A 178,728-nucleotide genomic window follows, 5' to 3' on the forward strand; every position below is an offset into this window, starting at 1 on the left:
ACACGGCCAAGCTGCAAACGGCGCGCTTCTACTTCCAGCGCATCCTGCCGCGCACCCGCACTCACGTTGCCGCCATGCTCTCGGGCGCGGCCAACCTGATGGACATGGACGAAGCGCACTTCGGCCTGTCCTACTGACAGGTACGCCAACCAGCCGGGCGGCGCGCGTCTTGCCGAGCGCGCCGCCCGGCTTTCGAACCTCAGCCCTCGAATTTCTGCGAGTCAGCCATGGCGGATTACAAAGCTCCCCTGCGCGATATGCGCTTTGTCCTGAACGAAGTATTCGACGTTGCCAGCCACTGGGCGCAGCTGCCGGGCCTGGCCGACAGCGTCGATGTCGACACCATGGAGGCCATTCTCGAGGAGGCCGGCAAGGTCACCGCCCAGGCCATCGCGCCCTTGAGCCGTGCGGCCGATGAAGAGGGCTGCCACTGGCGCGATACCGCGGTGACGACTCCGGCCGGGTTCATTCAGGCCTACCGGACCTACGCCGAGGGTGGCTGGGTCGGCGTGGGCGGCGAGCCTGCCCACGGTGGCATGGGCATGCCCAAGGTGATTTCGGCGCAGGTCGAGGAGATGGTCAACTCGGCCAGCCTGGCGTTCGGCCTGTACCCGATGCTGACTGCAGGTGCCTGCCTGTCCATCAACGCCCATGCCAGTGAAGAGCTGAAACGCACCTACCTGCCCAAGATGTATGCCGGAACCTGGGCCGGCTCCATGTGCCTGACCGAAGCCCATGCGGGTACCGATCTGGGCCTGATCCGCACACGTGCCGAACCGCAGGCAGACGGCAGCTACAAGGTCAGCGGGACGAAGATCTTCATCACCGGCGGCGAACACGACCTGACCGAGAACATCATCCATCTGGTGTTGGCCAAGCTTCCCGACGCACCGCCCGGCCCCAAGGGCATCTCGCTGCTGCTGGTACCCAAGTTCATGGTCGATGCCGACGGTAACCTGGGCGCGCGCAACGCCGTGTCCTGCGGTTCCATCGAACACAAGATGGGCATCCAGGCGTCGGCCACCTGCGTGATGAACTTCGATGGCGCCACCGGTTACCTGGTCGGCGAGGCCAACAAGGGCCTGGCGGCCATGTTCACCATGATGAACTACGAGCGTCTGGGCGTAGGCATTCAGGGCCTGGCGTCGGCCGAGCGCTCCTATCAGAACGCTGTGGAGTACGCCCGTGACCGGCTGCAGAGCCGTTCGCCCACCGGGGCCATGCAGGCCGACAAGATGGCCGACCCGATCATCGTCCACCCGGACGTGCGGCGCATGCTGCTGACCATGAAAGCCTGCAATGAAGGCGGGCGGGCGTTCTCCACCTACGTGGCGCTGCAGTTGGACACCGCCAAGTACAGCGAAGAGCCGGCCACGCGCAAGCGCGCCGAAGACATGGTGGCTTTGCTGACTCCGGTGGCCAAGGCCTTCCTGACCGACCTGGGCCTGGAAACCACGGTGCATGGCCAGCAGGTATTCGGTGGCCACGGCTATATCCGCGAATGGGGCCAGGAGCAGTTGGTCCGCGATGTGCGCATTACCCAGATCTACGAGGGCACCAACGGCATCCAGGCACTGGACCTGATGGGCCGCAAGGTGGTGGGCAACGGTGGTGCGTTCTATCAGCTGTTTTCCGACGAAGTGCGTGCCTACGCCGCCCAGGCCGATGCCGCGTTGCAGGAGTTCGCCCAGCCGCTGATTGACGCGCTGGACCGCCTCGACGCCTTGACGGCAGGGGTTCTGGACCGCGCCGCGAACGATCCGCGCGAGATCGGCGCCGCATCGGTCGAGTACCTGCAGGCCTTTGGTTACACCGCCTACGCCTACATGTGGACGAGAATGGCGGCGGCCGCGCTGGGCAGGCAGGACGAGGCGTTCTATGCCAGCAAACTGGGCACGGCGCGCTTTTATTTCGCCCGGTTGTTGCCGCGGATCCACTCCCTGGCGGCTGCTGTCGATGCCGGCAGCGCGTCCCTATTTCTGTTGGATGAGGAGCAATTCTGACGATGTAAGCTTTGGCTTACATCACGTGGTGTCTTTGAGCTATATCCACGGATTGGATCCACAGTTAATCTTCACTCCAAGGACGTTGCGCAGGATGCGCCTAGATATAACAGGGACACGTAGGATTTCTGCCAGGACGGCGGACGGAAATGGATGTCATGGGAAACAGTCTGCAAAACCCCGCTTCGGCGGGGTTTTCTTTTTTCCGCTCCCGAATAATTTCCCCTGTAGCAGCGGCGCAAGCCGCGTCACTGGCGACGCGATACACCTGACACCCCGCTTCGACGCCGGACGCGGCTCGCGCCGCTGCTACAGGAACGCGTGGGGCTCATTACGGGCTGCGCGCGCCCTGTAGCAGCGGCGCAAGCCGCGTCACTGGCGACGCGATACACCTGACACCCCGCATCGACGCCGGACGCGGCTCGCGCCGCTGCTACAGGAACGCGTGGGGCTCATTACGGGCTGCGCGACCCGTGTGGCAGCGGCGCGTCAGGTCATGGTTTCGCTGGCGGCTTGAGCAGCGCTTCTGCCGCCTTGGCCAGGTCCGGCGGGAGGAAATCCCGGTCCGGATTGTAGTCGGCCTTGAGGAAGCGCGTCAGGTCCTGCAGGTCGCCTGGGCTGAGAATGCCCGCGGCCTGCTTGAGGCGCAGGTTGTCGAGGATGTAGTCGTAGCGGGTGTTGTTGTAGTCGCGCACCGAGCTGTACAGCTGGCGCTGCGCATCGAGCACGTCGACGATGTTGCGCGTTCCCACCTGATAGCCGATTTCCGTGGCCAGCACCGAGCTCTGGTTGGAGATGATCGACTGCTTGCGCGCCTGCACCTGCTCGACATCGGTGTTCACCGCACGGTGCAGGTTGCGGGTGTTCTCCACCACCTGTCGGCGCAGGCTTTCACGCTGCTGCTCACTTTGCGTGAGCCGCGCATAGGCCTCACGGACCTGCGAACTGGTCAAACCGCCGCTGTAGATTGGAATGTTCAACTGCACCCCAATGCTGCGCTGCGACACGTCGCTGCCATAGCTCACGCCCGGCAGATTGGAAGGATTGCTGAAACCCAGATTGTCGTTGTCACCCTTCTGGTATTGCGCCACCGCATCCACCGTGGGCGCATGCCCGGCCTTGCGCTGGCGCAAAGTCTGCTCGGCAGCTTCCACGGCGTAGTTGCTGGCCAGCAGATCGAGGTTCTGCCGGGAAGCGGTGTCGACCCACGCACTCGCGTCGTTGGGCATCGGCGCCAGCACCGGCAAGGTGTGAACGATGCCCTGGATCGAATTGTATTCGCGGTTGGTCAGCGTGATCAGGGCCTGGAAGGCGTCGTCGACCTGACGTTGGGCGATGATTCGATTGGCCCGTGCGGTGTCGTAGCTGGCCTGGGATTGCAGGGTGTCGGTCTTGTCGGACAGACCGACGTTGAAACGCTCCTGCGACTGATCGAGCTGGCGCCGGAAAGCATTCTCTTCGGCACGCGCGGTGGCCAGATTGTCCTGCGCGCGCAGCACCGAGAAATAGGCCTGGGCACTCTGCAGAATCAGGTTCTGCTCGGTGGCCGACAGCTGCACGGCCGCCTGCTCGTCGACCGCCTTGGCGGCCTTGAGCTGGAACCAGCGGTCGGCGCGGAACAGCGGCTGGCTCAACTGCGCCCGGTAGGAATTGCCGCTGCGGTTGTACACCGCCGACGGCTGGTCCAGCGCCGTGCGGGTATCGTTGATGTCATAGCCCGCCGACAGGTTGGGCAGCAAACCGGCCCGTGCCTGCGGCACGATTTCGCTTTGCGCGGCGTAGTCGGCCCGCGAAGCGGCCAGGTCGGCGTTGTTCAGCACCGCTTCTTGATAGACGCTGACCAGGTCGGTCATGCTCGCCAGCGGTGCCTGCTGCGCCAGGGCCATGCCTGGAATGGCACCGGACACGGCCAGGGCGAGGGCCGTTGCCGAGGGAAATCTACTGCGCAGCATGGGGCAATCCTTGGTCTGAAAGCTGGGTCTGGGCATCAGCTGTGAAAATAGGCGTGGGGCAGGGCGAGTGTAGAGCGCGACGCGCCGCACAACAATCCGGCGCAACGGCCAATATCAAGACCTGCAGGCGGAGTTGGCGTTCTGTGTGCGGGCCGTCTATGCTGTGCACGTTCTTGTCGGGGTGCCTTGCTATGAGGCTGAGATCGGATAATCCGGATCCCGTTGAACCTGATCAGGTTAACGCCTGCGTAGGGAACAAGATTTCTCGTCCTTTCGGCGAGTCCTCTTGTGCTTCGTCCGGGGTCTCGCGCATTTTCTGCACAGCACCTCGCGTACAAGCACAGCATCCGTTCACAGGGTGCATCCGTGCCTTTCAGGTTCGCTCCGACATTCCCGTGATGGATGCCGTCTGGAGAGCCTGTGATGAATACAAAAGCAAAAAACACCGTGCATTTGAGCGAATCGGCCCAGGTCGATTCGGGCTCCGTGCAGCCCTTCACCCGTTCGCGCAAGATCTACGTCCAGGGCTCGCGTGCGGACATCCGCGTGCCGATGCGCGAGATCAGCCTGGATGTCACGCCCACCGACTTCTCGACCGGCAGCGGCGCAGGTGAAATCAACCCGCCGGTGACCGTCTACGACACGTCTGGCCCGTACACCGACCCCAGCGTCGTCATCGACGTGCGCAAGGGCCTGGCCGACGTGCGCTCGGCGTGGATCGACGACCGCGGCGACACCGAGCGCCTGGCCGGCCTGAGCTCGAGCTTCGGCCAGCAACGCCTGAGCGACGACGAACTGACCAAACTGCGCTTCGCCCATGTGCGCAACCCGCGCCGGGCCAAGGCCGGCGCCAACGTCAGCCAGATGCACTATGCCCGCCAGGGCATCATTACCGCCGAAATGGAATACGTCGCCATCCGCGAGAACATGAAGCTGGCCGAGGCGCGCGCTGCCGGCCTGCTCAAGGACCAGCACAAGGGCCACAGCTTCGGCGCCAGCATTCCAAAGGAGATCACCGCCGAATTCGTCCGCGACGAGATCGCCCGCGGCCGCGCAATCATCCCGGCCAACATCAACCACACCGAACTCGAGCCGATGATCATCGGCCGCAACTTCCTGGTGAAGATCAACGGCAACATCGGCAACAGCGCGCTGGGTTCCTCCATCGAGGAAGAAGTGGCCAAGCTCACCTGGGGCATTCGCTGGGGCTCGGACACGGTGATGGACCTGTCCACCGGCAAGCACATCCACGAAACCCGCGAGTGGATCATCCGCAACTCGCCCGTGCCGATCGGCACCGTACCCATCTATCAGGCCCTGGAAAAGGTCGGCGGCGCGGCTGAGGACCTGACCTGGGAGCTGTTCCGCGACACCCTGATCGAACAGGCCGAGCAGGGCGTCGACTACTTCACCATCCATGCCGGTGTGCTGTTGCGCTATGTGCCGCTGACCGCCAAGCGGGTCACCGGCATCGTCAGTCGCGGCGGGTCGATCATGGCCAAGTGGTGCCTGGCGCATCACAAGGAAAACTTCCTGTACACGCACTTCGATGACATCTGCGAAATCATGAAAGCCTACGATGTCAGCTTTTCCCTGGGCGACGGCCTGCGTCCGGGGTCGATCGCCGACGCCAACGACGAAGCCCAGTTCGGCGAACTGGAAACCCTTGGCGAGCTGACCAAGATCGCCTGGAAGCACGACGTGCAGTGCATGATCGAAGGTCCGGGGCATGTGCCGATGCAGCTGATCAAGGAGAACATGGACAAGCAGCTGGAATGCTGCGACGAAGCGCCGTTCTACACCCTGGGCCCACTGACCACCGACATTGCGCCGGGTTACGACCACATTACCTCGGGCATCGGTGCCGCGATGATCGGCTGGTTCGGCTGCGCCATGCTCTGCTACGTGACGCCTAAAGAGCACCTCGGGTTGCCGAACAAGGATGACGTGAAGACCGGCATCATCACCTACAAGATAGCCGCCCACGCTGCCGACCTGGCCAAGGGACATCCGGGCGCGCAGATCCGCGACAACGCCTTGAGCAAGGCGCGCTTCGAGTTTCGCTGGGAAGACCAGTTCAACCTGGGGCTGGACCCGGACACCGCGCGCGCCTACCACGACGAAACCCTGCCCAAGGATTCGGCCAAGGTCGCGCATTTCTGCTCGATGTGCGGGCCGAAGTTCTGCTCGATGAAAATCACCCAGGAAGTGCGCGAGTACGCGGCCAACCAGAAGATCGAAGCCATCGACCTGAGCGTGGAAGAGGGCATGCGCGAGCAGGCGCAGCGCTTCAAGCAGGAAGGCAGCCAGCTGTACCAAAAGGTCTAGTCAGTATCTTCGGTGGTGCGGTTTTCGCGGCCGCTGACCGCTCCTGCGATTCCTCCGTAGGAGCGGTCAGCGGCCGCGAACAGGCACCGCCAATGCCCCAACAACCTTCGACCCATTTCCACTCGAGCCCAGCCATTGAAAACCTCCTATTCTCCCGATACTGCGGTGTCCGCCGCCCAGCGCGTGCTGGGCGGGCGCGACCTGTTCTCCCTGTGGTTTTCCCTGGGCGTGGGCCTCATGGTGCTGCAGACCGGCGCCCTGCTGGCGCCTGGCCTGGGCCTGGCCGGCGCACTGGCGGCGATCTTCCTGGGCACCCTGGTGGGTGTTTTGCTGCTCGCCTCGGTCGGCGTCATCGGCAGCGACACCGGCCTGTCCGCCATGGCCGCCCTGCGCCTGACCCTGGGCCGCGGCGCCGGCAGCGTTCCGGCCTTGCTCAACCTGTTGCAACTGATTGGCTGGGGATCGTTCGAGATCATCGTCATGCGCGATGCTGCCAGCCTGCTGGGCACGCGCGCGTTCGGTGAGGGCAGCCTGGGCAGCAACCCCTGGCTGTGGACCGTGTTTTTCGGCGGCCTGGCGACATTGCTGGCGGTCACCGGGCCGCTGACCTTCGTGCGCAAGGTGCTGCGCAAATGGGGCATCTGGCTGCTGTTGGCAGCGTGCCTGTGGCTGACCTGGAACCTGTTCGCCAAGGCCGACCTGACGACCCTGTGGAACACCGCTGGCGACGGTTCCATGGACCTGGCCACGGGCTTCGACATCGCCATCGCCATGCCCTTGTCGTGGCTGCCGCTGATTGCCGACTATTCGCGATTCGGCAAGCGCGCCAAAAGCGTGTTCGGCGGCACGGCCGTCGGGTTTTTCATAGGCAACTTCTGGTTGATGAGCCTGGGCGTCGCCTACACTCTGGCGTTCGCGCCCAGTGGCGAAGTCAATGCGCTGCTGCTGGCGTTGGCCGGGGCCGGCCTGGGCATACCGCTGTTGTTGATCCTGCTGGACGAGACGGAGAACGCCTTCGCCGATATCCATTCGGCGGCGGTATCGACCAGCTTGCTGTCAGGGCTCAAGGTCGAACACCTGGCCTTGGCCATCGGCATCGTCTGCACGCTGATCGCCTGCCTGGCACCGCTGGCGCAGTACCAGAACTTCCTGCTGCTGATCGGCTCGGTATTCGCGCCGCTGTTCGGCGTGGTGCTGATGGACCACTTCGTGCTGCGCAGGCGTTCGGCGCAGGTCGAACCGCGCGCCGTGCACTGGAGTGCGCTGCTGGCCTGGTTTGGCGGCGTATGCCTGTACCACGTGCTGGCCAATCTGTACCCGCAGATCGGCGCAACCCTGCCAGCGCTGCTGGTGGCCGGGTTGCTGTACTACCTGATCGAGCGAGTACTCAACCGCGACCCGGGAACAGCTCGGGCTTGATCACCCCATTGAGGCGCGGGTAGGCGATCTTCACTTCCGGGTGGCCCATGGCGTAGGGGGCGATGCTGTACACATTGTACTTGAGCACCACGCCCCCATAGGTCAGGGCAATGTTCGGCGTTTGCTGGAAGGGCCACTGGCGAATGAACTCGGCGTCCTTGTCCAGTTTGCTGGCGACCAGCCAGCCGCGATGGGCTTCTTCGGCGGCCTGCCAGAACGCACGCTCCTGGCCTGGGACCAGCATGTCCTGCAGGGTCAGCTCGCGGTGTTCGCGGCGCGACCAGTTGATGAAGCCGCGCCCGGGCATGCCATGGGCGCCGCCGGTCATGGCGTAGCTGGACAGCTCGACCACAACAATGCCGTCATGCTGTTCGCGTACCTTGGCTTGCAGGTAGCTGCTGTAACGTGGCTGGGCCTCGCGCATGAACTGCTCTTCGTAAGCCTTCAGGGTCGCGGGCACGCGGGCGTCCGGGGTATTGACGGTCATCTCGCGCAAGCGTTTGTCGATGGCTGCATCCAGGCCCGGCTCGTCGGGAAAGTGCACCACGTCGATGTTCACCAGCGGGCAATCCTGATTGTCGCAGCCAGGCTTGAGGTGCTCGAAAGCCTCGCGCTTGGTGTCCAGCGGCGCCCGGTAGTTGGGCTGGAAGAGGCTGGAGCAGGCACCCAGGGTCAGGGCGACGCAGGCCACGGAGGCGAACTTGAGAAACGACATGAGGGTCCTTGGCGGGTAATGGAATTATCGTGGTTGGACTGTCGGTCGAACCGTCGGTTCGCCAGTTGCGCAATCTTAATGCCTGCTCGCCCAACCGCCTATCCCGAGGCGCGCGGCTTCACCTCAAAGGGGCTGCAATACGGGCCCATCGCGGTTAGGATGGCCCCATGCTGCATGCACGAGTAAGAGGTTTTTCCATGCCAGATTCATCACGATCAATGCCTTCGGCGGTCGAAATCGACAAGCGCGAGCTCTGCTTCCAGGGCTTCTACAAACTGGACAAGCTGTTCCTGCGCCACGAGCTGTTCAACGGTGGCATGAGCAAGCAGATCAGCCGCGAATTGTTCGTGCGCCACGATGCCGTGTGTGTGTTGCCCTACGACGCCGCTCGCGACGAACTGGTGCTCATCGAGCAGTTCCGGGTCGGCGCGGTGGGCAAGGTCGACAACCCCTGGCTGATCGAAATGGTCGCCGGGCTGATCGACAAGGACGAGCGGCCCGAGGAAGTCGCGCACCGCGAGGCCGACGAGGAAGCGGGCCTGCAGATCGAAGCGTTGTGGCCGATCAGCAAGTACTTCCCGTCACCCGGCGGCAGCGACGAGTACGTGCACCTCTACCTGGGCCGCTGCAGCAGCGAGGGCGCTGGTGGCCTGCATGGCCTGGAAGAAGAGGGCGAGGACATTCGCGTCAAGGTCTGGGCATTCGACGATGCCCTGCAGGCCGTGCGCGATGGTCGAATCATCAACGCGGCAGCGATCATCGCCATCCAATGGCTGGCCCTGAACCGCGACGAAGTCAGGGGGCTGTGGTCGTGAGCCCGTTGCGCGAGCGCTACCGCGTCGATCTGGTCGGCCTGCAGGCCGCCTGCGAAGCCAATTACGCGCGGCTCATGCGCCTGCTGCCGGACATGCGCAGCCAGCAGTTGTCACGCCGCATCGCCATGACCCAGGCCGACCAGATGCTCGGTGTGCTGACGCTGGAGGTGCTGCTTGCCTGTCCGTACACCACCACCCTGCGCGTACGCCAGGAGCACAGCCTGCCATGGCTGCCGGTGCCGCAGATGGAGGTGCAGGTGTACCACGACGCGCGCATGGCCGAAGTCGTCAGCGCCGAGCACGCCCGGCGTTTCCGCAGCGTCTATCCCTACCCCAACGCGGCCATGCACCAGCCTGACGAAAAGGCCCAGCTCAACCTGTTCCTGGGTGAGTGGCTGAGTCATTGCCTGGCCTGTGGCCACGAGTACGAAGCGGTACGCTGAGCATCGCCCTGCACGAACGCCGCAGGTCGCATTGCCCTTGTCATCCAGGCTGCGCATAATTTGCCGGTTCGCCCTTTTGCCTGGAGACGGTCTTGTCGAGCCTATCTGATCCTGCTGTCGATGCACCGGTAGTGCTCGTGCAGCTTTCCGACAGCCACCTGGTGGCCGCAGCCGACGGTGCCATGTTCGGCTTGAACACGCGACGGAGCCTGGCGCAGGTGGTTGCGCAGGTGCTCGAGGAGCAGCCGCGCATCGACCTGCTGGTCGCCACCGGTGACCTGTCCCAGGACGGCACGCTGGCGTCTTACCAGGCGTTCGCGCAGGCCACCCAGGTCATTTGCGCACCCACGCGCTGGCTGCCCGGCAACCACGACGAGCCGGCGCTCATGCGGCAAGCCGCAGAAGGCACCCAGTGGCTGGAGCCTGTGGCGGATGTGGGTGCCTGGCGGGTGACGCTGCTCGATTCGGCCATCGCTGGTTCTGCAGCCGGCCATCTGGCCGACGATCAGTTGCAGTTGCTCGAGCGTGCGCTCGCTGAAGCACCGCACAAGCATCATCTGGTGTGCCTGCATCACCATCCGGTTGCGATCGGCAGCCAATGGATAGAGCCCATCGGGCTGCGCAACGCCGGGGCCCTGTTCGAACTGCTCGGGCGTTTCCCGCAGGCGCGTGGCGTGCTCTGGGGGCATGTGCATCAGGAGATCGACCGGCACGCCCATGGCTTGCGCCTGCTGGCGTCGCCGTCCACGGGCATTCAGTTTCTGCCCGGCAGTGAGGATTTCGCCCTGGACGACCGCGCGCCGGGCTACCGCTGGCTGCGCCTGATGCCGGACGGGCAGATCGAGACCGGCGTGTCGCGGCTGGCGAACTTCACCTTCACCCCGGACCTGGACGCGGCGGGTTATTGAATCAGAGGCGGTAGTGCGGCCTTCGCGGCCAGAGCCCGCTCCCGCAGGGTTTCGCGCCAGGATTGCGGCTTGCCCATATACCGACGCACCAACACCCCAACTGCACCCTCGACAAGGTAAACTGCGCGCCATCTCTATGCCCGGAGGCCCCCATGCCCGGTTCGATCCTCTACATTCACGGTCTGAACAGTTCGCCGGAGTCGCAGAAAGCCCGCCAGCTGTGCGCGCTGATGCAACGCATCGGTCTGGCCGACCAGCTTCGCGCGCCGGCGCTGCACCACCATCCGCGCCAGGCCATTGCCCAACTGGAAGCCGCGCTGGCGCAGCTCGACGCACCATTGCTGGTGGGAAGCTCCCTCGGCGGCTACTATGCGACGCACCTGGCAAAGCGCTTCGGCCTCAAGGCATTGTTGATCAACCCGGTGGTCAATCCGCACCACCTGTTCGATGGCTACCTGGGAATGCAGACCAACCACTACACGGGCGAACGCTGGCAGTTGACCCGCGACCACGTCACGGCCCTTGCCGAGCTGGAAGTGCCGGCGCCCACCGACCCCGAGCGGCTTCAGGTGTGGCTGCAGACCGGCGACGAAACCCTCGACTATCGCCAGGCTGCGGCCTTCTACCAGGCCTGCAGCGTACACATCGAAAACGGCGGCGACCACGGCTTCCAAGGCTTTGCGCAAAAGTTGCCAGCGCTGCTGGCATTCGCCGGCATCGACGCGGCGCGTTACCAGGCCGTCGATTTTGCCCAGCTTTGATCACTCTTTTCACGAACGACTGACGACGAGACCCCATGGCCAATCCCAGCGCTAGCTCCTATAACGCAGACGCCATCGAAGTCCTCTCGGGCCTCGACCCGGTGCGCAAGCGCCCGGGCATGTACACCGACACCAGTCGGCCCAACCACCTGGCCCAGGAAGTCATCGACAACAGTGTCGACGAAGCCCTGGCGGGCCATGCGCGTTCTATCCAGGTCATCCTGCACGCCGATCACTCTCTTGAAGTGTACGACGATGGCCGTGGCATGCCCGTGGACATCCACCCCGAGGAAGGCGTCAGCGGCGTCGAGCTGATCCTTACCAAGCTGCACGCGGGCGGCAAGTTTTCCAACAAGAACTACCAGTTTTCCGGCGGCCTGCACGGGGTGGGCATCTCGGTGGTCAACGCCCTGTCCAATCAGGTGCGGGTCAGGGTCAAGCGCGACGGCAACGAGTACCAGATGACCTTCGCCGATGGCTTCAAGGCCACCGATCTGGAAGTGATCGGCACTGTCGGCAAGCGCAACACCGGCACCAGCGTGTATTTCGCCCCGGACCCGAAATACTTCGATTCGCCGAAGTTTTCCGTCAGCCGCCTCAAGCATGTGCTCAAGGCCAAGGCGGTGTTGTGTCCCGGCCTGCTGGTCAGCTTCGAAGACAAGGGCAGCGGCGAGAAGGTCGAGTGGCATTATGAAGACGGGCTGCGTTCGTACCTGATCGATGCGGTCACCGAATTCGCTCGCCTGCCCGACGAGCCGTTCTGCGGCAGCCTGGCGGGCAACAAGGAAGCCGTGGACTGGGCGCTGCTGTGGTTGCCCGAAGGCGGCGACAGCGTTCAGGAAAGCTACGTCAACCTGATCCCGACGGCTCAGGGCGGTACCCACGTCAACGGGCTGCGCCAGGGTCTGCTGGATGCAATGCGCGAGTTCTGCGAGTTCCGCAACCTGCTGCCACGCGGCTTGAAACTGGCGCCCGAGGATATCTGGGAACGCATCGCCTTCGTGCTGTCGATGAAGATGCAGGATGCGCAGTTCTCGGGCCAGACCAAGGAGCGGCTGTCCTCGCGCGAGGCGGCCGCGTTCGTCTCCGGCGTGGTCAAGGACGCCTTCAGCCTGTGGCTCAACGCCCATCCCGAATTGGGCATGCAGTTGGCCGAACTGGCGATCAGCAACGCCGGGCGTCGCCTCAAGGCGAGCAAGAAGGTCGAGCGCAAGCGCATCACCCAAGGCCCCGCATTGCCCGGCAAGCTGGCTGACTGCGCCGGGCAGGACCCGGCCCGCTCCGAACTGTTCCTGGTCGAAGGGGACTCCGCCGGTGGCTCGGCCAAACAGGCGCGGGACAAGGAGTTCCAGGCGATCCTGCCGTTGCGCGGCAAGATCCTCAACACCTGGGAAGTGGACGGCAGCGAAGTACTCGCCAGCCAGGAAGTCCACAACATTGCCGTGGCCATCGGCGTCGATCCCGGTGCCGCCGATATCAGCCAACTGCGCTACGGCAAGGTGTGCATCCTGGCCGACGCCGACTCCGACGGCCTGCACATCGCAACCCTGCTGTGCGCGCTGTTCGTCCAGCACTTCCGGCCTTTGGTGGACGCCGGTCACGTCTACGTCGCCATGCCGCCGCTGTACCGCATCGACCTGGGCAAGGAGATCTTCTACGCCCTGGACGAGGCCGAGCGCGACGGCATTCTCGACCGCCTGGTTGCCGAAAAGAAACGCGGCAAGCCGCAGGTCACGCGCTTCAAGGGCCTGGGCGAAATGAACCCGCCGCAGCTGCGCGAAACCACCATGGACCCCAACACCCGCCGCCTGGTGCAACTGACCCTGGACGACTTTGCCGGCACCACCGAAATCATGGACATGCTGCTGGCCAAGAAACGTGCGGGCGACCGCAAGGCGTGGCTCGAGTCCAAGGGCAACCTGGCCGAGGTGCTGGCTTGATCGCAGCGCTGCTGACAGCCCTGTTCGCCCTGGCCCTGCCTACGCTGGCCGTGGCGTCGGGGCAACCACCCGTGCCCGAGCTGACCCTGGTCGGCGAGCACGCGGTGGACGGTATGCCCACCGGGAACCTGTCCGGCCTGGCGCTGTGCCGCAAGACCTTGTGGGCCGTTTCGGACCGGGAGGACGGTACGGTTTATCGACTCGACACCTCGACCCCCGACTGGCAGGCCACGGCCGTAACCTTCAAGGCGCCGCCGGTACCGCCCAGCGGGCTGCCCGTTCGTCTGCGCATGAGCAGTTGGGCGGCGGCCTTCGTGCGTGGCGGCGACCTGGATTTCGAAGGCATCAGCTGCGATGCCCGAGGCAACCAATACCTGGTCAGTGAATCCCACGTCGCGGTGCTGCAGATTCCCGTGTCAGGCGAGCCGAAATGGTTGCCCCTGGACCCGACCCTGGTTAGTCAGGCACGCGCCAGCCACCTGCTGTTGCATTTCAATGCCCTGTTCGAAGGGCTGACCGTCAATCTGGCCGGCGACCGCCTGTGGCTGGCTGCCGAACGTCAGCAGCGCGGCCTGCTGGCCGTTCGCAAGCGGCCATTGAGCTGGAGCTGTGAGGGGCGTTGCGTATTGCTTGCCGAAGGCGGTGCGGAAGCCCTTCCGGTGCAGATTCCCCGGGCCAGGCACATGCCGCGCGATTTTGCCGATCTGGCCTGGTTCGATGGCAAGCTGTTCACGCTGGAACGCAATGCCTATCGCATCTGTCGTCGCGACGCGGACACGGCTGCCGTGGAGCGGTGCTGGTCGTTCGCCGCCGAGGCGCTGTTGCCGGCTCGCCGCTATGATGCCCCCTACGGTCTGACCGAAGCGCTGAGCGTCGATGCCGAGGGGGCATGGGTGGGCACCGACAATAACCAGTGGGCCCGCGCCGATGGCGAGCGGCGTCCGGTGGTCTGGCGCTTCGCGGCCCCCGCCGGCGGCTGGAGCGCCGCGCCATGAGCCAGGCCGCACCGGGCAGGCGTGTTGGCAAGGTGTTGATGCTGCTGGCCTGGGCCGCAGCGTTGTACCTGGCCACGCAGTTCTTCGGTGACTGGGAACAGCGTCGAGAAAATCCCAATGCGGTGCCGGTTTCCCAGCACGGCGACGGCTACGTGGAAGTGCAACTGGCCGGCAATGGCCAGGGGCACTTCGTCAGCGGCGGCTTCATCAATGGGCAGCCGGTGCAATTCATGCTCGACACCGGCGCCACCGATGTGGCCATGCCCGAAGCGGTCGCGCGCAAGCTCGATCTGGCCCGCGGTGCGCCGGTGCTGCTGACCACTGCCAATGGCAAGACCCAAGGCTATCGCACCGAGATCGCCACTCTGCAGCTGGGCGATATACGCCTGAGCAATGTCCGCGCCCTGGTGGTGCCGGGCTTCGACGGCGACCAGGTGCTGCTGGGCATGAGCGCCCTGAAACAACTTGAATTCACTCAGCGCGGCGGCAACTTGCTGCTGCGCCAGACCACGAAACGATGAGGCTTGCATGAGCGATTCCCTCGATCTCAGTCTTGACGGCGTAGAACGCCGGTCCCTGGCTGACTTCACCGAACAGGCCTACCTCAACTACTCCATGTACGTGATCATGGACCGCGCCTTGCCGCATATCGGTGATGGCCTCAAGCCGGTCCAGCGACGCATCGTCTATGCCATGAGCGAGTTGGGCCTGGACGCCGACGCCAAGCACAAGAAGTCCGCACGTACCGTGGGCGATGTACTCGGCAAGTTCCACCCCCACGGCGACTCGGCCTGCTACGAGGCCATGGTCCTGATGGCGCAGCCGTTCAGCTATCGCTACACGCTGGTCGATGGCCAGGGCAACTGGGGCGCACCGGACGATCCCAAGTCGTTCGCCGCCATGCGCTACACCGAGGCGCGCCTGTCGCGCTATTCCGAGGTGCTGCTCACGGAGCTGGGCCAGGGCACGGCGGACTGGGTGCCGAACTTCGACGGTACCCTCGACGAGCCGTCGGTGCTGCCGGCGCGGCTGCCCAATATCCTGCTCAACGGCACCACCGGCATTGCCGTAGGCATGGCCACCGACGTTCCACCGCACAACCTGCGCGAAGTGGCCAGCGCCTGTGTGCGCCTGCTCGACGAGCCCAAGGCGACGATCGAGCAGCTCTGCGAACACATCCAGGGCCCCGACTACCCGACCGAAGCGGAAATCATCACCCCGCGCGCCGATCTGCTGAAAATCTACCAGACCGGCCGCGGCTCGGTGCGCATGCGCGCGGTGTATCGCCTGGAAGACGGCGACGTAGTCGTCACCGCCTTGCCGCACCAAGTGTCCGGCGCCAAAGTGCTGGAACAGATCGCGGCGCAGATGCAGGCCAAGAAGCTGCCGATGGTGGCCGATCTGCGTGACGAATCCGACCACGAGCACCCGTGTCGCATCGTCATCATCCCACGCTCCAATCGCGTCGAAGTCGACGACTTGATGCAGCATCTGTTCGCCACCACCGATCTGGAGTCGACCTACCGGGTCAACGTCAACATCATCGGTCTGGACGGTCGCCCGCAGTTGAAGAACCTGCGCACGTTGCTGGTCGAATGGCTGGAGTTCCGTGTCAACACCGTGCGCCGTCGCCTGCAGTTCCGCCTGGACAAGGTCGAACGTCGCCTGCACCTGTTGGACGGCTTGCTGATCGCCTTCCTTAACCTGGATGAAGTGATCCACATCATCCGCACCGAGGAGCATCCCAAGGCGCGCCTGATCGAACGCTTTGCCCTCACCGAGATCCAGGCCGACTACATTCTCGACACGCGCCTGCGTCAGCTCGCGCGCCTTGAGGAAATGAAGATCCGCGGCGAGCAGGAAGAACTGGCCAAGGAACGCGCCAAGCTGCAGGCGCTGCTGGGCAGCGAAAGCAAGCTGAAGAAGCTGGTGCGCGCCGAGCTGATCAAGGACGCCGAAACCTATGGCGACGAGCGTCGCTCGCCGATTGTTGCGCGCAGCGAAGCACGCGCGCTGTCGGAGAACGAGCTGATGCCGACCGAGCCGGTGACGGTGGTGCTGTCCGAAAAAGGCTGGGTGCGCTGTGGCAAAGGTCACGACATCGACGCCACGGGCCTCTCCTACAAGGCCGGTGACGGCTACAAGACCGCAGCCATCGGGCGTTCGAACCAGTTCGCGGTATTCATCGACTCGACCGGGCGCAGCTATTCGGTGGCCGCGCATACCCTGCCTTCGGCCCGTGGCCAGGGCGAACCCCTGACCGGCCGCCTGACGCCGCCACCCGGCGCCACCTTCGAGTGCGTGATGCTGCCCGACGACGACGCGCTGTACGTCATCGCGTCGGACGCCGGCTACGGCTTCGTGGTCAAGGGCGAAGACCTGCAGGCCAAGAACAAGGCTGGCAAGGCACTGCTCAGCCTGCCCAAAGGGGCCAAGGTGATCAACCCGCGTGCCGTACCCGATCGGGAACGGAACTGGCTGGCCGCGGTGACCACCGAGGGCCGCCTGCTGGTGTTCAAGATCAGCGACCTGCCGCAACTGGGCAAGGGCAAAGGCAACAAGATCATCGGCATTCCCGGTGATCGCGTGGCCAGTCGTGAAGAATTCGTCACTGACCTTGCGGTGGTCGCCGAAGGCTCGACGCTGGTGCTGCACGCGGGTAAACGCACGCTGTCGCTCAAGCCCGATGACCTGGAGCACTACCGCGGCGAGCGTGGGCGGCGCGGCAACAAGCTGCCCCGCGGTTTCCAGCGTGTCGACGCTCTGGTCGTGGAAAACCTCTGATCGACGACCGCGCCTGGACGGTGGCCGTGCTGCCGTTCGACGGACAAGCACTGGAGTCAGGGCGCGGATTCACGGATGATAGGCCCTTTCGCGGCGCTGCCAAGCGGCAGCGTCCAGACGACTCGGTCAAGTATTGCTGCGATTGCCGTGTGGCAGCCGCCTGGATGAAATGATGAAACTGTTGCGCCTTCCCGTGATTTTATTGCTCAGCGGCGTGCTGGGACTGGCCGGATGCAGCACGCATCAACCGGTGGCCCTGTACCAGCTCGACAGCGGCAACCCCGGGCTGCCCAAGGAAAGTCGAGGTATGGCCGTGCTGCTGGGGCCAGTATCCGTGGCCGACTACCTGCAGCGCGAAACGCTGCTGCAGCGCCAGTCCGACGGCAGCCTGAGAGCGTCCACCGACGGTCGCTGGGCCGGCAGCCTTTCTGCCGACATCGACCAGTTGCTGTTGCGCCAGATGGCCTGGCGCCTGGACAGCCAGCGCGTGGTGTTGGCGCCTACGCCCGCCAACTTCACGCCTGACGCCCAGGTGCTGTTGTCGATCACGCGACTCGATTCAGGCAGCGGCCAGCCTGCCGTCCTGGATGCCCAGTGGCGTGTTCTCGACCGCCGTGGGCAAGTGCGCGACAACCGCATCGTCCATCTCGAGGAAAAGCATGACGGCGGCACCGCGGATCAAGTCCAGGCCCAGGGCGTACTGCTGCAGCGCCTGGCCGCGCAGCTGACTGCAGCGCTCAAGCCGTTGGCCAACCAGCCGGCGCTGGTTGAGGAGCGCAAGTCCGCGCCGGCGCAGGTGCGCCGCGAGCAGGAAAAGTCGCGGATTCCGCTGGCTACGCCCATCCGCACCGATCTGGAAGTGTTCCGCTTCTAGAACGGCGCCCACAAAAAAGCCCGCATTGCGGGCTTTTTTTATGGGCAAACGCTCAACCAATCAGCTGATTCGTGCCAGTTGGCGTTCCAGCAGGGACGGGTAGGGCTCCAGCAGACGCTCGACGCAGCAGGCACCTTCGGGGCTGGCGATCGAGCGAATGCGCGCGCGTTGACGGATCAGCGGGTCTTCGCCGATCTCGCGCACCACCAGCAACAGGTTGCGGCTGTGCTGCGAAAGCGCCAGTGCATCCTGGGCCGATTCGGTCAGCAGCAGGTCGATGGAGTTCAAGCCGTGAACTTCGTCGCTGAGCACCAGACCCAACTGCAGTTGCAGGGTGATGCCGCTGTCGGCGACCTCGATCTGCAAGGCATGGCCCAGGGCACGCAACAGTTCGCCGCAGCAGATCGCGTTGGTCAGGTAGTCATCACCGCTGTGTTCACTGTGGAACAGCATCAGCGTGCTGCCGTCGTTGAGCATGTGCACTTCGCTCTCGTACAGCGAGGCGGCCTGTTGCAGGCAGTCGTGATAACGCTCCAGCAGCTCGGCCAGACGTGCCTTGGGCAGGCGACGCAGTTGTTCCTGCGCACCCAGTTGCACGGCCAGCACGGCGCTGTCGGTGTGCACCCGAGCCACGGCAGTGGTCGGCTGCCTGATCACGGCCACCGGGGTTTCGCGCAGGTCGGCGAACGGGTCGTCACCGAAGTCTTCTTCGTCTTCGTCAGCCTGAATCTGGCGCATGACCGGTTTTACCGGCTTGGCTGCCACGGGCGGGAAGGGGCCCGGCTTGGCGGTTGCCGTGCGCACGGGTGGCGCTGCGTGCGGCACCTCGTCTTCGTCGGTGTCGTCGGGTTCGACCTCGGGCTCGCGCGGCTCTGGCGCCAGCTGTGCGTGCAGCTGCCGGGCCAGGTCGCCGATCTCGTCGGTGCGCTGGGTGGCCGGGGTGAACTCGTCGGGGTTGCGCAACCAGACCCGCAGTTGCAGCAGCGGCGTGGAAATGTAGCGACCCAGCCGCAGGCTCAAAGCCAGTGCCAGCACCAACAGGATACCGGCCAGAACGCCCATGCTTTGCAGGCTGATGGTCAACGGCTGCTGGAACTGATTCATGTCCAGGCTGATGCGCAGTTGCCCGGCCAGCGCATCCTGGAAGTTGATCTTGGTTTCGTACAGCCCCTGGCTCTGCCCCAGCAGGCCGCTTTTGGGGCGCTGCCCGGCTTCGGCGAGAATGCGGTTGTCCGGGCTGAAGATCGCCGCGTGGGCGACCAGCGGGTTCTTCACCAGGTTGTTGAGCAGCACGTTGAGGCTGAGAATGTCGTTGGACACCAGCAACTCGGTGGCGGACGTGGCCGTTTGCGTGGTCAGGCTCTGCCCCACCGCGTCGGCCTGCTCGTGCATGGCCTGCTTGAACTGCAGACCCATGACACAGGCGTAGATCACCAGGGCAATGGCAACCAGCACGATGTTGGTGAACGCGATGCGCAAAGCCAGGGGCACTCGACGGTGCCGCACGGCTCGGAAGATCAGCAGGAAGAAGTTGTCGGTTTTGACTGGCGTAGGCCGGTTCACTGAGCGCGGCTCTTTGTCCGTGAAGTTGGCGCGCAGTATAACGAGCACCCTCCGAGCGGCAAAGCGCTGCCTGTGCCCGATGGTCACTGAAAGTGGTTAGAATGCGTTTTTTTTCATGAAACGGGGTGCCTCTTGCGCGAAATCGTCCTGATCAACATCACCGCTCAGGAGCAGTCGGGCATCGCCGATGCCTTGCGCGCCGCTGTGGCCGCCGATACCACGTTCAGCGCCGCCCAGTCCGCCACGCCGGCTGAACATGTGGTCAGCGTGATGGGGCGCCAGGTCGGTTCCCCTGCCTTGCAGCAGGTTATCAGCCTGCTGAGCGAGCATGGCTTGGCGTTGGCGAGCATCGAGCGCCTGTCTGCGGCGGCGGGCGGCAACGCCTGTTTCGAGCTGGGCCTGCTCGGCACGCTGGAGCAGCCGCTGCAATTGCGCGGGCAAGTGCTTGAGCTCAGCGCCGCGCTGGGTCTGGACATCGTCTACCAGCCCGAATCCCCTCAGCGCCGACAGCCACGCCTGGCGGTGTTCGACATGGATTCGACACTGATCGAGGCCGAGGTGATCGACGAACTGGCCAAGGCGGCCGGCATCGGCGAACGCGTCGCGGCCATCACCGAGCAGGCCATGCGCGGCGAAATCGACTTTCGCGCCAGCTTCAAGGCACGCCTGGCACTGCTCGACGGCCTCGACGTTGCGGTCCTCGATGACATCGGCGCCCAACTGCGCCTGAGTGAAGGGGCCGAGCGACTGTTCGCCGAACTCAACCGCATGGGCGTGAAAACGGCCATTCTGTCCGGTGGCTTCACGTATTTCGCCAGGCAGTTGCAGGAGCGCCTGGGCATCACCCATGTGTTCGCCAACGAACTGCAGGTGGTCGACGGCAAATGCACCGGCGTGGCAGTCGAGCCGATCGTCGACGCCCAGCGCAAGGCCGACCTGCTGCAGCAGCTGGCCCGTGAGCAGGGTGTGGAGTTGAGCGAGACCCTCGCCGTGGGCGATGGTGCCAACGACCTGGCCATGCTGGCGATTGCAGGTCTGGGCGTGGCGTTCCGTGCCAAGCCGCTGGTACGGCAGTCGGCGCGTCAGGCCATCAGCGTGCTGGGGCTGGACGCCGTGCTGTACCTGCTGGGCCGCCGCGACTGAACGCAGGCTGGCTCAGAGGTCTTTCCACAGCGAATCGAAGTCTTCTTCGGGCGCCGCATCGTCGGCACCGGCCGGCGCCGGTTTGGCCACTTCCAGCAGGTGGTATTCGAACTGGTTGAAGCTGCCGGTGCCGGTCATGCGCTGACCAAGCCCGGCCGGGCGCTCTTCACCTTGGGTGTTGATGATCACCTTGTTGCCTTCCAGGAACGGCATGCGTGGGGCCAGCAGGGAGGCGGGTATGTCGATGGCGCGGATTTCCGGCAGCAACAGGCCGCGCAGGAACTGGCTGTTCTGCTCGCTGACGCGCACCAGTTGCAGACCGCATGGCTGCGCGTGCGGTGCCACCAGCTCGATGCCCATCTGCGTGCCGCCACTGCGCACCTGACGGATCCAGCGCACTACCGCCACGCTCCAGCCCTGGGCCTGAGTGTCCTGAATACCGATCATTTCTCCGGCCTGCAGCTGCGGCGGAACTTCCCTTGGCCATGCTAGGCAATAGCCACCGGGGCTGTGGTTGACGATCTGCAGAGCGTAGGTAGGGAAGTGCTGGTCATTGTTGGACGCGCTGGCGGCGCCGCTGCCTTCGCCGCTCGGCAGGTCGTACTGGATTTCTTCGTAGTCGCCGTGCCGATCGGTTTCGCTCGGCCTGCTCCAGGACTGGGTGGCGGCGCCCGGCACGAACTGCGCGCTCTGGGAAAGGGCCGGGCGCTTGAGGATCTCGCTGAAGGAACGCTCGCCGCCAATGTAGTAATGCAGCGCGCTCATGCCGATGCACACCGTCAGGTTGCCCTGGCCGGGGGTGCGGGTAAAGGTGCGTTCCGCCACGTCGCCCCAGGCGGCCGCCACGTGTTGCAGCAGATCGATACTGAAGTTGCTGGGGATCAGGCGCGACTGAGCACGCTGCTCGACCGGCATTTCCAGGTGCGTCTTGATCGCCTCGACCAGATCGGCGGGGTCGAGTCCGACCAGCAGTGGCAACTGATCCTCTTCATACAGCGTCTTGTAGCGCGGTGGGCTGTCTTCGTCGGGCGCCATGGCGAACAGGCTCGAAGCCAGGGTGGCAGGCTGCACACGCACCAGCAGGCTCCAGGCCTCGAGCACTTCGGCCAGACGCAGGATCGCCTGCTGGCGCATCTGGTTGCAGCGTGAACTGCCCAGCAACAAGGCGGCGGTGTAGCTTTGCTGCACGCTCAGGGTCGTGCCATGCGCGGCCAGCGGGTCATTGATCGGGATGTTCTGCAACTGATGAGCCAGGGCCGCCTGGTACAGTTGGTGCAGTTCCAGCCAGACCCCGTCGGGCACCGGGCAGTACAGCAGGCTGGCGCGCATCACTGGCCCATTCAGGCAGTGCAGGGCGCGCTGCGCAGCGGTGGCCAGAAGGGCGGCGCGATCCTTGGAGGCACGGTCTTTCGCGTAGGTGGCGCTAATGCGCAGCACGATCTGCTTGTAGCCGACGGCCAGATGGTTCTGCAGGGCCTGGCACAGGTTGGCGACCTTGCGTGAGCGCTCGTCGAGAACGATAGACTGGTTGAGGAAGTGTCGTTCCAGATGCTTGCAGACGAAATACACCTCGGGCCGCAGCAGCTCGAGCAGTTGCAGGCGGTTTTCGCTGGGCGTGAGCAGCTGGTTGAGCTCGCCAAGGCCCTGGTACAGCAACCGGGCGGTTTCCCCCAGATTGGCCTTGGGCAGCTTGGCAATCCAGCGCTTGAGGTCGCGCGGGGTCGCTTCGCAGAAGGTCAGGCTCAACTGCGATGGCGTCGGTGCGCGCAACAACAGATGGGGGCGTGGCGACATCGGTCGTTTCCTGGTTCAACTCAGGTCGTCGCTCGAGGGCTTGAACGACGAGAAAAGACAGGCCATTCATTTGGCCGTATGCAAGGACTCTAACAGCATTGGATAACGGTCGCAGCCTCGATGTCGCCGAGGCTGCGCCGCGCAGGCCGCAGGCGGTTCAGATCACGGTGGAAGCCGGCGCCGGAGCCACGTCGTCCGCACTGGCCGCCAGCCCGATGCCCTGGCCCATGTTCACCGGTGACAAGTTGGCCAGATGATGGGCCCATTTGACTTGCTCCGGGCCAAACAGCATGACCACGGTCGAGCCCAGCTTGAAGCGGCCCATCTCGGCACCCTTCTGCAGATGGATCGGCGCGCGAGCGGCTTCGTCGTAGCGAAAGGTCTTGAGTTCGCGCTTGGGCGGCGTCACCAGGCCCGCCCAGACGGTTTCAATCGAAGCGACGATCATCGCGCCCACCAGCACCATGGCCATCGGCCCGCGTTCGGTGTCGAAGATGCACACTACCCGTTCGTTGCGCGCGAACAGTTCAGGCACGTTCTCGGCGGTAGTCTGGTTGACCGAGAAGATGCGCCCCGGCACATAGATCATTTCGCGCAGGGTACCCGCCAGTGGCATGTGCACCCGATGGTAGTCGCGCGGTGACAGGTAGATGGTAGCGAACTTGCCACCCATGAAAGGAGCGGCGTTTTCTGGATCGCCGCCCAGCAGTTCGAGCACGCTGAAGCTGTGACCCTTGGCCTGGAAAATGCGACCGTGTTCGATGGTGCCCAGCTGGCTGACGGCGCCGTCGGCCGGCGAGAGGATTGCACCGGGGGTCGGGTCCAGCGGACGCGCATCGGGCTTCAGGGCACGGGTGAAGAAGGCGTTGAAGTTCTCGTAGGCACTCAGGTCTTCGACCTGGGCCAGCGACATGTCGACGTTGTAGCGCTCGGCGAACCAGCGGGTGAAGGCGTTCTTGAACCAGCGCGAGCGGCATTCGGCAACGCACCCGGCCAGGCGCGAGAGCAGGTGATGGGGCAGCAGGTACTGGCTGATGATGAACAGGCGATCTTTCATTGAGTGTCCTTAAACTTCGGTGGGGGTGTCGGGGTGGTTGCCCCATTCGCCCCAGGAACCGGCATAGCCCTTGACGCGTGGATAGCCCAGCGCCTTGGCCACGAGATAAGTGAAGCCAGAGCGGTGATGGGTCTGGCAGTGAGTGATGATTTCCTTGTCGGCGGTGATGCCCAGGCCGTCGAGCATCTGCGCGACGTCGCTGCGGATGCGCAGCTGGCGCGCCGGATCCATGGCGGCGGTCCACTCCAGGTTGATCGCACCGGGAATGTGCCCCGCCTTGGCTGCCAGCACTTTTTCGCCCGAGTATTCCAGCGGGCCGCGGGCATCCCAGATGGCCAGGTCGCTGGCGCCCAGGCGGCTTTGCAGGTACTCGCGGGTTGCGGTGGGCTCGTCGTGCAGGGTCAGCGACACCGGGCCGCCAGCGCTGGCTGGCGTGTCCTGGCTCAGCGGCAGGCCTGCGGCCTCCCAGGCCAGGATGCCGCCATCGAGGTAGTGATAGCGAGAGTGGCCGATCACGTCGAGCAGCCAGATGAAGCGTCCGGCCCAGCCGCCGCCCTCGTCGTCGTAGACCACGTAGGTCGCCTGCGGGTGGTGACCCAGCTCGCCGAACAGCTGCTCCAGTGACGCCAGCCCGGGCAACAGCCCCGGTGCAGGCGGCTGACCCAATTGGGTACGCTTGGGATCGACGAAACGCGCCCCGCGGATGTGCCCGGATGCGTAGCGCGCGTCGCTGGTCAGGTCGACCACGATCAGGTTGGCGGCATCGAGCAGAGTACTCAGCGCCTCGGGCTCGATCACCAGGGGCAGGCCAGCGAAGTCAGGCATTCGGGTCTCCAGACGAAACGGAACGACGATTGTAGCGCAAGCCTTAGCGGCTGCGGTTGGTAAAGGTGTCCAGCGCGCGCTCGATGCACTGTGCGGTCTTGCCGAAGCCCTGCACACTGATCTCGGAAAACGGGCGTCCGCCCTGGTCGGCGACCAGCAGCGTGTGCACGCGGCTTTCGACGCCCAGCGAGCGCAGCAGCAGGTGTTCACCGCGGAACAGCGCGCGCAGGGTCGCCGGCAGCAGCGCCTGCAGCTGCGCGCTGTTGGCGCTGCCCATGCGCAACTGCGTCGGTTGGGCGAGCAGCCGCTGCAACAGGCTGCTGTGCTCGATGCCCAGGCTCAGCGCGGCCGCCTCCTTGGGCAGCCCCGCGCTCTGGTGCACGCGCAGGCTGCCATGGCTGCGGTCGACCATCAGCAGCATGACCCGCTGCATGCCGCATGCGAGCAGTGCATCGCGCGCGCAGGTGGTCAGGTGCAAGGCATTGTTGAACGGCGTCGGCGTGGCCAGCAGCTGCGTGCACAGGTGCCGCCAGCCCGCCAGTGCCGCTTCGCTGGGTGCCGGCGCCGGTTCGCTGTCCTGCGTCGCGGGCGCGTGCTGCGGCGGCCACGGCAGGCTGCGCGCCGGGTGCCACAGGTCGGTAGCCCAGTGCACACGGGCGCTGTGCACCGCATGTTGATGAACCTGTTGCTGCACCTGCTCCAGCGGCACTTGCAGGTACAGGCAGCTCAGGTACTGCCAGCGCTGCAGGTGGGGGGTGAACCAGCCGTGCTGCGCCGCCAGGGCCAGACCATTGGCCATCAGGATGGTATTGGCCGGCTGGTTCAGCCAGCGGCGCAGCGCCGGCTCGTCGTCCAGTTGCTGTTGCTGACGCAGGCGGTGCTGGTTGTCGCGGGCGATGTGCAGAGCCTGCACCAGCGCCCGGCGTTCCCCCAGCAGCAGGCGATAGCCGTGCAGCACCCAGGCCGGCAAGCGCCATTTCTGCGCCAGTGCCTCGCAGAGCACCAGCAGCGGTACGCCGAACAGCGCCTGCTCGACCGTGGCCGCCGTTTCGCCCTCGGCAATGACCCGGCGCTCCCATTCATCGAGCAGTTCGGGGTAGGTGGCAGCCAGTGGCCAGAGCGGCGACAGGAACAACAGGCTGCCCCAGTGGATCTCCTGCCACAGCCGCGCCAGCCGTGCCGCGAACAGGCCATTGGCCTGCTGGCTGGCATGCTGGCTGATCATCTGCAACTGACGCAGGGTTAGCGGCATCTGCTGCGGGTCGAGCGCGGGCAGGCGCATCAGCAACTCTTCGGCACGCGACAGGCCCAGCCGGTTCAGGGCCACTTCGAGGCTTTCCGCCGGTTCCGCCAGGCTGTTGCTGGCATGCCGGTTGGCTTCGCGCATCACGCTGAGCACCAGCGCCGGGCTGTGCTGCATCAGGTCAGCGATGTCGCGCAGCGAGCGGCGTCGGTCCTTGATCGCCGCGCGAACCTTGTCGTGGTAGAGCCTGGGGATCGGCAGGCGCACGCCATCGAGCAATGCGAGCCAGGTGTCGAGGGTTTGAGGCTTGGCGTTGGACACTATGCTTATCCTGATGCATGCCTGAATGCAGGCCGACTACACGAACGGACCAAACTGGCTTTTGAAAACCGCTGCCTATAGTCTGGCGCAGTTCTGCCGATAAGGAGAACAACAGATTCAACATCACCTTTTTCGTCCATGAACCCGACTTCTGAAGTGTTTTTTATCCATGGCTAAAATTATCGGCATCATTGTCGTGTTCGCGAGCGTGCTCGGCGGATACGTTCTTTCCCATGGTCAGTTGGCTGCCCTGGTGCAGCCCTTCGAGGTGCTGATCATCGGTGGCGCCGCACTGGGCGCGTTCCTGCAGGCCAACCCCGGCAGCACCACCATGATCGTACTGAAGAAGTCGCTGAAGATGTTCAAGTCGCGCTTCAGTCATGCCTTCTATCTGGAAGTGCTGAGCCTGCTGTTCGAGATCCTCAACAAGAGCCGTCGCGAGGGCATGATGTCCATCGAGGCCGACATCGAGGACGTCGCTGCCAGCCCGATCTTCGCCAAGTACCCAGCCCTCCTCAAGGACGAGCAGATGATGGCGTTCATCTGCGATTACCTGCGCATCATGTCTTCGGGCAACATGGCCCCACACGAACTCGAAGGCCTGTTCGACATGGAGCTGCTGAGCATGAAGGAAGAGCTCGAGCACCCGTCCCACGCCGTCACCGGCATCGCCGATGCGTTGCCCGGTTTCGGTATCGTTGCGGCGGTGCTGGGTATCGTCGTGACCATGGCCTCGCTGGGTGATGGCGACAAGGCAGCGATCGGCGGTCACGTCGGCGCCGCCCTGGTCGGTACGTTCCTGGGTATTCTGGCGGCCTATGGTTTCTTCGGGCCCTTGGCGACCTGCCTGGCCCATGATGCCAAGGAAGAACTGAACGTCTACGAGGCCATCAAGGCGTCGCTGGTGGCTTCGGCCTCGGGCATGCCGCCGTCGCTGGCCGTGGAGTTCGGGCGCAAGGTGCTGTACCCGGCGCACCGGCCCAGCTTCGCCGAACTCGAACAAGCCGTACGCGGTCGCTGAGTCATGGAAAACAACCAGCCCATCATCGTCAAGCGGGTCAAGCGCTTTGGCGGCGGCCATCATGGCGGCGCCTGGAAGATCGCGTTCGCCGACTTCGCGACGGCGATGATGGCGTTCTTCCTGGTATTGTGGCTGTTGTCCGAAGCCACGCCTGAACAGAAGATCGCCATCGCTGGCTACTTCAAGGACCCGATCGGCTTCTCCGAAAGCGGCACGCCCTATGTCATCGACCTGGGCGGCTCGCCTCAACTATCGCCCGAGAAGACGCTGAATCCGGACGTCGAGGTGTCGCCGCCCAAGCCCGAGACCTCGACCCAGGTCGCGGCCGAGCAGGCCGAGCAAGTGGCCCAGCAGGTTGAAAAGGAACGCCTCGAATTGTTGCTGCAGGAACTGCAGAACAAGGTCGACGAAAACCCCCAGCTGCAGAAATTCAAGGACCAGATCCTTTTCGAGATCACTCAGGACGGTTTGCGCATCCAGATAACCGACGCCGAGAATCGGCCGATGTTCGACTTGGGCAGTGCGCGGCTCAAACCCTATTTCGAGGACATCCTGCTGGCCATGGCGGACACCATCAAGGCGGTGCCGAACAAGATCAGCGTCAGCGGTCACACCGATGCCAAGCCCTACGCCGGCAGTGCGGCGGGCGGCTTCGGCAATTGGGAGCTGTCGTCCAACCGCGCCAATGCCGCGCGCCGCGCGCTGGTAGCCGGCAGCTACCCGGAAGAGCAGATCGCGCGCGTGGTTGGCTATGGCTCCTCCTCGCTGTTCGACCGCAAGGATCCGCTGAACTCCATCAATCGCCGTATCGATATCGTGGTGCTGACCAAGAAGGCCCAGCGCGATATCGAAGGCGAGCAACCGGCCCTGGAAACTCCGGCCCCCGGCGCGCCTCCAGCTGCCAGTCCTCCTGGCGCGTCGATCGGTGATCCCGATGCGCCGGTGCAGCCGCGCGAGCTGCGCCAGCGGCTGAACCTCTTCGAGGACGGCTCGACGAAGATGGTCGAGCCGGGCAAACCCGCGCCCTGATGGGACGCACCGCCTTCCCAGCCTTGCGGCCGAGCTAGAATCCACGCCCGATGCGTTCGCGCAGGCCCCTGTGGATATCGCGCGCACACAGCTGCAGCGGCGTCTCGCGCTGACTGGCCGGCATGCGCAGGGCCGCCTCGCGGTGGTAGGCCTCGATGACGAAGTCCAATTGCTGCGTGCGCGTCAGGGTCGGCCAATGGGCCAGGTATTCGGGCAGCGCCTGGTCACCCATTCGATACACGCAGATGCGTCGGTCCCACGAGGTCGCCTCGCCGATGGAGAAGGGTATCCACCAACGCCGCGCGCTGCTGTGGGACATCATCAGGATCACGTGGGTGCAGTCACGGATGTGCGCGGTGATCGTCTCGGTGACATGCAGGGTGGTCAGCGATTCGAAGTCCATCACGTCCATGCGCACCTCGATCCCGGCCCTGCGCAGTTGCTTGCGGACCCGCAGCGCGTGTGGATGATCGGCATGCTGGTAGCCGATGAACACGCTCATCGCCGACTCCCGCCAGCAGTCGGTCGAGCGAGGCGCAGGCAGGCAACGGGCAGGTCGAGCATGGAAAACCTTCATCGTGAGTGTTGAAGGTTGAAAGATTGTTCAATGCCGTTTAAGCGGCAAGGTATGTCATTCAAAAGAGACATTCCTTACCTAGGAAAGTAACTTCTCCTGCAGCCAATTCCTCTAGCCGGCACCTGTGCAAAACCCTTCCGTCGCGCGCACCAGGGCGTACAGGGCATCGGCAATACGCTCCACCTCAGCCGCGCTCAGGATCAAGGGCGGCAGCAGGCGCAGGGTGGTGCCACGGGTCACGTTGATCAGCAGGGCATGCTCTTGCGCCGCCCGCTGCATCAGTTCGCGACAGGGCCGGTCCAGCTCCACGCCGATCATCAGGCCCACGCCGCGCACAGCCTTGACTCCGGGCAAGACGCCCACTTCGCTGCGCAAGCGTTCGAGCAGCGCCTGCCCCTGGCGCGCGGCGTTGTCCAGCAGCCCCTCGCGCTCGATGATGTCAAGCACCGTGCAGCCAACCCGGCAAGCCAGCGGGTTGCCGCCGAACGTGCTGCCATGGCTGCCGGGCGTGAACAGGCGGCCTACTGCCGCGCTGGCCAGGCAGGCGCCGATCGGAATGCCATTGCCCAGGGCCTTGGCCAGCGTGAGCACATCTGGCTGGATGCCCGCATGCTGGTAGGCGAACCACTGGCCGGTGCGACCGATGCCACTCTGGATCTCATCGAGCATCAGCAACCAGCCATGGTGGTCGCAGTGCTCACGCAGGGCGCGCAGGTAGGCGGCAGAGGCGACATGCACACCGCTTTCGCCCTGAATCGGTTCGAGCAACACTGCCGCAATGCGCTGTCCGAACGCCTGGGTGACGCTGGCCAGCGCGTCGAGGTCGGCGAAGGGGATCTTCACGCAATCCCCCGGCAGTTGGCCCAGTCCGGCGCTCAAGTGCGCGCCGTCGCTGGCTGCCAGGGTGGCCAGGGTGCGCCCGTGAAAGGCGTTGTTCATGACCACCACCAAAGGCCGGGCGATGCCGCGGGCATGGCCATGCAGACGGGCCAGCTTCAATGCGGTCTCGTTGGCCTCGGCCCCCGAATTGTTGAAAAACGCCAGGGCCAGGCCGGATTTTTCAGCCAGCTTCGCGCCCAATCGTTGCTGCCAGTCGATGGCATACAGGTTGGACGTGTGCAGCAACAGCCCGGCTTGTTCGGCAATGGCGGCTACCACGTCGGGATGGCTATGGCCCACGTTGGTCACCGCCACGCCGGCCAGTGCATCCAGGTATTCGCGGCCGCTGTCGTCCCACAGGCGGGTGCCGAGGCCGCGGCTGAACGTCAGGGGCAGGGGTTGATAGGTCGGCATCAAGTGGCTGGCGCTCATCGCGAATCGCTCGGGGGGATATGAATCTGCAGTATTCCCTTCAAGCTCAGATGGATAAACGCCGCTAGACTGGATGCACTTTTCACTTGGAGTTGATAATGGATCTGTTCCAAGCCATGCAGGTGTACGTGAAAGTCGTGGAGCTAGGCACCATGACGGCAGCCGCCAACGCCTGCGACCTGTCCACGACCATGGTCAGCAACCATCTGCAGGCATTGGAGCAGCGTCTGGGCGTTACCCTGTTGCTGCGCACCACGCGCCGTCAGCAGGTGACCGACGCGGGCCAGGCCTACTACCAGCGCTGCCTGGAGGTGCTGGGGCTGGTCGCCGATTCCGAGCGCTGGGCCGAACACACTCAAGGCACCCCGCAGGGCCTGTTACGGATCACCGCGCCGCCCACCTTCGGCGCCGAGTGCCTGGCGCCGGCACTGGCGGGGTTTCTTCAGCGCTATCCGCAGATCAGCGTCAGCCTCAGCCTCGGCGATCAGGTACAGGACATGCTCGACGGCCGGTACGACGCCGCCCTGCGCCTGGGTAATCTGGAGCCCTCGACCTTGATCGCACGTCCCCTGGATGACTATCGGCTGAGCATCTGTGCGTCCCCGGACTACCTGCGTCGCCATGGCACGCCTGGCCACCCCGAAGAGCTGGCTGCGCACGAGTGCCTGCAGTTCATGTACAACCCGGGCGATGAGTGGCGCGGCACGCAAAAGCGGTGGTCCATGCAGGGGCCCAATGGCTCGATCGGCGTCGATGTTCGAGGGCGTCTGGTCACCAACAGCAGCGCCGGGCTGCGTCAGGCCGCCCTGGCGGGCATGGGCCTGGTGATGCTTCCCGACGTGCTGGTGCGTGGCGATCTCGAGGAAGGCAAGCTGGTCCAGGTACTGGCTCGATACGCGTTGCCCGGCAGACCCATGCACCTGCTTTATCCACAGGCGCGCTACCGTTCGCCGAAGCTGCGCGCATTCGTGGACTACATCGTCCAGACCCTGGGGCCGCAGCCGGCCTCAGGGTCAGCAGATACCCTGGATCAGTAGGTGTCCTGGGTCAGGCTGGCGATGATCGAGCGGTAGCTGTTCATGCGCTGCTGCTGCACACGGCCATCGTCCAGTGCTGCGAGCAAGGCGCAGCCGGGTTCGCGGTCATGCTTGCAGTCGCGGAAGCGACAGGTGCCGAGCAGGTCGGCGAACTCGATGAAGCCGGCTTCGACGTCGGCGCGGCTGACATGGCCCAGGCCGAACTCGCGGATACCGGGGGAGTCGATCAGCTCACCGCCGCCGGGGAAGTGGAACAACCGTGCGGTGGTGGTGGTGTGCGTGCCCTGGCCGGACCATTCCGACAGCGCACCCACGCGGGCCTGCACTTCAGGCAGCAGGCTGTTGACCAGCGATGACTTGCCTACGCCGGACTGGCCGACGAATACGCTGATGTGACCATCCAGGCGTGCCTGCAACTGCTGCATGCCATCGCCCTGATGGGCCGAGACCTCGAGCAGTGGGTAACCCAGCTGGCGATACACCGCCAGCAGCGCGTTGAGCGCCGGCGCGTTCTGCTCGTCGATCAGGTCGGCTTTGTTCAGCAGCAGCAGGGGATGGATGCCCGCGTGTTCGGCGGCTACCAGGTAGCGGTCGATCAGGTTGGCATGGGGTTCGGGCATGGGCGCGAACACGATGACGATCAGGTCGACGTTGGCCGCGACCGGCTTGAGCTGCCCGCGGCTGTCGGGGCGGCACAGCTCGGTGCTGCGCGGCAGTTGGGCAACGATGACACCAATGCCCTGATTGCCGGCGCGCCAGACCACCTTGTCGCCAGTGACCAGCGCCGGCAGGTTGGCGCGCAGGTAGCAGCGGCAAACCTGACCGGTCTGTTCGCCTTCCAGCGCCTCGACTTCCACCTGAACACCGAAGTGCGCGATTACCAGCCCTGTCTGCTCGGGGCCCAGGTCACCGCCTTCCAGCGTCTCCAGGGCCTGGGACTCACGCTTGGCGGCGCGGGCAGCGCGCTCGCCCTGGATTTTTTCGATACGCCAGTTCTGGCGGCGGTTCAGTTGGCGTTTGGCCATGTGTGTTCCGTGTAAATGAATGCAGGTGTTGACGAAGGCGGGATACTAGCACGGCCGGCTAGGCTAAACTGCGCAGCTACGCCGAGGAGACTTTCATGCAGAACCCACAGAACCTGATCTGGATCGACCTGGAAATGACCGGCCTGGACCCGGATCACGATGTCATCATCGAAATGGCCACCATCGTCACCGACAGCGACCTCAATACCCTGGCCGAAGGGCCGGTCATCGCCATCCACCAGAGCGACGAGATCCTCGCCGGCATGGACGACTGGAACACCCGTCAGCACGGCGGCTCCGGCCTGACCCAGCGGGTGCGCGAGAGCACCGTCAGCATGGCCGATGCACAGGCGCAGACCCTTGCGTTCCTCGAGAAATGGGTGCCCAAGGGCAAGTCGCCGATCTGCGGCAACAGCATCTGCCAGGATCGCCGCTTCCTCTACCGCCACATGCGCGAACTGGAAAACTACTTCCACTACCGCAACCTCGACGTTTCGACCCTCAAGGAGCTGGCCGCGCGCTGGGCCCCGGAGGTCAAGGACAGCTTCCAGAAGGGCAGCACCCACCTGGCCCTGGACGACATCCGCGAATCCATCGCCGAGCTGCAACACTACCGCAAGCATTTCATCAAGTTCTGAAGCCCGGAAACCTCTGCTGTGGGAGCGAAGCGGGCGGCGATCCCTCTGCCCGCGAAGAGGCCCTCAAGCCTACCTCTCTCAATACACACGACGCCGCGGTGCCTGCATGGCACTGGCGATATCGCCGGCCAACCGCGCAATATCGGTATGAGCCAGGTTGCCGACACTGACACGCACCGCCTGCCCGCTCTGCAACCGAAACGGGCTCCCTGCCTGGACCGCCCAACCCGCGGCGGCCAAGGCCTGCACCGTCGAGGTTTCATCCGCAACCGGCACCCACAGGTGCAGGCCTTCACCCGAACTGGACGGCCTCACACCGTTGAGTTCGAGCGCCTCGACCAGCGAGCGTCGTCGGCTTCGATAGGCTGCCCCGACTTCCGCCAAACGATTCCCGTGCAGCATCGCGCTCCACAGATGAGCGGTCAGCCGTTGCAGCAGCAGACTGACCCAGCGCGGGCCTACCCGCTGCTGGCGTTGCATCTCGGCGTGCAGGGACGCGCTGGCGCCGGCAATCGACACCCGCAGATCAGGGCCCAGAAACTTGCTGGTCGACAGCACGTAGACCCATTGCTGTGGCAGCGGCTGCAAATCAATGGTCGGGGCCTGGCTCAGCGGCCCCCAATGATCGTCGATCACCAACAGGGTCTGCACCGGGTCCTGCATGGCCTGCGACCACTGCCGCCACCGCTGGGCGTCGAACGAACAGCCGGTCGGGTTCTGCGCGCGAGGCGTCAATACCACGGCCGCCGCACCGCGCAGCACCTCGGGCGCCGGTGGCAGCGCGCCATGGTCGTCCATCGCCAGGGTCACCGGCTTGAGCTGCAGCCCGGCGAGTAGATCGCGCAACGGTGGCCAGCACGGGTCTTCGATCAGCACCGTGGCGCCGGGTCGGCAGCGCGCCCGCAGTGCTCGCTCCACAGCGTCCAGCGCCCCGCAATACACGCCCACGTGCTCGCTGGGCAATCGCTGGCTCACGAGCCAGTCGCGTGCCAGGCCGGATAGCTGTGGATCATCGCCGAACTGGTCGAAACCATTCTGCTTGAAGTTGCGCAGCAGCCAGTCGTGATCCGCGGCTGGCAACAGCGCGGCATCCAGATTGCCGCTGGCCATGTCGTCGAGGCCCTGAGGGATAACGAAGCCGTGTTCGGCGACCTGCGACCCAGGTGCATTGACGCGCGTGCCGCGGCGCCCGTCGGTGATCAACAGGCCGCTGTCGCGCAGCCTTCCATAGGCCGCCGCGACGGTATTGGGGCTGACCTCGAGCTGCATGGCCAGGTTGCGGACCGAAGGCAGCGAAGCGTTTTGAAGCAAATCACCCTGGCGGATCTGCCGCTCGATGGCGTCGGCGATCTCGACGGCAGTGGATGCATTCGTCAATAATGTATTCATACATTCATATTATTGTATTGGTACAAAAATGAAAAGAGCATTGGTTCTGCGTCACCTCGCGTTCGAAGACCTGGGTTGCCTGGCTGCGGTGCTGGAAGCCGAAGGCTATGAAATCGAAACGATAGAGGCGCCTCTGCACCCGCTGGCGTCGCTCGATGTGAGCTCGGCAGACCTGCTGATCATCCTTGGCGGGCCCATTGGCGCTTTCGATGAAGGGCTGTACCCATTCCTGTTGGACGAACTCCAGCTCATCCGCCAACGCCTGGACAACGGTAAACCCTTGTTGGGCATCTGCCTGGGCGCTCAGCTGATCGCTCGCGCCCTGGGCGCCGACGTTGCCGCCATGGGCCATAAGGAAATCGGCTTCGGCCCCGTCACGCTGACCGCAGCCGGAAGCGCCTCGGTACTGGAGTCCCTGGCGAACGGAATACCCGTATTGCACTGGCACGGCGATCAGTTCGACATTCCAGCGCAGGCCACGCTGCTAGCCAGCACCGAGGCCTGCCCCCATCAGGCATTCAGCGTGGGCGATCAGGTGCTCGCGCTGCAATTTCATCTCGAGGTGGCACCGCAGGCACTCGAAGCATGGCTGGTCGGCCACGCCAACGAACTGCATCAACAGCGAATCGACCCCCGCGAACTGCGCGCCCAGGCTCAGGCCTTGGGTTCTGCAGGCGTACAAGCAGCCAGTACGATCCTGATCGACTGGCTGGCGCGCCTGCGATGAGTGGGGCGCGGTCCGTCATCGAGTTGCGGCACGTGCTCGCGGGCAAGTCTCGCCGTTTTACGCGCCCAGGCAGTTTCACCGGTATCGACAAGGAGTCGGTGTGCGGACCGGTTGAAGTGGGAACGCTGGGAATAACAGGCGATGAGCAGGGGGACCGCCGCATCCATGGAGGCCCCGACAAAGCCCTTCACCACTACCCGTTCGAGCACTATCAGGAGTGGACACAGCTCATCGGCGAGCATCCACGCCTTGCACGGCCAGGCGCATTCGGTGAGAACCTGTCGACTGTCGGTCTCGACGAAACCACCGTTTGCCTGGGTGACATCTTTCGCTGCGGCGACGTGCTCCTCGAAGTCAGCCAGACCCGCCAGCCTTGCTGGAAGCTCAGCGACCGCTTCGAGGTGAGCGATATGGCCTTGCGCATGCAGGCCAGTGCAATGACCGGCTGGTATTACCGGATCCTCGAGGGCGGTGTCCTGCGAGCAGGCGACGCAATGGTGCTCGAGGACCGCCCCATCCCTCGATGGCCGTTGCGCAGAGTCATCGCGCTCTTGTACGAACGGCCGCTGGACCTCGATGAGTTGAGCCAACTTGCGCAACTGCCGCTCGTACCATCCTGGCGCTCACTCGTGGAGCGGCGCCTGACAACGGGCCAGATCGAGAACTGGGCCAGCCGAGTGCTGGGTCCCCTTTCAGGAGAGTAGAAACCATGCAGCACTTTCGCGTCATCGTTCAATTGCACCGGGCGTACTGGTGCCAGTTCGATATAGAGCATGCCGCTGCCGAGCATGCATTGGCGGATGTGGTCCGCCGCTTCCCCGAAGGCGAGGGCTACACCCTCGACATACAACGCAAAACGGGTGAGCGCCGGTTGTTGGAATCCACGCCTGACGGGATTCGGTTGCTGTATGCGCAGGGCATGTTTGCAAAGACTTGAATGCCATCAATGGCGCAATTGGTTGAACATTACAGGTAAAGAGGTACACAGCACGTGAATATGGAAGTTGGTCCGGAAAGCCATGATGGCGTCAGGAACATGCTGGAGAAGTTGTCTTCTTTGTGGAACGTACGGGCAGCAGTCAATAATGATGCGACCCCGTACAGCGAATTGCTCTTCGAACACGGCAGGTTGGACTTTAGCGAGTCGCTGGTTCCGTTTCGAAGTCATCCAGCCTGGCAGGCAGCTACGGCTGAAATGAAATCCAGATGTCTGTCCTATGGCTGGATTATCTATAACCTCAAAACCATTTATATCGAATGCGACATTGTGACACCTGCCTGCGAGGACATTATCAAAAGGCCACCTGTTGAGTCTCGCAACCGCGACATCCTGCAGCGAGTGATGTCTGAGGCGCTGCTTGACGAAGCGCTGCATACAAAGATGTCAGTCACGGCATGCAATTACATCTATCTGAACCGCAAGCTGCCCTACCTCGATTTCAGCGACTTCAATCTCATCCGCTGGCGGGACCAGATATTGTCCACATGTAAGGCTGAGTGGCAGCGGCGGCTCACTCGATTCGGTATTGCCTGTGCCAGTGAAACCTTGATCACTGACTACCTGAAAACCTTGTCCGAGGATGACTCCATCCAGCAGGTGTGCCATGAGGTGACTCGTACTCACGCGGTGGATGAGTGGAGCCATTCAAGTGTTTTCAGTTTTGTAGCGTGCGATATCGTCCACACGCTAAGTGTCGGCGAACGAACGTACTTGCAGGCTGTGATTGCCAAGACGGTAGAGATGTTTGCCGATAACGAACTGGGCGCGTGGGCTCGGGCGCTTTCTCTAGCGGGATTCCAAGGGTATGAGGCAATGCTTCTGGAGTGTTCTCAATCGAGCGAAGTAGAGGTCTACACCGAGTCGGTTTTCAGTCTCCTTGCGCGTATAGGTCTGGAATAGATGGTGCTTTCGGCCAAGAACAATTCATCTGCAGTAGAGCCAGTTGGGCCAGGTTTTCTACGGTGTGATGTGGCATGCGACGTTGCCGAGAACGCGAGGAGATTTGTCTTCACGGTGCTCGATGAACAGCGTGAAGAAGACTATGTCCCAGGCCGTTACCTGATACTTGAATACGCAGGTGCTACCGGTCAAGTTCGCACGGCCTGCTATTCGATAGTGGCCTGCCCCACGCGCTGGCAGGTTGAGATCATCGTCCAGCGCGTGCCTTCCAAAGGGTTGTCAGAGACGATGTTCAATCATCTGATGGTCGGCGCCTTGGTGCGCTGTGTGGGCGTTGCAGGAGATATCACGGCGCAACAACTTTCTGGTTTGGATAGCGTGGCGCTGTTGGCTGGTGGTATCGGGTTTACCTTGCCTTGGGCATTGATACGCGAATTCAGGCAATGGGCACGGCAAGGCCGCCGAGTGCCACGGATCACATTGCTGTTGTGCACGCCCTCTCTGGAAGCCGTGCCATGCTTCGCCGAGTTGATGACCCTGGAGCTTGCCGAACGCTGGTTCACTTTGCGCATCCATGTCACCCGGCAGTCGTTGTACCAAGACAACGGCTGCTTGTGGAGGGGGCGTCCAAACCAGGGGGTACTGGACGCCCTGGAGGCGTCGCAAGGCATCGTAATCTGCGGAAGCCAGGCATTCGCTGTAGAAATACACCGGGCCATGCAGGTTCGGCATGGTGGGGCCCAGTACTTTATCGAAGCATTCAGCTCGGCCGATTCGCCGTTGCCCGCCAAGCAGGCCGACACTGGAACGGTGCGTTTGAAGATCCCCGCGTCGGGGGTCGAGTTCGAAGCGGTTCATTCGCTGACCCTGCTTGCGCAGTTGGAATCCCAGGGCCTGAAAGTGCGCAGTCAGTGTCGTGCTGGAATTTGTGGTGCGTGCAAGATTAAAGTCCTGAAAGGGGAATGTCGCAGCGAGGCCGATTTTGCACTGAGCGTACAGGAGCGCGCGGCTGGGTACGCATTGGCGTGTTGCAGCTATCCTGTGGGCGATGAACTCACGCTGTGTCTCCGGACCTCGTGAAGCGGACAACGCCAGTGCGTGCCCGGTATCATGAGGGATCATCGCGGCGTCCATGTTGCAGTCGATACCGCGCCCATCACACTGCTCGTCTTTTGGCCCCAGGTCCCCATGCTGCTGACCCTCTACCTCATCGCCATCACCGCTGAAGCCATGACCGGTGCCTTGTCCGCAGGGCGGCGCGGTATGGACTGGTTCGGCGTGGTGCTAATTGCCTGTGTGACTGCATTGGGCGGTGGGTCGATGCGCGACGTGTTGCTCGGCAACTATCCGCTGACGTGGGTCAAGCACCCCGAATACCTGGTGCTGACCAGCGTGGCGGCGCTGGTGACGATTTTCATCGCGCCGCTCATGCGCCGCCTGCGCTCGCTGTTTCTGGTGCTCGACGCGTTGGGGCTGGTGGCGTTTACCCTGATCGGTACCATGACTGCACTGGAGCTGGGCCACGATTATCTGGTGGCGTCCATCAGCGGCATGATCACCGGGGTCTTCGGCGGCATCCTGCGCGATATCCTCTGCAACGACATTCCCCTGGTGTTCCGCCGTGAGCTATATGCCAGCGTCTCATTCGCTGCGGCGTGGTGCTTTCTGGGTTGCACCTACCTGGAGCTGGTGCCGATTCAGGCGCTGTCCATCACCCTGTGCGGCGGCTTTCTCCTGCGTCTGCTGGCTATTCGCTTCCATTGGGAAATGCCCAAGTTCGTCTACGACGATCGTTGAGCGTGGGCCGCCAGGGCCCATTCGACGTGTTCACGGACCAGTTCGCTGGGGTCCTCGCGGCGTGCCTTCAAGGCTTCGAGCACCGGGATGCTCGACGGTGCGTTGCCCAGCCCAACCGCCAGGTTGCGCAGAAAGCGCTCGTAACCGGCGCGGCGCAGGGGCGAGCCTTCGGTGCTGCTCAGAAACCGGTCTTCATCCCACAAAAACAGCTGCGCCAGTTCGGCATTGTCCAGTTGATGCCGCGGCTGGAAATCGCCTTCACCCGAAGGGCGGGCGAAGCGGTTCCACGGGCAAACGATCTGGCAGTCGTCGCAACCGAACACACGGTTGCCGATCAGCGGCCGCAGCTCGGTGGGAATGGGGCCCTTGAGCTCGATGGTCAGATAGGAAATGCAGCGACGAGCATCCAGCACGTAGGGCCCGACGAAGGCGGCGGTAGGGCAGATGTCCAGGCAGGCCGTGCAGCGCCCGCAGTGCTCGCTGGCGTGGGGTTCGTCGACCGGCAACGGCAGATCGACGAACAGTTCGGCGAGGAAGAAGTAGCTGCCGGCCTTGCGGTTGAGTACCAGGGTGTTCTTGCCGATCCAGCCCAGCCCCGCTTCCTGGGCAATGGCTTTTTCCAGCACCGGCGCGCTGTCGACGAAGGCGCGAAAGCCAAACGGGCCGATGTCCTGCTGGATGCGTTCGGCCAGGTGCTGCACGCGTTTGCGGATCAGCTTGTGGTAGTCGCGGCCCAAGGCATAGCGCGAGACGTAGGCTTTTTCAGGCTGCGCCAGGCGTTGCGCCATCTGGGTGTCGCCGGGCAGGTAGTCCATGCGCAGCGAAACGACCCGCAAGGTGCCCGGCACCAGTTGCTCGGGGTGTGAGCGCTTGCTGCCATGGGCGGCCATGTAGTCCATTTCGCCATGGTAGCCAGCCTCCAGCCAGCGCTGCAGGTGTCGTTCATGCTCGCCAAGGTCCAGGCCTGCGATGCCGACTTGCTGGAAACCCAGTTCGCGTCCCCATTGCTTGATGGAGAGCGCCAGGGCGGGAAGGTCGATGGTGGGAGCAGACATGCGAGCGAGGAAACCTGTGCGGAGGTGGGTATAATTCTGCCAGACATCGACAGTAAAGGTTCAAGCATGCCGCCAGACACGCAAATTCCCGACGCGGGGCAGCGCCAGCCTTCGGCCGCCGTGCAGCTCGACCCCACCACCTTGCCGGTTCTGGCCGCGCGGCCGATGGATGCGCACAAGGGCATGTACGGCCGTGTACTGGTGATCGGTGGCGACCATGGCACCGGCGGTGCAGCCTTGCTCAGCGCGCAAAGTGCCCTGCGCAGCGGGGCCGGCATGGTAACGCTGGCTACCCGCGGCGAGCACGTGGCGCCGGCGCTGGCGCGCATGCCGGAAGTGATGGTTGCCGATATCGCTTCGGCCAACCAGTTGCTGGCGCTGGCCGAAGCGGCCACGGTGCTGGTGGTCGGGCCCGGGCTGGGGCAGGCCAACTGGGGCCGCAGCCTGCTGTCGGTGGCGGCCAGCCAGGACAAACCACAGGTGTGGGACGCCGATGCACTGAATCAGTTGGCGCAGGGCGCCGTTGCACTGCCGGCCGATGCCGTGCTGACTCCGCACCCAGGGGAAGCGGCCAGGCTGCTGGGTATTTCCACCGCGCAGGTGCAGGCCGATCGCCCCGCGGCGGCCCTGCGCCTGGCGCGTCAGTATTCGGCAGTGTGCGTGCTCAAGGGGGCGGGCAGCCTGATCGCTGCGCCCGATGGGCGTCTGGCGATCTGCGATCAGGGTCATCCCGCCATGGCCACCGGAGGCTTGGGCGACGTGCTCGCCGGGCTGGTCGGCGCCCTGCGTGCCCAAGGCCTGGATGGCTTCGATGCGGCCTGCCTGGGTGTGTGGCTGCATGCCGGCGCCGGAGAACGGCTGGGCAAGCTCGGTCGTGGTTTGGCGGCCAGCGACCTGATACCTGCCATTCGTCAGTTGCTCGAGGAGCATTATCCGTGTCTGAAGTAGAAATCTACCTGGAAGGCGAAGCGGCCATGCTTGCATTCGGTGCGCGCATGGCAGAGGTGACCCAGGGCCACGGATTGATCTTCCTGGAGGGTGATCTGGGCGCCGGCAAGACCACCTTTTCCCGAGGCCTGATCCGCGGCCTGGGCCACGTCGGAGCGGTCAAGAGCCCGACCTTCACCCTGGTCGAACCCTACGAGATCGGAGTTATAAAAGCCTTTCACTTCGACCTCTATCGTCTTGTTGATCCAGAGGAATTGGAGTATTTGGGCATCCGCGACTACTTTGAAGAGGACGCCTTGTGCCTGATCGAGTGGCCCCAGCAGGGCGCAGGCTTTTTGCCAAAGCCGGACCTGACCATTACCATAAGCCCGCAAGCGGCCGGAAGGCTGTTGAAGTTATCGCCACAGGGCCCGCGCGGTGTGTCCTGGTGTGCCGCTGTGGCACAGAAATCCAAATAATTTGATGGGGTTAGGTATGCGCATTCGCGCGCTGGTCGCGGTCGTTGGTCTGATGTTGACGGGTTTTGTCGTCAATGCCGTGGCCGCTACACAAGTCAAGAGCGTGCGCTTGTGGCGAGCGCCGGATAACACCCGGCTGGTCTTCGACCTCACAGGTCCCGTCCAGCACAGCGTGTTCACGCTGTCGTCGCCCGATCGACTGGTCATCGACATCAACGGCGCCACTGCGGCCGGTCCGTTGAGCGTGGCGCCTGGCGACTCGCCCGTCACCAGCGTGCGCTCGGCACAGCGTACCCCCACCGATCTGCGCGTGGTGGTGGACCTGAAAAAGGCCATCACCCCGAAAAGCTTCACGCTTGCGCCCAACCAGCAATATGGCAACCGCCTGGTGGTCGACCTGTTCGACTCCGCGGCCGATGCCGAGCCCACGCCACCGCAGCCGGCCGTGGCCATCACACCGGCGGTGCCGGTGACGCCGACGCGTCCGGCCATCAAGCTGACCCCGGTGCCCAACGGCAAGCGCGATATTGTCATTGCCATCGATGCCGGCCACGGCGGCGAAGACCCAGGCGCCTCGGGGCCGCGCGGGCAGCACGAAAAAGACGTGGTGTTGCAGATCGCCAAGGAATTGCAACGCCAGATCAACGCCGAACAAGGCTTTCGCGCCGAGCTGACGCGCACCGGCGACTACTTCATTCCGCTGCGCGGGCGTACCGAAATCGCCCGCAAGAAGGGCGCAGACCTGTTCGTGTCCATTCACGCCGACGCCGCGCCCTCATCGGCGGCTTTCGGCGCCTCGGTATTTGCCCTGTCCGAGCGCGGCGCCACGTCGGAAACCGCACGCTGGCTGGCCGATACCGAGAACCGTTCGGACTTGATCGGTGGCGCTGGCAACGTCAGCCTGGATGACAAGGACCGCATGCTGGCCGGCGTGTTGCTGGATCTGTCGATGACCGCTTCGCTTACTTCCAGCCTCAATGTGGGCCAGAAAGTGTTGAGCAACATTGGCCAGGTGACACCGCTGCACAAGCGTCGGGTCGAGCAGGCCGGGTTCATGGTGTTGAAATCGCCGGACATCCCTTCGATCCTCGTGGAAACCGGGTTCATCTCCAACTCCAACGAAGCCAACAAGCTGCAAAGCTCGGGTCACCAGCAGGCGCTGGCGCGATCCATTCGTACCGGCGTGAAGCAGTTCTTCCAGCAGAACCCGCCGCCAGGTACCTACATGGCGTGGTTGCGCGACACCGGCAAGATTGCCCGCGGCCCCAGCACCCACGTGGTGCGTCCCGGCGAGACCCTGGCTATGCTCGCGGCGCGCTACGACTTGGGCATCGCCACCTTGCGCAGCGCCAATGACCTGAAAACCGATGAATTGAAGATTGGCCAGGAAGTTACGATTCCCAGCACTGCCCTGGCGTCCCAGTAATGGTTGAATCGGCGCGTATCGAGCTGCTCAGTCCGCGGCTCGCCAACCAGATCGCTGCTGGCGAGGTGGTCGAACGACCGGCTTCGGTGATCAAGGAGCTGCTGGAAAACAGCCTGGACTCCGGCGCCCGGCGCATCGACATCGAGGTCGAGCAGGGTGGCGTCAAGCTGCTGCGCGTGCGCGACGACGGCAGCGGCATCTCGGCCGACGACCTGCCGCTGGCCCTGGCGCGCCATGCCACCAGCAAGATCCGCGACCTGCAGGACCTCGAGCGCGTCATGAGCCTGGGGTTTCGCGGCGAAGCGCTGGCCTCGATCAGTTCGGTGGCGCGGCTCACCCTGACCTCGCGCACCGCGGCGGCCGATCAGGCCTGGCAGGTAGAAACCGAAGGCCGCGACATGGACGCCCGCGTGCAGCCTGCGGCGCACCCTGTGGGCACCTCGGTGGAGGTGCGCGACCTGTTCTTCAATACGCCGGCGCGGCGCAAGTTTCTCAAGACCGAAAAAACCGAGTTCGACCACCTGCAGGAAGTCATCAAGCGCCTGGCGCTGGCGCGCTTCGACGTAGGCTTCCACCTGCGGCACAACGGCAAGAGCATCCTCGGCTTGCATGAGGCCCATGACGAAACCGCCCGTGCACGGCGGGTCGCTGCGGTCTGCGGGCCGGCGTTCCTTGAACAGGCGATGCCTATAGAAGTCGAGCGCAACGGCCTGCGGCTGTGGGGCTGGGTAGGCTTGCCGACGTTTTCGCGCAGCCAGGCCGACCTTCAATACTTCTTCGTCAACGGCCGAGCGGTGCGCGACAAGCTGGTTGCCCACGCGGTACGCCAGGCTTATCGCGACGTGCTGTTCAACGGCCGTCATCCGACCTTCGTCCTGTTTCTGGAAGTGGACCCAGCGGTGGTCGACGTCAACGTGCACCCGACCAAGCATGAAGTGCGCTTTCGCGACGGGCGCATGGTGCACGACTTTCTCTACGGCACATTGCACCGGGCGCTGGCCGATGTTCGCCCGGAAGACCAGTTGGCGAGCGCGCCGGCGCAGGCCCAGCCGTTGCGGCCGAGCGGGGCCCAGGCAGGCGAGTTCGGCCCCCAGGGTGAAATGGGCCTGGCGGCCAACCTGCTGCACTCACCGATGGCCCAGCCACAGTCGAGTGGGGGTTCCAGCGGCGGGTATTCATACACGCCACGGCCGACCGCTGCCCTGCCGGTGGCCGAGGCGCAGAGCGCCTACCGGGAGTTCTTCGCACCGCTGCCTACCGCCGGCAGCAGCACCGCGCCGATTCCCAGCCTGCCACCAAGCCAGGGCGACATCCCCCCGCTGGGCTACGCGCTGGCACAGCTCAAGGGTATCTATATCCTGGCCGAAAACGCCCAGGGGCTGGTTCTGGTGGACATGCATGCGGCGCACGAGCGCATCATGTACGAGCGCCTGAAGATCGCCATGGCCAGCGAGGGTCTGAGCGGGCAGCCCTTGCTGGTGCCCGAATCGCTGGCCATGAGCCAACGCGAGGCGGACTGTGCCGAGGAGCACGCGGCGTGGTTCCAGCGCCTGGGCTTCGAGCTGCAGCGCCTGGGCCCGGAAACCCTGGCCATACGCCAGATTCCAGCCCTGCTCAAGCAGGCCGAGGCCAATCGCCTGGTCGGCGATGTCCTGGCCGACCTGATGGAGTACGGCACCAGTGACCGTATCCAGGCCCACTTGAACGAATTGCTGGGCACCATGGCCTGCCACGGTGCCATTCGTGCCAACCGGCGCCTGGCCATTCCGGAAATGAACGGCCTGCTGCGCGATATGGAAAACACCGAGCGCAGTGGCCAGTGCAACCATGGTCGACCGACCTGGACCCAGATGGGCCTGGACGACCTGGACAAACTCTTCCTGCGCGGGCGTTGAACATGAGTGGCCTACCTCCGGCGATCTTCCTCATGGGGCCCACGGCCGCGGGCAAGACCGACCTGGCCATCGAGCTGAGCAAGGTGCTGCCGTGCGAGCTGATCAGCGTCGACTCGGCCCTGGTCTACCGCGGCATGGACATCGGCACCGCCAAGCCGTCGCGGGCGGTGCTCGACGCCCATCCGCACGCGCTGATCGACATCCTCGATCCGGCGCAAAGCTACAGCGCCGCCGACTTTCGCCGCGATGCCTTGCAGGCCATGGCGCAGATCACCGCGCGGGGCAACATCCCGCTGCTGGTTGGCGGCACCATGCTGTATTTCAAGGCTTTGCTCGAGGGGTTGGCGGACATGCCGGGCGCCGATGCCCAGGTGCGCGCCGATCTCGAGGCGCAGGCCGCGCTGCACGGCTGGCAGGCACTGCATGACCAGCTTGCGGCGGTCGATCCGGTTTCTGCCGCGCGCATTCATCCCAACGATCCGCAACGGCTGATCCGAGCGTTGGAGGTCTACCGCGTGAGTGGTTCGAGCATGACCGAGCTGCGCGCGCGACAATCTGCGCAAAGTACCGAGGCAGGCGCATTGGCAAGCGGGCAATTGCCCTATACTGTGGCCCACTTGGCAATCGCACCCGCCGATCGCTCGGTGCTGCATGAGCGAATTGCCTTGCGTTTCGGACAAATGCTGGAACAAGGCTTCGTCGACGAGGTCACTGCCTTGCGTGCTCGAAGTGACTTGCATGCTGGGCTTGCGTCTATACGAGCGGTGGGCTATCGGCAAGTCTGGGATCATCTGGATGGCCAGCTGACCGAGGTGCAGATGCGCGAACGCGGCATCATCGCCACGCGCCAATTGGCCAAGCGACAGTTTACCTGGTTGCGCAGTTGGGCCGATCTGCACTGGCTCGACAGCCTGGCCATCGACAATCTGCCTCGCACCTTGAAATACCTGGGTTCGGCCTCCATATTGAGCTGAGTCCCGCAATTGCCGTCTATCCTTGGGTCTGACGGTCAGAGCCTTCATCTTTTCAAAGCTTTTCCACTATTGATCCTTAAAGGAGTGCGGCACATGTCAAAAGGGCATTCGCTACAAGACCCTTACTTGAACACCTTGCGTAAAGAGAAGGTCGGCGTCTCGATCTATCTGGTGAACGGTATCAAGTTGCAGGGCCAGATCGAATCGTTCGACCAGTTCGTCATTTTGCTGAAGAACACGGTCAGCCAGATGGTCTACAAACACGCTATTTCCACGGTTGTACCGGTGCGTCCGATTCGTCTGCCAAGTGCGACCGAATCCGAGCAGGGCGACACCGACCCAGGTAACGCTTGATAGGAGTCTGCCTTGTTCTTTGAGCGCCACGGTGGTGGTGAGCGAGCGATCCTCGTTCATCTGGATGGTCAGGACCCTGAGGCGCGCGAAGACCCGCAGGAGTTTCAGGAGCTGGCCATCTCGGCCGGCGCCGAAACTGTCGCATTCGTCAATGTCGCCCGTCATCGGCCCAGTGCCAAATTTCTGATCGGCAGCGGCAAGGTCGAGGAGCTGCGTGACCAGGTCAAGGCCGAGCACGCAGATCTGGTGATCTTCAATCACACCCTCACACCCAGCCAGGAGCGCAACCTCGAGAAAGTCTTCGAGTGCCGCGTGCTGGACCGTACCGGTCTGATCCTGGATATCTTCGCGCAACGCGCCCGTACCCATGAAGGCAAGCTGCAGGTCGAACTGGCCCAGCTCGAGCACATGAGCACGCGGCTGGTTCGCGGCTGGACTCACCTCGAGCGCCAGGGCGGTGGTATCGGCCTGCGCGGCCCTGGTGAAACCCAGCTGGAAACCGACCGGCGTCTGCTGCGGGTACGCCTGCGGCAGATCAAGCAGCGCCTGGAAAAGGTTCGCAGCCAGCGCGAGCAGGCACGTCGCGGCCGCCGGCGAGCCGACATTCCGTCGGTGTCCCTGGTGGGCTACACCAACGCCGGCAAGTCGACCTTGTTCAACGCCGTCACGCAGTCCGAGGTGTACGCGGCCGACCAACTGTTCGCCACGCTCGATCCGACCCTGCGCCGACTCGAGTTGAACGACCTGGGACCGGTGATCCTGGCCGACACGGTGGGTTTCATTCGTCACCTGCCGCACAAGCTGGTCGAAGCGTTTCGCGCCACCCTCGAGGAATCGAGCAACTCCGACCTGCTGCTGCACGTGATCGATGCCCATGAGCCCGAGCGCATGGCGCAGATCGAACAGGTCATGGCCGTGCTCACCGAGATCGGCGCGCAAGGCTTGCCGATACTCGAGGTGTATAACAAACTCGACCTGCTCGAGAACGTCGAGCCGCAGATACAGCGCGATGCCGACGGCAAACCGGTCAGGGTATGGGTGTCGGCGCGCGACGGGCGCGGTCTCGAGCTGGTCAAGCAGGCGGTTGCCGAGCTGCTCGGCGAAGACCTGTTCGTCGGCACGCTGCAGCTGGGCCAGACACTGGGCCGCCTGCGCGCCCAGCTGTTTTCGCTGGGCGCGGTGCAAAGCGAAGCGCATGATGAGCAAGGTGGCAGTCTGCTGGCAATACGCCTGCCGCGTGCGGAGCTCAATCGCCTGGTCAGTCGCGAAGGCATGGAGCCCGCTGAATTCATCGAGCAACACACTTTGCAATAAAAGCCTCGTGTGGCAGCTGTGCTGTCATGTCGGGCATTCTGTAGCATTGGTCGGCGCGCCGTGGGTGCGTCTTTGCTTTATCAGATGGAGAGCGCTATGGCTTGGAATGAGCCGGGTGGCAACTCGAACAATCAAGATCCTTGGGGTGGTAAACGCCGTGGAGGCGACCGCAAGGGGCCACCGGATCTCGACGAGGCCTTCCGCAAGCTGCAGGACAGCCTGAACGGGTTGTTCGGCGGTGGAAAGAAACGCACAGGTGGCGGTGGCGACGGTGGAGGCACGTCCAAGGGCGGTGGTCTCGGCCTGTTGGGCATCGGCCTTGCCGTGCTTGGCGCGATCTGGCTGTACAGCGCGGTGTATGTGGTCGACGAGCAGGAGCAGGCCGTGGTGCTGCGCTTCGGCAAGTATTACGAAACGGTAGGTCCGGGCCTGAACATCTATTTCCCGCCGATCGACCGCAAGTACCTGGAAAACGTCACGCGCGAGCGTTCGTATACCAAGCAGGGGCAGATGCTCACCGAAGACGAGAACATCGTCGAAGTGCCGCTGACCGTGCAGTACAAGATCACCAACCTGCAGGACTTCGTCCTGCGCGTCGACCAGCCCGAAATCAGCCTGCAGCATGCTACCGACAGTGCGCTTCGCCACGTGGTGGGTTCCACCGCCATGGACCAGGTGCTGACCGAAGGTCGCGAGCAGATGGCCGGCGAGATCAAGGAGCGCCTGCAGCGTTTCCTCGACACCTACCAGACCGGTATCACCGTGACCCAGGTCAACGTGCAGAGCGCGGCAGCCCCGCGTGAAGTGCAGGAAGCCTTCGACGACGTGATCCGCGCCCGGGAAGACGAGCAGCGCTCGCGCAACCAGGCCGAAGGCTATGCCAACGGCGTGATTCCCGAGGCTCGCGGGCAGGCCCAGCGCATCATCGAAGATGCCAACGGCTACCGCGACGAAGTCGTATCGCGCGCCAAGGGTGAGGCCGACCGCTTCACCAAGCTGGTCACCGAGTACCGCAAGGCACCCGACGTGACCCGTCAGCGCCTGTACCTGGAAACCATGCAGGACGTGTACAGCAACACCAGCAAGGTGCTGGTGGCCAGCAAGGAAGGTCAGAACAACCTGATCTACCTGCCGCTGGACAAGATGGTCGGTGGCGACCGCAACAACGGCAGCACGCCTGCCGCCAGCACGCCGGCCTCGGCCAGCGACGCCGCCGGCGCACGCGCTGCGGCCGACCTGCAGCAGCAACAGCGTGAAATGCGTTCAAGGGAGAGTCGCTGATGGGCAATAAATCTGTGATCGCCCTTGTCGTCACCGTCGTTCTGGCGGTGGCAGCATGGAACTGCTTCTACATCGTTGCGCAAACCGAACGTGCGGTCCTCCTGCAATTCGGTCGCGTGGTCCAGGCCGATGTCCAGCCCGGCCTGCATGTGAAGCTGCCGTACGTCAACCAGGTGCGCAAGTTCGATGCGCGGCTGATGACCCTCGACGCCCCGACCCAGCGGTTCCTGACCCTGGAGAAGAAAGCGGTGATGGTCGATGCCTATGCCAAGTGGCGTGTGAAGGATGCCGAGCGCTACTACACCGCTACTTCCGGCATGAAGCAGATCGCCGACGAGCGTCTGTCGCGACGTCTCGAATCGGGTCTGCGTGACCAGTTCGGCAAGCGCACCCTGCATGAAGTGGTGTCGGGCGAGCGTGACGCGTTGATGTCCGACATCACCACGTCGCTCAACCGCATGGCAGACAAGGAGCTGGGTATCGAGGTCATCGACGTGCGCGTCAAGGCCATCGACCTGCCCAAGGAAGTCAACCGCAGCGTGTTCGAGCGCATGAGCACCGAGCGTGAGCGCGAGGCGCGCGAGCACCGTGCCAAGGGTAACGAGTTGGCGGAAGGCATTCGTGCGGACGCCGATCGCCAGCGTCGTGTGCTGTTGGCCGAAGCCTATCGCGAGTCCGAGGAAGCGCGTGGTGACGGCGATGCGCAGGCAGCGTCCATCTACGCCCAGGCCTATGGTCAGGATCAGGAATTCTATTCCTTCTTCCGCAGCCTGCAGGCATACCGCCAGAGCTTCGCCAACAAGAGCGACGTGATGGTGCTGGACTCCAAGAGCGATTTCTTCCGCTTCATGGAGAAGTACAAGCCCTGATCGGCTTTCCCCGTCGAGCGGTTTAACCGTTCGGCGGGGTGAACGATCGGCGAAACGTGTGTATGATGCGGCAGCCGGGAAATTCCCGGCTTTTTTGCGTCTGCAAGTTAGATTGGCCGATTCATAGGCCCGGTTCATGAGGACATTGCCCCGCGACCTGCTTGCGGTGGGCGATTTCTGCTTCACTCAAGGCTAGCCCGACGGCAGGCCGCCCGGATCATAGGGGAAAGGCGTAATGGCAACGGTAGACCGCTGGCTGCTGCCAGATGGCATCGAAGAAGTACTGCCGCCCGAGGCTGCGCGAATCGAAGTCGCGCGGCGTCAGGTGTTGGACCTGTTCCAGAGCTGGGGTTACGAGTTCGTCGTAACGCCGCACATCGAATACCTCGAGTCGCTGCTGACCGGTGCCGGGCAGGACCTGGACCTGCGCACCTTCAAGGTGATCGACCCGCAATCGGGTCGGCAAATGGGCTTTCGTGCCGACATCACGCCGCAGGTGGCGCGCATCGATGCGCACACCTTGCGCCGTGAAGGGCCGAACCGCCTGTGCTATGCCGGCAGTGTGCTGCATGCACAGCCGCGGGCACTGTCCAGTTCGCGCAGCCCGATCCAGCTGGGCGCCGAGCTGTATGGCGATGCCAGTCCGAGCAGCGACGTGGAAGTCATCAGCCTGATGCTGACCATGCTGGAAATGGCCGATGTGCCAGACGTGCACATGGATCTGGGGCATGTCGGTATCTACCGCGGCCTGGCCCGCGCGGCCGGGCTGTCGGGCGATGTCGAGCAGCAGTTGTTCGATGCCCTGCAGCGCAAGGCCATCGACGAAGTGATCGTCCTCACCGAAGGGCTGCAAGCGGACATCGCCGAGATGCTGCGTGCCCTGGTTGGCCTGTGTGGCGGTCGCGAAGTGCTGGCTCAGGCCAAGGTACGCCTGGCCAACGCACCGGCGCCGGTGATGACCGCACTGGACGACCTGCTGGCGATTGCCGAGCGGCTGTCGTTGCGTTTTCCACAATTGCCGCTGTACTTCGACTTGGGCGAGTTGCGCGGTTATCACTATCACACCGGCGTTGTGTTCGCCGTGTTCGTTCCAGGCATGGGCCAGTCCATCGCCCAGGGCGGCCGCTACGATGACATTGGTGCGGACTTCGGCCGTGCCCGCCCGGCAACCGGTTTCTCCACGGACCTCAAGTCCCTGGTGACGCTGGGTCGGGCCCGGATCGAACTGCCCGTCGGTGGCGTCTGGATGCCTGACAGCACCGATGCGGCCTTGTGGCAGGCAGTCTGCCAGCTGCGCCGCGAGGGTCGCCGCGTGGTCCAGGCATTGCCGGGACAGACGATCGAGGCTGCCGGCGAGGCAGATTGCGACTGTCAATTGATTCAGCAGAACGGGCAATGGCAAGTGCTGCCACTGGCCTCTTGAGTTTTCCTGCCGGCCGCTGCCGGCACCAAGTTTGCGCGAATGAGGACAAGTGTTATGGGTAAGAATGTCGTAGTCCTGGGCACCCAATGGGGTGATGAGGGCAAAGGCAAGATCGTTGATCTGCTGACCGAACATGCTGCTGCGGTGGTGCGCTATCAAGGCGGCCACAACGCCGGTCACACGCTGGTCATCGACGGCGAGAAAACCGTCCTGCACCTGATCCCTTCGGGCGTGCTGCGCGAGGGCGTCCAGTGCCTGATCGGCAACGGTGTGGTAGTTGCACCCGACGCTCTGATGCGCGAGATCACCAAGCTCGAGGACAAAGGCGTACCGGTGCGCGAGCGCCTGCGTATCAGCCCGTCCTGCCCGCTGATCCTGTCTTTCCACGTGGCGCTGGATCAAGCCCGTGAAAAGGCCCGTGGCGAGCTCAAGATCGGCACCACCGGTCGCGGCATCGGCCCGGCGTATGAAGACAAGGTTGCTCGTCGCGGCCTGCGTGTGGGCGACCTGCTCAACATGCCGCGCTTCGAAGACAAGCTGCGTGAACTGGTGGATTACCACAACTTCATGCTGGTGGGTTACTACAAAGAGCCTGCCATCGAGTTTGAAAAGACTCTGGCCGAGTGCAAGGAATACGCCGAGCTGCTCAAGCCGCTGATGCTCGACGTGACTGCCGAACTGCACGACCTGCGTCGTGCAGGCAAAGACATCATGTTCGAAGGTGCCCAAGGTTCGTTGCTCGACATCGACCACGGTACCTACCCGTACGTGACCAGTTCCAACACCACCGCGGGTGGCGTTGCGACCGGCTCCGGCGTTGGTCCCATGTTCCTGGACTACATCCTGGGCATCACCAAGGCGTACACCACCCGTGTAGGTTCGGGTCCGTTCCCGACCGAGCTGTTCGATGAAGTCGGTGCGCACCTGGCCAAGCAAGGCCACGAGTTTGGCGCGACCACCGGCCGTGCTCGTCGTTGTGGCTGGTTCGACGCCGTCATCCTGCGTCGCGCTATCGATGTGAACAGCATCTCGGGCATCTGCCTGACCAAGCTGGACGTACTCGATGGTCTGGAAACCATCAATATCTGCATCGGCTATAAAGATGCGGAGGGCAAAGACGTTGCCCCCACTGACGCTGACAGCTACGTGGGCCTGCAGCCCGTGTACGAAGAAGTACCGGGTTGGAGCGAGTCGACCGTGGGTGCGAAAACCCTGGAAGAGCTGCCCGCCAACGCTCGTGCCTATATCAAGCGAGTCGAGGAGCTGATCGGCGCACCGATCGACATCATCTCGACCGGCCCGGACCGCAACGAAACCATCGTGCTGCGTCACCCGTTCGGCTGACAGCGGTTCGCGCAATACAGCAAAGGGCCCTTCGGGGCCCTTTGTCGTTCGAGCAACAGGCAAACCTTCTCGGCACGGCCTTTGCTGTGTGAGTCCTCAATCAGGCGCCATCGTCAGAATGGCGTCAATAAAAAGGGGATTCACATGTCCGCTGTCCTTTCTCTTATGCGCAGCCGTTTGCTGCGTCCGGTCTTCATCGCCCTGGGCATCGCTCTTTTGGTGCAGGTGCTGGCCGCCATTGCGCTGACCCGAAGCACGGTCACCGCGCTGGAAGCGGACCTGGACCGTCGCATGGCTCAGGACAGCCAGCGGCTGACGGGCGAGCTGCAAAGCGCGAGCGCGGAAGTGTCTTCCGGCCTCGAGGGCCTTTCGGGCAATACTCGCCAGCGCCTGAGTGCCGGTTTGTCGGCGCGTTTGAGCGGCGAGCAGGCGCAGATCCGCGCCACGCTGGACAAGGACCTGCAGGAATCGGCCACCGACATGGCCGAATTGCTGGCCTCGGTCGCGCCGCGGGCAATGTGGGACAACGATGTACCGACGCTTTCCGAGTTCGCCCGCCGTGCCCAGCGCAATCCCAACGTACTGTTCGTGATCTACAACGACGCCCAGGGCGAGCACTTGACCCGTTACTTGAACCGCGACAACCCCATCAACCAGGCGCTGTTGGCCAAGGGCGCCGGTGAGCGAGCCTTGGACAAGGTGCTCGATGCGGCCAAGACAGACCCGGCGGTGATCTATGTCGAGGCCTCGATCAACCCCAATGGCGCAGAGATCGGCCGGGTACTGATGGCTGTCTCGCGCACTGGTGTAGAGGCCGAGGTGGCCGAACTGGACAAGCGCTTCGCGGCATTGATTGCCAGTGCGGGGCAGTTGGTGGGCGAGAGCCTGCAAGGCGCCTCGGCCGAAAGTGCCAAGGCGCTGCAGGCGCGTCTGCAGTCGGCGGAATCGGCGGCGGCGACCATGCAGGCCAATACCCACAACACGGTGCAGGCCGCTGCGGCGCAGTTGCGCTGGCGCATCGGGCTGTGTCTGGCCCTGGTCGGCATGGTCATGCTGGTGGTGCTGACCGCGGTACTGGGGCGGCGCGTGGTGCATCGTCTGCGTCTGCTGGTCGGTGCGCTGGATGATCTGGCCGCAGGCGAGGGTGATCTGACCAAACGCGTCGCTATCCACAGCCGTGACGAGATCGGCGACATGGCGGCGGCGGTCAATCGTTTCGTCGACAAGCTGCAGCCTATCGTTCGCGAGGCGGGTGAGGTGGCGCACAAGACCGGTATCGAGATCGGCAGCATGGCCCAACGCAACGCTGGTGCCGATGATGCCGCTCGACTGCAGCGCGATGAAGTAGCGCAGAGCCTGCACGACTTGTCGCAGATGGCCGATGAGGCTCAGGCCGAGAGCCAGGCGATGCAGTCGGCCTTGCAGCAGGTGGCGCAGATTCGCAAGGCCACCGACGACAATACTCGTGCCTCGCAACAGGTCGGGGGGTTGATCGAGGCGTTGGCTGGCCAGGTGCAGAGCGGCTCAAAGGTGATCGAGCGCCTGGCCGAGCAGAGCCAGCAGATCGAGGTGGTGTTGACGGTGATCCACGGGATCGCCGAGCAGACCAATCTGCTGGCGCTCAATGCCGCCATCGAGGCGGCGCGGGCCGGTGAGACCGGGCGCGGTTTCGCCGTGGTCGCCGACGAGGTGCGTGCGCTGGCAAGCAAGACGCAGAGTTCGACCGGCGATATCCAGGCCCACATCGGCGCTTTGCAGGCCGGTGCGCGGGAAGCGGTGGCGGCTATCGGTCAGGCCGGACGACAGGCGGACGAAGGCCTGGCAGTGCTGCGCGACAGTGCGCGGCTGCAGCAGGCCGTTCAGACTTCGGTGGAACAGGTGCACTCGGCGATCGGCCTGGCAACCCAGGCGGCCGAACAGCAGGCGCGTGGCGCGCAGGCGGTGAAGGGCAGGGTGCAGGTGATCCACGCTCAGGCAGAGAAAGCAGCGTTCGCGGTACAGCAGACCACGGCCAGCAGCCGGGAACTGGACAAGCTCGCTGCCCAGCTCAAAGCCAGCCTGGGCCAATTCCGCGCCTGAAGCCGCGCTGCGGTCTGCCTGACGAACCGCGGTGCCTTTTCGCGGCCACGGACCGCTCCTACAGGATTGCGTGGCATCAGCGGTCATCGGCCGCGAAAGGCGCACCGCGGTCCTTGCTGACGAACCGCGGCGCCCGTTTCGCGTCCACGGACCGCTCCTACAGGATTGCGTGGCTTCACTCTGTGCGGTTCAGGTACATGCGGGTGGTGAGCAGGTACACCGGGACGCCGGAAATCAGGATCAGCAGTGCCGCGTAGGGCGCGGCGGCGGCGAATTCCATGTTCGAGGTGTGCGACCACACCTCGGTGGCCAGGGTTGTCATGCCGGTGGGGGCCAGCACCAGGGTAGCGGTCAGTTCCTTCATGCCATCGAGGAATACCAGCGCGAATGCCGCTGCCATCGCCGGGAAGATGATCGGCAGTGTCACCTGGCAGAACGCGGTGAACGGCGTGGCGCCCAGGGTCCGTGCCGCTTCTTCGAGCGCAGGCGCAGCCTTGTTCAGGGCAGTACGCACCGGCGCCTGCGCCAAAGGCAGAAACAGCAGCGCGTAGGCCAGCAACAGCAGCCCTGTGGTCTGGTACATCGCCGGAACGTAGTGCAGGGCGAAATATACCAGCGTCAAGGCGATCACCAGCCCCGGTAGCGCATGCAGCAGATAGGGCAGGCGTTCTGCCCAGATGGCCAGGCGGCCCCGATGGCGCACCACCAGCAGGCCCACGGGCAATGCCAGCGCCAGGCACAGCGCAGCGCCGCCCAGGGCCAATGCCAACGAGGTCAACAGTGCCTCGCCGATGGCCGCCACGGGAAAGGCCGCCGACGAGCCCTTCACCAGCCAATAGCCGAGCATGGCCAGTGGCACACCGCTGCCCACGATCACCAGCAGCAGGCAATACGACTGCGCCAACACCCGCCAGGCGCCGAGCCGCAAAGGGGTTGCACGCCGGGCAGCGCCCTGGCCGGTGCGAATGTGACGCGCGTTGCCACGCACCTTCAGCTCCAGCCACAGCAGCAATAGGCACAGAACCAGCAGCAGTGCCGACAGCATCGCCGCATTGGTGTTGCTGAATTCCAGTTCGAACTGTTGATAGATCGCTGTGGTGAAGGTCTGCAGCCCCAGGATCGACAGGGCGCCGAACTCCACCAGCATGTGCAGCGCGATCAGCAGCGCCCCACCCAGTACCGCCGGCCACAGCAGCGGCAGGGTGACCTTGAAGAACACTCCCGTGCGGTTCTGCCCCAGCGTGCGCGCCGATTCCTCCAGAGAGGTGTCCAGATTGCGCAGCGTCGCGGCGACCGGCAGAAACACCAGCGGGTATTTCGACAGGGTCATCACCAGAATCGCGCCGCCCAATCCTTCGAATCGCGAGCTGAGCGAAACCCAGGTGAAGCCGCTGACGAAAGCCGGTACCGCGAATGGCAGGCAGAGTATTACGCCCCAGAGACGTCGGCCGGCCAGGTCGCTGCGCTCCAGCAGCCAGGCCAGGCTCACACCGATGATCACGCAGGCTGCCGTCACCCCGGCCATCAACATCAGGGTGTTGCCCAGCAAGCGCAGCACGTAGGGACGCCACAACAGCCTGATGGCTTCGTGGAGGCCCGCTTGCCACGCCTTCAGGCCAACGTAGAGCAGGGGCAGCAGGCTCAGCCCGACCAGCAGCAGGACGGGTACGAGCACCCAGACCGAGGGGCGCTTGCGCCGCCCCGCAGGCATGACGAGAGAGGTGGTCAATTCAGGCCGACGTCCCGTTCCAGGTCCAGTGCGTCCTCGGCATTGCCGATGTCTGCCGGAGTGATGGCCGGTGCCTGCAGCTCGTCGAACGGCTTCAGGCCGCGGTCCGAGACCATGCCTTTGTGCAGTGGGTACTCGGCAGTGGTCTGGGTGATGACGCGCTGGCCTTCCTCGCTGGCCATGTAGGCGAGAAGCGCCTGGGCTTCACGCGGGTGCTTGCTGGACTTGAGAACGGCAGCGGAAGAAATGGTGATCAGGCCGCCGGCGTCGCCGTTGCTGAAGTAATGCAGTTTGGAGTCGAGTTGGCCTTTCTCGCGCTGGAGTGCGAACCAGTAGTAGTTGTTTACCAGAACAGTGGCGACTTCACCGTTTTCCACCGCCTTGAGGGCGACCATGTTGTTGGTGTAGGTCTTGCCGAAGGCGCGCAGACCGGTCAGCCATTCCTCGGCGGCCTCGCGACCGTGCAGCTTGATGATGGCCACGGCCTGCTCCTGGAAGGCTCCGCTGGTGGGCACGAAGCCGACCTTGCCCTGCCACTGCGGCTCGGCGAACTCCAGCACCGTTTCAGGCAGGTCTTTTTCGTCGATCAGCTTCGGGTTGTAGGCCACCACCCGTACGCGAGCGGTCACGCCCATCCACGAACCGTCCTTGGCGACGTATTTGGGCGGCAGCATGCTCAGGGTGCTGTCGTCGATTTTGGCCAGAAAGCCTTTCTCGCCCAGATTGTTCAGAGGAGGTGATTCTTCGGTGTAGATGAGATCCGCCGGAGAGCGCTGGCCTTCTTCCATTACCTGGCTGGCCAATTGATTGCTGCTGCCCTTGCGGACATTGACATGAATCCCGGTCTTGGCCTCGTAGGCCTGCGCGATGGCCTCGCCTATTTCCTTGTGCTGGCCATTGTAGAGGGTCAGTTCGACCTTGTCGGCGGCCAGGGCCAACTGGGCGGCCAGTGCCGTGCCCAGCAGGCAGGCGGCCAGGGTGCGAAAAAGGGACCGGAGGGTTCGTGTGGGCATGGGGCAACTTCCTTACGGCAGGGCAGCGGAATCTTGAAACAATTGTAAACGATATGGGTTCTCAGGTGGCCTTTCGGATCCAGACAAGGCTTATCCCTGGGATTGGTCATCGGCCGCGAAAGGCGCCCTGGGGTGTGTCAGGAAGACCGCGTCGCCTGTTTCGCGGCCACGGACCGCTCCTACGGGAGCGCGCGTATGCAGACCTACCGTAGGAGCGGTCATCGGCCGCGAAGGGCGCGGCGAGGTGTGTCTGCTACACCGATGCGCTCTTTCGCGGTCACGGACCGCTCCTACGGGAGAATGGTGGGGAGATTTTGGGGTGCCAGAAACGCAAAAACCCGCTTTCGCGGGTTCTTGTGAAGAATTGGTGCCCAGAAGAAGACTCGAACTTCCACGACCGTAAGGTCACCAGCACCTGAAGCTGGCGTGTCTACCAATTTCACCATCTGGGCAGCATCAGCAGCGTTGCACGCCGTTGATGGGGCGCACTATACGACCGCCCTTTTGATCTGTAAACCCCTGTTTTGATTTTGTTAATTCAAAACATCCAACTGCCTGAAAAAGCCTTGAAACGCAAAAACCCGCTTTCGCGGGCTTTTGTGAGTGGCACAAGATTGATGTAATCTCGTGTCCTGAATTGGTGCCCAGAAGAAGACTCGAACTTCCACGACCGTAAGGTCACCAGCACCTGAAGCTGGCGTGTCTACCAATTTCACCATCTGGGCAGCATCTGCAACGCTGTGCGTTGTCGATGGCGCGCACTATACGGAGCGCTCTTTACGCTGTAAACCCCTGTGGCGAGAAAAATCGACTAAAATTCCCCAGTGGCGTCCCGGACACTGTTTTCGACCTCGGGGCAGGGCTTTTAACTGGCAGGCAGCGCCTGAAATTTCCCGTTTCAATACGCGTATGCCAAACTAACGCCTATATAGACAAGGTGAATTCTCTCTAATGGCCGATTGGCAGACCCTCGATCCCGAGGCCGCTCGTGAAGCGGAAAAATACGAAAACCCCATTCCCAGCCGTGAGCTGATCCTCAAGCACCTCGACGAGCGCGGCTCTCCCGCCAGCCGCGAGCAGCTGGTGGACGAGTTCGGCCTCACCACCGAGGACCAGCTGGAAGCCCTGCGCCGCCGCTTGCGTGCCATGGAGCGCGATGCGCAACTGATCTACACCCGTCGCGGCACCTATGCCCCGGTCGACAAGCTCGACCTGATCGCCGGCCGCATCAGCGGTCACCGCGATGGCTTCGGCTTCCTGATCCCCGACGACGGCAGCGACGACCTGTTCATGAGCCCGGCGCAGATGCGTCTGGTGTTCGATGGCGACCGTGCCCTGGCACGGGTTTCCGGCCTCGACCGTCGCGGTCGTCGCGAAGGCGTGATCGTCGAAGTGGTGTCGCGTGCCCATGAAACCATCGTTGGCCGCTACTTCGAAGAAGGCGGCATTGGTTTCGTGACACCGGACAACCCCAAGGTGCAGCAGGAAGTGCTGATCACCCCCGGTCGCCACGGCGCCGCGAAGATCGGCCAGTTCGTCGGGGTGAAGATCACCCACTGGCCAACCGCGCGCTTCCAGCCTCAGGGTGACATCGTCGAGGTGCTGGGCAACTACATGGCGCCCGGCATGGAAATCGACGTCGCCCTGCGCACCTACGACATTCCTCATGTATGGCCCGAAGCCGTGCTCAAGGAGGCCGCCAAGCTCAAGCCGCAGGTGGAAGACAAGGACAAGGAGAAGCGCATCGACCTGCGCCATCTGCCGTTCGTGACCATCGACGGCGAAGACGCGCGCGACTTCGACGATGCCGTCTATTGCGAAGCCAAGAGCAAGCTGCGCCTGTTCAACGGCGGCTGGACCCTGTACGTCGCCATTGCCGACGTGTCCAGCTACGTGAAGCTTGGCTCGGCGCTCGATACCGAAGCCCAGGTACGTGGCAACTCGGTGTACTTCCCCGAGCGCGTGATTCCGATGCTGCCCGAGCAGCTGTCCAACGGCCTGTGTTCGCTGAACCCCCATGTCGACCGCTTGGCTATGGTCTGCGAGATGACCATCTCCAAGACCGGCGAGATGACCGACTACAGCTTCTACGAAGCCGTGATCCACTCCCATGCGCGCCTGACCTACAACAAGGTCAGTACCCTGCTCGAGCATTCGCGCAGCAGCGAAGCCAAGGCCCTGCGTGGCGAGTTCGGCGATGTGCTGCCGCATCTCAAGCAGCTGTATGCCCTGTACAAGGTGCTGCTGTCGGCGCGTCACGTGCGTGGTGCCATCGACTTCGAAACCCAGGAGACGCGCATCGTCTTCGGTTCCGAGCGCAAGATCGCCGAGATCAAGCCGACCATCCGCAACGATGCCCACAAGCTGATCGAGGAATGCATGCTGGCGGCCAACGTGGCCACTGCCGAATTCCTCAAGAAACACGAAATCCCGGCTCTGTATCGCGTCCACGACGGTCCGCCGCCGGAGCGTCTGGAAAAGCTGCGTGCCTTCCTCGGCGAGCTAGGCCTGTCGCTGAACAAGGGCAAGGACGGTCCGTCGCCCAAGGATTACCGTGCACTGCTGGAAACCATCCAGGGTCGCCCGGATTTCCACGTGATCCAGACCGTCATGCTGCGCTCGTTGAGCCAGGCGGTGTACAGCGCCGACAACCATGGTCACTTCGGCCTGAACTACGAGGCGTACACCCACTTCACCTCACCGATCCGCCGCTACCCCGACCTGCTCACGCACCGGGCAATCCGCAGCGTGATCCACTCCAAGCAGGACACTCCGCACGTCAAGCGCGCCGGTGCCCCGACCATTCCCAAGGCGCGCATCTATCCGTACGACGAAGCGGCGCTGGAACAGTTGGGCGAAGAGTGTTCGATGAGCGAGCGCCGTGCCGACGAAGCCACTCGTGACGTGGTCAATTGGCTCAAGTGCGAGTTCATGAAGGACCGCGTGGGCGAAACCTTCCCTGGCGTGATCACCGCCGTGACCGGTTTCGGCCTGTTCGTCGAGCTGACCGATATCTTCGTCGAAGGCCTGGTGCACGTCACCGCGCTGCCGGGCGACTACTACCATTTCGACCCGATACACCATCGCCTGGCCGGCGAGCGCACCGGGCGCAATTTCCGCCTTGGCGACACGGTCGAGGTGCAGGTCATGCGGGTCGACCTGGACGAGCGCAAGATCGATTTCGGTATCGGCGAAGCAACGCTGAACCAGCCGATCGGGCGCAAGAACCGCAAGGCCGACGCGCCGGCCGGCAAGCCCAAGAGCTACCCGACCACGCCGGCGGTCGAAAAGACCGCCGCCGAGAAGCCGGCCGCCGCTGCCGCCAAGCGCAGCGCTGCTCCGAGCAAGGCGCGCAAGGCCGACAGCGACGAGGTCTATCGGGCATCCGATGCCGCCGCGCAGAACGCCGAGGTGCGCAAGAGCCGTGAAATGAAGAAGGCCCTGCTTGCCGATGCAGCCAAGGGCGGCTCGGCCAAGGCTTCCGGCAGCCGCAACGGCGGTACTGGCAGCACGGGCGCCGGAGGCGATGCCAAGGCGACCAAGCACCGCAAGGGTCCATCGAAATCGGGCAGCCGCAAACCCAAGGCCAAGTCATGAGTCAGCTGGAAAAAATCTACGGTGTGCACGCGGTGGAGGCGCTGTTGCGCCATCATCCCAAGCGGGTCAAGCAGATCTGGCTGTCCGAGGGGCGCAGTGAGCCGCGGGTACAGACCCTGGTCGACCTCGCCACGCAGAATCGTGTGGCGGTTGGCCAGGCCGAGCGGCGTGAGCTGGATGCCTGGGTCGAAGGCGTGCACCAAGGGGTAGTGGCGGAGGTCAGCCCAAGCCAGGTGTGGGGCGAGGCGATGCTCGACGAGCTGCTGGATCGCACCGAGGGCCCGCCGTTGCTGCTGGTTCTGGATGGCGTGACCGATCCGCACAATCTGGGTGCTTGCCTGCGTACCGCCGATGCGGCCGGTGCGCTGGCGGTGATCGTGCCCAAGGACAAATCGGCCACCCTCACTCCTGCCGTGCGCAAGGTGGCGTGTGGCGCAGCGGAAGTGATTCCGCTGGTGGCCGTGACCAACCTGGCCCGTACCTTGGAAAAACTTCAGCAGCGTGGCCTGTGGGTCGTGGGTACCGCCGGCGAGGCGGACAACGAGATCTACCAGCAGGACATGACCGGGCCCACCATCCTGATCATGGGCGCCGAAGGCAAGGGCATGCGTCGCCTGACCCGCGAGCACTGCGACTATCTGGTCAAGCTGCCGATGGCGGGCAGCGTGAGCAGCCTGAACGTGTCGGTGGCGACCGGGATCTGTCTGTTCGAAGCGGTTCGTCAGCGTAACGCCAAGAAGAAATGATCCGCCTGGGCCGGCCCCTTCGCGGGCAGAGCCCGCTCCCACAGATGTGACCGATAGATGTGGGAGCGGGGCGGGCGGAGAGCCCTCTGCCCGCGACGGGGTTGGTCGCGACACCGCCATCGCTGTACAAATATTCACCAATCCCCTTGCTTCCCCCCAACCCCTTCTCTACAATTGCGCCCCTTGCCGTGATGGCTGGTGCACTCGTGCGCCTCTATCCAAAAGCCACAAGGCAAGACACACAGTGTCATTCACTCCTTGTCTGACCGCTCTGGCGGCAGGCTACAACCCGTAAGGAGCATTCATGCGTCATTACGAAATCATCTTTCTGGTCCACCCGGATCAGAGCGAGCAAGTCGGCGGCATGGTTGAGCGTTACACCAAGCTGATCGAAGAAGACGGCGGCAAGATCCACCGTCTGGAAGATTGGGGCCGTCGTCAACTGGCCTACGCCATCAACAACGTTCACAAGGCTCACTACGTGATGCTGAACGTTGAGTGCACCGGCAAGGCCCTGGCCGAGCTGGAAGACAACTTCCGCTACAACGATGCCGTGATCCGTAACCTTGTCATCCGTCGCGACGAAGCCGTCACCGACCAGTCCGAGATGCTCAAGGCAGAAGAAAACCGCAGCGAGCGCCGTGAGCGTCGTGACCGTCCTGAGCACTCTGACAGCGCCGATGGCGATGACAGCGACAACAGCGACGCCAGCGATAACGCTGACGAGTAATCCACGGACCTTTTGAGGAGCCCATTACATGGCACGTTTCTTCCGTCGTCGTAAATTTTGCCGCTTCACCGCTGAAGATGTGAAGGAGATCGATTACAAGGATCTCAACACTCTGAAAGCCTACGTATCCGAAACCGGCAAGATCGTTCCAAGCCGTATCACCGGTACCAAGGCTCGTTATCAGCGTCAGCTGGCCGTCGCTATCAAGCGCGCCCGCTTCCTGGCCCTGCTGGCCTACACCGACAGCCACGGCCGCTGAGACCGGGTTGTCGATACGCAGTAAAAGGATAGATACGCATGCGTGCCCTGGCTGATTTCATCATGCGCGGTCGCATGCAGGCCACTCTGGTAGTGGTCGGATGCGCGGCATTGCCGCTGTTGTTCTGGTTGAGTGCTGCCGCAGCGTGCCTGGTGTACCTGCGGCGCGGCATGAGTGACGCCATTGGTGTCCTCATCTGGGCTCTGCTGCCGGCTTTGGCCTGGTGGTACTTCGGTGAACCGCGCACCTTGATGGTGTTGCTGGGCGCACTGGGGCTCGCGGCGCTGTTGCGCGCGGGGTGGGCCTGGAATCGCGTGCTGCTGGCCAGCATAGCGCTGGGGCTGGTGTACGGAGTGTTGTTGGGCGTGGTGTTTCGCGAACCCATCGAAGCGTTGGCGCAGGCGTTGAACGAACGCCTGCCGCAGATGCTCGGTGGTCTCTACCAGCAGATGTCGGTAGAGGAGCGGGCCAGCCTTGGCAGCCTCATTGCGCCGGTACTCAATGGCCTGATAGCGGCCTTGTTGCAAGTCGTCAGCGTGGCAGCCCTGATGCTGGGGCGTTACTGGCAGGCGGCGTTGTACAACCCGGGTGGTTTTGGCAGCGAGTTTCGCGCCATTCGCATTCCACTCTGGCCGGCGGTATTGCTGCTGGCGTGCATGCTCATCGGTCCGAACTTCGGACCTCAGATGGCCATGTTGACGCCGCTGTGCAGCGTACCGCTGGTGTTCGCCGGGCTGGCCCTGATGCATGGGCTGGTCAAGGCGGGCAAGCTGGGCAGGTTCTGGCTCGTGGGGATGTACGTCACGCTCGTGCTGTTCATGCAGCTGATCTATCCGTTGCTCGTGGTCCTGGCCATTGTCGACAGCCTGATTGATTTTCGCGGTCGAATCGGGCCGAAAGGCACCGATAGCGATTCCGCGAACGGTGAAGGTTAAAAGTTAAGAGGTTTATACCAAATGGAACTGATCCTGCTGGAAAAAGTCGCCAACCTGGGCAACCTGGGCGATAAGGTAAATGTTAAGGCCGGCTACGGTCGTAACTTCCTGCTGCCATTCGGCAAGGCTACCGCTGCGACCGCTGCCAACCTGGCTGCGTTCGAAGAGCGTCGCGCCGAGCTGGAAAAAGCAGCTGCCGACAAGAAGGCTTCGGCCGAAACGCGTGCTGCCCAACTGGCCGAGCTGGAAGTGACCATCACTGCCACCGCTGGCGACGAAGGCAAGCTGTTCGGTTCGATCGGCACTCACGACATCGCTGACGCCCTGACCGCCTCCGGCGTCGAAGTGGCCAAGTCTGAAGTGCGTCTGCCGAACGGCACCATCCGTAACGTTGGCGAATACGACGTAGCCGTGCACCTGCACAGCGACGTTGAAGCTACCGTACGCGTTGTCGTAGTAGCTGCATAAGTCGGCTGGCACCTCTGGTGCCAGGCGGTTTAACATCGGGCACGACCTGTTCACAGGTCGTGCCCTTTGTTTTTGTGAAGAAGCCGTTTTCTGCAACCCGAATTTCAAGTGGCCATGAACGAGATATCCGCTCCCGAGCAATACGATCTGCAAACCGCTGCCCTCAAGGTGCCGCCGCATTCCGTCGAGGCCGAACAGGCCGTGCTCGGTGGGTTGATGCTGGACAACAACGCTTGGGAACGTGTGCTCGATCAGGTTTCGGACGGCGATTTCTATCGTCATGACCACCGGCTGATCTTCCGCGCCATCGCCAAGCTGGCCGATCAGAACACGCCTTTCGACGTGGTCACCCTGCACGAACAGCTCGACAAGGAAGGCCAGGGCACTCAGGTCGGTGGCCTGGGTTACCTGGGCGAGCTGGCGAAGAACACCCCGTCGGTGGCCAACATCAAGGCCTACGCGCAGATCGTCCGCGAGCGTGCCACCCTGCGCCAGTTGATCAGCATCAGCAGCGAGATCGCCGACAGTGCGTTCAATCCGCAGGGGCGCAATGCTGCCGAGATTCTCGACGAGGCCGAACGGCAGATTTTCCAGATCGCCGAGGCGCGGCCCAAGACCGGTGGCCCGGTCAGTGTCAACGACCTGCTGACCAAGGCCATCGATCGCATTGATACCCTGTTCAATACCGATGCGGCCATCACCGGCCTGTCCACCGGCTACACCGATCTGGACGAGAAGACCAGCGGCCTGCAGCCGGCCGACCTGATCATCGTCGCCGGCCGTCCGTCCATGGGCAAGACCACCTTTGCCATGAACCTGGTGGAAAACGCCGTGCTGCGCAGCGAGAAAGCCGTGCTGGTGTACTCGCTGGAGATGCCAGGCGATTCGCTGATCATGCGTATGCTTTCCTCGCTGGGACGTATCGATCAGACCAAGGTGCGCTCGGGCCGGCTGGACGACGACGATTGGCCGCGCCTGACCTCGGCGGTCAACCTGCTCAACGATCGCAAGCTGTTCATCGACGATACGGCCGGTATCAGTCCGTCGGAGATGCGCGCGCGTACGCGTCGCCTGGTGCGCGAGCACGGCGAGATCGGCCTGATCATGATCGACTACCTGCAGTTGATGCAGATCCCCGGTTCCAGCGGCGACAACCGTACCAACGAGATCTCCGAGATCTCTCGCTCGCTGAAGGCGCTGGCCAAGGAGTTCAATTGCCCGGTGGTGGCGCTGTCGCAGCTCAACCGCTCGCTCGAGCAACGCCCGAACAAGCGCCCGGTGAACTCCGACCTGCGAGAATCCGGCGCCATCGAGCAGGATGCCGACGTGATCATGTTCGTCTATCGCGACGAGGTGTATCACCCGGACACCGAGCACAAGGGCATTGCCGAGATCATCATCGGCAAGCAGCGTAACGGTCCGATCGGTTTCATCCGCCTGGCCTTCATCGGCAAGTACACCCGCTTCGAGAACCTCGCTCCGGGCAGCTACAACTTCGACGACGACGAGTAAACGCGCTGTTCGGATTTCCCGTAGGAGCGGTCCATGGCCGCGAATGAGCGGTGCGGTTGGGTCAGGTACACCGCGTTGGGGCTTTCGCGGCCGCTGACCGCTCCTACAGCAGGGATCCAGGTTCAATGAGCTCTGCCGGCGGAAAATTCACCAGCCATTTCCGACTAAAGCCATCGGAATTGGTTATTTTTTGTGCTATATTCCGCGCCCGCGATTTTTCATACGGTCATCGACATGCAAGCAGCCAAGCCGCTTTTTGACTATCCCAAATACTGGGCCGAATGCTTCGGCCCAGCGCCTTTCCTGCCCATGAGCAGGGAGGAGATGGATCAGCTTGGCTGGGATTCCTGCGACATCATCATCGTCACCGGTGATGCCTATGTCGACCATCCGTCGTTCGGCATGGCCATCATCGGCCGGCTGTTGGAAGCCCAGGGGTTTCGCGTGGGCATCATTGCCCAGCCGAACTGGCAGTCCAAGGACGACTTCATGAAGCTGGGCGAGCCTAACCTGTTCTTCGGTGTCGCGGCCGGCAACATGGATTCGATGATCAACCGCTATACCGCCGACAAGAAGGTGCGTTCCGACGACGCCTACACGCCCGGCGGCCAGGCCGGCTCGCGGCCAGACCGCGCCAGCCTGGTGTACAGCCAGCGATGCAAGGAAGCCTACAAGCATGTGCCGATCGTGCTGGGCGGCATCGAAGCATCGCTGCGCCGCATCGCGCACTACGACTACTGGCAGGACAAGGTTCGTCATTCGATCCTGATCGACGCCTGCGCCGATATCCTGCTGTACGGCAACGCCGAGCGCGCCATCGTCGAAGTGGCCCAGCGCCTGTCGTACGGTCAGAAGGTCGAAGAGATCACTGACATTCGCGGCACCGCGTTCATTCGCCGCGATACGCCCAAGGACTGGTACGAGGTCGACTCGACCCGTATCGATCGGCCAGGCAAGGTCGACAAGATCATCAACCCGTACGTCAATACCCAGGACACCCAGGCCTGCGCCATCGAGCAGGAGAAGGGCAACCTCGAAGACCCGAACGAAGCCAAGGTCGTGCAGATCCTGGCCAGCCCGCGGATGACGCGGGACAAGACGGTGATCCGCCTGCCTTCCTTCGAGAAGGTACGCGGTGACGCGGTGCTGTACGCCCACGCCAACCGCGTGCTGCACCTGGAAACCAACCCAGGCAATGCCCGTGCCTTGGTGCAGCGGCATGGCGAAGTGGACGTGTGGTTCAACCCGCCGCCCATTCCCATGACCACCGAGGAAATGGACTACGTGTTCGGCATGCCCTATGCCCGGGTTCCGCACCCGGCGTACGGCAACCAGAAAATCCCGGCCTACGACATGATTCGCTTCTCGGTGAACATCATGCGCGGCTGTTTCGGTGGCTGCACCTTCTGCTCGATCACCGAGCACGAGGGGCGGATCATCCAGAACCGTTCCGAAGAGTCGATCATTCGCGAGATCGAAGAGATCCGCGACAAGGTGCCGGGTTTTACCGGAGTGATTTCCGACCTTGGCGGGCCGACCGCCAACATGTACCGCATCGCCTGCAAGAGCCCGGAAATCGAATCCGCGTGCCGCAAGCCGTCGTGTGTGTTCCCGGGGATCTGCCCGAACCTCAACACCGACCACTCTTCGCTGATCCAGCTGTACCGCAGCGCGCGGGCACTGCCGGGCGTGAAGAAGATCCTCATTGCCTCGGGCCTGCGCTACGACCTGGCGGTGGAGTCCCCCGAGTACGTCAAGGAGCTGGTGACGCACCACGTCGGCGGCTACCTCAAGATCGCCCCGGAGCATACCGAGGAAGGTCCGCTGAATCAGATGATGAAGCCGGGTATCGGCTCGTACGACAAATTCAAGCGCATGTTCGAGAAGTTCTCGAAAGAAGCGGGCAAGGAGCAGTACCTGATCCCGTACTTCATCGCCGCCCACCCCGGCACCACCGATGAAGACATGATGAACCTGGCGCTGTGGCTCAAGGGCAACGGTTTCCGTGCCGACCAGGTGCAGGCGTTCTACCCCTCGCCGATGGCTTCGGCCACCGCGATGTACCACTCGGGCAAGAACCCGCTGCGCAAGGTCACCTACAAGAGCGACAACCTGACCATCGTCAAGAGCGAGGAACAGCGTCGCCTGCACAAGGCATTCCTGCGCTATCACGACCCCAAGGGCTGGCCGATGCTGCGCGAGGCACTGGAACGCATGGGCCGTGCCGACCTGATCGGTCCGGGGAAAAACCAGCTGATTCCGTTGCATCAGCCGGCTACCGACACCTATCAGAGTGCGCGACGCAAGAATTCCACCCCGGCCGGCAGCCACAAGGTGGCCAAGGAAACCCGCATCCTGACCCAGCACACCGGGTTGCCGCCGCGTGCCAGCGACGGTTCCAAGCCGTGGGACAAGCGCGAGCAGGCCAAGGCTGCCGCCGAGGCGCGCAGCAAGCAGGCTGCCAAGGATCGCCAGCAGGCTGCCAAGCCCGGCAAGGGCAAGGGCAAGCCGACCCGCCAGCCGGTCCTGCCGCGCTGATGCACGTTGCGCTGCCGTGAGCGCGATGGCTTACGGCTCGGTGTGACCGTCAGGCACGGTGTCGGTCGACTTTGGCTGCGCTCGTCGTGGTGGGCGTGCGGCGATGGCGTCGTGGGCTGGGTTGTCGGTCGTGTCCAGCACTCCGTCTCTGGTCGCACTGCGGATGGCGTCGATCAATGCCTGGGTGGGGCGCAACGACGTCTTGCGCTGTCTTGAAGGCTGCGCGGTGAGCAGGGCTTGCGCAGCGGTGTCTTGGTCGGTTGGCATGGGAATATCTCCTGATTGAATGAGCGCCCACATTAAGGTGAGCGCCTCCTGCCTGGGCAATACAGGTTTATCGCACCACGATGCGTCCAATGTATGCGACGCTGGCACACGCCGAACGAGGGCAACCGTTCGATCGGATGTCCCGCTTCGCAGTGCAGTGGCTGAACCCTCCACATGGCATAAGTCTTGCGCCGTGCACTTACCTTCCAGGCTCGCAGGAGGCACGCCGTGTCGATTCATGTCGCACTGAACCATGTCACCCATTATCGCTACGACCGCGCCGTCGATGTCGGCCCTCAAGTGGTGCGCCTGCGCCCCGCGCCGCACAGCCGCACGCGGGTGCTTTCCTATGCCTTGAAAGTGTCGCCAGCGCAGCACTTCATCAATTGGCAGCAGGACCCGCAGGGCAACTACCTGGCCCGCCTGGTGTTTCCGGAGAAGGCCACCGAGCTGCGCATCGAAGTGGACCTGGTTGCCGAGATCGCGGTGTTCAATCCCTTCGATTTCTTTCTCGAACCGCATGCGCAGCAGATGCCCTTCGCATACACCGACGAAGAGCAGCATGAGCTGGCTCCCTACCTGGAAACCCTGGCCCTGACGCCCAGGTTTCAAGCGTACCTGGACGGCATCGACCGTACGCCGATCCCCAGTATCGATTTCCTGGTCAGGCTGAACCAGCAACTCAGCCAGGACATTCGCTACCTGCTGCGCATGGAGCCGGGCGTGCAGACGCCCGAGCACACGCTGCTCACCGGTGCCGGTTCGTGCCGCGATTCCGCCTGGCTGCTGGTGCAGCTGATGCGCCGACTGGGGATTGCCGCGCGCTTCGTCTCCGGCTATCTGATCCAATTGGTCGCCGACGAGCAGGCCCTCGACGGTCCGTCCGGTACCGATGTCGATTTCACCGACCTGCATGCCTGGTGCGAGGTGTATTTGCCGGGCGCTGGCTGGATTGGTCTGGACGCCACGTCCGGGCTGTTTGCCGGGGAGGGCCACATTCCCCTGGCGTGCAGTCCCGAACCTTCTTCGGCGGCGCCGATCAGTGGCCGGGTGGAGCCCTGTGAGGTGACGTTTTCCCACCGGATGTCGGTGCAGCGTATCTGGCAGACGCCACGCGTCACCTGGCCTTTGAGCGAAGAGCAATGGGCGGACATGCAGGCCCTGGGGCAGCGGGTCGATGCCGATCTGCGCGCAGAGGACGTGCGCCTGGGCATCGGCAGCGAGCCGACCTTCGTGGCCATGGATGGCGCCGATGCCGCGAGGTGGGAAGCTCGAAGCGACGCACCTGCCAGTGGTTTCAAGGCTACGTCGATGCCAGGCGTGTTCAAGGTCGACGTGCCGCCATCGACAAGCTGGGCGCAGTCGGTCCAGGGTGTGGATGAGCTGTACGAGCAGGCCCGGCAGGGTCGCCTGGAGGCCCAGCGGTTCATGATCGACGGTCGGCAGACCGGCACCGGCGCGGGTAATCCGTTGCTGCTGGGTGGGACGACGGCGGCGGATTCGCCGTTTCTGCGCCGCCCCGACCTGCTGCGCAGTCTGATCGGCTATTGGCATGATCATCCGGCGCTGTCGTATCTGTTCAGTGGCACTGCCTGGCCGACCCCGCGGGTCGACGAAACGCGCGGCGATGCGTTGTACGAACTCGAGATCGCTCTGGCGCAATTGCCCGTTCCCGGCGTGCCGTGCCCAACAGGGCTGATCGACCGTGTGCTGCGCCATCTGTTGGTGGATATGACCGGTAACCCTGCCGGCGCGCAGTTCTGCATTGCCCGTCTGGACGGTGACGGACCAGGGGAGCGCGCGGGGCTGCTGCGCCTGCAGGGCCTGGAAATGCCACCTCATGGGCGCATGAACCTGGCTCTGCAACTGTTGCTGCGCAGCCTGGTGGCGCGCTTCTGGCGCAAGCCCTACGCACCGGCCAGGCTGACCCGCTGGGGGACACAGCTGCACGACCGCTTCATGCTGCCGTACTTCATCGAGCGCGATTTCGCCGAGGTGATCGACGATCTGAATGCACACGGCTATGCCGTGGATGCCGGATGGTTTGCCGCACAACGGGCGTTTCGCTTCCCCACCATGGGCGACTGCGTGGTAGAGGGGATTGCCGTGGAGCTGCGCCATGCCCTGGAGCCTGGCCCCGGACGAGGCAGTGCCAGTGGCGCGCCGCAGTCGCCGGACGCATCGCTGGAGCGCCTGCAGGTGCGCGTCAATGGGTTGCTGGCCGATCGTTACCGGCTGGCTGTCAACGGCCAGCCCCTGCCGCTGACCGCTACCGGTCGTGCCGGCGAGTTCGTTGCGGGAGTGCGCTACCGTGCCTGGCAGGCCGATCACGGCGATGACGTCGCCGGCCAGGCGCATGTGCCGCTGACCTTCGACATCGTCGACACCTGGACGCAGCGCTCGCTGGGTGGGTGCCAGTACCATGCGGTGCACCCCGGCGGGCGCAGCTACGACAGCCCACCGGTGAATGCCAACGAAGCCGAAAGCCGGCGTCTGGCGCGGTTCTTTCGGATCGGCCACAGTCCCGGCAGGTTGGTACTGCCAGCGCTCAAGGTGGACGATGACTTGCCGATGACCCTGGACATGCGCCGCGTTCCTCAAGGCGGGGTGTGAGCCATGGACGGTATCCGCGCACCGTGCAGGCTGCGATAATCGTTCTTCTCAACGCTGCCCCCGAGCTTCGCCATGTCTGACCTGCTCGATCGTTACTCGCTGTCCGGCGGGTCCTATCATGAAATGCTCGAACCCGATGGCGGCGTGCGCCCGCACTGGCGGCGCCTGTTCGAGCATCTGCAACGCAGTGCGCCAGGCCAGTTGTCGCAGCGCCAGGCGTCGCTGACACGGCAGATCCAGGAAAACGGCGTCACCTACAACGTCTATGCCGACCCCAAGGGGGCCGATCGGCCGTGGGAACTGGACCTGCTGCCGCACATCATTCCTGCCCACGAATGGCGCCAGGTCGCGGCGGGTATCGCCCAGCGGGCACGCTTGCTCAACGCCGTGCTGGCCGATATCTATGGCCCGCAAACGCTGATTGCCCAAGGGCTGCTGCCCGCCGAGCTGATCTTCGGGCACAACAACTACCTGTGGCCGTGCCAGGGCATGCAGCCGCCGCAGGGCACGTTCCTGCACCTGTATGCGGCGGACCTGGCGCGCACGCCCGATGGACGCTGGTGGGTCACCGCCGACCGGACCCAGGCGCCCTCCGGCGCAGGCTATGCGCTGGAAAACCGCATGGGCCTGTTGCGGACCTTTCCCGAGCTGTACCGCGACTTGAAAGTCGAGCACATGGCCGGCTTTTTTCGCACCGTGCAGGACACCATGAGCCGACTGGCCGCCAGCGCCAACGAGGCGCCGCTGGTGGTGCTGTTGACGCCTGGGCGGTTCAACGAAAGTTATTTCGAGCATCTGTACCTGGCACGCCAGCTCGGCTATCCGCTGGTCGAGGGCAGTGACCTGACCGTGCGCGAGGCGACCGTCTACCTGAAGACCTTGAGCGGTCTGCGCCGGGTGCACGCGATCATGCGTCGCCTGGACGACGATTTCTGCGACCCCCTGGAGTTGCGCACCGACTCTGCCCTGGGCGTGCCCGGCCTGCTCGACGCCGTGCGCCAGGGCAATGTGATGGTGGCCAATGCCTTGGGCAGCGGCGTGCTCGAATCGCCCGGGCTGCTGGGTTTTCTGCCGCGGATCTGTGAGCATCTGTTCGGCGAAACCTTGATCCTGCCGTCAATCGCCACCTGGTGGTGCGGCGAGCCGCCGGTGCTGGCCCAGGCCCTCGAGCGGCTGGACGAGCTGGTGATCAAGCCGGCCTTCCCGTCGCAGAACTTCGGCCCGGTGTTCGGTCGGGATCTGGACGCCGCCCAGCGTCAGGCACTGACCGAACGCATTCAGGCCCGGCCCTATGCCTACGTCGCTCAGGAAATGGCGCAGCTGTCCCTGGCGCCGGTGTGGCATGGCCACGGCAACCACCTGCAACCCAGGGCGATCGGCATGCGCGTGTTTGCGGTCGCCGCCGCCGACGGTTACCGAGTGTTGCCCGGCGGCTTGACCCGAGTGGCCACGGACGCCGATGCCGAAGTGGTGTCGATGCAGCACGGCGGCGCCAGCAAGGACACCTGGGTGTTGGGCGAGCACGCTCCGGTCGGCGAGCAGTGGCGGGCGCAGCGAACCATCGGGGTCCATGATCTGGTGCGCATGGACCCCTACCTGCCTTCGCGGGTGGTGGAGAACCTGTTCTGGTTCGGCCGTTACTGCGAGCGTTGCGACGGCAGCGCACGACTGCTGCGGATCATTCTCGGCCGCTATCTGGACGGCGACGATCCTCAGGCGCTGCAGGCCGCTGTCGATCTGGCCGAAAGCCTGCACCTGTTGCCCGAAGAGGGCGACCTGCGCGAGCGCCTGCTGATGGCCCTGCGCGGTGAGGATTGGGCGTTCAGCCTGCGTGCCAACCTGCAGCGTCTGCAGTGGGCGGCGTTTCAGGTACGCGGCAAGCTGTCGCGAGAGAACTGGCAGGCGTTGGGCGAACTGCAGCGCGAGTCACTGGTGCTTGAAGTCGACGTGCCGGACCTGGGCGAGCTGCTCGACTTCCTCAATCGACTGGTGATGAACCTGGCTGCACTGTCCGGTTTTGCGCTCGACGACATGACCCGCGATGAAGGCTGGCGTTTTCTGATGATCGGGCGACGCATCGAACGCCTGCAGTTTCTCAGCAATGGCTTGTCGGCGTTTCTGGCAAGCGATGCGCTGGACGAACAGGCTGGCCTGGACTGGCTGCTCGAGTTGGGCAACAGCAGCATCACCTATCGTTCACGCTACCTCGCCGTGCCGCAGTTGATTCCGGTGCTGGACCTGCTGTTGCTCGACGCCCAGAACCCCCATGCCGTGTTGTTCCAGCTCAAGCTGGTGGCGCGGGCCGTACGCCGCCTGAGCGATGAATTCGACCTGCCGGTGGATCGCGCCCTGGAGCCACTGATCGAGCGCGTGGCGCGCTTTGATCTGGGTACCCTGGAAAACGCGCTGTTCGGTGAAGCCAGCGTGCGCGCCGTGCTCGACGGCCTGCGCAGCCTGCTGGAGGATATCGCCAGTGTCAGCGTGCAGGTATCGGACCGCCTGGCGTTGCGCCATTTCGTCCATGTCGACGATGTCAGCCAGCAAACGGTGTCGGTGTGATGAGTGCGCATTACCAGATCGTTCACGACACCCGTTACTGCTACGACAGCCCAGTGTCGCTGGCCAAGCAGCTGGCGCACCTGTGGCCGAGGCCTTGCGCCTGGCAGGTGTGCCATGAGCACGCACTGCAGATCAGCCCCGAACCGACCCGGCGTACCGATGAGCTCGATGTGTTCGGCAATCCGCTGACGCGGCTGGCGTTCGAGCGCCCCCACGATGAACTCAAGGTTGGCGCGCGCCTGCATGTCGAGGTGCTGCCACGAGCGCCGGTCGTGCTTGCCCGGTCGCCGGCCTGGGAGTCGACCCGCGATGCCCTGTGCTATAGCGGCCGGCCAGTCGCCGCGCAGGTGCTGCAAGCCTGTCGCTACCGCTTCGAATCCCCCTACGTGCGCCTGAAGAAAAGCTTCGTGGCGTTTTCCGCCAGTTGCTTTCCGTCCGGCAGGCCGATGCTGCAGGGTGCCCAGGCCTTGATGCAGAAGATCTTCAGCGAGTTCACCTTCGATGCCATGGCTACCCAGGTGGCGACGCCGCTGGTCGAGGTGTTGGAGAACCGTCGGGGCGTCTGCCAGGACTTCGCCCACCTGATGCTGGCCTGCCTGCGCTCGCGCGGTTTGGCGGCACGCTACGTCAGCGGCTACCTGCTGACCCAGCCACCGCCAGGGCAGCCGCGAATGATCGGCGCGGATGCGTCGCATGCCTGGGTGTCGGTGTTCTGCCCGGTGCTGGGATGGGTCGATTTCGACCCCACCAACAACGTTCAACCGGGGCTGGAACACATCACCCTGGCATGGGGGCGTGATTTCAGCGACGTGTCGCCCTTGCGCGGGGTGATTCTGGGCGGTGGTGGGCACGATCCCGAAGTGCGCGTGACCGTTCTGCCGATGGTTTGAGCCGAATGTTTACAGCGAATGTCTGACTGCTGGCAGAGTGCTGCAGCCTGCGGCCAATCGTGAAATGATTGCCGCCGTAGCCATTTCCCCTGCCTGGAGACTCACATGTTTGCAAAAGCTGTAGCGGTATCGGTGCTTGCCCTGGCCAGCGGTCAGTTGCTGGCGGCCGAGTGCTCGACCACCGTCGATTCGACCGACCAGATGACCTTCGGCAGCAAGGCTATCGAGATCAGCAAGAGCTGCAAGACGTTCACGGTCAATCTGACCCACTCCGGCAGCCTGCCCAAGGAAGTCATGGGCCACAACTGGGTCCTGAGCAAGGAAGACGATGCCCGCGGCATCGCCATGGACGGCATGAGTGCCGGCATCGACAACAGCTACCTGAAGAAAGGCGACGAGCGCGTGATTGCGTACACCAAGGTCATCGGCGCCGGGGAGAAGGATTCGGTGTCGTTCGACGTGTCGAAACTGTCGGCAGACCAGAAATACCTGTTCTTCTGCTCGTTCCCGGGTCACCTGGCCATGATGAAGGGGGCGGTGACCCTGGTCGATTGAGTGTTCGCTTCGACCACGTAGGAGCGGTCATCGGCCGCGAAGCAGGCGACGCGGTATGCCTGATTCACCGCGTTGACCTTTTCGCGGCCACGGACCGCTCCTACAGGACGTCCGCCATTGCGTGTACTGGCTTCAAGCAGGCACCTTGAACACGTGGCGCAGGTAGGCGACGAAATTGGGGTCGCGGCATTGGGTCTTGGCGGCTTCGTCGGAAATCTTCGCCACCGGCTGGCCGTTGCAGTCGGTCATTTTCAGCACGATGTTCATGGGTTCCACGCCTGGAATGTCGCAGGTCAGGTTGGTGCCGATGCCGAAGCTCACATTGATGCGCCCGCGCAGTGCGCGAAATATCTGCAGGGACTTGGGCAGGTCCAGCCCATCGGAAAACACCAGGGTCTTGGTCATCGGATCGATGCCCAGCTTGCGGTAGTGGGCGATGGCCTTTTCCGCCCAGACCACCGGGTCACCCGAGTCGTGGCGCAAGCCATCGAAGAGCTTGGCGAAGTACAGGTCGAAATCCCCCAGAAACGCATCCATGGTGATGCAGTCGGTGAGCGCGATGCCAAGCAGGCCACGGTACTCGCGCACCCAGCAATCGAGTGCGGCGATCTGGCTGTCGATCAAGCGTGGCCCCAGTTGCTGGTGAGCCATGATCCACTCATGGGCCATGGTGCCCAGCGGCTTGAGATCCAGCTGACGGGCCAGGTGCATGTTGCTGGTGCCGACGAAGCGCCCCGGAAACTCGTGCTTGAGCACCGTGACCACTTCCTCCTGCACCTTGTAGGAAAAGCGTCGACGAGTGCCGAAGTCGGCCACCTGCAATTCGGCCAGCTCTTCGCTGCTGGCATTGGCCTGCAGCCATTCGAACTTGCGGTAGAGTTTTTCCCGCGGCTGGCTGAGCAGCACATCGGGATAGCGAATGCGATTGCGTACCTCGCTGACCGTGGCCAGCAGTGGCACTTCGAACAGGATCACATGCAGCCACGGCCCGCGAAGGCGAATGAACAGCTGGTCGTTCTCGATGCCGATGCTCAGGTAGCGCAGGTTGAAGCGAAACAGACCCAGGAAGCGCAGGAAGTCGGGCTTCATGAAATTGATGCCTTCCAGAAAGCTCAGCTGGTCCGGGCCCAGACTCAATTCGGAGAGCTGCTCGAGCTGTTCGCGAATGTCGTTCAGGTAGGGCCGCAGGTCTTCGCCGTTGCGACAACGAAACTCCCACTCGACATCGACGTTGGGGTAGTTGTGCAGTACAGCCTGCATCATGCTCAACTTGTAAAGATCGGTGTCGAGCAGGTTTTGCACGATGCGATCGGCGAATACGCTCTCGCTCATCAGGGTCTCCAGAACCGCGTGCCTCATTTGGAACGGCGGTGGCGCACAGTAGGGGCACATTCTGCCAGCTTTTTGGAGTGCGGGTGGATGTGACGTGCCTTCCCCTGCGCGACCCGTGCCAGTGCCCTGCGCGGGCCCGCGAAGAGAGACGCGAAGTGGCCTGCACCCGGCACTGCAGGAGGATCCTGTGGTGCGCGGTGTAGCGGTTATGCACCGACAGTGTGCACTTCGGTTACGTCGGCGGTTACAGCGTGGTTGCCCACGGGCGCTGCGTGGGGTTGCAATGATGGCGCATACGGGTTGTACCCGCACTCTTTGCGGGTTCCACCATTCCCGTGCCAGACGGTTGCACGACCTGTAGAAAATGGTTCCGGCGCAGTGAAGTGCTCCTGAAAATGAAAACTGCGCAAGCTGGGCAAATGCGCTGGCACGGCCCTTGCTCTGAGCAATGCGCTGAAGCTGTAGTGCCAACCAAAAAAATTCAGGAGCACCACTCATGTCGCAGACGTTCTACAGGAAAGGTTTTCTGGCTCTCGCAGTGGCAGCTGCGCTGGGCGCTTCGTCGATTGTTCAAGCCGACATCAAGATCGGCGTAGCAGGGCCGATGACCGGTGCCAACGCATCGTTCGGTCAGCAGTACATGAAGGGTGCACAGGCGGCAGCCGATGCCATCAACAAGGCCGGCGGCGTGAATGGGGAAAAGATCGTCCTGGTTGCCGGTGATGACGCCTGCGAGCCGAAGCAGGCCGTGGCCGTCGCCAACCGGCTGGCCGATCAGGACAAGGTCGCAGGGGTGGTGGGGCACTTCTGTTCCTCGTCCACCGTTCCGGCATCCGAGGTGTATGCAGACGCCGGCGTGCTGATGATCACCCCTGGCTCGACCAACCCGACCGTGACCGAACGTGGCCTGCCGGCGGTATTCCGCATGTGCGGTCGCGACGACCAGCAGGGCATCGTGGCCGGCGACTACATCGTCGACGTGCTCAAGGGCAAGAAAGTCGCAGTGATCAACGACAAGGACACCTACGGCAAGGGCCTGGCCGACGCCACCTCGGCACAGCTGACCAAGCGCGGTGTCAAGCCGGTGCTGGAAGAAGGCCTGACCCGCGGCGAGAAAGACTTCAGCGCCCTGGTCACCAAGATCCGCTCCACCGGCGCCGATGTGGTGTATTTCGGCGGCCTGCACCCCGAAGCCGGGCCACTGGTTCGGCAGATGCGCGAACAGGGCCTCAAGGACGTCAAGTTCATGTCCGACGACGGCATCGTCACCGACGAACTGGTCACCACCGCTGGCGGTGCGCAATACGTCGACGGCGTGTACATGACCTTCGGCGCCGATCCGCGCATGCTGCCCGACAGCAAGGCGGTGGTTGAGGAGTTCCGCAAGTCCGGCTACGAGCCAGAGGGCTACACTCTGTACGCCTACGCTTCGTTGCAGGCCCTGGCTGCAGGCTTCAACGGCGCCAAGTCGAACAAGGGCGAAGAGGCTGCCAAATGGCTGAAGGCCAACCCGGTCAAGACCGTCATGGGCGAGAAGGCCTGGGACTCCAAGGGTGACCTGAAAGTGTCCGACTACGTGGTCTACCAGTGGAACGCCGAGGGCAAGTACAAGCAGCTGGAACAGCAGAAGTAGGACGTTTGCACTGGCGCATGCCAGTCCGGGCCGCCCTTGGGATGGCCCACGTTTCCCTCAATACCGCCTGACAGGTGGCGGGCGGGCCGAGGCCTGTCCGCACCTTGCGCGGTGCGCGGTTCCAGACGTTCGTGAGAGTGCATGATGGACGGTATCTTCCTGCAACAAATGATCAACGGCCTGACCCTGGGGTCGGTGTACGGCTTGATCGCCATTGGCTACACCATGGTCTATGGCATCATCGGCATGATCAACTTTGCCCACGGCGACGTTTACATGATCAGCGCCTACCTGGCCGCCATAGGCCTGGCCGTGCTGTCGTTCTTCGGCCTCGAATCCTTTCCGTTCCTGATCCTCGGCACATTGGTGTTCACCATCGTGGTGACCGGTGTGTACGGCTTCGTGATCGAGCGCGTGGCCTACAAGCCGCTGCGCAACTCGACCCGGCTGGCGCCGCTGATCAGCGCCATCGGCATATCGCTGATCCTGCAGAACTACGCGCAGATCAGCCAGGGCGCTCGCCAGCAAGGCGTCCCGACCCTGCTCGAAGGGGCCTGGCGCCTTGAAGTGGGCACCGGTTTCGTGCAGATCACCTACACCAAGATCTTCATCCTCATTGCCGCCTTCGTGGGCATGGGCGTGCTGACCTACATCATCAAGTTCACCAAACTTGGGCGCATGTGCCGCGCCACCCAGCAGGATCGCAAGATGGCCTCGATCCTGGGCATCAACACCGACCGGGTCATTTCCTATGTGTTCATCATCGGCGCGGCCATGGCGGCGCTGGCCGGCGTGTTGATCACCATGAACTACGGCACGTTCGACTTCTATGCCGGGTTCATCATCGGCATCAAGGCGTTCACCGCAGCGGTACTGGGCGGCATCGGCTCATTGCCCGGCGCCATGCTCGGTGGCCTGATACTGGGGGTTGCCGAATCGCAGTTCTCCGGCTTGATCAACTCCGACTACAAGGATGTGTTCAGCTTCGGCCTGTTGGTGCTGATTCTGATCTTCCGTCCCCAAGGCCTGCTGGGTCGCCCACTCGTGGCGAAGGTATAAGTATGTCCGCACCTACTGCCAAACCTATCGATATCAAGAAAAGCCTGGTCGACATGGTCATTGCCGGCCTGCTGGCGCTGATCGTGTTCGGCCCCATCGTCGGCATCGTGCTCGACGGCTACAGCTTCAACCTGCAACCGGCCCGCGTCGCCTGGCTGGTGGCAGCGGTGATGGCCGGGCGCTTCCTGCTCAGCCTGTTCCTGCAGACGCCGCGTGGCCGCAGCATTTCCCAGAGCTTCGAAAGCTCGGGGTCGGGCGTGCACGTGCTGCCGCCGGACTACAAGTCGCGGCTGCGCTTCATCATTCCAGCGCTGATCGTGATCGCCATCGTGTTCCCCATCTTCGCCAACAAATACATCCTCACCGTGGTCATTCTCGGGTTGATCTATGTGTTGCTGGGCCTGGGCCTGAACATCGTGGTCGGGCTGGCCGGTCTGCTCGACCTGGGCTACGTGGCGTTCTATGCCATCGGCGCCTACGGCCTCGCATTGGGCTACCAGTACTTGGGCCTGGGCTTCTGGTCGGCGTTGCCGCTGGCCGCGATCGCGGCGGCGCTGGCGGGGTGCATACTGGGTTTCCCGGTGCTGCGAATGCACGGGGACTACCTGGCCATCGTGACCTTGGGCTTCGGCGAAATCATTCGCCTGGTGCTCAACAACTGGTTGTCGTTCACCGGCGGTCCCAATGGTGTGCCGGTACCTTCGCCCACCTTCTTCGGCCTGGAGTTCGGTCGTCGCGCCCGTGACGGCGGGGTGCCGATCCACGAGTACTTCGGCTTCGAATACAACCCCGACCTGAAATTCCTGTTCATCTACGCCGTGCTGTTCCTGGTGGTACTGGCCGTTCTCTACGTCAAGCATCGACTCACTCGCATGCCGGTAGGGCGTGCCTGGGAAGCCCTGCGCGAGGACGAGATCGCCTGCCGCTCGATGGGCCTGAACCACGTGCTGGTCAAGCTTTCGGCCTTCACCATCGGTGCCTCCACCGCAGGCCTGGCCGGGGTGTTCTTCGCCAGCTACCAGGGCTTCGTCAACCCGACCTCGTTCACCTTCTTCGAGTCGGCGCTGATCCTTGCCATCGTCGTGCTGGGCGGCATGGGCTCCACCGTGGGTGTGGTGATTGCTGCCTTCGTACTGACCGTGGCGCCGGAGCTGCTGCGCAGTTTCTCCGAGTACCGAGTATTGCTGTTTGGCGTATTGATGGTACTGATGATGATCTGGCGGCCACGTGGCCTGATCCGTATCAGCCGTACCGGCATCAAGCCAGTCAAGGGCGCATTGATCGACGCCAAGGGGACTACGCCATGAGTAACGAAGTCATTCTGTCGGTCGAGAAGTTGATGATGCATTTCGGTGGCATCAAGGCCTTGAGCGATGTCAGCCTGCAGGTCCGGCGCAACTCGATCTTCGCCTTGATCGGCCCCAACGGCGCCGGCAAGACCACCGTCTTCAACTGTCTCACCGGGTTCTACAAGGCCACCGGTGGACGTATCGAACTGAACGCTCGCGGCCAGAAGACCAATGTCATCAAGTTGCTGGGCGAGCCGTTCCAGGCCACCGATTTCGTCTCGCCACGCAGCTTCGCCAGCCGTGTCTGGTACAAGATGTTCGGCGGGACTCACCTGGTGAACCGCGCCGGGCTGGCCCGGACCTTCCAGAACATTCGGCTGTTCAAGGAAATGTCGGTGCTGGAAAACCTGCTGGTCGCCCAGCACATGTGGGTCAACCGCAACATGCTGGCAGGCATCCTCAACACCCGTGGTTATCGCAAGGCCGAAGAGGACGCTATCAAGACCGCGTTCTACTGGCTGGAAGTGGTGGACCTGGTGAACTGCGCCAACCGCTTGGCCGGTGAGCTTTCCTACGGCCAGCAACGGCGTCTGGAGATCGCCCGGGCCATGTGCACGCGGCCCCAGGTGATCTGCCTGGACGAACCGGCGGCGGGCCTCAACCCGCAGGAAACCGAGGCCCTGAGCGGCATGATCCGCCTGCTGCGTGACGAGCACGACATGACGGTGGTGCTGATCGAACACGACATGGGCATGGTGATGAGCATTTCCGACGACATCGTGGTACTGGACCATGGCAATGTGATCGCCAAGGGCGGGCCGGAGCAGATCCGCAACGACCCCAAGGTGATCGCCGCCTACCTGGGTGCCGAAGAGGAGGAGCTGGTATGAGTACGCCCATCCTCGAAATGAAGGAGATCGACGTTCACTACGGCCCGATCCAGGCGCTGAAGAAAGTCTCGCTGCACATCAACGAGGGCGAGACGGTCAGCCTGATCGGTTCCAATGGCGCGGGCAAGTCGACGCTGTTGATGTCGATTTTCGGCCAGCCGCGCGCCAGTGCGGGGCAGATCATCTACCGGGGTACCGACATCACCCAGAAGTCGTCCCACTACATCGCTTCCAACGGCATTGCCCAGTCGCCGGAAGGCCGTCGGGTGTTTCCCGACATGTCGGTGGAAGAAAACCTGATGATGGGTACCATCCCCATCGGCGACAAGCACTCGAGCGAAGACATGCAGCGCATGTTCGAGCTGTTTCCACGGCTCAAGGAACGGCGCAATCAGCGCGCCATGACCATGTCCGGCGGCGAGCAGCAGATGCTGGCCATCGCGCGCGCGCTGATGAGCCGGCCCAAGCTGTTGCTGCTCGACGAGCCGTCGCTGGGGCTGGCGCCGATCGTGGTCAAGCAGATCTTCTCGACCCTGCGCGAGCTGGCCCAGGGCGGCATGACCATCTTCCTGGTCGAGCAGAACGCCAACCACGCCCTGCGGCTTTCCGACCGTGCCTATGTGATGGTCAACGGCGAGATCCGTCTGACCGGCACGGGGCGTGAGTTGTTGAGCAACGACGAGGTGCGCAACGCGTATCTGGGCGGGCACTGAGCAGACGTGAAAGGCTTGCCGAACGCCCCGTCAGGGGCGTTTTTCGTGACCCTGCCCAATTGTGGAAAACAAATTCGCTGCAGCGTCAATGTGCGACATAAAACCACTGTTGGTCACCGAAATGCCACAATGCACGCTTGTCCCCAATTGCTGTGGAACCGGTTGTGGACAAGTTGGTGGTATACCTCTGCAGGCCACGGTATACGGGGCCTTCAGTCAGCTGATCAAAAATCGTACAGCAGGTTGGGCAGTCGTGCGAACGGGCTTTGTCAACTGTTTTATCCACCGTGCCAATCAGAGTGACAGCACCCGCACAGGCTGTGGATAAGTCTGTGAACAAGCCTTGGAAATACTTCTAAAAGTGGCGGTTTCACTGGCGTTGCGCCTTTGGTCGTATGACCACTGCAGACATAGTGCCGTACGTACATGCGCAATACACCCCACCGGTCAAGCCAAAAAATTCTAATGGCTCCCGGCCAGCCTGGCCTCCGGGGTTGCCGTGCAGAAGGGAGTTGCCCCCAATCTCTGTGGAACGGCTTGTGGATAAGTTGCGGGTAACCGCACTGGGACCCGCAACCACGAGGGTCTGCGGGCGCTGTTCGATTATTGATCAGTTGCATACGGCCCGTACGCCGGGCATTCTGCAAAACCCCATTCACGGTGGCGACGATTCGAACGGCCTGCGCATTGCGTGGGCACGCTCCGTGGCTATCCCCGCAGGAGACCCGCATGACTTCCACGGTATTCATCACTGGCGCCACGTCCGGATTTGGCGAAGCCTGCGCGCGACGTTTCGCCGAGGCAGGCTGGTCGCTGATTCTCACCGGCCGTCGCGAAGAGCGCCTGATGGCGCTGAGCGAAGAGCTGTCGGCAAAGACGCGGGTGCATCCGCTGGTGCTCGATGTGCGCGATAGAAAGGCCATGGAGGCAGCGATTGCCGGGTTGCCTGAGGAGTTCGCCAGCATCAGCGGGTTGGTCAACAACGCCGGCCTGGCCTTGGGTGCCGATCCTGCACCCAAGTGCGACCTGGACGACTGGGACACCATGGTCGATACCAACGTCAAGGGCCTGATCTACGCGACGCGGCTGTTGCTGCCGCGCCTGATTGCCCACGGCAAGGGGGCTACCATCGTCAACCTGGGTTCGGTGGCGGGCAATTACCCGTATCCCGGCAGCCATGTGTACGGCGCCACCAAGGCCTTCGTCGGGCAATTCTCGTTGAGTCTGCGCTGTGACCTGCAGGGCACCGGCGTGCGCGTCACCAACCTGGAACCCGGGATGTGCGAAAGCGAGTTCTCACTGGTGCGTTTCGGCGGCGACCAGGCACGCTACGACGCCACCTATGCCGGCGCCAATCCGATCCAGCCGCAGGACATCGCCGAAACCATCCACTGGATTCTGACCCAGCCGGCGCACATCAACATCAACAGTCTGGAAGTGATGCCGGTCACGCAATCGTGGGCCGGCTTCGCCGTGGAGCGTCCAGGCAAGGCTTGATCGGCCCTGGCGTCAGAGGAACGCCTGCAGGCCCTGGTAGCAGGTCAGCAGGTGGTAGGGGGTGGTCGATGGCATGTCCGTGCGGCTGACCACCCCGGTGCCATCGCGGCATTCGTGCCAGCCGCCGGGGTGCAGGAAGCGCTCGCGCAGCACCTGCAACTGCGCGGCCACCGCCGCACCGGGCTGCAAGGTCAGCGCCCGCAGGTATTCGGCCTGTGCCCAGATACGCTGGGTGGCGTCCAGCACCTGGCCGTCGAGCGTGAGCATGCTCATGACCACGCCGTCCCGAACGCCCGTGCGTTGCGCATGGGTGAAGGCGCGCTGCAGGGAGAGGTGCAGCGCACTGCCCTGCAACAGCGGTGAGGTCTGCACGAGGAACAGCCATTCGAACTGATGACCGGGCTCGAACCAGTTATCCACCGCTCCGCGCGGCTTCTCCAGCATGATCCCGTGTTCGGGCTCCACGAAACGCGCCTGCATCGCTTCGCAGAGGGCCTGCAGCGCCCTCTGCGTGGGTGGGTCGTCACGCACTGCCAGGGTTGCCAGGAAGCCCTCGGCCAGGTGCATCAAGGGGTTCTGCAGTGGGCCGGTGCCCAGGTTGGCCCAGCCTTCGCCGAGCACGGCTTCGTAGAGCCCATCATCTGTGGAAAAGCGCGTGGCGATGACCTCGAGGGCGGCATTGAGCACCGATTCCACCAGCGGTTCGCGCACCTTGGCCCAGTAGTGCGCACAGGCGAAGACAATGAATGCGTGGGTGTAGAGATCCTTGCGTCGATCCAGCGGGCGGCCCTGGGCGTCGATGCTGTAGAACCAGCCGCCGTGTTCGGCGTCGTGGAAATGCCGTTGCAGGGAACGGAACAGGGTGGCGGCGTGTTCGCGCGCACCGGGTTGCTCGATCAGGCTGGAAAAGACATACAGTTGGCGGGCGCAGGCCATGGCGCGGTAGCGCTGCACCGGCAACGGCTGGCCGGCAGCGCTCACCGCTTCGAACGGCAGGCCGAGTTCGCTATCGAAGCCAGCGCCTTGCCACAACGGCAATACGATTTCGCGAAAGTGCGCTTGGGTGGCCGCCAGGGCGGCGTGCAGCGTTGGGTCGGGCATTGGCGGGATCATCGGAGGCGTTTTGCGCGACATGGTAGCAGGTGTCGGCCACGGCGCCCAAGACAAGGCCCCTGGGCAGGGGGCCTGGCGCGATCAGCCGGTAAGCAGCCATGCGCCGGTCATGGCCGACAGAGCACCGGCCACGCGTACCAGTGGCGCGGCTGCCGTTGGCAGGAACCGAACGACGGCATAACCCGCCGCGTGCAGTGCTGCGGTCGCCATGACGAAACCGGCAGCATAGGCAACCGGGCTGGACATCTCCGGCAATTCCAGGCCGTGAGCGACGCCGTGGAACAATGCGAACAGCGCAGTGGCCACCACCGCCAAGGCTAACGGTGGCCGCACGGCCAGTGCCACGGCCAGGCCCAGGGCCAGTACCGAGGCGGCAATGCCGCTTTCCAGTGCAGGCAGTTGCAGGCCGGCAAAACCCAGCAGGCCACCGATCAGCATGGTGCCGACGAAGGTGCAGGGCAGAGCCCAGCGTGCCGCGCCTTGCTGCTGCGCCGCCCACAGGCCGACGGCGAGCATGGCCAGCAGGTGGTCGAGGCCACCCAGGGGGTGACCGATGCCGGCCAGCAGGCCATTGTCGCCGTGTCCCGGATGAGCGAAGGCCACCGCCGGTGTCAGCAGCAGGGCTGCGCAGGTGAGAAGCGTCTTGAAGGTCATGCGGGTCTGTTCCTTATCGTCGTGTTCACGGTAGTTGCGGGCAAGGGTGCGCTGGGTTCAGGCGGCGTCGAGCAGGCCTTGGCGTTCGATGAAGGCAATGATCTGTTCCAGGCCCTGACCGGTCTTCTGGTTGCTGAAGACGAACGGCTTGTCGCCGCGCATGCGTCGGGTGTCGCTGTCCATCATTTCCAACGAGGCCCCTACCAGCGGCGCCAGGTCGATCTTGTTGATCACCAGCAGGTCGGACTTGCAGATGCCAGGGCCGCCCTTGCGCGGCAGCTTGTCGCCGGCGGACACGTCGATCACGTAGATGGTCAGGTCCGACAGCTCCGGGCTGAAGGTGGCGGACAGGTTGTCCCCACCCGATTCCACGAGGATCAGGTCCAGGCCCGGAAAGCGCCGGTTGAGCTGGTCCACGGCTTCCAGATTGATGGAGGCGTCTTCGCGGATGGCGGTGTGCGGGCAGCCACCGGTTTCCACACCGATGATGCGCTCGGGCGCCAGGGCCTGGTTGCGTACCAGGAAGTCGGCGTCTTCGCGGGTGTAGATATCGTTGGTGACCACGGCCAGGTTGTAGCGCTCGCGCAGGGCCAGGCACAAGGCCAGGGTCAGCGCGGTCTTGCCAGAGCCTACCGGGCCTCCGATACCGACACGCAGGGGTTGGGTATTCATGGTGACTCTCCTAGGAACGGAACAGGCGGCTGTACTGGCGCTCGTGGGCCATGCTCGCCAATGACAGGCCGAAAGCGGCGCTGCCGTAGTGTCGGGGATCCAGTTCGGTGGCTGCGAACTGGGCCTGCTGCAGCGTCGGCAGCAGTTGTGTGGTAAGTCGCTGAGCAGCCTGCTGGCCCAGGGGCAGGGTCTTCATGAGCACCGCCAACTGGTTTTCCAGCCAACTCCACAGCCAGGCCGCAAGGGCGTCCTGCGCAGGGATGTTCCAGGCGCGCGCGGCCAGTGCCCAGCCCAGGGCCAGGTGGGGCTCTTCGATCTGAGCCAGATAGTGGCGGGCCGTAATGTCCAGTTCGGCAAGGCCGAGCAGCAGTTGCTTGAGCGAATAGCCCATTTGCCGGCTTTCGAGTTGCAGCTCGCGGGTTTCGCGGCTCGAGCGATGTTCGGCATCTAGCTCCAGCAGTTGTCCCCAGTCCTCTTCGGCGGCAGCCACGCAGTGGGCCAGCAGCAGGGGCGCCTCGAAACGGGCCAGGTTGAGCAGCAGTTGGTCGGCGATCCAGCGATGGGCGCTTTGCGCATCGGTCACCGTGCCGTTTTCCACGGCCATCTCCAGGCCCTGCGAGTAGCTGTAGCCACCGATCGGCAGTTGCGGGCTGGCCAGGCGCAGCAGGGCCCAGGCGTTGTTCACGTGCGCACGCCGAACTGGTGCAGTTTGGGCGCGTAGTTGAAGTCTTCCTCGCCATGGCGCGAGTGGTGATGACCACCGCCATAGGCGCCATGTTCGGGATGAAAAGGTGCCAGCAGGGGCTGGGTCTGGGCGCCGAGTTGTTCGAGCATGGCCTTGAGCACGTAGTCGTCGAGCAGGCGCAGCCAGCCGTCACCCACTTGCAGGGCCACGTGGCGGTTGCCCAGATGGTAGGCGGCGCGAGTCAGCTCGAAGGCGCTGCTGCAGGTGACATGAAGCAGCGCCTCGGGACGCGCGCAGACCCGCACCACGCGGCCGTCCTCGGCCTGCAGGCATTCACCGTCGTGCAACGGAGGTTGACCGCGTTCCAGAAACAGGCCGACGTCTTCACCTTCGGCACTGAAACAGCGCAGGCGACTCTTGCTGCGGGCTTCGAAGTTGAGGTGCAGTTCGGCTGCCCATTGGCTTGCGGGCGCGATTCTGCGATGGATAACCAGCATTGGACGTTTCCATTGAAGGGCAGTGGCCAATGCAGAGCAAGTGTCTTGCCAACCGGTAGTGAGCTAACGGGGCTGCGGGATCAGGATGAACGAGGCTCGGCGCAATGCACTGGTGCGGTGCGTAGCGGCGTGAGGTGCACCAATTCGAGGCGAGCGAGTTATTGGTTGAGGCCTTTCCAGTATTTGGCGCCGATGAAAATGAAGCGCAGTTGCTGGCTGATCTTCGCCTCGGGGGTCAGGTGGGCTGGCAGGTCGGCAGCGGGTGGGTCGATCAGTTCGGGAAGCGTGGCAAACACGGCCTTGACGACAAGGTCGGCCATCACCTGCAGTGACGCGCTGCTCAGGTGCTGCCATTTGGGCATGGACCCCAGATCGGTGGCCAGGTCGGCGCTGATGCCGGCGCGCAAAGTGGCAATGGCCTGGCGCACGGGCAGGGACCCTCCGTATTGCTCGCGGGCGAGGAACAGGAATTGCGGGCGATTGGCAGCCACTCCGTCGAGAAAGATGCGGACGGAAGCCGCCGTGAGGCCGCCGACCACTATTTCATGGTGACGAACCAGGCGCAGCGTGGCGCGGAACGTGGCGTCGACTTCGTTGACCAGGGCCAGGCCGAGCTGATCCATGTCGTCGAAATGGCGATAGAAACCGGTGGGTACGATGCCAGCAGCCTTGGCGACTTCGCGCAGGCTGATACTGCCGAAGCCTCGACCGGCCGCCATCAGTTGGCGTGCAGCTTCGAGGAGGGCGAGACGGGTCTGCTGTTTCTGTTCGGCGCGAGGCAACATCGACGGAGCTTCTGTGAAGGACAGCGCAGAACTCTAGCAAATTGACAGGCGGGGCGTCGAACCAAGCGGGTGCAGCGATGGATTACGCGGAGGTGGCAAGCCCGGCTTGGGGAGGCCGGGCTTCGTCGGATACCTCAAACCGCTGCCTCATGCGTTGGCTTGGTCTTGACGATCGAGCAGACGCTGCGAGCCGTTCTCGGCGAAGGTACCTTGTGGGGTGCGATCCGAACCGTCTTCAGCGAAAGTGGCCTGTGGCGTGCGGTCGGAGCCGTTCTCGGCGAAGGTGCCTTGTGGGGTGCGATCCGAACCGTCTTCAGCGAAAGTAGCCTGTGGCGTGCGGTCGGAGCCGTTCTCGGCGAAGGTGCCTTGTGGAGTGCGATCCGAACCGTCTTCGGCGAACGTGGCCTGTGGCGTGCGGTCGGAGCCGTTCTCGGCGAAGGTGCCTTGTGGGGTGCGGTCGGAACCGTCTTCGGCGAAAGTAGCCTGTGGCGTGCGATCGGAGCCGTTCTCGGCGACAGCGCCTTGTGGGGTGCGGTCGGAACCGTCTTCCGCCAGGTAGGGCTGGCTGAAGCTGGCAGCGCTGGAACGCAGTTCGGCGGAAACACTTTGATCGGCGGCTGGCATGGCGAAGGCGTTGGCAGCGAGGACCGAGAGAGTCAGGGAAAGCAGCAATTGGCGTTTCATGATGGTGGCGCTCCTTGGGAGGGCAGTAATTGGGTACAGAGCCAATGCTACTCTTTGAAATTCGATAGAAAAGTTCATAAAGGCAATGGTAACAATCAACGAAAATGATGTTTTGCCGCGAGGGCTCTAGATCGAGGGTTTCAGTGCACCAGCACAGTGAATTCTCGGGCCCTGAGCACCGTTGTCGAGCGTCACCATCGGTAACGTCGATGAAGGAGCGACGCTGAAATCCTGTAGCAGCGGCGCGAGCCGCGTCCTGGTTGACCGCGTTGTATCAGGCAGATCGCATGCACCGCTGACGCGGCTTGCGCCGCTGCTACAGGGAGTAGACCGCGATCCCTGTAGCAGCGGCGCAAGCCGCGTCCGGGTTCATCGCATTGCATCAGGCACAACGCATCCGCCGTTGAAGCGGCTCGCGTCCGGGCTCGAAAAAGCCAAAAACTAAACCCTCGAGGCGTTTATCAGTCCTACCCTTGTTAGGTAGCACCCCCTGTGCTCGCGGGAGCACGCAGTCTCAAGGAGCCCGCAATGACGCGCCCACGTAAAATCATCGCCTGGACCCTGGGCAGCCTGTTGGTCCTGCTGGTGATATTGGTGGTGGTGATCGCCACCTTCGATTGGAATCGAATCAAGCCCACGCTCAACGAAAAAGTGTCCGAGGCCCTGCATCGCCCTTTCGCCATCAATGGCGACCTGGCTGTGCATTGGCAGCGCGAAACGGATGAGGGCGGCTGGCGTGCCTGGGTGCCATGGCCGCGCTTCGTCGCCCAGGACATCACCCTGGGCAACCCCGACTGGTCGCAGAAGCCCCAGATGGCGAGCCTGCAGAAGGTCGAGTTTCGTCTCTCGCCCCTGCCTTTGCTGGCCCAGCGGGTGGTCATACCGCGTATCGACCTGACCGGGCCCGACGTAGCCCTGCAGCGCCTGGCGGATGGACGCGCCAACTGGACCTTTCAGTTCGACGAAAAAGACCCCGATGCCGAGCCCTCCAAGTGGGTCATGGACATCGGTGCCATCGGCTTCGACAAAGGCGTGGTGGCTTTCGACGACCAGACGCTCAAGACCTCGGTCAAGGTGTTGATCGATCCATTGGGCAAGCCCATCGCGTTCAGCGATATCGTCGGCAGCGGTGCGGCCAAGAAAGTCGCCGACCAGGGCGCCAGTGCCCAGGATTATGCCTTCGGCTTCAAGGTCGATGGCCGCTACAAGGACCTGCCGCTGTCGGGGTCGGGCAAGATCGGCGGGCTGCTGGCGCTGCAGGATGCAACGCGACCGTTTCCAGTGCAGGTCGACGTGCGCATTGCCGATACCCGCGCAGCGGTTGCCGGTACCCTGACCGACCCACGCAATCTCGGTGCCCTTGACCTGCGCCTGCGCCTGAGTGGCAGCAGCCTGGGCAACCTGTATCCACTGACCGGGGTGACCCTGCCGGATTCGCCTGCGTACGAAACCGACGGGCACTTGCTGGTCAAACTGCACGAGCCCGGCGGCGCGTCGTTCCGCTATGAAGGCTTCAACGGCAAGATCGGCAACAGCGACATCCATGGTGATCTGGGCTTCGTCGCCAGTCAGCCAAGGCCCAAGCTGAGCGGCGCGCTGGTCTCGAACCAGTTGCTGTTTGCCGACCTCAAGCCTTTGATCGGCGCTGACTCCAATACCGAGCAGAAGGCTCGTGGCGGCGCAAGCAAGCAACCCACCGGCAAGGTGTTGCCAGTCGAAGAGTTCAAGACCGACCGCTGGCGTGCCATGGACGCCGATGTCGAATTTACCGGACGCAAGATCGTCCACAGCGAAGAGTTGCCGTTCACCGATCTGTACACCCATGTGGTGTTGAACGACGGCAACCTGCGCCTGGAACCTCTGCGCTTTGGCGTGGCCGGCGGCAAGCTGGATGCACAGATCTCGCTGAACGGGCGCACTACGCCGTTGCAGGGCAGGGCCAAACTGACCGCCCGCGGGTTTCAGCTCAAGCAGCTGTTTCCCACGTTCGAACCCATGCGCACCAGCTTCGGCCAGCTCAACGGCGATGCCGACATCACCGGTACCGGTAATTCAGTCGCAGCGCTACTGGGTTCGGCAGATGGCAATTTGAAGATGCTGGTCAATGATGGCGCCGTGAGCCGCGACCTGATGGAAATTGCCGGGCTCAATGTCGGTAACTACCTGGTGGGCAAGATTTTCGGCGACAAGGAAGTGGAAATCAACTGTGCGGCGGCCTCGCTGGGCATCAAGAACGGGCTGGCCAGCACCGATCTGTTCGTTTTCGATACCGAGAACGCGATCATCTACGTCGACGGCACGGTGAATTTCAAGCAGGAACAACTGGACCTGAAAATATCGCCGGAATCGAAGGGCTTCCGCCTGCTGTCGCTGCGCTCGCCGTTGTATGTGCGCGGCCCGTTCGCCAAGCCCAATGCCGGGGTGCAAGCCGTGCCACTGCTGCTGCGCGGCGCGGGCATGATTGCGCTGGGCGCTACCATCGGGCCGGCGGCCGGGTTGCTGGCACTGGTCGCGCCTAGTGGCGGTGAGCCGAACCAGTGCACGCCATTGCTCGAACAGATGAAGTCGGGCAAGGCGCCCAAGACCGTGCCTGCTTCCTGAGGCTCGGTTGGAAGGCGGCTCCCCCGGAATGACCCGCACCTGTGTGGGAGCGGGCTCTGCCCGCGAAGCAGTCGCCGCGTTGTGTCAGTTGAGCCGAATCGTGTTTTCGCGGCCACGGACCGCTCCTACAAGCAGGCGCGGTACTCCTGTAGGAGCGGTCATCGGCCGCGAAACGGGCCTTGCGGTGTATCAGGTGAATTGAGGCGCGCCCTTCGCGGCCACGGACCGCTCCTACATGGGATTGCGGTACTCCTGTAGGAGCGGTCATCGGCCGCGAAACGGGCCTTGCGGTGTATCAGGTGAATTGAGGCGCGCCCTTCGCGGCCACGGACCGCTCCTACAAGCAGGCGCGGTATTCCTGTAGGAGCGGTCATCGGCCGCGAAACGGGCCCTGCGGTGTATCAGTTGAAACACATCTCCGCTGACGCGGCCGTCAGGCACAAAAAAGCCAGAACCTGAGTTCTGGCTTGGGACTTGCGGCAGGTTGTTACAGCGAGCCGTAGATGTCCGCCATGTCATCGGCGTGTTCTTCTTCCTGAGCCAGGATGTCTTCGAAGATACGGCGAGTGGTAGGGTCTTTGTCGCCAATGTACTGGATGATTTCGCGGTAGCTGTCGACGGCGATCCGCTCGGCCACCAGGTCTTCGTAGACCATTTCCTTCAGGCTGTTGCCAGCCACGTACTGGGCGTGGGAATTCTTGCTCAGCAGGTCCGGGTTGAACTCCGGCTCGCCGCCCAGCTGCACGATACGTTCAGCCAGCTTGTCGGCGTGCTCGGCTTCCTGTTTGGCGTGCTCGAGGAACTCGTCGGCCGCAATGCTGGCCTTCAAACCACTGGCCATGAAGTAATGGCGCTTGTAGCGCAGCACGCATACCAGCTCTGTCGCCAGCGAGCTGTTGAGCAGCTTGATGATCTCTTCGCGGTTGGCATCGTAGCCTTCGGTGACCGCGCCGTTCTCGACACCTTGGCGCGCACGGGCACGCAGTACATCGACGGGAGTCAATTTGGAAGTTTCTAGGTCGATCATGTTCGTCTCCAGCTATACGGTTTTGGCCGTCGCGCTCTGTTGCCCCGAATTCGGGGCCCGGCGGGATCGGTACAGAAGTCTCGCTACACAGATGTGAGTCGTGGCGGCGACGAAAAGTTTTATTACAAATGGCCCGGGGAGGGCCTTTCGTCAGCCGCCTGGGGCAGGGTTACGGTGCGGTTTCGTTGAGCTTGCGTTGCTCGCAAGTCATGAAGCCCTTGGTGGCGACGTGGCCAGAGCTGTCGAAACTCACGTAGTAAGGCTGCTGATGGCCTTCACGGGTCAGGATGTAGTTATTGCAGGTGCCGTACATGGAGTTCGCAGTGCCGGCAACGACGGTCGAAGGCGTGCCGCCGATGGCCAGCACCTGTTGCATGGTCATGCCTTTCTCGACCTGCTTGACCAGAGGCGCGTCACGGTAGGTCACGAAGTCCACCGGGTTCTGCACGGTGGTGTTCGATGAACAGCCAGCCAGCGCGGCTACGGCAAAGAGTGCTGCCAAGGATTGCTTGTACATGGGGAGTCGCTCCTTCGATGGGCCGTGAGTGGCCCCGTGATGCTTTGAGCGCATCGACCGCGCGATAGTTCTGAAATCTTTCAGGCAGCAAAGCGTCTGCGGAGCCGTTGAAGACGGGCTGTAGCGGAAAACAAATGACGCAATTTAGCCGGGGCTCGGCATGCGTCCGCCTACTGGCCCTTCGCTCACAACGCTGGCAGACTGCCTGTCCTTTCGAATCGCTCGCTTCTGAGGCTTTATGCCCATGTTTTCTTCGCGTCAAGTGCTGATCGCCAGCTGGATTCTGGTGTTCGGCGGCCTTCTGCTGGTCTTGCCGATGCGCTTGCTGCCGAGCTTGCTGGCTGGCCTGCTGGTATTCGAACTGGTCAACATGCTCACGCCGCAACTGGAGCGACTGATTGCCGGGCGGCGTGCACGGTGGGTGGCGGTGGCGTTGCTGGGCACCTTGGTGGTCAGCAGCCTGGCGTTGCTGTTCGCCGGCGTCATCAGTTTCATCCTGCACGAGGCAGAAAACCCTGGTGCTTCGCTGAACAAGTTCATGGGCGTGGTGGATCGCGCCCGCGGCCAGTTGCCGCCTTTCATCGATGCCTACCTGCCGGCCAGTGCCGCCGAGTTTCGGGTGGCTATCAGCGGCTGGCTGAGCAAGCACCTGAGCGATCTGCAACTGGTGGGCAAGGATGCGGCGCACATGTTCGTGACCTTGCTGATAGGCATGGTACTGGGCGCCATCATCGCCCTGCAGGCGATCCCCGATCCCGAAAACCGCAAGCCATTGGCCGCGGCGCTGTTCGACCGCCTGGCCCTGCTGGTGCGAGCCTTTCGCAACATCGTTTTCGCGCAGATCAAGATTTCACTGCTGAACACCTTCTTTACCGCCATTTTCCTGGCCGTGGTGTTGCCGCTGTGCGGGATCAAGCTGCCGCTGACCAAGACCCTCATCGTGCTGACCTTCCTGCTCGGGTTGTTGCCGGTGATCGGCAACCTGATCTCGAACACGCTGATCACCATTGTCGGGCTGTCGCTGTCGATCTGGGTGGCGGTTGCGGCGCTGGGCTATCTGATACTGATCCACAAGGTCGAGTACTTCCTCAACGCGCGGATCGTGGGCGGTCAGATCAGCGCCAAGTCATGGGAACTGCTGCTGGCCATGCTGATATTCGAGGCAGCGTTCGGGCTGCCCGGGGTGGTGGCGGGGCCGATCTATTACGCCTATCTGAAAAGCGAGTTGAGGCAGGCGCAGTTGGTCTAGGGTTCACTGGCCTCTGCCCGCGAAGAGGGCTCGCCGCCCGCCCCGCTCCCACAGGTATTGAGGGAATGGGCATTGTAGAAATGGGCATTGTAGGAATGGGCATTGTAGGAATGGGCATTGTGGGAGCGGGCTCTGCCCGCGAAGAGGCCAGACCTGCCTTACTCGGTGCCGTAGCGCTTGCGGGCCTCGATGGCCAGGCCGCTGCCGATGCTGCCGAAGATATTGCCTTCCACATGCCGCGCGTTGGGCAGCATGGCCGCCACGCCATGGCGCAGGGCCGGGATACCGCTGGAGCCGCCGGTAAAGAACACCGTGTCGACCTGCTCAACGCCCACGCCTGCCCGGTTCAGCAACTCGGACACACTGCCACGCACCCGTTCGAGCAGGCCGTCGATGGCGGCCTCGAACAAGGCCCGGCTCAGCTCCACGCTCAGCCCCGGCTCGATGCGGTCCAGTGGCAGGTGACGACCGGCAGCTTGCGTCAGCTGGATCTTGGTTTCCTCGACTTCCATCGCCAACCAGTGCCCGGCTTTCTGCTCGATCAGCTTGAACAGGCGGTCGATACCGTCCGTGTCCTGGATGTCGTAGCGCATGCTGGCCAGGGCCAGTTGCGCCTTCTGCAGGTACACCGAGTTGATCGTGTGCCAGGTCGCCAGGTTCATGTGGTGGCTGGTCGGCATGAAGGCGCCGCTCTTCATCCGGCTGCCATAGCCGAACAGCGGCATGACGCCCTGCAGGCTGAGCTGCTTGTCGAAGTCGGTGCCGCCGATGTGCACGCCTCCGGTGGCCAGGATGTCGTCCACGCGGTTGTCCAGCGCACGTCGCTCGGGCGCCAGGCGCACCAGGGAAAAGTCGGAGGTACCACCGCCAATGTCGACGATCAGCACCAGCTCCTCACGCTCGATGGTGGACTCGTAGTCGAACGCCGCTGCAATCGGCTCGAACTGGAAGGACACCTCCTTGAAGCCGATCTTTTTCGCCACCTCGGCCAAGATGTCTTCGGCTTCCTGGTCGGCGGCCGCGTCGTCGTCGACGAAGTGCACCGGTCGCCCCAGCACGACCTGGTCGAACTCACGCCCGGCGTTGGCTTCGGCGCGCTGTTTGAGCTCGCCGATGAACAGGCCCAGCAAGTCCTTGAACGGCATCGCCGTGCCCAGCACACTGGTGTCGTGCTTGATCAGCTTGGAACCTAGCAGGCTCTTGAGCGAGCGCATCAGGCGGCCTTCGTAGCCTTCCAGGTATTCGTGCAGCGCCAGACGCCCGTACACTGGGCGCCGCTCTTCGAAGTTGAAGAAGATCACCGAGGGCAGGGTGATCTTGCCGTCTTCCAGGACGATCAGCGTCTCGCTGCCCGGGCGGTGCCAGCCGACAGTGGAGTTGGAAGTACCGAAGTCGATGCCGCAGGCGCGGGCCGGGGATGCGTTTTTCATGGCAAGGCGGGTCTGTTCAAAAAACGGCCGCGCAGTGTATGCCAGTTGCGTACAGAATCAAGGCCTGCGACCGCCTTGAAAGCGCGCCGGCGGCCCCAACCTTCTAGCCATCGACCGCGCTGTACAACCCACTGTTCACATCCAGTGGCCTGCAGCCGATAAACTTCCCATGCGTTGCCGAGTCCGACCAGTAGGCGCGGGCGGCGCGCATTCGCTCATTGATGGTGATGCTTAGATGGATTTCAAAGACTATTACAAGATTCTGGGCGTCGAGCCGACAGCGGACGAAAAGGCGATCAAGACCGCCTACCGCAAGCTGGCGCGCAAATATCACCCCGACGTCAGCAAGGAAAAGGACGCCGAAGACAAGTTCAAGGAAGCCAGTGAGGCCTATGAGGCGCTGAGCAATGCCGACAAGCGCGCCGAATACGACGAGCTGCGCAAGTATGGCCAGCATGGCCGTCCGTTCCAGGGCCCGCCCGGTTGGCAGGGTCGCGGTGGCGGTGGTTTCCATGAAGAGAACGCAGGCGACTTCTCCGACTTCTTCAGCACCATCTTCGGTAACGGCGGTGGTCGTGGTGATCCCGGTGGCAATCCGTTCGGCCGTGGCGGTCAACAGCGCAGCGCAGCGCGCAAGGGTCAGGACGTGGAAATGGAGCTGACCGTGTCGCTCGAGGAAACCCTGGCCGAGGAATCGAAGAAGATCAGCTTCAAGGTGCCGCAATACAGCGCCGCTGGCCAACGCCTGACCGATGTGGTCAAGAACCTCAACGTGAAGATTCCCGCAGGCGTTGCCGACGGCGAGCGCATGCGCCTCAAGGGCCAGGGCGCGCCCGGCGTTGCGGGCGGTGCCAGCGGCGATCTGTTCCTGACCTTGCGTCTGGCGGCCCACCCTCTGTTCGAGGTGGACGCTCCCGACCTGGTCATCCAGGTACCGTTGGCGCCTTGGGAAGTGGCGTTGGGCACCAAGGTCGCGGTGCCTACGCTGACCGGGCGGATCAACCTGACGATTCGCCCGGACAGCCAGAACGGCCAGCGCCTGCGTGTCAAAGGCATGGGCCTGAAGAACAAGCTTGGCGGCCGCGGCGACCTGTTCGCCCAGCTGAAAGTGGTGATGCCCACGCAGGCCGACGAATCCACTCGCGCGGCCTGGGCCGAGCTGGCCAGGCACGCCGAGTTCGACCCGCGCGAGAACTGGGGACGCTGATACCGCTATGCCTCGATGCCGGACCCCTTGCCGGCCGCTGGCATTTTCAGGCTGATGTCGCCGCGAATCGGTATCAGCCCGGGGGTCAGCACTTCCCCGGTATCGAGGCCGAAGCGCAATGGCTGATCGCCGTCCACCAGCTTGACCCGCAGGCTTGGGGTTCCGATCAGATTGGCCAGGCCTGGGGTGCGGCTATAGTGGTTGGCCACGGTCTGATCGGTCAGCGCCAGCCATTTTTCATCGGGCTTGAGGCTCTGTAGCGCTTCGATGCGCTTGTACGCGTAGTAAACCCGCAGGCGTTGCTGCAGATGAGGCGCAGGGTTGCTCAGGCCGTCGGTGGACAGGCTGGCGGCGCAGTCCAGGGCTTTCACGCTTATGCCTTGGCGCCGCGCTTCCACCAGCACCTGGCGCAGGGTGTAGCGACCACTGTCCAGGGTGGTGCCACGGTTGTGCAGGTCACGCAGCTTCTTCTCCAGATCGCGGCCCAATATCCCGGTCGCGTGAAAGCGGTCGAGCAGGTCCTGGTGCAGATCCTTGAGCAGGCCTTGCACGTACAGCGTCTTGACCTGCTGGGCCTTGAGCGTGGACATGTATTTGATCAACAGCTGGCAACTGCCGACGGCATTCCTGGCCTCGTTGACCACCACCCCGGTGTTGTTGGCATACACCTGAGTGAAAAACTCTTTGGGCGTCATGGTGGTGCTCACCGCCGGCAGGCGTGGGCTGTGCTGTGGGGTAGAGGTCAGGAAGAAGGTTTCGGCTTCCTTGCCCAGGTTCGTGCGCAACTCGATCAGCTGTGAGCGGGCGGTGCGCAGCACGCTGTCGATGGGCCCGGTCATCAACTGATGTGCGCCGGGATTGACCAGCATGGCGGTGATGTCACGAAAGCCAGGTGAAGTGTCGAATGCGGCCAGCGCGTCGGTGCTGGCCGCCAGGTTCTCGGGGGCGGTCATGGTGAACAGCTCCCAATGGCCGGTCCAGCTTCTTTGCACGGGGTAGCTGCCGGTGATCTGCTCGGGGGCGATCGGATCGACGATCACCCAGCGCTCCAGCGAGTCGATGTGGGTGACCTGAAAGATCTTGCCCTCCAGGCGAATGTAGTGCTGGCCATCTGGGTTGGTGAACACGCCCTGGTAGATGCCTGTGCCTTCCGGCAATCCGGTCAGGTCTTCATCCGTGGCGATGAGGTCCAGGGGCGAACCACCGGGAGTCACGCGGTCGATCTGAGCCAGGTCAGTGCTGTCCAGGTCGAGCGCGGCGCCCAGCTCCTCGAAGTTTCCCAGCTCGGCGATGGCTTCGTCGCCCACGCCGCGCAACAGCGGCATATCCAGCAGGATGTTCAGTGCATCCAGGATCGCCGCCTTGAAGGCCGCTTGACGGGCCTTGGGTAAGGTCCCGTGCACGGCGTTAGCCAGGTGCGTACCAAAGGCTATCGAACCCGCCGCCACGGCCACCAGGGCCACTGCCGGGTCCGCCGGTGCCATGGGCGTGACGATGCGCATGAATGCCTCCAGGTCGACGAGGAACAGCTCCCTGCGCAGTTCGTGATTGCCGTTCAACAGTTGCCTGGCATCGAGCTTGAGGCGTTTGCCCACGGTATCGAACAGCAGGCTGAACACGTCCTTGTCGATCGTCGTCGCGTTGCCGTTGAGCAGGCGCTGCCCGGCTTGCCATGGCGTGGTACGGATGCGCTCCAGGGTCGCCAGCAGCAGGCCCCGCGGTGGCAGGATCGACTCTCCGGGGGTGTCGAAGTGAGCGATCAGGCGCTCACGGCCTTGCTCGTGGGCGGCCGTTTCGGCCACCCACTCGTACATCTGCTGTTCATTGTGAAAGACCCGGAACCAGGCGGCAGGGATGTACAGGATCTGCGGGCCCTTGCCAGTGGTGATGCGCAGTATGTCGAACGAGGTCAGGTCCCCCAGGGTAAAGCTCTTGACCGTTGCCTGGGTGCGAGTCGTGTGCAGCCGTTTCAGGTCCTCCAGGGTCGGCGGTCCTGCGATGGGGCCGGCCAGAGTGTCGAACACCAGCCTCAGCTCCCGGTTGCTGAGCGCTCCGCTGTTGTAGGCATTCCAGCTGAAGCTGAAAAACAGGATCTTGATCAGCACGCGGCCGTCATCGGCGTAATCACGCAGGAAGGCGTCCAGGCGCTTCTTGTAGTGGCTGGAGAAATCCGTGGCCCAGAACGCTTTCATGATCTGCGAGGGCGCCAGGGGGACCTGATTGGTTTCGTTGTAGATCCCGGCCTGCTGGACGTTATAGAACCCGGACATCTGATCGAGCAGGTCGAAGTTCACTTGATAGAACGTCTTGAACCGGCGCAGGACCAGCTCCGTGACGGTCAGCGTTTCCTTGGGCTTGCCCATGTGCTGCTGTCCGGTAAAGGCGCGTGGGTTGTTCTGGGCGTTGTCGAAGTCGTGCCAGTAGACGGTGTCCGGATCCAGATCCAGGTGGGTATGGAACTTGAGCAGCTTGATACCCCAGTCCCGCGCGCACTCGCGCAGGTCAGGGAAGTTCGCGTAGTAGCGGTCGGCAATGGCACTGACGTTTTCGGCCGATAGCGGGGTGGCGCCGGTCATGGTGGAGCTCCTGGATCGAATGGAGCTGCACCATAGAAAATCCGCCGGGGGGTTACGGCCTACATAGTTAGGCTGGCCCTGTCCGGGACAGCCTTGTCGGCACGGCGCATTGAGAACAGGCTTCTTAGAACAGGCCTCTTAGAACAGGAAATAGCGCTGCGCCATGGGCAGCACATCCGCCGGTTCGCACCACAGCAGCACGCCATCGGCCTTGACCTGGTAGGTCTGCGGGTCGACGTCGATGTCGGGCAGGTAACCGTTGTGGATCAGGTCGGTCTTTTGCACCGAGCGACAGCCCTTGACCACCGCGATCTGCTTCTTCAAGCCCAATTGCTCGGGCACGCCTGCGTCCAGCGCGGCCTGGCTGATGAAGGTCAGGCTGGTGGCGTGTCGCGAACCACCGAAACTGGCGAACATGGGCCGGTAGTGCACGGGCTGCGGCGTCGGGATGGAGGCGTTGGCGTCGCCCATGAGGCTGGCGGCGATGGCACCACCCTTGAGGATCAAGGTCGGCTTGACGCCGAAGAACGCCGGCCGCCAGAGCACCAGGTCCGCCCATTTGCCGACCTCGATCGAACCCACTTCATGGCTGATGCCGTGGGTGATGGCGGGGTTGATGGTGTACTTGGCAATGTAGCGCCTGGCGCGGAAGTTGTCGTTGCCCTCGGCGTCCTCGGGCAGCGCGCCGCGCTGTTTCTTCATCTTGTCGGCGGTCTGCCAGGTGCGTGTGATCACCTCGCCGACCCGGCCCATGGCCTGGCTGTCGGAGCTGATCATGGAAAACGCGCCGAGGTCGTGCAGGATGTCTTCGGCGGCAATGGTTTCGCGGCGAATGCGGCTTTCGGCGAAGGCCACGTCCTCGGCGATGCTGGGGTCCAGGTGGTGGCAGACCATGAGCATGTCGAGGTGCTCGTCGATGGTGTTGCGGGTGAACGGCCGGGTCGGGTTGGTCGAGCTGGGCAGTACATTGGCGAAGCCGCAGGCCTTGATGATGTCCGGAGCGTGGCCGCCGCCGGCGCCTTCGGTGTGGTAGGTGTGGATGGTGCGCCCCTTGAAGGCGGCCAGGGTGGTCTCGACGAAGCCCGACTCGTTGAGGGTGTCGGTATGAATCGCAACCTGCACGTCGTATTGATCGGCCACGCTCAGGCAATTATCGATGGCGGCCGGCGTGGTGCCCCAGTCTTCGTGCAGCTTGAGACCGATGGCCCCGGCCTTGACCTGTTCTATCAGCGGCTCGGGCAGGCTGGCGTTGCCCTTGCCGGTGAAACCGATGTTCATGGCGAAGGCATCGGCGGCCTGGAGCATGCGCGCCATGTGCCACGGCCCCGAGGTGCAGGTGGTCGCATTGGTGCCGGTGGCAGGCCCGGTGCCGCCGCCGATCATGGTGGTGACGCCGCTCATCAGCGCTTCTTCGATCTGCTGCGGGCAGATGAAGTGGATGTGGGTGTCGATGCCGCCAGCAGTGAGGATCATGCCTTCGCCGGCGATGACCTCGGTGCTGGCGCCGATGGCGATGGTCACGTCCGGCTGGATGTCGGGGTTGCCGGCTTTGCCGATCGCGGCGATGCGCCCGTCCTTGAGGCCGACGTCGGCCTTGACGATACCCCAGTGATCGATGATCAGGGCATTGGTGATCAGCGTGTCGACCACTTCGGCGGCCAGCAGCTGGCCCTGGCCCATGCCATCGCGAATGACCTTGCCACCGCCGAACTTCACTTCTTCGCCGTAGGTGGTGAAGTCTTTTTCCACTTCGATCCACAGGTCGGTATCGGCCAGGCGGACCTTGTCACCGACGGTCGGGCCGAACATGTCGGCATAGGCTTGTCTGGAAATCTTCATCGGTATGCCCTGGAATTCAGTTGTGTATGGACCCTGTGGGATCAGAGGTCACCCATGATGCGCCCGGCGAAGCCATATACCCGGCGCAGACCGGCCAGGTCCACCAGTTCCACTTCGCGGCTCTGGCCCGGTTCGAAACGCACGGCGGTTCCGGCGGGAATGTTCAGGCGCATCCCGCGAGCGGCCGGGCGGTCGAAATGCAGGGCGTCGTTGGTTTCGAAGAAGTGATAGTGCGACCCCACCTGAATGGGCCGATCGCCGCTGTTGGCCACGGTCAGGCTGAGGGTGCGCCGGCCGACGTTGAGCTCGATGTCGCCAGGCTGGATCCGGTATTGGCCAGGAATCATGAAATAGCTCCTCGAAGCGAAGAAAGACGGTGGTTCAAGCTGAGGCCTGGGGCGGCTCGGCGCCTGGCTGCAGCGCCAGTTGCATGAAGGTCAGGTCCAGCCAGCGGCCGAACTTGATGCCTACCTGGGGCATCTGCCCGGTGGTGACGAAACCCAGGCGCTCGTGCAAATGGATCGATGCCTGGTTGCCGCTTTCGATGGCGGCCACCATGACGTATTTGCCGCCCTCGCGAGCACGCTCGATGAGCGCCTGCATCAGCCGCGCGCCGAGACCTTTGCCGCGCTGGTCGTTGCGCACGTACACCGAGTGCTCGACGCTGTAGCGAAAGCCTTCGAAAGGTCGCCAGTCGCCGAAGGATGCGTAGCCAGTGACCTCGCCTTGTTCCTCTGCCACCAGGATCGGATAACCCTGCGCCTGGCGCGCCTCGAACCAGGCCTGACGGTTGGCCAGGTCGACCGGCTTCTCGTTCCAGATCGCCGTGGTGTTGAGCACTGCATCGTTGTAGATCGCGCAGATCCCAGGCAGGTCGCGCTCGGTTGCATCACGAATCATGGCGTGCCTCAGGCGATGGGTTGATGGACGGTGACCAGTTTGGTGCCGTCGGGAAAGGTGGCTTCCACCTGGATCTCCGGGATCATTTCCGGAATACCTTCCATGACTTGTTCGCGGCTGAGCAGGGTGGTGCCGTAGTGCATCAATTGCGCGACCGTCTGGCCATCGCGGGCGCCTTCGAGCAGCGCCGCGGAGATCAGCGCCATGGCTTCCGGGTAGTTCAGCTTGAGGCCACGGGCCAGACGGCGCTCGGCTACCAGGCCGGCGGTGAAGATGAGCATCTTGTCTTTTTCGCGGGGTGTCAGGTCCATGGGTGTTCCTTCAGAATATTGGTTGGCAGTGAGGGCCTCTTCGCGGCCACTGGCCGCTCCTACGGCTACCCGGCGGACCGCCTGTAGGCGTGGCCGGCTGCCGCAAGCAGGTATCCGGCAGATCGCCTGTGGGCGTGGCCGGCTGCCGCAAGCAGGTACCCGGCAGATCGCCTGTGGGCGTGGCCGGCTGCCGCAAGCAGGTACCCGGCAGATCGCCTGTGGGCGTGGCCGGCTGCCGCAGGCAGGTACCCGGCAGATCGCTTGTAGGAGCGGTCAGCGGCCGCGAAAGGGCTGGCAGATTCAATCAGGTGCTCCAGATCCGCGGGGCCAGCGCTTCGCGGCCGAGCACGGCCGGGCGCAGCATCTTCCACAGTTCGATCAGCCAGTCGCGCGCATGCAGTGCCTCGTCGGCCAGGCAGCGTGCCACCAGCAGCCCCGGCAACTGGCTGAGGTCGCCGCGTACGCGCGTCGGCAGTGTCCGGCAGCGTTCAAGCAGGGCCGGGTCGATCTCGCCGGTCACCAGCAAAGTGGCGAACACCGGCTTGCCTCCCAGGCCCACGGCCGAGTCGAGCAAGCCATCGTTGCCGATGATGCGCTGGCGTTCATGCCACAGCAGTTCGCCGTCTCGGCGAATTGCCAGCCGCGACTGAAAATGCCCCTGGTCGAAACGCTCGGCCGCCGCCGGTCGCCCTACGGCGACGATGTCCCAATAGAACAACCGGGCATCGCCCTGCAGGTGAATACGGGTATCCAGTTCGGCCTGGGCGGCACTGTAGACGATGGTCTCCTGGGGCAGCCATTCCAGCGTGGCGCCCGCAGCCACATGCAATTCAGTGTTTTGACAGGCAGGGCTGTTGGCGCGGTACCACTTGGCCGCGCCCGGTGTGGTCAATTGCGCCCAGGCGTTGGCCTGCACCTGGGCGCTGATGTCCAGCCGATCGCCCCCGGCGATACCGCCAGGCGGATGCACGATGATGTGCTGGCACACCTCGGGCCCTTCGGCATAAAGGTGCTTCTGCACCCGCAACGGGCCGAAATGGCGGCGCAGGATCGGTCGCGTACTGTCGCCGAACCGCGCGTACCCCAGCTCCAGCCGGGCGTGCCAGCTGGGCGTGTAGGGCAGGGAAGTGACGGGTAGATTCATGGCCTTCATTCTTGTTCGGGTCGCGGCAGATTAAATGGTTACCAGGCCGCGTACACCCTCCGATTCCATGTTTTCACCCCGACCCTGCTGAACGATTTCACCGCGCGACATGACCAGGTACTGATCGGCCAGTTCGGCGGCGAAATCATAGAACTGCTCGACCAGCAATATCGCCATGTCGCCGCGCGCGGCCAGTTGCTTGATCACCGCGCCGATCTCCTTGATCACCGACGGCTGGATGCCTTCGGTGGGCTCGTCGAGAATCAGCAGCCGTGGTCGGCTGGCCAGCGCCCGGCCGATTGCCAGTTGCTGCTGCTGCCCGCCGGACAGATCGCCACCGCGGCGGTGCTTCATCTGCAGCAGCACCGGAAACAGTTCGTAGATGAACGCCGGCACTTCGCGAGCCTCACTGCCGGGGAAGCGTGAAAGCCCCATCAGCAGGTTTTCCTCGACCGTCAGGCGGCCGAAAATCTCGCGGCCCTGGGGCACGTAGGCGATGCCTGCATGCACCCGCTGGTGTGGCTTGAAGGCGGTGATCGGCTTGCCTTCCCAGGCCACGCTGCCTTGCTTGGCTGGGATCAAGCCCATCAGGCACTTGAGCAGGGTGGTCTTGCCGACGCCGTTACGCCCCAGCAGGCAGGTCACTTCGCCGATGTTCACAGCGAACGACAGGCCGCGCAGGATGTGGCTGCCGCCGTAGTATTGGTGAAGCTGGTCGACTTGCAGCATAGGTTTTGTCCTTGTTCTTGCAGTGTCCGGGCGGGCTTCTTCGCGGCCGCTGACCGCTCCTACGGTCGATTACCGTAGGAGCGGTCAGCGGCCGCGAACGGACCTCAACGCCCCAGATAAACCTCGATCACCCGCTCATCGGCCTGCACCGCCTCGAGCGACCCTTCGGCCAGCACGCTGCCCTGATGCAGCACCGTCACATGGTCGGCAATCGAGCCGACGAAACCCATGTCGTGCTCCACCACCATCAATGAGTGCTTGCCGGCGAGGGTCTTGAACAGTTCGGCGGTGAACTCGGTTTCGGCATCGGTCATGCCCGCCACCGGCTCATCGAGCAGTAACAGCTGAGGGTCCTGCACCAGCAGCATGCCGATTTCCAGAAACTGCTTCTGGCCGTGGGACAGCAGGCCGGCCGGGCGATCGATCGACGCGCTCAGGCGGATCGTCTCCAGCACCTCGGCAATGCGGTCGCGCTGCTCGCCCGTCAGCCGCGCACGCAGGCTGGCCCAGACCGACTTGTCGGTCTTCTGCGCCAACTCCAGATTCTCGAACACACTCAAGGCCTCGAACACGGTCGGCTTCTGGAACTTGCGGCCGATGCCGGCCTGGGCGATCTGCACCTCGCTCATGTGGGTCAGGTCCAGGGTTTCGCCGAACCAGGCCTTGCCCGCGGTGGGCCGGGTCTTGCCGGTGATGACGTCCATCAGCGTGGTCTTGCCCGCGCCGTTGGGGCCGATGATGCAGCGCAGTTCGCCCACGCCGATGTACAGGTTGAGGTCGTTCAACGCCTTGAAGCCGTCGAAGCTGACGCTGATGTCTTCCAGCGTCAGGATGGTGCCGTGGCGGGTGTTCAGCCCCGGTCCGCTGGCCTGGCCCAGGCCGATGGCATCGCGGCTGGTGCCGGCGTCGCTGTTGGGGTCCAGCACCGGTTCGAGCATGAACTCGGCGGTCGCGGTGATTCTCATTGTTCACCCCTTTTCTTCAGCAGGCCGATCACGCCCTTGGGCAGGTACAAGGTCACGATGATGAACAGCGCGCCGAGGAAGAACAGCCAGTATTCGGGGAATGCCACGGTGAACCAGCTTTTCATGCCGTTGACGATGCCTGCACCCAGCAGTGGCCCGATCAGGGCGCCGCGTCCGCCCAGGGCCACCCAGACGGCGGCCTCGATGGAGTTGGTCGGCGACATCTCGCTGGGGTTGATGATGCCGACCTGCGGCACGTACAGCGCCCCGGCGAGGCCGCACAGCACCGCGCTGAGCACCCAGACGAACAGCTTGAAACCGCGCGGGTCGTAACCGCAGAACATCAAGCGGTTCTCGGCGTCGCGCAGTGCGGTCAGCACCCTGCCGAACTTGCTGCGCGCCAGGCGCCAGCCCACGTACAGACTCAGCACCAGCAGCGCCACGGTGAGCAGGAACAGCACGGCACGGGTACCTTGGGAGGTGATGCTGAAGCCCAGGATGCTGCGGAAGTTGGTGAAGCCGTTGTTGCCGCCGAAACCCGTCTCGTTGCGGAAGAACAGCAGCATGCCGGCGAACGTCAGTGCCTGGGTCATGATCGAGAAGTACACGCCCTTGATCCGCGAACGGAAGGCGAAGAAACCGAACACCAGTGCCAGCAAGCCTGGGGCCAATACCGCCAGGCACATGGCCCAGAGGAAATGCTCGGTACCCACCCAGAACCAGGGCAGCTCGGTCCACGACAGAAACGTCATGAACGCCGGCAAGCCGTCGCCGGCCGCCTCACGCATCAGGTACATGCCCATGGCATAGCCGCCAAGGGCGAAGAACAGCCCGTGGCCCAGCGACAACAGGCCGGCGTAGCCCCAGACCAGGTCCAGCGCCAGAGCGACGATGGCATAGCAGAGGATCTTGCCGACCAGGGTCAGGGTGTAGGCCGAGACCTGCAAGCCGTTGCTTGCCGGCAGCAGTGACAGCAGCGGCAGGGCGACGAGGATCGACAGGATCACGACGCCGATGGCGAGGGTCACTTTCGGCCCGGCTTTCTGCGCAGCAGTGAGCATCAATGGCTGGTTCATCAGTCGATCACCCGTCCTTTCAGTGCGAAGAGGCCTTGCGGACGTTTCTGGATGAACAGAATGATCAGCGCGAGGATCAGGATCTTGCCGAGCACCGCACCGATCTGCGGTTCCAGGATCTTGTTGGCGATGCCCAGGCCGAACGCGGCGGACACGCTGCCGGCCAGTTGGCCGACGCCGCCCAGTACTACCACCAGGAAGGAATCGATGATGTAGCTCTGCCCCAGGTCGGGGCCGACGTTGCCGATCTGGCTCAGCGCCACGCCACCCAGGCCGGCAATGCCCGAGCCCAGGCCGAAGGCAAGCATGTCGACGCGGCCGGTGGGCACGCCGCAGCAGGCGGCCATGTTGCGGTTCTGGGTCACGGCGCGCACGTTCAGGCCCAGGCGGGTCTTGTTCAGCAGCAGCCAGGTCAGCACCACCACGGACAAGGCGAAAGCGATGATCACGATGCGGTTGTACGGCAGCACCAGGTTGGGCAGCACCTGCCAGCCGCCGGAGAGCCAGGCCGGGTTGGCCACTTCCACGTTCTGCGCACCGAAGATCAGGCGAATCGCCTGGATCAGCATCAGGCTGATACCCCAGGTCGCCAGCAGGGTTTCCAGGGGGCGTCCGTACAGGTGGCGGATGACGGTGCGTTCCAGCACCATGCCGATCACAGCGGTAACGAAGAAGGCCACGGGCAGCGCGATCAGTGGGTAGTACTCGATGGCGCCCGGCGCCAGGCGCTGGACCAGCATCTGCACGACGTAGGTGGAGTAGGCGCCGAGCATGAGCATCTCGCCATGGGCCATGTTTATCACACCAAGCAGGCCGAAGGTGATCGCCAGGCCCAGGGCGGCCAGCAGCAGGATCGAACCCAGGGACATGCCGCTGAAGGCCTGGCCCAGGATGTCGCCGATCATCAGCTTGCGCTTTACTTGAACCAGGCTGGTCTCGGCAGCGGTGCGCACAGCCGTGTCCGCTTCGACACCGGGCGCCAACAGGTTTTCCAGACGGGTGCGCGCCAGTGGCTCGCCGGTTTCACCCAGCAGGCGTACCGCAGCCAGGCGCACGGCGGGTTCGGGATCGACCAGCTGCAGATTGGCCAGGGCCAGGGTCAAGGCGGTTTTCACCGTTTCGTCCTGTTCACCTGCGGTCTGCCGGTCGAGCAGGGGCAGTTGGCTGGGCTGCGCCGAGCGTTGCAGTTGCTGCGCGGCGGCCAAGCGTACCTGAACATCGTTGCTCAGTAGTTGGTGGCTGGCCAGGGCGGTGTCCACCAGGCCGCGCAGACGGTTGTTGAGGCGCAACTTGCGCACTGGTTCGATGGCCGCGGCAGTGTCGTCGGCTGCGGTCATCTGGCCATCGGTTTCGATGAACGGTTTTTTCTCGGCATCGGCCGCCACTCGGCCGTCCTGAAGGGCGGTGAGCAAAGCCATCCGCGCCGGCTCGGGCTGCGCAGCCCAGGCTTCCAGCAGTCGAACCTGCTCGGCGGATGAAGCGCCGGTAAAATCACTGGCGTCGTTGGCGCTCGCCACCATGGGCAAGAGCAGAACGACAGCGGTGAAGAATTTGATGAGGGACATGGCAAGTCCTTTGAATTGAAGGCAACACCCGCCCCCTTTGTGGGAGCGGTCATCGGCCGCGAAAAAAAACGCTGCGGTCTATCAGCTGCGCTGCGATAGCCCTTCGCGGCCATAGACCGCTCCTACAGAAAACTCGCGATCCACCGTAGGAGCGGTCATCGGCCGCGAAGAGAGCGCTGCGGTCTACCAGACGCACCGCGCCGCCCCTTCGCGGCCACGTGGATCAGTTGCTCTTCACCGCATGATCAGGCTTCTTGTCGTTGCCAGGAATGTACGGGCTCCATGGCTGGGCGCGGATCGGCTCCTTGGTCTGCCACACCACGTTGAACTGACCGTTGTCCTCGATCTCGCCGATCATCACCGGCTTGTGCAGGTGGTGGTTGGTCTTGTCCATGGTCAGGGTGTAGCCCGACGGCGCGGCGAAGGTCTGCCCGGCCATGGCCTCACGCACCTTGTCGACATCGGTGGATTTGGCCTGGTTGGCGGCCTGTGCCCACATGTTGATGCCCACGTAGGTCGCTTCCATCGGGTCATTGGTGACCACGGTGCCGGCGTTCGGCAGGTTCTTGGCCTTGGCGTAGGCTTTCCAGTCAGCAACGAACTTGGTGTTTTCCTTGTTCTCCACCGACTGGAAGTAGTTCCATGCCGCCAGGTTGCCCACCAGCGGCTTGGTGTCGATGCCGCGCAGCTCTTCTTCGCCGACCGAGAAGGCCACCACCGGTACGTCGGTGGCCTTCAGGCCCTGGTTGGCCAGTTCCTTGTAGAACGGCACGTTGGAGTCGCCGTTGACGGTGGAGATGACAGCAGTCTTGCCGCCGGCGGAGAACTTCTTGATGTTGGCGACGATGGTCTGGTAGTCCGAGTGACCGAACGGGGTGTAGACCTCTTCGATGTCCTTGTCGGCGACGCCCTTGGAGTGCAGGAAGGCGCGCAGAATCTTGTTGGTGGTGCGTGGGTAGACGTAATCGGTGCCCAGCAGGAAATAGCGCTTGGCCGCGCCACCGTCGTCGCTCATCAGGTATTCGACCGCCGGGATCGCCTGCTGGTTGGGCGCCGCACCGGTGTAGAACACGTTCGGCGACATCTCCTCACCCTCGTACTGCACGGGGTAGAACAGCAGGCCGTTGAGTTCTTCGAAGACCGGCAGCACCGACTTGCGCGACACCGACGTCCAGCAGCCGAACACCACGGCCACCTTGTCCTGAGTGATCAACTGCCGTGCCTTCTCGGCAAACAACGGCCAGTTGGACGCCGGGTCCACCACCACCGCCTCGAGCATCTTGCCATTGACGCCACCCTTGGCGTTGATCTGGTCGATGGTCATCAAGGCCATGTCTTTCAGCGAAGTCTCCGAGATGGCCATGGTGCCGGACAGCGAGTGCAGGATGCCGACCTTGATGGTCTCGGCAGCCTGGATCGTCCAGGACAAACCCATGGCAGCGATCGATGCGGAAAGGGTGAACGCCTTGATCAAGCTGCGACGCTTCATTGTGCAATCTCCATGTACGGAATGTCGTTCCGGTGCGGCAGGTGGGGACTTCTCGCTGGAGTATTGCAAGGGGTGTGCCGGAGTCGCGCAGGGGCGAAATACGTGCCGGTTGAGCTTAGGCAACGCAGCGGCGCGCACCGTGCTGGTGCTCGACTGGCAGGATGGTGCGCAGGGTTGAGTGGTATTGGTGCGCCGGACTACGTGCGCGACCATCAGGCAGATCGCATGCACCGCCGACGCGGCTTGCGCCGCTGCTGCGGGATCGCGTGCACCGCCAACGCGGCTTGCGCTGCTGCTACGGGGGCCGCGAATCCCCTGTAGCAGCGGCGCGAGCCGCGTCCGGGCGCACCGCAGATGTATGCAGGATGACTCAGACAGCTTCGACCGAAGGCCGCACCCGCAGCAGCACCCGATCCGCCACCCACACCAGCAGCAGGGACAGGCCCACCAGCGGAAACAGCACGCCCACCGCAACCATCACCCCGACCGCCACCTTCCATCGCGGCAGATCATGGCGCAGCGGCGGTACACCGAGCTTGCCCTGTGGCCGGCGCTTCCACCAGATCACCAGGCCGCTGACCGAACTGAGCAGGATCATCAGGCACACCAGCAGCACGATGAGCTGATTGACCGGGCCGAACATCTTGCCCTCGTGCAGCATCACGCCGGTTTCGGTAGCACGGGCGACCAAGCCGTACTGTGCCCAGCGCACATCGGCCAGAACCTGACCGCTGTACTGATCGATGTGCAGGGTCGCGTCGTTGCGTGGGTCGTCGGCGAATACCGCCACGGTGAACACGCCGCTCGCGGTGGTCGGCAAGGTGATGCTGTAGCCCGGCTCCACCTGCAATCGCGCCGCTGTATCGACCACGCTCTGCAGGCTGATCTGCGGCGCCGCCGGGGCATGCACGTGCTCGCCATGAGCCATGTGTTCGGCATGCGCGCCGCTGGACTGTGGCATCGGCGTGTGTTCCATGGCCCACGGCACGGTCTGCCGGTGGGCTTGGTTGAGTTTGCCAGCCTGCTCGTCGGAGGTGGGCATGTCGTTCCACATGGCGGCAGGGAACTGGTTCCACAACTGGGCATACTGCTTGCCCCAGAAACCTGTCCAGGTCATGCCGCTGAGCAGCATGACCAGCAGCAACGCCGCGCCCCAGAAACCGACTGCCGCATGGACGTCGCGCCACAGCGCCCGGCCACGGCTGCGCCAGCGCGGCCAGAGCACGCCGCTGGCCGCGGTGCCGCGCGGCCACCACAGGTACAGGCCGGAGATCACCAGCACAATGCCCCAGCCGGCGGCCAGCTCTATCAGCCGGTCGCCGACGGTGCCGATCATCAATTCGCCGTGCAGCGCCCTGGCCACCGCCTGCAGGTTCCACTTGGCATCCTGCGCGCCCAGCAATTCGCCGGTGTAGGGATTGACGAATACATTCAGTTCGCGGCCATCGGCATGGACCACGAACTGAGCGCTGCGCTCGGCGGTGCTGGGCGGCAGGTACTGGCCGATGGCACCACGCGGGTAGGCGTTGTGGGTTCGCACCAGTAATTCATCGGCGCTCAGGCGCTGTTCGGCCACCGGCACCACCAGCAGGTCACGGTACATCCAAGGGTCCAGCTGTGGCTTGAACAGGTAGATGATTCCGGTCAGCGCGAGCAGGATCATGAACGGCGCGACGAACAGCCCGGCGTAGAAATGCCAACGCCAGGCAAGGTTGTAGAAAGAGGTTTTCATGGAGAAGGCGTGTTCCGACTTATCGTGTACTCAACAAGGCCCATGCGCTGCCCGTTCCCTTCCACAGGTCAACCGCGCTACCGCGCGGGAGCGAGCCTTGCCTGCGAAGACATTCGCAGGATCAGCAACGCCCACTGTGGGAGCGGGGCGGGCGGCGAGCCATCTACCCGCGAAGAGGCCCGCGTTGACAACGCACAAGCGTGTGTATGTTTGGCGTGGAAGCTCAAACCAACGCAGGCGGCGCTCGCGTGCGCGCGCCGAGGAACACCGCCTGTGTAGCGTGCCCCGCGCGGGGCTCGGCCATGAATACACTGTGCGGGCGCTGCGCATTCGCCCCCGCAATGGCCAGCGCCTGAGGCAGCGCTGGGCAATGGAAGAACAGGCTGCAATAACCGCACTTTTCCATCAGCACGTGCAGGTCGCTGCTGCCCGCGGCGCTGCCGTGATGCTCGCCATGAGCCTGGTGGTCCATGGCGGGCATGTCCATGACGGGCACGGCGCTGCCCAGCGCCACACTGGACATCCTGTGGTCCATCGGCATGGATTGGGAAATCAGCGGGCCGATGAATATCATCAGCATCGCGAACAGGCTGATCCAGCTGGCGCGCGCCTTGGCAGACGGCGTGGAAGGAGGGCGCTTGGCGCTCAGCGCATTCATTCAGTCAATGCGCATGCTCGGTGGCCTCGTCCTGCGCGGGTGCCTGCTTGAGCACCTGTACCTCCACCACGAAATCACCGGCCTTGGCAAAGTGCAGCGTCACGGGAAAGTGCTGGCCGGCCTGCAATGGGCTGCTCAGTTTGAGATCCAGCAGCATCACGTGAAACGCCATCGGCGCGAAGACCGCGTGGCCGCTCGCCGGAACGGTGACACCCTGGACCTGCTGCATTTTCATCATGCCGTCCTGGTTGATGTGTTGATGCAGCTGCGCCTCTGCGGCGATGGGCGTGTCGACGCTGGTCAGCGTGTCGTCGTCGAGCCCGCGGTTGCGCAGCTCGAAGTACACCGCCGCTGTCGGCGAGCCGGGTGGCAGTTCCTGGGACCAGGGTTCGACGATGAGCAGGTCACCCGCCTTGTATTGGCGGACGTCGCCTTGCGCGGCGGCAGCGAGCAGCATGAGCACACAGGCAGACCAGAAACTTTTCATCGCAGACACCCCGATACGAAAGCCGGCATTGTAGCAGCGGCGCGAGCCGCGACGGCGGCATACGCAATAAATCTGGTCCACCGCGCAAACCGCATCATCAGGCACCGCAATACCCTGTAGCATCGGCGCAAGCCGCATCATCAGGCACCGCGATTCATCTGCACCAGCAATGAGGCCGCATCCATGAACATGCGATCCACCGCGGGCAGCGCCGGGCGCTTGAGCACCAACACCGGCAACCCCATCTCCCGCGCCACCTGCAGCTTGGGTTCGGTCGCGCCGCTGCCGCTGTTCTTGCTGATCAGCACGTCGATGCTGCGCTGGGCGAACAAGGCGCGTTCGGCGTCCAGACAAAAGGGACCACGGGCGCCGATGACCTCGCATTGCGCCGTGCCTGGGTAGGGGTCCAGCGCCCGCAGGGTCCAATGCTGATGCGGCGGGATCTCGTGGAGGTGCTGCAGAGGTTCGCGACCCAGGGTAAACAGCGGTCGCTGGAACGGTGCCAGCGCCTGCACCAGTTCAGCCCAGTCGACCACCTCTCTCCAATCGTCACCCGCCTGAGGCGCCCAGGCCGGACGGCGCAAGGCCCAGCACTCGATGCCGGCCAGGCCCGCCGCCTTCGCCGCATTGGCGCTGATCTGCGCCGCATAGGGATGAGTCGCGTCCACCAGCAGCGTGATGCCCTCGCCACGAATGTAGGCTGCCAGCCCTTCGGCACCGCCATACCCACCGACGCGCACCTGACAGCGCAGGTCGGTCGGCACGCGGCCCACGCCCGCCAGGCTGTAGACATGTTCAGGCCCCAGGGTCCGCGCGATCGCCAGGGCCTCGGTCACGCCACCCAGCAGCAGGATGCGCTTCATGGACTCACCCCCGCCTGCCCGACGATCCCGCCCTGGCGATCGATGGCGAACACCTCCACCTGAACCCGATCCTGTACCACGCTGCAAGCGAATTGCCAGGCATGGCGGCAGACCTCATCGCCCAGCTTCACGCCCTCGGCATGGGCCAGGGCCAAGGCTTGCTGGCTGGTGTTGGCCGCGCGAATCCGCGTTTGCAGGTCACTGCCTGCGCCGACGTCGCTGGCCCAACCCGCCAGCTGTGCCAGATCGATACTCGAATGACGACTGTGCAGGTCCATGTGTCCGGCCGCCAGCTTGCTGATCTTGCCGAAACCGCCGCACAGGCTGAGTTTGTCCACGGGCACCTTGCGCAGATGTTTGAGTACCGCACCGACGAAGTCGCCCATCTCGATCAGGGCGATCTCGGGCAACGCGTAGACCTGGCGCATGGTGTCCTCGCTGGCGTTGCCGGTGCACGCGGCGATGTGCCGGTAGCCGTTGGTGGTCGCCACATCAATGCCTTGATGAATGGAGGCGATGTAAGCGGCGCACGAGAACGGCCGCACGATACCGCTGGTGCCCAGGATCGACAGCCCGCCGAGGATGCCCAGGCGCGGGTTCATGGTCTTGAGCGCCAGGCCAGCGCCGTTCTCGACGTTGACGGTGACCTCGAAGCCGCCGCCGTAGCCATGTTCCTCGGCCAAGCGCGCCAGGTGCTCGCCGATCATCCGCCGCGGCACCGGATTGATCGCCGGCTCACCGACACCCAGCACCAGCCCTGGCCGGGTGACCGTGCCTACGCCGACGCCAGCCACGAAATGGATGCCGGGCTCATCGAGCAGACGCACCTGGGTGTACAGCAAGGCGCCGTGGGTCACATCCGGATCATCGCCGCCATCCTTGAGCGTACCGGCTTCAGCGCCGTCGGCATTCAGCCGGCAGAACTCCAGGCGCATCGACACCTGCTTGCCCTTGGGCAACACGATATGCACCGCATCGCTGGCGCCACCGCCGAGCAACAGGCGCGCGGCGGCCAGGCTGGTGGCCGTGGCGCAACTGCCGGTGGTCAGGCCGCTGCGCAGTGGTGCCGGCTGTTCCGCTGTTTCTTCACGCATCGAGGGGTTTGACCGCTTCGAGCAGGGTGATCGGCAACGCCTGGCGCCAGGTGTCGAACTCGCCCAACGGGCAGGCCTGGGCAATGTGCAGGCGGGTCAGTTCGCCGCCGTGGTGCTCGCGCCACTGCACCAGCGCCAGTTCGCTTTGCAGCGTGACCGCGTTGGCCACCAGACGGCCACCGGGTTTGAGCGCCGTCCAGCAGTCGGCCAGGACGTTTTCGCGGGTGACGCCACCGCCGATGAAGATCGCGTCAGGCGTGGCCAGCCCGGCCAGGGCCTGCGGCGCCCGACCGCGCACCAGCTGCAGGCCTGGCACGCCGAGGGCATCGCGGTTGTGTTCGATCAAGGCCTGGCGGCCCTCGTCGGATTCGACCGCGATGGCGCGGCAACTGCGGTGGGCACGCATCCACTCGATGCCGATCGAGCCACAGCCGGCACCGACGTCCCACAGCAACTCGCCCGGCTGGGGTGCCAGGCGTGCCAGGGTCACCGCGCGAATGTCACGCTTGGTCAGTTGGCCATCGTGGCGAAAGGCAGTGTCGGGCAGGCCGGCCAGGGGAGACAGCCGCGGAGCGTCCGGGCTTGCCTGGCATTCGAGGGCGATCAGGTTGAGCGCGGCGATCTCGCTGAAATCATCGTTGGCGGTACCGTCGATACGACGTTCGCCGGGCCCCCCCAGGTGTTCGAGCACGGTCATGCGGCTGGCACCGAAGCCGCGCTCGCGCAGCGACCGTGCAACGGCTTGCGGGCTTGCCCCGTCGTTGCTCAAGACCAACAGGCGCTGGCCGCTGTACAGGTGTGCCGCCAGCGCCGCGACCGGACGGGCGACCACCGACAGGGTCACCACGTCTTGCAGGGCCCAGCCCAGACGAGCAGCGGCCAGAGAGTAGGAGGACGGCGAGGGCAATACGTGCATCTGCGCAGCCGGGACCTGCCGCGCCAGGCTCGCGCCGACGCCATAGAGCATCGGATCACCGCTGGCCAGCACGCAGACCGCCTCGCCGGGCTCGGACAGTACCGCATCGAGGCTGAACGGACTGGGCCAGGCGACGCGGGTACCGACGATGCAGCGCGGCAGCAGTTCGAGCTGGCGTGGCGAGCCGACGATGCGCCGCGCGCTCAACAACGCACGTCGCGCCTGTTTGCCCAGGCCCGCAAATCCGTCTTCACCGATACCTACCAGGGTCAGCCAGGCCGACATGAATATTCCTCATACAAAACTATTCCGACGGGCAGACTTTTCATGCCTTCGGCCAAAGCAGGCATAATACCGCGCCTTACCCATTCCAGTGGTTTTTCGCGCGTGTCCGGTGCCCCTTTGAACAAGACTTCGAACGTTGTCCGCCCCTCGGCGTGTCCGGGGTTGCTGCGTATCGTGCAGGCATTGGACGGGGGGATCTGCCGTATCAAACTCGCCGGCGGCGAACTGGGTGCGGACCAGGCCGAGGCCGTCGCCGAAGCCGCCGAGCGGTATGCTGGGGGAACGATCGAGGCGACCAACCGCAGCAATCTGCAGATTCGAGGTATCGGTGAACGTCATCAGGCCTTGATCGAGCACTTGCTGCAGGCTGGCTTGGGTCCACGGGACGCGGCCGGTGACGACGTGCGCAATGTCATGCTCGGCCCCACCGCCGGCATCGACCCCCGCCAGGTCGTCGACACGCGCCCACTGGCGGCCCAGGTCATCCACAGCCTGGAAACCGAGCCGCGCTTCCATGCGCTGTCGGCCAAGTTCGCGGTGCAGTTGCACGGCGGCGAGCGCCTGGCGATGCTCGAGCATCACCACGATCTGTGGCTGTCGGCCTTCGAGCGTGATGGACAGTGCTGGTGGGCGTTCGGCCTGGCCGGCTGTCCCGGGAGCGACCCTGCCGTGGGCGCCGTGCCTTTCGACCAAGGCCATGCCTTGGTGGCGGCGGTGTTGGACCGCTTCCTCGAATTGGCGCGCCCTGAACACACGCGAATGCGCGATCTGCTTGCCGACGCCTTCTTCGCAGGCAAGGGGCTCAGCCGCCCGCCTCGCTCCCACAGGATCCTCGTCGCTGATACCAGCATGCCAGCCACCACAGCCAAGGCAGGCAAGATTGCTGCACCTGTGGGAGCGGGCCCTGCCCGCGAAGAGGCCGCCACTGACACTACCCAGGCATTCCTCAGCACCCTGGGTCTGCCTGTTTGCCCTGCACCACTTGGCAGGCCGCTGGCCACCTTCAAACTGGGCATCCAGCCACAGCGCCAACCGGGCCTGAGCTTCATCTGCACCCTGGCCCCCCTGGGACGGCTGACCCCAGCGATGCTGCGCGGCGCCGCCCAGCTCGCTCGCGAACACGGCAACGGCACCCTGCGCATGACCCCGTGGCAGGGCCTGCTGCTACCTGACCTGCGCGATCCCGAACCCGTGCTCCAGGCCCTGACCCAGCTGGGCTTCATCACCGGGCCGCAACAGCCCTTGGCGGCCATGATCGCCTGCACGGGCGCCAGCGGCTGTGCCAAGGGCCTGGCCGACACCAAGGCGGACGCCGTTCGCCTTGCCACCTTGCTGCCTGCACGGGCCCCCTTGAGCGTCCACCTGAGTGGCTGCCCGCGTTCCTGCGCTGCGGCCCACGTCGCCCCGGCGACCCTGCTGGCCAGTAGCGCCGGCCACTATGACCTGTATCTGCGCGACGCCGAACGACCCGGATTCGGGACTCTGCTCGCGCGCCATCTTTCACTGGATGCGGCCGCTGCCCTGCTGCGCGACCGCTCACGGAGCGACACCCATGATTGACTACATCCGCGATGGTCAGGAGATCTATCGCAACTCCTTCGCCATCATTCGTGCCGAAGCGAAGCTGGATCAGATCCCCGCAGACCTGGAAAAGCTCGCCGTACGGGTCATTCACGCCTGCGGCATGGTCGATGTCGTGCAGGACCTGCGCTTCTCGCCCGGCGCCGGCAAAGCCGGCCGCGACGCCCTTGCCGCCGGCGCGCCGATCCTGTGCGACGCGCGCATGGTCGCCGAAGGCATCACCCGCGCCCGGCTGCCTGCGAACAACCAGGTGATCTGTACCCTCAAGGACGACAGCGTGCCAGCCCTGGCCCAAGCCTTGGGCAACACCCGCTCGGCGGCTGCGCTGGAGCTGTGGCGGCCCCATCTGGAGGGCTCGGTCGTGGTCATCGGCAACGCGCCGACTGCGCTGTTCCACCTGCTCGACATGATCGATGCCGGCGCGCCCAAGCCCGCCCTGATCCTCGGCTTTCCAGTCGGTTTCGTCGGCGCGGCCGAGTCCAAGGCGATGCTGGCGGCGGACAGCCGTGGCGTGCCGTTCGTCATCGTCGAAGGCCGCAAGGGTGGCAGTGCCATGGCCGCCGCCGCGGTCAATGCACTGGCCACGGAGGTCGAGTGATGCAACCGCGTGGCCGTCTGCTGGGACTGGGCGTAGGCCCGGGCGATCCCGAACTGATCACCGTCAAGGCGCTGCGCCTGTTGCGCGAGGCGCCGGTGGTGGCCTATTTCGTCGCCAAGGGCAAGAAGGGCAACGCCTTCGGCATCATCGAGGGCCACCTGCAGGCTCTGCAAACCTTGCTGCCGCTGGTCTACCCGGTGACCACCGAAGCGCTGCCAGCGCCGCTGTCCTACGAGCAGGTCATCAGCGATTTCTACGACACCGCCAGCCTGGACGTCGCCGCGCACCTGGATGCCGGCCGCGACGTGGCAGTGATCTGCGAGGGCGATCCGTTCTTCTATGGCTCCTACATGTACCTGCACGACCGGCTCGCCGAGCGCTATGAAGCCCAGGTGATCCCTGGCGTCTGCTCGATGCTCGGCGGTGCTTCGGTGCTGGGCGCACCCTTGGTGTATCGCAACCAGAGCCTCTCGGTGCTCTCGGGCGTGCTGCCGGCGGACGACCTCAAACGGCGCCTGGCCGACGCCGACGCCGCCGTGATCATGAAGCTGGGCCGCAACTTTCCCAAGGTCCGCCAGGTGCTGATCGAACTGGGCCTGGGCGAGCGCGCCCTGTATGTCGAGCGCGCCACCATGGCCAACCAGAAGATCGTCCCCCTGGCTGAGGTCGATCCGACCTCGTCGCCCTATTTTTCCTTGATCATCGTTCCGGGTGAGAGGTGGCAAGGCTGATGAACGCCCCAGCAATCGTCATTCTCGGCAGCGGTGCCCTGACCACCGCGCGGCGCCTGCAGCAACTCTATCCACAGGCGCTGATCCACGGCCTGGCCGAGCGCGTGACCGGTGTCGAGCGCAGTTATCAGGACTTCGGCGCCACCCTGCGTCAGTTGTATCGGCAGAACACCCCGATCATTGCCCTGTGCGCGGCGGGCATCGTCATCCGCTGCCTGGCGCCGCTCCTGCTGGAGAAGGGCGCCGAACCGCCGGTGCTGGCCGTGGCCGAAGACGGCAGCGCGGTGGTGCCGCTGTTGGGTGGCCTGGCCGGGGTCAACGTGCTGGCTCGCGAGATTGGTACAGGCCTGGGGGTTGCGGCCGCGATCACCACCAGCGGCGAGCTGCGCTTCGGTACCTGCCTGCTGAACCCGCCCAGCGGCTATGCCCTGGCCGATCTGGAACTGGGCAAGCGCTTCGTTTCCGACCTGCTCGCCGGTGAGCGGGTGCGTGTCGAAGGCGCCGCGCCCTGGCTCGCCGACTCACGGCTGCCCGAAGACGCACAGGCGCGCCTGGCCATTCATGTTGGCAGCGAGGCGCGGGCACCGGTTGCCCACGAACTGCTCATCCATCCGCGCAACGTGCTGGTGGCGGTGAATTCAGCGTTGCCCCATTTGGCGGAGGCCGTGCGTGACGCACTGCAGGGCCGTCGTATTGCCCTGCCATCACTGGCGTGCCTGCTGGCGGACGAGGGTGCCATGGCCGATTCTGCGCTGCACGATGCTGCCGCCGACTTGGGCGTGCCGCTGCGGTTTGCCCCGGCGCAAGGCTCGCTGGTGCAGATGGCCGGCCACGCGGTGCCGCAGTCGTCGCCCGTGGCGATCGGCGAACACATGGCAGTCGCCATGGCCGAGCAGCCACTGGACCTGTCAGGTATTGGCCGGCCGCGCGGACGTCTGGCCGTCATCGGCCTGGGCCCCGGCGCCGCCGACCTCATGGTCCCGGCGGTCAAGACGGAGCTGGCGCGTGCCAACGACATTCTGGGCTACGAGACCTACGTGCGCATGGCCGGCCCGTTCCGCGCCGATCAGGTGCTGCACTGCACCGACAATCGCGAAGAGATGCAGCGTGCCCGGCACGCGTTCGAATTGGCCGCTCAGGGTCGCTCGGTGGTGGTGGTGTCGTCCGGTGACCCCGGCGTGTTCGCCATGGCGGCTGCGGTGCTGGAAGCGCTGCACGAATCCGCCGACCCGAGTTGGCACGCGGTAGAGCTGCAGATGCTGCCAGGCGTCTCGGCCTCCCTGGCCACGGCGGCCCAGGCCGGCGCACCGCTGGGCCACGATTTTTGCGTATTGTCGCTGTCCGACAATCTCAAACCCTGGGCCATCATCGAGAAGCGCCTGGACCTGGCCTGTCAGGCTGATCTGGCCCTGGCGTTCTACAACCCGATTTCCCGCTCGCGGCCGTGGCAACTGGGCAAGGCGCTGGACATCGTTCGCCTGCATCGCACGCCTGCCACCCCCGTCGTGTTGGGCCGCGACATCGGCCGTCCCGGCCAGACCTTGCGGGTCATCACGCTGGGCGAGCTGACGCCTGAGCAAGTGGACATGCGCACCATGGTGCTGGTGGGTTCTTCCACTACCTGCACCTTCGCCAAGGCCGCAGGCGGCACCTGGGTATACACCCCACGCTGGTACGGCACCAAGCCCTGATCTACAAACGAACACCAACCGCCGCCGAACGCCCCCCTGTAGCAGCGGCGCAAGCCGCGTCAGGCTGCACCGCGCATTTCCTGACGTACCGCGTATGACGCCGACGCGGCTCGCGTCAGCCCTGTAGCAGCGGCGCAAGCCGCGTCCGGCCGCACCGCGTTCGTCCCGACCCACCGCAGCCACCGGCGACGCGGCTCGCGCCGCTGCTACAGGGGCACGTGCAAGGTCAGAGGGTTTTCAAAGGCGGCACGATGGCCTCGCGCTGTGAGGCCCAGTGCTCCACCAGTTCGCGCAATTGCGACATTTCGATCGGCTTGGCCATATGCCCGTCCATGCCGGCCTGGCGCGCCTGCTCCTTGTGCTCGCTGAGAATATGCGCGGTCAGCGCCACCACCGGCGTACGCACGCGCTGGTTGCCCATTTCCCAGGCACGCAACTGACGGGTCGCCGAGAAGCCGTCGAGAATCGGCATTTCACAGTCCATCAGCACCAGGTCGTAACGCTGGGCCTTCATCGCCTTCAGGGCTTCCTCGCCATTGCTGGCCGTGTCGGGATGCAGGTTGAGCTTGCCGAGCATGCCGCGGATCACCTTGGTGGAAATGTTGTTGTCTTCGGCCACCAGAATACGAAAGTCACCTGGCACATCGATAGGCGCCAGGTGGGCGGCAGCGAGTGGCGGTGCCTCGCTTTCTCCACGATGGCTGAGCTCGTCGGCCAGGGTGGTCTTGAGGGTGTACCCGGCCACCGGTTTGGCCAGGATGCGCTTGATCCCGGCATTGCGCGCGACCACCTTGCTCGGCGCATTGCTGATACCGGTTAGCATGATCAACAGAATGTCGTGGTTCAGGCTTGGATCTTCCTTGATCTTCGCGGCCAGCTGCATGCCGGTCATGCCGGGCATGTTCTGGTCCAGCAAGACCACGTCGAAATAGTCACGCAGGTGCGCCTTGGTTCGCAGCAAGGCCAAGGCCTCCTTGCCTGACGGCACGGAGCTGACATTCAGGCCCCAGGCACTGCACTGTTGCACCAGTACCTTGCGGCAGGTCTCGTTGTCGTCGACCACCAGCACCCGCGCGTTCTTGAGCGGCAGGTCGAGGTCCGAAGAGGTCTGCTCGAGGCGTTGCGGATCCAGCGGCAGGGTCAGCCACAGGGTGCTGCCATGCTCGCTGCCGCTCTTGATGCCGAAATCACCCTTCATCAACAGCACCAGTTGGCGGGCGATCACCAGCCCCAGGTGCCCGCTCAGGCGGTTGCCGTCGAGCAGGTTGGTACTGCGCAATTCGGTGTGCAGCAGCGCTTCGCGTTCGGCGCCGGGCATTGGTTCGCCACTGTCCTGCACGGCGATGCGCAGGCGCGGGGTGGCGCTGCGCTGGTCGAGTGCCACCACCAGCAGGATCTCGCCCTGGTCGGTCTTCTTCAGCGCGTTGTCCAGCAGGCTCAGCAGCGCCTGGCGCAGGCGTGTCGGATCACCACTGATGACTCGCGGAACCTGGGGCTGGGTAAAACTGATCAACTCGATGTTCTGCTGCTCGGCCTTGGCGCGAAAGATGTTCAGGCAGTCTTCGATCAGGGCGTGCAGGTCGAACTGCACATCGTCCAGCTCGATCTGCCCGGATTCGATCTTGGAGATGTCGAGGATCTCGTTGATCAGACCGAGCAGCTCGTTGCCGGCACTGTGGATGGTCTGCACGTAGTCGCGTTGCTTGACCGACAGCGGTGTGCCCAGCAACAGTTCGGTCATGCCCAGGACGCCGTTCATGGGGGTGCGGATCTCGTGGCTGAGCTTGGCCAGGAATTCCGCCTTGGCGTTGATCTCGGCAGTGCTGGCCGCCAGTTGCCGGCTGGCGCTGAAGCGATCCTCGCTGATGCTGCGCAGGCGCTGGGTCAGCGCGGCGTTGAGGATCACCCCGCCCACCATGGCAAACCCGAGCAAGGTGAAAATCAGCCACTGCGAAGGTGTGCGGGTCAGGCCCAGCAGCGCCGGCAACACCACCAGGCAACCCAGGTTGCACACCAGCAGCCCCAGGCAGAAGGTGCGTGCCGGGCGATAGCCCTGCAGCCAGTGCCAGATGCCGATCATCAGCATGGTCATGCTGGTCAGGGCCAGCAGGCCGTAGGCGAAGAAGTTGAACGGCAGGCCGTCGATGAACAGCAACAACAGCCCACACAGGGCGATCAGGGCAACCTCGGCCTTGATGATGCGGTTGGAGCGCTGATGGCCGCGTACGGCAAAGAAACGCAGGCAGAACATCAGCCCGGTCATCGATGCCAGCAGCAGTGCGCTGTAGGCGGCGGGTGTACGCGCTGCCGGCCACAGCGAAACCCAGGGCCCGGTGAAGTTGAACAGGATCAGGGCCGAGGCCAGCAGGCAGGCCTGGGAGCAGGCCAGCCACAGGCTGCTGCTGGAGCGGCGATGGGCGAAGCACATCAGGTTGTGCAGGATGAGCATGGCAACGCAGCCCAGCAGCAGCCCGAACAGCAACGGCTCCCGTTGATCGGCGGCCGCTGCGGAAGAGGATTGCAGAACGATGCTGGGGCGGATCTGGTGTTCGGAGGCGATACGCAGGTACACGTCGAGATGTTTCTGGCTCACCGGCAAGGTCAGCAGATGGTCGCTGCTGGCCAGCGGCGCCTCGGTGTTGGCATCGGTGTCCGACGACACACGCCTGATCAGCGTGTCGGCGTCGAGCACATAGAAATCCAGGGCCTTCAGGTCAGGGCAGAAAATACGCAGCAACAATTCCTGGTCGGTCGGCGGCAGGCGATAGTGCAGCCACAACGCGCCGTTGGGCCCGGCCGCGTTGACCTGACGCAGTTGCACCGGGGCGAACTGGTTCTGGAAGCGTTCGGAGCGCACGTCGCCCAACTGCAGCCGGCCGTCTTCGTCCATCAACATCGACCAGCCGCCCACCGACTCTGCCTGGGCGCCGAGCACACAGAGCAGGGCCAGCAGGCCGGCGGTGAATCCTATGGCAGTCCTGAGCCAGCGCAAGGCGAAATCCCTTCGTAGATGAATGCCTGATTATAGCCGCGTGCGCCATGAAACGTGTGTCGGGGGCTTGAAGCCCCCGACAGTCACCACGCTTATTTGCCGCTTTCGCGGGCAATGGCCCGGTAGCCGATGTCATGGCGATAGAAACAACCCTGCCAATCGATCTTCGCGGCCAGCGCATAGGCCTGGCGCTGCGCGGCGCCGACGCTGTCGCCCAGTGCCGTGGCGCACAGCACGCGGCCCCCTGCGGTGACGACTTGGCCGTCCTTGAGCGCGGTGCCGGCATGGAACACCTTGCCGGTCTCGGCAGCCGCTGCGTCCAGGCCGCCGATCGCATCACCCTTGGCATAGTCACCCGGATAGCCACCCGCCGCCAGCACGATGCCGACGCTCGGCCGTGGGTCCCACTGCGCCTCGACCTTGTCCAGCGCCTGGGCGAAAGCCGCTTCGATCAGCAGGATCAGGCTCGACTGCAGGCGCAGCATGACCGGCTGGGTTTCAGGGTCGCCGAAACGGCAGTTGAACTCGATGACCTTGGGGTTGCCGGCCTTGTCGATCATCAGCCCGGCATAGAGAAAACCGGTGTAGACATTGCCTTCGTCCGCCATGCCGCGCACAGTCGGCCAGATGACCTGGTCCATGACCCGCTGGTGAACCTCGGCGGTCACCACCGGGGCAGGGGAGTACGCCCCCATGCCGCCGGTGTTCGGACCGCTGTCGCCGTCGCCCACGCGCTTGTGGTCCTGGCTGGTGGCCATGGGCAGCACGTTCTTGCCATCGACCATGACGATGAAGCTGGCTTCCTCGCCGTCGAGGAATTCTTCGATGACCACCCGCGAGCCGGCGTCACCGAAGGCGTTGCCGGCGAGCATGTCGCGTACGGCGTCTTCGGCCTCCTGCAGGGTCATGGCAACGATCACGCCCTTGCCCGCGGCCAGGCCATCGGCCTTGATCACGATCGGCGCACCTTTTTCACGCAGGTAAGCCAGCGCCGGTTCGATCTCGGTGAAATTCTGGTAATCGGCGGTGGGAATCTTGTGCCGCGCCAGGAAATCCTTGGTGAAGGCTTTCGAGCCTTCGAGCTGGGCCGCGCCCGCGGTCGGGCCGAAACAGTCCAGGTTGCGCGCGCTGAACAGGTCGACCACGCCAGCCACCAGCGGCACTTCGGGGCCGACGATGGTCAGCGAAACGTTCTGTTCGGCGAAGTCCGCCAATTGCTCCAATGCCAGCACGTCGATAGCGACGTTCTCGCACTTGGCCTCGGTGGCGGTACCGGCATTGCCCGGTGCCACGAACACTTTCTGGACCCGTGGGTCCTGGGCGACTTTCCAGGCCAGCGCATGCTCGCGCCCGCCGCTGCCAATGATCAATACGTTCATGGTTCAAAACCTCGGTAAAGCGGAATTCTAAGGGTGTTCGCGGTATGCCGCGCAACGGCCTGACGCGGCTCGCGCCGCTGCTACAGGGGCGGCGTACCCGTGAAACATCACTGTAGGAGGCCGCAGCTTCAATGCGGCCGTCGCCAGATCAGTGGCGGAAGTGGCGCATGCCGGTAAATACCATGGCGATGCCGGCTTCGTCAGCGGCCGCAATCACCTCGGCATCACGCATCGAGCCGCCCGGTTGGATCACGGCGGTGATGCCCACCTTGGCGGCATTGTCCAGGCCGTCGCGGAACGGGAAGAACGCATCCGACGCCATGACCGAGCCCTGCACCTGCAGGCCGGCATGTTCAGCCTTGATCGCCGCGATGCGCGCCGAATTCACCCGGCTCATCTGCCCGGCACCGACGCCGATGGTCTGGCGGTTCCTGGCGTACACGATGGCGTTGGACTTGACGTACTTGGCGACTTTCCAGGCGAAGATCAGGTCATGGATTTCCTGCTCGCTGGGCGCCCGGCGCGTGACTACCTTGAGGTCATCGGCACCGATCATGCCGATATCCCGGCTCTGCACCAACAGACCGCCGTTGACCCGCTTGTAGTCCCACGCCTCGGCACGCTCGGCCGACCATTGACCACACGCCAACAGGCGCACATTGGCCTTGGCCGCCACGATGGCGCGGGCTTCCTCGCTGACGCTCGGGGCAATGATCACTTCGACGAACTGACGCTCGACGATGGCCTTGGCAGTGGCCGCGTCCAGCTCGCGGTTGAAGGCAATGATGCCGCCGAACGCCGATTCGGTATCGGTGGCGTAGGCCAGTTCGTAGGCCTGACGGATGCCGCCCTCGGCGTCCGGGCACACGGCCACGCCGCAGGGGTTGGCATGCTTGACGATGACGCAGGCTGGCTTGACGAAGCTCTTCACGCATTCCAGGGCGGCGTCGGTATCGGCCACATTGTTGTAGGACAGCTCCTTGCCCTGCAGCTGGGTTGCCGTGGCAATGCCCACTTCGGCCGGCTGCGCCTCCACATAGAATGCCGCTTTCTGGTGCGGGTTCTCGCCGTAGCGCATCTCCTGCGCCTTGACGAACTGGCTGTTGAAGGTCCGCGGAAACTCGCCGCGGCCTTCGGTGCCCAGGCGCTCGCCGGTCTGGTCGATGGTGCCCATGTAGTTGGCGATCATGCCGTCGTACGCGGCGGTATGTTCGAACGCCTTGAGCATCAGGTCGAAGCGCTGCGCGTAGGTCAGGCCGCCGGCCTTGAGCCCGGCCAGCACTTGGGCATAGTCACCGGCGTTGACCACGATGGCCACGTCCTTGTGGTTCTTCGCCGCCGAACGGACCATGGTCGGCCCGCCGATGTCGATGTTCTCGATGGCTGTGGCCAGGTCGCAGCCAGGCTTGGAAATCGTCGCCTGGAAGGGGTAGAGGTTGACCGCCACCAGATCGATCGGCTGGATGCCGTGCTCGGCCATGATCGCGTCGTCGGTACCGCGGCGGCCGAGGATGCCGCCATGGATCTTCGGATGCAGGGTTTTCACGCGGCCGTCCATCATCTCGGCGAAGCCGGTGTAGTCGGCCACTTCCACGGCGGCCACGGCGTTGTCGCGCAGCAGCTTGAAGGTACCGCCGGTGGACAGGATCTCGACGCCAAGGGCTTCCAGTTCGCGGGCGAATTCAACGATTCCGGTCTTGTCGGAAACGCTGATCAAGGCGCGGCGGATCGGCAGGCGGGTGGTCTGGTCGGTCATCACGATTTCCATCTTCAAAGCGTAGAAGTCAACAAAAAAGGCGAACCGCTGGGTCGCCTTTTCTGGTTTGAATGCTTCGGTTACAGCAGGTCGTACTGCTTGAGTTTCTTGCGCAGGGTGCCTCGATTCAGGCCCAGCATCTCGCTGGCCTTGGTCTGGTTGCCCTTGACGTGGTTCATGACGCTTTCAAGCAGGGGAGCTTCGACTTCGGACAGCACCAGGTTGTACACGTCCGTGACGGAGGCGCCTTCGAGGTGGGCAAAGTAGTTGTGCAACGCCTTCTCGACACTGCCGCGCAGGGTCTGGCCCTCTTCGCTCGGCGTGTTCAGATGCTGCTTGAGGTTTACATTGTCGCTCACAGGCGTTGTTCCACTCACTAAAGTCTCGCTCATCATCGTCATGCGGCCACCTCTTTCGCGTCCCTTTCACCAAGGCTTCTATAGCGCTCGCCGAAAAACTCGCGAACGTTGGCGCATTGCTCTTGCGTCTCTTGCAGCCCATTGAAATGGCTGCGAAATTCACGCCCGCCAGGCTGTGTACACAGGTACCAGCCAACATGCTTGCGGGCGATGCGCACGCCCATCACATCACCGTAAAAGGCGTGCAGGGCCTGCAGATGTTCCAGCAGAATGCTTTCCACTTCACTCAACTGCGGTGCCGGCAGCAGCTCGCCGGTGCGCAGGTAATGCTCGATCTCCCGGAAGATCCAGGGCCGACCCTGGGCCGCGCGCCCTATCAGCAGGCCGTCGGCACCGGTCGCCTGCAGTACCTGCCGGGCCTTGTGCGGTGAATCGATGTCGCCATTGGCGAAGACCGGGATGGACACCGCCTGCTTGATCGCAGCGATGGTGTCGTATTCGGCTTCGCCGGTGTAGAGGTCGGCGCGTGTGCGACCGTGCACCGCCAACGCGGCAATGCCCGACTGCTCGGCAATCTTTGCAACAGCGATGCCATTGCGGTTGGAGCGGTCCCAGCCCGTGCGAATCTTCAAGGTCACCGGTACATCCACGGCGGCCACCACAGCTTCCAGAATCTGCGCCACCAGCGCTTCGTCCTTGAGCAAGGCAGACCCCGCCGCCTTGTTGCACACCTTCTTCGCCGGGCAGCCCATGTTGATATCGATGATCTGCGCCCCGGCCTCCACGTTCGCCCGTGCCGCCTGGGCCAGCATCTGCGCGTCCCCTCCGGCGATCTGCACCGAGCGTGGCTCGGGATCGCCCGCGTGGACCATGCGCAGACGGGACTTGCGGCTGTTCCACAGGCTCATGTCGCTGGTGACCATTTCCGACACCACCAGGCCTGCGCCCAGGCGTTTGCACAACTGACGAAAGGGCTGGTCGGTAACCCCGGCCATGGGGGCCAGGATCAGCGAGTTGTTCAAGGTGTATGGGCCGATGCGTACCGCCGACATAGGACTTCCCTGTTGTGGGGCCGGATCATGAGAGTTCGAAAAAGGGTTGGCATAATACCCGCTCTCGATGACGGGTTAAAGATAGATTTGGATAAAATCTGAACAGTTATCTGCCCGCGCGGACAGCTTTGAACAGGCGCAGTCCACCCTTGCCCCAGAGCATCTGGCTATTCGGGCGAGCGGAAACTGAGGCTGTAATTGACCGCCGAAGGGCCTGGGTCGAGGATGTCCAGGGCAATGTGGATGGGCGTTTGCGGCGGCATCTCGGCCTTGCCGGCCAACTCGCCGTCGAGGTATTCGCTGGGCTTGAAGCGACGGCTGGCGATCAACTGGCCATTGAGGTCGGCAAAGCGCAGCTCCAGCAACGGAAAAGGCTGCGAGAACGCCGCGCGGTTGTAGATGATCGCATCCACCACCAGCGCCCCGGCGAACTCGGGATGGCTGCGCACCACCAGGTTGCTGCTTTTTACCAGGGCAATATCGACCTTGGCCGGCACACTGCAGCCTATAACGGGGCACAGCTGCTGGAACAGCGGCCGGTACTGGTCCTGACGGGCCAGTTCGGCGAAATGATAGACCACGTACTGCACGCCCAGGCCCAACGCGGCAACGATCGCCAGGCCCAGCCACAACAGGCGCTTGCCCCAGTGCGAGCGGGGCTTCTCCCAGGCCAGTTGCATCGGCTCGTCCAGCAGGTCGGCCAGATCGTCCTCATCCCGCACGGCAGGTTCATTGCGGGTTGCCTGGCCCTTGCGAGTGCTGGTGGCGGCAGCAAGAGGCGGCTCGTCTCGATCATGCTCGTCGAGTGCCGATAACCGGCCGTGGCCATCCACCGACGGCTCGTCATCGACGTGGGCCTGGTCGAGGGCCTCGGAATGGGAAAACGAAGGCTCTGTCCGCTTGGCAGGTGTCGGCGCTTGGTCTTCGTCCAGTGCCGGCAGCCGTTCGATGATCGGTGGCAAGGCCGCCGCATCGGTATCGGCGTCGTCCCGGCGCGCGCTCAGGCTGTCCATTCTGGGAGTGTCACCCAGCTCGAGCCGATCCAGGTCTATGTCACCATTGGTCCACGGCCGCGGAGCCAGCTCCGGCGGTCTGGGCAAATTGGCCGGGGTCAGGGTCGCGCTCTGTTCGAGCAGCTGTCGGGCCGCATTGAAGACCTGCAGGCAGGAGCCGCAGCGAACCACGCCGCGCGCCACGCTCAACTGGTTGTGGCTGACGCGGAAGCTGCTTTGGCAATGCGGGCACTGGGTGACGAAACTCTCGCTCATGCGCAGGTCCTGGTAGGGCCGGGGGACATTCTGGATGGAGCTCAGCGGCGACGGCCGCTGATGCGTACCCAGCCGTCACGGTTGGCAATCGGATCCAGCTCGAAGTCCTGTGCGTAGGCTGCCGCGACTTCTTCGCCCTGTTCGGCGAGGATGCCGGACAGCGCCAGCAGTCCGCCAGGCCGGACCAATCCGCTGAGCTGGGGTGCGAGGCTGACCAGGGGACCTGCAAGAATGTTGGCGACCAGCACATCGGCCTGCTGAGCGGGGAGGTCGGCAGGCAGGTACACCGGGAAGCGATCGTCGGCAATGCCATTGCGCTGGGCGTTGTCGCGTGAAGCCTCCAGCGCCTGCACATCGATGTCGGTGCCAACCCCCTGACGCGCGCCCAGCAGCAACGCAGCGATGGCCAGAATGCCCGACCCGCAGCCGAAATCCAGCACCTGCGTGTCCTGCAGCTGCTGCCCGTCCAGCCATTCCAGGCACAGTGCCGTGGTCGGATGGGTGCCGGTGCCGAACGCCAGGCCTGGGTCCAGCAGCAGGTTGACCGCCTCGGGTTCCGGGGCCTGGTGCCAGCTGGGCACGATCCACAAACGGCGGCCGAAGCGCATGGGCTGGAAATTGTCCATCCAGCTGCGCTCCCAGTCCTGGTCCTCGATCACTTCGGCGTGATGCTCGGGCAGGGCGGCGTCGGTCAACAACTGCAAGTGGGCGAAGACTGCGCCGGCGTCGGTGTCGGCTTCGAACAGCGCCAGCAAGTGGGTGTGCGACCAGAGCGGCGTGGTATTAAGTTCGGGCTCGAAGATCGGCTGGTCTTCGGCATCCATGAACGTCACGGACACGGCACCGACTTCCAGCAGGGCGTCTTCATAGGTTTCGGCTTGTTCTGGGCTGATGGCCAGACGGACTTGCAGCCAAGGCATGGCAGGCACCTTCGATCTAAACGGGGGGCGCAGCACGGTCGCTGCGACAAGCGCGCCAGTTTACGCGAGGAGACGCGCGAGGACCAAAAAAAACCCGGCTCGAGAGCCGGGTCTTTTTTACATCCATACCTTTATGTCTACAACCGAATCACTTCTGGCTGGCCAGTTTGTGTTCCAGGTAGTGGATGTTGACGCCGCCTTTGCAGAAACCCTCATCACGGACCAGATCGCGGTGCAAAGCGATGTTGGTCTTGATGCCGTCCACGATGATCTCGTCCAGGGCATTGCGCATACGGGCCATGGCCTCGTCGCGGTCCTTGCCCCAGGTGATCAGCTTGCCGATCAGCGAGTCATAGTTCGGCGGTACCGCATAGCCACTGTACAGGTGCGAATCGACGCGAACGCCATTGCCGCCCGGTGCGTGGAAATGCTTCACGGTGCCGGGGCTCGGAATGAAGCTCTTCGGGTCTTCGGCGTTGATCCGGCACTCGAGCGAGTGACCGCGAATGACCACGTCGTCCTGGGTGAACGAGAGCTTGTTGCCGGCGGCGATGCTGAGCATCTCCTTGACGATGTCGATACCCGTGACCATCTCCGATACCGGATGCTCTACCTGCACGCGAGTGTTCATCTCGATGAAGTAGAACCGGCCGTTTTCGTAGAGGAACTCGAAGGTACCGGCGCCGCGGTAGCCGATCTCGATGCAGGCCTTCACGCAACGCGCCAGGACTTCCTCGCGCGCTGCTTCGTCGATGCCCGGTGCCGGTGCTTCTTCCAGCACCTTCTGGTGCCGGCGCTGCAGCGAGCAGTCACGGTCGCCCAGGTGGATTGCCTGGCCCTGACCGTCGGACAACACCTGGACTTCCACGTGACGCGGGTTGGTCAGGAATTTTTCCAGATACACCATCGGGTTGCCGAACGCGGCACCGGCTTCGGTGCGGGTCAGCTTGGCCGAGGCGATCAGGTCTTCTTCCTTGTGCACCACGCGCATGCCGCGACCACCGCCGCCGCCAGCGGCCTTGATGATCACCGGATAGCCGACTTCACGGCCGATGCGCAGGGCCTCTTCCTCGTCTTCGGGCAGCGGGCCATCGGAGCCGGGCACCGTCGGTACGCCCGTGGCGATCATCGCGTGCTTGGCCGACACCTTGTCGCCCATCAGGCGAATGGTTTCTGCAGTCGGGCCAATGAAGGCGAAACCGGATTTCTCGACCTGCTCGGCGAAGTCCGCGTTCTCGGCGAGAAAGCCGTAGCCTGGGTGAATGGCAGTGGCGCCAGTCACTTCGGCCGCGGCAATGATCGCCGGGATATGCAGATAGGACAGGTTCGCAGGCCCCGGCCCGATGCACACCGACTCGTCAGCCAGGCCAAGGTGCATGAGCTCCTTGTCGGCCTTGGAGTAGACGGCAACGGTCTTGATGCCCAGCTCTTTGCAGGCACGCAGGATCCGCAAGGCGATTTCGCCGCGGTTGGCGATCAGAACTTTTTCCAACATCGCAGGCTCTCCGCTGGTCAAACGATGGTGAACAGCGGCTGGTCGTACTCAACCGGCTGACCGTCTTCTACCAGGATCGATTCGATCACACCGCTGGTTTCAGCTTCGATGTGGTTCATCATTTTCATTGCTTCGACGATACACAGGGTATCGCCCTTCTTGACCGTCTGGCCTACTTCGGCAAAGGCCGGCGAGGCTGGCGACGCCTTGCGGTAGAAGGTGCCGACCATGGGCGAACGGGCCACGGTGCCGTTGAGCTTGGCAGCCACAGGCTCGGCCGGGGCGGCAGGTGCAGCGGCGACGGGCGCTGCGGCAGGCGCGGCCATCGGCGCCGGTGCATAGTACTGCTGGGCCGGGGTCTTGCTGTGACGGCTGATCCGTACGGATTCTTCGCCTTCCTTGATTTCCAGCTCGTCGATGCCGGACTCTTCCAGCAGCTCGATCAGTTTCTTGACTTTACGAATATCCATCAATCATCAACTCCCAAGGGTCGGTCAGGGGCGTTCAGTAGGTGTTCTTGCCATGCGCCTTTCGAAGAAGGCTGCAAACACTCATGTGCCGTTGAAAAGGGCCGAGTGACGGCGAAAATTCTCGAACGTGCCGGTGAAAAATACGCACGTCGAACAGTGGGATGCTCATCGACAGCAGCGCGTCACGTCAGGGGTGACATCGGTCATGAAAAGCTGTCGAGTCATGTCCATTTCAAGCGGTGTCTCGCCTTCGGCTTCACGGGCAAAGCGGGCGAACTATGCCGGAAACCTCAGGCGTATGTCCAGTTAAGCGCAATAGCCCGCACGTTGTCCGATGTTTGCACAAAATTTGTGACTCGCTTGTCGGTTTCGGTCACCACCCGAGTCATGGATTGCCGGCGGGAGGTATTTTCCCGAGGAACGTTGCCGCATCGACTTCACCGACGACACGCGAGGCTGCCTGTTCATTGCCGTTGCCGTCGAAGAACAGCAATGCGGGCGGCCCGAACAGCTTGAAGCGATCGAGCAGGGCACGCTGTTCCGCGTTGCTCTGGGTGATGTTCAGGCGCACCTTGCGGTAACCCTGCAGCCCTGCGATCACCTGCGCATCGGTCAGCACTTCATGCTCGATGACCTTGCAGCTGATGCACCAGTCGGCATACCAGTCCAGTACCAGCGGTTGCCCGGCGGCAGTTGCCTGGCGCAGTGCCAGCTCGAAGCCTTCGGTGGTGGTGACCGTCTGCCAGGCGTCCTGCGCAGCCGTCGGGGCAGTCGCTGGTGCACCGGTCGTGGCCGGGCGCGCCAGCGGCTGGAACGGATCGGATTGGCCGCTCAAAGCGCCGTGCCAGCACGCCAGGGCATAAAACACGAAGGCCAGCCCGAGCACCTGTTGCAGACGCTGGCGCGCAGGTTTGGCCACCCACTCCAGAGCCCCCATGAACACACCGATGCCGGCTGCCAGCAGGCCGATCAGCAGCAGGGTCACGCTGCCTGGCAGCACCCGAGCGAGCAGGGCGATGGCCAGGCCCAGCAGCAAGACGCCGATGGCGTTTTTCACGGTCACCAGCCACGGCCCGCTTTTGGGCAGCCAGGCCGCGCCACCGGTAGCCACCAGCAACAACGGCGCGCCCATGCCCAGACCCAGTGCAAATAGTTTCAGTCCGCCCCCCAGGGCATCGCCGCTGGCGCTGATATAAAGCAGCGCACCGGCCAGCGGCGCCGATACGCACGGCGACACCAGCAGGCTCGACACTACCCCCAGCACGGCGGCTCCCCACAGCGAGCCGCCCTTGGCATTGCCGGCCACGCGGTCGAGGCGCTGGCTCACGGCAGCCGGCAGTTTGAGCTCGAACAGGCCGAACATGGCCAGCGCGAATACCACGAAGAACAGGGCGAACGGCACCAGCACCCACATCGACTGCAGCCGTGCCTGCAGGTTGAGTTCGGCGCCGAACTTGCCCATCAGCGCACCCAACAGGGCGAAACAAGCGGCCATCGGCAGCACATAGGCCAGCGACAGGCTGAAGCCGCGCAGCCCGCCCACCTGTCCGCGCAGCACCACGCCGGACAAGATTGGCAACATAGGCAGCACGCAGGGCGTGAAGGTCAGGCCGATACCGGCCAGAAAGAACAACGCCAACTCATGCCATTGCCAGCCTCCCGAGGCCCCGGCATCGCTCGCCGCCGGGGCAGCCTGGCCGATGCCAGGTACGGAAAGGCGCTGGGTTTCCGGTGGGTAGCACAGGCCTTTGTCGGCGCAGCCCTGGAAGCTTACAGCCAGGGTGAAGGCGCGCGAGTCTCCGGCGGGGCGAGGGATCTTCACGTCGAGAATGCCGTGGTAGACCTCGACATCGCCGAAATACTCGTCGTGTTTCTGCTCGCCGGCTGGCAGTTGCGCGGCCCCCAGCGCGATGTCGGCAGGCTCGGCCTTGAATTCGAAGCGATGGCGGTAGAGATAGTAGCCTTCGGCAATCACGAAGCGCAGGGTGATGTCCTGCGCAGAAGCCTCTACCTGTTCGAGTTGGAACGCCTGGCCGACCGGCAGGAAGTCGGCGCCGTTGTTCAGCGAAGCACCGCCCAGAGTGGCGCTGGGCCGTGCGTCGAGCAGGCCGGAGGCCGCGACGGGCAGTGCGAAAACCAACAACAGAAGGCAAAGCAGGCGGCGCATGACAGTTCTCGAACAGCAATTGAGCGCGCATCATACTGGAGCGATGCGGTACTGCCGAATCGCCAGGGCCCGATTTCATGTAACAGGATGGGTCGCCCAGATAGGGTCGCCCGGATAGGGTCGCCCAGTCCGCTACAAGCCCTAGACCCTGAACGCCTGCACCGCCGTGCGCAATTCGCCACCCAGACGCAACAGATGCTCGCCCTGCGCGCGCCCTTGGCCGATGCGCAGCAGGTTGTCTTCACCCAAGCCATGAATGCGCTCGCCGTGCTCGCGAATCTCGCCCACGGCACCGCTCTGCTGCGCGGTTGAATCGGCGATGCGCACGGCGGTGGCAGAGATGGTCTGGATGGCCGCGACGATCTGCGCCAACGCCCCGTCCGCTGCCTGGGCCTGGCTGGCCGTCGCCTGGGCATGAACGACTTGGGCGCGCATGCCGTGCACGGACTCGCGCGCCGCCGTCTGCAGGTTGCCAATCAAGCTCTGGATCTGATGGGTCGCCCCGGTCGTGCGCGACGCCAGCGAACGGACCTCTTCGGCAACCACCGCGAAGCCGCGGCCCATTTCTCCGGCACGCGCCGCTTCGATTGCGGCATTGAGGGCCAGCAAGTTGGTCTGGTCGGCGATCGAGCGGATAACGGTCAGCACGCCACCGATGGTGGCCGACTCCTCGGCAAGCTGCTCGATCATCTGCGCGTTGCCCTGCACTTCACCCACCAGCGCATGCAGCCCTTTGAGGCTCTGCCCGATGACATGCTGGCCATGCTCCACCGCTTCGCCCGCCGATCGGCTGGCCGCAGCTGCCTGGCTGGCATCGTCCGCTACCTGGCCGATGGTTGCCTCCAGCTCGCCCAGCGCATCGCGAATCTGTGCGGTATCGCCGGCCTGACGCAGTGCCCCCTGGTGCAGGCCACCGCTGAGTTCGGCCAGTTGGTGACTGCTGCCGGCCACTTGCTCGGCGTTCTGGCGAATGGTGCCGACCAACGCGACCAGATACAGGCGCAAGCGGTTCAGAGACGCTTCGATGGCCTGTAATTCATGGTTGGTACGGCCCAGAGCGACGGGCTTGGCGAAATCCCCCTCGGCCCAGGTCGACAGGGCTGGATCCAGGCGGGTCAGCGCACCGGCCAGGCGGCGCTGCATGCGGTCGATGAGCAAGGCGATCAACAGGATCAGGCCGATCATGGCCCCTTGCAGCAAACGCACTTCACTCTGGATTCTGGCGTGCTCCCCACGCACGGCCGGTTCCAGTTCGCCCAGGCCATGCTGGACTGCGCCGATGCGTTGCTGGGCGGCATCGGCCAGTTCGGTACGCCGCTGGATCAGCTCGCGGGTACGGCCCAGTTCGGCCGGATAGCGCGTCAGCAAGCTGGCCAGCTCACGCTTGAGGTCCACGCCATCATCCTGAGCCTCGCCGGTGTTTTCGTTCTGCAAACCCATCAGCGCCGCAAAGTCATCGGCCCCCGACGCGGTGGAGCTGGCCACCCCCAGCAGCGGCAGGCTTTGCAGCGTGTCGGCCTGGGCCCTGATGCCGGCGAGTTCGCGCTCGACGTCCGCAGCCAGTTCGCTGCGCCCGCTGCTGATCATCTTCTCGCGTGCCAGGGACAGTTTTGCCAGGTGCTGGCTGGCAGGCAGCAGTGCCGCTTGATAGGGCCCGTTGCTCGCGGCATACCGAGCCAGTTGTTCCAACGTACCGCCCAGCTCGCGCTCGGCCTGCACCAGCAGCGCCTGTGGATCGCCCGCCAGCTTGCCGGCTGCGAGCAACTGCTCGGCAGTGAAGATCCTCAGCGCATCGACATCGCCGTGCAGTGGGCCGCTCAGTTCACTGGGCAAGGTGGCGAGCCCCTCACGCAGCCGGGTCAAGCCCTGGGTCGCTTCGGCATGGCGCAGCGCATCGCCGCTGTTCAGGTAATCCTGGACGTTGCGCACGACGTCGTCCTGAAACTGCCGGGACAGTTGCAGGTAGCGCTCCATCAACAGATAGGGTTTTTCCAGCGCCCGTTGCGACCACCACAGCGTTGCCGCCAGGGCGGTGCACACGGCGACCAGCAGCAGGGTGTTCAGATTGGTAAGCAGTTTCAGGCGCATGGGAGGCACTACCAACAGCGAAATGGTCAGTGCGTGAAGGTAGGGGCGGTCTGTTACAGACGCGTGACTTCAACCTGAAAAAGATGGCATATGGCCTGTATTTTCGACCGGCCATTGAATTCGACGCTCAGACACATCCGGATGTCTTTACCGCGACTGCGACATGCCGATGCATCCTTTATAGTGGCGATACTGCCTTGCCTGGAAAACTTTGCCCATGGGAGGCACGTTAGCCGGGTGGCGAGGTCAGAACCCATGAATTCCGCGATAGAAAGGACATAAGTCATGCTGGACTGGAAGAATCGTGCGGGCAACGGCGCAGCACGCGAGCGTGCCGACAGCAGTGGCGGCCCACGCAGCCATGTCAAGAGCCTGCTGCTGAGCAAGGCCGTGCTGGGTGCGCTGGCTGTCTATCTGGTGGTGACCCTGTTGCTGGGCTGGTACTGGAGCGAAGAGCCCGAACTGTTCCCGGTGCAGCAGAATGCCCAGTCGGCCGCACAACGTGACGGCCGTCAGATGGTGGTCGGCTACACCACGGTGGAAACCCTCAAGACAGTGGCATCGACACTGCTGAACAAGCCGGGTGGCTACATTTCCAACGACCGCTTTCCGCCTGGCTTGTGGATGGACAACATGCCCAGCTGGGAATACGGCGTACTGGTCCAGGTCCGCGATCTGAGCCGTGCGCTGCGCAAGGACTTCGCTCGTTCGCAGTCGCAGTCCGCCGAAGACGCCGACCTGGCCCGCGCCGAGCCGCGCTTCAACTTCGACAACAAGAGCTGGGTGCTGCCTTCCAGCGAGTCCGAGTTCCAGGAAGGCATCAACCTGCTTACCCGCTACCAGAATCGGCTGTCCGATCCCAGCCAGACCAACGCATTGTTCTACACCCGTGCCGACAACCTGAACAACTGGCTGGGCGACGTCGGTACGCGCCTGGGCTCGTTGTCTCAGCGTTTGTCTGCCAGTGTCGGTCGCGTCAAGCTGAACACCACGCTCAAGACCGAAAGCGTGATTGCAGGCCAGGCGCCGCAGGTCGACGAGGAAATCGTCGAGACACCGTGGATGCAGATCGACAACGTGTTCTACGAGGCACGCGGTCAGGCCTGGGCGCTGTCGCATCTGCTGCGCGCTATCGAAGTCGACTTTGCCGATGTGTTGGCGAAGAAGAATGCAACCGTCAGCGTGCGCCAGATCATCCGTGAACTGGAAGCGTCCCAGGCACCGGTATGGAGCCCGATGATTCTCAATGGCAGCGGTTTCGGCATGTGGGCGAACCACTCGCTGGTGATGGCCAACTACATCTCGCGGGCTAACGCCGCCGTCATCGACCTGCGCCAACTGCTGTCGCAGGGCTGAAGACATGCCGATCTCGACCCAGGAGGTCGAACATCGTGCAGCGTCCGATGCCGAGTCGATCGCCTGGGTCGACGAGTCCGATCAGCTGCTGGGGACCTTGCCCAGGTCAGAGCTGCGCGAACGTGGGCTGATCGGCCGCGGCACCTACATCCTCCTGTTCAACAGCCAGGGCGAGCTGTGCGTGCACCGGCGCACCTTGAGCAAGGCGATCTACCCTGGCTACTGGGACGTGGCTGCAGGTGGCATGGTGCAGGGCAACGAGACCTACATCGAATCAGCCGCGCGCGAACTCGAGGAAGAACTGGGTGTGCGTGGCGTCCAACTGACTGCACACGAGCATTTTCTGTTCGACCAGCCGGGCAACCGAGTCTGGTGTGCGGTGTTCTCCGCGGTGTGGGACGGCCCACTGGAGCTGCAGCCCGAGGAAGTGCTGGAGGCCCGGTTCGTCCCGGTCCAGCAGGCTCTGGATGAAAGCACCACCGAGCCCTATTGCCCCGATTCCCTGGCTGCATTGCTGCGATTCCTGACCTGCCGGGACAACGCCTGACTCCGCGCACCATCATGTAGGAGCGGCCATCGGCCGTGAATCACACGACGCGGCTCGCCTGATACACCACGCTGTGCTTTTCGCGACCGCTGACCGCTCCTACGTGCATCCCCTGCGCCCTGTAGGAGCGGTCATCGGCCGTGAAACGGGCATCGCGGTATTACCTGTACAGCCTCGCACTTCATGAAATCATTCGATCCTCGGCAATTGCCTCCACCAGGCACTTAGCATGCACCCGGTTTCCCGCTAAACTGCTCGGCCTGATCCACTTCACATGAGGCATGCCGGTGGCCAAGAAAGCCGCATCCTTCGCCGCCCTCGGCGGCCTGGTGTTCTCCACCGACAGCGGTCGGCATTGTCCGGACTGCCGTCAGCCCATCGACGCCTGCACCTGCAAGCAAACGGCCGTGCCCGAGGGCGACGGCATCGCCCGCGTGCGGCGCGAAAGCAAAGGTCGCGGCGGCAAGACCGTGACCACCATCACCGGTGTCCCACTCCCTGCCGATGCGCTCAAGGAACTGGCGACCACCCTCAAGCGCCGTTGCGGCACAGGCGGTGCGTTGAAAGACGGCGTCATCGAAATCCAGGGCGACCATGTCGAGCTGCTGCTCGCCGAGCTGGTCAAGCAGGGCTTCAAGGCCCGCAAGTCCGGTGGTTGAGCCGCACACCTTGTAAACTTGAAGTACTCGCCGGGGTCTACCCCTGCAGGCGCAGCAATCGTCATCTTTACCTTCTACACTGCGCAGGGCCCGACGGCCCGCGACAACCGACTTTTTCATAGGGGACCTCGATGTCCGTACGACGCACACGTAAAGACGATGGCAGCCAGTGGACCGTGGCCGACAGCCGCAGCGTTTATGGCATTCGCCATTGGGGCGCTGGTTATTTCGCCATCAACGAGGCCGGCCGTGTCGAGGTTCGTCCGAACGGCCCGGACAGCTCGCCGATCGATCTTTACGAGCAGGTCGACCAACTGCGCAAGAGCGGCCTGTCGCTGCCGCTGCTGGTGCGCTTCCCCGATATCCTGCAAGACCGCGTACGCCAGCTGACCGGTGCCTTCGATGCCAACATCGCTCGCCTGGACTACCAGAGTCGCTACACCGCGCTGTATCCGATCAAGGTGAACCAGCAGGAAGCGGTGGTGGAAAACATCATCGCCACCGAAGGCGTGTCGATCGGCCTGGAAGCCGGCTCCAAGCCGGAGCTGCTGGCCGTGCTGGCCCTGGCGCCCAAGGGCGGGACCATCGTCTGCAACGGCTACAAGGACCGCGAATTCATCCGCCTGGCCCTGATCGGCCAGAAGCTGGGTCACAACGTCTTCATCGTCATCGAGAAAGAGTCCGAAGTGGCGCTGGTGATCGAAGAGGCGGCCGAGCTCAAGGTCAAGCCGCAGATCGGTCTGCGCGTGCGCCTGTCGTCCCTGGCTTCGAGCAAGTGGGCCGACACCGGCGGTGAGAAATCCAAGTTCGGCCTGTCTGCCGCCCAGTTGCTGTCGGTCGTCGAGCGCTTCCGCGAAGCGGGCGTGGACCAGGGCATCCGCCTGCTGCACTTCCACATGGGCTCGCAGATCGCCAACCTGGCGGACTACCAGCACGGTTTCAAAGAAGCCATTCGCTATTACGGCGAGCTGCGTTCGCTGGGCCTGCCGGTCGATCACATCGATGTGGGCGGCGGCCTGGGTGTGGACTACGACGGCACTCACTCGCGCAATGCCAGCTCGATCAACTATGACATGGACGACTACGCCGGTGTCGTGGTGGGGATGCTCAAGGAGTTCTGCGATGCCCAGGGCATGCCGCATCCGCACATCTTCTCGGAGAGTGGCCGCTCGCTGACTGCGCATCACGCCATGCTGGTGGTGCAGGTCACCGACGTCGAGCGTCACAACGACGAAGTGCCCGAGATCGTCGACAAGCAAAGCCTGCCCGAAACCCTGCAGTGGCTGGTCGATCTGCTGGGTCCGACCGACATCGAGATGGTCACTGAAAACTACTGGCGCGCGACCCACTACATCAGCGACATCGCGGCGCAGTACGCCGACGGCAAGGTCACCCTGGCGCAGAAGGCCCTGGCCGAACAGTGCTACTTCGCTGTGTGCCGCCGCCTGCACAACTCGCTCAAGGCCCGTCAGCGCTCGCATCGCCAGGTGCTGGACGAGCTCAACGACAAGCTCGCCGACAAGTACATCTGCAACTTCTCGGTGTTCCAGAGCCTGCCCGATACCTGGGCCATCGGCCAGGTACTGCCGATCCTGCCGCTGCACCGTCTCGACGAAGAGCCGCTGCGCCGTGCCGTACTGCAGGACCTGACCTGCGATTCCGACGGCAAGATCAAGCAGTACGTCGATGAACAGAGCATCGAAACCAGCCTGCCGGTGCACGCCGTCAACCAGGGCGAGGATTACCTGCTGGGTATCTTCCTGGTCGGCGCGTACCAGGAGATCCTCGGTGACATGCACAACCTGTTCGGTGACACCGACTCGGTGAACATCTATCAGCGCCAGGACGGCAGCGTCTACAGCGCCGGCATCGAAACCCACGACACCATCGAAGACATGCTGCGCTACGTGCATCTGTCTCCCGAAGAGTTGATGACGCATTACCGCGACAAGGTTGCCAGCGCCAAGATCACCGCGCGCGAGCGCACCCAGTACCTGGACGCCTTGCGCCTGGGCTTGACGCGTTCTTCGTACCTGTCGTCGTAACGAGTGGGTCTGGTTGCCCGGCTCCTCGCGCTCGCCGCCTTGCTGGGGCTGCTAAGCGCTTGTTCCGGGCTGCACACTCTGGATGCCGTGACGGCGTCCGGCGGCTACCAGCTCACGCAGGGCGTAGCCTACGGCGCCGATCCGCGGCAGAAGCTGGACGTGTACCGCCCCACTCGACCACTGCCGGATACTCCGGTGGTGGTTTTTTTCTATGGGGGTACCTGGAACAGCGGCGAGCGAGGCGACTATCGTTTCGTCGCCCAGGCGTTGGCCGCCCGTGGGTTGCTGGTGGTGGTCGCCGACTACCGCCTCTATCCACAGGTGCGCTATCCCAGCTTTCTCGAAGACGGCGCCGATGCCGTTGCCTGGACCTATCGAAACATTGCTCGGTACGGTGGCGACGTTCGCCGTCTGTTCGTGATGGGCCACAGCTCCGGCGGCTATAACGCGGCCATGCTTGCCCTGGATCCGCAGTGGCTGCGTAAAGCCGGGGTCCCCGCCAATGCGCTGCGCGGCTGGATCGGCCTGGCCGGCCCCTATGATTTCTTGCCGATCGAGAATCCCGAAGCCAAGCCGGTATTCTTCTTCCCCGATTCACCGCCCCAATCGCAACCCATCAACCAGTCTCTGGCAGGCTCGCCCCCGGCATTGTTGATCGCCGCCACGCACGACAGCACCGTCGACCCCGTGCGCAATAGTGAGGGCCTGGCCCGCCGACTGCGCGCCGCCGGCGTCCCCGTGCAGGAGCGCTATTACCGGCGCCTGAACCACCGCACCCTGATCGCCTCCTTTGCCTGGCCACTGCGCTGGCTGGCACCCGTGCTGGAGGACGTCGAGCGGTTCGTCAAGGCCAAGCCTGGAGCAGCGGAAGTCCGTTTGCGCGAATAAATGAATCTTGCCGGTTCGCCGCAGACGTTATTGTCAGATTTTATTATGGTAGATGCTGAAAGTGCGGGGTGCAGAGGTCATTGAGCCAGAGCTTGGCGCGTTTCAGTGTGAGGGCGGAATTTTACAGTTGCAAGAGCCTTGGAAGCAGCATCCAAGCATTCTGCTATTATCAAAAGTCCATATGGAAAAAGCCCGCTCTATGGCAGGCTTTTTCTGTGAGGTCAAAGGCTCACTGGTATTTATCTTCGATCTTGCGCTTTTCTAGTGTGTAGGCTTTCAGATCGATCTCATTGGTGGTGAGCTTGGAGTCAAGCTCGTTCATGTCATGTTTTCTCAAGCTGGCGACATGCTCTCTGCTAGCGTGATAGTTCAAAGTTTCGGCAGCGTCGTAGCCGCTGACCGGGTCCCATAGAATGGACGCTGGCCACAGAAGCAGGTTGACGACGCCCCAGCCATAGGCGCGGCCATAAAACGACCCACCGCCAGGCAATAGCCCAAGGCCGGCACCGAGGACGGGTTGTTTGACTTCCACGGCGAGGTTTTTGGCGCGGAGCATGGCAAGTTCGGATTGCTGGGCGGAGTTGAGTCCGCTCGCGCAGCCAGTGGTTAATACGATAAGCGTGGTGGCAAACAAACTACGAAGTGTAGGCATCCCTATTCCTTATTTACGGATTTCCAATCGATAGTGAAGTGGAAGGCGGGGTAGTCTATAGGCAGGATATGAATATGTATCGCTTGTCAGCGTGATTTTAACTAATGGTTACAGTTGGTTGGAGGCGGAGTTGTGAAAGTGCAGAGAAGGCCTTGTTACCTCTAGTAATGATCTCGCGAAGTTTTGCTGTATTCTATGCAGATTGGATGTTGACTCTTCCTGTTATAAGAAAGTGCCGGCATTGACCAACAACGTTTAGCTGATTGATTGTCAGTTTATCGTATTGAAATTCTTGCCATAGGGATATATGGGTGCTGTTCGAGGTATAGAAGCTGTGAACGGAGTGTGGAACATCGTTCATACCCATCCGCTACGATACCCATTCATCCCTGCGCTGCAACCGCCACGCAATCCACCCCAGCGTCGCCGCACGCAGCGCCATGAACAGCAGGAAACTGATCCACAGGCCATGATTCCCGAACCCGGTGCTCCACCAGCCGATCGGCAACATCACCGCTACGCTGACCAGCATGGCATTGCGCATCTCCCGGGCGCGGGTGGCGCCGATGAACAGGCCGTCCAGCAGGTAGCTGCCTACCGCAATCAGCGGCAGCACCGCCAGGTATGGCAGGAACGGGTAGGCCGCCTCGCGGACACTGGCAATATCGGTCTGCAGGTTGATGAACACATGCCCGCCCAGCAGAAACAGTACGGCAAACCCGCCGCTGGCAATCAGCGACCACCCCAGGGACACCACCATCGAGCGGCGCAGCGTCTGCCGATCGCGCGCACCGATGGCGTGGCCGCACAGGGCTTCGACCGCGTGGGCCAGGCCGTCCAGCGCATAGGCAGTTATCAACAGGCCATTGAGCAACAGCGCATTGGCGGCCACAGTAGCATCGCCGAAGCGGGCGCCCTGGATGGTGATCAGCAGAAAGACCCCGGACAGCGCCAGACTGCGCAGGAAAATATCGCGGTTGACCCCCAGCAGCGGGCGCCAGTTGCGCCATGACCTCAGCGCCGCCCAGGCCATGGCTCCCGGATACGCTCGCAGGGAGGGCCGGGTAAGTGCCAGGCCGAGCAGGGCGCCGACCCATTCGGCTATCACCGAGGCGCGCGCCGAGCCGATCACGCCCCAGTCCAGGCCGAGCACGAACCACAGGTTAAGGGCGATGTTGACCAGGTTGGTGGTCAGCAGCAGTTGCAACGGCGCGCGGGCATTCTGGGTACCAAGGAACCAGCCGATCAAGGCGTAGCTGGCCAGCGCGGCAGGCAGCCCCAGCAGACGTGTCTGGAAGAAATCGTGGGTGGCTTGTTCCAGTGCCGCAGACGGTGCCATGAAGCTCAGGGCCAGATGGCTGAAGGGCAGCGCCAGCACGCATAGCAGCAAGGAGAACAGCAGGCCGAGGGCCAGACCCTGCACCAGAATCTGGCGCAGTGCACGACCATCATGGCGTCCGGCAGCCTGTGCGGCGAACCCCGTGGTGCCCATGCGCAGAAAACTCATCAGCGACACCATGAAGGTGAACAGGCTGCCCCCCACGGCCACTGCGCCCAACTGGTGGGCATGGGGCAGATGGCCGATCACCGCGCTGTCCACCAGCGTCACCAGGGGCACCGACAGGTTGGACAGGATCATCGGCGCAGCCAGGGCCCAGACCCTCTTGTGAGTAGGGCGATGGCGCCAATCGGTCAGTAGGATGGCCATGTAAGCTCCGAAGTCGGGGCCGCGATTGTAGCCCACCCCACTGTAGGAGCGGTCCGTGGCCGCGAAGGAATCCGCGCGGTATACCCTACACACTTCACTACACTTGTCTCAGCCGGTAACCCCGGCCACGAAACCATCAATATTGATATATATTCCCAGCCTTGCTTTTCACTGCCTTGGGTACCTCGAATTGAACAAAGGACTGTTTCTGGCCTGCGCCCTGGCCCTGCTTGGCGGGTGCGATTCATCGACATCGGAGAAACCTGTCGAGCCCCCGCCACCTGCTGCCGTGAATGCGGTGCCCAAGCCTGTGGCGAGCGTCGATCTGCCGGCCCTGGCGCAACGCTACAAGGGCCGTGAACTCGCCGTAGCCGACGCCTCCGAAGTCCAGCTGGACGGTGCCAGCACCCTTTCAGTGACCTTCACCGCACCGCTGGATCCCAAGCAGAACTTCGCCGACAAGGTTCACTTGGTCGACAGCACCCGCGGCAAGCTGGACGGCGCCTGGGAACTGTCCGACAACCTCATGGAGTTGCGCTTTCGCCACCTGGAGCCCAAGCGCAAGCTGGTGCTCACGGTCGATGCCGGGCTGCTCTCCGTGAACCAGAACACCCTGGCTGCGCCACACACCGTTCGTCTTGAAACCCGAGACCTGCAACCCACCGTGGGCTTCGCCAGCCGCGGCTCGCTGTTGCCCACCCGGCTGGCCGAAGGCTTGCCGGTCATCGCCCTGAATGTCGACAAGGTCGACGTCGAGTTCTTCCGCGTACGACCCGAGCAACTGCCGGCCTTTCTCAGCCGCTGGGGCCGCAACAGCAGCCTGCAAAGCTACGAATCGCGCGAGCTGTTGCCCATGGCCGAACTGGTCTACGGCGGTCGCTTCGATCTCGATCCCGCACGCAATACCCGCGAGACCCTGCTGTTGCCCCTCGGCGGCATCAAGCCATTGCAGCAACCAGGCGTCTATCTGGCGGTGATGCGTGCCTCCGGCAGCTACGACTATGCGCAGCCGGCGACGCTGTTCACCCTCAGCGATATCGGCCTGTCCGTGCATCGCTATGCCGACCGCATGGATGTATTCACCCAGGCCTTGGAGGGCGGCAAGGCCTTGGGCGACGTCAGCCTGCAGCTGCTCGACGCCCAGGGCCGGGTCATCGGCGAAGGCAAGACCGACGCCTCCGGCCATGCCGAACTCGCCTCGCCGGTGAAAGCCGAAGTATTGCTGGCGCATCAGGGCGACCAGACCAGCCTGCTGCGCCTGAACACTGCGGCACTGGATCTGGCCGAGTTCGACATCGCCGGAGCCAAGGCACACCCGTTGCAGTTTTTCGTCTTCGGTCCGCGAGACCTCTACCGTCCCGGTGAAACCGTGCTGCTCAATGCCCTGTTGCGCGACAACGACGGGCACCCGGTCAAACCGCAACCGGTAAGCGTCGAGGTGCGCCGCCCGGACGACCAGCTCAGTCGCAAATTCGTCTGGCAGCCAGACGCCTCCGGCCTGTATCAGTACCAGTTGCCACTGGCTGGCGAAGCGCCGACCGGGCGCTGGCAACTGCTGCTCGACCTGGGCGACGGCAAGCCTCAGGTTCACGAATTTCAGGTGGAAGATTTTCTCCCCGAGCGCATGGCGCTGGACCTCAAGGGCGCGGACACGCCCATCGCGCCCGCCGATGCGCTGGCTGTCGACGTGACCGGCCGCTATCTGTACGGCGCGCCGGCTGCGGGCAATCGTTTGAGCGGTCAGGTTTACGTGCGTCCGCTGCGCGAAGCGGTGTCGACGCTGCCCGGGTTCCAGTTCGGTTCGCTGACCGAAGGCGAGCTCAGTCAGGACCTGGAGCTGGACGAGACCACCCTCGACGCGCAAGGCAGGGCGACTCTGGCCATCGATAGCCGCTGGAGCGAAACCAGGTCCCCGCTGCAGGTCGTGCTGCAAGCCAGCCTGCAGGAATCCGGTGGCCGGCCCATCACCCGTCGCCTGGTGCAACCGGTATGGCCTGCGGACCGCCTGCCCGGTGTGCGAGGAACGTTCGAAGGCAAGAACGTGGACGGCGATGGACCGGCCGAGTTCGAATTGCTCGTCGCCGACGCCCAGGGTCGCAAGCTGGCTGCCGATGCCCTCAAGGTACGCCTGGTGCGCGAGCGTCGCGATTACTACTGGAACTACTCCGAAAGCGACGGCTGGAGCTACAACTACAACGAAAAATACCTGAACCTGAGCGAGGAAACCGTTGCAGTTGCCGAGGGTGGCACCGCCAAGGTCAGCTTTCCCGTTGAGTGGGGGCCGTACCGGGTCGAGGTCGAAGATCCGCAAACCGGGCTGGTCAGCAGCCTGCGTTTCTGGGCCGGCTACAGCTGGCAGGACAACACCGAAGGCGGCGCGGTACGCCCCGATCAGGTCAAGCTCGCCCTGGACAAACCCCACTACGCAGATGGCGATACGGCCAGGGTGACAGTGACGCCGCCTGCAGCCGGTACCGGCTATCTGCTGGTGGAGTCCGCCGAGGGCCCCTTGTGGTGGCAGGAGATCGACGTACCCGCCGAAGGCAAGGCCTTCGACATCAAGGTCGATCCGAAATGGGCCCGCCATGACCTCTACATCAGCGCGCTGGTGGTCCGCCCCGGCGAACGCAAGGCCAACGTCACCCCCAAGCGTGCGGTCGGCCTGCTGCACCTGCCGCTCGATCGCGCCCCACGCAAGCTGGCGGTGACTCTCGACGCGCCTGCGAGCATGCGCCCGCAGCAGCCCCTCACGGTCAAGGTGACGGCCCGCAACAGCGACGGCAGCATCCCACGCCAGGCCCATGTGCTATTGGCGGCGGTGGACGTCGGTATCCTCAATATCACCCAGTACGCCACCCCCGATCCTTTCGCTGCGCTGTTCGGCCGCAAGGGCTATGGCGTCGACCAACTGGATATCTATGGGCAGTTGATCGAAGCGGGGCAGGGCCGGCTGGCCAGCCTGGCGTTCGGTGGCGACGCGGCCGATCTGGCCATGGGCGGCAAGCGCCCGCAGACCAGCGTCACCATCGTTGCGTTGCAAAGCGCTCCGGTGACGTTGAACGAGCAAGGCGAGGGGCAGCTGACCCTCGATATCCCGGACTTCAACGGCGAACTGCGCGTGATGGCCCAGGCCTGGACCGATGATCGCTTCGGCATGGCCGAGGCGCGCACGGTGGTCGCCGCGCCGCTGGTTGCAGAACTGTCCGCGCCGCGCTTCCTGGCCGGTGGCGACCAGGCCCGCATTGCGCTCGACATCACCAACCTCACCGAACGAGCGCAAACCCTGACCGTGCAGGTGAGCGCAGACGGCCCGTTGACCCTGCTGGACGCCCCCCGGCAACCGCTGCAACTGGCCAAGGGGCAACGCCAGACCCTGCACGTGCAGGTACAGGCTACGGGCGGGTTGGGCCAAGGGCACATCAAGGTACGGATCGACGGGCTGAACCTGCCCGGCGAAACCTTGCCAGCCATTACCCGGGATTGGACCCTGGGCGTGCGCCCCGCTTACCCGGCGCTGGTCAGGCATCTGCGCAGCGTGCTCAAGGATCAGCCCTGGACGCTTCCCGCCGGTGCCCTGTCGCCCTTCGAGCCCGCCGGGCGCGAGGCCCTGCTCAGCCTGTCGAACCGGCCGCCGCTGAACATCGGCGAGCAGATCAAGGCGCTCAAGGCGTACCCCTACGGCTGCCTCGAGCAGACCGTCAGTGGCCTGTATCCGTCGCTGTATTCCGATGCCGCCAGCCTGAAAAAGCTGGGTGTGGAAAGCGACACCGACGCCGAGCGCACGCGCAAGATGGACATCGGTATCGAGCGGCTGCTGGGCATGCAGCGCTACAACGGCAGCTTCGGCCTGTGGGGTGCGGATGGCGAGGAAGAGTACTGGCTGACTGCCTACGTGACCGATTTCCTCCTGCGTGCCCGTGATCAGGGCTACGCCGTACCGCCCGAGCCCGTGAAGAAAGCCAGCGAGCGACTGTTGCGCTATCTGCAGGAGCGCGATTTGATCGAGGCTGACTACAGCGACAATCTCGACCACACCCGCTTTGCGGTCCAGGCCTATGCCGGCCTGGTGCTGGCGCGTAGCCAACAGGCACCGCTAGGCGCACTGCGCAGCCTGTTCGAACGGCGCAGCGATGCGCGCTCGGGCCTGCCACTGGTGCAATTGGCGATCGCCCTGCAGAAAATGGGTGATCAGCCCCGTGCCGATCAGGTACTGCAAGCCGGTCTGGCGGCAGCACGCAACGACAGCGACTGGCTCGGCGACTATGGCAGCCCGCTACGTGACCAGGCGTTGATCCTGGCCTTGCTGCAGGAGAACGATCTGAGCAAAGCCACACTCGAAGAGCGCCTGTTCACCCTCTCGGATATGCTCGCCAGCAGCAGTTGGCTATCGACCCAGGAGCGCAATGCCTTGTATCTGGCCGGTCGCAATGCGCTGGCCTTGCCCGAGCAGGCCTGGACTGCCCAGGTACAAAGCGCCGACGTCAGTCACCTGTTGAGTGACGCCCAGCCGGCGCTGAAACTGGCGGACGGCGCGCTGTCCGAGTCGCTCACCGTTACCAGCCAGGCACAACAGCCGCTGTATCAGCAGGTGACGCTGTCGGGCTATCCGGTACGGCCGCCGGCGCCGCAGCAAGACAATCTGTCGATCCGTCGCCAATACCTGGGCCTGGACGGCGAGCCGCTCAAGCTCGATACCCTCAAGAGTGGCGAGCTGGTGCTGGTGCATCTGGTGGTGGGCGCCAAGCAGCGCGTGCCCGATGCCCTGGTCGTCGACCTGCTGCCCGCTGGCCTGGAAATCGAAAACCAGAACCTGGCGCAAAGTGCCGCCAGCCTGGATAACGCCAGCAGCAGCGTCCGGCAGTGGCGTGAGTCGATGCAAAACGCCAATCTGCAGCATCAGGAGTTTCGCGATGACCGCTACGTGGCCGCACTCAAGCTCGATGGTTATGGCAGCACCCACCTGCTGTATCTGGCGCGTGCGGTAACGCCGGGTATCTACAAGGTACCGCCACCGCAGGTGGAATCGATGTACCGGCCCAACTGGCAGGCTGTCGGTGCTACGCCAGCGGACCTGACGGTACGCCCGAGGTGAGGCCGGGCAGGGGCAGCGAACGGCTGCCCTTGCCATTCGACCCATGGCTCACTGAATGATCCAGCTCAGCAACCACAGGCCCAGTACGGCCCAGATGACACCCATGATGATCGATGCACGCATGAAAGCCCGGACGGCGGAGTACAGGAACAGCAAGCCGACGATCAACGCGGCGATGGTAACGACATTGGTGTCCATGCCCAGGGTCCTCGACAGGCCGTCGACGAAATTTCCGCCCGCGTTGCCGAGCAGGCTGAACAGCCAGCTCAGGCTGTCTACCACCCAGCGAATGATTGCGCCCAGGGCCTGCCCCAGCCACTCGAAAAAGCCTTCTACATGCATAGTTGCGTCCTGATTCGGTTAGTGGCATTCATGCCATTGTGCCCCCTTTGGCCATGCGCCAGCGAACCAAGTTCCCGACAGCGCCAGCAAGGTTGGCGCACTTGAGCCGCAGCTTTGCAGTTTTTCCGAAAACGCGTCGAGGCAGATTCATGCGCCGTGCGCTGTTGGCGATTTGTGTGCCGGTCGTTCTTCTGTGGCTGGCCGATCGCCTCTGGCCACTACCGTTGCCCCGGGATGATCTGGCGCGCGTGGTACTTGCCGAGGACGGCACACCGCTGTGGCGTTTCGCCGATGCCGAAGGGGTATGGCGATATCCGGTCAGCGTGGACCAGGTTTCGCCCTATTATCTCGAAGCTTTGCTGACCTACGAGGACCGCTGGTTCTACCAGCATCCAGGGGTCAACCCGCTGGCACTGGCTCGTGCTGCCTGGCTCAACCTCAGCGGCGGTCGGGTGTTGTCGGGCGGCAGTACGTTGTCGATGCAGGTGGCGCGCTTGCTCGATCCGCATTCACGGACCTTCTCCGGCAAACTGCATCAGTTATGGCGAACCGCGCAGCTGGAGTGGCACCTGAGCAAGACGCAGATTCTCACGCTGTACCTGAACCGCGCGCCATTCGGCGGCACCTTGCAGGGTGTGGCGGCGGCCAGTTGGGCGTATCTGGGCAAGTCGCCTGCGCAGCTCACCCGGAGCGAAGCCGCCTTGCTGGCGGTGTTGCCCCAAGCGCCCAGCCGCCTGCGTCCCGACCGCCATCCGCAGCAGGCGCAAGCCGCTCGCAACAAAGTGCTGAAGCGCATGGCCGAGCACGGCGTGTGGCCCATTGCACAGTTACGCGAAGCACAACAGGAGCCTTTGTTGCTGGCCCCGCGCCAGGAGCCGGCGTTGGCGCCATTGCTGGCCAGGCGCCTGAACCGCAACGACAGCCCGCCGCTCATCCACACCTTGATCGACGCCAGCCTGCAACGGCGCCTGGAAGACCTGCTGCTGGGCTGGCGTGCGCGGCTGCCCGAGCGAACCTCGGCGGCCATCCTGGTGGTGGATGCGCAGACCATGGCCGTGCGTGCCTACCTGGGCTCGGTGGACTTGGCCGATGACCGGCGCTTCGGTCACGTCGACATGGTCAGTGCTGTCAGGTCGCCAGGCTCCACGCTCAAGCCGTTTCTTTACGGCATGGCCATGGATGCCGGCCTGATTCACTCCGAGTCTCTGTTGCAGGATGTCCCGCGCCGCTACGGTGATTACCGCCCCGGCAATTTTTCCGCAGGGTTCAGCGGTCCGGTCGCGGCCAGTTCGGCGCTGGCCCTGTCGCTCAATCTGCCAGCGGTGCAGGTGCTCGAGGCGCTGGGTCCCAAGCGCTTTGCCGCGCAGTTGCGCAACGGCGGCCTGCACCTGAGCTGGCCCGTGGCCGCCGAGCCCAACCTGGCGATGATCCTGGGCGGGATGGGCAGTCGGCTCGACGATCTGGTCGCCGCCTACAGTGCTTTCGCCCGCAGCGGCAACAGTGCCTCACTGCGTTGGCAACCGCAGGATGTACTGCGCGAGCGGCCGATGATGTCGGCGGGCGCGGCGTGGATCGTGCGGCGCATCCTCAGCGGGCAGGCACGCCCGGATCAAGACCTGCACGCCGAACTCGTCCAGCGTCCGGCGCTGGCCTGGAAGACCGGTACCAGTTACGGTTTTCGTGACGCCTGGTCGATCGGCATCGGGCCGCGTTATCTGATCGGAATATGGATCGGTCGCCCGGATGGCACCCCGGTACCCGGCCAGTTCGGCCTGGCTTCGGCCGCGCCGTTGATGCTGCAGGTACACGACGTCCTGAGCAACCGCGATGCGCAGCGGGCCATCTCGACGCCTGTCCAGCGCGTACCGTCCAGCGTCGGCGCGGCTGCGATATGCTGGCCGCTGGGTCAAGCACTGGATCGCCGTGACCCCAACTGTCGGCGCCAGCGCTTTGCCTGGACACTGGACAAGACCATCCCGCCCACTTTGCAGGCGCTGGACCAACCGCTGGGTACCGGGCTGCAGGAACAGGTCTGGCTCTCGCCTGCAGGGCTGCGCACCAGTGCCTCCTGCCCCGGCGCCCAGGCACGCTCCATCGCCCTGTGGCCGGCCGCACTCGAACCCTGGCTGGCCAAGGCCGAACATCGCCAGATGCGGGTGCCGGACTCGGATCCACAATGCCCCGCGCCACCGTTGCCGGCCATGGCTCCCTTGTCGATCGTCGGCGTGCGCAGCGGTGATCGGCTGCGCCACCCGGCTGCCGACGCCGGCCCATTGCGGATACACCTCGAAACACTCGGCGGGCAGGGGCAGCGTTGGTGGTTCATCAATGGCATGCCCCAGCAAAGCAGTGCGCAGGGCATTGGCCTGAACGCGGTGTTCGAGCGCGCGGGGCGTTATCAGGTCACGGTGCTGGACGAGGCGGGGCAGACTGCCAAGGCCGAGCTGACTGTGGTGGACTGAGCCTGTCGGATGCCAACCCGGCTTATCAGCTCAGCCAGAACAATGTCTGCACGAACCCTGCCAGCAGAAACGGGGTGAGCGGCAGCACGGCTGCCGACTCGGGGTTCAGGTACTCCACCTTGCGCCTATAGCGAATGCTCAAGCGGTACCAGATCATCGGTGACACGAAGACCCACAGCACCAGGGCCACGATACCGCCGATCAGCGTGCCGACCAGGTGACTGCTGTCCGAAGCCAGCGCCAATGCCCAGAGCAGCTTGACCTCGCCACAGCTCAGGCGGCCATTGAGGTAGCCAGGCAAGGTCAACGCCATGCTCAATACCAGCGCTGCGGCCGCCTCGACCATGCTCGAGCCGATCCAGGTATGCCCGGTAGCGAACAGGCACACCAGCGCAAGCACCCCTGCGCCGACGGTCAGTTTGTCGGCTATGCGCCGGTGCCGGATGTCCTGCTCGGCGCACAGGGTAAACCACAGGAGAAGAACGAGACTTGGCATGGCAGCACCCACTTGAATACGGCAGTGGCTCACTTCTGAAACAGACCTTCTGTTTCAGATTAGACGCCTGACGCTGACGATGGGGTTGCTGCGACACTTTTTTTGCTGCTGCTGCTGCTGGCGGCAGGCTCAGCGAGGCGGGTAGGTGGACAGGATGTCGTTCACCGCCTTCTGGATGACAGTGCTGCGCTCGCTCGGCGAAACGGCATTGTCGTTGACCAGTTGCTCGGTACTGCCGCGCCACACCAGCTTGCCGTCCCGTGCATCGAGCATGTCCAGCTGCAGGGTCGCCACCTTGTAATCGACGCTGCGCGTTTCGTTCATGGCGGGCGAGGCCCAATACGGACCCCAGTAGCCCCCACCCCAGCCACCGCCATAATTGGTCGTGACCTGCTGCTGACGGTTGTCGACGATCAAGTAGGCTTGCAACGTGACGTCGGCACGGCCACCGGCAGCCGCTGGGCGCAGTCCGCGCTGGTCGAGCTGACTGCTCACGGCCTGGCGGATGCGCTGCTCGGTGAGGTCGCTGCGCACCCGTGGATCGTCCGGCCGATATTGCACCGCCGGCTCTTTCCAGGCCCAGCTGCGGTAGGCCGCGAAGTCACGGCTGGCATCGAAATCATGATTGACTCGAGGGGTTTGACAGGCGCTCAGCAACAGCGCCAGCGGTAGAACGGCAAGGCGACGCAACATGGTGAAATCTCCTGTGGGTCAGGACGGAGGATAAGCCGTCAGCGCTTTTTGCACAGCGTTGCGTAACGCCTCGTTACGATCGCTCAGGCTGCCCTGGCTGCTGGTTTCAGCACTTGCGCTCCAGACGGGCTGGCCGCTCTTGCCGTCGAACAGGTCGATGCGCACCACCATCACCTGGATCTGGTAGGTGCGTACCACCGGATAGCTGCCATAGCCGCCATAGCGGTCGTAGCGATCATAGCCGCCGTAACCGCGTCCGTAGCCAGCACCGTAGCCGACATCGTCGCGGGTTTGTTGCAGGCGGGTTTCCATGCGCAGGCTGGTGCCGACCCGCAAGTCGGCGTTGTCGCCACTGCGCTGGGGGCGCAAGCCGCGCTGGTCGAGGGCATTGCTGACCGCTTCGGCGATCTGCGCAGAGTCCGCCCAACTGGTCCCGGCCGGTAGCTGCCCGTTGGCCCAGGCCCAATTGCGATACCGGGCATAGTCGCGCGGAGGCGCGGGGTAAGCACTGGCATCGAACGTCTGCGCCGCCTGCGCGGGGGCAGGTGGCAGGGGCCTGGAGCTGGCGACATAGGGATTGGGGCTCTGGCAGGCCGCCAGGGCCAGGCAAACAGCGCAAAGTGACAGGCGACGCATGGCAGTCTCCGAAATACCGATCAAGCGGGGCGGCAGATCCAGTGCAGGTAACGGCCCAGGCCGGCAAACGCCGGATGCCGCCGATGGGCAAGCTCCATTTCCACCAGTTGTTCCAGGTCGGCGCGCTTCTGGAAGTCGATGGGCATGTAGTCGTGAAACACGCGCACACCACTCATGGATTCGACATGCCACGCGCCTCCAAGTTGCGCAGCCAGTTCGCGCGGGTCCAGCGGCTGCTGGGGCGTCAGGCTCTGCTTCTCGCCCGCCAGCTCGTTGCTGTGCAGCTTGCGGAAGTGGCCTTTGAGCAGGTTGCGGTAGACTAGCGCGTCGCGGTTGTAGAACGCCAGCGACAGCCAGCCATGGGCGGCGGTCAGCGAATGCAGCACCGGCAGAATGGCATGCGGTTCGGCCAGCCACTCCAGCACCGCATGACAGATCACCAGGTCGAAGGCAGGCAGCCCCAGTTCGGGCAACTGCTGCCAGGACGCCTGGATGAAGGTGGCGTCCTGGCCTGCGGCGGCGAAACGCTCGCGGGCGCCATCGAGCATCGGTTCGGCCGGTTCGCTTAGGGTGACCTGGTGACCTTGCTCGGCCAGCCACAACGCCATGTGTCCCAGGCCACCGCCGACATCCAGCACCCGCAGAGGACGCTGCGGCAAGGCCTCGCGCAGGTCGGCCTGAAGTACGGCGAGTCGGATCGCACCCTTGGCACCGCCATAGATCTTTTCGGCGAAGCGAGTCGCCAGTCGATCGAAATGGCGATCGTTCATCGTGCGAACCGCCGCTCGCTGTCGGCCAGCTTGGCGCGTACCACCTGGTCCATGTCCAGGCCCAGTTCGCTGCACAGCAGCAACAGGTACAGCACCACGTCACCGACTTCCTGGCCGGCATGTTCGAGCTGCTCGGCCGATAATTGTCGTGACTGGTCTTCGGTCAGCCACTGGAAGATTTCCAGCAGCTCGGACATTTCCACGCTGGCCGCCATGGCGAGGTTCTTCGGGCTGTGAAAGCGCCGCCAATCGTTGTTTTCGCGTATCTGGTGGAGGCGTTGGGTAAGTGCGTCTAGGTTCATTGCAAAGCTCCTGAAGGCGCATAGCTTCAAGCCGAACTTTGCCGAACGCAATAGCTACAGAACCAGAGGTCCCCAGGTGCCGCTCATGTGCAACAGCTCGTCGCGCCCATGCAATGCCAACTGCCCGCCGAGCCCTGCAGCGCTGGCGCGCAAGATCAACTCGCTGGGCAGGCGTACCGGTTTGTGGAATTCCACCGCCAGTTGGTAATTGCTCAACGGCAGGCGTTCGCGCAGGGCTGCCACACTTTGCGCCAGGCTCCACATGCCATGGGCAATGGCAGTGGGAAAGCCGAACAGACGCGCGCTCAGGGCGCTCAGATGGATCGGGTTGTAATCGCCGGAGACGCGTGCGTAACGGCGTCCGGTGTCCGCCGCCGCATACCAGCGATGCACCTCCATCAGAGCCTGGTCCTGATGCTGGGCAGGAGTGTGCACCGGCTCTTGCAGGCCTTCGATTCTGGCATGGCGACACAGAAAAGTGCTGTGTTCCTGCCACAGCGGCCCCAAGGGGTCATCGACTTGGGTCACCAGGTCGAACGTCACGCCTTTTTCATGGCGCTGCAGGTTCTGCGCATGCACGCTGACCCGTACACCGGCCACCCCGCCCAAGGGCCGCAACACCTGAATGCGGTTGCGTAGATGCACCAGGCCCAGCAGGGGAAACGGAAAGCTTTTATCGGTCATCAAGCGCATCTGCAAGGCAAACGCCAGCACATGCGGGTAAGTGGCCGGCAGCATGCCGCCTTCGCCGAACCCGCACAGTTCGCGGTAGGCCGCCAGGTGTCGCGGGTCTGCCGACAGACTGCAACGCAGGCCCAGCTCAGGCAGACGCTCGCCAGTGATCTTGCGGTTGAGCGCTGCTTTCAGATAGGCGCTGGGCAAGTCGGGATTGCGTGCCAAAGTCTGCCAGTGGATTGCCATGTCAGGCCCCCAGAATGCTTTGGCCGCACACGCGCAGCACTTGGCCATTGACCGCACCACTGCCGGGCTGCGCCAGCCAGGCAACGGCCTCGGCAACGTCCTGCGGTTGGCCACCCTGGCCCAGTGAGCTCATGCGCCTCCCGGCTTCGCGCAGGGCAAAGGGCATCTGCGCCGTCATGCCGGTTTCGATGAAGCCAGGGGCCACGGCGTTGATGGTCGCACCGCGCGTGGCCAGCCTGGCGGCGAACGCTTCCGCCAGGCCGATCAGTCCGGCCTTGCTCGCGGCATAGTTGCTCTGCCCACGGTTGCCGGCAATCCCTGACGTCGAGGAAAGCAGTACCACGCGCCCGTCATCGCGCAGCGTGCCGCTGTCGAACAGCGCCTGGGTCAGCCGTTGCGGAGCGAGCAGGTTGACCGCGAGCACCGAGTCCCAATAGTCGGGTGTCATGTTGACCAGGGTCTTGTCGCGGGTAATGCCGGCGTTGTGCACCACGATGTCGATTCCCTCCGGCAGCGCGGCGATCAGCTGGCTTGCAGCGTCGTCGGCGCAGATGTCCAGGTCTATCGTGCGACCGCCCAGCCGTGCCGCCAGCGCTTGAAGGTCATGGCGTGCCTGGGGCACATCGAGCAGGATCACTTCGGCGCCGTCGCGCGCCAGGGTTTCCGCGATCGACGCACCGATGCCGCGTGCGGCGCCGGTGACCAGCGCCTTGCGGCCTGCCAACGGGCGGGTCCAGTCAGTGACCTGGCGGGCGCTGGCCTGCAGCGACAGCGCCTGGCCCGACACGAACGCACTCTTGGGCGAAAGGAAGAAGCGCAATGCACCTTCCAGCTGTTCGTCGGCGTCAGGCGCGACGTACAGCAGCTGCAAGGTGCCACCGTTGCGCAACTCCTTGGCCAGCGACCGGCTAAAACCTTCCACGGCGCGCTGGGCGATGTGTGCTTCAGGGTCTTCGAGGTCGCGGGGGTTGCGTCCCAGAATGACCATGTGCGCGTTGTGGTCCAGGCTCTTGATCACCGGCTGGAAGAATTCGCGCAAGCGTGCCAGTTGGGTACCATTGACGATCTCGCTGGCGTCGAACACCACAGCCTTGAGCTTGGGCCCAAGGCCAGCGGTCCAGCTCGGCAGGTCGGCGGCGCCGTACGCGGTGTCGGTCAAGCGCGAAGCGAAGCTGGCCACCTTGTCGGCGAGTCCGCCGCCGCCCAGCAACAGAGCACCTTCCACCGGTCGCAACCGTCCGGCTTGCCAGCGCTCCAGGCGTGCCGGTGAAGGCAGGCCGATGGCCCCTACCAGGCGACGACCAAGGTCGGAGTTGGCGAAGTCGATATATCGATCGGACATGGAACGTGCTCCGGTTCAAAGGGTTCAAAGTGTGGACCACGGCAAGGCGCGCGTCGTTCGCCCGGGCCCCGTGCCATGCATCATGCTCGACCCGGAATCTCGCTTCCGCCTTTCAATCCAGGAGGTTCGACATGAACCTAGACACGCATACGGTGCGCCGGGTTGCCATCGTTGGCAGCAATCGTATCCCGTTCGCTCGCGCCAACGGGCCCTACGCCCGAGTCGGCAATCAGGCCATGCTCACGGCCGCACTCGAAGGCCTGATCGAACGTTATGGTCTGCACGGCCTGCGCCTGGGTGAGGTCGCGGCCGGTGCGGTGCTCAAGCATTCCCGCGATTTCAACCTGACCCGTGAAAGCGTACTGGGCTCGCGGCTGTCGGCACAAACGCCCGCCTACGATGTTCAGCAAGCGTGTGGCACAGGTCTGGAAAGCGCGCTGCTGGTGGCCAACAAGATTGCTTTGGGCCAGATCGAATGCGGCATTGCCGGCGGTGTCGACAGTGCATCCGATGCGCCCATCGCGGTCGATGAAGGCCTGCGTCAGATCCTGTTGCAAACGCATCGGGCCAAATCGCTCGGCGAACGGGCCAAGGCATTGCTGCAACTGCGGCCGCAGCATTTGCGGCCCGAACTGCCGCGCAATGGCGAGCCGCGCACCGGTCTGTCGATGGGGCAGCATTGCGAGCTGATGGCGCAGCACTGGAACATCCCGCGTCACGAACAGGATGAGCTGGCGCTGCGCAGTCACCAGAACCTGGCCGCCGCCTATGCGCAAGGTTGGCAGGATGATCTCACCACGCCATTCGGCGGGCTGGTCCGCGACCATAATCTGCGTCCCGACCTGACCCTGGAAAAACTTTCGGCGCTCAAGCCCGTGTTCGAGAAAAACCGGCAGGGCACGCTCACGGCAGGCAATTCCACACCCTTGACCGACGGCGCGTCGGTGGTGCTGTTGGCCAGCGAAGCCTGGGCCAGGGAGCGCGGGCTGCCGGTGCTGGCGTACTGGCGCGATGGGGAAACCGCTGCAGTGGACTTCGTGGGGGGGCAGGAAGGGCTGCTGATGGCGCCGGTCTACGCGGTTCCGCGGCTGTTGGCGCGCAACGGCTTGAGCCTCCAGGATTTCGATTACTACGAAATACATGAGGCCTTCGCCGCACAAGTGCTCTGCACCCTCAAGGCCTGGGAGGATGCAGACTACTGCCGCACGCGCTTGGGCCTGGATGCGCCGCTGGGTTCGATTGACCGCAGCCGCCTCAACGTCAAGGGCAGTTCACTGGCGGCAGGGCACCCGTTCGCGGCCACCGGTGGGCGCATCCTCGGCAACCTGAGCAAGCTTCTGGACAACGCAGGCAGCGGTCGAGGCCTGATTTCGATTTGCGCAGCCGGTGGCCAGGGCGTCACGGCAATCATCGAGCGCTGACGGTTGCGCCCACGGGCACGCTGGTCGCTTCCACACGCAGTTGGTTGGCATAGTTTTCCGCCATGATCGAACACACGATCAGCTGCAGCGGGTGATAGATCATGATCGGCAGCAGAATCAAGCCCAGTCCGGGGTTGCTGCCGAAGATCAGCGCCGCCATCGGTGCTCCCGCCGCCAATGACTTCTTGCTGGCGCAGAACACGGCGGCCACCTTGTCGGCGTGGCTGAAGCCCAGCAGTTTGGCGGTGCGTGTGGTCAGCAGCAGGATCAGCGCCAACAGCAAGGCGCTGCCGCCCACGGCCATGGCCAATACCGATGCGCCCTGCTGCTGCCACAGCCCCGATACCATCGAATTGCAGAAGGCGGCATACACCAGCAGCAGGATCACGGCCTTGTCGATCAAGTTGGTGTAGCGCTTGTGCCGGCCGAAGAATTTGCCGAACAACGGCCGCATTAGTTGCCCCAGCACCAGCGGCAACAGCAGCATGGCGCACAGGTCGAGCAGGGTTTCCCCCAGGTCGATGCCTCCCGAACCGCCACCGACCACCAGCGCGCACAGAAACGGCGTGATGAAGATACCCAGCACGCTCGACAGGCTGGCGTTGAGGATCGCTGCTGGCACGTTGCCGCCCGCACTGCCCGTCAATGCCACCGATGACGAAATGGTCGAGGGCAGGGCGGCAAGGTACAGAAAGCCCACCATCAAGGTGCCGGGAATGAACGCGCCAAGGGTCTTGTCGCAGGCCAGCCACAGCAGCGGGAACACCACGAAGGTGAAGGCCTGCACCATCACATGCAGGCGCCAGTTTTTCAATCCGTGGCGGATCTGCTCGCTGGACAGGTTCATGCCATGCAGAAAAAACACCACGAACACGCCGATATTGGTCACCAGACCTGCGTGCATGGCACCGCCGGTGGCGCCGAACCTCGGAAAAATCCAGGCCAGTAGGACTGCCAGCACCATGCCGCAGAGGAACCAATCGGTTACCACGCGCTTGAGGTGTTTGAGAATGTGCATGAATGAATCGCCTGTGCGTCGATGGACATTGAGAACGGCAGGCTAACTCAGGCACTCTATTGCCGTCTTGCGACAGAGGGCCAATCAATGCCGCCAAACGGACATGCATCGTCACCACGCCCCATACCCGCCCTGGCAAGCCTGCCTCGACCGTTGTATGCGCGTGCCGAAAGCCTGGGTGCGGGATCGTGGACGCCCGCCCATCGACATGATTGGGCGCAGTTTTCCTACGCCATCAGTGGCGTCCTCGGCGTGCACACCGATGAAGGCAGTTTCTTCGCGCCGCCGCAGTGGGGTATCTGGATTCCGGCGGGAGTGGAACACAAGGTCGTTACCTCGATGCGCGCCGAGATGCGCAGTCTGTACGTGCGCAGAGAAGAGTCGCCCTTCCTCACGGAGCACTGCAAGGTGCTTGAGGTCACCCCGCTGGCACGCGAACTGATCAAGGGTTTCTGTGAGTTGCCCCATGACTACCCAGCCGGTGACACCGCTCAGTCACGTCTGGTGCAGGTATTGCTGGATCAGTTGGCAGGCTTGCCCGAGGTGGCGTTCTCGTTGCCCCTGCCCAGGGATCATCGGCTGTTGGCGTTGTGCAACCAGCTGATCGCTGCTCCCGATCAGGCCACCACGCTGACCCAGTGGGCAGGGCGCCTGGGAACTTCGGAAAAGACCCTGATGCGCCTGTTCCAGCGCGAAACCGGCATGAGCTATCGGGCCTGGCGGCAGCGCATGCGGCTGCTGTCGTCGCTGCAGGCGCTGGAAAACGGTGACAGTGTGACCACGGCCGCATTGAACAACGGTTATGAATCGACATCGGCCTTCATCGCAGCTTTCAAGGCGCTGTTCGGTTTCACTCCTGGCGAGCTTTAATGCGTGAGCGCCGCTGTCCATCAGCTGCGAAAGCGCTATGATCGTCCACCGCTTGGCGAGTTGTTTGCATCCTTTTACAGGCTCGGGTCGGCAAGCCGCGCTCGCTGTGAGACGATGCCGCCAGAATTCGCGTGTTTGGCTACGAAGGACCCAGAATAAAAGCTGATGAAGACTCCAAAACGCATTGAACCGCTGATCGAGGACGGTCTGGTGGACGAGGTGCTGCGACCGCTGATGAGCGGTAAAGAAGCAGCTGTCTATGTGGTGCGCTGTGGCAAGGAATTGCGCTGCGCCAAGGTCTACAAGGAGGCGAACAAACGAAGCTTTCGCCAGGCGGCCGAATATCAGGAAGGCCGCAAGGTGCGCAACAGCCGACAGGCTCGGGCCATGGCCAAGGGCTCCAAGTTCGGCCGCAAGGAAACCGAGGACGCCTGGCAGAACGCCGAGGTCGCGGCGTTGTTCCGGCTGGCCAGCGCCGGTGTGCGTGTGCCCAAGCCGTACGATTTTCTCGAGGGCGTCTTGCTCATGGAGATGATCTGCGACGAGGACGGCGATGCAGCCCCACGTCTCAACGACGTCGAGCTGGAACCGGACCAGGCGCGCGAGTACCACGCGTTCCTCATCCACCAGATCGTGCTGATGCTGTGCACAGGCCTGGTGCACGGCGACCTCTCCGAGTTCAACGTGCTGCTGACACCCGATGGCCCGGTGATCATCGATCTGCCGCAGGCCGTGGATGCGGCGGGCAACAACCATGCCTTCAGTATGCTCGAGCGTGACGTCGGCAACATGGCCAGCTATTTCGGCAGGTTCGCTCCCGAGCTTCGCCAGACGCGCTACGCCAAGGAAATGTGGGCGTTGTACGAAGAAGGCAAACTGCACCCGGCCAGCGTGCTGACCGGCGAGTTCGCAGAGGAAGAAGTGGAAGCCGATGTGGGCGGGGTCATGCGTGAAATCGAGGCCGCGCGCCTGGACGACATTCGCCGACGCGCCGCACGCGAGGCCGATGACCAGCCGACCAAGCCAACGGAAGAACCGCCTCCGCCCTGGTTGCAATAAGCGGCCTGCTTGCCAGCTGACGCCGTTTTCCCTTGGTCAGCTGCAACAGCCCCCGGATGCCAGCTCCTGAAGGATCGGGCAGTCCGGGCGGTCATCGCCGTGACAGTGTTCCACCAGGTGTTCAAGGGTGTTGCGCAGGCTGCTCAGCTCGCCGATGCGGCGGTCGAGCTCGTCGATATGCCGGCGAGCCAGCTGCTTCACGTCGGCGCTGGCACGCTTGCGGTCTTGCCACAGCGTGAGCAGCCTGGCCACTTCCTCCAGGGAAAACCCAAGGTCGCGCGAGCGCTTGATGAAACCGAGCGTGTGCACGTCCGCTGCCTGATACAGGCGGTAGCCGCTGTCGCTGCGCACGGCTGGCGCGAGCAGGCCGATCGACTCGTAGTAACGGATCATCTTTGCGCTGAGGCCGCTTTCGCGGGCGGCCTGGCCAATGTTCATGCTCGAAATGTCCTCGGATGCGTTTGCGCCAGTATCAACCTTGCCCCGCTGGCAAGGTCAATACTCCAGTGGCTCGGGCTTCAAGTACAAGCCGGCGCTGCCTGCAGCGATCCGGAATTTCTGAATCTGCCCGGCCTGCAGGGTCACGATTACCGGTTTGTACTCGGTCATGCCCGGCGCGCACCCAGGCGTTTGCCCCGGAAGCTGACGCAAACCGACCGACACGGGGCCTGGCGGCAGGTTGAACGACGTGGCCTGCTCCTGAAACAGCCGCCCGACCAGTTGGTCCTGCAGGTACACCCCGATCTCGCAGGACGTGGCGACTTCCAGGCGCTCGCGGGAAACGATCAGAATGCCGTATGGCTGACCGGTACTGGCACCGGCCCAACAGCTCTGCGCTGCCAGGGCACACATTCCGAAAAGCCATGCAGTGGTAGGGCGCATCGAGTTACTCCTGGCAGGGTGGCAAGCGTCCAGCTTGGACGAGCCGCACGGGGAATTCCAGCCCGGCCGATCCGTGCAGAACTTGATCTTTACCTTGACCTTGCCCCGATGGGAAGGTTGAGAATGATCGCAATCCCGTCCAGCGAGGTATCACCCATGCAACAGTTCACCGTGCAAGGCATGACCTGTGGCCACTGCGTACGTGCCGTGACCCAGGCAATCACCGCTCAGGATCCGGCTGCCCAGGTCCAGATCGACCTGGCAGTCGGCAAGGTCGAAATCGACAGCAACCTGCCGCCCGAGCGAATCGTCCAGCTGATCAGCGAAGAAGGCTACAGCGCGACACCCGCGTAACCCGGTTAGACTACGTCGCCTGTATTGTCAGGACGTAGTGAATACCCGATGAACTTCAAGACCATTCTGATCCTGGGGGCGCTCAGCGCATTCGGCCCCCTGGCGATCGACTTCTACCTGCCGGGCTTCCCTGCCATGGCGCTTGCCTTCGGCACCGACGAAAAGCACATCCAGACCACCCTGGCTGCCTACTTCCTCGGTTTGTCGATCGGCCAACTGATATACGGCCCGGTCGCCGATCGCTTCGGTCGCCGGGTGCCCCTGCTCGTGGGCGTTTCGCTGTTCACCGCAGCTTCGCTGGCCTGTGCCTTCGCACCCACCCTGGACTGGCTCATCGTTGCCCGTTTCGTCCAGGCCCTGGGCGGTTGCGCTGGCATGGTGCTGGCCCGCGCCATCGTCAGCGACAAGTGCGATGCAGTCGGCTCGGCCAAGGTGTTCTCGCAACTGATGCTGGTCATGGGCCTGGCGCCGATCCTGGCACCTATGCTCGGTGGCGTACTGGTCAACAGTTGGGGCTGGCAGTGGATCTTCATCCTGCTCACCCTGTTCAGCGCCGCCTGCACCTTGGCCGTCGCCTTGGGCCTGCCGGAAAGCATGCCCGCCGACAGACCCAGACGCCCCCTTGCAGGCGCCCCCAGGCTGTACGGCGGCTTGTTGCTGGACCCTGTGTTCATGGGGCATGCGCTGACCGGCGGAATCGCCATGGCCGGCATGTTCGCCTACATCGCCGGGTCACCGTTCGTATTCATCAAGCTCTACGGCGTACCTGCCGAACACTATGGCTGGCTGTTCGGCAGCAATGCCGCAGGGTTCATCCTGATGGCGCAGGTCAATGCGCGCCTTCTGTCGCGCCGCGGTCCGGCGTTGCTGCTGTCACGCACCGTATGGGTGTACATGGCAGCGGGTGCTGTGCTGCTGGCACTCAGTGCGCTGCGGCCAACGGTCTTGTGGCCATTGCTGATCCCTTTGTTCGTCTGTCTGGCGAGCCTGGGCGGGATCATCCCCAACGCCTCGGCGTGTGCCATGAGCGGGCAGGGCTCACGCGCCGGCAGCGCTTCGGCGCTGTTGGGGTGCCTGCAATTCAGTCTTGCCGCCGCCGCCGCGTCGTTGGTCGGATTACTGCACGACGGCACGGCAATGCCGATGGCCTGGGTGATCGCTGGCTGCGGCATCCTTGCCGTCTGTGCGGCAGTAATGACACGCCGCTGCCAGCAGCGGCGCGACCTGCAGACAGCCCGCTAACCGGCGCTGGCCCCCCGCGCCTGCGGCAGGCCGTGGGGCGCCTGCAAGCGGGCTTCGAGGGTGGCGATGAAGGCCCGCGCCTCGGCTTCGCTGCGGAATGACACCGCATGCTGGTCCATACGCACCTGCCAGCAGCTGCCGCGTGGTTGCTTCAACTCAGAAAGAAGAACTTTCATTGCGATGTCCTCGGGCTCGAGATGAGGACCCAGTTTAGTCCTCATTTCGGGCGTGCGAGCGTCATCGGGTGCCCGTCAGACTGACGGCGAGGCAGCGCGAACCAAACAATCATGTAGGTCTGCAAGGACGGACATTGCGGGAAAAGTCCGCCCCGGCTGTGGGGTCAAACCTGTAATGAATGATGTATCCAACCGGTCTTCAGGCAACAGAGCGACGCGTTGCGGGCGCTTGAGCAAGCGTCCCGGAAAATGCCGTCGGTAAGGGCGGGCCATACAAGTACAGGGTATTGCACACCCCTCGCATTCGATGCTGGTCCCCGGCGCTTTCGTCCAATTCCGTACAACGGCGGGGTGCATATAATCACCCCGGCAACCATTGCCAGATTGACGAACGTTTCCACAGGGAGTGAACACATGCAACCAACACCTTGCATCAGCCGGATCGCCACATTGCTGGCCGACCCCAAGCGCAGCGCCATGCTCTGGGCGCTCATCGACGGCACCACGCGAGGCGCCGACGAGCTGGCATCGCTGGCAGGTGTCTCGCCCTCGTCGGCAGGCGCGCATCTGGCGCGGCTGTCGGCAGGTGGTCTGCTGACCCTCGAAGCGCGTGGGCGCAAGCGTTTCTTCCGTCTGGCCAAGCCTGAAGTAGGGGCGGCGGTGGAGGCATTGGCCAGCGTCTCGTTGGTGCAAGCCAATGCGGGAATGGCGGCGCGCATCAGCGTGCCCAAACCGCGCTCGCCCAAGGCCCTGCATCAGGTGCGGCTGTGCGGTGATCATCTGGGCGGCGTGCTGGCGGCCGACCTGTTCCAGCGCATGGTCCAGAACGGCTGGCTCGAACACTATGAACAGCGGCTCGAAGTGACGGCGCTGGGCAGCAGCCGCCTGGCCAGCCAAGGCATCTATACGCAGGCACTGGTCAATCGCGAGCGCCAGCCGCTGCACAGCTGTTGCGACTGGAGCACCCAGCGCCCGCACGTCGGCGGCGCACTGGGTGCAGGGTTGCTGACCCTGTTCCTGCAGTCGGGCTGGCTCAAGCTCAACGAAGACAGCCGCACGCTGCAGGTTACCCGTCTGGGCATGAGCGAGATCGGTCGCTTGGGTACGTGATGGGGCGGGTGAGGCCGGGGTTCGACCCCGCCGGCCTCATTGCTTGATCAGGCGAGCGTCCAGGCTATTCTGCGCCAGGCGTTTGGCTTGGTCCTTGGTCATACCTAGATGGGTGTACAGCGCGTGGTAGTTCTCGGTGACGTAGCCGCCGAAATAGGCCGGGTCATCGGAATTGACCGTGACCTTCACGCCGCGCTCGAGCATGTCGAGAATGTTGTGCTGGCTCATGTGATCGAACACACACAGCTTGGTGTTGGAGAGCGGGCATACGGTCAGTGGAATCTGCTCGTCGATGATGCGCTGCATCAGGCGCTCGTCCTCGATGGCACGCACGCCGTGGTCGATGCGCTGGATCTTGAGCAGGTCCAGGGCTTCCCAGATGTACTCGGGCGGGCCTTCCTCACCGGCGTGGGCGACTGTCAGGAAGCCCTCGTCGCGGGCGCGGTCGAACACGCGCTTGAACTTGCTCGGCGGATGGCCCATCTCGGAGCTGTCCAGACCCACGGCAACGAACGCATCACGGAAAGGCAAGGCCTGATCCAGGGTCTTCTGCGCCTCGTCTTCGCTCAAATGGCGCAGAAAACTAAGGATCAGCCCGCTGTCGACGTTCAGCTGGGTACGGCCGTCATTCAGTGCGGCAGTGATGCCGCCCAGCACCGTTTCAAAGGCGATACCGCGGTCGGTGTGGGTCTGCGGATCGAAGAACGGCTCGGTGTGTACGACGTTCTGGGCCTGGCAGCGCAACAGATAGGCCCAGGTCAGGTCGTAGAAATCCTGCTCGGTGCGCAACACGTCGGCACCGCGGTAATACAGGTCGAGAAACTCCTGCAGGTTATTGAACGCATAGGCTCCACGCAGCGCCTCCACATCATTCCAGGGCAACGCGATCTTGTTGCGCTCGGCCAGGGCGAACAGCAGCTCGGGTTCCAGCGAGCCTTCCAGGTGCATGTGCAGTTCGGCCTTGGGCAAGGCATTGAGCCAGTCGTACATGGTGTTTTCGTTCTCTCATCAGGTGCAATCGTGCTCGATTCTACAGGTATTGCCCTTCACTCGCAGCCGCGAGGGCCCAACCGGCAGGTTCGTGCCGACGCCCGGCGGGCCGGCCCCGGTCGGATGCCAGGCCATTCACGTCGAGGCGCGCGTGCTTTTTTCCACCACGCACATCGGCGTGCCCGCCACCGGCTCACGGACGATCTGCACCTGCACCTCGAATACCTGCTGCATCAATTGGGCATCGACGACCTGCCCAGGCGGACCATCGGCCACCAGGCGACCTTGATGCATCACCGCCAGATGATCGGCGTAGCGGCAGGCCTGGTTGATATCGTGCAACACCGTAACCACGGTCTTGCCTTCGGCGGCAAGCTGACGCATCAGGTCGAGCAGCTCGACCTGATGGCTGATATCCAGGTAGGTCGTGGGCTCGTCGAGCAACACCACCGGCGTATTCTGCGCCAGCACCATGGCCAGCCAGGCCCTTTGCCGCTGGCCGCCGGAGAGGTCCGCCAGCGCGGTGTCGGCCAGTGATTCCAGGCCCATGCGCTGCAGGGCCTGCTCCACGGCATTGCGGTCCGTGCCGCTCAGGCGCCCCCAGAAGCTGTTGTGCGGACTGCGCCCATAGGCCGCCAGCTGGGCAACGCTGACCCCTTCGGGAATGGGCAATACCTGCGGCAGGAACGCCACATGCTGCGCCAACGCGCGCGACGACAGCTGCGCGTAGGGTTGGCCATCCAGGCTCACCGTCCCGCATTGCGGCGTGATGATGCGTGCCAGGGCCTTGAGCAGCGTCGACTTGCCACAGCCATTGGGCCCGATCAGCGCGGTGACTTGCCCGGCAGGCGGGGTGAACGAGAGATTGCGTACGATAGGTGTGGCGCCGTAGCCGATATCGACGCTGTCGGCCTTGATGATGCTCATGATGTCAGCCCTTGAAGCGTGCCAGCAGCCAGAGAAAGTAAGGTGCGCCGATGACCGCGGTCAGAACGCCCGCCGGGATCTCGCTGGGCGCGATCAGTGTGCGTCCCAGCGTGTCGGCCAGCACCAGCAACAGAGCACCGATCAGCATCGAGGCCGGCAGCAGGTGCTGATGATGCCCGCCCACCAGGCGGCGCGCCATGTGCGGCGCGACCAAGCCAAGAAAGCCAACCGGGCCGATGATGCCCACCCCCAGGCTGCTCAACAGCACCGCTGCGCCCATCGCCAGCCAGCGTGTGCGCTTGAGTGCGGTACCCAGGCTGTGGGCTGCTTCGTCGCCCAGGCCGATCAGGTTCAGCGGTTTCGCCAGGCCCAGCGCCAATGGCATCAGCACCACGAACGGCAGGGCCAGCGCCAGATGATGCCAACTGCGGCTCCACAGGCTGCCCGTCAAGGCCAGCAACGCCGTGTTGATGTCCAGCGGGTGCGACAGAATCAGAAACTCGGTGATGCTCGACAGGGTCACGGCGATCGCCACCCCGGACAACGCAAAGCGCACGCCGGAAAAACTCACACCGCTGTTGTACAGCGCCAGCAGCAGTGCGCCGCCGGCGCCGCCCACGCCGGCCACCAGCGGCAGCCAGGTAAAGGGCAGCTGCGGTACCGCGATGATGGCAATGGTCAGGGCCAGCCCGGCGCCCTGGGTCACCCCCAGAATCTCCGGGGAAGCCAGCGGGTTGCGAATCACCCCCTGCACCAGGGCGCCGGCCAGGCCCAGGGCGCTGCCGGTCAGGATCGCGATCAGCCCGCGCGGCAGGCGGTGGTTCCACACCTCGAAGTCCAGCGGGTCATGCGCCAGCAAACGCTCGAACACTGCATTTGGCGCCAGCCATGAGGTGCCTGCACTCAAACTCAGCCACAACGCCGCAAGCAACAGCGCGAGCAGGATCAGCAGGCGAGGGTAGGGCCGAATCATTGCGTGCGCCTGGCAAGGTAAAGGAAGAACGGTGCGCCGATCAATGCGGTCACCACCCCGGCAGGCGTCTCCGCCGGGAAGGCCACGGCGCGGCTGACCAGATCGGCCGCCAGCACGATCGCCGCACCCAGCAAGGCGCTCGCCGGAATCAGCCAGCGATAGTCGTTGCCCAGGTATTGCCGGGCGATGTTCGGCGCGATCAGGCCCACGAAGCCGATCGGACCGACCGCGCAGACACTGGCACCCACCAGCAGCAGACTGGCGAAAAACACCTGCAGGCGCAGGCCGGCGATACCGACGCCCAGCGAGCGAGCCGCATCCTCGCCCAGATTCACCAGGTTCAGGCGTGGCGCGCAGAAGAGTGCCCACAGGGCACCGATCAGAGTGCAGGGCCACAACAGTTGCAGTTGCGCAGCACCGACGTTGGCCAGCGATCCGGCCAGCCAGTTGAGCACGCTCTGTGCCTGCGCCTCGACCAGTATCACGGTCAGCCGCGTCAACGCCGCACACAGTGCCGCTACGGTCACTCCGGCCAGCACCAGTCGGCCTTGCGCCGCCGCTGGAGACCAGGCGCCACCCAGGCTGAAAACGATCACCCAGGCCAGGGCACCCCCCACACACGTCATCAGCAACGCGCCGCCTGCGAACGGCAGGGCCACCAGGCCCGTGGAGAACAACGCCAGGCCCAGCGCGGCGCCTGCCGTGACCCCGAACAGGGACGGCGACGCCAAGCGGTTGCGGGTAATGCCCTGCATCAATGCACCGGCCAGTCCCAGGCAGGCACCGACCAACGCCGCGCAAAGTGCCCGTGGCACCCGCAGCTGGGCGACGATATAGGCCATGTTGCCGCCCTCACGGCCCTGGCTGAACAGCCCGTTGAAGGCATCCGCCTGGCTGATCGTGAACGGCGACCAGGCGTACAGCGACATCCAGAACAGCCCGGCGACGACCACCGTGCCCAGCGCCATCGCCCACCAACGCCTCATTCAGGGCGTCATGGCGGCTTTGCCGCCCTTGAGAATGGCCAGGGCGTCTTCGGCAATCTGCTCGGACGCCATCACCCCGCGGTTGCGGGCCCAGGTGTCACCGTCGACCTCTGCAACCTGATGATTGCGCACTGCGCCCAGCACTTGCCACAGCGGCTGCTGGCTCCAGCTGTCGACCAGGCTCGGATGCCGGTAGTGCCCGACGAGCAGCCACGCAGGGTCCAGCGCCAGCAGTTGTTCCAGGCTGACGAACTCGGTCGGTGCCGCGTTGCTGCGTACCGGCGGAACCTGCAAACCGATTGCCGCCAATACGCTGCCCGCATAGGAGTGCGGTCCATGTACGGAGAAGCTGTCTTCCCGCGCCACACCGAACAGCACCTTGGTACCGGCGGGCACCTGCCCGGCGATGTCGGCGAGGCTGCGACGGTTCTGCGCGATCCGCGCCTGCATCGCCTCGCTCTTGCCCAACGCCCGGCCAATCAACTCGGCGGACTTCAAGCTGCCTTCATAGTCTTCCCCGCGCGAAGGCAGCAGCAAGGTCGGCGCCAGGCTTGCCAGGTCAGCGTACAGCGCCTGATGGCGATTGAGATCGGCAATGATCAGGTCAGGCTTGAGCCGCGCGATCTGTTCGATGCTGGGCTGGGCGCGCAGGCCCACCGAGCTCCACTGACCAATGGCCTGACGTACTCTGGGCAATACGCGATTGGCATCGCCATCGTCGGCGGCACCAACCGGGGTGACGCCCACTGCCGCCAGGCTATCGAGAAAGGAGAACTCCAGCACCACCACACGTTGCGGCGCCTGGGGCAGATGGACGGTGTGCTGGCCATCATTGATATCGATGGGCGCTGCGACGATGAGTCGTGTGCACAAGGCCAGGGCACTGGCGACGATCATCGAGGTGAGGCGGGAACTGCGCATGGACAAATACCTTCGCTGTGGAACCTGCGCGCTGGGCGGGCGCGCAAAAACGGCGGGTACTATTCCATATCAGGCTGTCGTGATCAAAAAACATTCTCTTTTACGAGTGTTTCGCGCTTTCGGAATTACCCTCGAAACGAGGGGTGCAACTCAGCACTCCACCAGGTTGACCGCCAAACCGCCGCGCGAGGTTTCCTTGTACTTGTCGTGCATGTCGGCGCCAGTGTCACGCATGGTCCGGATGGCGTGATCCAGCGAGATGAAGTGCTCGCCATCACCGCGCAGCGCCATTTGCGCGGCATTGATCGCCTTGACCGCGGCAATCGCATTGCGCTCGATGCACGGCACCTGGACCAGCCCTCCGACCGGATCGCAGGTCAGCCCCAGGTTGTGCTCCAGGCCGATTTCCGCTGCGTTCTCGACCTGTTCGGGCGTGGCACCCAGCACCTCGGCCAAGCCGGCAGCCGCCATGGCGCAAGCCGAACCCACTTCACCCTGGCAGCCCACCTCGGCGCCGGAAATCGACGCGTTCTTCTTGCACAGGATGCCTACCGCCGCAGCTGCCAGGAAGAACCGGACCACGTCGTCGGCCGACGCTTCCGGGCAGAACTTCATGTAGTAGTGCAACACCGCCGGAATGATCCCGGCCGCGCCGTTGGTGGGGGCGGTCACCATGCGCCCGCCGGCGGCATTCTCCTCGTTCACCGCCAGAGCAAAGACGTTGACCCATTCCATGGCACTGAGGGTGGAGCCAATGACGTTAGGCTTGCCGATCTCCTGCAGGTTCTGGTGCAGACGATAGGCCCGGCGGCGCACGTTCAGCCCGCCTGGCAGAATGCCTTGCCCGGTCAGACCTTTGTCCACGCAGGCCTGCATCGCTTGCCAGATCACCGCCAACTGTTCGCGGATCTGCGCTTCGGAACGCCAGGCCTTTTCGTTTTCCATCATCAGTGCCGCAATGCTCAGGCCGGTGCGCTTGCACAGGCTCAGCAACTGCGCCGCCGAGGAAAAGTCGTAGGGCAGGACGGTGGTGTCGTTGTCCAGCACACCGCTGGCAGCCTGCTCGGCATCGACCACGAAACCGCCACCAACCGAATAGTAGGTCTGCTCGTGCACCTCGCCGTTCTGCAGGTGCGCCACCAAGGTCATGCCATTGGGGTGGTAGGGCAGGCTCTCATCGAGCAGAAGCATGTCGCGCTGCCAGTCGAAATGAATCGCGTGATCGCCCAGCTGCAGGCATTGCCGCCGGATCACTTCGTCGACTCGAGGCCCGACGGTGTCCGGGTCGACCCGGTCCGGCCATTCGCCCATCAAGCCCATCAGGGTCGCGCGGTCACTGCCATGGCCTATGCCGGTGGCGGACAGCGAGCCATACAAGCGGGCTTCGATCCGCTCCACCAGCGGTGCCATGCCTTGTTCGGTGAGATTTTTGGCAAACAGGGCAGCGGCGCGCATCGGGCCCACCGTATGCGAACTGGAGGGGCCGATGCCGATCTTGAACATGTCGAATACGCTGATAGCCATGTCTGCCTCATTCTCTCTCTATACACTCGTGCCTTATCTTTGGCCTGACAGACATTTCAGACAAACGATACTTACTAAGTCACTGTTTAGCGGGGCTCACCGATGAGCAAGATCCTCAATGCCCAAATGCACGCCTGGCTGCAGGTGTTTGCCTGCGCCGCGCGGCATCTGTCCTTCACCCGCTGCGCCGATGAATTGCATGTGACCCCCGGTGCCATCAGCCAGCAGATGAAGCAATTGGAAGATCGCCTGGGCTTTGCGCTGTTCCATCGGGTGGGTCGCGGCCTGCAATTGACTGCACAGGGCCAGCGCCTTGCGGTGGTCGCCAACGAAGTGCACAGCCGCATCGACGAAGAACTGCGGCTGTTGCATTCCGGCACCATCGGCGGGGTGTTCAAGCTGCGCAGCATCCCTTCCTTTTTGAGCAAGTGGCTGATGCCACGGTTGCCCAGCCTCGAGCGGGCTTTTCCCGAGCTCCAGCTGCGGGTGATCGCCGAGGACAGCAGCGGCTCACTGCGTGACGACGATTTCGACCTGGCCATCGACCTCAACGATGGCAGCTACCCAGGCCTGGTCACTACACCGTTGCTGGAAGAGGAGCTGTTCCCGGTGTGCTCGCCCACTCTGCTTGAGGGTCGTCCGCCATTGGACAGCCCTGGCCAGCTGGTGCACTTCCCATTGCTGCACGACATAACCGCCTGGCGCGGCAGCTATGAATATGCAGAGTGGGAGTTCTACCTCTCGGCGATAGGCGCCGAAGGCATCGATGTGCGCCGCGGCCACACTTTCAATCGCAATCACCTGACCATCGATGCGGCGCGCATGGGCATGGGTGTTGCCATCGCCCGTCGCGCGCTGATCACCGATGAGCTGGAACAAGGCTCGCTGATCGTGCCGTTCGGATGGCCCATCCAGGCCCGCAAGAAATACGTGCTGGCGTACCGCGAAGGCGCACTCAATACGCCAACCCGACGTGCCATCCATGACTGGTTGGTGGCCCAGGCACAGGTCTGCCCCTGAACCTTTGCAGCTGTCGCGTACTCTGATCCGCTGATTCTTGTTACATCCAGTTACTTTCAGCGGCACAGGTCGCAGCAATCAGCGAAGGCAGGCCATGATCGCGTTACTCAAGCAGGAAAAATTTCTACTTCTGGCGGTGATCGCCGCATGCATTGCCTTCCCGGCCGAGCACTACCTGCTCAGCCATGGTCAAGGCGTGGCACTGGGCGCGGGTATCGCCCTGGTCGTGGCGATCATCTTCGCCTCGGTGCGAGTTGCCGGGCACGCCGAGTTGCTCGCCGAAAAATTCGGTGACCCCTACGGCACCATGATCCTCACCCTGTCGGCGGTGCTGGTCGAAGTAGTGGTACTGGGCATCATGATGAGCAACGAGCCATCACCGACCCTGGTGCGCGACACCATCTATTCGGCGGTCATGCTCGACATCAACGGCATTCTCGGGCTCGCGGCACTGATGGGCGGGCTCAAGCATGGCGAACAGTCCTACAATGACGATTCGGCGCGCAGCTACAGCGTCATGATCCTCACCGCCATGGGTGTGTCCATGGTGGTGCCGGAGTTCATCCCCGAGGGCAACTGGAAAGTCTACTCAGGCTTTACCATCGGCGCCATGCTGGTGCTCTACGCCTTGTTCCTGCGCATGCAGGTCGGGCCGCACAGTTACTTCTTCAGCTACAACTATCCGGAAAAGAAGAAGCGCAAGGGCGTGACCACCGAACCCGAGAAGCCGGTTCACCTGGGTTGGTCGGTGGGTACCCTGGTGTTCGGTATCGTCGTCATCGGCGCCCTGGCCGAAGTCATGTCCAAGACCATCGACCTGGGTCTCGAGGGCACCGGCGCACCACCGGTAATGACGGCCATTCTGGTGGCAGCCATTTCCGCTGCGCCGGAAATCCTGACTGCACTGCGTGCAGCATTGGCCAACCGCATGCAATCGGTGGTCAACATTGCCCTGGGTGCCTCGCTGTCAACGGTGATCCTTACCGTACCGGTCATGGAAGGCCTGGCCCTGTACAGCGGCCAGCCATTCCAGATGGCAATGACACCGGTGCAGACAGTGATGATCTTCATCACCCTGCTGGTCTGCGCGATCAACCTCAACGACGGCGAAACCAACGCCATCGAGGGCATGACTCACTTCGTGTTGTTCGCGACCTTCATCATGCTGTCGATCCTGGGCCTGTAAACCACCGTCTACCTGGCAACGCCCGCATCCTGTAGGAGCGGGCAGTGCCCGCGAAGAGGCCCCTGCTGACACCACCGCTTCCCCCGGACCTCACCAGTCGATCTTCTCGCCCTTGTAATCGAGAAACTGCAACCCACCCTTGCCCAGCTGCGCGGTGATCACATCCACCAATCCACGGGTACTGGTGGCAACGTCCAGACTGGCACCGTCGCCGCCCATGTCGGTCTTCACCCAGCCCGGATGCATCGACAGCACCGTCAACTGCGGCCGCGCCAACTCGGTCACGAAGGTATTGGTCATCGAATTCAAGGCCGCCTTGCTCGCCTTGTACAAGGCCATGGGCGACCCTTCAGGCATCGCCACACTGCCCAGCACCGAACTCATGAAGGCGATCGCACCGCCATCGGCGACATTGCCCGCCAGTCGCTGGGCCAGACGGATCGGCGCCACGGCATTGATGACGAACAGTTCACCGATGTCTGCATCGCTGGCCTGGTCGGTGTTGTAGCCCGCCGGCCCGGACACCCCGGCATTGATGAACAGCAGGTCGAAGGTTTGCTGCTGCAGCCGCAGGCTCAGGGCGTCCATGGACTCCAGGCGAGTCATCTCCAGCGCCTCCACCTTCGCGCCGGTGGCCGTCAGCGCCGGCGGCACCTTGTCCAGATCGCGAACCGTGGCCGTCACCTCCCAGCCATCTTCGCTCAAGCGTTCCACCAGCCCCAGACCCAGGCCACGGGATGCACCAATCACCAACGCTTTCTTTGCAGTTGTCATTGCCACTCTCCTGAACAAAGGAAACAGACTAGCACTCGCTGTCAGCAACGACGCGCTCAAGACGCGACGGCTTGCAGCACGATCCGTCCCCTGGAAAGGTCGGCAAGCTGCTGCGCCAGGGTAGCGATGGCCTCACTGGCCACTGCCAGCTGCAGATCGACCCCATTGCTGGTGAAATCTTCTGCAGTCACCAACCCCTGAACCTCGGCCACCCGAAGCTTGACCAGGGCCAGCTCACTGAATGTGCAGGAACAGCTCACAGCCACCCGCGCGATCAACAGGCGCTTGGGCGCCTGCTGCAGGCATTTGTTCGCCCCTCCGCCATAGGCACGGGCCAACCCTCCTGTACCCAACTGAATGCCGCCGTACCAGCGAATCACCAGCACCACCACCTGATCGCAATCCTGTGCCTCGATCGCCGCCAGGATCGGTCGGCCTGCGGTACCGCCTGGCTCGCCATCGTCGTTGCTGCGGTACTGATCGCCCAGTTTCCACGCCCAGCAGTTATGGGTCGCGGCCAGGTCACTGGTCTGTTCGATGAAGGCCTGGGCGTCCTGCACGCTGGCTATCGGCGCGGCGAGGGTGATGAATCGACTCTTGCGAATCTCCTCGCGGTACTCGCAGGGTCCCAGCAGGGTAGAAGGCATGCTTATCTCTTGGCTGTTGCAGTGATCACACCGCAGGGGTCAAGCCGCATCCTTTCAGAATGATGCGGATCAGGTTGTCACTGGCGTGTTCGAAGTCATGCCGCGTCAGGCGCGCCTGTCCGGTCACCCGGCAGATCTGCGTGGCGAAGTCGGCGTAATGCTGGGTACTGCCCCACAGCAGAAAGATCAGGTGCACGGGGTCGACGGGGTCCATCTTGCCGGCGTCGATCCAGGCCTGGAACACCGCGGCACCCCCCGCGAACCAGCTGCGGTAGTCCTGGCTGAAGTACTCGCTCAGGCACTCGCCGCCGCTGATGATCTCCATCGCGAAGATCCGTGACGCCAGTGGCTGGCGGCGCGAGAACTCCATCTTGGCGCGGATGTAGCGGGTCAGCGCCTGCGCCGGATCATCCTCGGCGCGCAACGTATTGAAGGTGCTGTCCCACAGCTCGATGATGTTGCTCAGCACCGCAATGTACAGGCCGAGTTTGTTGGTGAAGTAATAGTGCAGGTTGGCCTTGGGCAAGCCTGCATTCAACGCAATGGTGTTCATGCTGGTGCCCTTGAAACCGTGCCGGGCGAACTCGTCTTCAGCCGCCTTCAGAATCGCTTCTTCATTCTTCTGGCGGATGCGGCTGGCAGGTTTGCCACTGACCGAGGCGCTGTGCGCGGGGACTTCGAGACTCATGGGCGATTTCCGAACCGATCGTTTGAATACTGCAGATGCGTTGATAGCGTACCCGCCCTGATCCGACAAGCCTTGATGGATAAACCACGACGATCCTTCAGCGCGTCTGCGCCAGGCTTTCCAGAAAGCTTTCCAGCACCAGATGGGGCCTTCTGCCCTTGCGCGTCACCCAGGACAACGTCAGGTCATAGAACCGCTCGCTCGGTTTCAACGCACGCAGACGCCCCTGTTGTACCCAGAAAGTGGCGTAATGGTCGGGCAGGTAGCCGATGTAGCGTCCCGTCAGAATCAGAAACGCCATGCCCTCGCGATCCGAGGCGCTGGCGGTGCACTTGAGCACCTGGTAACGCGCCTGGATATCGGCCGGCAGACGAAATGTCGGCGCGATGGCTTCCTGTGCGTTGAGGCGGTCGCCATCGAGCGCCTCGTCACTGGCGTAGAACAGCGGGTGGCCGACCGCGCAGTACAACAACGAACGCTCACTGTACAACGGCTGGTACTCGAGCCCCGACAGCGGGCTCGACTGCGGCACCACGCCAACGTGCAAGCTGCCATCGAGAACTCCCTGCTCGACCTGGCTGGGCGCGATCATCCGGATCTGGATGCGCACATCGGGCCCACGGTCCTTGAGTTGCGCCAGCGCATGGGTGATGCGCATGTGTGGCAGCGTCACCAAGTTATCGGTCAGGCCGATGTTCAACTCGCCACGCAGGTGCTGGTGCAGGCCGTTGACGCCGGTGCGGAAGCTTTCCAGCGCCGCCAGCAACTGCAGCGCCGATTGATAGACCTCGCGGCCTTCTTCGGTCAGGGAAAACCCTGCGCGGCCACGCTGACACAGGCGCAGGCCCAAACGCTGCTCGAGGTCGCTCATCTGCTGGCTGATCGCCGAACGACCGATGCCCAGGACGTTTTCCGCCGCAGAAAAGCCGCCGCACTCCACCACGCTGCGAAAGATGCGCAGCAGGCGAATATCGAAATCACTGACCTGCGCGAGCGGATCGGGGCGACGGCTCATAGTTTAGTAGCTGCCTGACTGAAGATCGCAAAAGTTGGGTTTTCCAGACTTTATCGTCGTGACACCGTAGAGGCAACACGCTTGTCATCGCGTCTTCAATCGCTCAATGAGGTCTGTGCACATGAACATGCCCGAGAACGCCCCTGTCGGCATCACCAGCCAGCTCAAGCTGGATGCTCACTGGATGCCGTACACCGCCAACCGCAGCTTCCAGCGTGACCCGCGGATCATCGTCGCGGCCCAAGGCAGCTGGCTGACCGACGACAAGGGCCGGCAGATCTACGACAGCCTCTCCGGCCTGTGGACCTGCGGTGCGGGCCATACGCGCAAGGAAATCCAGGAAGCGGTATCGCGTCAGCTCGGTGTGCTCGACTACTCGCCCGCGTTCCAGTACGGCCATCCGCTGTCCTTCCAGCTGGCGGAAAAAATCACCGACCTGACTCCCGGCAATCTCAATCACGTCTTCTATACCAACTCCGGCTCCGAGTGCTGCGACACCGCCGTGAAAATGGTCCGTGCCTATTGGCGCCTGAAAGGCCAGGCCACCAAGACCAAGATGATTGGCCGCGCCCGCGGCTATCACGGTGTCAACGTCGCCGGCACCAGCCTGGGCGGCGTCAACGGCAACCGCAAGATGTTCGGCCAGTTGATGGACGTGGACCACATTCCTCACACCCTGCTGCCGGGCAATACCTACTCCAAGGGTTCGCCGGAGGAGGGTGGCATTGCCTTGGCCGACGAGATGCTCAAGGTCATCGAGCTGCACGATGCTTCCAACATCGCCGCCCTGATCGTCGAGCCCATGGCCGGGTCGGCAGGTGTACTGCCACCGCCCAAGGGCTACCTCAAGCGTCTGCGTGAAATCTGCGACCAGCACAATATCCTGCTGATCTTCGATGAGGTCATCACCGGCTTCGGTCGCACTGGCGCCATGTTCGGCGCCGACACCTTCGGTGTGACGCCGGACCTGATGTGCATCGCCAAGCAGATCACCAACGGCGCCATTCCGATGGGCGCCGTCATCGCCAGCACCGAGATCTACCAGACCTTCATGAACCAGGCCACGCCTGAGTACGCCGTGGAGTTCCCCCACGGCTATACCTACTCGGCGCACCCTGTGGCCTGCGCCGCCGGCCTTGCCGCGCTGGACCTGCTGCAGCGCGAAAACCTGGTGCAGAACGTCGCCGAGCTGGCACCGCATTTCGAAAACGTGCTGCACGGCGTCAAGGGCGCGAAGAACATCGTCGACATTCGCAACTATGGCCTTGCCGGTGCGATCCAGCTGGCGCCACGCGATGGCGATGCCATCGTGCGCCCCTATGAGGTGTCCATGAAGCTATGGAAAGCCGGATTCTACGTGCGCTTCGGCGGCGACACCCTGCAGTTCGGCCCAACCTTCAACGCCCAGCCGCAAGACCTCGATCGCCTGTTCGATGCTGTTGGCGAAGCCCTCAACCAGATCGACTGACCTTTTTCCCAAGGAGCCCATTGCATGAGCACTATCCAACACTTGATCAACGGCGATCTGGTTTCCAGCGGCGACCGTACGGCCGATGTCTTCAACCCGTCGACCGGCCAGGCCATCCGCAAACTCCAGCTGGCCAGCCGCGAGACCGTGCAACTGGCCATCGACGCCGCCAAGGCCGCGTTTCCAGCCTGGCGCAAGACTCCAGCGGCCAAGCGTGCCCAGGTGATGTTCCGTTTCAAGCAACTGCTCGAGCAGAACGAAGCCAAGATCGCCCAGATGATCAGTGAAGAGCATGGTAAAACGCTGGAAGACGCTGCAGGTGAACTCAAGCGCGGCATCGAAAACGTCGAGTTCGCCTGCGCAGCACCTGAGGTGCTCAAGGGTGAGTACAGCCGCAACGTCGGTCCCAATATCGATGCCTGGTCCGATTTCCAGCCACTGGGTATCGTTGCCGGTATCACTCCGTTCAACTTTCCGGCCATGGTCCCGCTGTGGATGTACCCCTTGGCCATCGTCTGCGGCAACTGCTTCATCCTCAAGCCGTCCGAGCGTGATCCCAGCTCTACACTCTATATAGCGCAACTGCTGTTGGAGGCGGGCCTCCCGGCTGGCGTACTCAATGTCGTGCACGGTGACAAGGTCGCGGTGGACGCGCTCATCGAAGCGCCGGAGGTCAAGGCACTGAGTTTCGTTGGCTCCACGCCGATCGCCGAGTACATCTACAGCGAAGGCACCCGTCGCGGTAAACGCGTTCAGGCCCTGGGTGGCGCGAAAAACCACGCGGTGTTGATGCCCGACGCTGATCTCGACAACGCGGTCAGCGCCTTGATGGGCGCAGCCTACGGTTCCTGCGGTGAGCGCTGCATGGCCATTTCGGTAGCCGTGTGCGTCGGCGACCAGGTCGCCGACGCCCTCGTGGCCAAGCTGACTCCGCAGATCAAGTCGCTGAAGATCGGCGCCGGCACGTCTTGTGGTCTGGACATGGGCCCACTGGTGACCGCCCAGGCCCGTGACAAGGTCTCAGGCTATGTCGATGACGGTGAGCAGGCCGGCGCCAAGCTGGTCGTGGACGGTCGCGGTCTGAGTGTATCGGGCAACGAAGAAGGCTTCTTCCTCGGCGGGTGCCTGTTCGACCACGTCACTCCACAGATGCGTATCTATAAAGAAGAAATCTTCGGCCCGGTGTTGTGCATCGTCCGTGTCGAAAGCCTCGAGCAGGCCATGCAGTTGATCAACGACCATGAATACGGCAACGGCACTTGCATCTTCACCCGCGACGGTGAAGCGGCACGCCTGTTCTGCGACGAGATCGAAGTCGGCATGGTCGGCGTCAACGTACCGCTGCCGGTGCCGGTCGCCTATCACAGCTTCGGCGGCTGGAAGCGCTCCCTGTTCGGCGACCTGCATGCCTATGGCCCGGATGGCGTACGCTTCTACACGCGACGCAAGGCCATTACCCAGCGCTGGCCGCAACGTGCCAGCCACGAAGCCTCGCAGTTCGCTTTCCCTAGCCTTTAAGCGTCGAGAAAGGGCGGGCCGCCAGGCCCGCCCTTTGCTTTTAGGGATATGTGACAGTTTTTTGAAATTACCTGTTGACGCCCCTCTCAATGTGTCTATAATTCGCCCCACTTCCGGCGCAGCCGAAACGATAAACTCCTTGTTAATCAATGAGTTGGCCGTTTCAGAAGGTT

155 protein-coding genes, 2 tRNA genes, 1 pseudogene and 1 riboswitch (1 of these 159 running past the window's edge) are annotated in these 178,728 nt (G+C 63.7%); of the genes and pseudogenes, 78 read left to right on the forward strand and 80 right to left on the reverse strand.

Annotation, left to right across the window (positions count from 1 at the left end):
* Together IFU31_RS10435 and IFU31_RS10440 are read left to right on the forward strand one after the other, a co-directional pair.
* On the forward strand, window positions 1-137 hold the 3' end of the coding sequence (locus IFU31_RS10435) for a phenylacyl-CoA dehydrogenase (RefSeq protein ID WP_122480409.1). It extends 1,669 nt beyond the left edge of the window; the window shows 137 of its 1,806 coding nt (coding positions 1,670-1,806); its start codon lies off the left edge, out of view; it ends in the stop codon at window positions 135-137.
* Window positions 138-227: 90 nt separating this feature from the next.
* Window positions 228-2,003, forward strand: coding sequence for an acyl-CoA dehydrogenase C-terminal domain-containing protein (locus IFU31_RS10440; RefSeq protein WP_192102856.1), 1,776 nt, complete (start codon window positions 228-230; stop codon window positions 2,001-2,003).
* Window positions 2,004-2,497: 494 nt separating this feature from the next.
* Here the strand turns inward: IFU31_RS10440 and IFU31_RS10445 are convergent, their stop codons facing one another.
* Window positions 2,498-3,955 carry a TolC family outer membrane protein gene (locus IFU31_RS10445; protein WP_122480407.1) on the reverse strand — a complete coding sequence of 486 codons (1,458 nt, stop codon included), beginning with the start codon at window positions 3,953-3,955 and terminating at the stop codon, window positions 2,498-2,500.
* Between the two features lie 167 nt (window positions 3,956-4,122).
* Window positions 4,123-4,227: riboswitch (TPP riboswitch) on the forward strand.
* A 151-nt stretch (window positions 4,228-4,378) separates the two neighbouring features.
* Between IFU31_RS10445 and thiC the strand changes: the two genes are divergently transcribed.
* Together thiC and cytX are read left to right on the forward strand one after the other, a co-directional pair.
* Complete coding sequence (thiC, locus tag IFU31_RS10450; protein ID WP_192102857.1) at window positions 4,379-6,283, forward strand: phosphomethylpyrimidine synthase ThiC; 1,905 nt, start codon at window positions 4,379-4,381, stop codon at window positions 6,281-6,283.
* Between the two features lie 135 nt (window positions 6,284-6,418).
* On the forward strand, window positions 6,419-7,702 hold the full coding sequence (gene cytX / locus IFU31_RS10455) for a putative hydroxymethylpyrimidine transporter CytX (protein ID WP_197979614.1): 1,284 nt from the start codon (window positions 6,419-6,421) through the stop codon (window positions 7,700-7,702).
* Here cytX and IFU31_RS10460 read toward each other — a convergent pair.
* On the reverse strand, window positions 7,671-8,417 hold the full coding sequence (locus tag IFU31_RS10460) for an RsiV family protein (protein ID WP_185794968.1): 747 nt from the start codon (window positions 8,415-8,417) through the stop codon (window positions 7,671-7,673). The two genes, cytX and IFU31_RS10460, sit on opposite strands and share 32 nt — an antisense overlap.
* A gap of 197 nt (window positions 8,418-8,614) precedes the next feature.
* Between IFU31_RS10460 and IFU31_RS10465 the strand changes: the two genes are divergently transcribed.
* The 9 genes from IFU31_RS10465 to IFU31_RS10505 all read left to right on the forward strand — a co-directional run bounded on the left by IFU31_RS10465 (window position 8,615) and on the right by IFU31_RS10505 (window position 17,937).
* Window positions 8,615-9,232 carry an NUDIX domain-containing protein gene (locus IFU31_RS10465; RefSeq protein ID WP_192059036.1) on the forward strand — a complete coding sequence of 206 codons (618 nt, stop codon included), beginning with the start codon at window positions 8,615-8,617 and terminating at the stop codon, window positions 9,230-9,232.
* Complete coding sequence (locus IFU31_RS10470; protein ID WP_197975833.1) at window positions 9,187-9,675, forward strand: DUF1249 domain-containing protein; 489 nt, start codon at window positions 9,187-9,189, stop codon at window positions 9,673-9,675. The genes IFU31_RS10465 and IFU31_RS10470 overlap by 46 nt, the downstream gene beginning before the upstream one ends.
* 92 nt (window positions 9,676-9,767) lie before the next feature.
* Complete coding sequence (gene cpdA / locus IFU31_RS10475) at window positions 9,768-10,583, forward strand: 3',5'-cyclic-AMP phosphodiesterase (protein ID WP_192102858.1); 816 nt, start codon at window positions 9,768-9,770, stop codon at window positions 10,581-10,583.
* A 152-nt stretch (window positions 10,584-10,735) separates the two neighbouring features.
* Window positions 10,736-11,344: a YqiA/YcfP family alpha/beta fold hydrolase gene (locus IFU31_RS10480; protein WP_192102859.1), complete on the forward strand. Its 609-nt coding sequence runs from the start codon at window positions 10,736-10,738 to the stop codon at window positions 11,342-11,344.
* A 35-nt stretch (window positions 11,345-11,379) separates the two neighbouring features.
* A complete protein-coding gene (gene parE, locus IFU31_RS10485) occupies window positions 11,380-13,284 on the forward strand; it encodes a DNA topoisomerase IV subunit B (RefSeq protein ID WP_192102860.1) in 1,905 nt (634 codons plus the stop codon).
* Between the two features lie 8 nt (window positions 13,285-13,292).
* Window positions 13,293-14,279: an esterase-like activity of phytase family protein gene (locus IFU31_RS10490; protein WP_446731031.1), complete on the forward strand. Its 987-nt coding sequence runs from the start codon at window positions 13,293-13,295 to the stop codon at window positions 14,277-14,279.
* A complete protein-coding gene (locus IFU31_RS10495; RefSeq protein WP_185794971.1) occupies window positions 14,276-14,800 on the forward strand; it encodes a retropepsin-like aspartic protease family protein in 525 nt (174 codons plus the stop codon). The genes IFU31_RS10490 and IFU31_RS10495 overlap by 4 nt, the downstream gene beginning before the upstream one ends.
* 7 nt (window positions 14,801-14,807) lie before the next feature.
* Window positions 14,808-17,063, forward strand: coding sequence for a DNA topoisomerase IV subunit A (gene parC, locus IFU31_RS10500; RefSeq protein ID WP_122480398.1), 2,256 nt, complete (start codon window positions 14,808-14,810; stop codon window positions 17,061-17,063).
* 169 nt (window positions 17,064-17,232) lie between these two features.
* Window positions 17,233-17,937: a PqiC family protein gene (locus tag IFU31_RS10505; protein WP_122480397.1), complete on the forward strand. Its 705-nt coding sequence runs from the start codon at window positions 17,233-17,235 to the stop codon at window positions 17,935-17,937.
* A 60-nt stretch (window positions 17,938-17,997) separates the two neighbouring features.
* Here the strand turns inward: IFU31_RS10505 and IFU31_RS10510 are convergent, their stop codons facing one another.
* The gene (locus tag IFU31_RS10510; protein WP_192102861.1) at window positions 17,998-19,500 is read right to left on the reverse strand and encodes a histidine kinase; all 1,503 of its coding nucleotides are present in this window, start codon (window positions 19,498-19,500) and stop codon (window positions 17,998-18,000) included.
* A 192-nt stretch (window positions 19,501-19,692) separates the two neighbouring features.
* Here IFU31_RS10510 and serB point away from each other — a divergent pair, with 192 nt between their 5' ends.
* The gene (gene serB, locus IFU31_RS10515; protein ID WP_244657669.1) at window positions 19,693-20,643 is read left to right on the forward strand and encodes a phosphoserine phosphatase SerB; all 951 of its coding nucleotides are present in this window, start codon (window positions 19,693-19,695) and stop codon (window positions 20,641-20,643) included.
* A 12-nt stretch (window positions 20,644-20,655) separates the two neighbouring features.
* On the opposite strand, the gene IFU31_RS10520 is transcribed toward serB, so the two are convergent.
* The 4 genes from IFU31_RS10520 to IFU31_RS10535 all read right to left on the reverse strand — a co-directional run bounded on the left by IFU31_RS10520 (window position 20,656) and on the right by IFU31_RS10535 (window position 25,883).
* Window positions 20,656-22,437 (reverse strand): molecular chaperone, encoded by a 1,782-nt coding sequence (locus IFU31_RS10520; RefSeq protein ID WP_192102862.1) that lies wholly within the window; start codon window positions 22,435-22,437, stop codon window positions 20,656-20,658.
* A 157-nt stretch (window positions 22,438-22,594) separates the two neighbouring features.
* Window positions 22,595-23,494 carry an archaetidylserine decarboxylase gene (gene asd / locus IFU31_RS10525; RefSeq protein WP_192102863.1) on the reverse strand — a complete coding sequence of 300 codons (900 nt, stop codon included), beginning with the start codon at window positions 23,492-23,494 and terminating at the stop codon, window positions 22,595-22,597.
* Between the two features lie 9 nt (window positions 23,495-23,503).
* Window positions 23,504-24,319, reverse strand: coding sequence for a rhodanese-like domain-containing protein (locus IFU31_RS10530; protein WP_192102864.1), 816 nt, complete (start codon window positions 24,317-24,319; stop codon window positions 23,504-23,506).
* Between the two features lie 43 nt (window positions 24,320-24,362).
* Window positions 24,363-25,883 carry an HDOD domain-containing protein gene (locus tag IFU31_RS10535; RefSeq protein WP_342345286.1) on the reverse strand — a complete coding sequence of 507 codons (1,521 nt, stop codon included), beginning with the start codon at window positions 25,881-25,883 and terminating at the stop codon, window positions 24,363-24,365.
* A gap of 169 nt (window positions 25,884-26,052) precedes the next feature.
* Here IFU31_RS10535 and motA point away from each other — a divergent pair, with 169 nt between their 5' ends.
* Together motA and motB are read left to right on the forward strand one after the other, a co-directional pair.
* Complete coding sequence (gene motA / locus IFU31_RS10540) at window positions 26,053-26,904, forward strand: flagellar motor stator protein MotA (RefSeq protein WP_122480391.1); 852 nt, start codon at window positions 26,053-26,055, stop codon at window positions 26,902-26,904.
* A 3-nt stretch (window positions 26,905-26,907) separates the two neighbouring features.
* A complete protein-coding gene (motB, locus tag IFU31_RS10545) occupies window positions 26,908-27,933 on the forward strand; it encodes a flagellar motor protein MotB (protein ID WP_192102865.1) in 1,026 nt (341 codons plus the stop codon).
* Window positions 27,934-27,967: 34 nt separating this feature from the next.
* Here motB and IFU31_RS10550 read toward each other — a convergent pair whose 3' ends face one another.
* The gene (locus tag IFU31_RS10550) at window positions 27,968-28,435 is read right to left on the reverse strand and encodes a toll/interleukin-1 receptor domain-containing protein (protein ID WP_163007695.1); all 468 of its coding nucleotides are present in this window, start codon (window positions 28,433-28,435) and stop codon (window positions 27,968-27,970) included.
* Between the two features lie 186 nt (window positions 28,436-28,621).
* A complete protein-coding gene (locus tag IFU31_RS10555; RefSeq protein ID WP_192102866.1) occupies window positions 28,622-29,821 on the reverse strand; it encodes an aspartate aminotransferase family protein in 1,200 nt (399 codons plus the stop codon).
* 98 nt (window positions 29,822-29,919) lie between these two features.
* Here IFU31_RS10555 and IFU31_RS10560 point away from each other — a divergent pair, with 98 nt between their 5' ends.
* Complete coding sequence (locus IFU31_RS10560; RefSeq protein WP_192055776.1) at window positions 29,920-30,858, forward strand: LysR family transcriptional regulator; 939 nt, start codon at window positions 29,920-29,922, stop codon at window positions 30,856-30,858.
* On the opposite strand, the gene rsgA is transcribed toward IFU31_RS10560, so the two are convergent.
* Entirely contained in the window at window positions 30,852-31,883 is a 1,032-nt protein-coding gene (gene rsgA / locus IFU31_RS10565; RefSeq protein WP_122480386.1) for a small ribosomal subunit biogenesis GTPase RsgA, read from the reverse strand. The genes IFU31_RS10560 and rsgA overlap by 7 nt on opposite strands.
* A 95-nt stretch (window positions 31,884-31,978) precedes the next feature.
* On the opposite strand from rsgA, the gene orn reads away from it, so the two are divergent.
* Entirely contained in the window at window positions 31,979-32,521 is a 543-nt protein-coding gene (gene orn / locus IFU31_RS10570) for an oligoribonuclease (RefSeq protein ID WP_192102867.1), read from the forward strand.
* Window positions 32,522-32,599: 78 nt separating this feature from the next.
* Here orn and IFU31_RS10575 read toward each other — a convergent pair whose 3' ends face one another.
* Window positions 32,600-33,910, reverse strand: a complete 1,311-nt coding sequence (locus tag IFU31_RS10575; protein WP_192102868.1) for an aminotransferase class I/II-fold pyridoxal phosphate-dependent enzyme — start codon at window positions 33,908-33,910, stop codon at window positions 32,600-32,602.
* Window positions 33,911-33,938: 28 nt separating this feature from the next.
* Between IFU31_RS10575 and IFU31_RS10580 the strand changes: the two genes are divergently transcribed.
* From IFU31_RS10580 to IFU31_RS10605, 6 genes are all read left to right on the forward strand, one after another.
* Window positions 33,939-34,637, forward strand: a complete 699-nt coding sequence (locus IFU31_RS10580; protein WP_192102869.1) for a glutamine amidotransferase — start codon at window positions 33,939-33,941, stop codon at window positions 34,635-34,637.
* On the forward strand, window positions 34,634-35,341 hold the full coding sequence (locus IFU31_RS10585) for an MOSC domain-containing protein (protein WP_192102870.1): 708 nt from the start codon (window positions 34,634-34,636) through the stop codon (window positions 35,339-35,341). The genes IFU31_RS10580 and IFU31_RS10585 overlap by 4 nt, the downstream gene beginning before the upstream one ends.
* A gap of 5 nt (window positions 35,342-35,346) precedes the next feature.
* Complete coding sequence (locus tag IFU31_RS10590; RefSeq protein ID WP_049862045.1) at window positions 35,347-35,574, forward strand: hypothetical protein; 228 nt, start codon at window positions 35,347-35,349, stop codon at window positions 35,572-35,574.
* A 60-nt stretch (window positions 35,575-35,634) separates the two neighbouring features.
* Window positions 35,635-36,537 carry a diiron oxygenase gene (locus IFU31_RS10595; RefSeq protein WP_192102979.1) on the forward strand — a complete coding sequence of 301 codons (903 nt, stop codon included), beginning with the start codon at window positions 35,635-35,637 and terminating at the stop codon, window positions 36,535-36,537.
* 3 nt (window positions 36,538-36,540) lie between these two features.
* Window positions 36,541-37,617: a 2Fe-2S iron-sulfur cluster-binding protein gene (locus IFU31_RS10600; protein WP_192102871.1), complete on the forward strand. Its 1,077-nt coding sequence runs from the start codon at window positions 36,541-36,543 to the stop codon at window positions 37,615-37,617.
* 108 nt (window positions 37,618-37,725) lie between these two features.
* On the forward strand, window positions 37,726-38,334 hold the full coding sequence (locus IFU31_RS10605; RefSeq protein ID WP_122480379.1) for a trimeric intracellular cation channel family protein: 609 nt from the start codon (window positions 37,726-37,728) through the stop codon (window positions 38,332-38,334).
* On the opposite strand, the gene queG is transcribed toward IFU31_RS10605, so the two are convergent.
* Window positions 38,319-39,389 carry a tRNA epoxyqueuosine(34) reductase QueG gene (queG, locus tag IFU31_RS10610; RefSeq protein WP_192102872.1) on the reverse strand — a complete coding sequence of 357 codons (1,071 nt, stop codon included), beginning with the start codon at window positions 39,387-39,389 and terminating at the stop codon, window positions 38,319-38,321. The two genes, IFU31_RS10605 and queG, sit on opposite strands and share 16 nt — an antisense overlap.
* A 126-nt stretch (window positions 39,390-39,515) precedes the next feature.
* Between queG and IFU31_RS10615 the strand changes: the two are divergent.
* From IFU31_RS10615 to IFU31_RS10670, 12 genes and pseudogenes are all read left to right on the forward strand, one after another.
* A pseudogene (locus IFU31_RS10615) lies at window positions 39,516-40,337 on the forward strand (NAD(P)H-hydrate dehydratase); the annotation flags it as partial.
* Entirely contained in the window at window positions 40,325-40,795 is a 471-nt protein-coding gene (gene tsaE / locus IFU31_RS10620) for a tRNA (adenosine(37)-N6)-threonylcarbamoyltransferase complex ATPase subunit type 1 TsaE (RefSeq protein WP_122480376.1), read from the forward strand. The pseudogene IFU31_RS10615 and the gene tsaE, both read left to right, overlap by 13 nt.
* 16 nt (window positions 40,796-40,811) lie before the next feature.
* Entirely contained in the window at window positions 40,812-42,221 is a 1,410-nt protein-coding gene (locus IFU31_RS10625; RefSeq protein ID WP_192048115.1) for an N-acetylmuramoyl-L-alanine amidase, read from the forward strand.
* A complete protein-coding gene (gene mutL / locus IFU31_RS10630) occupies window positions 42,221-44,116 on the forward strand; it encodes a DNA mismatch repair endonuclease MutL (protein ID WP_122480374.1) in 1,896 nt (631 codons plus the stop codon). The genes IFU31_RS10625 and mutL overlap by 1 nt, the downstream gene beginning before the upstream one ends.
* A gap of 2 nt (window positions 44,117-44,118) precedes the next feature.
* Window positions 44,119-45,090 (forward strand): tRNA (adenosine(37)-N6)-dimethylallyltransferase MiaA, encoded by a 972-nt coding sequence (gene miaA, locus IFU31_RS10635; protein WP_122480373.1) that lies wholly within the window; start codon window positions 44,119-44,121, stop codon window positions 45,088-45,090.
* Window positions 45,091-45,183: 93 nt separating this feature from the next.
* On the forward strand, window positions 45,184-45,444 hold the full coding sequence (gene hfq / locus IFU31_RS10640; RefSeq protein WP_043191144.1) for an RNA chaperone Hfq: 261 nt from the start codon (window positions 45,184-45,186) through the stop codon (window positions 45,442-45,444).
* 12 nt (window positions 45,445-45,456) lie between these two features.
* The gene (gene hflX, locus IFU31_RS10645) at window positions 45,457-46,758 is read left to right on the forward strand and encodes a ribosome rescue GTPase HflX (RefSeq protein ID WP_122480372.1); all 1,302 of its coding nucleotides are present in this window, start codon (window positions 45,457-45,459) and stop codon (window positions 46,756-46,758) included.
* Between the two features lie 96 nt (window positions 46,759-46,854).
* Entirely contained in the window at window positions 46,855-48,039 is a 1,185-nt protein-coding gene (hflK, locus tag IFU31_RS10650) for an FtsH protease activity modulator HflK (protein WP_122480371.1), read from the forward strand.
* Window positions 48,039-48,908 carry a protease modulator HflC gene (hflC, locus tag IFU31_RS10655; RefSeq protein ID WP_122480370.1) on the forward strand — a complete coding sequence of 290 codons (870 nt, stop codon included), beginning with the start codon at window positions 48,039-48,041 and terminating at the stop codon, window positions 48,906-48,908. Before hflK ends, hflC begins: the two co-directional genes overlap by 1 nt.
* Before the next feature lie 235 nt (window positions 48,909-49,143).
* Window positions 49,144-50,331 (forward strand): ATP phosphoribosyltransferase regulatory subunit, encoded by a 1,188-nt coding sequence (locus IFU31_RS10660; RefSeq protein WP_122480369.1) that lies wholly within the window; start codon window positions 49,144-49,146, stop codon window positions 50,329-50,331.
* A 54-nt stretch (window positions 50,332-50,385) separates the two neighbouring features.
* Window positions 50,386-51,675, forward strand: coding sequence for an adenylosuccinate synthase (locus IFU31_RS10665; protein ID WP_192055760.1), 1,290 nt, complete (start codon window positions 50,386-50,388; stop codon window positions 51,673-51,675).
* A 144-nt stretch (window positions 51,676-51,819) separates the two neighbouring features.
* Window positions 51,820-53,754: a methyl-accepting chemotaxis protein gene (locus IFU31_RS10670; protein WP_192102876.1), complete on the forward strand. Its 1,935-nt coding sequence runs from the start codon at window positions 51,820-51,822 to the stop codon at window positions 53,752-53,754.
* A 175-nt stretch (window positions 53,755-53,929) separates the two neighbouring features.
* Here IFU31_RS10670 and IFU31_RS10675 read toward each other — a convergent pair whose 3' ends face one another.
* The 4 genes from IFU31_RS10675 to IFU31_RS10690 all read right to left on the reverse strand — a co-directional run bounded on the left by IFU31_RS10675 (window position 53,930) and on the right by IFU31_RS10690 (window position 57,221).
* Window positions 53,930-55,465, reverse strand: coding sequence for an ABC transporter permease (locus tag IFU31_RS10675; protein WP_192102982.1), 1,536 nt, complete (start codon window positions 55,463-55,465; stop codon window positions 53,930-53,932).
* Window positions 55,466-55,479: 14 nt separating this feature from the next.
* Window positions 55,480-56,496, reverse strand: coding sequence for an extracellular solute-binding protein (locus IFU31_RS10680; protein ID WP_192102878.1), 1,017 nt, complete (start codon window positions 56,494-56,496; stop codon window positions 55,480-55,482).
* A gap of 365 nt (window positions 56,497-56,861) precedes the next feature.
* Window positions 56,862-56,948, reverse strand: a tRNA-Leu gene (locus IFU31_RS10685).
* A 186-nt stretch (window positions 56,949-57,134) separates the two neighbouring features.
* Window positions 57,135-57,221 (reverse strand) — tRNA-Leu (locus tag IFU31_RS10690).
* 226 nt (window positions 57,222-57,447) lie between these two features.
* Between IFU31_RS10690 and rnr the strand changes: the two genes are divergently transcribed.
* The 8 genes from rnr to IFU31_RS10730 all read left to right on the forward strand — a co-directional run bounded on the left by rnr (window position 57,448) and on the right by IFU31_RS10730 (window position 67,281).
* Window positions 57,448-60,093: a ribonuclease R gene (rnr, locus tag IFU31_RS10695; protein ID WP_122480364.1), complete on the forward strand. Its 2,646-nt coding sequence runs from the start codon at window positions 57,448-57,450 to the stop codon at window positions 60,091-60,093.
* Window positions 60,090-60,839, forward strand: coding sequence for a 23S rRNA (guanosine(2251)-2'-O)-methyltransferase RlmB (gene rlmB, locus IFU31_RS10700; RefSeq protein WP_122480363.1), 750 nt, complete (start codon window positions 60,090-60,092; stop codon window positions 60,837-60,839). Before rnr ends, rlmB begins: the two co-directional genes overlap by 4 nt.
* Window positions 60,840-61,143: 304 nt before the next feature.
* Complete coding sequence (rpsF, locus tag IFU31_RS10705) at window positions 61,144-61,569, forward strand: 30S ribosomal protein S6 (RefSeq protein WP_122480362.1); 426 nt, start codon at window positions 61,144-61,146, stop codon at window positions 61,567-61,569.
* 28 nt (window positions 61,570-61,597) lie between these two features.
* Window positions 61,598-61,828 carry a 30S ribosomal protein S18 gene (gene rpsR / locus IFU31_RS10710; RefSeq protein WP_008368574.1) on the forward strand — a complete coding sequence of 77 codons (231 nt, stop codon included), beginning with the start codon at window positions 61,598-61,600 and terminating at the stop codon, window positions 61,826-61,828.
* Between the two features lie 38 nt (window positions 61,829-61,866).
* Entirely contained in the window at window positions 61,867-62,763 is an 897-nt protein-coding gene (locus tag IFU31_RS10715; RefSeq protein ID WP_122480361.1) for a hypothetical protein, read from the forward strand.
* Window positions 62,764-62,784: 21 nt separating this feature from the next.
* On the forward strand, window positions 62,785-63,231 hold the full coding sequence (rplI, locus tag IFU31_RS10720) for a 50S ribosomal protein L9 (protein WP_122480360.1): 447 nt from the start codon (window positions 62,785-62,787) through the stop codon (window positions 63,229-63,231).
* A 114-nt stretch (window positions 63,232-63,345) separates the two neighbouring features.
* On the forward strand, window positions 63,346-64,743 hold the full coding sequence (gene dnaB, locus IFU31_RS10725; RefSeq protein ID WP_122480359.1) for a replicative DNA helicase: 1,398 nt from the start codon (window positions 63,346-63,348) through the stop codon (window positions 64,741-64,743).
* A gap of 234 nt (window positions 64,744-64,977) precedes the next feature.
* Window positions 64,978-67,281 (forward strand): YgiQ family radical SAM protein, encoded by a 2,304-nt coding sequence (locus tag IFU31_RS10730; RefSeq protein ID WP_192102880.1) that lies wholly within the window; start codon window positions 64,978-64,980, stop codon window positions 67,279-67,281.
* A gap of 30 nt (window positions 67,282-67,311) precedes the next feature.
* On the opposite strand, the gene IFU31_RS10735 is transcribed toward IFU31_RS10730, so the two are convergent.
* Window positions 67,312-67,548 carry a hypothetical protein gene (locus tag IFU31_RS10735; protein ID WP_185795305.1) on the reverse strand — a complete coding sequence of 79 codons (237 nt, stop codon included), beginning with the start codon at window positions 67,546-67,548 and terminating at the stop codon, window positions 67,312-67,314.
* A gap of 228 nt (window positions 67,549-67,776) precedes the next feature.
* Here IFU31_RS10735 and IFU31_RS10740 point away from each other — a divergent pair, with 228 nt between their 5' ends.
* The 4 genes from IFU31_RS10740 (at window position 67,777) to azu (ending at window position 74,165) form a co-directional block, all read left to right on the forward strand.
* The gene (locus tag IFU31_RS10740; protein ID WP_192102882.1) at window positions 67,777-70,161 is read left to right on the forward strand and encodes a transglutaminase family protein; all 2,385 of its coding nucleotides are present in this window, start codon (window positions 67,777-67,779) and stop codon (window positions 70,159-70,161) included.
* A 72-nt stretch (window positions 70,162-70,233) separates the two neighbouring features.
* Window positions 70,234-72,720 carry a circularly permuted type 2 ATP-grasp protein gene (locus IFU31_RS10745; protein ID WP_192102884.1) on the forward strand — a complete coding sequence of 829 codons (2,487 nt, stop codon included), beginning with the start codon at window positions 70,234-70,236 and terminating at the stop codon, window positions 72,718-72,720.
* Entirely contained in the window at window positions 72,720-73,610 is an 891-nt protein-coding gene (locus IFU31_RS10750) for a transglutaminase family protein (protein WP_192102886.1), read from the forward strand. The genes IFU31_RS10745 and IFU31_RS10750 overlap by 1 nt, the downstream gene beginning before the upstream one ends.
* 105 nt (window positions 73,611-73,715) lie before the next feature.
* Window positions 73,716-74,165 carry an azurin gene (gene azu / locus IFU31_RS10755; RefSeq protein ID WP_122480353.1) on the forward strand — a complete coding sequence of 150 codons (450 nt, stop codon included), beginning with the start codon at window positions 73,716-73,718 and terminating at the stop codon, window positions 74,163-74,165.
* Window positions 74,166-74,297: 132 nt separating this feature from the next.
* On the opposite strand, the gene pncB is transcribed toward azu, so the two are convergent.
* On the reverse strand, window positions 74,298-75,497 hold the full coding sequence (gene pncB, locus IFU31_RS10760) for a nicotinate phosphoribosyltransferase (RefSeq protein WP_122480352.1): 1,200 nt from the start codon (window positions 75,495-75,497) through the stop codon (window positions 74,298-74,300).
* A gap of 496 nt (window positions 75,498-75,993) precedes the next feature.
* On the opposite strand from pncB, the gene IFU31_RS10765 reads away from it, so the two are divergent.
* The 6 genes from IFU31_RS10765 to IFU31_RS10790 all read left to right on the forward strand — a co-directional run bounded on the left by IFU31_RS10765 (window position 75,994) and on the right by IFU31_RS10790 (window position 82,578).
* A complete protein-coding gene (locus IFU31_RS10765; protein ID WP_122480351.1) occupies window positions 75,994-77,130 on the forward strand; it encodes a branched-chain amino acid ABC transporter substrate-binding protein in 1,137 nt (378 codons plus the stop codon).
* 144 nt (window positions 77,131-77,274) lie between these two features.
* Window positions 77,275-78,189, forward strand: coding sequence for an ABC transporter permease subunit (locus IFU31_RS10770; RefSeq protein WP_122480658.1), 915 nt, complete (start codon window positions 77,275-77,277; stop codon window positions 78,187-78,189).
* Between the two features lie 2 nt (window positions 78,190-78,191).
* Complete coding sequence (gene livM / locus IFU31_RS10775) at window positions 78,192-79,496, forward strand: high-affinity branched-chain amino acid ABC transporter permease LivM (protein ID WP_122480350.1); 1,305 nt, start codon at window positions 78,192-78,194, stop codon at window positions 79,494-79,496.
* Window positions 79,493-80,368 (forward strand): ABC transporter ATP-binding protein, encoded by an 876-nt coding sequence (locus IFU31_RS10780; RefSeq protein ID WP_122480349.1) that lies wholly within the window; start codon window positions 79,493-79,495, stop codon window positions 80,366-80,368. The genes livM and IFU31_RS10780 overlap by 4 nt, the downstream gene beginning before the upstream one ends.
* Window positions 80,365-81,081 (forward strand): ABC transporter ATP-binding protein, encoded by a 717-nt coding sequence (locus tag IFU31_RS10785; protein WP_122480348.1) that lies wholly within the window; start codon window positions 80,365-80,367, stop codon window positions 81,079-81,081. Before IFU31_RS10780 ends, IFU31_RS10785 begins: the two co-directional genes overlap by 4 nt.
* 729 nt (window positions 81,082-81,810) lie before the next feature.
* Window positions 81,811-82,578, forward strand: coding sequence for an SDR family oxidoreductase (locus IFU31_RS10790; RefSeq protein ID WP_122480347.1), 768 nt, complete (start codon window positions 81,811-81,813; stop codon window positions 82,576-82,578).
* 12 nt (window positions 82,579-82,590) lie between these two features.
* Here IFU31_RS10790 and IFU31_RS10795 read toward each other — a convergent pair whose 3' ends face one another.
* From IFU31_RS10795 to IFU31_RS10825, 7 genes are all read right to left on the reverse strand, one after another.
* Complete coding sequence (locus IFU31_RS10795; RefSeq protein ID WP_192102888.1) at window positions 82,591-83,679, reverse strand: AGE family epimerase/isomerase; 1,089 nt, start codon at window positions 83,677-83,679, stop codon at window positions 82,591-82,593.
* A 93-nt stretch (window positions 83,680-83,772) separates the two neighbouring features.
* Window positions 83,773-84,345: a HupE/UreJ family protein gene (locus IFU31_RS10800; protein WP_122480345.1), complete on the reverse strand. Its 573-nt coding sequence runs from the start codon at window positions 84,343-84,345 to the stop codon at window positions 83,773-83,775.
* A 57-nt stretch (window positions 84,346-84,402) separates the two neighbouring features.
* Window positions 84,403-85,017, reverse strand: a complete 615-nt coding sequence (gene ureG / locus IFU31_RS10805; protein ID WP_122480344.1) for an urease accessory protein UreG — start codon at window positions 85,015-85,017, stop codon at window positions 84,403-84,405.
* Window positions 85,018-85,027: 10 nt separating this feature from the next.
* A complete protein-coding gene (locus IFU31_RS10810; RefSeq protein WP_192102890.1) occupies window positions 85,028-85,702 on the reverse strand; it encodes an urease accessory protein UreF in 675 nt (224 codons plus the stop codon).
* The gene (gene ureE, locus IFU31_RS10815; protein WP_122480342.1) at window positions 85,699-86,199 is read right to left on the reverse strand and encodes an urease accessory protein UreE; all 501 of its coding nucleotides are present in this window, start codon (window positions 86,197-86,199) and stop codon (window positions 85,699-85,701) included. The genes IFU31_RS10810 and ureE overlap by 4 nt, the downstream gene beginning before the upstream one ends.
* Before the next feature lie 158 nt (window positions 86,200-86,357).
* A complete protein-coding gene (locus IFU31_RS10820) occupies window positions 86,358-86,984 on the reverse strand; it encodes a TetR family transcriptional regulator (RefSeq protein ID WP_192059085.1) in 627 nt (208 codons plus the stop codon).
* A 147-nt stretch (window positions 86,985-87,131) separates the two neighbouring features.
* A complete protein-coding gene (locus IFU31_RS10825) occupies window positions 87,132-87,668 on the reverse strand; it encodes a hypothetical protein (RefSeq protein WP_122480340.1) in 537 nt (178 codons plus the stop codon).
* Window positions 87,669-88,196: 528 nt separating this feature from the next.
* Here IFU31_RS10825 and IFU31_RS10830 point away from each other — a divergent pair.
* Window positions 88,197-90,269 carry an AsmA family protein gene (locus IFU31_RS10830; protein WP_185795295.1) on the forward strand — a complete coding sequence of 691 codons (2,073 nt, stop codon included), beginning with the start codon at window positions 88,197-88,199 and terminating at the stop codon, window positions 90,267-90,269.
* Between the two features lie 487 nt (window positions 90,270-90,756).
* Here the strand turns inward: IFU31_RS10830 and IFU31_RS10835 are convergent, their stop codons facing one another.
* Together IFU31_RS10835 and osmE are read right to left on the reverse strand one after the other, a co-directional pair.
* The gene (locus tag IFU31_RS10835) at window positions 90,757-91,296 is read right to left on the reverse strand and encodes a ferritin-like domain-containing protein (RefSeq protein WP_122480338.1); all 540 of its coding nucleotides are present in this window, start codon (window positions 91,294-91,296) and stop codon (window positions 90,757-90,759) included.
* 169 nt (window positions 91,297-91,465) lie between these two features.
* The gene (gene osmE / locus IFU31_RS10840; RefSeq protein ID WP_122480337.1) at window positions 91,466-91,813 is read right to left on the reverse strand and encodes an osmotically-inducible lipoprotein OsmE; all 348 of its coding nucleotides are present in this window, start codon (window positions 91,811-91,813) and stop codon (window positions 91,466-91,468) included.
* Window positions 91,814-92,051: 238 nt separating this feature from the next.
* Here osmE and IFU31_RS10845 point away from each other — a divergent pair, with 238 nt between their 5' ends.
* Window positions 92,052-93,062, forward strand: a complete 1,011-nt coding sequence (locus tag IFU31_RS10845) for an AI-2E family transporter (protein ID WP_122480336.1) — start codon at window positions 92,052-92,054, stop codon at window positions 93,060-93,062.
* 158 nt (window positions 93,063-93,220) lie between these two features.
* On the opposite strand, the gene IFU31_RS10850 is transcribed toward IFU31_RS10845, so the two are convergent.
* Window positions 93,221-94,492: an Hsp70 family protein gene (locus IFU31_RS10850; RefSeq protein ID WP_192102892.1), complete on the reverse strand. Its 1,272-nt coding sequence runs from the start codon at window positions 94,490-94,492 to the stop codon at window positions 93,221-93,223.
* A 235-nt stretch (window positions 94,493-94,727) separates the two neighbouring features.
* Here IFU31_RS10850 and IFU31_RS10855 point away from each other — a divergent pair, with 235 nt between their 5' ends.
* Window positions 94,728-95,699, forward strand: coding sequence for a DnaJ C-terminal domain-containing protein (locus IFU31_RS10855; RefSeq protein ID WP_122480334.1), 972 nt, complete (start codon window positions 94,728-94,730; stop codon window positions 95,697-95,699).
* Between the two features lie 5 nt (window positions 95,700-95,704).
* On the opposite strand, the gene IFU31_RS10860 is transcribed toward IFU31_RS10855, so the two are convergent.
* The 17 genes from IFU31_RS10860 to cbiE form a co-directional block, all read right to left on the reverse strand.
* On the reverse strand, window positions 95,705-98,275 hold the full coding sequence (locus IFU31_RS10860; RefSeq protein WP_192102894.1) for a membrane-targeted effector domain-containing toxin: 2,571 nt from the start codon (window positions 98,273-98,275) through the stop codon (window positions 95,705-95,707).
* A gap of 138 nt (window positions 98,276-98,413) precedes the next feature.
* Complete coding sequence (ureC, locus tag IFU31_RS10865; RefSeq protein WP_192102896.1) at window positions 98,414-100,114, reverse strand: urease subunit alpha; 1,701 nt, start codon at window positions 100,112-100,114, stop codon at window positions 98,414-98,416.
* A 41-nt stretch (window positions 100,115-100,155) separates the two neighbouring features.
* Window positions 100,156-100,461, reverse strand: a complete 306-nt coding sequence (locus IFU31_RS10870; RefSeq protein ID WP_122480331.1) for an urease subunit beta — start codon at window positions 100,459-100,461, stop codon at window positions 100,156-100,158.
* Window positions 100,462-100,495: 34 nt separating this feature from the next.
* Window positions 100,496-101,014, reverse strand: coding sequence for a GNAT family N-acetyltransferase (locus IFU31_RS10875; protein ID WP_192059094.1), 519 nt, complete (start codon window positions 101,012-101,014; stop codon window positions 100,496-100,498).
* An 8-nt stretch (window positions 101,015-101,022) separates the two neighbouring features.
* Window positions 101,023-101,325: an urease subunit gamma gene (locus IFU31_RS10880; RefSeq protein WP_049861996.1), complete on the reverse strand. Its 303-nt coding sequence runs from the start codon at window positions 101,323-101,325 to the stop codon at window positions 101,023-101,025.
* A gap of 304 nt (window positions 101,326-101,629) precedes the next feature.
* Window positions 101,630-102,469 carry an urease accessory protein UreD gene (locus IFU31_RS10885; protein WP_192102898.1) on the reverse strand — a complete coding sequence of 280 codons (840 nt, stop codon included), beginning with the start codon at window positions 102,467-102,469 and terminating at the stop codon, window positions 101,630-101,632.
* A 30-nt stretch (window positions 102,470-102,499) separates the two neighbouring features.
* Window positions 102,500-103,198, reverse strand: coding sequence for an urea ABC transporter ATP-binding subunit UrtE (gene urtE, locus IFU31_RS10890; protein ID WP_122480328.1), 699 nt, complete (start codon window positions 103,196-103,198; stop codon window positions 102,500-102,502).
* A gap of 104 nt (window positions 103,199-103,302) precedes the next feature.
* On the reverse strand, window positions 103,303-104,163 hold the full coding sequence (urtD, locus tag IFU31_RS10895) for an urea ABC transporter ATP-binding protein UrtD (RefSeq protein WP_192102900.1): 861 nt from the start codon (window positions 104,161-104,163) through the stop codon (window positions 103,303-103,305).
* The gene (urtC, locus tag IFU31_RS10900; RefSeq protein ID WP_192102902.1) at window positions 104,160-105,239 is read right to left on the reverse strand and encodes an urea ABC transporter permease subunit UrtC; all 1,080 of its coding nucleotides are present in this window, start codon (window positions 105,237-105,239) and stop codon (window positions 104,160-104,162) included. The genes urtD and urtC overlap by 4 nt, the downstream gene beginning before the upstream one ends.
* The gene (urtB, locus tag IFU31_RS10905) at window positions 105,239-106,804 is read right to left on the reverse strand and encodes an urea ABC transporter permease subunit UrtB (RefSeq protein ID WP_192102905.1); all 1,566 of its coding nucleotides are present in this window, start codon (window positions 106,802-106,804) and stop codon (window positions 105,239-105,241) included. Before urtB ends, urtC begins: the two co-directional genes overlap by 1 nt.
* A gap of 223 nt (window positions 106,805-107,027) precedes the next feature.
* Window positions 107,028-108,293 carry an urea ABC transporter substrate-binding protein gene (gene urtA, locus IFU31_RS10910; protein ID WP_192102907.1) on the reverse strand — a complete coding sequence of 422 codons (1,266 nt, stop codon included), beginning with the start codon at window positions 108,291-108,293 and terminating at the stop codon, window positions 107,028-107,030.
* A 370-nt stretch (window positions 108,294-108,663) separates the two neighbouring features.
* Entirely contained in the window at window positions 108,664-110,025 is a 1,362-nt protein-coding gene (locus IFU31_RS10915) for a PepSY-associated TM helix domain-containing protein (RefSeq protein WP_192102909.1), read from the reverse strand.
* A 223-nt stretch (window positions 110,026-110,248) separates the two neighbouring features.
* A complete protein-coding gene (locus IFU31_RS10920) occupies window positions 110,249-110,683 on the reverse strand; it encodes a DUF2946 domain-containing protein (RefSeq protein ID WP_192102911.1) in 435 nt (144 codons plus the stop codon).
* Between the two features lie 4 nt (window positions 110,684-110,687).
* Complete coding sequence (locus tag IFU31_RS10925; RefSeq protein ID WP_122480657.1) at window positions 110,688-111,170, reverse strand: copper chaperone PCu(A)C; 483 nt, start codon at window positions 111,168-111,170, stop codon at window positions 110,688-110,690.
* A gap of 140 nt (window positions 111,171-111,310) precedes the next feature.
* Window positions 111,311-112,033: a cobalt-precorrin-6A reductase gene (locus tag IFU31_RS10930; RefSeq protein WP_192102913.1), complete on the reverse strand. Its 723-nt coding sequence runs from the start codon at window positions 112,031-112,033 to the stop codon at window positions 111,311-111,313.
* The gene (locus tag IFU31_RS10935) at window positions 112,030-113,127 is read right to left on the reverse strand and encodes a cobalt-precorrin-5B (C(1))-methyltransferase (RefSeq protein WP_192059108.1); all 1,098 of its coding nucleotides are present in this window, start codon (window positions 113,125-113,127) and stop codon (window positions 112,030-112,032) included. The genes IFU31_RS10930 and IFU31_RS10935 overlap by 4 nt, the downstream gene beginning before the upstream one ends.
* On the reverse strand, window positions 113,120-114,328 hold the full coding sequence (cbiE, locus tag IFU31_RS10940) for a precorrin-6y C5,15-methyltransferase (decarboxylating) subunit CbiE (RefSeq protein ID WP_192102915.1): 1,209 nt from the start codon (window positions 114,326-114,328) through the stop codon (window positions 113,120-113,122). The genes IFU31_RS10935 and cbiE overlap by 8 nt, the downstream gene beginning before the upstream one ends.
* A gap of 42 nt (window positions 114,329-114,370) precedes the next feature.
* Here cbiE and cobG point away from each other — a divergent pair, with 42 nt between their 5' ends.
* The 4 genes from cobG to cobJ are packed head-to-tail and all read left to right on the forward strand — an operon-like array spanning window position 114,371 to window position 118,929.
* Window positions 114,371-115,888: a precorrin-3B synthase gene (gene cobG / locus IFU31_RS10945; RefSeq protein ID WP_192102917.1), complete on the forward strand. Its 1,518-nt coding sequence runs from the start codon at window positions 114,371-114,373 to the stop codon at window positions 115,886-115,888.
* Entirely contained in the window at window positions 115,881-116,507 is a 627-nt protein-coding gene (locus IFU31_RS10950; RefSeq protein ID WP_122480317.1) for a precorrin-8X methylmutase, read from the forward strand. The genes cobG and IFU31_RS10950 overlap by 8 nt, the downstream gene beginning before the upstream one ends.
* Window positions 116,507-117,238, forward strand: coding sequence for a precorrin-2 C(20)-methyltransferase (locus IFU31_RS10955; protein ID WP_122480316.1), 732 nt, complete (start codon window positions 116,507-116,509; stop codon window positions 117,236-117,238). Before IFU31_RS10950 ends, IFU31_RS10955 begins: the two co-directional genes overlap by 1 nt.
* Window positions 117,238-118,929 carry a precorrin-3B C(17)-methyltransferase gene (gene cobJ, locus IFU31_RS10960; RefSeq protein WP_192102919.1) on the forward strand — a complete coding sequence of 564 codons (1,692 nt, stop codon included), beginning with the start codon at window positions 117,238-117,240 and terminating at the stop codon, window positions 118,927-118,929. The genes IFU31_RS10955 and cobJ overlap by 1 nt, the downstream gene beginning before the upstream one ends.
* A gap of 226 nt (window positions 118,930-119,155) precedes the next feature.
* Here the strand turns inward: cobJ and IFU31_RS10965 are convergent, their stop codons facing one another.
* The 11 genes from IFU31_RS10965 to IFU31_RS11015 form a co-directional block, all read right to left on the reverse strand.
* On the reverse strand, window positions 119,156-121,921 hold the full coding sequence (locus IFU31_RS10965; protein ID WP_192102921.1) for a hybrid sensor histidine kinase/response regulator: 2,766 nt from the start codon (window positions 121,919-121,921) through the stop codon (window positions 119,156-119,158).
* A gap of 92 nt (window positions 121,922-122,013) precedes the next feature.
* A complete protein-coding gene (gene purD, locus IFU31_RS10970) occupies window positions 122,014-123,300 on the reverse strand; it encodes a phosphoribosylamine--glycine ligase (RefSeq protein WP_192102923.1) in 1,287 nt (428 codons plus the stop codon).
* A 148-nt stretch (window positions 123,301-123,448) separates the two neighbouring features.
* Complete coding sequence (gene purH, locus IFU31_RS10975; RefSeq protein ID WP_122480312.1) at window positions 123,449-125,056, reverse strand: bifunctional phosphoribosylaminoimidazolecarboxamide formyltransferase/IMP cyclohydrolase; 1,608 nt, start codon at window positions 125,054-125,056, stop codon at window positions 123,449-123,451.
* Between the two features lie 80 nt (window positions 125,057-125,136).
* Window positions 125,137-125,457, reverse strand: a complete 321-nt coding sequence (fis, locus tag IFU31_RS10980; protein ID WP_049861977.1) for a DNA-binding transcriptional regulator Fis — start codon at window positions 125,455-125,457, stop codon at window positions 125,137-125,139.
* Window positions 125,454-126,467, reverse strand: a complete 1,014-nt coding sequence (gene dusB, locus IFU31_RS10985) for a tRNA dihydrouridine synthase DusB (protein ID WP_192102925.1) — start codon at window positions 126,465-126,467, stop codon at window positions 125,454-125,456. Before dusB ends, fis begins: the two co-directional genes overlap by 4 nt.
* 167 nt (window positions 126,468-126,634) lie before the next feature.
* Window positions 126,635-127,735 carry a DUF3426 domain-containing protein gene (locus tag IFU31_RS10990; RefSeq protein WP_192059119.1) on the reverse strand — a complete coding sequence of 367 codons (1,101 nt, stop codon included), beginning with the start codon at window positions 127,733-127,735 and terminating at the stop codon, window positions 126,635-126,637.
* Between the two features lie 41 nt (window positions 127,736-127,776).
* Window positions 127,777-128,655 carry a 50S ribosomal protein L11 methyltransferase gene (gene prmA / locus IFU31_RS10995; protein WP_192102927.1) on the reverse strand — a complete coding sequence of 293 codons (879 nt, stop codon included), beginning with the start codon at window positions 128,653-128,655 and terminating at the stop codon, window positions 127,777-127,779.
* Window positions 128,656-128,803: 148 nt separating this feature from the next.
* Window positions 128,804-130,150: an acetyl-CoA carboxylase biotin carboxylase subunit gene (accC, locus tag IFU31_RS11000; RefSeq protein ID WP_043190993.1), complete on the reverse strand. Its 1,347-nt coding sequence runs from the start codon at window positions 130,148-130,150 to the stop codon at window positions 128,804-128,806.
* Window positions 130,151-130,167: 17 nt separating this feature from the next.
* Window positions 130,168-130,620 carry an acetyl-CoA carboxylase biotin carboxyl carrier protein gene (gene accB, locus IFU31_RS11005; RefSeq protein WP_122480307.1) on the reverse strand — a complete coding sequence of 151 codons (453 nt, stop codon included), beginning with the start codon at window positions 130,618-130,620 and terminating at the stop codon, window positions 130,168-130,170.
* A 385-nt stretch (window positions 130,621-131,005) separates the two neighbouring features.
* Entirely contained in the window at window positions 131,006-132,787 is a 1,782-nt protein-coding gene (locus IFU31_RS11010) for a protein-disulfide reductase DsbD (protein ID WP_192102929.1), read from the reverse strand.
* Window positions 132,788-132,928: 141 nt separating this feature from the next.
* Window positions 132,929-134,875 (reverse strand): methyl-accepting chemotaxis protein, encoded by a 1,947-nt coding sequence (locus IFU31_RS11015; RefSeq protein ID WP_192102931.1) that lies wholly within the window; start codon window positions 134,873-134,875, stop codon window positions 132,929-132,931.
* A gap of 285 nt (window positions 134,876-135,160) precedes the next feature.
* Between IFU31_RS11015 and IFU31_RS11020 the strand changes: the two genes are divergently transcribed.
* From IFU31_RS11020 to IFU31_RS11040, 5 genes are all read left to right on the forward strand, one after another.
* Window positions 135,161-136,231 (forward strand): DUF2333 family protein, encoded by a 1,071-nt coding sequence (locus tag IFU31_RS11020; RefSeq protein WP_192102932.1) that lies wholly within the window; start codon window positions 135,161-135,163, stop codon window positions 136,229-136,231.
* Between the two features lie 4 nt (window positions 136,232-136,235).
* Entirely contained in the window at window positions 136,236-136,778 is a 543-nt protein-coding gene (locus IFU31_RS11025) for an NUDIX hydrolase (RefSeq protein ID WP_122480303.1), read from the forward strand.
* 287 nt (window positions 136,779-137,065) lie between these two features.
* Window positions 137,066-137,437, forward strand: a complete 372-nt coding sequence (locus tag IFU31_RS11030) for a translation initiation factor Sui1 (protein ID WP_122796597.1) — start codon at window positions 137,066-137,068, stop codon at window positions 137,435-137,437.
* A gap of 131 nt (window positions 137,438-137,568) precedes the next feature.
* A complete protein-coding gene (gene speA, locus IFU31_RS11035; protein ID WP_122480302.1) occupies window positions 137,569-139,482 on the forward strand; it encodes an arginine decarboxylase in 1,914 nt (637 codons plus the stop codon).
* A 3-nt stretch (window positions 139,483-139,485) separates the two neighbouring features.
* On the forward strand, window positions 139,486-140,370 hold the full coding sequence (locus IFU31_RS11040) for an alpha/beta hydrolase (protein ID WP_446731026.1): 885 nt from the start codon (window positions 139,486-139,488) through the stop codon (window positions 140,368-140,370).
* A 229-nt stretch (window positions 140,371-140,599) separates the two neighbouring features.
* On the opposite strand, the gene IFU31_RS11045 is transcribed toward IFU31_RS11040, so the two are convergent.
* Window positions 140,600-141,022 (reverse strand): hypothetical protein, encoded by a 423-nt coding sequence (locus IFU31_RS11045; protein ID WP_192102933.1) that lies wholly within the window; start codon window positions 141,020-141,022, stop codon window positions 140,600-140,602.
* A 370-nt stretch (window positions 141,023-141,392) separates the two neighbouring features.
* Window positions 141,393-142,730, reverse strand: a complete 1,338-nt coding sequence (locus IFU31_RS11050; RefSeq protein WP_192102934.1) for an MATE family efflux transporter — start codon at window positions 142,728-142,730, stop codon at window positions 141,393-141,395.
* 190 nt (window positions 142,731-142,920) lie between these two features.
* On the opposite strand from IFU31_RS11050, the gene IFU31_RS11055 reads away from it, so the two are divergent.
* The gene (locus IFU31_RS11055; RefSeq protein WP_192102935.1) at window positions 142,921-147,822 is read left to right on the forward strand and encodes an alpha-2-macroglobulin family protein; all 4,902 of its coding nucleotides are present in this window, start codon (window positions 142,921-142,923) and stop codon (window positions 147,820-147,822) included.
* A 48-nt stretch (window positions 147,823-147,870) separates the two neighbouring features.
* Here IFU31_RS11055 and IFU31_RS11060 read toward each other — a convergent pair whose 3' ends face one another.
* Window positions 147,871-148,164, reverse strand: coding sequence for a hypothetical protein (locus IFU31_RS11060; protein ID WP_122480298.1), 294 nt, complete (start codon window positions 148,162-148,164; stop codon window positions 147,871-147,873).
* Window positions 148,165-148,217: 53 nt separating this feature from the next.
* On the opposite strand from IFU31_RS11060, the gene pbpC reads away from it, so the two are divergent.
* Entirely contained in the window at window positions 148,218-150,626 is a 2,409-nt protein-coding gene (gene pbpC, locus IFU31_RS11065) for a peptidoglycan glycosyltransferase PbpC (RefSeq protein ID WP_446731027.1), read from the forward strand.
* 25 nt (window positions 150,627-150,651) lie between these two features.
* Here pbpC and IFU31_RS11070 read toward each other — a convergent pair whose 3' ends face one another.
* The 7 genes from IFU31_RS11070 to IFU31_RS11100 form a co-directional block, all read right to left on the reverse strand.
* Entirely contained in the window at window positions 150,652-151,122 is a 471-nt protein-coding gene (locus IFU31_RS11070; RefSeq protein WP_192059136.1) for a prepilin peptidase, read from the reverse strand.
* Between the two features lie 129 nt (window positions 151,123-151,251).
* A complete protein-coding gene (locus IFU31_RS11075) occupies window positions 151,252-151,815 on the reverse strand; it encodes a DUF4136 domain-containing protein (RefSeq protein WP_122480295.1) in 564 nt (187 codons plus the stop codon).
* Between the two features lie 18 nt (window positions 151,816-151,833).
* The gene (locus tag IFU31_RS11080; protein WP_192102939.1) at window positions 151,834-152,451 is read right to left on the reverse strand and encodes a DUF4136 domain-containing protein; all 618 of its coding nucleotides are present in this window, start codon (window positions 152,449-152,451) and stop codon (window positions 151,834-151,836) included.
* A 20-nt stretch (window positions 152,452-152,471) separates the two neighbouring features.
* Window positions 152,472-153,221 (reverse strand): methyltransferase domain-containing protein, encoded by a 750-nt coding sequence (locus IFU31_RS11085; protein WP_192102941.1) that lies wholly within the window; start codon window positions 153,219-153,221, stop codon window positions 152,472-152,474.
* Window positions 153,218-153,523 carry a MazG-like family protein gene (locus IFU31_RS11090; protein WP_122480292.1) on the reverse strand — a complete coding sequence of 102 codons (306 nt, stop codon included), beginning with the start codon at window positions 153,521-153,523 and terminating at the stop codon, window positions 153,218-153,220. Before IFU31_RS11090 ends, IFU31_RS11085 begins: the two co-directional genes overlap by 4 nt.
* A gap of 54 nt (window positions 153,524-153,577) precedes the next feature.
* The gene (locus IFU31_RS11095; RefSeq protein WP_192059144.1) at window positions 153,578-154,444 is read right to left on the reverse strand and encodes a MaoC family dehydratase; all 867 of its coding nucleotides are present in this window, start codon (window positions 154,442-154,444) and stop codon (window positions 153,578-153,580) included.
* A 1-nt stretch (window position 154,445) separates the two neighbouring features.
* A complete protein-coding gene (locus IFU31_RS11100; RefSeq protein ID WP_192102944.1) occupies window positions 154,446-155,786 on the reverse strand; it encodes a 3-oxoacyl-ACP reductase in 1,341 nt (446 codons plus the stop codon).
* A gap of 131 nt (window positions 155,787-155,917) precedes the next feature.
* Between IFU31_RS11100 and IFU31_RS11105 the strand changes: the two genes are divergently transcribed.
* Window positions 155,918-157,207, forward strand: a complete 1,290-nt coding sequence (locus IFU31_RS11105) for an acetyl-CoA C-acetyltransferase (RefSeq protein WP_192102946.1) — start codon at window positions 155,918-155,920, stop codon at window positions 157,205-157,207.
* Here the strand turns inward: IFU31_RS11105 and IFU31_RS11110 are convergent.
* Window positions 157,194-158,225 carry a bile acid:sodium symporter family protein gene (locus IFU31_RS11110; RefSeq protein ID WP_185795258.1) on the reverse strand — a complete coding sequence of 344 codons (1,032 nt, stop codon included), beginning with the start codon at window positions 158,223-158,225 and terminating at the stop codon, window positions 157,194-157,196. The genes IFU31_RS11105 and IFU31_RS11110 overlap by 14 nt on opposite strands.
* Window positions 158,226-158,312: 87 nt before the next feature.
* Between IFU31_RS11110 and IFU31_RS11115 the strand changes: the two genes are divergently transcribed.
* Together IFU31_RS11115 and IFU31_RS11120 are read left to right on the forward strand one after the other, a co-directional pair.
* The gene (locus IFU31_RS11115) at window positions 158,313-159,095 is read left to right on the forward strand and encodes an AraC family transcriptional regulator (RefSeq protein ID WP_122480287.1); all 783 of its coding nucleotides are present in this window, start codon (window positions 158,313-158,315) and stop codon (window positions 159,093-159,095) included.
* Window positions 159,096-159,260: 165 nt separating this feature from the next.
* The gene (locus tag IFU31_RS11120) at window positions 159,261-160,154 is read left to right on the forward strand and encodes a PA4780 family RIO1-like protein kinase (protein WP_192102948.1); all 894 of its coding nucleotides are present in this window, start codon (window positions 159,261-159,263) and stop codon (window positions 160,152-160,154) included.
* A 36-nt stretch (window positions 160,155-160,190) separates the two neighbouring features.
* Here the strand turns inward: IFU31_RS11120 and cueR are convergent, their stop codons facing one another.
* Together cueR and IFU31_RS11130 are read right to left on the reverse strand one after the other, a co-directional pair.
* Window positions 160,191-160,592, reverse strand: a complete 402-nt coding sequence (gene cueR / locus IFU31_RS11125; protein ID WP_185795256.1) for a Cu(I)-responsive transcriptional regulator — start codon at window positions 160,590-160,592, stop codon at window positions 160,191-160,193.
* Between the two features lie 57 nt (window positions 160,593-160,649).
* Window positions 160,650-161,036, reverse strand: a complete 387-nt coding sequence (locus tag IFU31_RS11130) for a hypothetical protein (RefSeq protein ID WP_122714690.1) — start codon at window positions 161,034-161,036, stop codon at window positions 160,650-160,652.
* Window positions 161,037-161,192: 156 nt separating this feature from the next.
* Here IFU31_RS11130 and IFU31_RS11135 point away from each other — a divergent pair, with 156 nt between their 5' ends.
* A complete protein-coding gene (locus IFU31_RS11135) occupies window positions 161,193-161,390 on the forward strand; it encodes a heavy-metal-associated domain-containing protein (protein ID WP_122480283.1) in 198 nt (65 codons plus the stop codon).
* Between the two features lie 48 nt (window positions 161,391-161,438).
* Window positions 161,439-162,632, forward strand: coding sequence for a multidrug effflux MFS transporter (locus IFU31_RS11140; RefSeq protein ID WP_192102950.1), 1,194 nt, complete (start codon window positions 161,439-161,441; stop codon window positions 162,630-162,632).
* Here the strand turns inward: IFU31_RS11140 and IFU31_RS11145 are convergent.
* Entirely contained in the window at window positions 162,629-162,808 is a 180-nt protein-coding gene (locus tag IFU31_RS11145) for a hypothetical protein (RefSeq protein ID WP_122480281.1), read from the reverse strand. The genes IFU31_RS11140 and IFU31_RS11145 overlap by 4 nt on opposite strands.
* A gap of 414 nt (window positions 162,809-163,222) precedes the next feature.
* Between IFU31_RS11145 and IFU31_RS11150 the strand changes: the two genes are divergently transcribed.
* Complete coding sequence (locus IFU31_RS11150) at window positions 163,223-163,918, forward strand: ArsR/SmtB family transcription factor (RefSeq protein WP_122480280.1); 696 nt, start codon at window positions 163,223-163,225, stop codon at window positions 163,916-163,918.
* Window positions 163,919-163,954: 36 nt separating this feature from the next.
* On the opposite strand, the gene IFU31_RS11155 is transcribed toward IFU31_RS11150, so the two are convergent.
* The 6 genes from IFU31_RS11155 to IFU31_RS11180 form a co-directional block, all read right to left on the reverse strand.
* Window positions 163,955-164,908, reverse strand: coding sequence for an adenosine deaminase (locus IFU31_RS11155; protein WP_192102952.1), 954 nt, complete (start codon window positions 164,906-164,908; stop codon window positions 163,955-163,957).
* A 135-nt stretch (window positions 164,909-165,043) separates the two neighbouring features.
* Window positions 165,044-165,835 (reverse strand): Fe(3+) dicitrate ABC transporter ATP-binding protein FecE, encoded by a 792-nt coding sequence (gene fecE, locus IFU31_RS11160; protein WP_192102954.1) that lies wholly within the window; start codon window positions 165,833-165,835, stop codon window positions 165,044-165,046.
* Between the two features lie 4 nt (window positions 165,836-165,839).
* Window positions 165,840-166,808, reverse strand: a complete 969-nt coding sequence (locus IFU31_RS11165) for an iron chelate uptake ABC transporter family permease subunit (RefSeq protein WP_122480277.1) — start codon at window positions 166,806-166,808, stop codon at window positions 165,840-165,842.
* Window positions 166,805-167,794, reverse strand: coding sequence for an iron-dicitrate ABC transporter permease FecC (gene fecC, locus IFU31_RS11170; protein WP_163007692.1), 990 nt, complete (start codon window positions 167,792-167,794; stop codon window positions 166,805-166,807). The genes IFU31_RS11165 and fecC overlap by 4 nt, the downstream gene beginning before the upstream one ends.
* A complete protein-coding gene (locus tag IFU31_RS11175; protein WP_240998859.1) occupies window positions 167,795-168,691 on the reverse strand; it encodes a Fe(3+) dicitrate ABC transporter substrate-binding protein in 897 nt (298 codons plus the stop codon).
* 174 nt (window positions 168,692-168,865) lie between these two features.
* On the reverse strand, window positions 168,866-170,239 hold the full coding sequence (locus IFU31_RS11180) for an L-serine ammonia-lyase (protein ID WP_192102956.1): 1,374 nt from the start codon (window positions 170,237-170,239) through the stop codon (window positions 168,866-168,868).
* A 102-nt stretch (window positions 170,240-170,341) separates the two neighbouring features.
* Between IFU31_RS11180 and IFU31_RS11185 the strand changes: the two genes are divergently transcribed.
* The gene (locus IFU31_RS11185; RefSeq protein ID WP_122480273.1) at window positions 170,342-171,259 is read left to right on the forward strand and encodes a LysR substrate-binding domain-containing protein; all 918 of its coding nucleotides are present in this window, start codon (window positions 170,342-170,344) and stop codon (window positions 171,257-171,259) included.
* A gap of 94 nt (window positions 171,260-171,353) precedes the next feature.
* Complete coding sequence (locus tag IFU31_RS11190; protein ID WP_122714702.1) at window positions 171,354-172,445, forward strand: calcium:proton antiporter; 1,092 nt, start codon at window positions 171,354-171,356, stop codon at window positions 172,443-172,445.
* Between the two features lie 90 nt (window positions 172,446-172,535).
* Here IFU31_RS11190 and IFU31_RS11195 read toward each other — a convergent pair whose 3' ends face one another.
* The 4 genes from IFU31_RS11195 to IFU31_RS11210 form a co-directional block, all read right to left on the reverse strand.
* A complete protein-coding gene (locus IFU31_RS11195) occupies window positions 172,536-173,219 on the reverse strand; it encodes an SDR family oxidoreductase (protein WP_122480271.1) in 684 nt (227 codons plus the stop codon).
* Between the two features lie 56 nt (window positions 173,220-173,275).
* Window positions 173,276-173,866: an IMPACT family protein gene (locus IFU31_RS11200; RefSeq protein ID WP_192059166.1), complete on the reverse strand. Its 591-nt coding sequence runs from the start codon at window positions 173,864-173,866 to the stop codon at window positions 173,276-173,278.
* A 25-nt stretch (window positions 173,867-173,891) separates the two neighbouring features.
* A complete protein-coding gene (locus IFU31_RS11205) occupies window positions 173,892-174,554 on the reverse strand; it encodes a TetR/AcrR family transcriptional regulator (protein ID WP_192102957.1) in 663 nt (220 codons plus the stop codon).
* Window positions 174,555-174,651: 97 nt separating this feature from the next.
* The gene (locus tag IFU31_RS11210; RefSeq protein ID WP_122480268.1) at window positions 174,652-175,569 is read right to left on the reverse strand and encodes a LysR family transcriptional regulator; all 918 of its coding nucleotides are present in this window, start codon (window positions 175,567-175,569) and stop codon (window positions 174,652-174,654) included.
* Window positions 175,570-175,690: 121 nt separating this feature from the next.
* Here IFU31_RS11210 and IFU31_RS11215 point away from each other — a divergent pair, with 121 nt between their 5' ends.
* Complete coding sequence (locus IFU31_RS11215; RefSeq protein WP_122714707.1) at window positions 175,691-177,037, forward strand: aspartate aminotransferase family protein; 1,347 nt, start codon at window positions 175,691-175,693, stop codon at window positions 177,035-177,037.
* Window positions 177,038-177,061: 24 nt separating this feature from the next.
* Complete coding sequence (locus IFU31_RS11220) at window positions 177,062-178,555, forward strand: CoA-acylating methylmalonate-semialdehyde dehydrogenase (RefSeq protein WP_122480266.1); 1,494 nt, start codon at window positions 177,062-177,064, stop codon at window positions 178,553-178,555.
* Window positions 178,556-178,728 lie beyond the last annotated feature (173 nt).

The organism is Pseudomonas sp. CFBP 13602, assembly GCF_014842725.1.
In the GTDB taxonomy this organism is placed as follows: Bacteria; Pseudomonadota; Gammaproteobacteria; order Pseudomonadales; family Pseudomonadaceae; genus Aquipseudomonas; species Aquipseudomonas baltica.

Coding starts and splice junctions, on each gene's coding strand:
- IFU31_RS11050 (WP_192102934.1), bottom strand. CDS start 142,730: ATGGCCATCCTACTGACCGATTGGCGCCATCGCCCTACTCACAAGAGG.
- IFU31_RS10745 (WP_192102884.1), top strand. CDS start 70,234: ATGTCTGACCTGCTCGATCGTTACTCGCTGTCCGGCGGGTCCTATCAT.
- IFU31_RS10530 (WP_192102864.1), bottom strand. CDS start 24,319: ATGCCTGACTTCGCTGGCCTGCCCCTGGTGATCGAGCCCGAGGCGCTG.
- mutL (WP_122480374.1), top strand. CDS start 42,221: ATGGTTGAATCGGCGCGTATCGAGCTGCTCAGTCCGCGGCTCGCCAAC.
- IFU31_RS11045 (WP_192102933.1), bottom strand. CDS start 141,022: ATGCCTACACTTCGTAGTTTGTTTGCCACCACGCTTATCGTATTAACC.
- queG (WP_192102872.1), bottom strand. CDS start 39,389: ATGTCTGCTCCCACCATCGACCTTCCCGCCCTGGCGCTCTCCATCAAG.
- IFU31_RS10820 (WP_192059085.1), bottom strand. CDS start 86,984: ATGTTGCCTCGCGCCGAACAGAAACAGCAGACCCGTCTCGCCCTCCTC.
- azu (WP_122480353.1), top strand. CDS start 73,716: ATGTTTGCAAAAGCTGTAGCGGTATCGGTGCTTGCCCTGGCCAGCGGT.
- IFU31_RS11115 (WP_122480287.1), top strand. CDS start 158,313: ATGCCGCCAAACGGACATGCATCGTCACCACGCCCCATACCCGCCCTG.
- IFU31_RS11195 (WP_122480271.1), bottom strand. CDS start 173,219: ATGACAACTGCAAAGAAAGCGTTGGTGATTGGTGCATCCCGTGGCCTG.
- IFU31_RS10955 (WP_122480316.1), top strand. CDS start 116,507: ATGCAACCGCGTGGCCGTCTGCTGGGACTGGGCGTAGGCCCGGGCGAT.
- IFU31_RS11190 (WP_122714702.1), top strand. CDS start 171,354: ATGATCGCGTTACTCAAGCAGGAAAAATTTCTACTTCTGGCGGTGATC.
- IFU31_RS11150 (WP_122480280.1), top strand. CDS start 163,223: ATGCAACCAACACCTTGCATCAGCCGGATCGCCACATTGCTGGCCGAC.
- IFU31_RS11090 (WP_122480292.1), bottom strand. CDS start 153,523: ATGAACCTAGACGCACTTACCCAACGCCTCCACCAGATACGCGAAAAC.
- dnaB (WP_122480359.1), top strand. CDS start 63,346: ATGAACGAGATATCCGCTCCCGAGCAATACGATCTGCAAACCGCTGCC.
- IFU31_RS11075 (WP_122480295.1), bottom strand. CDS start 151,815: ATGTTGCGTCGCCTTGCCGTTCTACCGCTGGCGCTGTTGCTGAGCGCC.
- IFU31_RS11205 (WP_192102957.1), bottom strand. CDS start 174,554: ATGAGTCTCGAAGTCCCCGCGCACAGCGCCTCGGTCAGTGGCAAACCT.
- osmE (WP_122480337.1), bottom strand. CDS start 91,813: ATGTACAAGCAATCCTTGGCAGCACTCTTTGCCGTAGCCGCGCTGGCT.
- IFU31_RS10795 (WP_192102888.1), bottom strand. CDS start 83,679: ATGCCCGACCCAACGCTGCACGCCGCCCTGGCGGCCACCCAAGCGCAC.
- speA (WP_122480302.1), top strand. CDS start 137,569: ATGTCCGTACGACGCACACGTAAAGACGATGGCAGCCAGTGGACCGTG.
- IFU31_RS10875 (WP_192059094.1), bottom strand. CDS start 101,014: ATGATTCGTGATGCAACCGAGCGCGACCTGCCTGGGATCTGCGCGATC.
- ureE (WP_122480342.1), bottom strand. CDS start 86,199: ATGCTGGTTATCCATCGCAGAATCGCGCCCGCAAGCCAATGGGCAGCC.
- rplI (WP_122480360.1), top strand. CDS start 62,785: ATGGAACTGATCCTGCTGGAAAAAGTCGCCAACCTGGGCAACCTGGGC.
- dusB (WP_192102925.1), bottom strand. CDS start 126,467: ATGTCGGCGGTACGCATCGGCCCATACACCTTGAACAACTCGCTGATC.
- IFU31_RS10790 (WP_122480347.1), top strand. CDS start 81,811: ATGACTTCCACGGTATTCATCACTGGCGCCACGTCCGGATTTGGCGAA.
- accC (WP_043190993.1), bottom strand. CDS start 130,150: ATGTTGGAAAAAGTTCTGATCGCCAACCGCGGCGAAATCGCCTTGCGG.
- IFU31_RS10830 (WP_185795295.1), top strand. CDS start 88,197: ATGACGCGCCCACGTAAAATCATCGCCTGGACCCTGGGCAGCCTGTTG.
- prmA (WP_192102927.1), bottom strand. CDS start 128,655: ATGCCTTGGCTGCAAGTCCGTCTGGCCATCAGCCCAGAACAAGCCGAA.
- rpsF (WP_122480362.1), top strand. CDS start 61,144: ATGCGTCATTACGAAATCATCTTTCTGGTCCACCCGGATCAGAGCGAG.
- IFU31_RS11025 (WP_122480303.1), top strand. CDS start 136,236: ATGCCGATCTCGACCCAGGAGGTCGAACATCGTGCAGCGTCCGATGCC.
- IFU31_RS10990 (WP_192059119.1), bottom strand. CDS start 127,735: ATGAGCGAGAGTTTCGTCACCCAGTGCCCGCATTGCCAAAGCAGCTTC.
- purH (WP_122480312.1), bottom strand. CDS start 125,056: ATGACCGACCAGACCACCCGCCTGCCGATCCGCCGCGCCTTGATCAGC.
- IFU31_RS10605 (WP_122480379.1), top strand. CDS start 37,726: ATGCTGCTGACCCTCTACCTCATCGCCATCACCGCTGAAGCCATGACC.
- IFU31_RS10860 (WP_192102894.1), bottom strand. CDS start 98,275: ATGACCGGCGCCACCCCGCTATCGGCCGAAAACGTCAGTGCCATTGCC.
- hfq (WP_043191144.1), top strand. CDS start 45,184: ATGTCAAAAGGGCATTCGCTACAAGACCCTTACTTGAACACCTTGCGT.
- IFU31_RS10585 (WP_192102870.1), top strand. CDS start 34,634: ATGAGTGGGGCGCGGTCCGTCATCGAGTTGCGGCACGTGCTCGCGGGC.
- IFU31_RS10665 (WP_192055760.1), top strand. CDS start 50,386: ATGGGTAAGAATGTCGTAGTCCTGGGCACCCAATGGGGTGATGAGGGC.
- IFU31_RS10595 (WP_192102979.1), top strand. CDS start 35,635: ATGGAAGTTGGTCCGGAAAGCCATGATGGCGTCAGGAACATGCTGGAG.
- rpsR (WP_008368574.1), top strand. CDS start 61,598: ATGGCACGTTTCTTCCGTCGTCGTAAATTTTGCCGCTTCACCGCTGAA.
- motA (WP_122480391.1), top strand. CDS start 26,053: ATGGCTAAAATTATCGGCATCATTGTCGTGTTCGCGAGCGTGCTCGGC.
- rnr (WP_122480364.1), top strand. CDS start 57,448: ATGGCCGATTGGCAGACCCTCGATCCCGAGGCCGCTCGTGAAGCGGAA.
- IFU31_RS10670 (WP_192102876.1), top strand. CDS start 51,820: ATGTCCGCTGTCCTTTCTCTTATGCGCAGCCGTTTGCTGCGTCCGGTC.
- IFU31_RS11185 (WP_122480273.1), top strand. CDS start 170,342: ATGAGCAAGATCCTCAATGCCCAAATGCACGCCTGGCTGCAGGTGTTT.
- IFU31_RS11165 (WP_122480277.1), bottom strand. CDS start 166,808: ATGATTCGGCCCTACCCTCGCCTGCTGATCCTGCTCGCGCTGTTGCTT.
- IFU31_RS10920 (WP_192102911.1), bottom strand. CDS start 110,683: ATGAATGCGCTGAGCGCCAAGCGCCCTCCTTCCACGCCGTCTGCCAAG.
- cueR (WP_185795256.1), bottom strand. CDS start 160,592: ATGAACATTGGCCAGGCCGCCCGCGAAAGCGGCCTCAGCGCAAAGATG.
- IFU31_RS10780 (WP_122480349.1), top strand. CDS start 79,493: ATGAGTAACGAAGTCATTCTGTCGGTCGAGAAGTTGATGATGCATTTC.
- cobJ (WP_192102919.1), top strand. CDS start 117,238: ATGAACGCCCCAGCAATCGTCATTCTCGGCAGCGGTGCCCTGACCACC.
- IFU31_RS11130 (WP_122714690.1), bottom strand. CDS start 161,036: ATGCGCCCTACCACTGCATGGCTTTTCGGAATGTGTGCCCTGGCAGCG.
- motB (WP_192102865.1), top strand. CDS start 26,908: ATGGAAAACAACCAGCCCATCATCGTCAAGCGGGTCAAGCGCTTTGGC.
- IFU31_RS11175 (WP_240998859.1), bottom strand. CDS start 168,691: ATGATCGTCGCCAGTGCCCTGGCCTTGTGCACACGACTCATCGTCGCA.
- IFU31_RS10555 (WP_192102866.1), bottom strand. CDS start 29,821: ATGAGCGCCAGCCACTTGATGCCGACCTATCAACCCCTGCCCCTGACG.
- pbpC (WP_446731027.1), top strand. CDS start 148,218: ATGCGCCAGCGAACCAAGTTCCCGACAGCGCCAGCAAGGTTGGCGCAC.
- fecC (WP_163007692.1), bottom strand. CDS start 167,794: ATGAGGCGTTGGTGGGCGATGGCGCTGGGCACGGTGGTCGTCGCCGGG.
- cbiE (WP_192102915.1), bottom strand. CDS start 114,328: ATGTCGGCCTGGCTGACCCTGGTAGGTATCGGTGAAGACGGATTTGCG.
- fis (WP_049861977.1), bottom strand. CDS start 125,457: ATGACGATGATGAGCGAGACTTTAGTGAGTGGAACAACGCCTGTGAGC.
- IFU31_RS10770 (WP_122480658.1), top strand. CDS start 77,275: ATGGACGGTATCTTCCTGCAACAAATGATCAACGGCCTGACCCTGGGG.
- IFU31_RS10470 (WP_197975833.1), top strand. CDS start 9,187: ATGGCTGGCCCTGAACCGCGACGAAGTCAGGGGGCTGTGGTCGTGAGC.
- IFU31_RS10785 (WP_122480348.1), top strand. CDS start 80,365: ATGAGTACGCCCATCCTCGAAATGAAGGAGATCGACGTTCACTACGGC.
- IFU31_RS11200 (WP_192059166.1), bottom strand. CDS start 173,866: ATGCCTTCTACCCTGCTGGGACCCTGCGAGTACCGCGAGGAGATTCGC.
- IFU31_RS11155 (WP_192102952.1), bottom strand. CDS start 164,908: ATGTACGACTGGCTCAATGCCTTGCCCAAGGCCGAACTGCACATGCAC.
- IFU31_RS10480 (WP_192102859.1), top strand. CDS start 10,736: ATGCCCGGTTCGATCCTCTACATTCACGGTCTGAACAGTTCGCCGGAG.
- IFU31_RS10835 (WP_122480338.1), bottom strand. CDS start 91,296: ATGATCGACCTAGAAACTTCCAAATTGACTCCCGTCGATGTACTGCGT.
- IFU31_RS10520 (WP_192102862.1), bottom strand. CDS start 22,437: ATGTCGCCACGCCCCCATCTGTTGTTGCGCGCACCGACGCCATCGCAG.
- rsgA (WP_122480386.1), bottom strand. CDS start 31,883: ATGGCCAAACGCCAACTGAACCGCCGCCAGAACTGGCGTATCGAAAAA.
- IFU31_RS10855 (WP_122480334.1), top strand. CDS start 94,728: ATGGATTTCAAAGACTATTACAAGATTCTGGGCGTCGAGCCGACAGCG.
- IFU31_RS10590 (WP_049862045.1), top strand. CDS start 35,347: ATGCAGCACTTTCGCGTCATCGTTCAATTGCACCGGGCGTACTGGTGC.
- IFU31_RS10495 (WP_185794971.1), top strand. CDS start 14,276: ATGAGCCAGGCCGCACCGGGCAGGCGTGTTGGCAAGGTGTTGATGCTG.
- parE (WP_192102860.1), top strand. CDS start 11,380: ATGGCCAATCCCAGCGCTAGCTCCTATAACGCAGACGCCATCGAAGTC.
- IFU31_RS11135 (WP_122480283.1), top strand. CDS start 161,193: ATGCAACAGTTCACCGTGCAAGGCATGACCTGTGGCCACTGCGTACGT.
- IFU31_RS10675 (WP_192102982.1), bottom strand. CDS start 55,465: ATGCCTGCGGGGCGGCGCAAGCGCCCCTCGGTCTGGGTGCTCGTACCC.
- miaA (WP_122480373.1), top strand. CDS start 44,119: ATGAGTGGCCTACCTCCGGCGATCTTCCTCATGGGGCCCACGGCCGCG.
- IFU31_RS10550 (WP_163007695.1), bottom strand. CDS start 28,435: ATGAGCGTGTTCATCGGCTACCAGCATGCCGATCATCCACACGCGCTG.
- IFU31_RS11145 (WP_122480281.1), bottom strand. CDS start 162,808: ATGAAAGTTCTTCTTTCTGAGTTGAAGCAACCACGCGGCAGCTGCTGG.
- IFU31_RS10950 (WP_122480317.1), top strand. CDS start 115,881: ATGATTGACTACATCCGCGATGGTCAGGAGATCTATCGCAACTCCTTC.
- urtA (WP_192102907.1), bottom strand. CDS start 108,293: ATGAAGCGTCGCAGCTTGATCAAGGCGTTCACCCTTTCCGCATCGATC.
- IFU31_RS11020 (WP_192102932.1), top strand. CDS start 135,161: ATGCTGGACTGGAAGAATCGTGCGGGCAACGGCGCAGCACGCGAGCGT.
- IFU31_RS11095 (WP_192059144.1), bottom strand. CDS start 154,444: ATGGCAATCCACTGGCAGACTTTGGCACGCAATCCCGACTTGCCCAGC.
- parC (WP_122480398.1), top strand. CDS start 14,808: ATGAGCGATTCCCTCGATCTCAGTCTTGACGGCGTAGAACGCCGGTCC.
- IFU31_RS11100 (WP_192102944.1), bottom strand. CDS start 155,786: ATGTCCGATCGATATATCGACTTCGCCAACTCCGACCTTGGTCGTCGC.
- hflC (WP_122480370.1), top strand. CDS start 48,039: ATGGGCAATAAATCTGTGATCGCCCTTGTCGTCACCGTCGTTCTGGCG.
- IFU31_RS10915 (WP_192102909.1), bottom strand. CDS start 110,025: ATGAAAACCTCTTTCTACAACCTTGCCTGGCGTTGGCATTTCTACGCC.
- IFU31_RS11015 (WP_192102931.1), bottom strand. CDS start 134,875: ATGCGCCTGAAACTGCTTACCAATCTGAACACCCTGCTGCTGGTCGCC.
- IFU31_RS10660 (WP_122480369.1), top strand. CDS start 49,144: ATGGCAACGGTAGACCGCTGGCTGCTGCCAGATGGCATCGAAGAAGTA.
- IFU31_RS11060 (WP_122480298.1), bottom strand. CDS start 148,164: ATGCATGTAGAAGGCTTTTTCGAGTGGCTGGGGCAGGCCCTGGGCGCA.
- rlmB (WP_122480363.1), top strand. CDS start 60,090: ATGAGTCAGCTGGAAAAAATCTACGGTGTGCACGCGGTGGAGGCGCTG.
- IFU31_RS11215 (WP_122714707.1), top strand. CDS start 175,691: ATGAACATGCCCGAGAACGCCCCTGTCGGCATCACCAGCCAGCTCAAG.
- IFU31_RS11110 (WP_185795258.1), bottom strand. CDS start 158,225: ATGCACATTCTCAAACACCTCAAGCGCGTGGTAACCGATTGGTTCCTC.
- ureG (WP_122480344.1), bottom strand. CDS start 85,017: ATGAATACCCAACCCCTGCGTGTCGGTATCGGAGGCCCGGTAGGCTCT.
- IFU31_RS10445 (WP_122480407.1), bottom strand. CDS start 3,955: ATGCTGCGCAGTAGATTTCCCTCGGCAACGGCCCTCGCCCTGGCCGTG.
- IFU31_RS11140 (WP_192102950.1), top strand. CDS start 161,439: ATGAACTTCAAGACCATTCTGATCCTGGGGGCGCTCAGCGCATTCGGC.
- IFU31_RS11220 (WP_122480266.1), top strand. CDS start 177,062: ATGAGCACTATCCAACACTTGATCAACGGCGATCTGGTTTCCAGCGGC.
- IFU31_RS10850 (WP_192102892.1), bottom strand. CDS start 94,492: ATGAAAAACGCATCCCCGGCCCGCGCCTGCGGCATCGACTTCGGTACT.
- IFU31_RS10465 (WP_192059036.1), top strand. CDS start 8,615: ATGCCAGATTCATCACGATCAATGCCTTCGGCGGTCGAAATCGACAAG.
- IFU31_RS10750 (WP_192102886.1), top strand. CDS start 72,720: ATGAGTGCGCATTACCAGATCGTTCACGACACCCGTTACTGCTACGAC.
- IFU31_RS10885 (WP_192102898.1), bottom strand. CDS start 102,469: ATGAATCTACCCGTCACTTCCCTGCCCTACACGCCCAGCTGGCACGCC.
- IFU31_RS10925 (WP_122480657.1), bottom strand. CDS start 111,170: ATGAAAAGTTTCTGGTCTGCCTGTGTGCTCATGCTGCTCGCTGCCGCC.
- purD (WP_192102923.1), bottom strand. CDS start 123,300: ATGAACGTATTGATCATTGGCAGCGGCGGGCGCGAGCATGCGCTGGCC.
- IFU31_RS11180 (WP_192102956.1), bottom strand. CDS start 170,239: ATGGCTATCAGCGTATTCGACATGTTCAAGATCGGCATCGGCCCCTCC.
- IFU31_RS10880 (WP_049861996.1), bottom strand. CDS start 101,325: ATGGACCTGACACCCCGCGAAAAAGACAAGATGCTCATCTTCACCGCC.
- ureC (WP_192102896.1), bottom strand. CDS start 100,114: ATGAAGATTTCCAGACAAGCCTATGCCGACATGTTCGGCCCGACCGTC.
- thiC (WP_192102857.1), top strand. CDS start 4,379: ATGAATACAAAAGCAAAAAACACCGTGCATTTGAGCGAATCGGCCCAG.
- IFU31_RS10460 (WP_185794968.1), bottom strand. CDS start 8,417: ATGTCGTTTCTCAAGTTCGCCTCCGTGGCCTGCGTCGCCCTGACCCTG.
- urtB (WP_192102905.1), bottom strand. CDS start 106,804: ATGTCCCTCATCAAATTCTTCACCGCTGTCGTTCTGCTCTTGCCCATG.
- IFU31_RS10935 (WP_192059108.1), bottom strand. CDS start 113,127: ATGCGTGAAGAAACAGCGGAACAGCCGGCACCACTGCGCAGCGGCCTG.
- IFU31_RS11105 (WP_192102946.1), top strand. CDS start 155,918: ATGAACCTAGACACGCATACGGTGCGCCGGGTTGCCATCGTTGGCAGC.
- IFU31_RS10580 (WP_192102869.1), top strand. CDS start 33,939: ATGAAAAGAGCATTGGTTCTGCGTCACCTCGCGTTCGAAGACCTGGGT.
- IFU31_RS10930 (WP_192102913.1), bottom strand. CDS start 112,033: ATGAAGCGCATCCTGCTGCTGGGTGGCGTGACCGAGGCCCTGGCGATC.
- urtC (WP_192102902.1), bottom strand. CDS start 105,239: ATGAACCAGCCATTGATGCTCACTGCTGCGCAGAAAGCCGGGCCGAAA.
- IFU31_RS10715 (WP_122480361.1), top strand. CDS start 61,867: ATGCGTGCCCTGGCTGATTTCATCATGCGCGGTCGCATGCAGGCCACT.
- IFU31_RS10505 (WP_122480397.1), top strand. CDS start 17,233: ATGATGAAACTGTTGCGCCTTCCCGTGATTTTATTGCTCAGCGGCGTG.
- urtE (WP_122480328.1), bottom strand. CDS start 103,198: ATGCTGCAAGTCGACCAGCTTCACCAATACTACGGCGGCAGCCACATC.
- urtD (WP_192102900.1), bottom strand. CDS start 104,163: ATGAGAATCACCGCGACCGCCGAGTTCATGCTCGAACCGGTGCTGGAC.
- IFU31_RS11080 (WP_192102939.1), bottom strand. CDS start 152,451: ATGCGTCGCCTGTCACTTTGCGCTGTTTGCCTGGCCCTGGCGGCCTGC.
- IFU31_RS10560 (WP_192055776.1), top strand. CDS start 29,920: ATGGATCTGTTCCAAGCCATGCAGGTGTACGTGAAAGTCGTGGAGCTA.
- livM (WP_122480350.1), top strand. CDS start 78,192: ATGTCCGCACCTACTGCCAAACCTATCGATATCAAGAAAAGCCTGGTC.
- IFU31_RS10575 (WP_192102868.1), bottom strand. CDS start 33,910: ATGAATACATTATTGACGAATGCATCCACTGCCGTCGAGATCGCCGAC.
- accB (WP_122480307.1), bottom strand. CDS start 130,620: ATGGATATTCGTAAAGTCAAGAAACTGATCGAGCTGCTGGAAGAGTCC.
- IFU31_RS10440 (WP_192102856.1), top strand. CDS start 228: ATGGCGGATTACAAAGCTCCCCTGCGCGATATGCGCTTTGTCCTGAAC.
- orn (WP_192102867.1), top strand. CDS start 31,979: ATGCAGAACCCACAGAACCTGATCTGGATCGACCTGGAAATGACCGGC.
- fecE (WP_192102954.1), bottom strand. CDS start 165,835: ATGAGCATCATCAAGGCCGACAGCGTCGATATCGGCTACGGCGCCACA.
- IFU31_RS10845 (WP_122480336.1), top strand. CDS start 92,052: ATGCCCATGTTTTCTTCGCGTCAAGTGCTGATCGCCAGCTGGATTCTG.
- IFU31_RS10625 (WP_192048115.1), top strand. CDS start 40,812: ATGCGCATTCGCGCGCTGGTCGCGGTCGTTGGTCTGATGTTGACGGGT.
- IFU31_RS11210 (WP_122480268.1), bottom strand. CDS start 175,569: ATGAGCCGTCGCCCCGATCCGCTCGCGCAGGTCAGTGATTTCGATATT.
- IFU31_RS10825 (WP_122480340.1), bottom strand. CDS start 87,668: ATGAAACGCCAATTGCTGCTTTCCCTGACTCTCTCGGTCCTCGCTGCC.
- IFU31_RS10765 (WP_122480351.1), top strand. CDS start 75,994: ATGTCGCAGACGTTCTACAGGAAAGGTTTTCTGGCTCTCGCAGTGGCA.
- cobG (WP_192102917.1), top strand. CDS start 114,371: ATGCCTTCGGCCAAAGCAGGCATAATACCGCGCCTTACCCATTCCAGT.
- asd (WP_192102863.1), bottom strand. CDS start 23,494: ATGAAAGATCGCCTGTTCATCATCAGCCAGTACCTGCTGCCCCATCAC.
- pncB (WP_122480352.1), bottom strand. CDS start 75,497: ATGAGCGAGAGCGTATTCGCCGATCGCATCGTGCAAAACCTGCTCGAC.
- hflK (WP_122480371.1), top strand. CDS start 46,855: ATGGCTTGGAATGAGCCGGGTGGCAACTCGAACAATCAAGATCCTTGG.
- IFU31_RS10800 (WP_122480345.1), bottom strand. CDS start 84,345: ATGACCTTCAAGACGCTTCTCACCTGCGCAGCCCTGCTGCTGACACCG.
- IFU31_RS10730 (WP_192102880.1), top strand. CDS start 64,978: ATGCAAGCAGCCAAGCCGCTTTTTGACTATCCCAAATACTGGGCCGAA.
- IFU31_RS11120 (WP_192102948.1), top strand. CDS start 159,261: ATGAAGACTCCAAAACGCATTGAACCGCTGATCGAGGACGGTCTGGTG.
- IFU31_RS10735 (WP_185795305.1), bottom strand. CDS start 67,548: ATGCCAACCGACCAAGACACCGCTGCGCAAGCCCTGCTCACCGCGCAG.
- IFU31_RS10870 (WP_122480331.1), bottom strand. CDS start 100,461: ATGATTCCTGGCCAATACCGGATCCAGCCTGGCGACATCGAGCTCAAC.
- IFU31_RS11085 (WP_192102941.1), bottom strand. CDS start 153,221: ATGAACGATCGCCATTTCGATCGACTGGCGACTCGCTTCGCCGAAAAG.
- IFU31_RS10680 (WP_192102878.1), bottom strand. CDS start 56,496: ATGCCCACACGAACCCTCCGGTCCCTTTTTCGCACCCTGGCCGCCTGC.
- IFU31_RS11010 (WP_192102929.1), bottom strand. CDS start 132,787: ATGCGCCGCCTGCTTTGCCTTCTGTTGTTGGTTTTCGCACTGCCCGTC.
- IFU31_RS11070 (WP_192059136.1), bottom strand. CDS start 151,122: ATGCCAAGTCTCGTTCTTCTCCTGTGGTTTACCCTGTGCGCCGAGCAG.